Source organism: Actinomadura flavalba DSM 45200, assembly GCF_000374305.1.
Lineage (GTDB): Bacteria > Actinomycetota > Actinomycetes > Streptosporangiales > Streptosporangiaceae > Spirillospora > Spirillospora flavalba.
In genome coordinates this window covers 1-169,448 of sequence record NZ_KB894102.1, presented here as the reverse complement: position 1 = coordinate 169,448, position 169,448 = coordinate 1, and the positions used below count along the sequence as shown (strand labels likewise).

160 protein-coding genes, 1 rRNA gene, 1 pseudogene and 2 riboswitches are annotated in these 169,448 nt (G+C 74.0%); of the genes and pseudogenes, 107 read left to right on the top strand and 55 right to left on the bottom strand.

All coding sequences use genetic code 11. The features are described from left to right. Positions 1–19 precede the first annotated feature (19 nt). A 5S ribosomal RNA gene (gene rrf, locus C229_RS0126365) occupies positions 20–136 on the top strand. A 204-nt stretch (positions 137–340) separates the two neighbouring features. On the opposite strand, the gene C229_RS0126360 is transcribed toward rrf, so the two are convergent. Continuing rightward, entirely contained in the window at positions 341–1,357 is a 1,017-nt protein-coding gene (locus C229_RS0126360) for an alcohol dehydrogenase catalytic domain-containing protein (RefSeq protein ID WP_018658124.1), read from the bottom strand. Positions 1,358–1,517: 160 nt separating this feature from the next. On the opposite strand from C229_RS0126360, the gene murA reads away from it, so the two are divergent. The 3 genes from murA to C229_RS0126345 are packed head-to-tail and all read left to right on the top strand — an operon-like array spanning position 1,518 to position 5,143. Further along, on the top strand, positions 1,518–2,819 hold the full coding sequence (murA, locus tag C229_RS0126355) for a UDP-N-acetylglucosamine 1-carboxyvinyltransferase (protein WP_018658123.1): 1,302 nt from the start codon (positions 1,518–1,520) through the stop codon (positions 2,817–2,819). A gap of 29 nt (positions 2,820–2,848) precedes the next feature. Then, positions 2,849–3,601, top strand: a complete 753-nt coding sequence (locus C229_RS0126350) for a GntR family transcriptional regulator (RefSeq protein ID WP_018658122.1) — start codon at positions 2,849–2,851, stop codon at positions 3,599–3,601. 54 nt (positions 3,602–3,655) lie between these two features. After that, the gene (locus tag C229_RS0126345; protein WP_018658121.1) at positions 3,656–5,143 is read left to right on the top strand and encodes an FAD-dependent monooxygenase; all 1,488 of its coding nucleotides are present in this window, start codon (positions 3,656–3,658) and stop codon (positions 5,141–5,143) included. A gap of 49 nt (positions 5,144–5,192) precedes the next feature. On the opposite strand, the gene C229_RS0126340 is transcribed toward C229_RS0126345, so the two are convergent. After that, positions 5,193–5,615, bottom strand: a complete 423-nt coding sequence (locus C229_RS0126340) for a DUF2795 domain-containing protein (RefSeq protein WP_018658120.1) — start codon at positions 5,613–5,615, stop codon at positions 5,193–5,195. A 111-nt stretch (positions 5,616–5,726) separates the two neighbouring features. Here C229_RS0126340 and C229_RS0126335 point away from each other — a divergent pair, with 111 nt between their 5' ends. Continuing rightward, entirely contained in the window at positions 5,727–6,080 is a 354-nt protein-coding gene (locus tag C229_RS0126335; protein WP_018658119.1) for a DUF7668 domain-containing protein, read from the top strand. Positions 6,081–6,088: 8 nt separating this feature from the next. Beyond that, the gene (locus C229_RS0126330; protein ID WP_018658118.1) at positions 6,089–7,501 is read left to right on the top strand and encodes an aminotransferase class V-fold PLP-dependent enzyme; all 1,413 of its coding nucleotides are present in this window, start codon (positions 6,089–6,091) and stop codon (positions 7,499–7,501) included. Here the strand turns inward: C229_RS0126330 and C229_RS31940 are convergent. Then, the gene (locus C229_RS31940; RefSeq protein ID WP_018658117.1) at positions 7,476–8,822 is read right to left on the bottom strand and encodes a cytochrome P450; all 1,347 of its coding nucleotides are present in this window, start codon (positions 8,820–8,822) and stop codon (positions 7,476–7,478) included. The two genes, C229_RS0126330 and C229_RS31940, sit on opposite strands and share 26 nt — an antisense overlap. 128 nt (positions 8,823–8,950) lie before the next feature. Here C229_RS31940 and C229_RS0126320 point away from each other — a divergent pair, with 128 nt between their 5' ends. Beyond that, a complete protein-coding gene (locus C229_RS0126320) occupies positions 8,951–9,163 on the top strand; it encodes a DUF5302 domain-containing protein (protein ID WP_018658116.1) in 213 nt (70 codons plus the stop codon). Between the two features lie 43 nt (positions 9,164–9,206). On the opposite strand, the gene C229_RS0126315 is transcribed toward C229_RS0126320, so the two are convergent. Together C229_RS0126315 and C229_RS0126310 are read right to left on the bottom strand one after the other, a co-directional pair. Continuing rightward, on the bottom strand, positions 9,207–9,830 hold the full coding sequence (locus tag C229_RS0126315) for a pyridoxamine 5'-phosphate oxidase family protein (RefSeq protein ID WP_018658115.1): 624 nt from the start codon (positions 9,828–9,830) through the stop codon (positions 9,207–9,209). A gap of 85 nt (positions 9,831–9,915) precedes the next feature. Then, positions 9,916–10,446, bottom strand: a complete 531-nt coding sequence (locus C229_RS0126310) for a TetR/AcrR family transcriptional regulator (protein WP_018658114.1) — start codon at positions 10,444–10,446, stop codon at positions 9,916–9,918. Between the two features lie 85 nt (positions 10,447–10,531). On the opposite strand from C229_RS0126310, the gene C229_RS0126305 reads away from it, so the two are divergent. Both C229_RS0126305 and C229_RS0126300 read left to right on the top strand, forming a co-directional pair. Beyond that, positions 10,532–11,383, top strand: a complete 852-nt coding sequence (locus C229_RS0126305; RefSeq protein WP_018658113.1) for an SCO6745 family protein — start codon at positions 10,532–10,534, stop codon at positions 11,381–11,383. A gap of 14 nt (positions 11,384–11,397) precedes the next feature. Then, positions 11,398–11,811, top strand: a complete 414-nt coding sequence (locus tag C229_RS0126300) for a hypothetical protein (RefSeq protein WP_018658112.1) — start codon at positions 11,398–11,400, stop codon at positions 11,809–11,811. A gap of 148 nt (positions 11,812–11,959) precedes the next feature. Here the strand turns inward: C229_RS0126300 and C229_RS0126295 are convergent, their stop codons facing one another. Beyond that, positions 11,960–13,006 carry an MBL fold metallo-hydrolase gene (locus tag C229_RS0126295; RefSeq protein WP_018658111.1) on the bottom strand — a complete coding sequence of 349 codons (1,047 nt, stop codon included), beginning with the start codon at positions 13,004–13,006 and terminating at the stop codon, positions 11,960–11,962. Positions 13,007–13,151: 145 nt separating this feature from the next. Between C229_RS0126295 and C229_RS0126290 the strand changes: the two genes are divergently transcribed. From C229_RS0126290 to C229_RS0126235, 11 genes are all read left to right on the top strand, one after another. Continuing rightward, complete coding sequence (locus C229_RS0126290) at positions 13,152–14,021, top strand: acyl-CoA dehydrogenase family protein (protein WP_018658110.1); 870 nt, start codon at positions 13,152–13,154, stop codon at positions 14,019–14,021. Further along, the gene (locus C229_RS31935; protein WP_018658109.1) at positions 14,018–14,698 is read left to right on the top strand and encodes a PIG-L deacetylase family protein; all 681 of its coding nucleotides are present in this window, start codon (positions 14,018–14,020) and stop codon (positions 14,696–14,698) included. The genes C229_RS0126290 and C229_RS31935 overlap by 4 nt, the downstream gene beginning before the upstream one ends. Further along, a complete protein-coding gene (locus C229_RS0126280) occupies positions 14,695–15,285 on the top strand; it encodes a methyltransferase domain-containing protein (RefSeq protein ID WP_018658108.1) in 591 nt (196 codons plus the stop codon). The genes C229_RS31935 and C229_RS0126280 overlap by 4 nt, the downstream gene beginning before the upstream one ends. Next, positions 15,282–15,938, top strand: coding sequence for a glycosyltransferase family 2 protein (locus C229_RS0126275; RefSeq protein ID WP_018658107.1), 657 nt, complete (start codon positions 15,282–15,284; stop codon positions 15,936–15,938). The genes C229_RS0126280 and C229_RS0126275 overlap by 4 nt, the downstream gene beginning before the upstream one ends. Beyond that, positions 15,910–16,776 (top strand): spermidine synthase, encoded by an 867-nt coding sequence (locus C229_RS0126270; protein WP_018658106.1) that lies wholly within the window; start codon positions 15,910–15,912, stop codon positions 16,774–16,776. Before C229_RS0126275 ends, C229_RS0126270 begins: the two co-directional genes overlap by 29 nt. Before the next feature lie 75 nt (positions 16,777–16,851). Beyond that, positions 16,852–18,834 (top strand): ATP-binding SpoIIE family protein phosphatase, encoded by a 1,983-nt coding sequence (locus C229_RS0126265; RefSeq protein WP_018658105.1) that lies wholly within the window; start codon positions 16,852–16,854, stop codon positions 18,832–18,834. Between the two features lie 242 nt (positions 18,835–19,076). Continuing rightward, positions 19,077–20,738, top strand: coding sequence for a potassium-transporting ATPase subunit KdpA (gene kdpA, locus C229_RS0126255; protein WP_018658104.1), 1,662 nt, complete (start codon positions 19,077–19,079; stop codon positions 20,736–20,738). 1 nt (position 20,739) lies between these two features. Further along, positions 20,740–22,827: a potassium-transporting ATPase subunit KdpB gene (gene kdpB, locus C229_RS0126250; protein ID WP_018658103.1), complete on the top strand. Its 2,088-nt coding sequence runs from the start codon at positions 20,740–20,742 to the stop codon at positions 22,825–22,827. Then, positions 22,824–23,672: a potassium-transporting ATPase subunit C gene (locus C229_RS0126245; RefSeq protein ID WP_018658102.1), complete on the top strand. Its 849-nt coding sequence runs from the start codon at positions 22,824–22,826 to the stop codon at positions 23,670–23,672. Before kdpB ends, C229_RS0126245 begins: the two co-directional genes overlap by 4 nt. Before the next feature lie 13 nt (positions 23,673–23,685). Continuing rightward, positions 23,686–26,223: a DUF4118 domain-containing protein gene (locus C229_RS0126240; protein ID WP_018658101.1), complete on the top strand. Its 2,538-nt coding sequence runs from the start codon at positions 23,686–23,688 to the stop codon at positions 26,221–26,223. Beyond that, positions 26,192–26,878: a response regulator gene (locus C229_RS0126235; protein WP_018658100.1), complete on the top strand. Its 687-nt coding sequence runs from the start codon at positions 26,192–26,194 to the stop codon at positions 26,876–26,878. The genes C229_RS0126240 and C229_RS0126235 overlap by 32 nt, the downstream gene beginning before the upstream one ends. Before the next feature lie 3 nt (positions 26,879–26,881). Here the strand turns inward: C229_RS0126235 and C229_RS0126230 are convergent, their stop codons facing one another. Then, positions 26,882–28,054 (bottom strand): VldE C-terminal domain-containing protein, encoded by a 1,173-nt coding sequence (locus C229_RS0126230; RefSeq protein ID WP_018658099.1) that lies wholly within the window; start codon positions 28,052–28,054, stop codon positions 26,882–26,884. Between the two features lie 184 nt (positions 28,055–28,238). On the opposite strand from C229_RS0126230, the gene C229_RS0126225 reads away from it, so the two are divergent. Genes C229_RS0126225 through C229_RS0126210 form a run of 4 tightly spaced genes read left to right on the top strand, consistent with a single transcriptional unit; the run spans position 28,239 to position 31,768 of the window. After that, entirely contained in the window at positions 28,239–28,886 is a 648-nt protein-coding gene (locus C229_RS0126225) for an ABC transporter permease (RefSeq protein WP_018658098.1), read from the top strand. Next, positions 28,879–30,024 carry an ATP-binding cassette domain-containing protein gene (locus tag C229_RS0126220; RefSeq protein WP_018658097.1) on the top strand — a complete coding sequence of 382 codons (1,146 nt, stop codon included), beginning with the start codon at positions 28,879–28,881 and terminating at the stop codon, positions 30,022–30,024. Before C229_RS0126225 ends, C229_RS0126220 begins: the two co-directional genes overlap by 8 nt. After that, positions 30,021–30,791: an ABC transporter permease gene (locus tag C229_RS0126215; protein WP_018658096.1), complete on the top strand. Its 771-nt coding sequence runs from the start codon at positions 30,021–30,023 to the stop codon at positions 30,789–30,791. The genes C229_RS0126220 and C229_RS0126215 overlap by 4 nt, the downstream gene beginning before the upstream one ends. Beyond that, complete coding sequence (locus tag C229_RS0126210) at positions 30,791–31,768, top strand: glycine betaine ABC transporter substrate-binding protein (RefSeq protein WP_026314179.1); 978 nt, start codon at positions 30,791–30,793, stop codon at positions 31,766–31,768. Before C229_RS0126215 ends, C229_RS0126210 begins: the two co-directional genes overlap by 1 nt. 95 nt (positions 31,769–31,863) lie before the next feature. On the opposite strand, the gene C229_RS0126205 is transcribed toward C229_RS0126210, so the two are convergent. Together C229_RS0126205 and C229_RS0126200 are read right to left on the bottom strand one after the other, a co-directional pair. Continuing rightward, positions 31,864–32,694, bottom strand: a complete 831-nt coding sequence (locus C229_RS0126205; protein WP_018658094.1) for a class I SAM-dependent methyltransferase — start codon at positions 32,692–32,694, stop codon at positions 31,864–31,866. Positions 32,695–32,786: 92 nt separating this feature from the next. Next, positions 32,787–33,359 (bottom strand): helix-turn-helix transcriptional regulator, encoded by a 573-nt coding sequence (locus C229_RS0126200; RefSeq protein WP_018658093.1) that lies wholly within the window; start codon positions 33,357–33,359, stop codon positions 32,787–32,789. A gap of 47 nt (positions 33,360–33,406) precedes the next feature. Between C229_RS0126200 and C229_RS0126195 the strand changes: the two genes are divergently transcribed. Beyond that, entirely contained in the window at positions 33,407–34,384 is a 978-nt protein-coding gene (locus C229_RS0126195; RefSeq protein WP_018658092.1) for an NAD(P)/FAD-dependent oxidoreductase, read from the top strand. 52 nt (positions 34,385–34,436) lie between these two features. After that, positions 34,437–34,844: pseudogene (locus C229_RS31930) on the top strand (amidohydrolase family protein); the annotation flags it as partial. Here the strand turns inward: C229_RS31930 and cobF are convergent. Beyond that, the gene (gene cobF, locus C229_RS0126180) at positions 34,810–35,604 is read right to left on the bottom strand and encodes a precorrin-6A synthase (deacetylating) (protein WP_051109130.1); all 795 of its coding nucleotides are present in this window, start codon (positions 35,602–35,604) and stop codon (positions 34,810–34,812) included. The pseudogene C229_RS31930 and the gene cobF sit on opposite strands and share 35 nt — an antisense overlap. A 13-nt stretch (positions 35,605–35,617) precedes the next feature. On the opposite strand from cobF, the gene C229_RS0126175 reads away from it, so the two are divergent. From C229_RS0126175 to C229_RS0126160, 4 genes are all read left to right on the top strand, one after another. Next, positions 35,618–36,823 (top strand): bifunctional cobalt-precorrin-7 (C(5))-methyltransferase/cobalt-precorrin-6B (C(15))-methyltransferase, encoded by a 1,206-nt coding sequence (locus C229_RS0126175; protein ID WP_018658088.1) that lies wholly within the window; start codon positions 35,618–35,620, stop codon positions 36,821–36,823. A 46-nt stretch (positions 36,824–36,869) separates the two neighbouring features. Beyond that, a complete protein-coding gene (gene cobM / locus C229_RS0126170; protein ID WP_018658087.1) occupies positions 36,870–37,625 on the top strand; it encodes a precorrin-4 C(11)-methyltransferase in 756 nt (251 codons plus the stop codon). Between the two features lie 325 nt (positions 37,626–37,950). Beyond that, positions 37,951–38,682: a cobalt-precorrin-6A reductase gene (locus tag C229_RS0126165; protein ID WP_026314177.1), complete on the top strand. Its 732-nt coding sequence runs from the start codon at positions 37,951–37,953 to the stop codon at positions 38,680–38,682. 10 nt (positions 38,683–38,692) lie between these two features. Then, a complete protein-coding gene (locus C229_RS0126160; RefSeq protein WP_018658085.1) occupies positions 38,693–39,064 on the top strand; it encodes a hypothetical protein in 372 nt (123 codons plus the stop codon). A 3-nt stretch (positions 39,065–39,067) separates the two neighbouring features. Here the strand turns inward: C229_RS0126160 and C229_RS0126155 are convergent, their stop codons facing one another. Both C229_RS0126155 and C229_RS0126150 read right to left on the bottom strand, forming a co-directional pair. After that, positions 39,068–39,454: a DUF2255 family protein gene (locus tag C229_RS0126155; RefSeq protein WP_018658084.1), complete on the bottom strand. Its 387-nt coding sequence runs from the start codon at positions 39,452–39,454 to the stop codon at positions 39,068–39,070. Between the two features lie 25 nt (positions 39,455–39,479). Next, on the bottom strand, positions 39,480–40,325 hold the full coding sequence (locus C229_RS0126150) for an SDR family oxidoreductase (RefSeq protein WP_018658083.1): 846 nt from the start codon (positions 40,323–40,325) through the stop codon (positions 39,480–39,482). 333 nt (positions 40,326–40,658) lie between these two features. On the opposite strand from C229_RS0126150, the gene C229_RS0126145 reads away from it, so the two are divergent. Both C229_RS0126145 and C229_RS0126140 read left to right on the top strand, forming a co-directional pair. Further along, positions 40,659–41,486, top strand: a complete 828-nt coding sequence (locus C229_RS0126145) for a M23 family metallopeptidase (protein ID WP_240487400.1) — start codon at positions 40,659–40,661, stop codon at positions 41,484–41,486. Then, positions 41,483–42,310: a peptidoglycan-binding domain-containing protein gene (locus tag C229_RS0126140; protein WP_018658081.1), complete on the top strand. Its 828-nt coding sequence runs from the start codon at positions 41,483–41,485 to the stop codon at positions 42,308–42,310. The genes C229_RS0126145 and C229_RS0126140 overlap by 4 nt, the downstream gene beginning before the upstream one ends. A 54-nt stretch (positions 42,311–42,364) precedes the next feature. On the opposite strand, the gene C229_RS0126135 is transcribed toward C229_RS0126140, so the two are convergent. The 3 genes from C229_RS0126135 to C229_RS35115 are packed head-to-tail and all read right to left on the bottom strand — an operon-like array spanning position 42,365 to position 45,836. Further along, entirely contained in the window at positions 42,365–43,852 is a 1,488-nt protein-coding gene (locus C229_RS0126135) for a precorrin-2 C(20)-methyltransferase (protein ID WP_018658080.1), read from the bottom strand. Next, positions 43,852–44,472 (bottom strand): precorrin-8X methylmutase, encoded by a 621-nt coding sequence (locus C229_RS0126130; RefSeq protein WP_018658079.1) that lies wholly within the window; start codon positions 44,470–44,472, stop codon positions 43,852–43,854. Before C229_RS0126130 ends, C229_RS0126135 begins: the two co-directional genes overlap by 1 nt. Beyond that, positions 44,469–45,836 (bottom strand): hypothetical protein, encoded by a 1,368-nt coding sequence (locus C229_RS35115; protein ID WP_033424803.1) that lies wholly within the window; start codon positions 45,834–45,836, stop codon positions 44,469–44,471. The genes C229_RS0126130 and C229_RS35115 overlap by 4 nt, the downstream gene beginning before the upstream one ends. 45 nt (positions 45,837–45,881) lie before the next feature. Then, a riboswitch (cobalamin riboswitch) is annotated at positions 45,882–46,054 on the top strand. Between the two features lie 30 nt (positions 46,055–46,084). On the opposite strand from C229_RS35115, the gene cobN reads away from it, so the two are divergent. Next, positions 46,085–49,843 (top strand): cobaltochelatase subunit CobN, encoded by a 3,759-nt coding sequence (gene cobN / locus C229_RS0126120; protein WP_018658077.1) that lies wholly within the window; start codon positions 46,085–46,087, stop codon positions 49,841–49,843. On the opposite strand, the gene C229_RS0126115 is transcribed toward cobN, so the two are convergent. From C229_RS0126115 to C229_RS0126070, 10 genes are all read right to left on the bottom strand, one after another. Further along, positions 49,840–51,240, bottom strand: a complete 1,401-nt coding sequence (locus C229_RS0126115) for a cobyrinic acid a,c-diamide synthase CobB (RefSeq protein ID WP_033424802.1) — start codon at positions 51,238–51,240, stop codon at positions 49,840–49,842. The genes cobN and C229_RS0126115 overlap by 4 nt on opposite strands. Then, the gene (gene cobO / locus C229_RS0126110; RefSeq protein WP_026314174.1) at positions 51,234–51,836 is read right to left on the bottom strand and encodes a cob(I)yrinic acid a,c-diamide adenosyltransferase; all 603 of its coding nucleotides are present in this window, start codon (positions 51,834–51,836) and stop codon (positions 51,234–51,236) included. Before cobO ends, C229_RS0126115 begins: the two co-directional genes overlap by 7 nt. A 1-nt stretch (position 51,837) precedes the next feature. After that, positions 51,838–53,997, bottom strand: coding sequence for a VWA domain-containing protein (locus C229_RS0126105; protein WP_018658074.1), 2,160 nt, complete (start codon positions 53,995–53,997; stop codon positions 51,838–51,840). Then, complete coding sequence (locus C229_RS35915) at positions 53,994–54,890, bottom strand: histidine phosphatase family protein (RefSeq protein WP_081640040.1); 897 nt, start codon at positions 54,888–54,890, stop codon at positions 53,994–53,996. The genes C229_RS0126105 and C229_RS35915 overlap by 4 nt, the downstream gene beginning before the upstream one ends. Before the next feature lie 38 nt (positions 54,891–54,928). Then, complete coding sequence (locus C229_RS31920; protein ID WP_018658072.1) at positions 54,929–55,687, bottom strand: CbtA family protein; 759 nt, start codon at positions 55,685–55,687, stop codon at positions 54,929–54,931. 11 nt (positions 55,688–55,698) lie between these two features. Next, positions 55,699–55,887 carry a CbtB domain-containing protein gene (locus tag C229_RS0126090; protein WP_018658071.1) on the bottom strand — a complete coding sequence of 63 codons (189 nt, stop codon included), beginning with the start codon at positions 55,885–55,887 and terminating at the stop codon, positions 55,699–55,701. A 177-nt stretch (positions 55,888–56,064) separates the two neighbouring features. Beyond that, positions 56,065–57,357 (bottom strand): cation:proton antiporter, encoded by a 1,293-nt coding sequence (locus C229_RS0126085; protein ID WP_018658070.1) that lies wholly within the window; start codon positions 57,355–57,357, stop codon positions 56,065–56,067. Between the two features lie 55 nt (positions 57,358–57,412). Beyond that, positions 57,413–58,210 carry an SAM-dependent methyltransferase gene (locus tag C229_RS0126080; RefSeq protein WP_018658069.1) on the bottom strand — a complete coding sequence of 266 codons (798 nt, stop codon included), beginning with the start codon at positions 58,208–58,210 and terminating at the stop codon, positions 57,413–57,415. Between the two features lie 135 nt (positions 58,211–58,345). Further along, positions 58,346–59,356, bottom strand: a complete 1,011-nt coding sequence (locus tag C229_RS0126075; protein ID WP_018658068.1) for a CHAP domain-containing protein — start codon at positions 59,354–59,356, stop codon at positions 58,346–58,348. Next, a riboswitch (cyclic di-AMP (ydaO/yuaA leader) is annotated at positions 59,357–59,501 on the bottom strand. Positions 59,502–59,634: 133 nt separating this feature from the next. Continuing rightward, entirely contained in the window at positions 59,635–60,540 is a 906-nt protein-coding gene (locus C229_RS0126070; RefSeq protein WP_018658067.1) for a LamG domain-containing protein, read from the bottom strand. A gap of 320 nt (positions 60,541–60,860) precedes the next feature. On the opposite strand from C229_RS0126070, the gene C229_RS0126065 reads away from it, so the two are divergent. Further along, on the top strand, positions 60,861–61,904 hold the full coding sequence (locus C229_RS0126065) for a hypothetical protein (RefSeq protein WP_018658066.1): 1,044 nt from the start codon (positions 60,861–60,863) through the stop codon (positions 61,902–61,904). Here the strand turns inward: C229_RS0126065 and C229_RS0126060 are convergent. The 6 genes from C229_RS0126060 to C229_RS0126035 are packed head-to-tail and all read right to left on the bottom strand — an operon-like array spanning position 61,901 to position 69,851. Then, positions 61,901–62,731 (bottom strand): ECF transporter S component, encoded by an 831-nt coding sequence (locus C229_RS0126060; RefSeq protein WP_018658065.1) that lies wholly within the window; start codon positions 62,729–62,731, stop codon positions 61,901–61,903. The two genes, C229_RS0126065 and C229_RS0126060, sit on opposite strands and share 4 nt — an antisense overlap. Then, the gene (locus tag C229_RS0126055) at positions 62,728–64,332 is read right to left on the bottom strand and encodes an ABC transporter ATP-binding protein (RefSeq protein ID WP_018658064.1); all 1,605 of its coding nucleotides are present in this window, start codon (positions 64,330–64,332) and stop codon (positions 62,728–62,730) included. Before C229_RS0126055 ends, C229_RS0126060 begins: the two co-directional genes overlap by 4 nt. Continuing rightward, positions 64,329–65,480: an energy-coupling factor transporter transmembrane component T gene (locus C229_RS0126050; RefSeq protein WP_081640043.1), complete on the bottom strand. Its 1,152-nt coding sequence runs from the start codon at positions 65,478–65,480 to the stop codon at positions 64,329–64,331. Before C229_RS0126050 ends, C229_RS0126055 begins: the two co-directional genes overlap by 4 nt. Further along, positions 65,480–66,424, bottom strand: coding sequence for an ABC transporter substrate-binding protein (locus tag C229_RS0126045; protein WP_205624556.1), 945 nt, complete (start codon positions 66,422–66,424; stop codon positions 65,480–65,482). Before C229_RS0126045 ends, C229_RS0126050 begins: the two co-directional genes overlap by 1 nt. Then, a complete protein-coding gene (locus C229_RS31915) occupies positions 66,421–67,263 on the bottom strand; it encodes a hypothetical protein (protein ID WP_018658061.1) in 843 nt (280 codons plus the stop codon). Before C229_RS31915 ends, C229_RS0126045 begins: the two co-directional genes overlap by 4 nt. Next, on the bottom strand, positions 67,260–69,851 hold the full coding sequence (locus C229_RS0126035) for a hypothetical protein (RefSeq protein ID WP_018658060.1): 2,592 nt from the start codon (positions 69,849–69,851) through the stop codon (positions 67,260–67,262). Before C229_RS0126035 ends, C229_RS31915 begins: the two co-directional genes overlap by 4 nt. Positions 69,852–70,153: 302 nt before the next feature. On the opposite strand from C229_RS0126035, the gene C229_RS0126030 reads away from it, so the two are divergent. The 4 genes from C229_RS0126030 (at position 70,154) to C229_RS0126015 (ending at position 74,821) form a co-directional block, all read left to right on the top strand. Continuing rightward, entirely contained in the window at positions 70,154–70,564 is a 411-nt protein-coding gene (locus tag C229_RS0126030) for a VOC family protein (RefSeq protein ID WP_026314173.1), read from the top strand. Positions 70,565–70,646: 82 nt separating this feature from the next. After that, on the top strand, positions 70,647–73,013 hold the full coding sequence (locus tag C229_RS0126025; protein ID WP_018658058.1) for an ATP-binding cassette domain-containing protein: 2,367 nt from the start codon (positions 70,647–70,649) through the stop codon (positions 73,011–73,013). A gap of 162 nt (positions 73,014–73,175) precedes the next feature. Next, entirely contained in the window at positions 73,176–73,766 is a 591-nt protein-coding gene (locus C229_RS0126020) for a TetR/AcrR family transcriptional regulator (RefSeq protein WP_018658057.1), read from the top strand. A gap of 95 nt (positions 73,767–73,861) precedes the next feature. Next, the gene (locus C229_RS0126015; RefSeq protein ID WP_018658056.1) at positions 73,862–74,821 is read left to right on the top strand and encodes an NAD(P)H-quinone oxidoreductase; all 960 of its coding nucleotides are present in this window, start codon (positions 73,862–73,864) and stop codon (positions 74,819–74,821) included. Between the two features lie 10 nt (positions 74,822–74,831). Here the strand turns inward: C229_RS0126015 and corA are convergent, their stop codons facing one another. Continuing rightward, positions 74,832–75,812: a magnesium/cobalt transporter CorA gene (gene corA / locus C229_RS0126010; RefSeq protein WP_018658055.1), complete on the bottom strand. Its 981-nt coding sequence runs from the start codon at positions 75,810–75,812 to the stop codon at positions 74,832–74,834. 255 nt (positions 75,813–76,067) lie between these two features. On the opposite strand from corA, the gene C229_RS31910 reads away from it, so the two are divergent. Continuing rightward, positions 76,068–76,343 carry a hypothetical protein gene (locus tag C229_RS31910; protein ID WP_018658054.1) on the top strand — a complete coding sequence of 92 codons (276 nt, stop codon included), beginning with the start codon at positions 76,068–76,070 and terminating at the stop codon, positions 76,341–76,343. 98 nt (positions 76,344–76,441) lie between these two features. Further along, complete coding sequence (locus C229_RS0126000; protein WP_018658053.1) at positions 76,442–77,446, top strand: GlxA family transcriptional regulator; 1,005 nt, start codon at positions 76,442–76,444, stop codon at positions 77,444–77,446. A 21-nt stretch (positions 77,447–77,467) separates the two neighbouring features. On the opposite strand, the gene C229_RS0125995 is transcribed toward C229_RS0126000, so the two are convergent. Next, complete coding sequence (locus C229_RS0125995; protein ID WP_018658052.1) at positions 77,468–78,061, bottom strand: TetR/AcrR family transcriptional regulator; 594 nt, start codon at positions 78,059–78,061, stop codon at positions 77,468–77,470. Between the two features lie 97 nt (positions 78,062–78,158). On the opposite strand from C229_RS0125995, the gene C229_RS0125990 reads away from it, so the two are divergent. Continuing rightward, entirely contained in the window at positions 78,159–79,103 is a 945-nt protein-coding gene (locus tag C229_RS0125990) for an SDR family oxidoreductase (protein WP_018658051.1), read from the top strand. A 28-nt stretch (positions 79,104–79,131) separates the two neighbouring features. Here C229_RS0125990 and C229_RS0125985 read toward each other — a convergent pair whose 3' ends face one another. Beyond that, positions 79,132–79,962: a DUF4253 domain-containing protein gene (locus tag C229_RS0125985; RefSeq protein ID WP_018658050.1), complete on the bottom strand. Its 831-nt coding sequence runs from the start codon at positions 79,960–79,962 to the stop codon at positions 79,132–79,134. A gap of 256 nt (positions 79,963–80,218) precedes the next feature. Here C229_RS0125985 and C229_RS0125980 point away from each other — a divergent pair, with 256 nt between their 5' ends. Further along, positions 80,219–80,584 (top strand): hypothetical protein, encoded by a 366-nt coding sequence (locus C229_RS0125980; RefSeq protein WP_018658049.1) that lies wholly within the window; start codon positions 80,219–80,221, stop codon positions 80,582–80,584. 57 nt (positions 80,585–80,641) lie between these two features. Then, the gene (kynU, locus tag C229_RS0125975) at positions 80,642–81,868 is read left to right on the top strand and encodes a kynureninase (RefSeq protein ID WP_018658048.1); all 1,227 of its coding nucleotides are present in this window, start codon (positions 80,642–80,644) and stop codon (positions 81,866–81,868) included. Here the strand turns inward: kynU and C229_RS32395 are convergent. Next, positions 81,865–83,232: a threonine/serine exporter family protein gene (locus tag C229_RS32395; RefSeq protein ID WP_240487399.1), complete on the bottom strand. Its 1,368-nt coding sequence runs from the start codon at positions 83,230–83,232 to the stop codon at positions 81,865–81,867. The genes kynU and C229_RS32395 overlap by 4 nt on opposite strands. Before the next feature lie 140 nt (positions 83,233–83,372). Between C229_RS32395 and C229_RS0125965 the strand changes: the two genes are divergently transcribed. Further along, positions 83,373–84,836, top strand: coding sequence for an alpha/beta hydrolase family protein (locus C229_RS0125965; protein ID WP_018658047.1), 1,464 nt, complete (start codon positions 83,373–83,375; stop codon positions 84,834–84,836). A 6-nt stretch (positions 84,837–84,842) separates the two neighbouring features. Here the strand turns inward: C229_RS0125965 and C229_RS0125960 are convergent, their stop codons facing one another. Further along, positions 84,843–85,547: a TetR/AcrR family transcriptional regulator gene (locus C229_RS0125960; protein WP_018658046.1), complete on the bottom strand. Its 705-nt coding sequence runs from the start codon at positions 85,545–85,547 to the stop codon at positions 84,843–84,845. Next, on the bottom strand, positions 85,544–86,767 hold the full coding sequence (locus C229_RS0125955) for an acyl-CoA dehydrogenase family protein (protein ID WP_018658045.1): 1,224 nt from the start codon (positions 86,765–86,767) through the stop codon (positions 85,544–85,546). The genes C229_RS0125960 and C229_RS0125955 overlap by 4 nt, the downstream gene beginning before the upstream one ends. A gap of 37 nt (positions 86,768–86,804) precedes the next feature. Between C229_RS0125955 and C229_RS0125950 the strand changes: the two genes are divergently transcribed. Together C229_RS0125950 and C229_RS0125945 are read left to right on the top strand one after the other, a co-directional pair. Continuing rightward, complete coding sequence (locus tag C229_RS0125950) at positions 86,805–87,560, top strand: SDR family oxidoreductase (protein WP_240487398.1); 756 nt, start codon at positions 86,805–86,807, stop codon at positions 87,558–87,560. A 30-nt stretch (positions 87,561–87,590) separates the two neighbouring features. Then, the gene (locus C229_RS0125945) at positions 87,591–88,547 is read left to right on the top strand and encodes a quinone oxidoreductase family protein (protein ID WP_018658043.1); all 957 of its coding nucleotides are present in this window, start codon (positions 87,591–87,593) and stop codon (positions 88,545–88,547) included. Here the strand turns inward: C229_RS0125945 and C229_RS0125940 are convergent. Further along, positions 88,544–89,218: a response regulator gene (locus C229_RS0125940; protein WP_018658042.1), complete on the bottom strand. Its 675-nt coding sequence runs from the start codon at positions 89,216–89,218 to the stop codon at positions 88,544–88,546. The two genes, C229_RS0125945 and C229_RS0125940, sit on opposite strands and share 4 nt — an antisense overlap. Positions 89,219–89,228: 10 nt before the next feature. Further along, positions 89,229–90,479, bottom strand: coding sequence for a sensor histidine kinase (locus C229_RS0125935; protein ID WP_051109128.1), 1,251 nt, complete (start codon positions 90,477–90,479; stop codon positions 89,229–89,231). Between the two features lie 140 nt (positions 90,480–90,619). Here C229_RS0125935 and C229_RS36120 point away from each other — a divergent pair, with 140 nt between their 5' ends. The 9 genes from C229_RS36120 (at position 90,620) to C229_RS0125895 (ending at position 99,553) form a co-directional block, all read left to right on the top strand. Further along, the gene (locus tag C229_RS36120) at positions 90,620–90,709 is read left to right on the top strand and encodes a putative leader peptide (RefSeq protein ID WP_420804685.1); all 90 of its coding nucleotides are present in this window, start codon (positions 90,620–90,622) and stop codon (positions 90,707–90,709) included. Between the two features lie 41 nt (positions 90,710–90,750). Next, positions 90,751–91,581: an ABC transporter permease gene (locus C229_RS0125930; RefSeq protein ID WP_018658040.1), complete on the top strand. Its 831-nt coding sequence runs from the start codon at positions 90,751–90,753 to the stop codon at positions 91,579–91,581. Beyond that, positions 91,557–92,300 carry an ABC transporter ATP-binding protein gene (locus C229_RS0125925; RefSeq protein ID WP_018658039.1) on the top strand — a complete coding sequence of 248 codons (744 nt, stop codon included), beginning with the start codon at positions 91,557–91,559 and terminating at the stop codon, positions 92,298–92,300. The genes C229_RS0125930 and C229_RS0125925 overlap by 25 nt, the downstream gene beginning before the upstream one ends. Further along, on the top strand, positions 92,297–93,307 hold the full coding sequence (locus C229_RS0125920) for an ABC transporter substrate-binding protein (RefSeq protein ID WP_018658038.1): 1,011 nt from the start codon (positions 92,297–92,299) through the stop codon (positions 93,305–93,307). The genes C229_RS0125925 and C229_RS0125920 overlap by 4 nt, the downstream gene beginning before the upstream one ends. Beyond that, on the top strand, positions 93,304–94,455 hold the full coding sequence (locus C229_RS0125915; RefSeq protein WP_018658037.1) for an LLM class flavin-dependent oxidoreductase: 1,152 nt from the start codon (positions 93,304–93,306) through the stop codon (positions 94,453–94,455). Before C229_RS0125920 ends, C229_RS0125915 begins: the two co-directional genes overlap by 4 nt. 82 nt (positions 94,456–94,537) lie before the next feature. After that, the gene (locus C229_RS0125910) at positions 94,538–95,173 is read left to right on the top strand and encodes a class I SAM-dependent methyltransferase (protein ID WP_018658036.1); all 636 of its coding nucleotides are present in this window, start codon (positions 94,538–94,540) and stop codon (positions 95,171–95,173) included. 57 nt (positions 95,174–95,230) lie between these two features. Continuing rightward, positions 95,231–96,694: a sugar porter family MFS transporter gene (locus tag C229_RS0125905; protein WP_018658035.1), complete on the top strand. Its 1,464-nt coding sequence runs from the start codon at positions 95,231–95,233 to the stop codon at positions 96,692–96,694. Positions 96,695–96,855: 161 nt separating this feature from the next. After that, positions 96,856–98,835, top strand: a complete 1,980-nt coding sequence (thrS, locus tag C229_RS0125900; protein ID WP_018658034.1) for a threonine--tRNA ligase — start codon at positions 96,856–96,858, stop codon at positions 98,833–98,835. A 106-nt stretch (positions 98,836–98,941) separates the two neighbouring features. Next, positions 98,942–99,553, top strand: a complete 612-nt coding sequence (locus tag C229_RS0125895; RefSeq protein WP_026314170.1) for a hypothetical protein — start codon at positions 98,942–98,944, stop codon at positions 99,551–99,553. Here the strand turns inward: C229_RS0125895 and C229_RS31900 are convergent. Next, a complete protein-coding gene (locus C229_RS31900; protein WP_018658033.1) occupies positions 99,550–100,146 on the bottom strand; it encodes an Asp23/Gls24 family envelope stress response protein in 597 nt (198 codons plus the stop codon). The genes C229_RS0125895 and C229_RS31900 overlap by 4 nt on opposite strands. 155 nt (positions 100,147–100,301) lie before the next feature. On the opposite strand from C229_RS31900, the gene C229_RS0125885 reads away from it, so the two are divergent. After that, complete coding sequence (locus C229_RS0125885; RefSeq protein ID WP_018658032.1) at positions 100,302–100,871, top strand: HIT family protein; 570 nt, start codon at positions 100,302–100,304, stop codon at positions 100,869–100,871. Between the two features lie 2 nt (positions 100,872–100,873). Continuing rightward, the gene (locus tag C229_RS0125880; RefSeq protein ID WP_018658031.1) at positions 100,874–101,254 is read left to right on the top strand and encodes a thiol-disulfide oxidoreductase DCC family protein; all 381 of its coding nucleotides are present in this window, start codon (positions 100,874–100,876) and stop codon (positions 101,252–101,254) included. On the opposite strand, the gene C229_RS0125875 is transcribed toward C229_RS0125880, so the two are convergent. After that, entirely contained in the window at positions 101,251–103,380 is a 2,130-nt protein-coding gene (locus C229_RS0125875) for an elongation factor G-like protein EF-G2 (RefSeq protein WP_026314169.1), read from the bottom strand. The genes C229_RS0125880 and C229_RS0125875 overlap by 4 nt on opposite strands. Positions 103,381–103,570: 190 nt before the next feature. Between C229_RS0125875 and pgsA the strand changes: the two genes are divergently transcribed. Genes pgsA through C229_RS0125855 form a run of 4 tightly spaced genes read left to right on the top strand, consistent with a single transcriptional unit; the run spans position 103,571 to position 106,768 of the window. Beyond that, the gene (pgsA, locus tag C229_RS0125870; RefSeq protein ID WP_018658029.1) at positions 103,571–104,194 is read left to right on the top strand and encodes a phosphatidylinositol phosphate synthase; all 624 of its coding nucleotides are present in this window, start codon (positions 103,571–103,573) and stop codon (positions 104,192–104,194) included. Continuing rightward, positions 104,191–105,093 (top strand): phosphatidylinositol mannoside acyltransferase, encoded by a 903-nt coding sequence (locus C229_RS0125865; protein WP_018658028.1) that lies wholly within the window; start codon positions 104,191–104,193, stop codon positions 105,091–105,093. The genes pgsA and C229_RS0125865 overlap by 4 nt, the downstream gene beginning before the upstream one ends. Next, positions 105,090–106,235 carry a glycosyltransferase family 4 protein gene (locus C229_RS0125860; protein WP_018658027.1) on the top strand — a complete coding sequence of 382 codons (1,146 nt, stop codon included), beginning with the start codon at positions 105,090–105,092 and terminating at the stop codon, positions 106,233–106,235. Before C229_RS0125865 ends, C229_RS0125860 begins: the two co-directional genes overlap by 4 nt. Beyond that, positions 106,232–106,768 (top strand): LemA family protein, encoded by a 537-nt coding sequence (locus C229_RS0125855; protein ID WP_018658026.1) that lies wholly within the window; start codon positions 106,232–106,234, stop codon positions 106,766–106,768. The genes C229_RS0125860 and C229_RS0125855 overlap by 4 nt, the downstream gene beginning before the upstream one ends. Before the next feature lie 25 nt (positions 106,769–106,793). Here C229_RS0125855 and C229_RS0125850 read toward each other — a convergent pair whose 3' ends face one another. From C229_RS0125850 to C229_RS31890, 3 genes are read right to left on the bottom strand one after another with little or no spacing between them, the layout of a single operon-like run. Next, a complete protein-coding gene (locus C229_RS0125850; protein ID WP_018658025.1) occupies positions 106,794–107,660 on the bottom strand; it encodes a maleylpyruvate isomerase N-terminal domain-containing protein in 867 nt (288 codons plus the stop codon). After that, positions 107,657–108,136, bottom strand: coding sequence for a hypothetical protein (locus C229_RS31895; RefSeq protein ID WP_018658024.1), 480 nt, complete (start codon positions 108,134–108,136; stop codon positions 107,657–107,659). Before C229_RS31895 ends, C229_RS0125850 begins: the two co-directional genes overlap by 4 nt. Beyond that, a complete protein-coding gene (locus C229_RS31890) occupies positions 108,133–108,723 on the bottom strand; it encodes a hypothetical protein (RefSeq protein ID WP_051109127.1) in 591 nt (196 codons plus the stop codon). Before C229_RS31890 ends, C229_RS31895 begins: the two co-directional genes overlap by 4 nt. Before the next feature lie 218 nt (positions 108,724–108,941). On the opposite strand from C229_RS31890, the gene C229_RS0125835 reads away from it, so the two are divergent. Then, a complete protein-coding gene (locus tag C229_RS0125835; RefSeq protein WP_018658022.1) occupies positions 108,942–109,601 on the top strand; it encodes a TetR/AcrR family transcriptional regulator in 660 nt (219 codons plus the stop codon). Between the two features lie 20 nt (positions 109,602–109,621). Here the strand turns inward: C229_RS0125835 and C229_RS0125830 are convergent, their stop codons facing one another. Next, positions 109,622–111,286, bottom strand: coding sequence for an acyl-CoA carboxylase subunit beta (locus C229_RS0125830; protein ID WP_018658021.1), 1,665 nt, complete (start codon positions 111,284–111,286; stop codon positions 109,622–109,624). A gap of 354 nt (positions 111,287–111,640) precedes the next feature. On the opposite strand from C229_RS0125830, the gene C229_RS0125825 reads away from it, so the two are divergent. The 15 genes from C229_RS0125825 to C229_RS0125750 all read left to right on the top strand — a co-directional run bounded on the left by C229_RS0125825 (position 111,641) and on the right by C229_RS0125750 (position 127,501). Continuing rightward, positions 111,641–112,669 (top strand): DUF3048 domain-containing protein, encoded by a 1,029-nt coding sequence (locus tag C229_RS0125825; protein ID WP_018658020.1) that lies wholly within the window; start codon positions 111,641–111,643, stop codon positions 112,667–112,669. A gap of 83 nt (positions 112,670–112,752) precedes the next feature. Then, entirely contained in the window at positions 112,753–113,670 is a 918-nt protein-coding gene (pdxS, locus tag C229_RS0125820) for a pyridoxal 5'-phosphate synthase lyase subunit PdxS (protein ID WP_026314167.1), read from the top strand. 134 nt (positions 113,671–113,804) lie between these two features. Further along, positions 113,805–114,416 (top strand): DUF6928 family protein, encoded by a 612-nt coding sequence (locus C229_RS0125815; RefSeq protein ID WP_026314166.1) that lies wholly within the window; start codon positions 113,805–113,807, stop codon positions 114,414–114,416. Between the two features lie 80 nt (positions 114,417–114,496). Continuing rightward, the gene (gene pdxT, locus C229_RS0125810) at positions 114,497–115,114 is read left to right on the top strand and encodes a pyridoxal 5'-phosphate synthase glutaminase subunit PdxT (RefSeq protein ID WP_018658017.1); all 618 of its coding nucleotides are present in this window, start codon (positions 114,497–114,499) and stop codon (positions 115,112–115,114) included. 2 nt (positions 115,115–115,116) lie between these two features. Continuing rightward, entirely contained in the window at positions 115,117–115,869 is a 753-nt protein-coding gene (locus tag C229_RS0125805; RefSeq protein ID WP_018658016.1) for a YebC/PmpR family DNA-binding transcriptional regulator, read from the top strand. A 26-nt stretch (positions 115,870–115,895) separates the two neighbouring features. Beyond that, positions 115,896–117,041: a GNAT family N-acetyltransferase gene (locus C229_RS0125800; protein ID WP_018658015.1), complete on the top strand. Its 1,146-nt coding sequence runs from the start codon at positions 115,896–115,898 to the stop codon at positions 117,039–117,041. A gap of 75 nt (positions 117,042–117,116) precedes the next feature. After that, positions 117,117–117,662 (top strand): crossover junction endodeoxyribonuclease RuvC, encoded by a 546-nt coding sequence (ruvC, locus tag C229_RS31885; RefSeq protein WP_018658014.1) that lies wholly within the window; start codon positions 117,117–117,119, stop codon positions 117,660–117,662. Beyond that, on the top strand, positions 117,659–118,264 hold the full coding sequence (ruvA, locus tag C229_RS0125790) for a Holliday junction branch migration protein RuvA (RefSeq protein WP_018658013.1): 606 nt from the start codon (positions 117,659–117,661) through the stop codon (positions 118,262–118,264). The genes ruvC and ruvA overlap by 4 nt, the downstream gene beginning before the upstream one ends. Beyond that, a complete protein-coding gene (gene ruvB, locus C229_RS0125785) occupies positions 118,261–119,319 on the top strand; it encodes a Holliday junction branch migration DNA helicase RuvB (protein WP_018658012.1) in 1,059 nt (352 codons plus the stop codon). Before ruvA ends, ruvB begins: the two co-directional genes overlap by 4 nt. Positions 119,320–119,486: 167 nt before the next feature. Beyond that, positions 119,487–119,954, top strand: coding sequence for a preprotein translocase subunit YajC (gene yajC / locus C229_RS0125780; protein WP_018658011.1), 468 nt, complete (start codon positions 119,487–119,489; stop codon positions 119,952–119,954). 122 nt (positions 119,955–120,076) lie between these two features. After that, complete coding sequence (gene secD / locus C229_RS0125775) at positions 120,077–121,768, top strand: protein translocase subunit SecD (RefSeq protein ID WP_033424809.1); 1,692 nt, start codon at positions 120,077–120,079, stop codon at positions 121,766–121,768. A 2-nt stretch (positions 121,769–121,770) separates the two neighbouring features. Further along, positions 121,771–122,943 carry a protein translocase subunit SecF gene (gene secF / locus C229_RS0125770; protein ID WP_018658009.1) on the top strand — a complete coding sequence of 391 codons (1,173 nt, stop codon included), beginning with the start codon at positions 121,771–121,773 and terminating at the stop codon, positions 122,941–122,943. Between the two features lie 87 nt (positions 122,944–123,030). Then, positions 123,031–123,555 (top strand): adenine phosphoribosyltransferase, encoded by a 525-nt coding sequence (locus tag C229_RS0125765; protein WP_018658008.1) that lies wholly within the window; start codon positions 123,031–123,033, stop codon positions 123,553–123,555. Between the two features lie 543 nt (positions 123,556–124,098). Then, a complete protein-coding gene (locus C229_RS0125760) occupies positions 124,099–126,273 on the top strand; it encodes a RelA/SpoT family protein (RefSeq protein WP_155885060.1) in 2,175 nt (724 codons plus the stop codon). Positions 126,274–126,916: 643 nt separating this feature from the next. Next, positions 126,917–127,501, top strand: coding sequence for a TetR/AcrR family transcriptional regulator (locus tag C229_RS0125750; protein WP_018658005.1), 585 nt, complete (start codon positions 126,917–126,919; stop codon positions 127,499–127,501). Positions 127,502–127,557: 56 nt separating this feature from the next. Here C229_RS0125750 and aspS read toward each other — a convergent pair whose 3' ends face one another. From aspS to C229_RS0125735, 3 genes are read right to left on the bottom strand one after another with little or no spacing between them, the layout of a single operon-like run. After that, on the bottom strand, positions 127,558–129,321 hold the full coding sequence (aspS, locus tag C229_RS0125745; RefSeq protein WP_018658004.1) for an aspartate--tRNA ligase: 1,764 nt from the start codon (positions 129,319–129,321) through the stop codon (positions 127,558–127,560). Beyond that, on the bottom strand, positions 129,318–130,586 hold the full coding sequence (gene hisS / locus C229_RS0125740; RefSeq protein ID WP_018658003.1) for a histidine--tRNA ligase: 1,269 nt from the start codon (positions 130,584–130,586) through the stop codon (positions 129,318–129,320). Before hisS ends, aspS begins: the two co-directional genes overlap by 4 nt. Before the next feature lie 11 nt (positions 130,587–130,597). Beyond that, positions 130,598–131,293 carry an MBL fold metallo-hydrolase gene (locus C229_RS0125735; protein ID WP_018658002.1) on the bottom strand — a complete coding sequence of 232 codons (696 nt, stop codon included), beginning with the start codon at positions 131,291–131,293 and terminating at the stop codon, positions 130,598–130,600. A gap of 215 nt (positions 131,294–131,508) precedes the next feature. Here C229_RS0125735 and C229_RS0125730 point away from each other — a divergent pair, with 215 nt between their 5' ends. Continuing rightward, entirely contained in the window at positions 131,509–132,300 is a 792-nt protein-coding gene (locus C229_RS0125730) for a peptidylprolyl isomerase (RefSeq protein WP_018658001.1), read from the top strand. A gap of 74 nt (positions 132,301–132,374) precedes the next feature. Next, entirely contained in the window at positions 132,375–133,610 is a 1,236-nt protein-coding gene (locus tag C229_RS0125725) for a DUF349 domain-containing protein (RefSeq protein ID WP_018658000.1), read from the top strand. A 457-nt stretch (positions 133,611–134,067) separates the two neighbouring features. Here C229_RS0125725 and C229_RS35110 read toward each other — a convergent pair whose 3' ends face one another. Genes C229_RS35110 through C229_RS35100 form a run of 3 tightly spaced genes read right to left on the bottom strand, consistent with a single transcriptional unit; the run spans position 134,068 to position 135,734 of the window. Then, on the bottom strand, positions 134,068–134,688 hold the full coding sequence (locus C229_RS35110; protein ID WP_018657999.1) for a DUF305 domain-containing protein: 621 nt from the start codon (positions 134,686–134,688) through the stop codon (positions 134,068–134,070). After that, a complete protein-coding gene (locus C229_RS35105; RefSeq protein WP_018657998.1) occupies positions 134,685–135,284 on the bottom strand; it encodes a DUF3105 domain-containing protein in 600 nt (199 codons plus the stop codon). Before C229_RS35105 ends, C229_RS35110 begins: the two co-directional genes overlap by 4 nt. A gap of 54 nt (positions 135,285–135,338) precedes the next feature. Continuing rightward, complete coding sequence (locus tag C229_RS35100; protein WP_155885054.1) at positions 135,339–135,734, bottom strand: hypothetical protein; 396 nt, start codon at positions 135,732–135,734, stop codon at positions 135,339–135,341. Positions 135,735–136,060: 326 nt separating this feature from the next. Here C229_RS35100 and C229_RS0125705 point away from each other — a divergent pair, with 326 nt between their 5' ends. From C229_RS0125705 to C229_RS0125675, 7 genes are all read left to right on the top strand, one after another. Next, entirely contained in the window at positions 136,061–137,329 is a 1,269-nt protein-coding gene (locus tag C229_RS0125705; RefSeq protein WP_240487401.1) for a replication-associated recombination protein A, read from the top strand. 119 nt (positions 137,330–137,448) lie between these two features. Beyond that, positions 137,449–137,859: a DUF948 domain-containing protein gene (locus C229_RS0125700; protein WP_018657995.1), complete on the top strand. Its 411-nt coding sequence runs from the start codon at positions 137,449–137,451 to the stop codon at positions 137,857–137,859. A gap of 4 nt (positions 137,860–137,863) precedes the next feature. Then, positions 137,864–138,193, top strand: a complete 330-nt coding sequence (locus C229_RS0125695; RefSeq protein WP_018657994.1) for a hypothetical protein — start codon at positions 137,864–137,866, stop codon at positions 138,191–138,193. A gap of 1 nt (position 138,194) precedes the next feature. Beyond that, on the top strand, positions 138,195–140,861 hold the full coding sequence (gene alaS, locus C229_RS0125690) for an alanine--tRNA ligase (protein ID WP_018657990.1): 2,667 nt from the start codon (positions 138,195–138,197) through the stop codon (positions 140,859–140,861). Between the two features lie 29 nt (positions 140,862–140,890). Next, the gene (ruvX, locus tag C229_RS0125685) at positions 140,891–141,352 is read left to right on the top strand and encodes a Holliday junction resolvase RuvX (protein WP_018657989.1); all 462 of its coding nucleotides are present in this window, start codon (positions 140,891–140,893) and stop codon (positions 141,350–141,352) included. Further along, positions 141,349–142,524 carry an endolytic transglycosylase MltG gene (gene mltG / locus C229_RS0125680; RefSeq protein WP_018657988.1) on the top strand — a complete coding sequence of 392 codons (1,176 nt, stop codon included), beginning with the start codon at positions 141,349–141,351 and terminating at the stop codon, positions 142,522–142,524. The genes ruvX and mltG overlap by 4 nt, the downstream gene beginning before the upstream one ends. Continuing rightward, positions 142,521–143,357, top strand: coding sequence for a shikimate dehydrogenase (locus tag C229_RS0125675; protein ID WP_018657987.1), 837 nt, complete (start codon positions 142,521–142,523; stop codon positions 143,355–143,357). Before mltG ends, C229_RS0125675 begins: the two co-directional genes overlap by 4 nt. 3 nt (positions 143,358–143,360) lie before the next feature. Here the strand turns inward: C229_RS0125675 and C229_RS0125670 are convergent, their stop codons facing one another. Continuing rightward, positions 143,361–144,317 (bottom strand): prenyltransferase/squalene oxidase repeat-containing protein, encoded by a 957-nt coding sequence (locus C229_RS0125670; RefSeq protein WP_018657986.1) that lies wholly within the window; start codon positions 144,315–144,317, stop codon positions 143,361–143,363. Between the two features lie 654 nt (positions 144,318–144,971). On the opposite strand from C229_RS0125670, the gene infC reads away from it, so the two are divergent. The 9 genes from infC (at position 144,972) to C229_RS0125625 (ending at position 154,799) form a co-directional block, all read left to right on the top strand. Then, a complete protein-coding gene (gene infC, locus C229_RS0125665; protein ID WP_081640038.1) occupies positions 144,972–145,610 on the top strand; it encodes a translation initiation factor IF-3 in 639 nt (212 codons plus the stop codon). Between the two features lie 166 nt (positions 145,611–145,776). Continuing rightward, the gene (gene rpmI, locus C229_RS0125660; protein ID WP_018657984.1) at positions 145,777–145,971 is read left to right on the top strand and encodes a 50S ribosomal protein L35; all 195 of its coding nucleotides are present in this window, start codon (positions 145,777–145,779) and stop codon (positions 145,969–145,971) included. A gap of 70 nt (positions 145,972–146,041) precedes the next feature. Then, positions 146,042–146,419, top strand: a complete 378-nt coding sequence (gene rplT, locus C229_RS0125655) for a 50S ribosomal protein L20 (RefSeq protein ID WP_018657983.1) — start codon at positions 146,042–146,044, stop codon at positions 146,417–146,419. A 47-nt stretch (positions 146,420–146,466) separates the two neighbouring features. Beyond that, positions 146,467–147,288: a TrmH family RNA methyltransferase gene (locus tag C229_RS0125650; RefSeq protein ID WP_018657982.1), complete on the top strand. Its 822-nt coding sequence runs from the start codon at positions 146,467–146,469 to the stop codon at positions 147,286–147,288. Positions 147,289–147,538: 250 nt separating this feature from the next. Beyond that, a complete protein-coding gene (locus C229_RS0125645) occupies positions 147,539–148,006 on the top strand; it encodes an STAS domain-containing protein (protein WP_018657981.1) in 468 nt (155 codons plus the stop codon). Between the two features lie 88 nt (positions 148,007–148,094). Continuing rightward, complete coding sequence (locus C229_RS0125640; protein WP_018657980.1) at positions 148,095–149,186, top strand: sensor histidine kinase; 1,092 nt, start codon at positions 148,095–148,097, stop codon at positions 149,184–149,186. A gap of 116 nt (positions 149,187–149,302) precedes the next feature. After that, on the top strand, positions 149,303–150,412 hold the full coding sequence (gene pheS / locus C229_RS0125635) for a phenylalanine--tRNA ligase subunit alpha (protein WP_018657979.1): 1,110 nt from the start codon (positions 149,303–149,305) through the stop codon (positions 150,410–150,412). Further along, positions 150,412–152,886, top strand: coding sequence for a phenylalanine--tRNA ligase subunit beta (gene pheT, locus C229_RS0125630; protein WP_018657978.1), 2,475 nt, complete (start codon positions 150,412–150,414; stop codon positions 152,884–152,886). Before pheS ends, pheT begins: the two co-directional genes overlap by 1 nt. 308 nt (positions 152,887–153,194) lie before the next feature. Further along, on the top strand, positions 153,195–154,799 hold the full coding sequence (locus C229_RS0125625) for an ABC-F family ATP-binding cassette domain-containing protein (RefSeq protein WP_018657977.1): 1,605 nt from the start codon (positions 153,195–153,197) through the stop codon (positions 154,797–154,799). Between the two features lie 36 nt (positions 154,800–154,835). Here the strand turns inward: C229_RS0125625 and C229_RS0125620 are convergent, their stop codons facing one another. Genes C229_RS0125620 through C229_RS0125610 form a run of 3 tightly spaced genes read right to left on the bottom strand, consistent with a single transcriptional unit; the run spans position 154,836 to position 157,131 of the window. After that, positions 154,836–155,687 carry an ABC transporter permease gene (locus C229_RS0125620; RefSeq protein WP_018657976.1) on the bottom strand — a complete coding sequence of 284 codons (852 nt, stop codon included), beginning with the start codon at positions 155,685–155,687 and terminating at the stop codon, positions 154,836–154,838. After that, positions 155,687–156,652: an ABC transporter ATP-binding protein gene (locus C229_RS0125615; protein ID WP_018657975.1), complete on the bottom strand. Its 966-nt coding sequence runs from the start codon at positions 156,650–156,652 to the stop codon at positions 155,687–155,689. The genes C229_RS0125620 and C229_RS0125615 overlap by 1 nt, the downstream gene beginning before the upstream one ends. Further along, the gene (locus C229_RS0125610; protein ID WP_240487396.1) at positions 156,631–157,131 is read right to left on the bottom strand and encodes a MarR family winged helix-turn-helix transcriptional regulator; all 501 of its coding nucleotides are present in this window, start codon (positions 157,129–157,131) and stop codon (positions 156,631–156,633) included. The genes C229_RS0125615 and C229_RS0125610 overlap by 22 nt, the downstream gene beginning before the upstream one ends. A gap of 159 nt (positions 157,132–157,290) precedes the next feature. On the opposite strand from C229_RS0125610, the gene argC reads away from it, so the two are divergent. The 12 genes from argC to C229_RS0125550 all read left to right on the top strand — a co-directional run bounded on the left by argC (position 157,291) and on the right by C229_RS0125550 (position 168,885). Continuing rightward, entirely contained in the window at positions 157,291–158,319 is a 1,029-nt protein-coding gene (gene argC, locus C229_RS0125605) for an N-acetyl-gamma-glutamyl-phosphate reductase (protein ID WP_018657973.1), read from the top strand. Next, positions 158,316–159,473, top strand: a complete 1,158-nt coding sequence (gene argJ, locus C229_RS0125600) for a bifunctional glutamate N-acetyltransferase/amino-acid acetyltransferase ArgJ (RefSeq protein ID WP_018657972.1) — start codon at positions 158,316–158,318, stop codon at positions 159,471–159,473. The genes argC and argJ overlap by 4 nt, the downstream gene beginning before the upstream one ends. Beyond that, the gene (gene argB, locus C229_RS0125595; protein ID WP_018657971.1) at positions 159,470–160,423 is read left to right on the top strand and encodes an acetylglutamate kinase; all 954 of its coding nucleotides are present in this window, start codon (positions 159,470–159,472) and stop codon (positions 160,421–160,423) included. Before argJ ends, argB begins: the two co-directional genes overlap by 4 nt. Beyond that, positions 160,420–161,616 carry an acetylornithine transaminase gene (locus tag C229_RS0125590; protein ID WP_018657970.1) on the top strand — a complete coding sequence of 399 codons (1,197 nt, stop codon included), beginning with the start codon at positions 160,420–160,422 and terminating at the stop codon, positions 161,614–161,616. Before argB ends, C229_RS0125590 begins: the two co-directional genes overlap by 4 nt. A 3-nt stretch (positions 161,617–161,619) precedes the next feature. Then, complete coding sequence (gene argF / locus C229_RS0125585; protein WP_018657969.1) at positions 161,620–162,537, top strand: ornithine carbamoyltransferase; 918 nt, start codon at positions 161,620–161,622, stop codon at positions 162,535–162,537. Continuing rightward, positions 162,534–163,049, top strand: a complete 516-nt coding sequence (locus C229_RS0125580) for an arginine repressor (RefSeq protein ID WP_018657968.1) — start codon at positions 162,534–162,536, stop codon at positions 163,047–163,049. Before argF ends, C229_RS0125580 begins: the two co-directional genes overlap by 4 nt. Before the next feature lie 72 nt (positions 163,050–163,121). Next, positions 163,122–164,321, top strand: a complete 1,200-nt coding sequence (locus C229_RS0125575; protein ID WP_018657967.1) for an argininosuccinate synthase — start codon at positions 163,122–163,124, stop codon at positions 164,319–164,321. A 124-nt stretch (positions 164,322–164,445) separates the two neighbouring features. Then, complete coding sequence (argH, locus tag C229_RS0125570) at positions 164,446–165,858, top strand: argininosuccinate lyase (RefSeq protein WP_018657966.1); 1,413 nt, start codon at positions 164,446–164,448, stop codon at positions 165,856–165,858. A gap of 2 nt (positions 165,859–165,860) precedes the next feature. Next, on the top strand, positions 165,861–166,484 hold the full coding sequence (locus C229_RS0125565) for a DNA-3-methyladenine glycosylase (protein ID WP_018657965.1): 624 nt from the start codon (positions 165,861–165,863) through the stop codon (positions 166,482–166,484). Between the two features lie 71 nt (positions 166,485–166,555). Then, positions 166,556–167,836 carry a tyrosine--tRNA ligase gene (gene tyrS / locus C229_RS0125560; RefSeq protein WP_018657964.1) on the top strand — a complete coding sequence of 427 codons (1,281 nt, stop codon included), beginning with the start codon at positions 166,556–166,558 and terminating at the stop codon, positions 167,834–167,836. A gap of 249 nt (positions 167,837–168,085) precedes the next feature. Beyond that, complete coding sequence (locus tag C229_RS0125555; RefSeq protein ID WP_018657963.1) at positions 168,086–168,451, top strand: SH3 domain-containing protein; 366 nt, start codon at positions 168,086–168,088, stop codon at positions 168,449–168,451. A gap of 56 nt (positions 168,452–168,507) precedes the next feature. After that, positions 168,508–168,885, top strand: coding sequence for a hypothetical protein (locus tag C229_RS0125550; RefSeq protein WP_155885053.1), 378 nt, complete (start codon positions 168,508–168,510; stop codon positions 168,883–168,885). Positions 168,886–169,448 lie beyond the last annotated feature (563 nt).

Sequence of the window (169,448 nt, the reverse complement as noted above, 5' to 3'; positions counted from 1 at the left end):
AGGGGTTGGGGGTGAGACGTTCGGTGGTTTTGGCGAAAGGGAAACACCCGGTCCCATCCCGAACCCGGAAGTTAAGCCTTTCAGCGCCGATGGTACTGCATGGGAGACTGTGTGGGAGAGTAGGACACCGCCGGACTCAACGTAACGAATGGCCCCACCCGCCATGGGTGGGGCCATTCGCATTTCTACGGTTGTTTTCGGGCAGGCGGGCAGGCGGGCTCGCCCCTGGCTGGGGCACCCCCGAGAGTCCAGGATTTCGGAGTCGCGTCTTCGTGGGGGACGCGAACCTTGTTCTGTGGATAACTCGCTGGTGTCAGGGGGTGGTGACCGCGTGCTGGTGTCACGGAGTGATGACCGCGTGGTCCTCTAGGGCGTCGTCGCGGAGGAGGCCGTATACCGCTGGGGCCTTTTCCAAGGGGAACGTTGTGACGCGCGGGACGATCGTGCCCGCCGCCGCGAGGTCGAGGACGTCCGTCAAGGTGTCGCGCGAACCCCACGTCACCGAGCGCAGGGCCGTATCCGAAGGTAGGGCGGCCACGTCCAGGGTGCCGGACGCCCGGTGGTGCAGCCTCACGATCGTGCCGCCCGCGCGGACGACGGCCGCCGCCGTCGCCGGTGAGCCGGCCGTGCCCGCCGCGTCCAGGACGAGATCGGCCCCGCGCCCCGCCGACCACAGCGTCAGCGTGCCGGACGTGACCTCGCCCGGCGGCAGGGCCAGGTCGGCGCCGGCGAGGCGCGCGGCCGCCAGCGCGCCGGGGCGCGCGTCCACGACTGCGATCCGCGCGGACGTCAACGCCCGCAGCAACTGGACGGCGAGCTGCCCGACGGTGCCCGCGCCGACGACCACGGCGACGGCGTCCGGCGGCGGCTCCCAGCCGCGCACCGCGTGCAGCGCCGCCGACCCCGCGCAGACGAGCGGCGCCGCCTCCGCCGGGTCGAGGCCGCCGGGCAGCGGGACGAGCCACCGTACGGCCGGGACGAGCAGGAACTCGGCCATGCCGCCGTCGCGCCCGCGACCGGGGCCGGGCGGCGAGGGCGCCGGGCGTCCCTGCTCGCAGGACGCCTCCCGCCCCGCCGCGCAGCGGACGCAGGAGCCGCAGCCCCAGGCGGCGCAGACGGCCACCGGGTCGCCCGCCTCGACGCCGGTGACGCCGGGCCCGGTCTCGTAGACCCATCCGGCGTTCTCGTGCCCGAGGGTGAACGCGGCGGCGCGCGGGCCGCCCGGCAGGAGCAGGTCCGTCCGGCAGACGCCCGAACCCCCGACGCGCACGACGACCTCGCCCGGCCCGGGACGGGGCCGGGGGACGTCGGCGAGCACGGGTTCGGAGCGTCCGGGCAGGAGCCGTAGCGCCCGCATGATCGCCTCCTCCGGGAACGGGACGGGTAGGCGTCTCACTCCACTTGCATCCGCCGTTCCGCACCACGGGCATTAGTCCCGGCGAAAGTCCCTAAACGGACATTCTGTCCGACGCGGCGGGGCGGTTGGTGGACGCGCCGGGCCGCCGTAGGCTGCTCGGATGACCGACAAGCTGTGGGAGATCGAGCCGTCCGGACCGCTGCGCGGCGACGTGACCGTGCGCGGGGCGAAGAACGCGGTCAGCAAGCACATGGTCGCGGCGATGCTCGGCAGCGAGCCGAGCACGATCCGCAACGCGCCCGATGTCGGCGAGGTCGGTATCACCGCCGCCATGCTGGAGCACCTCGGCATGACCGTGGAGCGTTCCGGCGGGGAGATCACGCTCGTGCCGGGCGAGGTCGTCGACAACAACGTGCCCAAGGCGTTCACCGGCCTGAACCGCATCCCCATCCTCATGCTCGGGCCGCTGCTGCACCGGGCGGGTGAGGCGTTCGTCCCGCTCGTCGGCGGCGACCCCATCGGCCGCCGCCCGGTCGACTTCCACGTCGAGGCGCTGCGCGCGTTCGGCGCCGAGGTGACGATCGCGCCGGACGGCATCCACGCCCGCGCCGGGCGCCTGGTCGGCACCCGCATCGAGCTGCCGTACCCGAGCGTCGGCGCCACCGAGACCGTGCTGCTGGCGGCCGTCCGCGCCAAGGGCAAGACGGTCATCCGCAACGCCGCCACGGAGCCGGAGATCATCGAGCTGGCGCTGTTCCTGCAACGGATGGGCGCGCGGATCTCGTTCAGCCCCGACCGGCGCATCGTCGTGGAGGGCGTCGACCGGCTCACCGGCGCCGAGACCAGGCTCGGCGGCGACCGCATCGAGGCGTTCTCCTACCTGGCGGCGGGCCTGGTCACCGGCGGCGAGGTGCGGGTGCACGGCTGCCAGCAGGACCGGCTCGTCACCGCGATCACCACGCTGGCGCGCATGGGCGCCCAGTTCGAGATCACCGACGACTGGATCACCGCGTCCGCGCCGGACGGGCTGCGCCCCGCCGCCGTCCAGACCGACACGCATCCCGGCTTCGCGACCGACTGGCAGACGCCGCTGATGGTGCTGTTCACGCAGGCCGACGGCATGTCGGTGCTGCACGAGACCGTCTACGAGAACCGGCTGGCCTACGTGCCGGCGCTCCAGGCGATGGGCGCCGAGATCGAGGTGTACGACACGTGCCTCGGCGGCCCGGCCTGCCGCTACCACGACACCGCCGCGCTGCACTCGGCGGTGGTGCGCGGGGTGTCCAAGCTGCGCGGCGGCGAGGTCACCATGCCCGACATCCGCGCCGGGTTCTCCGCCGTGCTCGCCGCCGCCGTGGCCGAGGGGCCGTCCCGGCTGCGCGGCGTCCACCACATCGAGCGCGGCTACCACCGGCCCGTCGAGCAGTTCCGCGCGCTCGGCCTCAACCTCAAGACGCACTGACGCCCGCCCCGATCCGATAGGAATGGGGCGTGATCGATCCGACGGCCCCGCTGCCGAAGTACCTCCAACTGAGGGCGATCCTGCTGGAGATGATCGAGCAGGAGCGGCTGGGGCCGGACGCGCCCGTGCCGTCCGAGCGGGAACTGTGCCGCCGGTTCGGGGTGTCGCGGATGACGGTCCGCCAGGCCGTCGACCAGCTCGTCGCCGAGGACCGGCTGCGCCGCATTCCCGGCGTCGGCACGTTCGTGGCGCGGCCCAAGGTGCAGATGCCGAAGGAGCTGGTGTCGTTCACCGAGGACATGCGGGCGCGCGGGCTGCGGCCCGCATCCCGTGACCTGGGCGCCCGCACGGTCCCCGCCGACGCCGAGATCGCCCGGCTGTTCGGCGTCGACCCCGGCACGCCCGTGCACCAGATCGAGCGGCTGCGGCTGGCCGACGGCGAGCCGATGGCCGTCGAGCGCTCCCACATCCTCGCCGCGTTCGCGCCGGACCTGCCCGAGCGCCGCACCCCGGAGGGGTCGCTGTTCCGCGAGTTGCAGGACGAGTACGGCGTCGTACTCGACGCGGGGGAGCAGACGATCGAGGCCGGGCCGGTCGGGGACGCCGACGCGGCGCTGCTCGGCGTCCCCGCCGGAAGCGCCGTCTTCTTCCTCCTCCAGCGGACGTTCAGCCGCGACGTGTGCGTGGAGGTGGCGCTGGCGACCTATCGCGCCGACCGGTACCGCATCCACCTGGGCCTGGAGCCGCGGAACGGCGTCCCGGGGGCGTGGCGGGCCCGCTGACACGTTCACCCCGGCCGGTTGCGGGCATCACCCCTGGGGAGGAAGGGGCCGTACATGCCGGGCGAAACGAACATCGTGCTGGTGGGCGCGGGACCGACCGGGCTGCTGCTCGCCGGTGACCTGGCCGCCGCCGGCCTGGACGTCACCGTGCTGGAGCGCCGCGCCGACGAGTCGAACCTGACGCGGGCCTTCGCCGTCCACGCCCGCACCCTGGAGCTGCTCGACATGCGCGGCGTCGCCGGGGAACTGCTCGCCACCGGCACGAAGGTGCCCCTGCTGCGGCTGCCCGGCGGCGCCCGCCTCGACCTGTCGCGGCTGCCCGGCCACTTCCCCTACGTGCTGATCACCCCCCAGTACGAGACCGAACGCGTGCTCACCGACCGCGCGCTGGCGGCGGGCGCGCGGATCGAGTACGGCACCCGCGTCACCGGCCTGCGCCAGGACGACGACGGCGTGACCGTCTACGCCGCCGGGCGCGACGGCCCCGCCCGCGGCCGCCGCGCCGCGTACGTCGTCGGCGCCGACGGCGCGCACAGCACCGTCCGCGACGCGCTCGGGCTGCCGTTCCCCGGCCGCGCCGCCGTCCGCTCGGTGATGCTCGCGGACGTCCGCCTCACCGACCCGCCCGGCGACGTCCTCGCCGTCGGCGCGGCGCGCGGCGCGTTCGGCTTCCTGGCCCCGTTCGGTGACGGACGGCACCGCGCCATCGCCTGGAACGACGACGCCGACCTCGACGACGACGTCCCCGTGGACGTGGACGACCTGCGCGCCACGCTGCGCCGCGCCCTCGGCACCGACCACGGCCTGCACGACCCGTCCTGGACGTCCCGGTTCCACAGCGACGAGCGGCAGGTGCCGCGCTACCGGGTGCACCGCGTGTTCCTGGCGGGCGACGCCGCCCACGTCCACTCGCCGGTCGGCGGCCAGGGCATGAACGTCGGCCTCCAGGACGCCGCGAACCTGAGCTGGCGGCTCGTCGCGGCGGCGCGCGGCGACACCGGGCTGCTCGACGGCTACCAGCGCGAACGGCACCCGGTCGGGCGGGCCGTGCTGCTGGGCAGCGGCGCGATGCTGCGCGGGGCCAGGCTGCGGGCGGCTCCGCTGCGCGCCGCGCGGGACGCGCTGCTGCGCGCGGTGACCGGTACCCCGCCGCTCGCCCGGCGCGTCGCCCGCGCCGTCTCCGGCATCGGCATCGCCTATGACGCGCCGCGCGGCTCGCACCGCCTCACCGGCCGCCGCGCCCCCGACGTCGCGCTGGACGGCCCGCCCGGACGGCTGTTCGCCGCGCTGCGCGAGGGCCGGTTCGTGCTCGTCGTGGCCGCCGACGACCCGGCCGTCACCTACCTGGCGACGCGGCTGTGGGCGGGCCGGGTCCACTGCGCCGTCGCGGGCGCCGCGACCCGCACCACGGCGCTCGTCCGCCCGGACGGCTACGTCGCCTGGGCCACCGACGCGACCGCGCCCGAGCACCGCGCCGCCGAGATCCGCGCCGCCCTCACCCGCTGGTGCGGGCCGCCGGTGCACGTCCGCCCGGCCGCCTGACGAACGCGCGAAGGGCCGCTCCCGGGGGAGCGGCCCTGCTGCGCCGGGATCAGTAGCGGCGCTCCTCGCGGCCGTAGCCGAGTTCCTCGGCCACGTCGCCCAGGCTCGCGTACTCGCGGTCGGGGAGGGTCTCCAGAGCCGTGATCGCCTCGTCGGAGGCGTCGGGGGAGATGTGCGCGACCAGGTCGGCGCGGGTGGCGGGGTAGCGGAGGCCGGACAGGGCGCGGGCCAGGTCGCTGCGCTGGTCGACGTCGGACGGGCTCATGCCGGGGGGCGCGCCGCGCGCGGGGTCCACGGCGCTCTGCGCCGGGTCGGGCGCCCCGGCCGGGTCCCAGATCGGGCCGTCGGACACCGGCTCGACCTCCTTGAAGTCCTCCGCGTGGGTGGCGTGGTTGCCCGTCGTCATGCCGCGCGTGGCGGCGCGCAGCTCGTCGTCGAGCCGGGGGCCGTTCTTGTCGCTCTGCTCGCCCATGGAAGCCTCCTGTCTGTCGTCCGTTCCAGACGCGGCACCTGCCCGTTCGCGACGGTTCTGAACCTCGTGATAGGCATACTTGACCCTTCGCCGATCTCCTGGAGGCACCCTTTGCTGCCCGACGACGCCCTGGGTGTGCTGCGCACCGTCGTGGCCCTGCTCGTCCACGGCGAGTACGCCGAGATCGAGGCCCTGACCGAGGGGCGACGGCTGTTCGCCGAGGAGATCGAGGCCGCCGTCGGCGGCCGTGAGCTGACCGAGCCGCCCGAGAGCGCGTTCGAGGGCGCGGAGGGCACCGAGCTGGAGACCGGCGGCGAGTACGAGCGCGGCCTGCACGTGGCGTTCCCGCTGTGGACGGCCGCCGGGCGCAGCGACCTCGTCGCGGAGTTCACGCTGCTGGAGGTCATGGAGCGCGTCTGGACCGTCGAGCTGGTGAGCCTGCGGGAAGCCCCGGCCGCGCCGTGAGCGGGCACATGACGCCGGAGGAGTTCCGGCGTCACGGGCACCGCGTCATCGACTGGATCGCCGACTACCAGGAGCGGGTCGCGTCGCTGCCGGTGCTGTCGCAGGTCGCGCCCGGGGACGTGCTCGGCGCGCTGCCCGCGCGCCCGCCCGAGCGCGGCGAGGGGTTCGACGCCGTCCTCGACGACCTGGACCGGGTCGTCCTGCCCGGCATCACGCACTGGCAGCATCCGAGCTTCTTCGCCTACTTCCCCGCCAACGCCAGCGGCCCGGCGATCCTGGGCGACCTGCTGTCGGCCGGGCTGGGCGTGCAGGGGATGCTGTGGGCGACGAGCCCCGCGTGCACCGAGCTGGAGACGCGGGTCATTGACTGGCTCGCGGACCTTCTCGGCCTACCGGACGCGTTCCACGGCAACGGCGTCATCGAGGACTCGGCGTCCTCGGCCGTGCTGGTGGCGCTGCTGGCCGCGCTGCACCGGGCCGCGCCGGACGCCGTCCGCGACGGGCTCACCGGGCGGCACACCGTGTACGCGAGTTCGCAGACGCACTCGTCGCTGGAGAAGGCCGCGCGGATCGCGGGCGTGGGCGCCGCGAACGTCCGCGTCGTGGACGTCGATCCGGACACGCTCGCGCTCGACCCCGACCATCTCGACCGGACGATCGCGGCGGACGTCGCCGCCGGGGCGACGCCCGTCCTGGTCTGCGCCACCGTCGGCACCACGTCGACCACCGCCGTCGACCCGGTCCCCGCGATCGGCGCCGTGTGCCGGGAGCGCGGCGTCTGGCTGCACGTGGACGCCGCCTACGCGGGCGTCGCCGCCGTCTGCCCCGAGTTCCGCTGGGTCAACGACGGCCTCGATCTGGCCGACTCCTACTCCACCAACCCGCACAAGTGGCTGCTCACCAACTTCGACTGCACCGCGCTGTGGGTGCGCGACCGGGCCCCGCTGGTCGGCGCGCTGTCGATCCTGCCCGAGTACCTGCGCAACCAGGCGACGCTGTCGGGCGGCGTCGTCGACTACCGCGACTGGCAGATCCCGCTCGGGCGGCGGTTCCGGGCGCTGAAACTGTGGTCGGTGATCCGCTGGTACGGCGCCGAGGGGCTGCGCGAGCACATCCGCGCGGGCGTCCGGCTCGCCGCGCTGTTCGCCCGGCTGGCCGGAGCCGACGACGGGTTCGAGGTGCGCGGCCACCACCCGTTCGGGCTCGTCTGCTTCCGGCCCCGCGACGTCGACGCGCTCACGCTGATGGAACGTCTCAACGCCTCCGGCGACCTGTACCTCACCCACACCCGCGTCGCGGGCGAGGTGTGGCTGCGGCTGGCCGTCGGCGCGCCCGCCACCGGCGAACCGCACGTCCGGGCCGCGTGGGCGCGGATCGCCGCCGAGCGGGACGCGCTCAGCGGCGCAGCAGCCGCCGGATGAACCGGCGTCCGGGCGACGGGCCGCGCGCCGCGGCGGGCTCGGCGGCGGGCTGCGCCCGGACCGGCGCGGCCTCCAGCTCGTAGCGGACGGGCAGCGCCGCCAGCGACCGCAGGTGCGGGGTGACCCGCCAGGTCAGCTCGTCGCCGGGGACGTCGAGCCGCAGGTCGGTGAAGCGGTGCAGCAGCCGCTCGACGGCCAGCACCGTGATCGTCGTGGCCAGCTCGCGGCCCAGGCAGGCGTGCGCGCCCGCGCCCCAGGCCAGGTGGGCGCGCGAGCTGTAGATGGCGTCCGGCGGGCGGTCGCCCGCGAAGGCCGGGTCGGTGTGCGCGGCGGCGGGGGACAGCAGCACCGGGTCGCCCGCCGCGACGAGCGTGCCGTCCACGCGAGTGTCGGCGCGCGCGAAGCGCAGCGTCAGGTTCGTCATCGGCGGCGTGTTGAGCGCGGCGCGGTTGACGGTCTCCTGGAGGTGCGCGGCCGACAGCTCGTCCCGGTCGCCCGCGCCGAGCGCCCCGGCGATCGTGGCGGAGATCAGCGCGCCGGTGCCGTCGCCGAGGAGACCGACGAGCATGAGCATCTCGCGGGCGACCTCGTCGGCGGTCAGGCCGGGGACGGCGGCGAGCATCGCCGAGGGCAGGTCGTCGGCCGGTTCGGCGGCGCGGGCCGCGCAGGCCCCGGCGACGGCGGCGCGCAGCCGGGCGGCGGACTCGGCGGCCTCCGGCCCGGCGTCCAGGGTGCGCCACATGTCGAGCAGGAGTTCGTCGTTGTCGTCGTCGGGCAGGCCGAGCAGGCGGTGCAGGACCAGGAGCGGCAGCGGGCGGGCGTACTGGACGGCGAGGTCGGTGGTGCCGGTGCGGCCGCCGTGCTCGGTGATCGCGGTGATGAGGTCGTCGGCGTGCCGGAGCGCGGCCTGTTCCAGGGCCCGGGCGGACGGGCGGGTGCGGTCCTGGAACGGCTTGAGCCCGGCGCTCCACGCGGCGCGCAGCCGGTTGAGGTCCTTACCGTCGCGGAACAGTGACGTCTCCATCGCGTACACGTGCAGCAGCGGCCAGTCCGCGGGCAGCCGCCCCTCGGCGTGGGCGCGCCAGGCGTCGGGACGCTTGCTCCAGACGCCGCGCGCGTCGCGCAGGATCTCCAGCGTCTGCGGGTAGCCGAGAACGAGCCAGACCTTCACCCCGTACAGCTCCACGGGCGCGACGGCGCCGTGCGCGGCGCGCAGCCGGGCGTGCGCGGCGGCCGGGTCGCGCTCGTACGCGGGCGTCAGCAGGGGCTCGGCCGGCAGCTCGGCGAGCGGGGCGGCGGCCGGTGGCGTCGGAGGCTCCATCGGGGCCGACTCTAGAGGACCGGCCCCGCGACCGATCGGGCAAGTGCGAAAAATCCGGAAGGCCGGATGTCCCGGCGTGCCGGGTGACGTGCGAGGCTGGGACCGTACCGACCAGACTGGAGGTCACCATGGCCGACTCTTCGACCGACCCGTCGACCGACCCCTCGCCGGAGGGCTCGGCGCCCGACGACGTCAAGCGCCGGTTCCGCGAGGCGCTGGAGCGCAAACGCGGGGTCACCGAGGAGAAACACCAGCAGGGCGGCGCCCGCAGCGGCTCCAAGGTCCGCGGCGCCACCGATCGCGCCGCCCAGCAGCGTCAGTTCCGCCGCAAGAGCGGCTGAACCCCCGGGCGGGTCACGGCCGCGCCGCGACCCGCCCCTCCCGTCAGCCCGCGTACAGCTTCTTCCCGTACGACTCGGGCGCGTAGTACGCCTCCAGGTCGGCCAGCGGCGTCGCCTCGGCCGAGGTCTCCTTGACCAGCCGCGCGTGCGACGGCAGCGCGTCCGGGGTCCAGGTCTCCGGGGTCCACAGCTTGGAGCGCAGGAACGCCTTGCCGCAGTGGAAGAAGATCTGCTCGATCTCCACGACGACCGCCAGCACCGGCCGGTGGCCCCGCACGACGAGCCGGTCGAACCACGGCGCGTCCCGCACCAGCCGCGCCCGGCCGTTGATCCGCAGCGTCTCGTCGCGGCCCGGCACGAGGTAGATCAGGCCGACGTGCGGGTTGGACAGGATGTTGTGGAAGCCGTCCGCGCGGCGGTTGCCGGGCCGCTCGGGCAGCGCGATCGTGGTGTCGTCCAGGACGAGCGTGAACCCGGCCGGGTCGCCCTTGGGGGAGACGTCGCAGTTCCCCGCCGCGTCGCCGGTGGCGACCAGGCAGAACGGTGAGGCGGCGAGCCAGTCGCGGTCGCGGGCGTGCAGCGCCGCGCGCTCCTTGGTGATCGCGCGGGGCATCGGCTCCCCGAGCAGCTCGCGCAGCTCGGCGGCGGAGGTGATCTCGTCGGGCATGAGGGGACGTCCCTTCCCCGGCCGCGCGGCCGGTCGGCCCCATCCTCCCCGGTCCCGCGGCGCCCGTCGACGGCGGGCCGGGCGGTCAGGCCCCCAGGCTCTTCGCGGCCCGGGCGATGTCGGGGAAGCGGGCGGCGTCGCCGGGGACGGCGCCGGCGAGGGCGAGGGTGGCGTAGCCGTGGGCCAGGGACCAGGCGGCGAGCACGGCGTCCTCGTCGTCGCCGCCCACGGCCGCGCGCAGCGGCGCGTAGGCGTCCTGCTTGGCGGCGGTGAGGGCGGGGTCGTCGGTGTGGACGAGGTCGCGCCGGTACATGATCGCGAAGTGCGAGGGGTGGTCCAGCGCGAACGCGACGTAGCGGCGGCCGAGGTCGCGCAGGCCGGACGGGGGCCCGCCGAGCGCGGCGGCCAGCAGGGTGAAGCCCTCGGTGGCCAGCGCGGTGAACAGGCCCGTCTTGTCACCGAAATGGTGGGCGGGCGCGGCGTGCGAGACGCCGGTGCGGCGGGCGAGGTCGCGCAGGCTGAGCGCGGCGGGGCCGCGCTCGGCGACGATCTCGGCCGCCCCGGCGAGCAGGGCGCGGGGCAGGTCGCCGTGGTGGTAGGGCCGGTCCTCGGTCATGCGGCGTAGTCTACCGTGATCTTTCCATTGACAAGTTCCCGGCGTGTGCGGCAGTCTTGTCGATGTCAAGTTCAAGGGGGAATCGATGGAACCCAAGGAGGCACGGGGGCTCTGGCACCTGCTCGAACCCGTGCACGCGCTCGTCTACTACGCGCCCGAGGTGGCCGCCGCGACGGCCGCGCTCGGCTACGCCGCCGAGCCCCGGTGGCCGGGATACTTCCCGCTGCGCGCGGCGCCCCTCGGCGCCGCGTCGCCGGAACTCGTCACGGCGGTGTTCTACAGCTTCGCGCCGGACATGGTCGCCGCGTACCTGGCGGACGCCTGGACGACCGCCTCCCCGGCGGACGTCCTGGAGGCCCGGCTGCGCGGCGTCCGGGCCGCCTACCGGCGCCTGCTCGACACCACCGGCGGCCTCACCGAGGCCGCCGACCTGGCCCGCGCCGCCGCCGAGCAGGCGCTGGTCGCCGGCCGCGCGCTCGCCGCCGCCAACGCCGCGCTGCCCTGGCCCGACGACCCGATCGCGACGCTCTGGCAGGCCGCGACGATCCTGCGCGAGCAGCGCGGCGACGGCCACGTCGCGGCGCTGCTCACCGAGGGCCTGGACCCGGTCGAGGCGCTGGTGTCGTTCGCGTCCGTCGGCGCCGCGCCCGCCGGGGTCTTCGCCAGCCGGGGCTGGACGGACGAGGAGTGGGACGCGGCGGCCGTGCGGCTGCGCGACCGGGGCCTGCTGGCGGCCGACGGCATCGCCACCGAGGCGGGCCGCGCGCTGCGCGCCGCCGTCGAGGACCGCACCGACGCCCTGGCCGCCGAGCCCTGGAAGGCCCTCGGCCCGTCCCGCACCGCCCGGCTGGCCGACCTGCTCGGCCCGGTCTGGGTCGCGGCGGTCGGCAGCGGCCTGCTCCCCGCCGAGAACACGCTCGGCATCGGCAAGATCTGAGAAGGAGACCTTCGATGGAGATTCCGTGGAGCGTTCCCGGCGCCGCGACCGGCGACGACGCGCTCATCATGGCCTCGCGGTTCGAGCTGGCCGGACGGTGGCGCGGCCCGGCGTTCCTGGTCCACGCCCTGCGCGTGTGGCGGCAGGCCCGCCGCTCGCCGGGCGCGCTCGGCGTCGGGCTGCGCGCGCATCCGCTGCGCGGCGAGTACTGGACGCTGTCGGCGTGGGACGGCCGCGCCGCGCTGACCGCCTACTCCCGCGCCGACCCGCACGCCGCCGTCCGCGACCGCACCCGCGCCTGGACGGCCGACTCCCGGTTCGTCTTCTGGACCGTCCCGGCCGCCGACCTGCCCACCGGCCGCGACGCCGCCGCCCTGTGGGCCGAGGCCGGACGCCGCGTCGCGTCCGACGGCGTCCGTCCGGGCTGACGCCGCCGCGTGACCGGCCCGGCGGCCCCGGCGGGGGCGGCGGCCGACCGGCGGGCGGCGCGCCGGGCAGCCCGCCCGGGCGGCGGCACGACCGGCGGGCGGCGCCGTCGGTCACGGTGGCGGCGGACACCGACCACGGGGGCCTCGCTCAGGCGCGTGTCGCGAAGTGGCGGACGCCGTCGGTCTCGGCGGCGTCCAGGAGACCCTGGTCGACCAGGACGTCGAGGTGGGCGTCGATCTCCAGGACGGCGAGCATCCGGCTGAACACGTCCAGGTCGCCCAGGGCGCGGCGGCGGCGCGTCCAGCGCATCGCCTCGGCCACCGCGCGGGCCGTGGTGTGCCCGGCGCGGACCTGCTCGGCGGCGGTGTCGAGACGTTCGGCGTGGTGCTTGAGGAGTTCGTCCACGCGGGTGTGGACGCTGGCGGTGACCGGGCCGTGCGCGGGCAGCAGCAGCGTGTCGGGCATGTCGCGGACGAGCCGCAGCGAGTCCAGGTAGCTGCGCAGCGGCTTGGGCTCCGGCTCGATCTCCAGCCCGATCGAGGGGGAGATGTGCGGCAGCACGTGGTCCCCGGCGAACAGCAGGCCCGCCGCCGCGTCGCGCAGCACGACGTGCCCGCGCGTGTGGCCGGGCGTGGCGAAGACGTCCAGGTCGCGGCCGGTCAGGCCGACGCGCTCGCCGTCGTCCAGCCAGGCGTCGGGGAACGCGTTCGTGATGGAGCGTTCCGGATCGTTCCGGGCGTACGCGGCCATCTCGTCGGCGATGTCGGCGGCGTCGCAGCGGTACAGCAGCTCGCCCTGCCGGGACCGGCGGCCCTCGCCGGTCGCCGTCGGCCCGAACGCCTCGATCGACGGCCGCTCCCCGCGCCCGATCCGCACCCGCGTGCCGTACTCCTCCCGGAGCGTCAGCGCCTGGGAGTAGTGGTCCCAGTGGGCGTGGGTGACGAGGAACTGCGTGACGTCCCGCACGTCGTGGCCGAGCAGCCCGAGCGCCCCGGTCAGCGCGGCGGTCGTGTCGGGCATGGCCCAGCCGGAGTCGACGACGACGAGCCCGTCCGGCTGCTCGATGACGTAGACGTTCACCGCGTGCAGCGTCGGGATCGGCAGTGCGAGCGGGACGCGGTACACCCCCGGCACGACGGCGTGCGCCCCCGGCTCGGTCCAGTCCTCGGGCTGTCCGCTCAGCGGCTCCGCCAACGTCGTCCCCTTCCGTGCCGGGCCTTCCGCGACGAACCTACTGCACCGGCCGAGCGCCGTTCGGGTTCGGGGTCGGTGTCCGCTGACACGCGGCCGGGGTTTCACCCCCGGTCAGGGGGTAGGTCGGCGCTCAGGGGGGTGGTCCGTGGACGTCGAACGACGGCTGCGCGAAGTGGTCCGCGACGCGCTGCCGCTGCCGGGGGCGGGGGAGACGCGGCGGCGCTTCGCCGCGCTCGCGGATCTGGGCGGCGAGGACCTGTCCCTGGCCCGCCTCGCGGAGGGACACTTCGACGCGCTGGCCATCCTGGCCGAACTCGGCGGCCCGGCCCCGGCGCCGGACAGCGTGTGGGGCGTGTGGGCGGCCAAACCGGACGCCCTGGAACTCGGCAACGGCCGCGTCACCGGCGTGAAACCGTTCTGCTCGGGCGCGGCGCTGTGCACGCACGCGCTCGTCACGGTCGGCTCGGGCCTGTACATCGCCGCCCCCGGCGAGCCGGTGCCCGGCACCTGGCCCGCGACCGGCATGGCCGCCAGCGACAGCCGCGACGTCCGCTTCGACGGCGAACCCGCCGCGCGCCTCGGCCCCTACACCGACCGGCCCGGCTTCCACCACGGCGGCGTCGGCGTCGCGGCCGTCTGGTACGGCGGCGCCCGCGCGATCGGGCGGCGCCTGCTGGACGCGCGCGGCCCGCACGCCCTCGCCCACCTGGGCGCCGTCGACCTCGCGCTGCGCTCGGCCCGCACCGCGCTGGACGAGGCCGCCGACCAGATCGACGCCGACCCGCTCGACCGCAAGGGCGAGGCGGCGGTGCGGGCGCTGCGCGTCCGCGCGCTGGTCGCGCGGGTCTGCGCGGACGTGCCCGACCGCGTCGGCCGCGCGCTCGGCGCCGGGCCGCTCGCGCACGACGCCGCGCACGGCCGCCGCGTCGCGGACCTGGCCGTCTACGTCCGCCAGCACCACGCCGAACGCGACCTGGCCGCGCTCGGTGAGCAGGTCGACGGGCGCGGCTGGTGAACCGCATCGACGCGCCCGGCACCGCCGAGGCCGACTGGCGCGCCTGGCCCGGACTGGACGCGCTGCCCGAACTGGACGTCACCCGCTGGCGCAGCGCCGTCATCGTCGCCGCCCACCCCGACGACGAGGTGCTGGGCGCGGGCGGCCTCATCGCGGTGCTCGCAGAACGGGGCGTGCGGCTGCGGCTCGTCGCCGTCACCGACGGCGAGAGCTCGCACCCGGACGAACCGCCCGCCCGCATCGCCGCCGTCCGCGTCGCGGAGACCGAGAAGGCGCTCACCCACCTCGGCGCCTGCGAGACGATCCGGCTCGGCATGCCCGACGCGGGCGTCGACGAGATCGCGCTCACCCCGCGCCTGCGCGAGCTGGCCGCCGGGTTCGACGTCTGCCTGGCGCCCTGGGAGCACGACGCGCACCGCGACCACGAGGCGGCGGGCCGCGCCGCCCTCGCCTGCGGCGCTCCCGAGGTGCTGCGGTTCCCGATCTGGGCGTGGCACTGGGCGCGCCCGGCCGACGCGCGCGTGCCGTGGGACCGCGCCGTCCGCGTCCCGCTCGGCACCGGCCTCCAGGCCCGCAAGCGCAGCGCGATCGGCTGCTTCGCCAGCCAGCTCGGCACGATCCTGCCGCCCGCCACCGTCGAGCACTTCACCCGCGACGCCGAGGTGCTGATCCGGTGACGCTCGAACCCGGCTACTTCGCCGCGATGTACGCCGCCTCGCCCGACCCGTGGGGCTTCACCGACCGCTGGTACGAGCGGCGCAAGTACGACATCACGCTCGCGACGCTGCCGCGCGCCCGGTACGCCGCCGCGTTCGAGCCCGGCTGCTCGGTCGGCGTCCTGACCGCGCGCCTGGCCGAGCGCTGCGACGACCTGCTGGCCTGCGACGGCTCGGCCGCCGCCGTCGCGCAGGCCCGCCGCCGCGCCCCCGGCGCCCGCGTCGAGCGCCGCACCCTGCCGGACGAGTGGCCGGACGGCGCGTTCGACCTCATCGTGCTCTCCGAACTCCTCTACTACTTCGACGACGCCGACCTGGCCCGCGTCCTGGACCGTGCCACGGCCGCGCTCCGCCCGGACGGTACCGTCGTCGCCGTCCACTGGCGGCACCCCGTCTCCGACTACCCGCAGACGGGCGACGCCGTGCACGCCGCGCTGGCCGAGCGCCCGCTGCACCTCGCCGCCGCGCACGTCGAGCCGGACTTCCGCTGCGAGGTCTACACGGCGCGGCCCGTGCCGTCCGTGGCCCGCGCCGAGGGACTGGTGTGATCGCCGGAGTCGTCGTCCCCGCGCACGACGAGGCCGACCGCATCGCCGCGTGCCTGGCCGCGCTGCGGGTGCTCGGCGTCCCGGTCGTCGTGGTGGCCGACGCGTGCGCCGACGCGACCGCGCCGCTCGCCCGGAGTCTCGGCGCGACCGTCCTGGAGATCGACGCCCGCAACGTCGGCGTCGCCCGCGCCACCGGCACCGAACACGTGCTGCGCGCGGGCGCGGAGTGGGTCGCCACCACCGACGCCGACACGCTCGTCCCGCCCTGCTGGCTGCGCGCCCAGCTCCGCCTGGCCGCGCGGCGCTTCGACGCGGTCGCGGGCGCCGTCCGCGTCACCGACTGGAGCGAGCACCCGCCGCAGGTCCCGGCGCTGTACGCGCGGCGGTTCGCCGGGCCCGGACTGCACGGCGCCAACCTGGGCTTCTCCGCCGCCGCCTACCGCGCCGCCGGTGGCTTCCCCGCCCTGCGCACCGGCGAGGACCGCGCCTTCGTCGCCGCGCTCCAGCGCGCGGGCGGACGGGTGCTGCGCACCGCCGCCGTCAGCGTCGTCACCTCGGCCCGCCGCCGCCACCGCGCACCCGCCGGCTTCGGCCACCTGCTCACCACCCTCGTAGAGTTGGGGGATGGCACGTCGCACCCGCAGCCCGCGTGAACCCGTCCCCGGCCCGCACCCGCTCGGGCACGGCGAGGCGGAGCTGCTGCGCGACACCGACCGCGACGGCGGCTGGGTCCTCGCGGTGGACGGGGTGCCGCAGTCCTACGTGCACCTCGGTGACCCCACCCACCTCGACTTCGAGTACATGCGGCTGCTCGGTGACATCGTCGACCACCTCGGCGCGCCGGGGGAGCCGCTGGACGCCGTGCACATCGGCGGCGCGGGCTGCACGCTGCCCCGCTACATCGCCGCGACGCGGCCCCGGTCGCGGCAGGTCGTGCTGGAACCCGACGCGGCGCTGGTCGGGCTCGTCCGCGAGCAGCTCCCGGTGCGCGACGTTCCCGGGCTCAAGATCCGCGTCACCGACGGCCGCGCCGGGATCGCGGCGCTGCCCGAGGCCGCCGACGACCTCGTCGTCCTGGACGCCTTCGCGGACGCGGCCGTCCCCGTCGAGCTGGTGACGCAGGAGTTCACCCGCGACGTCGCCCGCGTGCTGCGCCCCGGCGGCGCCTACCTGCTCAACATCGCCGACGGCACCCGGCTCGCCTTCGCCCGCCGCGTCGCCGCCACCCTGCGCGCGGTCTTCCCGCACGCGCTGCTGCTCGGTGACCCCGGCGTCCTGCGCGGGCGCCGCTTCGGCAACCTCGTCCTGGCCGCCTCCCGCGCGCCGCTGCCCGAGGCGCCGCTGCGCCGCCTGGCCGCCGGGGGACTCGCCCGCGCCCGGCTGGTGGCGGGCGACGACCTGGGCGCCTTCGCGGCCGGGGCCGCGCCCGTCCGCGCGGACGAACCGCTGGTCGCGCCGCGGCCGCCCGAACGCGTCTTCGGGAAATTCTGACAGTGACTGAAATTCTCTCGAACGAGGCTGCGCGTATCCCCTCCCGGCGGACGGCCGCTGTCTCATAATCGACCGATGGAGTCGTCCACCCGCATCCTCATCCTCGGCACGGACGCGTCGGGCAAGGTCGTGCAGTCCGACCGCAACGCGACCGCCGTCCTGGAGACCGAGCTGGGGACCCCGCTGGACGACGTCGTCCCCGGCGCCCACGAACAGCTCCGGGCCGCGCTGCACACCGGCCGCGAGCGGACCGTCATGCTGACGCTGGAGACCCCCGGCGGCACCCACGACGCCGTCGTCACCCTGCACCCGATGTGCGGCGGGCCGGACGGCCCCGGCGTGGCCGCGCTCGCCGTCATCAAGATCCCGGTGCCGCTCGCGGACCGCTTCATGGACCCGGCCGTCGTCCGCCGCGCCCTGCTGGACGACGCGCTGCCCCGCATCGGCTCCACCCTCGACCTCGACATGCTGGCGCGCAGCCTGATGGACGTCGTCGTCCCGCACCTGTGCAACTCCGGCGCGCTGCTGCTGCTGGAGAGCGCCCTGGACCCCGACGACGAGGCCCCGCTCAACGGCCAGCCGCCGCTGCGCCGGATGGCCGTCGGCACCGACGACGGCGACCCCGCCTGGGACGCGGCGTTCCCCACCGGCGAGACGGTCGTCTATCCCAAGGACTCGCCCTACAGCCGCTGCCTGGAGTCGGGCCGGCCGCTGCTGGTCGAGATGTCGGCCGCCGAGGCCGCCGAACTCGCGGTGGCGTGGCGGCGCCCGCCCGTCGAGGCGCTGCTGGGCGACGTGTCGATGCTGATGCTCCCGGTGCTGTGCGAGGGGCAGGTGCTCGGCCTGTTCGTCTGCCTGCGCACCCGGACGCACCGCCCGTTCGACGCCTACGACCTCGACATCGGGATGGACTTCGCGAACCGGTCGGCGATCTTCATCGAGAGCGCCCGCCGCTACGGCCGCGAACGCGCCACCGCGCTGACGCTCCAGCGGAGCCTGCTGCCGACCGGGCTGTCCGCGCCGTCGTCGGTGGAGGTCCGGCACCGCTACCTGCCCGGCGGCCGGATGATCGAGGTCGGCGGCGACTGGTACGAGGCGATCGCGCTGCCCGGCGCCCGCGTCGCGCTCGTCGTCGGTGACGTCGCCGGGCACGGCGTCCGCGCCGCCGTCACGATGGGGCGGCTCCGGACCGCCATCCACACCCTCGCCGGGCTCGACCTGCCGCCCGCCGAGGCGCTGGAACGGCTCGACTCGCTCATGCGCACCCTCGGTGAGCGCGAACCGCACTTCGCGACGTGCGCCTACGTCGTCTACGACGCGGTCACCGGCCGCTGCGAGGTCGCCAGCGCCGGGCACCTGCCGCCGCTGCTCGTCCCGCCCGAGGGCGCCTGCTCCTACCTGGACGTGCCGCCCGCGCCGCCGCTGGGCGTCGGCGGCGGCGAACCGGTCGTCGCGCGGGAGTTCACCGTCGCGGACGGCACCCTGCTGTTCCTCTACACCGACGGGCTCGTCGAGCACCGCGCCCGCGACATCGACGACGGCCTGGACCGGCTGCGCGGCGTCTTCGACCGGGGCACCGCGACGAGCCTGGACGACCTGTGCCGCGCCACCCTCGACGGCGTCTACGACGACCACAAGCGCGACGACATCGCGCTGCTGCTGGCCCGCCTGCACCGCATCCCCGCCACCGACCACGTCGCGTTCACGCTGCCCGCCGAACCGGCGGCGGCCCGCCGGGCGCGCGGCCTGGTCCGCGAGCGGCTGGACCGCTGGGACCTGAACGCCCACAGCGACACCGCCGCGCTGCTGGCGTCCGAGCTGGTCACCAACGCGCTGCGGCACTCCACCGGCCGCGTCACGCTCCGCCTCGTCCGCGAGGCCGGGCTGGTCTGCGAGGTCTTCGACTCCGGCGACGGTCATCCCCGCGTCGTCACCGACGCCGAGCCGTTCGCCGAGACGGGCCGGGGCCTGCACGTCGTCGCCCGCCTCGCCCACCGCTGGGGCACCCGCCGCACCCGCTCCGGCAAGGCGGTCTGGTTCGAACTGGCGGTGCTCTAACCGCGCATAGCGGCGGCGTGAAGATCCGCACGGGCCGCGTAGGGAACGCGTCAAGATCGGCGGTGTGACGGCCGTCCGGGTGCAGGCTCGGGAGCGGCCGGCCGGGAACGCATCCGGCGGCCCGCCCGCGATCGGGCGTTCCACCTCGCAGGGATGCAAACCATGGCGGATCTCGTCCTACTCGGATTGACGCTCGCGGTGTTCGCGGGTCTCGGGCTGCTGGTGCGGGCGGTGGAGAGGCCGTGAGCGACACCCAGGCGGCGGTCCTGTTCGCGGGGTCGCTCGTCGTCGCCCTGGCCGTGCTGCACGTGCCGCTCGGTGACCACCTGCACCGCGTCTTCACCTCGCCGCGCCACACCCGCGCCGAACGGCTCGTCTACCGGGCCGTCGGCGTGGACGCGGACGCGGGGCAGCGCTGGGGCGCGTACGCGCGCGGCGTGCTGGCGTTCTCGCTGGTGTCGGTGCTGTTCCTCTACCTGTTCCAGCGGGTGCAGAGCCGGCTGCCGCTCGCGCTCGGGCACGACGACGTGCCAGCGCCCGTCGCCTGGAACACGGCCGTCAGCTTCGTGACGAACACGAACTGGCAGGCGTACGCGGGCGAGAGCACGATGGGCCACCTCGTGCAGATGGCCGGGCTCGCCGTGCAGAACTTCGTGTCGGCGGCGGTCGGGCTCGCGGTGGCGATCGCGTTCGTGCGCGGCTTCGCGGGCCGGGGCACCGGGGACCTCGGCAACTTCTGGGTGGACCTGACCCGGGCGGTGCTCCGCGTGCTGCTGCCGCTGTCGGCGGTCGCGGCGGTCGTGCTCATCGCGGGCGGCGTCGTGCAGAACCTCGACGGCGCGCACACCGTCACCACGCTGACCGGCGGGACGCAGACGCTGCCCGGCGGCCCCGTCGCCTCACAGGAGGCGATCAAGCAGCTCGGCACCAACGGCGGCGGCTTCTACAACGCCAACAGCGCGCACCCGTACGAGAACCCGTCGGCGTGGACGAGCTGGGTGCAGATCCTGCTGATGACGGCCGTCCCGTTCGCGCTGCCGCGCACCTTCGGGCGCATGGCGGGCGACCGGCGGCAGGGCCACGCCGTCGTCGCGGTGATGGCCGCGCTGGCGCTGCTCAGCGTGACGGCGCTCAACGCCGCGCAGCTCGCCCACCACGGCACCGTCCCCGAGGCGGTGACGGCGGCGGCCGAGGGCACCGAGGCGCGGTTCGGCGTCGCGGGCTCCGCGACGTTCGCCGCCGCGACCACCCTCACCTCGACCGGCGCCGTGAACTCCGCCCACGACTCGTACACCGGCCTCGGCGGCATGGTGGCGATGCTCGACATGATGGTCGGGGAGGTCGCGCCCGGCGGCGTCGGCACCGGCCTGGTCGGGCTGCTCGTGCTGGCCGTCGTCACCGTGTTCGTCGCCGGGCTCATGGTCGGCCGGACGCCCGAGTACCTCGGCAAGAAGATCGGCCCGCGCGAGATCCGGCTCGCCGCACTGTACTTCCTCGTCACCCCCGCCCTCGCGCTCGGCGGCACGGCGCTGGCGATGGGTCTGGACGGGCCGCGCGCGAGCATGCTCAACACCGGCCCGCACGGGCTCTCGGAGGTGCTGTACGCCTTCACCTCGGCGGCGAACAACAACGGTTCGGCGTTCGGCGGCCTCACCACCGACACGCCCTTCTACACGACCGCGCTCGGCCTGGTCATGGTGCTCGGCCGGTTCGTCCCGATCGTCCTGGCGCTGGCGCTCGCCGGGTCGCTGGCCCGGCAGCGGCCCCTGCCCGCCACGGCCGGGACGCTGCCCACCCACCGGCCCCAGTTCGCCGCGCTGCTGGCCGGGGTCGCCCTCGTCCTGGTCGCCCTCACGTTCCTTCCGGCGCTCGCCCTCGGGCCGCTGGCAGAAGGGATGCACTGACATGCCCACCCCCTCGACCCTCGGCCCCCGCGTCCTGCTCCCCGCGCTCCCGGGCGCGCTGCGCAAGCTCGACCCGCGCACGCTGTGGCGCAACCCCGTCCTGTTCATCGTGGAGCTGGGCGCCGCCTGGACGACCGTGCTCACCGTCCGCGACCCCGGCGTCTTCGCGGCGGCCATCACCGCCTGGCTCTGGCTGACCGTCCTGTTCGGCACCCTCGCCGAGGCCGTCGCGGAGGGACGCGGCCGCGCCCAGGCCGCCTCGCTGCGCCGCGCCCGCCGCGACACCGTCGCCCGGCGGCTGCGCGACGGGACCGGCGCCCCGGAGGAGGTGCCCGCGACCGAGCTGCGGCGCGGCGACCTCGTCGTGGTCGAGGCCGGGGGGACCGTGCCCGGCGACGGCGAGGTGATCGAGGGCATCGCCACCGTGGACGAGTCCGCGATCACCGGCGAGTCCGCCCCGGTCGTCCGCGAGTCCGGCGGCGACCGCAGCGCCGTCACCGGCGGCACCAGGGTGCTGTCGGACCGGATCGTCGTCCGGATCACGCAGCGGCCCGGGGAGTCGTTCGTGGACACGATGATCCGGCTCGTCGAGGGCGCCGCGCGGCAGCGGACGCCCAACGAGATCGCGCTCAACCTGCTGCTGCTCGCGCTGACGGCGGTGTTCCTCGTCGCCGTCGTGACCGTGCAGCCGCTCGCCGCGTACGCGGTCGGCGGCGACCACGGGCTGGGCGACGACCCCGCGCTGGGCGAGCACGGCATCAACGGAGTGGTCCTGGTGTCGCTGCTGGTCTGCCTCATCCCGACGACGATCGGGGCGCTGCTGTCCGCGATCGGCATCGCGGGCATGGACCGGCTCGTCCGGCACAACGTCCTGGCGATGTCCGGCCGCGCCGTCGAGGCGGCGGGGGACGTGGACACGCTGCTGCTCGACAAGACCGGCACGATCACGCTCGGTGACCGGCACGCGTCGGCGTTCCTGCCCGCCGACGGCGTGCCCGCCGCCGAGCTGGCGGACGCGGCGCAGCTCGCCTCGCTCGCGGACGAGACGCCCGAGGGCCGCTCCGTCGTCGTCCACGCCGAGACCGCGCACGGCCTGCCCGCCCGCGCCGCCGGAGACCTGGACGGCGCGCACTGGGTGCCGTTCGCCGCGAGCACCCGCATGTCCGGCGTGGACCTGCCGGACGGCGACGGCACGCGCAGCCTCCGCAAGGGCGCGGCGGCGGCCGTCACCGGCTGGGTCCGCGAGCGGGGCGGCGCCGTCCCCGCCGCGCTGGACGCGGCCGTGGACGGCATCGCCGCCTCCGGCGGCACCCCGCTCGTCGTGGCCGAGGCGTGCGGCGGCACCGCCCGCGTGCTGGGCGCCGTCCACCTCAAGGACGTCGTCAAGCCCGGCATGCGCGAGCGCTTCGCGCAGATGCGCGCGATGGGCATCCGCACCGTCATGGTCACCGGCGACAATCCGCGCACCGCCGCCGCCATCGCCGCCGAGGCGGGCGTGGACGACCACGTCGCCGAGGCCCGGCCGGAGGACAAGATCGCGCTCATCCGGCGGGAGCAGGCGGGCGGGCGCCTGGTCGCCATGACCGGCGACGGCACCAACGACGCCCCCGCCCTCGCCCAGGCCGACGTCGGCGTCGCCATGAACACCGGGACCGCCGCCGCCAAGGAGGCGGGCAACATGGTCGACCTGGACTCCGACCCGACCAAGCTCATCGAGATCGTCCGGATCGGCAAGCAGCTCCTCATCACGCGCGGCGCGCTGACGACGTTCTCCATCGCCAACGACGTCGCGAAGTACTTCGCGATCGTCCCGGCGCTGTTCGTCGGCCTGTACCCCGGGCTCGCGGCACTGGACGTGATGCGGCTGCACAGCCCGCAGACGGCGATCCTGTCCGCAGTGATCTTCAACGCGCTCGTCATCGTCGCGCTGCTGCCGCTGGCGCTGCGCGGCGTCCGGTACACGCCGGGCGACGCCTCGGCGCTGCTGCGCCGGAACCTGCTCGTCTACGGCGTCGGCGGGGTCGTCGCGCCGTTCGCCGGGATCAAGGCCATCGACCTGCTCCTCCAGTTCGCTCCGGGGTTGTCATGAACGTCTTCCTGCGCCGCCATCTCGCCGCCGTCCGGGCGCTGCTCGTCCTCACGCTGGTGTGCGGGCTGGCCTATCCGCTCGCCGTCACCGCCGTCGCGCAGCTTCCCGGGCTGGACGAGCGCGCCGCCGGTTCGCCGCTGCGCGCCGCCGGGCGCACGGCGGGCAGCACCCTGATCGGGCAGGCGTTCACCGGCCCGGACGGCGCGCCGCTGCGACAGTACTTCCAGGGCCGTCCCTCGGCGGCGGGCGACGGGTACGACGCGTCCGCCAGCGGCGCGAGCAACCTCGGCCCCGAGGACGTCGTGGACGCCGCGCCCGGCGCACCGTCGCTGCTCAGCACCGTCTGCGCCCGCAGCCGCGCCGTCGGCGCGCTGGAGGGCGTCAGCGGCGCGCGGCCCTACTGCGCGCCGTCCGGCGCTGGCGCCGTGCTGGCCGTGTTCGGGCCCCGCGAGCGCGGCCGGGTCACCCGGGTGGACCGGGTGGTCAGCGTGAACGAGTACTGTCCGACCAGGCCGTTCACGGCGACGTACCGGGGGGTGCGCGTGGAGTGCAGGAAGGCCGGCGAGGACGTCGCCGCCGGCAGGATCGTGCCGGTCCGGGGGGACGCACCGGCGCGCCCGGCGGTCCCCGCCGACGCGGTCACCGCGTCCGGCTCCGGCCTGGACCCGCACGTCTCGCCCGCCTACGCGCGGCTCCAGGCCGCGCGCGTCGCGGCGGCCCGGCACCTGCCCCGCGCCCGGGTGGACGCGCTCGTCGCCGCGCACACCACCCGCCCCGCGCTCGGCCTCCTCGGCGCGCCGGTGGTGAACGTCGTGACGCTCAACGCCGCCCTCGACCGGATCTGAGAGGGGGACGGCCATGGCGCGCGGGCGGCTCCGCGTCTACCTGGGGGCCGCCCCCGGCGTGGGCAAGACCTACGCGATGCTCGCGGAGGCCCACCGCCGCGCCGGGCGCGGCACCGACGTCGTCGCCGGGCTCGTCGAGACCCACGACCGGCCCCGCACCGCCGCGCTGCTGGACGGCCTGGAGGTGCTGCCGCGCCGCGCCGTCCGGCACCGGGGCGCGGAGTTCGGCGAGCTGGACGTCGACGCCGTGCTGCGCCGCGCCCCGGACGTCGTGCTCGTGGACGAGCTGGCGCACACCAACGCGCCCGGCGGACGGCACGCCAAGCGCTGGCAGGACGTCGCGGAGATCCTCGACGCGGGCATCGACGTGGTCACCACCGTCAACGTCCAGCATCTGGAGTCGCTGAACGACGTGGTCGAGACCGTCACCGGCGTGCCGCAGCGCGAGACCGTGCCGGACGCGTTCGTCCGCCGCGCCGACCAGGTCGAACTGGTCGACATGGCGCCGGAGGCGCTGCGCCGCCGCCTGGCGCACGGCAACGTGTACGGGCCGGAGAAGATCGACGCCGCGCTCGCGCACTACTTCCGCGTCGGGAACCTGACGGCGCTGCGCGAACTGGCGCTGCTGTGGGTCGCCGGGAAGGTGGACGAGCAGCTCGGCCGCTACCGCGCCGACCACGGCATCGAGGGCACCTGGGAGGCGCGGGAGCGGATCGTCGTCGCGCTCACCGGCGGCCCGGAGGGCGAGACGCTGCTGCGCCGCGCCACCCGGATCGCGGCCCGGTCCAAGGGCGCGGACCTGCTCGCCGTGCACGTCGCGCAGGGCGACGGGCTCACCGCCGCGGGCCGTCCCCGCAACCTGGCCCGCCAGCGCGAGATCGTCGAGGGGCTGGGCGGCACGTTCCACCAGGTCGTCGGTGACGACGTGCCGCGCGCCCTGCTCGACTTCGCCCGCGCCGTGAACGCCACCCAGCTCGTGCTGGGCGTCTCGCGGCGCGGACGGCTCGCGCAGCTCCTGCGGCCGGGCATCGGCGTCACGACGACGGCGCGGTCCGGCCCCATCGACGTGCACATGGTCACGCACGACCTCGTCCCGGCCGGGCGGCTGCGGGCTCCGGCGCGCGGCCGGGCGCCCGGCCTGTCGCGGACCCGGCGGCTCGCCGGGCACGCCGCCGCCGTGCTCGGGCTGCCGCTGCTGGCGCTCGTCCTGCTCGGCGTCCGCGCGCACGTGTCGCTGCCGGGCGACATCCTGTTCTTCCTCGCGGCCGTCGTCGGCGTCGCGCTGCTGGGCGGGCTGCGGCCCGCGCTGGTGGCGGCCGTGTCCGGGTTCCTGCTGCTGAACTTCTTCTTCACCCCGCCGGTGCGGCGGCTGGCCGTGGCCGAGCAGCGCAACCTGGTCGCGCTGCTGGTGTTCGTGCTCGTCGGCGTCGCGGTCAGCGCCGTCGTCGACCGCGCCGCCCGCGCCACCCGCCGCGCGTCGCGGCTCGGCGCCGAGGCCGAGGTGCTGGCCACGCTGGCGGGCGACGTGCTGCGCGGCGACCACGCGCTCGACACGCTGCTGGCGCGGCTGCGCGAGACGTTCGCGCTCACGTCGGTGACGCTGCTGGAGCGGACCGGCGACGACTGGCGGATCGTGGCCACGGTCGGCGGGCGCCCGTGCACCCGCCCCGGCGAGGGCGACACCGCGCTGCCCGTCGGTGACGACCTCGCGCTGGCGATCCGGGGTGGCCCGCTGCCCGCCGGGGACCGCCGCGTGCTGGAGGCGTTCGCGCTCCAGGCCGCCGGGGCGCTGCGGCAGCGGCGGCTGGCCGCGCAGGCCGGGCGGGCCGCGCCGCTGGAGGCCGCCGACCGGGCGCGGACGGCGCTGCTCAACGCCGTCGGGCACGACCTGCGCACCCCGCTCGCGTCGGCGAAGGCCGCCGTGGACAGCCTCGCCGGGACGGGCGTCGCCTGGACCGCCGCCGAACGCGCCGAACTGCTCGACACCGCCGCCGTCTCGCTGGCCCGGCTCGACCGGCTCGTCGCGGACCTGCTCGACCTGAGCCGGTTGCGGGCCGGGGCGCTCGGCGTCCACGCCGTGCCGGTCGCCGTCGAGGAGGCGATGCCGCGCGTGCTCGACGAACTGGGCTCGCACGGCGACGTGACCGTCCGGCTGCCCGCCGACCTGCCGGACGTCGCGGCCGACCCGGCGCTGCTGGAACGCGTCCTGGCCAACCTGGTCGGCAACGCCCGGCGGTTCAGCCCGCCCGGGCGGCCCGTGCTCGTCACGGCCGGGGCCGTGCGCGACCGCGTGGAGATCCGCGTCGCCGACCGGGGCCGCGGCGTGCCCGAGCAGGAGCGCGACCGCATCTTCCAGCCGTTCCAGCGGCTCGACGACCGGCACCCGGGCGTCGGGCTCGGCCTGGCCGTCGCGCGCGGCCTCACCGAGGCGATGGACGGAACGCTGACGCCCGAGGACACCCCGGGCGGCGGCCTGACGATGGTGGTGGACCTGCCCGCCGCACCGAGAACGGAGGCCCATGCCGACGCAAGCCCGGGTCCTGGTCGTTGACGACGACGCGCAGATCCTGCGGGCCCTGCGCGTCAACCTGCGCGCCCGCGACTACGCCGTGGACACGGCCGAGACCGGCACCGCCGCGCTGCGCGCGGCGGGGGAGCGGCACCCCGACCTGGTCGTCCTCGACCTCGGCCTGCCCGACATGGAGGGCGTCGACGTCGTGCACGGCCTGCGCGGCTGGACGCGCGTCCCGATCATCGTGCTGTCGGGCCGTGCGGGCAGCTCCGACAAGGTCGAGGCGCTGGAGGCGGGTGCCGACGACTACGTCACCAAGCCGTTCGACATCGCCGAGCTGGTGGCCCGCATCCGCGCGGTGACCCGGCGGGCGGTCCCGTCCGACGCCGCGCCCGTCGTCGCCGTCGGCCACGGCACCGTGGACCTGCCCGCCCGTACCGTCCGCGCCGCCGACGGCACGCCGGTGCGGCTCACCCCGACCGAGTGGCACCTGCTGGAGATCCTGGTCCGCAACCCGGGCCGCCTGGTCACCCAGCGGCACCTGCTCACCGAGGTCTGGGGCCCGTCGTACACGGCCGAGACGCACTACCTCCGGCAGTACATGGCCCAGCTCCGCCGCAAGCTCGAACCCGACCCCGCCCGTCCCCGCCACCTGCTCACCGAACCGGGCATGGGCTACCGCTTCCAGCCCTGACGGTCAGCGCTGGACCGAGATGTGCACGTGGTCGAAGTGGTTCTGGGTGATGCTGCCGCGGTTCTCCATGGGGCGCCAGCCGCCGCCGCGGATGTTCCAGATGTGCTGCTTCCAGATGACGTAGGAGATGCCGAGGCGGCGGGCGTTGGCGACGGTGTACTGGGCGACCTCGTCGCCGTGGCGCATCGCGGCGGCGCTCGGCATGGCGCCGGTGGTGCCCTCCATGAAGTCGCAGGCGCGGCCCTTGCCGTGGTCCTGCGGGTCGCCGGTGGTGCGGAAGCAGCCGATCACCGGGAACGGGCCGAAGTTCTGGTTGACCTCCATGACGACGGCGCGCATCGTCGGCGTCATCATGTTGCCGGTGATCGTCGTGGCCCGGCCGGTGACGCCGTCCGGGCGGCCGGTGAAGCGCGGGCGCTTCTGCGCGCGCGGCTTGGCGCCGGACGCCTCCTCGCGCTGCTGCGCCGTCAGCACCGAGATCTTGGTGCCCTTCGGCAGGACGGTCCGCAGCTTCTTCTTCAGCGTGGCGGCGTCGGCCTTGGGCGCCGACACCACCATCGCGTTGCCCACCGGCATCCCGAGCGCGCTGGCCTGCTCGCGGGAGACGACCGCGTCCACGTCGGGGATGCCCATCGACGCGTACGCGCCGATCCGCACCTTGCCCTGCTTGCGCTCGCTGCCCGCCGGAACGGTCTGCCCGAGCGGCAGCGCGTTGCGGCCGATCTCGAACGACACCGCGACGCCGCCGCCCGCGACCGTCCGCCACAGCTCGTCGGACTCGGCGGTGTGCCGGGGCGCGAACGCGCGGAACGCCGACGGGTCGACGCCGAGCAGCCCGACGGGCCTGCCGCCGATGTGCGTCTGCGCCGCGTCCACGACGGTCACGCCCGCCACGCCCTTGATCTTCTGCGCGCGCTCGACCACCGGCGTCGGCAACGGCGCCGAACTCGCCACGAGCACGTGCGGGACGAGCCGCTTGCGCAGCGGCAGCACGGCGCTGGCCTGCTGCGCCTCCTGCGGCACCGACACCAGGCTGGCCGGATCGGCGCGGACCGGACCCTCCCGGTCCAGGGAGCGCGCGGCGAGGACGACCACGTTGGCGGCGATCGTGACCGCGATGGCGCCGCCGATCGTCGTCGTGAGCGCCGAGTTCACGCGCCCCGGTGAACCGAGCATCCCGTCCCTTCCCCTGGTGGGCGGGATCGTCGTGGATCACCCCCCGGTCCCGCATAGTAGACATTCCGGCGAACGCGCGGCCACCGCCGCGAGGTTCCCGGCGATCAGGCGATTGCAAGTTGATAACGCGTCCGGTGCGGGTGTGGCTCGATGATCAGTCGGGGTAGGGCTAGGCGGAGGCGCCGTGAACTTCTGGGAGTACCTGCACAGCCGCCGAGAGTTACTGCTGTTCGAGACCTGGCAGCACGCGAGCATGGTGCTCCAGTGCGTGCTCGCCGCCCTCATCCTCGGCGTCGCGCTGGGCGTCGCCGTCTACCGCAGCCCCCGCTGGTCGGCGCTGGCCGCCGGGTCGGCCGGGGTGCTGTTCACGATCCCGTCGCTGGCCCTGCTCGGCCTGCTCATCACCCCGCTCGGCCTCGGCGTCGCGCCCAGCGTCGTCGCGCTCACCCTGTACGCGCTGCTGCCGATCGTGCGGAACACGATCGTCGGGCTGGCCGGGGTGGACCGCACGCTCGTGGACGCGGCGCGCGGCATCGGGATGTCGCGCGCCGCGACGCTGGCGCGCGTGGAGTTCCCGCTGGCCTGGCCCGTCATCCTCACCGGCGTCCGCGTCGCCGCGCAGCTCGCGCTCGGCATCGGCGCCATCGCCGCCTACGTGTCCGGTCCCGGGCTCGGTGAGCAGATCTTCTCCGGCCTCGGCCGGCTCGGCGGCGCCAACTCCGTGAACATGACGCTCGCCGGCACGCTCGGCATCGTCCTGCTGGCCCTGCTCTTCGACGGCTGTTTCCTTCTGGTCGGCCGCCTGACCACACCGCGAGGCATCCGTGACTGACGCCGAGACCGGTTCCTCCGGCATCGAGATGATCAACGTGACGAAGCGGTTCCCCGGCCTTTCCGCCCCCGCCGTGGACGACGTCACGCTCACCTTCCCCGGCGGCGAGATCGTCGTGCTGCTCGGCCCGTCCGGCAGCGGCAAGACGACGACGATGCGGCTCATCAACCGGCTGGAGGAGCCCACCTCCGGAAAGATCGTCGTCGCCGGGCGGGACGCGCTGAGCCTCGACCCGACCGAGCTGCGCCGCCACATCGGCTACGTCATCCAGGACGCCGGGCTGTTCCCGCACATGACGGTCGCGGCGAACATCGGCCTCGTCCCCAAGATGCTCAAGTGGGACAAGCAGCGCATCTCCGACCGCGTGGACGAACTGCTCGACCTCGTCGACCTGCCGCCCGCGACGTTCCGCGACCGCTACCCGCGCGCCCTGTCGGGCGGGCAGCGGCAGCGCGTCGGCGTCGCGCGGGCGCTCGCCGCCGACCCGCCCGTCCTGCTCATGGACGAGCCGTTCGGCGCCCTGGACCCGCTCACCCGCGAACACCTCCAGGACTCGCTGCTCGCCCTCCAGGAACGGCTCCGCAAGACGATCGTGTTCGTCACCCACGACATCGACGAGGCCCTGAAGATCGGGGACCGGATCGCCGTCCTGGACAAGGGGTCGCGGATCGCCCAGTACGGGACGCCGCAGGAGATCCTGCTCAACCCCGCCGACGACTATGTCGAGCAGTTCCTCGGCGGCACGTCCGCGATGCGGCTGCTAACGTTCGGCCGGGTCGCGGACGTCCCCCTCGAACAGGTCGTCTCGGCCCGCCCCGGCGACGACGCCGCCGAGTTGCGCGCCACGCTCCGGGAGGACGGCCGCTGCGGTGTCGTCCTGGAGGACGGCGACCGCCCCCGGCGCTGGATCACCGCCGACGAGCTGACCGGCGTCACCGGCCCGGTCGGTGAGCGGGGGAGCCCCACGGCGCCGCCGATCCGCGCGCACGACACGCTCCAGCGCGCGCTGGAGGCGCTGATCCAGGTGGACCGCGACCGCGTCCCGGTGGTCTCGGCGTCCGGCGCCTACCGGGGGACGGTCACGCTCGCCACCGTCCAGGCCGCCGTGCGCGGCATGCGCGACGAGGCCGACGCGTGACCGCGCCGGTGGCCGAGCGGCAGCGCGAGGGCCTGCACGCGCCGACCGCGCGGTCCTGGCGGACGCTGCTGCAACCGGCGATCATCCTGGCGGCGGGGCTGGCGTGGATGGTCTACATCGAGACCTCGTCGCTCGACTCGATCGAGAGCCGCGTCCTGGCGCCCGGCTACGTCGCGACCAAGACGTGGGAGCACGTCCAGCTCACGCTGGTGTCGACGCTGCTCGTGCTGGCGATCGCCGTCCCGCTGGGCGTCGCGCTGTCGCGGCGGTGGGCGCGGCGGGCGGCGCCGGTCGTGCTGGCGTTCGCCAACATCGGCCAGTCGGCCCCGGCCATCGGCGTCGTGGTGCTGCTGGCGGTGCTGTGGGGCGTCGGGTTCTGGACGGCGATCGTCGCGCTGGTCGCCTACGGGGTGCTGCCCGCGCTGCGCAACACCATGGTCGGGCTGCGGCAGGTCGACCCGTCGCTGACCGACGCGGCGCGCGGCATCGGGATGCCGCCGGTGACCGTGCTGCGCCGGGTGGAACTGCCGCTGGCCGCGCCGGTGATCCTGGCGGGCATCCGGACGACGCTCGTCCTCATGGTCGGCACGGCGAGCATCGCGTCGTTCATCAACGGCGGCGGCCTCGGCGACCTGGTCACCACGGGCGTCACCACGCAGCGGACGCCCGTGCTGCTCACCGGCTGCGTCCTCATCGCGCTGCTGGCGCTGCTCATCGACTGGCTCGGCGGCGTCGCCGCCCGGCTGCTCGCACCGAAGGGGCTGTGATGCGCGCACGCACGACCGGGGCTGCGCTGGCCGCGCTCGTCCTCACGGCGGGGCTGGCCGGGTGCGGGCTGAAACCGGCGTCGGCGTTCGTGCCGGACGTCGAGCCGGGCTCGATCCGGCCCGTCGCCGGGCTGAAGGACGCCGAGATCCGGGTGACGTCCAAGGAGTTCACCGAACAGCTCATCCTCGGCAAGATCGCCGTGCTGGCGCTGACCGTCGCCGGGGCCAAGGTCGAGGACCGCACGAACGTGCAGGGCAGCGCGACGGCGCGGCGGTCGCTGACGCGCGGCGCCAACGACCTGATGTGGGAGTACACCGGCACCGCGTGGATCTCCTACCTCGGAGAGGAGGACCCGCTGCCCGACGCGGACGAGCAGTTCCGCGCCGTCCGCGACGCCGACGCCCGCCGCAACGACCTGGCCTGGCTCGCGCCGCCCGCGCCGCTGAACAACACGTACACGCTCGTCGTCACCGCCGCGAACGCCCGCAAGTACGGCCTGAAGGACCTGGCCGACATCAAGAAGGTCCCGGTCGCGCAGCGGACGTTCTGCGTCGAGTCGGAGTTCTTCTCCCGCAACGACGGGCTGCGCGGGATGCTGAAGGCGTACGACCTCGCCTACGGGTCCAGCGTCCCGTCCGGGAACGTGTTCCAGATGGCGACGGGCGTCATCTTCAACGCCACCACGGCGGGCCGCTGCGTCTTCGGCGAGGTCACCGCCACCGACGGCCGCATCCCGGGCCTCAACCTCACCGCGCTGGCCGACAGCCGCCGCTTCTTCCCCAACTACAACCCGGCCATCACGATCCGCGCCCCACTGCTCCGCCGCCACCCGGAGATCGAGCAGATCTTCGCCCGCATCGCCCCGAAACTGACCACCAAGGTCATGATGGACCTCAACAGCAAGGTCGACGTCGGCGGCGGCGACCCCGTCTTCGTAGCCCGCGACTGGATGCGCAAAGAGGGCTTCGTCCGCTGACGGACGTGCATGGTCGGCCTTTCACCGGGTAAGGCGCTCTGGGGCAAGGCACGGTGCCGCCGGGGAAGGGCTGTCTCCGGCGGCACCACGCATTTTCACGGTCGGTTCCGGCGGGCGGCCCAGACGCGGCGTTCGGTGCGGACGGACAGGTCGTCGCGGCGCAGGAGGCCGTCCGGGTCGTCGGGGTCGAGCAGGCGGTCGAGGGCCGCGAGGTCGTCGGGGGACAGCGCGTCCTCCACCGTGGTGCGCAAGCGGCGCAGGCTGCTCAGCGCGTACCGGCCGACCGACGCCGAGGCGGCCTTCTCGATGTTCACCGTGACGGTCCGCTCCGCCTCGACGGTGAATCCGGCGGCGGCCAGGCGCGGCCCCCAGTCGGCGCCCCGATGGGGGACGTGCTCGGCGTGGTGGCGTTCGCTCGCGGCGTGGGCGCGGTCCTCCAGGCCGGGCCGGTCCGCCGGGGCGTCCGGCGGGAGGAAACGCGGGAAACCGTCCAGTTCGACCAGGGCGAAGAGGCCGCCGGGCGGGAGGAGGTCGTGGACGCGGCGCAGGGTCGCGTCCGGGTCGGCCATGTGGTGCAGGGACGCCGACGCCCACACCAGCTCGGGCGCGCCGAGGTCGGGCCAGTCGTGGTCGAGGTCGGCCTCCACGATCCGCACGCCGCCGCCGGCCTTCTCGGCCAGGCGGCGCAGGTGCGCGGGGGAGGCGTCGACGGCGGTCACCCGCGCGTCCGGGAACCGGGCGAGGAGCGCGAGGGTGCCCGCGCCCGTCCCGGAGCCGAGGTCCACGATCGCGCGGGGCGCCGCCGGGACGGGCAGCCACGCCACGATGGACGCCAGGTGCTCGGCCAGCACCTCGGCGTCGAGGTCGAGGATCTCGGCCTGGTCGTGGTCGTGTCCGTGCCGGTGGGAGCCGTGTGCGTGGGTCATGCCCGCCACGCTAGGTCGCGCGGGCGGCCGTCGCGCCCCCGCTTGCGCATAGGGCAAGGCAAGGACGCGCCGGGCGGCGCGGCGCGCAAGGCTCAGCGCGGCTCAGCGTCCCCGTGGTGGCCCCGGCGGGCGTCGCGGTCGAAGATGCCGAGGACGTCGCACGGGCCGCCCTCGGCGCCGAGCGCGTGCGGCAGCATCGTCGGGAACTCGGCGGCCTGGTTCGTCTCGACGCGGATGCGGCGGTCGCCGAGCAGCAGGACGGCGGTGCCCGACAGGACGACGAGCCATTCCCGGCCCGGGTGGGCGCGCAGCCGGGACGGGCCGTCCGGCGGCGGGCCGGTGAGGCGCTGGCGGATGACGGTCAGGCCGGGGTCGGCCTTGACGGGCCAGCGCAGCCGGTCGTGGGCGCCGTCGATCACCGGGCTGGTGATGACGTCGTCGGTGGCCGTCTCGACGAGCTGGTCCAGCGACGTGTCCAGGGCGCGGGCGAGCATGACGAGCTGGTCCAGCGCGAGACGGCGCTGCCCGTTCTCGATCCGGCTCAGCGACGACTGGCTCATGTGGGCGCGGCGGGCCAGTTCTTCGAGGGACCAGCCCTGCGCGACCCGGAGGGCACGGATGCGTTTGCGTACGAGGCCGTCCAGATCGCCATTGTCTTGCGTCATGCGCAACACCTTATGCTGCTGCTGCAAAGCGTACGTACGGTGGCCCCATGGCTGCGAACGAACTTCCCACCGGAACCGTCGACGCCGTCGTGATCGGCGGCGGCGCCGCCGGGCTCAACGGCGCCCTGATGCTGGCCCGCTCGCGGCGTTCCGTCGTCGTCATCGACGGCGGCGACCCGCGCAACGCCCCCGCCGAGGGCGTCCACGGACTCCTCGGCCTGGACGGGACGCCGCCCGCCGAACTGCTGCGCCGGGGACGCGACGAGGTCCGCCACTACGGCGGGCACGTCGTGCCGGGCGAGGTCACGTCGGCCGCTCCCGCCGAGCCGTCGCCCGAGGGCGACCCGCGCTTCGCGGTCGCCCTCGCCGACGGCGGGCGCCTCCGGGCGCGCCGACTGCTCGTCGCGACGGGGCTGCGCGACGTCCTGCCCGACATCCCCGGCCTCGCCGGGCACTGGGGCCGCGGCGTCGTGCACTGCCCGTACTGCCACGGCTGGGAGGTCCGCGACGAGCCGATCGGCGTGCTCGCCACGAGCCCCGCGTCGGTGCACCACGCCGTCCTGTTCCGTCAGCTCACCGACGACCTGACGTACTTCGCCCACGGCACCGATCTGGACGACGACACCAGGACCCGCTTCACCGCTCGCGGCATCCGCGTCATCGACACCCCGGTCGAGCGCGTGGAGTCCGGCCCGGACGGCGTCACGGGCGTCCGGCTCGCGGACGGGCGGACCGTCGCCCGCCGCGTCCTGGCCGTGGCGACCACCCTGCTCGCCCGCACCGAGGGGCTGGCCGGCCTGCGCCTGCCCATGGAGGATCTTCCGAACGCCATGGGCAGGCGCTTCGTCGCGGGCATGGCGGGCACCACCGACGTCCCGGGCGTGTGGGTGGCGGGCAACGCCACCGACCTCACCGCCCAGGTCGGCGCCTCGGCGGCGGCGGGCGCGCTCGCCGCCGCCCACATCAACGCCGACCTCGCGACCGCCGACACCGACGCCGCCGTGCGGCTCACTCCGGCTCGTTGATCCGCCGGTAGACCCGGACGCGGCCGCCGTCGAACTCGAACGCTGCGCCACCCGGGTCGGCCACGTCGGCGCGATGCTCCACGGACGCACCGGCGACCGCACCCTGGACGACCCCGCCTATGACGACCTGCTCGCCACCGCCGCCCGGCTGGGTCAACCGCTCTTCATCCACCCGCAGATCCCCACCGGCGCCCAGCGCGACGCCGCCTACCGGGGCCTCGGCGCCGACCTCGACCTCGGCCTGGCGACCTTCGGCTGGGGCTGGCACCTGGACACCGGCCTCGCCGCGCTCCGGCTCATCCTCAGCGGCGCGTTCGACCGCCACCCCGGCCTTCGAATCGTCCTCGGCCACTGGGGCGAGATGCTGCTCTTCTGGATGGAGAAGCTGTTCGGGCTGGACGGCTGGACGGCTGGTCCGGGCCGGGTCAGGGCTCCCGGCGCAGCAGGTAGGTGTCCATGATCCAGCCCTTGTCGGCGCGGGCCGTGGCGCGGGCCGCGCGGATCTCGTCCGCGACGTCGGCGACGCGGCCGGAGATGAGGATTTCGTCCGGGGTGCCCAGGTAGGCGCCCCAGTAGATGTGGACGTCGTCGTCGGCGTCGGTGAACGAGCAGTGCGCGTCGAGCATGACGAGGACGTCGTCGGCGGGCATGCCCTCGGCGGCCAGGCGGCGGCCCGTCGTCACGTGGACGGGACGCCCGACGCGGGTCAGGCCGACGCGGTGCCGGGCGGTGAGGGCGGCGATGCTCGTGATGCCCGGAATGACCTCGTAGTCGAACGCGACCCGTTCTGCGACCTCGTCCAGCGCGGCGAGCGTGCTGTCGTAGACGCCCGGGTCGCCCCAGACGAGGAGGGCGCCGGTCTCGCCGTCGGTGAGGTCGTCGCGGAGGAAGTCCGCGTAGAGGGCGGCGCGGCGCGAACGCCAGTCCGCCACGGCGGCGGTGTAGGCGGGGGTCGTCCGGTCGCGTTCGGGGTCGTCCGCCTGCACGACCCGGTACGGGCCGGTGGCGTGCGCCGCGATGAGGTCGTGCCGGAGCCGCGCCAGGTCGTGCTTGGTCTCGCCCTTGTCGACGATGAGGAACGCGTCGGCGGCGGCGATGGCCTTCGCACCCTGGAACGTCAGGTGGTCAGGGTCGCCCGCGCCGATGCCGATGATGAGGAGCCGCTTCACCCGGTCATAGTCGCATAACGCCAGGTATATAGACTTCTCGCCGTTTCGCATCGGGGGAGGGCATGTGATCACCGTCGTCGGGATCGGCGCGGACGGCTGGGACGGGCTGCCCGCCGCGTCGCGCGCCGCGCTGACGGACGCCGAGGTGCTGTTCGGCGGCGCGCGGCAGCTCGCGCTCGTCCCGGAGTCCGGCGCGGAGCGCGTGGCGTGGCCGTCGCCGCTGCTGCCCGCTTTGCCGGGACTGCTCGAACGCCACGCGGACCGCGCGGTCGCGGTCCTGGCGAGCGGCGACCCGATGCACCACGGCATCGGCGCGACGCTCGCCCGGCTCGTCGGCCCCGAGCGGCTGCGGGTGCTGCCCGCGCTGTCGTCGGTGGCGCTGGCGTGCGCGCGGCTGGGATGGGCGCAGGAGCGCGTGGACGTGGTGTCGCTCGTCGGCCGCCCGCCCGGCGTGCTGAACGCGGCCGTCGCGCCGGGACGGCGGCTGCTGGTGCTCAGCGCCGGGCGGGAGACGCCGTCGATCGTGGCGGCGCTGCTGGTCGGGCGCGGGTTCGGGCCGAGCGCGCTGCACGTGCTGTCGGATTTGGGCGCCGCGTCGGAGACGGTCGAGCGCGGCACGGCGGCGGCGTGGACGGCGCCCGCCGCGTCGGCGCTGAACATCGTCGCCGTGGAGTGCGCGGCGGGGCCGTCCGCCGTGCCGCTGCCGCGCGCGCCCGGCCTCGCCGACGACCTCTACGAGCACGACGGGCAGCTCACCAAGAGCGAGGTCCGCGCGGTGACGCTGGCGAAGCTGGCGCCGCTCCCCGGCGAGCTGCTGTGGGACGTGGGCGCCGGGGCGGGGAGCGTGGCGATCGAGTGGGCGCGGGCGCACCCGTCGTGCGCGGCGGTGGCGATCGAGAGCCATCCCGGACGGGCGGAGCGGATCACGCGGAACGCGGACACGCTGGGCGTTCCGGGCGTCTCGGTGCTGACCGGGACGGCGCCGGACGCCCTCGCCGGGCTGCCCGCCCCGGACGCGGTGTTCGTCGGCGGCGGGCTCACCGTCCCGGGCGTGCTGGAGCGGTGCTGGGACGCGCTGGCGCCCGGCGGGCGGCTGGTCGCCAACGCGGTGACGCTGGAGTCGGAGGCGCGCGTGGCGCAGGCGCGGCACGAGCTGGGCGGCGACCTGGTGCGGCTGCACGTCGAGCGCGCCGCGCCGGTGGGCGGCTTCACGGGGTGGCGTCCGGCGATGCCCGTCACGGTGTGGACGGCGCGGAAGGCGGCGCCGTGAGGGACGCGCGCGCGACGGCGCCCGGCGGCGTCCGGGAGGAGCGGCCATGACGGTCTACTTCGTCGGCGCGGGGCCGGGGGCGGCCGACCTGATCACCGTGCGCGGGCTGCGGGTGCTGGAGCGGGCCCCGGTGTGCCTGTACGCGGGGTCGCTGGTGCCGCGCGAGCTGCTGGACGCGTGCCCGGACGGGGCGCGGCTTGTGGACACGGCGAACCTGACGCTGGACGAGATCGTCGCGGAGCTGGTCGCCGCGCACCGGGCGGGGCACGACGTGGCGCGGCTGCACTCGGGCGACCCGTCGGTGTTCAGCGCGGTCGCGGAGCAGGTGCGGCGGCTGGACGCGGCGGGCGTGCCGCACGCGATCGTGCCCGGGGTGCCGGCGTTCGCTGCGGCGGCGGCGTCGCTGGGGCGTGAGCTGACCGTGCCGGGCGTCGGGCAGACGGTCGTCCTGACGCGGACGTCGGCGCGCGCGACGCCGATGCCGCCCGGCGAGGATCTGGCGACGCTCGGCGCGAGCGGCGCGACGCTCGTCCTGCACCTGGCCGTGCAGCGGATCGACGCGGTCGTGGCCGAGCTGGCGCCGCACTACGCGCCCGGCACGCCCGTCGCCGTGGTCGCGCGCGCGTCCCGGCCGGACGAGCTGATCCTGCGCGGCACCCTGGCGACGATCGCCGCGCAGGTGCACGAGGCGGGGGTGCGGCGAACGGCGGTGATCGTCGTCGGCCGCGTCCTCACGGCCCACGACTTCCCCGACAGCCACCTCTACAGCGCCGCCCGCGACCGCCCCTGCACGCCGCCGTGACCCACCGACGCGGCAGGACGCCGGGCTCCGCGCCGCGTGGGCGCGCCTGTGCGGTGCCGCGTGGCCCGGCCTGCGCGGTGCCGCGTGGACGGGTCTGTGCCGTGCCGCGCGGACGGGCTTGTGCGGTGCCGCGCGGACGAGGATGTGTCGTGCCGCGCGGACGGGCCTGCGCGGTAACGCGTAGACGGGCCTGCACGGTGTCGCGTGGATCGGTCTGTGCGGTGTCGCGTAGACCGGCTTGTGCTGCGTCGCGTGGATCGGCTTGTGCGGTGGACGCTCGGGTGGGGTGGGACGTGGTCGTCGGGTGGGTGGAGGGGTGGGCGTTGTGAGGCGGGTGTTGATTCTCGGTGGGACGGCGGAGGCGCGGGCGCTGGCGGCGCGGCTGAGCCTCGTGCCCGGGGTGGCGGTGGTGTCGTCGCTGGCGGGGCGGGTGAGCGATCCGAAGCTGCCCGTGGGGGAGGTACGCGTCGGGGGGTTCGGCGGTGCCGCCGGGCTCGCGGCGTGGCTGGTCTCCGAGCGCGTCGACCGGCTCGTGGACGCCACACATCCGTTCGCGGCCCGGATGAGCGCGTCCGCCGCCGAGGCCGCGTCCCGGACGGGCGTCCCGCTGCTGGCCCTGCGCCGCCCCGGCTGGACGGCCGGGCCGGGCGACGACTGGACGCGCGTCCCGTCCCTGGAGGCGGCGGCGGGCGCCCTGCCGTCCGGCGCCCGCGTCTTCCTGACCACGGGCCGCCGCAGCATCCCGCTGTTCGCCGCCCGCACCGACGCGTGGTTCCTCGCCCGCTCCGTCGACCCACCGGACCCGCCGACCCCGCCGAACGTGCACGTCCTCCTGGCACGCGGCCCCTACACCGTCGAGGGCGAACACGCCCTCATCCGCACCCACGCCCTGACCCACCTGGTCACCAAGGACAGCGGCGGCCCCCTCACCCGGGCCAAACTCACCGCCGCACGCGAAGCCACCCTCCCCGTCCTCCTCATCGACCGCCCACCCACCCCACCGGCCATCACAACGACCCACGACCTCGAAACGGCCGCCACCTGGGCCACATCCTGAAAGGCGCCCCGTGAACCTGCCTGAACTCGCCGTCCGGCTGGCGGGACGCGCCAACGCGGCCCTCTTCCACCTCACCCGGGGCCGCGTGCTGCTCCTGACCCACGAGGACCCACCGGGCCTGACCGTGCACCGCCACGGCGCCGAGAGTGCCCGCTTCGCCTACTTCCGCGCGCGCGGCGCGCTCGTTCTCATCGGCTCCCGCGCGCCGGGACCGTCCGGCCCGGAGCCCGTGACCGTCGAGCTGGACGGCCGGACGTTCACCGCGTCCGCGTCCTCCCTCGGCCCCTCCGAGGCGGACCGGCTCGTCCGCGCGGCGCCGCCCGCCCTCCGCGTCTGGATGCGGGCGCGCGGCGTGACCGCCGTGCGGACCCTGACGCCGTAGGGCTCAGGGGTGGGGGACGAGGCGGAGGGTTGCGGCGGCGGCTTCGGGGTTGACGACCGTGCCGACGATGCGGGGGCCGTAGTGGTCGTATTTGGTGTGGTAGGCGGTGTCCAGGCGGGTGTTGAGGGACTGGTCGGAGCCGGACTCCTCGAACGTGACGTGCTTGTCGACGCCGCCGGCGTGGATCTCGCCCTCGTGGCGGTCCTCGGTGCCGTGGAACCAGGCGCCGTCGCGGCCGTTCATCGAGCGGACGTACAGGTCGTCGCCGTCGCGGACGACCCAGATCGTCACCGGGTCGCGGAGTTCGCCGTCGGCGCGGGCCGAGGCGAGGTGCAGTTCCTCCGCGTCGCCGATGCGGGCGAGTTCGTCGTCGGTCCAGGTGGTCGTCATCGGTGGCTCCTCCGGTCGGTGCGGGTCAGAGGTCGGGGTCGTCGAAGGACAGCAGGCTGCCCAGGCCGCGTGACTCCTCGGCCTCCAGGCTCAGCTCGGACGCCTTGTTGAGCGCCGTGGCGATGGCGTCGTCGCCCGCGACGAAACGCAGCGGCGGATGCTCCAGGGCGGCGACGCCCAGGAGCGCGCGGGCGATCCGGGCCGGGTCGCCGGGCTGGTCGCCGTGCAGGGCCTTCCAGGACGCGAGCTGCTCGGCGGTGCGCTCGGCGTAGTCGTCGATCGCCACGTCGGGCCACGTCGTGGACGCGTCCGCCAGCAGTTCCGTGCGGAAGAGGCCCGGTTCGACGATGGTGGTGTCGATGCCGAACGGTTTGACGTCGTAGCGCAGCGACTCCATCCAGCCTTCGACGGCGAACTTCGACGTCGAGTAGGCGGCGCAGAACTCCTGCCCGACGAGTCCCGCGAACGACGACAGCGTCATGATGTGCCCGGAACGCTGTTCGCGGAGCGTCGGCAGGACGGCGCGGGTGACGTTCATCGGGCCGAACAGGTTCGTTTCGAGTTGCGCCCGCATCCGCTCGGGCGAGACTTCCTCGAAATGCCCGGCGCAGAAGGTGCCCGCGTTGTTGACCAGCACGTCGATGCGGCCGAAGCGGTCGAGGGCGGCGGCCACGGCGTCCTGGGCGTCCTGCGGTTCGGTGACGTCGAGTCTCGTCACCAGCAGGTCGTCGCACGGCCCGCCGACGGCCTCCTCGACGGCCTCGGGACGGCGGCCCGTCGCCACGACGCGGTGCCCGTCCTTCAGCGCCGCCCTGGCGATCTCGGTGCCCATACCGCGTCCGGCGCCGGTGATGAGGAAGACCTTGCTCACGGAAACGCGCCCCTTTCGGCGACCAGAGCCGCCGAGCGGCGGCGGGACGCGCCCCTCCTGCCCGGGAGCCCTTCGCGGAGAACCGTGAACGGAAGGGAAACCGGCGTTCCCATGGAGCAGAATTTACGAAGACGGCGCCCCCGTCATGTTCAATCTCGCTCTTGCCGACGTTTCTTTTGTGTTAACGCATTCGGAGGTAGGTCCCGGGGCCCACGGAAATGGGCCTGCCGCTCGAAGATCTGTTGTGTCACAGTCGATTCGGTCATTCAGATTCCGCGCTCCCCCTCGCACAGCGGAGGTCATCGAATGGTACGAATCGGCACAAGATCCACAGTGCTCGCAGCAGCGGGCGCCCTCGCCGCCGCAGGGACGGTGGCCGGAGCCCCGGCCGCGTCCGCCGCCCCCGCCTTCCAGGTGCCCTTCACCTGCGGCACGTCCGTCACGGCGGCGACGTTCGCCGGGCACAACCCGGCGAACTCCGTCGACTTCCAGAAGTCGGGCATCACCGGGATGCCGGTGCTGGCGTCGGCGGGCGGCACCGTGTCGCGCGTCGCCAACGAGGGCTCCACCAGCTACGGCCGGTGGATCGAGATCAACCACGGCGGCGGCTGGACGACCCGGTACGCGCACCTGTCGTCCCAGGCGGTGTCGGTCGGGCAGAGCGTGTCCGTCGGCAAGCGGATCGGCGCGGCCGGCGCCACCGGCGGGGTGACGGGCCCCCACCTGCACTACGAGCAGCGCCTCAACGGCACCGCGCAGCGCGCCGTCCTCGGCGGGCGCGCCGTCCCGTACTACGCCAAGACGACCTTCACCAGCAACAACGGCTGCGGCGGGAGCACCAACCCGTACACCCCGGCGGAGGTCTGCGGTTCCGGCTTCGCCGTGATCAACTCGCGCGCGCTGACCGGCGGCCGCGTCTACCTGCTCTACAAGTCCAGCACCGGGCAGAACTGCGTGACGACGCTCAAGAGCACGTCGCTCGGCACGCCGTCGGCGGTCTCGGCGCACCTCCAGGTGCAGGGCGGCGCCAAGACGACCGACTCGGGCAACTTCGCCTACTACGCCGGACCGGTGACCAAGTCGGCGGGAAGCACCTGCGTCAAGTGGGGCGGGTCGGTCGGCTCGTCGTCCTACACCAGCCCCTACGAGCACTGCGGATGAGGGCCGCGACGACGGGTCTCCGGCTCGCCACGGCCGCGCTCGTGGCCCTCGGCCCGCTCGCGGTGCCCGCTGCGGCGCGCGCGCTGCCGTCCGTCGACATGGAGGCGGTGATCAAGGCGGCGCAGATCGACCCGCGCCGCTCCGGAACCGCACTGACGCCGGGTGCGAAGGCGAGCGTGCAGCAGGTCGAGTCGGCGCTGCGGGCGCGCGGGCTGCTCGCCGCGTCGTACGTGGACGGGCACTTCGGCACCAAGACGATCGAGGCGTACGCCGCGTACCAGCGGTCGCTCGGCTACACCGGCCTGGACGCCTCCGGGCTGCCCGGCCTCACGTCGCTGCGGAGCCTCGGCGCCGACACCTACACCGTCGTCCGCACGCTCACGCCGGGCGCGCGGGTGACCTACCGGGGCGCGACGATGAACGCGCGCACCAAGGCCATGCTCGGCCGGGCCGAATCCCTGCTCGGGCGGAGCCTCGTCGTGACCCAGGGTTCCTACAACCCCGGCGGCGATCCGTCGTCGGCGGGAACGCACGACGGCGGCGGCGCGCTCGACCTGTCCGTCTCGGGGATGTCCGCCGCGACGCGGACGACGGTCGTCCGCACCCTGCGGAAGGTCGGCTTCGCGGCGTGGCTGCGCACGGCCGCGCAGGGCGACTGGGCCGACCACATCCACGCGATCGCGATCTCCGACACCGACCAGTCGCCCGGTGCGCGCAACCAGGCGGGCGACTACTACCTGGGCCAGAACGGCCTGTCCGGACGCGGCCCGGACGATGGCCCGGCCGTCACCCGCGTGACCTGGGAGGAGTACCTGCGCGGTTGAGCACGCCGCGGCGCGCGGGCGCCCCGGCGGCAGACCGGGCGCCCGCGCGCCGCGTCATGGGTAGCGGCGGGGCGTGTGGACCGCGCCGGTGGGGCCGACGCGGGTGGTGGACGAGCCGATGATCAGCAGGCAGCGCATGTCGACCGTCTCGGGGTCCAGGTCGGCGAGGGTCGTCACGGTCACGGACTCCTCGGGGCCGCCGACGTCGCGGCCGACGATCACCGGCGTCTCGGGCGCGCGGTGCTTCAGCAGCAGGTCGCGGGCGGCCGGGAGCTGCCAGCGGCGGCGGCTGGACGCAGGGTTGTAGAGCGCCAGCACCAGGTCCGCCTCGGCGGCGGCCGTGAGGCGGCGTTCGACGGCGTCCCACGGCTTGAGGATGTCCGACAGGGACAGCACGCAGAAGTCGTGGCCGAGCGGAGCGCCCGCGCGGGCGGCGACGGCCTGCGCGGCGGTGAGACCGGGGACGACGCGCACGGGAACGTCCGGGAAGTCCTCGGCCACCTCCAGGACGGCCGCCGCCATCGCGAAGATCCCCGGATCGCCCGAGGAGACCACCGCCACGCGCGCCCCCTCGCGGGCCAGTTCCAGGGCGTGCCGGGCCCGGTCGGCCTCCACGCGGTTGCCGGTGACGTGGCGGCGCTGGCGGGCGTTCGGCGGCACGCGGTCCACGTACGGGCCGTAGCCGACGAGGTCGGTCGCCGCCGCCAGCGCCTCCTGCGCCTCGGGCGTCAGCCACGGGCGGCCCGCCGGACCCAGCCCGACGACGACCACACCGCCGCCGTCGCGGGGGACGTCCGGAACGGGGGACGGCGCGACGTACGCGCGGTTCGCCGGGCTCGTCAGCAGTGCCAGCGACATGTACGGCACCTCCGCCGGGTCCACGTCCGCGAACGGCACGGCGCGCTCGGCGCCCGTGGAGGCGCGTTCGACGTACCAGGCGTCGTCCAGGCGGCCCGCCTCGGCGAGCGCGTCGCGGACCTTCGGGAACGTGCGGCCCAGCTTGAGCACCGCCGCCGCGTCCGCCGACCCCAGGCGCGCCGCCAGCTCGGCGGGCGGGAGCGTGCCCGGCAGGACGGTCAGCGTCTCCTCCCGCTCGACCAGCGGCAGGCCGACCGCCGCCGACGCCGCGCTCACCGACGTCACCCCGGGCACCACCTCGGCCGGGTAGTGCGGGGCGAGGCGCTTGTGCAGGTGCATGTACGAGCCGTAGAACAGCGGGTCGCCCTCGCTGAGGACGACGACCGTGCGGCCCGCGTCCAGGTGCGCGGCCAGCCGGGCGGCGCAGTCGGCGTAGAAGTCCTCCATGGCGCCGAGGTAGCCGCCGGGGTGGTCGGTGCTCTCCGTCGTGACCGGGTACAGCAGGGCCTCCTCGACCTGCCCGTCCCGCAGGTACGGGGCGGCGATCGAGCGGGCGATGCTGCGGCCGTGCCGGGCCGCGTGGTAGGCGACGACGTCCGCCGCGCCGATGAGCCGGGCCGTCTTGACCGTGACCAGCTCGGGGTCGCCGGGGCCGACGCCCACGCCGTACAGCCGTCCCGCCATCACTCCGCCTCACTGGCGAGGGCGTTGACCGCCGCCGCCGTCATCGCGCTGCCGCCGCGCCGCCCGCGCACCACCAGGTGCGGCAGGTCGCTCGCGGCCAGGGCGTCCTTGGACTCGGCCGCCCCGATGAACCCGACCGGGATGCCGAGCACCGCCGCCGGGCGTCCCGCGCCCTCGGCCACCATCTCCAGCAGCCGGAACAGCGCCGTCGGCGCGTTCCCGATCGCCACCACGGACCCTTCCAGCCGGTCCCGCCACAGCTCCATCGCCGCCGCGCTGCGGGTCGTGCCCAGCTCCGCCGCCAGCGCGGGGACGCCCGGCTCGCGCAGCGTGCACACGACGTCGTTGCCCGCAGGCAGCCGCGACCGGGTGACGCCGGACGCCACCATGTGCGCGTCGCACAGGATCGGCGCCCCGGCCAGCAGCGCCGCCCGTGCGTGCTCCTCGACGCCCGGCGAGGCGCCGAGGTCGTCGACGAGGTCGGTCATTCCACATGCGTGGATCATGCGGACGGCGACGCGCGCCAACCCCGGCGTCAGGCCCGACAGGTCGGTCTCGGCGCGGATCGTCGCGAACGACCGCCGGTAGATCTCGGCGCCGTCCCGGATGTAATCGCTCAAAGCAGTCTTTCTCGGTAACCATCGACGGTCGCCACACGCTGGACGACCCTTCCGCGCGGCGTCCCGCACCCGCGCTCGCATCCCGCCCAGTGCACGGGCACCTCCGGGGCGCGCTCCAGCCCCGACGTCCACCGCCGGGCGTCCCGCTGCACGTCGGCCAGCGACTTCGCGCATCCCGGGCTGCCGGTGCACGCCGTCACGCCGAGCCACGGCGACCCGTCGTCCACGGCGAACCCGGCCTCGCGCAGGACCCGCACGACGTCCTCGGCCGCCGGGAGGTCCAGCACCATGACGCTCCGCCACGGCGTGAACCGCAGCACCTCCCCGCACCCGGCCAGCACCTCGGCCTGCGCGGCGGACATCCGCCCCAGCGGCGGCACCGCCTGCACCCCGAACCGCCCGTCCCGCTGCACGAACACCCCCACCCGCCCCCCGACCACACCGTCGCCCCGCGCCGCGAGCACCCCCGGCGCGGGGCGGTTCTGCCCTGCGCGGGAGGCCGCACCCGGTGCGGAGGGGTCTCCCTCGCGCGGGGGTGTGCTCGGCGCGGGGCGGCTCTGGCTCGTGGGGGCGGGCGTGCCTGGGACGTGGCGGTCCTGCTTTACGCGGGAGGTCGCACCCGGCGCGGAGTCGTCCGCTTCGCGCGGGGGTGCGCCCGGCGCGGGGCGGTCTTGGCTCGTGGGGGAGGGCGTGTCTGGCGTGTCGTTGGTCGGGGGTTCGGTGTTGGGCGTGAGGGCGGTCGTGATGCGGGTGGGGGCGTTGGAGAGTTCGGTCAGGCGCCAGGCGTTTTCGCGTAGAGCCAGGAAGGTTTCGGCCACGGCGAGGAGCAGGGGGATCGGGGGGCCGGTGAGGGGGGTGGGGTGGCCCGCGAGGAGGAGGCCGTCCGGGGTGAGGGTGACGTCGGCGTCGAGGGGGGTCACGTCGTTCGAGCCGTCGTCCAGGGCGAAGAGGAAGCGGCCGGGCAGGGCGGCCAGGTCGGGGCGGGCGCACAGGGCGGCGTCCAGGGCGCGGACGAGCGGGTCGGTCTCCAGGGCTCCCGTGGTCCGGCCGCCGAGCGGGGACGCCACGATGTTGCGGACCCGCTCGTGGGCCGGGGACGGCAGCAGCCCCGCCGACGTCATCAGCGCCGTCAGCGCCGCCGGATCTCGGACGCCGCGCACCTGCGCGTTCGCGCGGGACGTGAGTTCGATCACGTCCGTCCCGAGGTCCCGCGCGGCGGTGGCCAGCGCCCTGAGCTGGGCCGGGGAGACCGCCCCGCCGGGCGTGCGGACGCGCGCCAGCGGCCCGTCGGCCGCCGGGTGCGTCTGCACCAGGCCCGGACAGGCGTCGGGACGGGAACGCCCCGCGGCCTCGACATTCGACACGGGGAGGATCGTAACCCCAGTTTTCGACCGGCTCGCGCTGCCGTACGCTTCTGGTCAGACGATGGCAAAGGGAGGAAGCCGGTGCGAATCCGGCGCGGTCCCGCCACTGTGACCGGGGAGCGAACCCCACCGCACGGCCACTGCCCGAAGGGGCGGGAAGGCCGGGGTGAGCGTCGATCCGGGAGCCAGGAGACTCCTGCCGTCGCAACACCCGCGACCGGGGCGAGGACCCCAGGGGAGGCCACACCGTGTCCGTTGACGCGTCCGCGCAGGACCGCACCGTCCTGCTGCTGTCGACCTCCGACACCGACCTGCTGAGCGCCCGCGCCGCCGGAGTCGCCTACCGGCTGGGCAACCCGGCGCGGCTCGGCGTCGAGGACCTGCCCGCGCTCACCGACGGCGCCGACCTCGTCGTCGTCCGGCTGCTCGGCGGGCGCCGCGCCTGGGAGGACGGCCTGGACGCCCTGCTCGCCGGGCCGCGTCCCGTCGTCGTCCTCGGCGGCGAGCAGGCGCCGGACGCCGAGCTGATGGAGCTGTCGACGGTGAGCGGCGGCGTCTGCGCCGACGCGCACGCCTACCTCGCGCACGGCGGCCCCGCCAACCTCGCCGAACTGCACCGGTTCCTGTCGGACACGGTGCTGCTGACCGGCCACGGCTTCGCGCCGCCCGAGGCCACCCCCACCTGGGGCCGCCTCGACCGCGCGCCCCGCACGTCGGAGGGTCCGACGGTCGGCGTCCTGTACTACCGGGCGCACCACATGGCGGGCAACACCGGCTTCGTGGACGCGCTCTGCGCCGCGATCGAGGACGCGGGCGGCCAGGCCCTCCCGGTGTTCTGCTCGTCGCTGCGCACCGCCGAACCCGAACTCCTCGCCACGCTCGGCGCGGCGGACGCGCTCGTCGTGACCGTCCTGGCGGCGGGCGGCTCGCGGCCCGCGACGGCCGGGGCGGGCGGCGACGACGAGGCGTGGGACGTCGGCGCCCTCGCCGCCCTCGACGTCCCGATCCTCCAGGGCCTGTGCCTGACGAGCAGCCGCGCCGACTGGGAGGCCAACGACGACGGCCTGTCCCCGCTGGACGCCGCCTCGCAGGTCGCGATCCCCGAGTTCGACGGCCGCATCATCACCGTCCCGTTCTCGTTCAAGGAGATCGACGAGGACGGCCTGACCGTCTACGCCGCCGACCCCGAGCGCGCCGCCCGCGTCGCCGGGATCGCCGTCCGGCACGCCCGGCTGCGGCACACCCCGCCCGCCGAACGGCGCCTCGTCGTGATGCTGTCGGCGTATCCGACCAAGCACTCGCGGGTCGGCAACGCGGTCGGGCTGGACACGCCGGTCAGCGCCGTCCGGCTGCTGTCGCGGCTGGCGGACGCGGGCTACGACCTCGGCGACGGGTTCCCCGGCGTCGCCGAGCAGGACGGCGACGCCCTCATCCACGCGCTCATCGCGGCGGGCGGCCAGGACGAGAACTGGCTCACCGAGGAGCAGCTCGCGGGGAACCCCGTCCGCATCGCGGCGTCGGCCTACGAGCGCTGGTACCGGACGCTGCCCGCCGACCTCCGCGCCGAGATGGAGCGGCACTGGGGGCCGCCCCCCGGCGAGCTGTTCGTGCACGAGGGCGACATCGTGCTGGCCGCGCTGCGCGCCGGGAACGTCGTCGTCATGGTGCAGCCGCCGCGCGGCTTCGGGGAGAACCCCATCGCGATCTACCACGACCCCGACCTCCCGCCCAGCCACCACTACCTGGCCGCCTACCGCTGGCTGGCCGACGAGTTCGGCGCGCACGCGATGGTGCACGTCGGCAAGCACGGCAACCTGGAGTGGCTGCCCGGCAAGTCCGCCGGGATGTCGGCGTCGTGCGGCACGGACGCGGCGCTGGGCGACCTGCCGCTCGTCTACCCGTTCCTCGTCAACGACCCGGGCGAGGGCACGCAGGCCAAGCGCCGCGCGCACGCCGTCCTGGTGGACCACATGGTGCCGCCGATGGCCCGCGCCGAGACCTACGGCGACATCGCCCGCCTCGAACAGCTCCTGGACGAGCACGCCAACATCGCCGCGATGGACCCGGCGAAGCTGCCCGCGATCCGCGCCCAGATCTGGACGCTCATCCAGGCCGCCCGCCTCGACCACGACCTCGGCCTGGACGACCGCCCGCACGACACCGAGTTCGACGACTTCCTGCTGCACGTGGACGGCTGGCTCTGCGAGGTCAAGGACGCGCAGATCCGCGACGGCCTGCACGTCCTCGGCCAGGCGCCCGAGGGCCAGGTCCGCGTCGATCTCGTCCTGGCCATGCTCCGCGCGCGCCAGATGTGGTCGGGCCGCGAGACCCTCCCGGGCCTGCGCGAAGCGCTCGGCCTCACCGAGGACGGCACCGCCGGCCTCGGCGAGACCGACGCCGCCGAGGCCACGGCCCGTTCCCTCGTCCAGGCCATGGAGGACGCGGACTGGGACGTGACCGCCGCCGCCCGCGTCGCCGCGAGCGCCCCCGAAGAACGCACCGGCACCCTCGCCCGCGGCCTGCCGCTCGACACGGCACCGGGCGAGGACGCGCGCGGCCTGTCGGACGGGGCGGCGGGAGAGCGCGACTCCGGTCTCCGTGACGCCGGTGGGGACGGCGTCGCCGCCGGGTGGGTGCCCGAGGAGCGGCGGGCGCTGGTGGCGAGTGTGCTGGAGTTCGCGGCCGCGGAGGTCGTGCCCCGGCTGGCGCGGACGACCGACGAGATGGATCACGTCCTGCACGCGCTGGACGGCGGGTACGTTCCGGCGGGGCCGAGCGGGTCGCCGTTGCGGGGGCTCGTCAACGTGCTGCCGACCGGGCGGAACTTCTACTCGGTGGACCCGCGCGCCGTGCCGAGCCGGCTCGCCTGGGAGACCGGGCAGGCGATGGCCGAGTCGCTGCTGGAGCGGTACCGGGACGAGCACGGCGACTGGCCGCGCTCGGTCGGGCTGTCGGTGTGGGGCACGAGCGCGATGCGCACGGCCGGCGACGACGTCGCCGAGGTGCTGGCGCTGCTCGGCGTCCGGCCCGCGTGGGACGAGGCGTCCCGCCGCGTCACCGACCTGGAGCCGATCCCGGTCGCGGAACTGGGCCGCCCGCGCGTCGACGTGACGGTCCGCATCAGCGGGTTCTTCCGGGACGCGTTCCCGCACGTCGTCGCGATGCTCGACGACGCCGTCCGGCTCGTCGCCGGGCTGGACGAGCCCGACGACGCCAACTTCGTCCGCGCCCACGCCCGCGCCGACCTGGCCGAGCACGGCGACGAGCGCCGCGCGACGCTGCGCGTCTTCGGCTCCGCGCCCGGCGCGTACGGGGCGGGGCTGCTGCCGCTCATCGACAGCCGCAACTGGCGCGACGACGCCGACCTCGCCGAGGTCTACGCGGTGTGGGGCGGCTACGCCTACGGCCGCGACCTGGACGGCGTCCCGTCGCGTCCCGACATGGAGGCGGCGTACAAGCGGATCGCGGTCGCGGCGAAGAACGTCGACACCCGCGAACACGACATCGCGGACTCCGACGACTACTTCCAGTACCACGGCGGCATGGTCGCCACCGTCCGCGCGCTGACCGGCAAGGCCCCGGCCGCCTACATCGGTGACAGCACGCGGCCCGACGCCGTCCGCACCCGGACGCTGTCGGAGGAGACGTCGCGGATCTTCCGGGCGCGGGTCGTCAACCCGAACTGGCTCGCCGCGATGCGCCGGCACGGCTACAAGGGCGCGTTCGAGCTGGCCGCGACGGTGGACTACCTGTTCGGCTACGACGCCACCACCGGCGTCATGGCCGACTGGATGTACGACAAGCTCACCGAGACGTACGTCCTGGACGAGCAGAACCGCGCGTTCATGGCCACGTCGAACCCGTGGGCGCTGCACGGCATCGCCGAACGCCTCCTCGAAGCCGCCGAACGCGGCCTCTGGGAACACCCCGACCCGGAGATCTTCCAGGGCCTCCAGGAGGTCTACCTGAAGACCGAGGGCGACCTGGAGGACGACACCGACGGCTAGGGCGTCCGGGCGGCCGACACCAGGCGGTGCGCCAGGTCCGGCCGCCCGGCCCAGTGCAGGTGCAGGTAGGACGCGGTGACGCGGGCGTCGCCGTACCCGTCGGCGCCGTCGCGCCAGCGGAACAGCGGCGCGTGCGCGCCGTCGACGGCGGTGCGGTGGAACTCGTGGCCGTGGAACCGCTCCCCGGCGCGGGTCAGCGGGGAGTCGGTGACGGCGACGGCCTCGCGGTAGCCGAGCGTCAGCCGCCCGGTCATCCGGGCGCGTCCCGGCACCCGTCCGGCCATCGCGCGGCCGTCGATCTCCTCGCACAGGTAGAGCAGCCCGGCGCACTCGGCCGCGATCGGCCCGTCGAACGCCGCGACCTCCGCCAGCAGCGGCGCGTTGGCGGCCAGCTCGGCGGCGTGCATCTCGGGGAACCCGCCCCCGATCACCAGCGCCCCGGCGCCCTCGGGCAGCGCCTCGTCCCTCAGCGGGTCGAACACCGCGACCTCGGCCCCGGCCGCCTCCAGAAGCTCGGTGTGCTCGGCGTAGGAGAACGTGAACGCGGCCCCTCCGGCCACGGCCACCACCGGCCGCGCTCCGCCGCCCGCGCGGCCCGGCCCGACCCGCACCGCCGCCCCGCCATCGGCCGTTCCCCGCGCGAACGCCTCCGGTCCGGACGTGATGGCCAGGGCGTCGGCTGCGCTCCACGGGGTGCCTGGAAGCGGGGGAGCGGAGGACGCCAGGCGCAGCAGGGCGTCCAGGTCGCAGGACGCGGCGATGAGGGCGCCGAGCCGGTCGACGGCCGACACGGCGTCGGCGCCGCGCTCGGCCGCCGGGATCAGGCCGAGGTGCCGGGACGGGGTCATCACCGCGTCGTCGCGGCGCAGCGCGCCGAGCACCGGGATGCCGGTGGCCTCCAGAGCGGTGCGGCACAGGGCTTCGTGACGGTCCGAGGCGACGCGGTTGAGGATCACGCCGCCGAGACGGACACCGGGCTCGAACGTGGCGAAACCGTGCACCATCGCCGCGACCGACCGGCTCTGCCCCGACGCGTCCACGACCAGCACGACCGGCGCGGACAGCAGCCGCGCGACGTGCGCCGTGGACGCGAAGCCCGTGTCGCCCCGGCCGTCGAACAGCCCCATCACGCCCTCGACCACCGCGACGTCGCAGCCCGCCGCGCCGTGCAGGAACAGCGGCAGCACGCGCGACTCGTCCGTCAGCCACGGGTCCAGGTTGCGGCCCGGACGGCCGGACGCCAGCGCGTGATAGCCGGGGTCGATGTAGTCCGGCCCGACCTTGTGCGGGGAGACGGCCAGGCCGCGCGCCCGCAGCGCCGCCATCAGCCCGGTCGCGACGGTCGTCTTGCCGCTGCCCGACGACGGCGCCGCCACGACGAGCCGGGGAACTACCACTCGATGCCTCGCTGCCCCTTCTGTCCCGCGTCCATCGGGTGCTTGACCTTGCCCATCTCGGTCACCAGGTCGGCGGCGTCGAGCAGGCCCGCCGGGGCGTCCCGGCCGGTGATGACGACGTGCTGGTCGCCGGGCCGGGACGTGAGCGCGGCGACGACGTCGTCCAGCTCGATCCAGCCCCACTTCAGCGGGTAGGTGAACTCGTCCAGCACGTAGAAGCGGTAGGTCTCGGCGGCCAGGTCGCGCTTGATCTGCTCCCAGCCCTCGCGGGCGTCGGCGGCGTGGTCGGCGTCGGTGCCGGGCCGCTGAATCCACGACCAGCCCTCGCCCATCTTGTGCCAGGCGACGGTGCCGCCCTCGCCGCTGTCCCCGAGGACGCGCAGCGCCCGCTCCTCGCCGACCTTCCACTTCGCCGACTTCACGAACTGGAACACCCCGACCGGCCAGCCCTGGTTCCACGCCCGCAGCGCCATGCCGAACGCGGCCGTGGACTTCCCCTTGCCGGGACCGGTGTGGACCATCAGCAGCGGCCGGTTGCGGCGCTGCCGGGTGGTGAGGCCGTCGTCGGGCACGTGCTCGGGCTTTCCCTGGGGCATGTCAGGCCGCCTTCCGGTGATCGCGCACGACGGCGCCGAGATCCTGTAGCGGGACGAGCCGGGCGCCGAGCCGCGCCGCGAGCCGTCCGGCGAGGCCGAGCCGCACCGGCCCGCCCTCGCAGTCCACGACGACGCCGGCCGTGCCGCGCAGCAGCCCGGCGGCGCGGTCCACGTCGCCGCCGGCCGTCGCGCGGCCGTCGGTGACGACGACGAGCAGCGGGCGCCGCGCCGGGTCGCGCAGCCGTTCGGCGCGCAGCACCTCGGCGGCGCGGACGAGCCCGGCGGCCAGCGGCGTCCGCCCGCCCGTCGGCAGCGACCGCAGCCGCGCCGCGCCCGCCTCCACCGACGACGTCGGCGGCAGCACCAGGTCGGCGGTGCGGCCCCGGAACGTGATGAGGCCGACCTTGTCGCGGCGCTGGTAGGCGTCCAGCAGCAGGCTCAGCACGGCCGTCTTGACCGTCGTCATGCGGCGGCGGGCCGCCATCGAGCCGGACGCGTCCACGACGAACAGCACCAGGTTGCCTTCACGGCCCTCGCGGACGGTCTCGCGCAGGTCGTCGCCGCGCAGCACCAGGCCCGCGCCGGTGCGGCCCCGGCCGCGCTGGTGCGGCGCGGCGGACAGCAGGGTGGCGGGCAGGTGCAGGTCGCGGACCGGCCCGGACGGGCGGCGCGAACCGGTGGCCCGGCCGCGCGTCGTCCGCGACCGGGACCGCCGTCCGGCGACGCCGTCGCCCACCCCCGGCACCTCCAGGAGCGGGACGGCGTGCGGCGCGGCGACGGCGGCGACCCGGCCTGCGCCGTTCGCGCTTTCCGTGCCGTTCATGCTCTCCGAGCCGTTCGTGCCCTGTGAGCTTTTTGTGTCGTGAGGGCTGTTCGTGCCTTGGGAGTCGTCCGTGCCCCAAGGGCTGTTCGTGCCCCATGGGTCGTTCATGCCTGATGGGCCGTTCGAGCCCGAGGCGCTGTTCGTGCTCTCAGAGCCCTTCATGCCTTCGGCGTTGTTCGTGCCCTCTGTGCCTTCTGAGCTTTTCCTGCCGTCGTCGGTGCCGCTGTCCGGCCCGGGGGTGCGTGCAGCGCCGTCCCGGCCGTCGGGCGGGGAGCCGGGGCCGTCGCCGGGGGAGCCGCCTTCGGGCGGCTCGGGGTCCTCGTCGCCGGACGTCTCGTCGAGCAGCCGGTTCAGCAGGTCCTCGTCCAGGCCGGGCGCGTCGAACGGGTCGCGGCGGCGCCGGTGCGGCAACGACAGGCGGGCGGCGGCGCGGACGTCCTCGGTCGTCACCGCGGCGCGGCCGTGCCAGGCCGCGTGGGCCAGGGCCGCGCTCGCGGTGACGAGGTCGGCGCGCAGCCCGTCCACCTCGAACGCCGCGCAGACGGTCGCGATCTGCTCCAGCCGCGCGTCCGGCAGCCGGACGCCGGGCAGCCGCCCGCGCGCCGCCGCGACGCGGGATGCCAGCTCGGCCTCGGCCGCCGCCCAGCGCGCGGCGAACCCGGCGCCGTCCGCCTCGAAAGCCAGCCGCCGCCGCACCACCTCGGCGCGCTCGCCGGGCTCCCGCGACGCCCTCACCTCGACGGTCAGCCCGAACCGGTCCAGGAGCTGCGGGCGCAGCTCGCCCTCCTCCGGGTTCATCGTGCCGACGAGCAGGAACCGCGCCGCGTGCCGCACCGACACGCCCTCGCGCTCGACGTAGCAGGTGCCGAGCGCGGCGGCGTCGAGCAGCAGGTCGACCAGGTGGTCGTGCAGCAGGTTGACCTCGTCCACGTACAGGACGCCCCGGTGCGCCGCCGCCAGCAGGCCCGGCTCGAACGCCTTGACGCCCTCGGTCAGCGCCTTCTCCACGTCGAGCGACCCGGCCAGCCGGTCCTCCGACGCCCCGACGGGCAGTTCGACCAGCGCCGCCGGGCGCCGCGTCCCCGCGCCGCCCGGCTCGTGCGGCCCGTCCGGGCACGCCGGGTCGGGCGCCGCCGGGTCGCACGCGAACCGGCAGCCGGGCACCGTGTCCACGGCGGGGAGCTGCGCCGCGAGCGCCCGCACGATCGTGGACTTGGCGGTGCCCTTCTCGCCGCGCACGAGCACGCCGCCGACGCGCGGCGACACGGCGTTGAGGACCAGCGCCAGCTTGAGGTCGTCCAGCCCCACGACGGCGCTGAACGGATATGTGGCGGTCAAGGACCCACCTTCCGGTTGACATGGGAGACGCGCCGGGCAGGCCCGGCGGTCAGTTCCGTGGTGGACAGCGGCGCGACGTCGAACCGCGCGGTGGCGAGCGGCCCGAGCCCGAGCACGTGCCCCAGCGCGGCCCGGATCACCCCGGCGTCGCACACGACGACGCCGTCCGGGGCGTCGTCGAGCCACGCCCCGACCCGCGCGGCCAGCGCCGCCGGGCTCTCGCCGCCGTGCGGCGCGGCTCCGGGCTCGGAGAGCCACCGCCGCAACGCCTCCGGCTCCGCGCCCGCGACCTCGGCGAACGCCCGTCCCGCCCACCGCCCCGCGTCGGCCTCGGCCAGGGCCGCGACGGGCCGCGCCACGAACCCCAGCGCCTCCGCCGTGGCCACCGCCGCCCGCGACGGCGCCGTCCACGCCCACGCCCCGAAGCCCGGCGCGGCCTCCGAGGCCGTGCGGCCGGTTCCTGGCGTGTCCGACGCGGGTGTCGGGCTGCCCGACGGCGCCGTCCACGCCCACGCACCGGAGTCCAGCGCGGCACCAGAGGCTGGGTGGCCGGTTTCTGACGTGTCCGACGTGGGTGTCGAGCGGCCTGACGGCGCCGTCCACGCGGACGCGCCGGAGTCCGGCGCGGCTTCAGGGGCCGGGTGGCCGGTTTCTGGTGCATCCGACGTGGGTGGCGGGGTGCCTGACGGCGCCGTCCACGTCCGGATACGGCCCGGCGAGGCGGAATCCGGTGTGGCCGCAGCGTCGGGGGACCCGTTCGGGCGGGGCGGTGTGGACGTCGCGGGCTGGGTGGGGTGGCCCGCCAGGGTGAGGATCGTGGGGGCGAGGGTTCGGGCTCGGGACAGGGACGCGGGGTCGGCCGGGGCGTCGGCGGGGAAGCGCGCTTCGCGCATCCCCGCCGATGTCGCGTGGCGGACGAACAGCACTCCGGTCAGGCGGACGCGGGCGCCGCCGCCGGGGCCGGGGCGGACGCCGGGCGCGCCGCCCGGTCGGCGGCCCAGCCGAACAGGGCGCCGAACGCGGCCCAGAACACGGCCTGCGTGCCGAGCGAGGAGATCCGGAACTGCCAGAGCAGCGTCGCCGGGAACTCCGCCGGCACCTCGTTGACGGTCGGCAGCAGCAGGTACGCCACCGCCACCGGCACGACGAACGCCGCCACCGCCGCCGCGCCGCGCGGCCAGGCGCCGCCGGGGACGCGCCGCGACGTCGTCACCGCGATGGCCGTCGCCAGCAGGCCGACGCCGATCATCGCCAGGTAAAGCAGCGTGCGGCTGGTGATCGTCTCCGGGTCGCCCACGGCCGGGGGATTGGCCGGATACTTCAGGAACGGCACGAGGATCACGGCCGCGAACGCGGTCCCGGCGGCGGCCAGCGCGAGACCGCCGTCGGTCCGGGGACCGACGCGTCCGCGCAGGCCCGCGAACGCCAGCGCGAAGATCCCGCCGATCGTCAGGCCGTACAGGCCGGTGGCCAGGAAGAGGCCGAACTTCTGCTGGCCGCGCGTCACGTTGGCGCCGTGCTCGTGCGAGTGGCCGTCGTCGGCGGGCGCGGGCTCGGCCGCCGCGGCGGCCTCCTCCAGCGCGATCGCGTCGTCGATGCGGGGCTCACCGATCGCGAACGCGAACGCGCCCGCGAGAAGACCGGCCAGCAGGCCCAGGAGCAGACCTCTGACCAGAAGGGTGCGGACCATTCCGGCGGCCCCTAGTGGCACGGGACGCCGAGAAGGTGGCGTCCGTCGTGCATGAGTTCGTGCAGGAGGTCACCGGTCTGCGACACGGCGCCGTTGTCCATCAGGACGAGGTAGCCGATCAGCAGCAGCACCGGCACGGCGAGCAGCCAGGGCCGCAGGCGTGGAAAGGGAACGGACGAGGGAGCGGAGAGATCGCTCACGGGGGCCTCCTCAGGGATGTCAAGCGCGTCCCGAACGGTGAGGTCGCGGCTGCCCGAGTGACCTGGCTCCCGGGATCGTCGTCCCGGATACAGTGGCGCGTCCGCACCGGCATCTCACCGGATTTCCCTCGGACAACCGTGAAATCCACCGAAACGTATAGCTGAGGGACGAACCCGTCAAGGTGACGCTGGTCGCGGCTCCGGAACGGTCCTGCGGCGGCGCCGGTGCCGCAACCGGTCCAGGTAGGCGAGCGCGGGCGTCGAGGTCACGCCGTGCACGCACACCGACAGCATGACGGTGAACGTCACGATCGCCCACAGCTCCTCCGCCGGGACGCCGAAGCCCGTCTCGCCCAGCGCGTACGCGAGATAGAACAGCGACCCGATGCCGCGGATGCCGAAGAACGCGACGGCGCGCCGCTCGCGCGGCTCCACCGACCCCCCGCGCAGCGCCAGCCAGCCGATCACCGGACGGAACACCAGCACCAGCAGCACCCCGACCAGCGCGCCCCGCCAGCTCAGCGCCGCCAGCCCGCCGACCGCCGCGAACCCGCCGACCAGCAGCAGCAACCACACCGTCAGCAGCCGCTCGGTCTGCTCGATGAACCCGTGCAGGACGCCGTGGTACCCGTGGGACCGCTCCACCGACCGGATCGCGCACCCGGCCGTGAACACCGCGATGAAGCCGTATCCGTGTGCGACCTCCGCGACGCCGTACGCCAGCAGCGTCGCCGCCAGCGCGACGAACCCCTCGCTGCGCTCGGCCAGCCGCCGCGCCGACGGACGCTCGGACCGGAAGAACATCCGGCCGAGCAGCCGCCCCACCACGACGCCGACCAGCACGCCGACCGCGCACGCGTACAGCACGTCCTTCAGCAGCCACTCACCCAGCCACCCGCCCGACCAGCCCGCGCCGCCCAGGCCGAGCGCGACGGCGGCGTACACGAACGGGAACGCCAGGCCGTCGTTCAGGCCCGCCTCGGAGGTGAGGCCGAAGCGGACCTCGTCGTCGTCGTGCTCCTCGTCGTCGGCGGGCTCACCGACCTGGACGTCGGACGCCAGCACCGGATCGGTCGGCGACAGCACCGCGCCGAGCAGCAGCGCCGCCGCGGGCGGCCAGCCGAGCAGCCCGCCCGCCACCGCCGCGACGGCGAGCGTCGTCAGCGGCAGCACGATGATCAGCAGCCGTCCGGTCGTGGACCAGGCGCGCCGCCCGAACGGGCGGTTCAGCGCCAGGCCCGCGCCCATCAGCGACACGATCAGGCACAGTTCCGTCAGGTGCAGCAGCGCCGAGCGGTGCGCGACCGGGTCGGGATCGGGCAGGCCGAGCGGCAGCAGGAACAGCAGCACGCCGCCGCCGAGGAACAGCATCGGCAGCGACACCGGCCACCGGCGGACGGTGCCGGGCAGGACGGCGGCGCACACGGCGGCGCCGCCCGCCAGGGCGAACGCGAGATCGAGGGCTTCCACCGCCCCCCGTTGCCCGGCCCCGGCCGATCGAACCGCCCGCCGGTGTCCGCGCAGGTCAGGGCTTGCGCCCGACCCCGCCGGTCATGAACCGGACGTCGACCGTGCTCGCGTCGATGATCGTCGCGGCGGGACGCCACAGCGGCAGCGGCACCAGCCCCGGCGCGAGGATCTCCAGGCCGTCGAAGAACGCCGCCAGTTCGGCCGGAGTGCGGACGCGGCCGGTGCCGAGCTGCGCGAGGAGCTGCCGCTCCAGCTCGACGGACTCGGGCGCGTCGCCGAGCCGGGTGAAGTTGGTGATGAAGAAGAACGACCCGCTCGGGACGGCGTCGCGCAGCGCCGCGACGATGCCGCCCGGGTCCTCGTCGTCGGACAGGTGGTGCAGGATGCCCGCGAGCAGCACGCACACCGGCTGCTCGAAGTCGATGAGCGCCCGCACGTCGGGGTGGTCCAGGACGGCGCGCGGGTCGCGCAGGTCGGCGGTGACGACGCGGGTGCCCGCGTTGTCGGCGAGGATGGCGCGGCCGTGCGCGAGCACGATCGGGTCGATGTCGACGTAGACGACGCGCGCGTCGGGCGCGGCCTCCTGCGCGACCTCGTGGGTGTTGCGCGCGGTCGGCAGCCCCGAGCCGAGGTCGAGGAACTGGCGGATGCCCTCCTCGGCGGCCAGGTGCGCGACGACCCGGTGCAGCATCTCGCGGTTGTGGACGGCGATGGCCCGCAGCTCCGGCATGATCGCCAGGCTGGCCTCGGCGACGGCGCGGTCGACCGCGAAGTTGTCCTTGCCGCCGAGCATGACGTCGTAGACGCGTGCCGCCGTGGGCACGTCCGAGGGGATCTCCGGCGAAGAACTCATGACACTCCTGATCCGCAGCGGGGGCGACGCTTCGGAGCGTAGTCGCGGCCGGGCGGTCAGGAGGGGCGAAAAGCCTTATTCGGCAAGGGTTTTCGGCCCGCCCCCGGATCGTTCCGGAGGCGGGCCGGGATGCGGTCAGGCGTCCTGCCGGGAACCCGACGGGACGACACCGGCGAGGTCGGTGTGGAGCGTGTCCCAGAACCGCAGGTCCTGGTCGTCCTCCAGCGTGGACACGCGGCCCCAGAACTCGCGGTCCTCGGCCTCGGCCGCGACCGCCGCGGTGACGGCGGGCATGACCAGCGTGCCCGCGTCGGCGGAGTCCAGGTCGGCGGGCGTGACGTCGGCGGGCAGCGCGACCGGCGTGCGGTGGTGCTTGCCGCGCCGCCGGACGCGCACCGGCGACTGCGCCGGCATCCGCGCGGCCAGCGACCGGCCGGCGCCGAGCGCGACCGTCCCGCACACGGCGAGGGCCAGGGCGCTGCCCACCACCAGGTCGGGGGAGATCGCGGGGCCGTCGGCGGGACGGGCGCCGGAGCCGGTCCGCGTCGCCGGAACCCCGGCGTTCGGCGCGACGGCCATCGCGTCGGTGCCCGGCGCCGCGTGCCTGGGGGTGTACGCGGCCTCGGCCTCGGCCTTGGCCTGCGCCTTCGCCTCCGGCGTGCCCGGCACGGCCTTCCCGGCGACCTCGACCCTGCCGGGGTAGCCGTAGCCGACGATGGTGCCGGGGTCGCGCTCCTTGCGCTTGAGGTGCACGCCGTCGGTGTTGGCCTCGATCGTGTGGATCGTCGAGCCTTCGACCTTCTCGACGATGCCGACGTGCTGGATCGAACCGATGCTCTTGGAGCCCGACCACGCGAAGAACACGATCGCGCCGGGCTCGGGCTTGGTGCCCCAGGCGTCGTTCTCCTCGAACCACCGGGCGTGCTGGATCGTCGCGGCGAACTCGCCGGCCCACTCCTGGACGCCCACCTGGTGCGCCGCCCACGCGAGGAACATGTCGCACCAGGGCGCCGTGGTGAAGTAGGAGTCGCCGTCCTCGAACTTCTTGCCGTACCACTCGCCGTACTTGGTGTAGCCGCCGCTCTTCTCGCGGTACCCGAGTTCCTTCTCGGCGACCGCGAGCAGTTGCTTCCCTACCGGGTCCATCTGCGCTCCTTCGTCCGCCTACCGGGTTAGCTGACGGGTTCGGGCCAGGAGCGGCCCTACCGCGAGCGGGCTCGCGGATTCACCCCGAGGGACTGATGGGTCCCCGGCTCCCGGACGGGCGTCCGGGACTCGGCGGTCGGCCGTGCACCTCCCGGACGGAGGTGGATCACGGACCGATTGCGAAGCAATGTAGGAGCAAAGTCGACGCGTGGCAAACATGACCTTCGGGGAGAACCCGCTGGCCACGCCGCGTGCGGACGGTCCCGGGCCCGCCGCCGCTACCGTTCCGGGCGGCCGCTGGGCGCCGGGGCGAGGGGCGGCGGCGTCTTCGGGCGGTACACCGTCAGGCCCGTGACCGTGAAGGAGAACGGGAGGCCGGGAGCGGGCCGGGCGTGCAGTTCGCCGTCGTCGGCGGACAGGCTCACCACCAGGTGCGCGTGGAAGTCGGGGCCGACGCCCTTGCGGTCGGTGTGGACGCGGCGCAGCGGCTGGCCGGGTGTCGCGACGTACCAGCTAACACGCTTCTCGCCGAGGCGGACGGCGGCGTCGAGCCACATGCCCCGGTCGACCGCCGGATGGCTCCAGAACTTGCCGCTGCCCCCGGCGTGGTTGGCGAACTCCAGCGTGTCGGGCCGGTCGGAGTGCCACTCGAACAGGTCGACCTCGTTGCGGCCGTCGCGCCACGTCCAGATCGCGGGCCAGGCCCCGGTGCGCACGGTCGGCAGCCGCACGCGCGCCTTGATGACGTCGCCGGTGCGGACCTCGAAGCCGTTGCCGCCGCTGCCGCAGGCGTCGCCGGTGGCGAGCAGGCCCGTCCGCCAGTAGCCGCGCGCCCCCGGCGTCGCGGTGATCGTCAGGCGGCCGTCCCGCACGTCGAGCGCGCCGGTGCTGAGCCGGTCGAGCTTGAACCCGTCGGGATTGGTGTGGCAGTGCCGGTAGGCCCCGCTCTGCCACCCCCACAGCTTGCCCGGCCCGACCCGCAGCCGGTCGAACGGCTCGTGCAGCACGACCCGGCGGCCCTGGCGCGGCGTGAACGTCGTCCCGGTGAAGCCGGGCACCGCCTGCTTTCCCGGTTCGTCCGTCGCCGGTTCGTCGTCCCGCCACGCGTTGCACCCGGTGGCGCTCACGCACAGCAGGACGGCGACGGCGGCCCGCGCCCAGCGCTCCGGCAGTTCTCTCCTCACCAGCGACCCCCGCGTCTCCCCACTCCACAGAACAATGCCGGGCGGCCGGAATCCGGGCCGCACCGCCGGATTCTCGCAACCACCGCCTAACGAGGACGCCCGATCGGCGCGACCCGTTGAGCCACCTGTCGATTCCAGGCCGTGACTTGACGCGGACGTGACCCTTGGCGAGGTCGTCGCTGGTGGATGTCCTTTTCGTGCCGCAAAGACATACAAATACGAAATTAGTGCATCCATTGCTCCGGGCTGTCGACAATGGCGCCTGAACATATTTCGCCATTCGCCGCACATGATCGGTTCGGTGCTGTCACGATGGGCGCATGTCGACCGATTCTGTCGCTCCCCCCACCCGTCCCGACGAGCAGCGGCTGCGCGAGACGCTGGAAGCGCTCGGGGTGCCGATCCCCGCCGGGCTGCCGCTCGCCGCCGACACCGAGCCGCACCTGCGTGAGCTGCTGCTGACCGGCCTGCTGGCCCGGGAGGCGCACCTGCTGATGCATGCCAAGATCGACGAGGGCGACCCCGGCGCGGGCGAGCGCCTGCGCCGCCTCAAGGCGGTGTTCCCGCACGGGTGGGCGCTGCCCGAGGACCACATGCAGCGGGCCGGTACGGAGCTGAGCTTCCCCATCGACCGGTGCCGGGAGATGCGGCGCGACGGCACCGCCGACGGCGCCGTGCCGGTCGTGGCGTCGCCGGACGGGAACGTCATGGCGCTCACCGGCATCCCCGACGGCGTCGACGCGATCGGTGAGGGCTCGGCGGTCGAGGGGCACGCGCACGGTGCCGCGATCGCGCTGGAGCTGGCCCTCACCCTGCTGCGCCTGCGCCACGATCCGCGCCACTTCCCGACGCACAACGCCTACATGACCACGTTGCAGGAGAAGCTGACCGGCCTGCACACCACGCTCAACGCCCTGGCGTGCGCGCGGGAGAACGCGGGCCTGGCGATCGAGACCCACGACCATCCCGAGATCGGGATGTCCCCCGCCACGGCGGAGCGCGTCCGCGCCGCGTTCGGTGAGGGCGTCGACCTCGGCCTGGCGGACGCGTTCCTCGGCGCCGCGCTCGACCAGTGCGAGAGCTGCCGGGGAGCCAACCAGACGCTGGTCGCAGAGTCCCCGGCGACGGTCGCGTGGGTCGTCGTGACCGCCTGCGACATGGCGGCCGAACTCCTCGGCTCGCTGCCGCCCGAGATGACCGACCTGGACCATCCCGGCACCGCCGTCCCGTCCGGGTTCCGCCGCATCGCCGCCGGTCCCGACGAGCGCGCCAAGGTCGACGCCGCCGCGGGCCTCACCGCCGCCGAGCGCGTCGCCGCCCTCGACACCTCCGTCGCGATCCTCTCCGGCCGGCCCCTCGGCTAGCGCTTCTCGAAGGTCGGTTCGGCATGGAACGAGGCCCGCCGGGCGGCGCGGCGCAGCGTGGCCAGCAGCGCGGGACCGAGGACGAGGATCGCGACGGTGTTGGTGATCGCGCGGCCGGTGTCCCAGCCGCCCGTGGACGTCAGCAGCGTGAACACCGCGAACCGGTGCAGGTTCTCCAGCACCGGATCGCCGGGCACGTAGGAGATGTGGCCGTCGTGGTAGGGGACCTCGGCGTCGGTGATGAACGGCCAGAACCACAGGTTCATCAGGAAGCCGAAGACGTAGGCGACGACGATGCCGTAGCCGACGAGCATCGCGATCTCGGCGCGGCCGGTGACGCGGCGGGGGAGCAGGCCCGCGCCCATGCCGATCCACGCCGAGCAGAGCATCTGGAACGGCAGCCACGGGCCGACGCCCGCCGTGAGCAGCGCCGACGCGAACAGCGACGTGCAGCCGAGCACGAACCCGAACCCCGGCCCGAACACACGCCCGGACAGCACGAGCAGGAAGAACACGGTCTCGATCCCGCCGGTGCCCGCGCCGAGCGGGCGCAGCGCCGCGTTCACGGCCGACAGCACGCCGAGCATCGCGAGGGCCTTGGAGTCCATGCCGCCCTCGGACAGCTCCGCGAGCACCACGGCGATGAGCACCGGCAGGATGCCGAGGAAGACGAACGGGGCGTCGGGCCCGTGCTGCATCGACTGCGGCTCGACCCGGACGAGCAGCGGCCACACGAACATCATCAGCCCGGCCAGCGACGCCAGCGTCAGCACGGCGGCCGAGCGCGGCCCCACCCGGACGGCCGGGACGAGCGCGGGGAGCGTCATCGGACGGCCTCCGGCAGCGCGGCCCGCACGTCTGCGACCGTGAGCCACGGTTCCCCGAGCACTTTGGCGACCTGCGGCGCGAACGCGGGCGAGCCGCCGAGCACGTCGGCGGCCCGCCCGTCCGACACGATCTCGCCCTCGGCCAGGACGACGACGCGGTCAGCGACGGTGGCGACGAACTCGACGTCGTGGGTGGCGATGACGACGGCGCGGCCCTCGCCGGCCAGCGTCCCGACGATCCCGGCGAGCGCGGCCTTGGCGGTGTAGTCCAGGCCGCGCGTGGGCTCGTCCAGCAGCACGACGGGCGGCGCGGCGGTGAGCTGGACGGCCAGCACGAGCGACAGCCGCTGCCCCTCCGACAGGTCGCGCGGATGCCGGTCGCCGTCGATGCCGGGCGCGAGCCGGTCCAGCAGCGTCCGGCAGGTGCCGGGCGCGGCGGCCGACTCGTGGTCGGCGGCGGCGCACTCGGCCGCGACCGTCTCCAGGTACAGCAGGTCGGCGGCGCTCTGCGGCACGAGGCCCACCAGGGCGCGGGCCGCGCCCGCGCCCAGGTCGCCGGGGTCGCGCCCGTCCACGCGGACGGCGCCGCCCTGGCGCGGCCCCGACCCCTGGAGCGCCCACAGCAGCGACGACTTCCCCGACCCGTTGCGGCCCATCATCGCCAGCGTCCGTCCGCCGTGCAGGTCGAGGTCGACGCCGCGCACCGCGACCGTCGGCCCGTACCGGACGACGATCCCCTCGGCGCGGAGCACGGGCGCGGCGGCGGGGGCGTCCGGACGCGCGGGCGGCGGGCCGAGCGCGGCGCGCAGCGGCCCGGCCCGGCGGCGCGCGTCCCGCACCGACAGCGGCAGCGGCTCCCACCCGGCCAGCCGTCCCAGCTCGACGATCGGCGGCGCGACCGGGGTGCCGCGCAGCACCTCGGCGGGCGTCCCGTCCACCACGCTCCCGTCGCCGGGCAGGTAGAGCATCCGGTCGGCGAACGGGACGACCCGCTCCATCCGGTGCTCGGCCAGCAGCACGGTCGCGCCGAGGTCGTGCACGAGCCGCGCGAGGGTCGCCAGGACGTCCTCGGCGGCGGTGGGGTCGAGCGCGGACGTCGGCTCGTCCAGGACGAGCACGCGGGGGTGCGTGGTCAGCACCGAGCCGATGGCGGCGCGCTGCTGCTGCCCGCCCGACAGCGTCCGCAGCGCGCGGCGCCGCAGGTCGGCGATGCCGAGCAGGTCGAGGGTCTCCTCGACGCGGCGGCGCATCACCTGCGGCGCCAGCCCGAGCTGCTCCATGCCGTAGGCGAGTTCCTCCTCGACGGTGTCGGTGACGAATCCGGCGAGCGGGTCCTGTCCCACCACCCCGGCCAGGTGCGCGAACTCGCGCGGCGGCCGGGTGTGCGTGGCGACGCCCGCGACGGCGACGGTCCCGCCCAGGTGCCCGCCGGTGAAGTGCGGCACGAGCCCGTTGACGGCACCGAGCAGCGTGGACTTCCCGGCGCCCGTGCGACCGGCGACGAGCACCAGCTCGCCTTCGCCGACGGTCAGCGACACGTCGGCCAGGACGGGGTCGGGCCGGTCGTGGTACCGGAACGTGACGCGGTCGAACTCGATCATGCGGCGACCTTCTCGGCGGCGGCCGGAACGGCGCCGTAGGGGTGTTCGGGCGGAGGGGACAGGAACGCGGGGAGGACGCCGAGCAGCACGCCGAGCAGCGGCGGCCACGACAGCAGCGGCCAGGACAGGTGCGTCAGCGACGGGTTGAGGTTGGTCGGGTCCACGCTGGAGGTCGCGAACAGCACGACGGCGACGCCGACGCCGGACGCGGCGACGACCAGCTCGGGGAGCCGCCACCGGTCGGGCCGGTAGCGGCTGCGGCGCACCCGGCGCCCGGCCAGCCGGAACCCGGCGAGCGCCACGAGCAGCCCGGCTACCAGCACGGGCGTGGCGAGGAAGCGCGGCGTGCTGCCGTCCAGGGTGGCGTAGACGCCGACGCACACCCCGATCAGGCCGGTGATCATGAGGGAGCCGGTGACGAACCGGGCGCCGGGCGAGGCGGCGCCGGAGCGTCCGTAGCCGCGCGCGTCCATCGACGCGGCCAGCTTCAGCGAGCGGTCCAGCGCGTCCTCCAGCACCGGGACGATCACCGCCCGGAGCACGCGGACGCGGCGCCGCCGCCCCCGTCCGCCGGACGCGCCGCCGCGCAGCCGCCGCGCGCGGGCGACGCGCTGCACGCTCTCGGCGAGCTGCGGGAACACCGACAGCGCGACGATCACGGCGGTGCCGACCTCGTACAGCGCGGGCGGCAGCGCCTTGAGCAGCCGCTTGGGGTTGGCGAGCGCGTTGGCGGCGCCCAGGCAGATCACCATCGTGGCCAGCCGCAGCCCGTCGTACAGCCCGCCCAGCAGCGATTCGGCGGATACGGCGCCGAACAGCCGGATGCCCGCCGCCCACGCGGGCAGCGGGATCTCCGGCAGCCGGACCAGGATCGTCTGGCCCTCCGCGCCGCCGAACACGAACCGGAACCCGACGCGGAACGCGACGATGACGGCGCCGAGCCACAGGTAGATCCGGAACGCCGCCGCCCACGGCGCGTCCGGCCGCCGCGCCACCACGACGTGACAGACGACGGCGAGGATCGTCAGCAGCAGCCACGGGTTCGTGGTGCGGCTCGCGGCGACGGCCAGCCCCAGCGTCCACGCCCACCACGCCGCCGGGTGCAGGTCGCGGGGGAGGAAGTAGGTGGTCAGCGCCGCGCGGCGCATCACGCGTCCCGGGCGCGGCGGCGCCGCCGGGCGGTCAGCCAGGCGCCGAGGCCGAGCGCGGCGGCCAGCCCGGCCGCCGCCCACGGGGCGACGTCGCTGGCCCCGGACTGCTCCTTCACCAGTTCGTTGACGTCGCGCGCCCTCTCCCCGCCGTCGAACGCGACGTTGTTCGCGGGGTCGTCGGCGCCCGGCGACGGGCTGGTGAGCGTGCGGCGCCGGGGCGGCGGCAGTTCGCCGTCGCGGCCGGGCGGCCGCGCGGCGTCCAGCGGGTCCTCGGTCGTGCCGCCCGCTCCGCCGTTCCCCGCGTCGCCGCCGGGAGCCCGGCCGCCGGGCTGCCGCTCGTTCGGGTCGTTCGTCGTCGGCTCGGGCTCCTCGCGCGCGACGCACGGCCGCCCGGCCGTGCCGGGCCGGACGGCCGCGATGCGCGGCCTGGGGTTGCTGGCGGCGGTGGCGTTCAGCGAGAACGACCAGCCCTCGAACCCGCCCGGTACGAAGTCGCGGTTCTTCACGCCCCACTGGCTGTACTGCCAGGCGCAGTTGTTCCCGGCGTGCCAGTACGACCAGTACGCGCCGCCGGGCGGGGTGTCCACGCACGCCTCCCGGTAGCCGTCCCGGCCCCGGACGGGCAGCTCCTCGACGGCCGAGGGGCGGTTCTCGATCCGGCAGATGAACCCCTCGCCCCACCGCTGCACTCCGGCGATCTGGAACCCGGCGCCCTTGAGCGCGTCCAGCCCGGTGCCGCGCGTGCGGCGTGGGTTGCACCGGACGATCGTGGTGCCGCCGAGCCGCTGGAAGTCCACGACGACCGTCACGCCCGCCGCCGTCTTGCAGAAGCCGGGATGGCCCTTGCCCGGGTCGATGGCGTGCGCGGGCGCGACCGGCCCGGCCGCCGCGGCGATCAGCGCGATCGCCGCGGCGGCCGGAAGGGAACGGCGCATCCTCATGTGACGGTGAGGGTGGCGGTGGAGTACACGGTCCCGCCGGTGCCCGTCGCCTTGATCGTGTACGTGTAGGTGCCGCGCGCGGTCGGCTTGATCGTCTTGGACCCGGACGGCGCGGTGAGCGAACCCGACCAGGCGCCGCCGCCGGTCGCGGGCGCGGTGGCGTGCGCCGTCAGCGCCGTCGCGTTCGTGGACGTCCACGCCAGCGACGTGCTCTGCCCCAGCGTGATCTTGCGGTCCAGGTCGGTGATCGACAGCGCGACCGTCGGGTTGTTCGACCCCACCGCCGGGTTGCGCGGCGTGACGCGCGGCACCGGGTTGGTGGACGCGCCGCGGTTCAGCGAGAACGACCAGCCCTCGAACCCGCCCGGGGTGACGTTGCGGTTCGACGCGCCGTAGCTGCTGTAGGTCCAAGTGTTATTGGCGCCGGTCGCGTGCCAGTACGACCAGTACGCGGCGCCGGGCGGCGTCACGACGCACGCCTCGGTGTAGCCGGGGTTGCCGGACACCGGGAGCGGTTCGCCCGGCGCGGGCCGGTTCTGGAGGCGGCAGACGAAGCCGAGGCCCCACTGCGCGACGCCGGTCACGGCGATCCCGGCGTCCTGGAGCGCCTTGATCCCGGTGCGCTGCGTGCCGGGGCTCGGGTTGGGGGAGCAGCGCGTGATCGTCGGCGCCGGGTTGCCCGCGTTGCCGTTCAGCTCCTGGAAGTCGATCACGACGGTGACGCCGGTGAGCGCGTCGGCGCCGGTGCAGATGCCGTCGTAGGGGGCGGCCGAGGCCGTCTGCGCGGGAACGACCAGCGCGGCGGCGACGAGCGCGGACAGGACGAGGATGCGTCTCATGGCGTGTCCTTGGGGGAGGGGGTGCCGAAGCCGGGGGGCGGCTCCGGGCCGAACGGGACGTTCTGCCGGGCGACGGGCGCGGGCGCGCGCCGCCGGGCGAGCAGGGGACGCAGCAGGAAGCCCGCGCACGCGGCGAGGAGGCCGACGAGCACGGTGATCGTCCAGCTCTCGCGCGCCGACGCGGGCGCCGCGCGCCGCTCGACGACGGACGCGGCCTCGCCGGACAGCGGCAGCCGCACCGCCGCCGCGACGGGCGAGCCGGGCGCGCTCGTCCACGCGCGCCCGGCGATGCCGGGGGCGGCGGCGATGCTCGCCGGGACGTCGCTGCGCTTGGTTTGCGCGCCGGGCAGGCCGCCGTCGCGCAGCAGCAGCCCGCCGAGCGTGCGGGCGGTGGCGGTGGCGTCGAGCCCGGCGCCCTGCCGTCCGGCGGCGACGTGGGCGCTGGCGGCGACGTCGAGACGTCCGCCGGTGCCGCGCACGGCGCCGTCGAGGGCAGACCGGGCGCTCAGCGCGGACGCGGCCCGGGTGAGCGCGGCGGCGCGCCCGGCGGGCCAGCCGTCCCCGGTGCTCGCGGCGGGCACCGTCTGCGGCAGCGCCGGTCCGGGCGGGTCGCCGGGGCGGCCGTTGAGCGCGAGGATCGCGGTCGCGGTGGCGGCCGCGTCGCCGGTCCGGCAGCCCTTCGCGTCGACCTCGGCGGGCATCCCGCCGTCGGCGCACCGGGCGCGGGTCAGCGGCTCCAGCGGCGCGTCGCCGCGCGCCGCGACGGTGGCCAGGGCGGCCCACGCCTGGCGGCGGGTGGACGCGCCCGGATCGGCGTACCGCCCGGTGTCCCCGAAGCGCCCGTCACGGCCGCGCAGCCCGCGCAGGTCCTCGTCGAGGCGGCTCACGGTCGGTGCGACGCCCTTGGGCGGGCGGCGTTCGGACTGGAGGAAACCGCCGACGATCCGCAGCTTGGCCAGCGGCTCGGTGTAGGCGGCCTGGCCCTTCTCGTACGGGGCGCCGTTGGCGTACGCCTTGATCGACGCCGGGTGCAGCAGGAAGCGCGAGGCGTTCCGGGCGGCGCGGGGCTGCTCGTCCAGGGCGCGCAGGGCCAGCACGAGGTCGGCGGTGAGGTCGTAGTCGACGTACTTCGTGCGTCCGTCCGCGACCTCGATGTGGTCGCCGTCCACGAGCCGTCCGGCCAGGTAGCGGCCCAGCCGTCCGGCGGGCGTCGGTGATCCCGGCTCGGTGAAGGCGCGCGGCGGCGTCACGACGGTCCCGCCGGAGGACCCCGGCACCGGCGCGGGCGCACCGGCGCGCGGGCTCAGCGGCTTCTCCTTCGCGGGCGGCCCCGCCGGGTCCTTGCCGCCGGGCGGGCGGGTTCCCGGCGGGGGCGTGCCGCCACCGGGCTTCTCGCCGCGCGTGAGGCCGTGGAACCCGACCTGGGAGAGCCCCAGGGACGCCTGCGCCGACGCCCGGATCCACGTGTCGATCCCGGCGATGCCCTCCGAACGGGCGGTCCGGTACTCGGCGGGCGTGTACGCGATGGCGCCCACGTGCTCGGCGAGCCGGTTGCCCGCGTCGGCGGCCGTGGCCTGCGCCGACGTCAGGTACGCCTGGCCCCTGGCCACCGCCGCCTTCGCGCCGCCCGCGTCGGCGAGCGCCTGCACGATCAGGCCGGTGCTGTTGGTGTTGGGGGCCTCGGTGCTGACGCCGCCGCCCCAGCCGCCGCCCGCGTCCTGGCGCTTGCGCAGCCAGGCGACGGTCCGCGCGATCGGCGCGTCCAGCCCGCGCGCCCCCGCCCGGCGGGCGGCCACCAGCGCCGAGAGCGCGAGGCCGGTGGCGTCGCCGTCCGGGGCGGACTGGTCGTGCGCCTTGCCCTCGTCGCAGGTGGAGACCTTGCGGCCGTTGGGGGTGACGTGGTCGCCGGTCTCGTCCGTCGGGACGTAACCGAAGTAGATGCGGAAGTACCCCTCCGAGCACTGCTGCGTGACGAGCTTGTCGATCGCGAGCCGGTCGTTGCGGCCGACGCCCGCCAGGCCGATCACGCCGAGCGCCTGGCCGAAGACGTTGGCGTTGTTGCTCACCGAACTCGCCAGGTCGGGGTCCTTGGAGTAGTCGCTGACCCGCCCCTTGTCGGGGCCCGACCGCATGATCGCGCCCTCGGTCTCGGTGACCAGGTCGTAGCCGCCGAAGGAGCGCGGGTCACGGCGGGCGACGAGCGCGGCGACGAGCGTCTTGGCCGCCGCGCCGCCGACGATGACCTGGTCGTAGCCCTGGCCGGGGACGAGGCCGTCCCAGGTGAAGTAGTCGCTGGCGTGCTTGCCCTCGTCCAGATAGCGGACGATCGGCCTGGCCAGGTCGCCCTCCCCGGCGGCGTACATCGCGTACAGCGCGTCGATCATCAGGCCGTGGTCGGGCAGGGCGCCGCCGAGCGGGTTCTGCAGCGTGCCGTCCTCGCTGAGCTGCCCGGCCAGCCAGCCCGCCGCTTTGCGGGCCGCCGGGACGTCGGCCGCGAACGCCGGGGCGGGGAGGACGACGGCGGGTCCGGCCGCGCAGAGAGCGGCGAGCAGCGCGGCCAGACGGCGGGGGGAGCGGCGGGAGTTCACTTCGGGTCCTCTGGATGCTGCGGAGAGGACCCGGCACGGGGGCGCCGAGAAGGTCCACCCCTGCAATCGCGACAGTGGGTCTGACATTGACCCGTCCGCGCGATAGACCCGACTCGCCGCCTCTCGGGCGGCCCACGGTTGCGCGACAGTGCCGGACTTTGACCGGCTTCTTCGAGCGGACGGAAGCATTCAGTTGTGCACAAACGGGCGAATAGTAACACGTTCAACGCGGGAGTCGCGTTCTCCGCATCGGTCAGGAATCGAGAAGCGGGCCGGTTCCGGGCGCGCCTAACGTGATCTTCATGGGCCTCACCATTCACGCGAGCTTCCTGCCGCACGCCGACGCGGAAGCGTCCCTGGCGTTCTACCGCGACGTCCTCGGCTTCGAGGTCCGTGCCGACGTCGGCCACGACGGCCTGCGCTGGATCACCGTCGGGGCGGCCGGGCAGCCCGGCACGGCCGTCGTGCTGCGGCCGCCGGTCACCGACCCGGGCGTCACCGCCGCCGAGCGGCGCACCGTCGCGGAGATGATGGCCAAGGGGACCTACGGCGGCATCCTGCTCGCCACCGCCGACCTCGACGGCGTCTTCGCCCGGCTGGAGGCCGCCGGGGCCGAGATCGTCCAGGGGCCGGGCGAGCGGGACGACGGCGGACGCGACTGCGCCGTCCGCGACCCGGCGGGCAACCTGATCCGCATCCGTGAACTGCGCTGACCGGCGGTAGCATCACCGTCCCGGTCACCGGGGAGGGACAGGGCGGGGGCCCGGCCGGGCGAGACTCGAAGATGGAGACACGATGGGCAAGGCCACGACGAAGGACGCGAGCGGGCACGACGTCATCCGCGTGCGGGGCGCGCGGGAGAACAACCTGCGGGACATCAGCGTCGAGATCCCCAAGCGCCAGCTCACGGTGTTCACGGGGGTGTCGGGGTCGGGCAAGAGCTCGCTGGTGTTCGACACGATCGCGGCCGAGTCGCAGCGGCTGATCAACGAGACCTACAGCGCGTTCGTGCAGGGGTTCATGCCGACGCTGGCGCGGCCCGAGGTGGACGTGCTGGAGGGCCTCACCACCGCGATCATCGTCGACCAGCAGCGGATGGGCTCCGACCCCCGCTCCACGGTCGGCACCGCGACCGACGCCAACGCGATGCTGCGCATCCTGTTCAGCCGCCTGGGCGAACCGCACATCGGCTCGCCCAACGCGTACGCGTTCAACGTCCCCTCCGTCCGGGCCAGCGGCGCCATCACCGTCGAGCGCGGCGCCGGCACCAAGACCGTCAAGGAGACCTTCAACCGCACCGGCGGCATGTGCCCGCGCTGCGAGGGCCGGGGCGCGGTCTCCGACATCGACCTGTCCCAGCTCTACGACGACACCAAGTCGATCGCCGAGGGCGCCTTCACCATCCCGGGCTGGAAGTCCGACAGCTACTGGACCGTGCGCATCTACGCCGAGTCGGGCTTCCTCGACCCGCACAAGCCGATCAACAGGTTCACCAAGAAGGAGATGAAAGACTTCCTGTACCGGGAGGCGACCAAGGTCAAGGTCGAGGGCTCGACCCTCACCTACGAGGGGCTGATCCCCAAGATCCAGAAGTCGTTCCTGTCCAAGGACAAGGAGGCGATGCAGCCGCACATCCGCGCGTTCGTGGAGCGGGCCGTCACGTTCGCCACCTGCCCCGAGTGCGGCGGCACCCGGCTCAGCGAGGCCGCCCGCTCCTCGAAGATCCGCAAGGTGCACATCGGCGACGTGTGCGCGATGCAGATCAGCGACCTGGCCGAGTGGGTCCGCGACCTGGACGAGCCGTCGGTAGCGCCGCTGCTCACCGCCCTCGGCCGGACGCTCGACTCGTTCGTGGAGATCGGGCTGGGCTACCTGTCGCTGGACCGCCCGGCGGGCACGCTGTCCGGCGGCGAGGCGCAGCGCGTCAAGATGATCCGCCACCTCGGGTCGTCGCTCACCGACGTCACCTACGTCTTCGACGAGCCCACCGCCGGGCTGCACCCGCACGACGTCCAGCGCATGAACGACCTGCTGCTGCGGCTGCGCGACAAGGGCAACACCGTGCTGGTGGTCGAGCACAAGCCGGAGGTCATCGCCATCGCCGACCACGTGGTCGACCTCGGCCCCGGCGCGGGCACCGACGGCGGCACGGTCTGCTTCGAGGGCACCGTCGAGGGGCTGCGCGGCGGCGGCACGATCACCGGCCGCCACTTCGACGACCGCGCCGCGCTCAAGGCGTCGGTGCGCGAGCCGTCCGGCGCGCTGGAGATCCGCGGCGCCGACGCCAACAACCTCCAGGACGTCAGCGTGGACGTCCCGCTCGGCGTGCTGTGCGCGGTGACGGGCGTCGCGGGCTCGGGCAAGAGCTCGCTCGTCCACGGCTCGCTGGAGTCCGACGAGGGGATCGTCTTCGTCGACCAGACCCCGATCCGCGGCTCACGGCGCAGCAACCCGGCGACGTACACGGGCCTGCTCGATCCGATCCGCAAGGCGTTCGCGAAGGCCAACGGCGTCAAGCCCGCGCTGTTCAGCGCGAACTCCGAGGGCGCCTGCCCGGTCTGCAACGGCGCCGGGGTGATCTACACCGATCTGGCGATGATGGCCGGGGTCGCGTCGCCCTGCGAGGAGTGCGAGGGCAAGCGGTTCCAGGCGGCGGTGCTGGAGTACGAGCTGGGCGGCAAGGACATCAGCGAGGTGCTGGCGATGCCGGTGACCGAGGCCGCCGCGTTCTTCGGTGACGGCGACGCCAAGACCCCGGCCGCGCACCGCGTCCTGACCGCGCTGGCGGACGTCGGCCTCGGCTACCTCACGCTCGGCCAGCCGCTGACGACCCTGTCCGGCGGCGAGCGGCAGCGCCTCAAGCTGGCCACCCACATGAACGACAAGGGCGGCGTCTACGTTCTGGACGAGCCCACCACCGGCCTGCACCTCGCGGACGTCGAACAGCTCCTCGCCCTGCTCGACCGCCTGGTCGACTCCGGCAAGTCCGTCATCGTCATCGAGCATCACCAGGCCGTCATGGCCCACGCCGACTGGATCATCGACCTCGGGCCCGGCGCCGGGAACGACGGCGGCCGCGTCGTCTACGAGGGCACGCCGGCCGAACTGGTCGAGGCCCGCTCGACCCTCACCGGCCGGCACCTCGCCGGCTACGTCACCTGACGTCCGACGTCGGCCAGCGCGCGCGGGGCGTTCGCTCGGCGTGGATCGACTCCGGTGCTGGTGCCGACCTCCGTGCCGGAGCGGGACGGAGGCGGCCGCTCCTATCATGTTCGTGGTGCTCACATGGTGTGGACGCCACGAACCGGCGGGGAGTCCGAAACCGTGTCGCGAGCCAGTGCCTCCTACCACCACGGCGACCTGCGGGCCGCCTGCCTGCGCGCGGCGCGCGAGCTGCTGGAGGAGGACGGCGACGCCGGGCTGTCGCTGCGGGCGGTGGCGCGGCGGGCCGGGGTGTCGGCGACGGCGCCCTACCGCCACTACGCCGACCGCGACGCGCTCGTCTCGGCGGTCGCGGCGGAGGGGTACCGGGAGCTGGCCGGGCACCTGGCCGCCGCGCATCCCGCGCCGGAGACGCCCGACGACCTGGCCGCCGTCGCCGTCGCCTACGTGCGGTTCGCGCTCGACCACCCGGCCCTGTTCCGGGTGATGTTCGGCGGGCCGTGCGATCCGGGCGATGCGGAGCGGGCCGCCGCGACCGCCGCCATCACCGGGTACGTGGACGGCATCGTCCGGGCCGCCTTCCCCGGCCGCGAGCCGGGCGCGCTGCCGACCGCCGTGTGGGCGCTCGTGCACGGCCTGGCGTTCCTGCACCTGGACGGCAAACTCGACGCCTCGACGCCCGAGGCCGTCGCCGCGCAGGTCCGGGACGCCGTCCGGGCCGTGCTCGACGTCCCGCCCGCCGGCCGGGCGTAGTCCCCGCCGTCAAAGTTGACGCTGTTTACTTCACGACCTAATGTACGCGCTGTAAACATTAGGCGGAGCTGGGCGTACCCGGGTAGGGAGCGGACATGAAGGCGATCACGATCAGGGAGCCGGGCGGCCCCGAGGTACTGGAGTGGACCGACGTCGAGGACCCCGTCCCCGGCCCCGGCGAGGTCATCGTCGACGTCGCGGCGAGCGCGCTGAACCGCGCCGACGTCATGCAGCGGATGGGCCTGTACCCGGTGCCGCCGGGCACCTCGCCGTACCCGGGGCTGGAGGTCTCCGGCCGCGTCGGCGCCGTAGGCGAGGGCGTCACCGGGTGGCGGGCCGGCGACGAGGTCTGCGCGTTGCTGACGGGCGGCGGCCACGCGCAGAAGGTCGCCGTTCCGGCCGGGCAGTTGCTCCCGGTTCCCCGGGGCGTCGGCCTGGCCGAGGCGGCGGCGCTGCCCGAGGCCGCGGCGACGGTGTGGTCCAACGTCGTCATGACCGCGCGGCTCGGGCGGGGCGAGACCTTCCTGATGCACGGCGGGGCCGGGGGCGTCGGGACGATGGCGTTGCAGATCGCGAAGGCGCTCGGGGCGCGCGTCGTCACGACCGTCGGCGGCCCCGAGAAGGCCGCCCGCGCGCGGGAGCTGGGCGCCGACCAGACGATCGACTACCGCTCGGACGACTTCGCGGAGCACGGCCCCTACGACGTCATCCTCGACGTCATCGGCGGCGGCTACTTGGAGCGGAACGTCCGGTCGCTGAACACCGACGGGCGCTTGGTCGTCATCGGCCTCCAGGACGGTTTCGAGGCGCCGCTGAACCTCGCTGACCTGGTCTTCAGGCGCCTGTCGGTGCAGGGCACCACGCTGCGCACCCGGTCGGCCGCGCAGAAGGCCGCCATCGTCGCGGAGGTGCGGAAGAACGTGTGGCCGATGATCGAGAGCGGCGCGGTGCGGCAGATCATCGACCGGACCGTGCCCATGGCGAACGCCGCCGAGGCGCACCGGCTGATGGAGGACGGCGGGCACGTCGGCAAGATCCTGCTGGTCGACGGCTGAGCCGTCCGGTTCACAGCCAGCCGCTGCGGCGGAGCAGCCGGTGGACGACGGCGACGGCCGCGACCATGAGCGACATCGCCAGCGGATATCCGAACGTCCAGTGCAGTTCGGGCATGTGGTCGAAGTTCATCCCGTAGATCCCGGCGATCATCGTGGGGACGGCGATGAGGGCCGCCCACGCCGAGATGCGGCGCATGTCGGCGTTCTGCTGCATCGCCACCTGGTTCTGGCGGCTGCCCACCAACGCCAGGTGCGCGGTGAGGGCGCTGGACAGCAGTTCGTTCTGCGCGTCCACCTGTCCGTCGATGCGCAGGAGATGGTCCAGGACGTCGCGGAAGTACTCCTTCGTCCCGTGCAGCGACGCGACCCGGCCCCGCAGGATCTCCTCCAGCACCGGGATGAGCGGGTCCTGCGCGCTGCGGAACTCCAGCACCTCGCGTTTGAGGGAGTAGATGTCCTCGGTGACGTCGCGCTGCTCGGGACTGAACACCGCCCGTTCCAGCTCCATCAGGTCGACCTCGACCTCCTGCGAGATCCGCGAGTAGGTGTCCACGACCTGGTCGCACACCGCGTACAGGACGCCCGCCGGACCGGCGTCCATCAGCTCCCGGTCGGCCTCGACGCGGGCGCGGACCGCGCGCAGCGGATTGGCCTCGCCGTGCCGGACCGTGATGACGAAGTCGGCGCCGAGGAACAGCATGATCTCGCCGGTCTCGACGTCGGACGTCTCGTCGAGGTAGCGCAGCGTCTTCAGCACCAGGAAGACGGTGTCGCCGTACTGCTCCAGCTTGGGCCGCTGGTGGGCGTGGATGGCGTCCTCGACGGCCAGCGGGTGCAGCTCCAGCTCGGCGCTGACGAGGTCGAACTCGTCCTGCGTCGGTTCGTGCATCCCGATCCACACGAAGCAGGTGCCGTTGGCGCGCGCGGCGTCCAGCGCGTCGCTGATGTCGCCGGTGACGGTCTCGCGGTCGCCGTCACGGTAGATCGCCATGTCCACAATCACAGGCGGCAGTCTCCCGCATTTCTCCGGCGCGCACACCGCCGGCCGCCCTTCCCGGCGCTCCGGCCGGGCACCCCAGGATTCGCGCCGTCCCGGCTCCGGGCACTGGCCAATGCGTCCGGCCGCCGTAATCATCCTTTTATGAGATCCGGGAGGAACGGAGGGAGCCACACTTCCCATGACGGTGGACTCCGCTTTTCCGCGCCATTCCCGGACCGTCGATCCGGAAGACCGGAAGGAGAACCGATGAAGAAGACCGGCCGGCTCGGCACCCTGCTCCTCATCGCGGGTGCGCTCACGTTCGGCGCGGCGGCCCCCGCCGTCGCGGCACCGGGGGCGGAGGCGCCCGCCGCCAAGGCGCCGCAGGCCGACACGTGGGAGTTCGTCGGCTACTACTACTGGGTGTCGGACTGCATGAGCGACGGCCAGCAGGGCCTGCGCCACCACATCTGGAAGAAGTTCCGCTGCGACGACGGGTCCTGGTTCCCCGGCGACGACTACGAACTGTGGGTCGTCTACTAGGAGGCCGCAGAGCGCGGTCGCAGAATACGATCACGGCCCGGCGGGAATTCTGGGGTACTCGTCCCGCCGGGGCGGGCGAATGCTCCTACGCTGAACGCATGGAGAAACGCCGGGTCGTGGTCGTCGGTTATGACGACGCCGAACTGATCGACATCGCCTGCGTGACGTCCGCGCTGGCGCTGGCCGGACGGCTCGGCGCCGCACCGGCGTACGAGGTGCACGTCGCTGCCGTCGCGGGCACCGGCATCCGCTGCGAGACCGGGCTGACGCTGGGCGTCCATGGAGAACTGGCCGCCGTCCGCGACGCCGACACGCTGATCGTCTCCGGCGGCCGGGGGCACCGGGCCGCCGCCGACGACGCCGGGCTCGTCCGGCAGGTGCGGCGGCTGGCGGCGCGGTCCCGCCGGGTCGCGTCGGTCTGCACCGGCGCGACCGTCCTCGCCGAGGCCGGGCTGCTGGACGGGCGCCGGGCCACCACGCACTGGCTGTACGCCGAGGAGCTGGCGGCCCGCTACCCGGCGGTGACGGTCGACGCCGCGCCGATCTTCGTCCGGGACGGGCGGGTGTCCACGTCCGGCGGGGTGACCGCCTCGCTCGACCTGACGCTGGCGTTCATCGAGGAGGACCACGGCCCGGAGCTGGCGCGCCGGGTCGCGATGGGCATGGTCACCTACCTGCAACGGCCCGGCGACCAGGCGCAGATGAGCATGTTCACCACCGCGCGGCGGCCCGGCGACGCCGTCGTCCGCGAGGTGGTCGACCACGTGCTGGCCCACCCGGGCGCCGATCTCAGCGTCGCCGCCCTGGCGGACCGCGCCAGCACCAGCCCGCGTCAGCTCACCCGGCTGTTCCGCGAGCACCTGGGGGAGTCCCCGGCGGCGGCCGTGCGCCGGATGCGGATCGAGATCGCCGCGCGTCTGGCCGCGACCACCGACCGTCCCCTGTCCCAGATCGCGCACGGTTGCGGCTTCGCCTCCGCCGAAAGCCTCCGCCAGGCGTTCGTGGCCCGCTTCGGCGTCAGCCCCCAGACCTTCCGCGCGAGCCGGACCCGTCCCCGTCCCCTCGCCGTGCCGGACGCGGGCGTCTCCCGGGCGCGGGGCTGACGACGCGGCGGCGGTTCCCGGTCAGTCCGGCCGGGACGCCCGCGCGATGGCGGCGATCACCTTGTCCAGCCCGTGGTCGGCCGCGCCGGGCGGCAGCGCGCCGCTCACGGCGAGGCCGACGTATCCGTGCAGGGGCGCGAAGACGGTCAGGGCGACGTGTTCCACCGGCCCCGCGCGCACCTCGCCCCGCCGCTGCCCGTCCGCGATCAGGTCCAGGAACCGCCCGACCCAGCGACCGGCGGCGGCGCCCACCGCCCCGGACGCCTCGGGGCCGTGCTTGGCGGAGAACATCAGGTCGAGCAGCGCGGGATCGGCCAGGGCGAACGCTACGTAGGCGCGGGCCACGGCGTCCAGCCGCGCGGCGAACGTGGCGTCGGCGTCCGCGCGGGCCGCGTCGAGCGTCGCGGTGAGCCGCTCGAAACCGTCGAGCGCCAGCGTGTCCAGCAGCGCCCGCTTGGTCGTGAAGTGCCGCCGGGGAGCGCCGGGGCTCACCCCGAGGTCGCGCGCCAGTTCCCGGAGCGACAGGCTCTCCTGGCCCCGCTCGCGCAGCGTCCGCGACGCGCGCGCGAGCAGCGCGGCGCGGAGGTCCCCGTGGTGGTAGGCGCGCTTCTGCATGTTCTCAGCCTATTTGACCCAACGCATACGGAGTATTCATCGCCTACATTGTTGTCACTGCATACTTTCGGTCCGGGCATCACCGCTGGAGGTTCACGTGCCACGCAGGAACATCGACATCACCGTGCCCGACCTCTCCGGACGGCGTGCCGTCGTCACCGGCGCCAGCGACGGCATCGGGCTCGGGCTCGCGACCCGGCTCGCCGCGGCCGGGGCCCAGGTGCTGCTACCCGTGCGCAATCCCCGCAAGGGCGAGGCCGCCGTGGAGAAGATCCGCGCGACGGTCCCCGACGCCGACGTCTCCCCGCGCACCCTCGACCTGGCGTCGCTCGACTCCGTCGCCGCCCTCGGCCGGACGCTGCGCGAGGAGGACCGGCCGATCGACCTCCTCGTCAACAACGCGGGCCTGATGACCCCGCCCCGCCGGGGAACGACGCAGGACGGCTTCGAGTTGCAGTTCGGCACCAACCATCTCGGTCACTTCGCCCTGGTCGCCCACCTGCTCCCGCTGCTGCGCGCCGGACGCGCCCGGGTGACCTCGCAGATCAGCGTCGCGGCGAGCCGGGGCGGGATCAACTGGGCCGACCCGAGCTGGGAGCGCTCGTACGACGGCATGCGGGCCTACCGCCAGTCCAAGATCGCGCTCGGGCTCTTCGGCCTCGAACTCGCCCGTCGCAGCGCGGCGAACGGCTGGGGTCTCACCAGCGACCTCGCCCACCCCGGGGTCGCCCCGACGAACCTCCTGGGCGCACGCCCCGAGATCGGCCGCGACCGGCGGACGCTGGGCGGGCGCGTCATCGGCGCCCTGTCCGCGCGCGGCCTCCTGTTCGGCACGGTCGAGACGGCCGGGCTGCCCGCCCTGTACGCCGCGACGGCCCCCGACGCCCGCAACGGCGGGCTCTACGGGCCGAGCGGTCCCGGGCACCTCGGCGGACCGCCCGCCGAGCAGGCGCTCTATCCCACGCTGCGCGGCACCGAGGACGCGCAGCGCCTCTGGCGGCTCTCCGAGGAGCTGACGAAGGTGACCTTCCCCGTCGGCTGAGGCCGCGTCCCGCCGCCCCGGCGGCGGGTCAGTCCCACCAGAAGGACCAGGACGTGCGGCCCCGGATCTCGTCGGCGTAGCCGGCGAGGTCGCCGGGGCCCTGGAAGAGGATGTCGGGGCAGAAGGCCCAGTGCTCGGCGGCCACCTGGAGGGCGTGACGGGCCGTGACGGGGGGCGCGGCCACGCTGAGTTCGAGGGTGTTGAAGCCGAGCCCGACGACGCGGGCGGCGAAGCGGTCCTCCCAGCTCCGCACGACGGCGGCGAGCGGGGCCGTCCACTCGTTGTGGTTCAGGGCGCCCTGCCAGCCGACGGCGGCGATCGCGTCGGCGCCGCGTTCGACGGCGACCAGGCCGAGCGACAGGCCGCGTCCCTCCAGCAGGCGGGCGTGCCGGTCGGCGACGAGCCCGGGGTCCTCGGTGGCGGCGCCGCGCGGGGCCGGGCCGGGGCATTCCAGCCCGAAGGGGGCCAGCTCTTCGGCCTCCTCGGCGGTGGCCTGCTCGGCCCACTCGCTCCACACCTCGGACATGAAGGCGATCGGCGCGTAGTTGCCGATCTCCTCGACGGGTTCGGGGGCGACCTGCCCGGCGGCCCACGGCTGGTCGGAGTCGTCGAGCAGCAGCGGCCACAGCCCCGAGCGCGGGTGCTCGGCGCGCAGCCGCGCCCACAGCTCGCCGCTGACGGGTTCCTCGCTCACCCAGAACGCGGGCCCGGTCTGGATCCGGCGCTGCGGATACCCGGGGTCGGGCCAGACGACGTCGCCGGGCGGCAGCGGTGTGCCGAGCACGCGTCCGGCGGCGCCGTCGCCGAACAACTGCGGCAGCGTGCCGGGGAGCCGGGGCCGCAGATCGAGGTCATCCATTTCACGCCGTTCCGGTACAGACCATGCCAACGAGATCTTGACACTCCGGGAATGGTAACCGCGCGAAGCGCGCGAGGGGGACGCCGCGGTGGGTTCGGTGCACCGCCCCCGCACCACCCCAGGTCAGCCCCGATCACGATCTGGTCGCGGTCGGACACGGCCGACCCCGGACCGGACCATGACCCCCCGAAGGGTGACCGGAGAAACGCGAAGGGTAATCATCGTACGTAGCGATCCCTTGACCCGAAAGGGCACGATGATCTTCTCAAGACGGCGAGGCGCGGCGCTCGCCGCGCTCACCCTCGCCACGTCCGGTGTCGCGCTTCCCGCGCACGCGGCGCCGTCCCCGGGCCACAGGCCGCAGTGGATCCTCAAGGTCCGGTCCGGATACGCCCTGGCCAACGGCCGCACGGCGCCCCGGCTGAGCGCGGAGATCGTCACGCACATCAGCAACAACGGCTTCCCGCTCTGCGGCGACAACCCGTGCGTGATCGTCCAGGGCGACCACGTCAACGCGTGCGGGCAGTCCACCGACCGTTGGTTCCGCTGGTACGACCCGGTGATCGAGAAGACCGTGTTCTTCTCGCAGACCTGCGCCGTCATGGTGCGCGAGAACGTCTAGGGGCGCCGGACGGCGGGCGGGGGTAGAGTCCGCGCAGGCCAGGAAAGGACCGTGCGCATGACCAGGCTCGACGCCGCCGACCCGCTGCCCACGCTGCGCGGGGAGTTCCTCGTCCCGCCCGCCCCCGGCGGCACGCATCCCGAGGCGGCCTACTTCGCCGGGAATTCGCTCGGCCTCCAGCCGCGCGCCACCGCCGCCCGCGTCACCGAGGTGCTGGACGACTGGGGCGCGCACGCCGTGGAGGGCCACTTCGCGGTCGACCGGCCGTGGACGCGCTACCACGAGCCGCTGCGCGCCCCCACGGCACGGCTCGTCGGCGCGCTGCCGCACGAGGTCGTCGTGATGAACGCGCTGACGGTCAACCTGCACCTGCTCATGGCGAGCTTCTACCGCCCGGCGGGGGTGCGGACCCGGATCGTCATCGAGGACGCCGCGTTCCCGTCCGACTCCTACGCGGTCGCCGGGCAGGCGGCCCTGCACGGCCTGGACCCAGCGGCGACGGTCGTCCGGCTGCGTCCCCGCGACGGCGAGGACGAGCTGCGCACCGAGGACGTCGTGGCGTTCCTGGAGCGCGAGGGCGCCACGGTCGCGCTGGTGCTGCTCGGCGGCGTGAACTACCTGACGGGCCAGGTCATGGACATGGCCGCGATCACGGCGGCGGGCCACCGCGCGGGCGCCGTCGTCGGCTGGGACCTGGCGCACGCCGCCGGGAACGTCCCCCTCGACCTGCACGACTGGGACGTCGACTTCGCCGCCTGGTGCACCTACAAGTACCTCAACGGAGGACCGGGCGCCGTCGCGGGGGCGTTCGTGCACGAGCGGCACGCGCGGGACACCTCGGTGCCGCGCCTGGCGGGCTGGTACGGCGCCGACCTGTCCGTCCGGTTCCGGATGGACCCCGTCCTGGACCCGCCGCCCACCGCCGACGGCTGGGCGGTGTCCAACCCGTCGATCCTGTCGCTGGCGCCGGTCGCGGTGTCGCTGGAGATCTTCGACCGGGTGGGGCTGCCCGCGCTGCGCGCCAAGAGCGAACGCCTCACCGGCCACCTGGACGCGCTGCTCGCGGGCGTCCCGGGCGCGCGGGTCGTCACGCCGGAGGCGCGCGGCGCGCAGCTCTCGGTCCGCGTCCCGGACGCCAAGGCGATCGTCCGCCGCCTGGCCGCCGAGCACGGCGTCGTCGCCGACGCCCGCGAACCCGACATCGTCCGCCTCGCCCCGGTGCCGCTCTACAGCACCTTCGAGGACTGCGACCGCGCGGCGGCGGCGCTGGCGGCCCTGCTCTAGGTCCGCACCCGGCGGACGCGCAGCGCCCGCCGGGCGGGCCGGAAGATCCGCAGCAGCTCGCCGCCGACGTACACGCCGGCGCCGATGGCCAGGGCGGTCGCCAGCGCCTCGACGAGGATCAGCGCGCCCCGCCCGGTGTCGCCGGTGCTCAGCTCCAGCATGCCCCGGTACATGAGCGTTCCGGGCATCAGCGGCGCGATGCACGGCGTCACGCAGACCAGCGCCGGGACGCCGCGCAGCCGCGCGTACGCGGTGCCGGCGAAGCCGACGAGCGTCGCGGCGAGCGCGGTGGCGGGCGCGGCGGGCAGGTCGAGGCCGCGCAGCTCGACGTAGGAGCCCCACGCCATGACGCCGCCGAGCGCGACCGAGAGCAGGAACCGGCGCGGCACCAGGTGCAGCACGGCGAACGACATCGCGATCAGCGCGGCGCCGAGCGTCTGCGGCCCCGCGACGGTGGACGGCGCCAGCGGCAGGTTCCGCAGCGAGACCGGGACGCCGAGCCGCGCGCCGACGTAGGTGACGGCGCCGATGCCGCTGAGGATCGCGGTGATGGTGAACAGCACCTCGGCCAGCCGCGTCGTGCCGGTGACGAGGTCGCCGGCGATGCCGTCCTGCATGGACACCACCAGCGCCCGGCCGGGGATGTGCGCGATGACGACGCCGATGATCACGCTCCCGGCCTGGAGGTCGGCGCCCGTCGCCACGAGCAGCACGGTGACGAGCGAGCCGATGGCGGCGGCGACCCCGGCCTGGAAGAAGTCGGTGATGCCGCGCCGTGCGAGCCAGGCCCCGGCGCGCTCGCCGAGCAGCGTGGCGACGAACGCGGCGAGCATCGCGAACGGCCCGCCGCCGACGAGCACGGCGCCCGCGCCGCCCAGCAGCGACAGCGACAGTGGGGACAGCCAGGACGGATAGGCGGTGGGGCGGCCGATGATGTCCCCGAGCGTGAACTGCGCCTCGCGCAGCGGCAGCCGCCGCGCGGCGGCGGCGCGGACGAGGTCGTGCACGGCGACGAGCCGGGCGTAGTTGGGCAGCCGCCGCCGGACGCGCCGCTCGGCGGTGACGGGCGGGCGCCCGCCGCGCGGCCGGTAGGAGATGCCGACGGCGGCGAGCGTCACGTCGATCTCGGTGTGCGGCAGGCCGTAGGCGCGGGTGATGCGGCCCATGGCGAGATCGACGGCCTCGGCGGTCTCACCGCCCGCGAGCATGAGTTCGCCGACGCGCAGCGCGAGGTCGAGCGCGGCGTACGCCTCGGGGCCGACGCCGGGTTCGGCGCCGCCGCGCAGGGCGCTCTCCATGGCGGCGTAGGCGTCCGCGCCGCCCTGCTCCGCGCCCGCCCCCGGCCCCGCCGCCCACTCCGCCACGGCGACCGAGCGTAGTCAGCCGGATGCGGCGCCGGTCGTGGGCGGCGTGTGAATGGACGAGTCTTTGCCCTGGCAGCGGCACCGGTCCCGGTGATAGAAATCAGTCACTTATTTACATGATCGACCGGGAGCCACCCCCCATGCCCTCACCCCGCTCGCTCGCCGCCACCCTCGCGGCCGGGCTCCTCAGCGTCCCGCTCCTGGCCCACCCGGCCGGAGCCGCGGCGCCCGCGGACCGTTCCACCGAGGTCGCCTCCTTCGACGGCACCAAGATCGTCACGCACTTCTTCGCCGCGCGCGGCGTCCCCGCCGGGGCCAAGGCGCCGACCGTCCTGCTCGGCCACGGCTGGGGCGGACGCGGCGCCACCGACCCGGCCGCCGGGGAACTCGGCATGCTGCTCGGCGCCGGGTACAACGTCGTCACGTGGAACGCGCGCGGCTTCGGGTCGCCGGGCGAGGCGCACGTCGACCGGCCCGAGGTCGAGGGCCGCGACGTCCGGAAGCTCATCGACTGGACGGCCGCGCAGCCCGAGGTTCGGCTCGACGAGCCGGGCGACCCGCGCCTCGGCATGGCGGGCGGCAGCTACGGCGGCGGCATCCAGCTCGTCGTCGCCGGGATGGACGCGCGCGTGGACGCGATCGTCCCGACCGTCGCGTTCTCCAGCGTGCGCCGCAGCCTCTACCGCGACGAGGTGTTCCGCGCGGGCTGGGGCCTGTCGCTGTGCCTGGGCGGGATGCTGAACGGCAACAGGATCGCCGGACCCGTCGTCCAGGGCTGCCTGGAGGGGCTGGTGTCGGGCACGCTGTCACCGAAGATCGACCAGTGGTTCCAGGGCGCCGGAGCGGGCGACCTGGTGAAGAACATCAAGGCGCCGACGCTCGTCCTCCAGGGCACCGTGGACACGCTGTTCACGCTCCGCGAGGGCCTGGAGTTCTCCGAGCGGATCAAGAAGAACGGCGTCCCGGTCAAGACGGTCTGGTTCTGCGGCGGGCACGGGCAGTGCGTCACCAAACCCGGCCCGGCCGACCACCTCGGGAAGCTGACGCTCGCCTGGTTCGACCGGTACCTCAAGAAGAACACCGCGACCGGCACCGGCCCGGCGTTCGAGTACGTGGACCAGGACGGCGTCTACCACGGCGCCGCCGCCTACCCGCCGCCCTCGGCGGGCAAGCTCACCGGCACCGGCAAGGGCGGCCTCGTCCTCACCCCGTTCGACACCTCCGGCACCCAGCAGGCCGCGCAGCCCGCCAAGACCGCGATCACGATCCCGATCCCGGGCGCGGCGGGCCACGCCGTCGGCGTCCCGCAGCTCAAGGTCGGCTACCAGGGCAACGCGGTCAACGACCGCACGGCCGTCTACGCGCAGATCGTCGACACCGAGACCGGCGTCGTCCTCGGCAACCAGGCCACCCCCATCCCGATCATCCTGGACGGCAAGGCCCGCACGGTCACCCGCGACCTGGAGGCCGTCGCCTGGCGCATCACGCCGAACAGCAGGCTGGCGCTCCAGATCACGCCGGGCACGGCCCTGTTCACGGGCCAGAAGTCGGTCGGCTGGATCAACGTCACGAACGCGACGGTGACGGTTCCCCGAACCCCGTAGGCGGCACTACAGGGGCCCTGACTCCCGCCGCGCGGAGGCGCGGCCATCAACACGCGCCAGCCGTTCGCCGCCGCGCAGGCGGTCCAGGCCCAGCCAGACGAACTCCAGGGCCATCGCCTCGGCCTCCTCGCGGGGCGTGTCGGGGTGCTCCAGCCACCACGACACCGACGACAGCATCGACCCGTACATGAGCGGCACCAGCAGCCGGGCGCGGCGCTCGTTGACGGCGAGCGCGGCGGGCGACAGCGTCGGGTCGGCGCGGCGGCGGCGCAGCAGCAGCGCCGCGAACGCCTCGCCGAGCCGGTCGCGCAGCTCGCGCAGCTCGGGGCCGGTCTCGGGCTTGTCCAGGTGCCGGATGACGAGGTTCCACGCGTCGGGCTCGGCGGTGGCGTAGTCGAACAGCACCCGGACCATCGCCGCGATGCCGGCCACGCCGTGCGGCTCGGCGTGCACGGCCGCGTTCAGCCGGTCGGTCAGCTCGCCGACGATCGCGGCGGTGACCTCGGTGAACAGCTCCTCCTTGGCGGCGAAGTGCTGGTAGAGCAGCGCCTTGGACACCTGCGCGGCGGCGGCCACGTGCTCCATCTGCGTCAGGTGGTAGCCGCGCCGCCCGAACTCCTCCAGCGCGACCCGCAGCAACTGCTCCCGCCGCCGGGCGTGCGGCATCCGCCGCCGCACGCCCGGCCCCGCGTCCCCCGTGGTCTCGGTCACTTGCCGGTGTACTTGCCCAGCTCGGCGCGGGCGACGGAGCGGACGTGGACCTCGTCCGGCCCGTCGGCCAGCCGCAGCGTGCGGGCGCCCGCCCACATCTGCGCCAGCGGGAAGTCGTCGGAGACGCCGCCGCCGCCGTGGATCTGGATGGCGCGGTCGAGCACCTGGAGCGTGACGCGCGGCACGACGACCTTGATCGCGGCGACCTCGGAGCGGGCCGCCCGCACGCCGTGGTTGTCGATGAGCCACGCGGTCTTGAGCGTGAGCAGGCGGGCCTGCTCGATCGCCATCCGCGACTCCGCGACCTGCTCGCGGACGACGCCCTGCGCGGCCAGCGGCTTGCCGAACGCGACCCGCGACACCGCGCGCTCGCACATCATCTCCAGCGCCCGCTCGGCCATGCCGAGCGCCCGCATGCAGTGGTGGATGCGGCCGGGGCCCAGCCGCGCCTGGGCGATGGCGAAGCCGCCGCCCTCCTCGCCGACGAGGTTCTCCACCGGGACGCGCACGTCGGTGAAGGTGATCTCGCAGTGGCCCTGCTGGTCGTGGTACCCGAACACGGGCAGCGGCCGGACGATCTCCACGCCGGGCGTGTCGAACGGGACGAGCACCATCGACTGCTGCTGGTACGGGTGGCCGTCCGGGTCGGTCTTGCCCATGAGGATCATGACCTTGCAGCGCGGGTCGGCGGCGCCGGTCGTCCACCACTTGCGGCCGTTGATCACGTAGGAGTCGCCGTCGCGCACGATGCGGGTGGCGATGTTGGTGGCGTCGGAGCTGGCGACGTCCGGTTCGGTCATCGCGAACGCCGAGCGGATCTCGCCGTCGAGCAGCGGCGTCAGCCAGCGCTCCTTCTGCCCGGGCGTGCCGAACAGGTGGAGCACCTCCATGTTGCCGGTGTCGGGGGCCGAGCAGTTGAGCGCCTCGGGGGCCAGCGCGGGGGAGCGGCCGGTCAGCTCCGCGAGCGAGGCGTAGTCGGTGTTGGTGAGGCCGTGCTCGGGGTTCGTGCTGTCGGGCAGGAACAGGTTCCACAGTCCGCGCGAGCGCGCCTCGGTCTTCAGTTCGGACACGATGGGGGGAAGGTCGTGTTCGCGGCCCGCGGCGATCAGCTCCCGGCGCTGCGCGGCGTACACCGGCTCGGCCGGATAGACGTGCTCGGCCATGAAGTCCTGGAGGCGCCCGTAGTACTCCTGGGCGCGCCCGCTCAGTGCGAAGTCCATGGCTGTACAGTAACTGACGGGTCAGTTACTTGCGAGAGTGAGGGTGCAGATGTCGTACGACGCGCAGGGCAGGGTCGCACTGATCACCGGGGGCGCCAACGGCATCGGCGCGGCCGTCGCCCGCCGCCTGGCCGCCGCGGGCGGACACGTCGTGCTCGCGGACGTCGACACCGAGCGCGGCACCGCGCTGGCCGCCGAGCTGGACGGCGTGTTCGTCCGCTGCGACGTGCGCGAGCCCGCCGACAGCGCGGCGGCCGTCGCCGCCGCCGTCGGCCGCTTCGGCGGCCTCGACCTGGCGTTCCTCAACGCGGGCGTCGCGAGCGGCTTCGGCCTCGGCGACGACTTCGACCCGGACGCCTACCGCCGGGCGATGGCGATCAACCTCGACGGCGTGGTCTACGGCGTGCACGCCGCCCTGCCCGCACTGCGCGCGCGAGGCGGCGGCGACATCGTCGCGACGGCAAGCATGGCCGGGCTCACCGCCACCCCCTTCGACCCGGTGTACGGGGCGAACAAGGCGGCCGTGGTCGGCCTGGCCCGCGCCCTCGGCCCCGCGCACGAGCCCGAGGGCATCCGCGTCAACGCGCTCTGCCCCTCGTTCGCCGACACCGACATCATCGTCCCCATCAAGGACCACCTGGAGCGGACGGAGTTCCCGATCCTGGAGGTCTCCGCCGTCGTCGACACGTTCTTCGCCATCCTGGCGGGCAGGGGCGCGGGGGAGGCGTGGTTCGTCGTCCCCGGCCGCGAATCCGCGCCGTTCGCCTTCCGCGGCGTGCCCGGCCCCCGCTGACCCGTTCCACTTCCGACTGAGGAGACAACGTTGCGCGCGATCCAGATCACCGAGTTCGGCGGCCCCGAGGTCCTCGGCCTCGTCGACCTGCCCGACCCCGAGCCCGGTCCCGGCGAGCTGCTGGTGCACGTGTCCCGGGCGGGCCTGAACTACGCCGACACCCACCAGGCCGAGAACAGCTACCTGTCCAAGACCGAGCTGCCCTTCGTGCCCGGCGGCGAGGTCGTCGGCCACACCCCCGACGGACGCCGCGTCGTCGCGCTGCCCGGCGCGGGCGGCTACGCCGAGAAGGCCGTCGTGCCCGAGACGATGGCCTGGGACGTACCGGACGGCGTGGACGACGTCGCCGCGCTCGGCATGATCGTGCAGGGCGCGTCGGCGTGGGTGCTGCTGCGCCGCAGCGTGCACCTGGCGCCGGGGGAGTCCGTCGTCGTGCACGCCGCCGCCGGGGGCGTGGGCACGCTCGCCGTGCAGCTCGCCAAGGAGTTCGGCGCCGGACGCGTCATCGCGACCGCGTCCACGCCGGAGAAGCGCGAACTGGCGCTGGAACTGGGCGCCGACGTCGCGCTCGACCCGGCCGAACCCGACCTCAAGGCCGCGCTCATCGAGGCCAACGGCGGACGCCGCGTGGACACCGTGCTGGAGATGACCGGCGGCACCGTCACCGACCAGAGCCTGCGCGCGCTGGCGCCGTTCGGGCGGCTGGCGTTCTACGGCATGGCGTCCCGCGAACTGCCCGAGGCCGTGCAGCCCGCCACGCTCATGTCGCACTCCACGACGATCGCCGGGATGTGGCTGGCGCACATCTTCCGGCTGCCCGGCGACGTCATGGGCACCGCGCTGAACGAGCTGTTCGGCCTGGTGCGCGACGGGCGCCTGCGCGTCGTCGCGGGCGGCGAGTACGCCCTGTCGGACGTCCGCCGCGCCCACGAGGACCTGCGCGCCCGCCGCACCACCGGCAAGCTCGTCGCCGACCCGTCCCGCTAACCCGCCAGCCCGTTCTCGTAGGCGTAGACGACGGCCTGGGTGCGGTCGCGCAGGCCGAGCTTGGTCAGCACGTGCCCGACATGCGTCTTCACGGTCTGCTCGGCCAGCACGAGTTCCGCCGCGATCTCGGCGTTGGACAGCCCGCGCGCGATGAGCCGCAGCACGTCGCGTTCGCGCGGCGTCAGCGCGGCCGTCGCGGCGGGGCTCGGCCGCTGGTGCCGGCGGCGGCGCGCGAAGTCGCCGATGAGCCGCCGCGTGATCGACGGCGCGAGCAGCGCGTCGCCGGACGCCACGATCCGCACGCCCCGGATCAGCTCGGCGGCCGGGGCGTCCTTGAGCAGGAACCCGCTGGCGCCCGCGCCCAGCGCCTCGTACACGTACTCGTCCAGGTCGAACGTGGTGAGCACCAGGACCTTGGGCCGCAGGTCGGCGGGGTCGACGCCCTCGGGCGCGGCGCCGGTCAGCTCGGCGGTCGCGGCCAGGCCGTCCATGCCCGGCATGCGGATGTCCATGACGATGACGTCCGGGTCGAGCGCGCGGGCCATCTCCACGGCCTCGCGGCCGTCCCCGGCCTGCCCGACGACCTCGATCTCGGGGTCGGAGGACAGCAGCGCCGCGAGGCCGTCGCGGATCATGACCTGGTCGTCGGCGATGAGCACGGTGATCGTCACGGTCCCGACCTTAGTAGGGCAGAACGGCCTCCACCTGCCAGCCTCCGTCCTCGGTGGGGCCGACGGTCAGCTCGCCGCCCAGCATCGTGACGCGCTCGCGCATCCCGACCAGGCCGTGCCCGCCGCCGTCGCGCGCCTCCGGCCGCCCGTCCGGCGCCGCCGCGCCGGTGTCGGTGACCCGCACGGTCAGCGCCGCCGCGCCGTACCGCAGCTCGACGGCGGTGCGGGCGCCCGGCGCGTACCGGGCGGCGTTGCTCAGCGACTCCTGCACGATGCGGTACGCCGACAGCTCGACACCGGTCTCCAGCGGGCGCGGCACCCCGACGACCGCCGTCTCCACGGTGAGCCCGGCCTGGCCCGCCGCGCCCACCAGCTCCTCCAGCCGGTCCAGGCCGGGCTGCGGGGCGCGGTCGGCGCCCTCGTCGTCGGCGCGCAGCAGACCGACGACGCGGCGGGTCTCGGCGAGCGCGTCACGGGCGGCGTTGCGGACGACGCCGAACGTCTCCCGCGCGGCGTCCGGCAGGTCGGGGATCTTGTAGGGGGCGGCCTCGGCCTGCATGGCGATGACCGACATGTGGTGCGCGACGACGTCGTGCAGCTCGCGCGCGATGCGCGCCCGTTCCTCCAGCACGGCCTGCCGGGCCAGGTCCTCGCGGTGGCGTTCGGCCTGGCGGCGCAGCTCGGCCTCGGCCGAGGACCGCCCGCCGATCGCGTCGCCGAAGATCAGCACGGTGGCGGCGCCGAGCGAGAGCAGCAGCGCGTACCAGCCGGGCATGCCGAGCAGCGCGACCGGCACGATGATCCCGGCGATCGTCACGGTCCCGACGCCGAACGTGGCCTCCCGGTGCCCGGCCAGCGCGACGAAGAACAGCAGCAGCATGAACGCCAGCCAGCCGGTGACCGGCCAGGGCCAGAAGTAGCGGTCGTGCAGCAGGACTCCGCCGAGCAGGAACGCCGGGGCGCTGATCCGCCAGGCGGCCAGCGGCCGGAACGGCGCGTACAGCAGCGGCAGCACCTGCGCGGCGGCCAGCAGCCAGGCGAGCGTGACGCCCGGCGGCGGGTCGAAGACGTTCAGCGGGATGGCGATCGTGCCCGCCATGGCGCCGATCGCGGCTCCGGCGAGCAGCGCGAGCAGCGCCATCCGGGTGCCGAAGCCGACCGGCGGGACGAAGCCCGGCGGGTCGTGCGGGCCGGGGCGGACGGCGGCGCGCACGCCGTCGAGGAGCCGGACGCGGGCCGGGCGGTGCGGTGGTGCGTTCATCAATGCTGAGCCTAGGCGGCGCGCGAGGCCGCGGCATGCCCCGCCGGGTGGAGATCGCAACCGGCGCCGCAGGTAGCGGTCCCGTCCGTAACCCACTTAACCAGTATTGTCGATTGACTTAGTGGGAAATATCGGTCAGGGTGGAGCCCGTGGAACACCCCTCCTCCCTTCTCGTCGCCCGCCTGCACGTCGATCTCCGGCGCCAGGCGAGCTGCCTGTGTCGGCTCTGACGCGCTCACATCCGGCCTGCTCCGCACCCGAAGGGTTCCCCGTGTCCACCTCCTCCCTCGACCTCGCGCGCCCCGCGCCGCGCGCCGGACTGGCTCCGCGCGCCCCGCGCGCACCGCGTCCGGCCGTCCTCGCCCGCTGGATCAGCCCGCTCGCCGTCCTCGTCCTGTGGCAGGCGCTGTCCAGCGCGGGGCTGCTGCCCGAACGGCTGCTCGCCGCGCCCGTCACGATCGCCGCGACCGGCGTGGAGCTGTTCCGCGACGGCACGCTCACCGAGGCGATCGGCGTCTCGGTGCGGCGCGCGGCCCTCGGCTTCCTGCTCGGCGGCGCCGCCGGAATCGGCCTCGCCCTCGTCGCCGGGCTCGGCCGGATCGGGGAGAACGCCGTCGACCCGATCATGCAGATGCTCCGCGCGCTGCCGCTGTTCGGCCTCATCCCGCTGTTCATCCTGTGGTTCGGGATCGGTGAGACGCCCAAGGTCGGGCTCGTCGCGCTCGGCGTGGTGTTCCCGCTCTACCTCAACACCTTCGCGGGCATCCGCGGAGTGGACGGCAGGCTCGGCGAGGTCGCCCGGGTGCTGGACCTCGGACGCGGCGCGCTGATCCGGCACGTCGTGCTGCCCGGCGCGCTGCCCCAGGCGCTCGTCGGCCTGCGGCAGAGCCTCGGCATCGCCTGGCTCGCGCTGATCGTCGCCGAGCAGATCAACGCGTCGTCCGGGCTCGGCTTCATGATCAACAACGCCCGCGAGTTCCTCCGCACCGACATCGTCGTGCTCGGCCTCGTCGTCTACGCGGCGCTCGGCCTGGCCACCGACGCGGTCGTGCGGCTGCTGGAGAGGAAGGCCCTGTCATGGCGCGCGACGTTCCTGCGCTGACCGGCGAGGCCGTGGCGACCGTCACCGGCTTCTCCCGCCGCTTCGGCGACCGCACCGTTCTGGACGGCGTGGACGTCACGATCGGGCGCGGCGAGTTCGTCGCGCTGCTCGGCCGCAGCGGCTCGGGCAAATCGACGCTGCTCCGGGCGCTGGCCGGGCTCGACCCCGCACCCGCCGGTGAGCGGGACGGCATCGCCGTGGACGGCACCGTCGCCGTCGCCTTCCAGGAGCCGCGCCTGCTGCCGTGGAAGCGCGTCCGCGCCAACGTGGCCCTCGGGCTGCGCACCCCCGACCCGGGCGCCGCCGCCGACGGCGCGCTCACCGAGGTCGGCCTGATCGACCGCGCCGGCGCCTGGCCGCTGACGCTGTCGGGTGGCGAGGCCCAGCGCGCGTCCTTGGCCCGCGCGCTGGTCCGCCGGCCCGACCTGCTGCTGCTCGACGAGCCGTTCAGCGCGCTCGACGCCCTCACCCGCATCACCATGCACCGGCTCGTCCTGGACCTGTGGGAGCGGCACCGCCCCGGCATCCTGCTCGTCACCCACGACGTCGACGAGGCGCTGCTGCTCGCCGACCGCGTCCTGGTCCTGGACGGCGGCCGCATCGCGCACGAGTCCCGGGTCGGCCTGGACCGGCCCCGGCACCGCGACCACCCCCACCTGCTCGACCTCCGCTCCACGCTGCTCGCCACGCTCGGCGTCACCCCCGAAGGAACCGCATGATCCGCACGATCCGTCCCCGCGTCCTGCTGGCCGCCCTCGCGCTCGTCCTGGCGGCGGGTTCCGCCGCCTGCGGCGGGGACGACGAGCCCGCCGTCGCGCTCGGCCCCGACGGCAAGCCCGACCTGACCAAGGTGACGCTGCGGATCGGCGACCAGAAGGGCGGCCTCCGGGCGCTGCTCGGCGCCGCCGGGGAACTCGCCAAGGTGCCCTACAAGATCGAGTGGAAGGAGTTCACCTCCGGCCCGCCGCTGCTGGAGGCCGTGCACGCGGGCGCCCTGGACGTCGGCCCGGTCGGCAACGCCCCGCCCGTCTTCGCGGCGGCGGCCGGCTCGAAGATCAAGGTCGTGGCCGTGTCGGACCTCGGCCTCAAGGGGCAGGCGATCGTCGTCCCGGCGAACTCGCCGCTCCGGAACCCGGCGGAGCTGAAGGGCAAGCGCGTCGCGGTCGCCAAGGGCAGCTCGGCGCACTACCACCTGCTCACCGTGCTGGCCAAGGCCGGCCTGTCGTTCAAGGACATCGAGCCGCAGTACCTGGCGCCGCCGGATGCGCTCGCCGCGTTCAGCTCCGGCAAGCTCGACGCCTGGGCCATCTGGGACCCCTACACCGCCCAGGCCGAGGCGCAGACCAAGGCCCGCACGCTGGTGGACGGCACCGGCTACACCACCGGCTACAACGTCCTGGTCGCGGGCGACCGCGCGCTGGACGACGCCGGGCGCGAGGCCGCGATCCGGGATCTGGTGACCCGCCGCATCCGCGCGCTGGCGTGGTCCACCGACAAGCACAAGGAGTGGGCGAAGGTCTGGTCCAAGGACACCGGCCTGCCGCTTCCCGTCGCGGAGGTCGCCGCGCAGCGGCGCATCGCCAAGGCACTCAAGATCGATGATGAGTTCGTCCGCAACGAGCAGGCGCTCGCGGACGCCTTCCACGAGCAGGGCCTGATCCCCACCGAGATCGACTTCGCGAAGTTCGTCGACCGCCGCTACAACACGATCGAGGTGACCCCGTGACGCTGCGCTTCCACTGGTTCCTGCCCACCAGCGGCGACGGCCGCACGCTGATCGGCGGCGGCCACAACGCGCCGCTGCTGCTCAACGGCGGCGGGCCCGGCGCGTCCGCCAACGCCAACCGCGCGCCCGACATCGACTACCTCGCGCAGGTGGCGCGGTCGGCCGAACAGCTCGGCTTCGAGGCCGTCCTGACCCCCACCGGCACCTGGTGCGAGGACGCCTGGCTCGTCACCGCCGCGCTGCTGCGCGAGACGTCCCGGCTGAAGTTCCTCGTGGCGTTCCGGCCCGGGTTCGTCTCACCGACGCTCGCCGCGCAGATGGCCGCCACCTACCAGCGCATCTCCGGCGGGCGGCTGCTGCTCAACGTCGTCACCGGCGGCGAGGCGGCCGAGCAGCGCCGGTTCGGCGACCATCTCGACCACTCCGCGCGCTACGCCCGCACCGACGAGTTCCTGCGGATCGTCCGGGGCGCCTGGACCGGCACCCCGTTCGACTTCGAGGGCGAGCACTACCACGTCGAGGGGGCCACGACCGCGCGCCCGCCGGACCCGCTGCCGGAGATCTACTTCGGCGGCTCGTCCCCGGCCGCCGGGCCCGTCGCGGCCCGCAACGTGGACGTCTACCTCACCTGGGGCGAACCGCCCGCGCAGGTCGCGGAGAAGATCGCGTGGATTCGCGGCCTGGCGGCCGAGCAGGGCCGCACCCTGCGCTTCGGCATCCGGCTGCACACGATCTCCCGCGACACCTCCGAGGCCGCCTGGACCGAGGCGGGGCGGCTGCTGGACGGCCTGGACCCCGAGGTCATCGACGTCGCGCAGAAGGCGCTGGCCTCCAGCGACTCGGTCGGCCAGTCCCGGATGCGCCGCCTGCACGAGAACTACCGCACCGGCGGCGGCTCCGTCCGCGACCTGGAGATCCACCCGGGCCTGTGGGCGGGCGTCGGCCTGGTGCGCGGCGGCGCGGGCACCGCGCTGGTCGGCAGCCACGCCGAGGTCGCGGACCTCATCGAGGAGTACGCGGCCCTCGGCATCGAGGAGTTCGTGCTGTCGGGCTACCCGCACCTGGAGGAGGCGTACTGGTTCGGGGAGGGCGTCCTGCCCGAACTGCGGCGCCGGGGCGCGGCCACCGCCCTGCGCGCCACCGCCTGACGCCTCCCGGCGCGGGGAGAGCGCCGCCCCGGGACCGGTCCGCGTCCTTGCGGACGGCCCCGGGGCGGCGGACACTGCCGGGATGACCGATGATCGCAGGCACCCGATCTTCGCCCGGCTCTATCCCCGCATGGACGCGGCGTGCGCGAGGGCGGGCGGCGGCGAGCTGCGCGACGAGCTGCTGGCGAGCGCGCGCGGCCGCGTCCTGGAGGTCGGCGCCGGGCACGGCGCCAACTTCGCGCACTATCCCGCCACCGTCACCGAGGTCGTCGCGCTCGAACCCGAACCGACGCTGCGCGCCCGCGCCGAGGCCGCCGCGCGCGACGCGCGGGTGCCGGCGACCGTCCGGCCCGGCCTCGCCGAAGACCTCGACGTGGCCGACGTCTCCTTCGACACCGCCGTCGTGTCGCTCGTCCTGTGCTCGGTGCGCGACCCCGGCCGCGCCCTCGCCGAACTGCGCCGCGCGCTGCGGCCCGGCGGCGAGCTGCGCTTCTACGAGCACGTTCGCGGCGACACCCCGGCCATGGTCCGCTACCAGCGCGCCGTCGACGTGGTGTGGCCCTACGTCGCCGCCGGATGCCGGCTGACCCGCCCGACGGCCGACCGGATCGCCGCGTCCGGCTTCACCATCCGGCGGCGCCGCGACTTCCGTTTTCCCGGCGAGCGCAGCCTCCACCCGGCCGCGCCCTGCGTCATCGGCGTCGCCACCCGCGACTGAACGGAAACGAGGGTTCGAGCCGGGCATAGCGGCGCGGGAAGAGGGAAGATCACCGTCATGGCTACAGACGGTGATGGTGGCGTCGCTCGCGCGCCCGAGGAGGATCGGCAGCCGGACCACTCGGCCGCCACCGCGATCCTGCTGGCCGGCGCCGCCGCGCTCGGCGGATTCCTGTTCGGCTACGACTCGTCGGTCGTGAACGGCACGGTCAACGCGATCGAGCGGCAGTTCGGCCTGAGCGACCTCGCCATCGGCTTCGTCGTCGCCTCCGCGCTGCTCGGCTGCGCGGTCGGCGCCTGGTTCGCCGGGCCGCTGGCCGACCGGTACGGCCGCGTGCGGATCATGCTCGTCGCCTCGTTCATCTTCTTCCTCAGCGCGATCGGCTCGGCGCTGGCGTTCAGCGCCGTCGACCTCACGCTGTGGCGGCTGTTCGGCGGCCTGGCCGTCGGCGCCGCCTCGGTGATCGCGCCCGCCTACATCGCCGAGATCGCCCCGGCGGCGCTGCGCGGCCGGCTCGGCTCGCTCCAGCAGATGGCGATCGTGCTCGGCATCTTCGCCGCACTCGTCGTCGACTACCTCATCGCCCGCGCGGCGGGCGGCGCGTCGGAGAGCTTCGGCCCCGGCGGCTCGGCCTGGCGGTGGATGTTCGCCAGCGCGGCGATCCCCGCGATCCTCTACGGAGTCGTCGCGCTGACGATCCCCGAGTCGCCCCGCTACCTGGTCAAGAAGAAGGACATCGGCGCCGCCCGCGAGGTGCTCGCCAAGCTCATGGGCCGGCGCGAGGTCGAGCGCAAGATCGGCGAGATCGTGAAGTCGATCAAGGTGGAGCGGCCCGTCCACCTGCGCGACCTGCGCGGCAACCGGTTCGGGCTGCTGCCGATCGTCTGGATCGGCGTCCTGCTGTCGGTGTTCCAGCAGTTCGTCGGCATCAACGTCATCTTCTACTACTCGTCGACGCTGTGGCAGGCCGTCGGGTTCAACGAGGGCGACGCGATGCTCACCTCCGTGATCAACTCGGTGGTGAACGTCCTCGGCACCGTCATCGCGATCCTGTTCGTGGACAAGATCGGCCGCCGCCCGCTGCTGCTGATCGGCGCCGCCGGCATGACGGTCACGCTCGGAGTCCTGACGTACTGCTTCGCCACCGCCAACGTCGTGAACGGCGAACCGTCGCTCGGGGACATCACCGGCCCGGTCGCGCTCGTCGCCGCCAACCTGTACGTGTTCTCGTTCGCCGCCACGTGGGGCCCGGTCGTGTGGGTCATGCTCGGCGAGATGTTCAACAACTTCATCCGCGCGTCCGCGCTGGCCGTCGCCGCCGCCGCGCAGTGGATCGCGAACTGGATCGTCACCACGTCGTTCCCCGGCCTGTCGGGCTTCTCGCTCGGCCTCGCCTACGGCATCTACTGCGCGATGGCCCTGCTGGCGTTCGTCTTCGTCTTCCGGGCCGTGCCCGAGACCAAGGGCCGTGAGCTGGAGGACATGGACCAGCTCCGCGGCCCGCGCGAAGCGACGTCCTGAGCTACACTGACGCCCATGATTCACGCCGCGAGCACGACGACGCCGGGCACGCCCCGGCGCCCCGCTCGCACGCGCTGAGTCGCGACGTTCGCTGAGGCCCCGGGAGCGATCCCGGGGCCTCACCGCGTTCCGGGTCGTCCCACGATCACGAGGAGATCTCCGTGTCCACCGTGTCTGAGCTGCGCATCACCCTCGACGGGAGCGAGCGGGTGGTGCCCGCCGGCACGACCGCCGGGCAGGCCCTCGACGCCGACGGCCGCACCGTGATCGCCGCCCGCGTCGGCGGTGAGCTGCGCGACCTGGCGCACCCGGTCGCCGACGGCGACGCCGTCGAGCCCGTCGAGATCGGTTCGCCCGACGGCCGCGCCATCATGCGGCACTCGGCGGCGCACGTGATGGCGCAGGCCGTCCAGGAGCTGTTCCCCGACGCGAAGCTGGGCATCGGCCCGCCCGTGGAGAACGGCTTCTACTACGACTTCGACGTCACCGACCCGTTCACCCCCGACGACCTCAAGCGCATCGAGAAGCGCATGCGCGAGATCGTCAAGCAGGCGCAGCGGTTCGAGCGCCGCCCCGTCTCCGACGACGAGGCCCGCGCCGAGCTGGCGGGCGAGCCCTACAAGCTGGAGCTGATCGGCCTCAAGGGCGGCGCCGCCGACGCCGGTGAGGGCGCCGACGTCGAGGTCGGCGCCGGTGAGCTGACCATCTACGACAACCTCGACGCCAAGACCGGCGACCTGCGCTGGAAGGACCTGTGCCGCGGGCCGCACGTGCCGACCACCCGCGTCATCCCGGCGTTCAAGCTGATGCGCACCGGCGGCGCGTACTGGCGCGGCAGCGAGAAGAACCCGCAGCTCCAGCGCATCTACGGCACCGCGTGGGAGTCGCGCGAGAGGCAGGACGAGTACCTGCACCTGCTCGCCGAGGCCGAGAAGCGCGACCACCGCAAGCTCGGCGCCGAACTCGACCTGTTCTCCTTCCCCGACGAGATCGGCTCGGGCCTGGCGGTCTTCCACCCCAAGGGCGGCGTGATCCGCCGCGTCATGGAGGACTACTCGCGGCGGCGGCACGAGGAGGAGGGGTACGAGTTCGTCAACACCCCCCACATCACCAAGGGCCGCCTGTTCGAGACCTCCGGCCACCTCGGCTCGTACAAGGAGGACATCTTCCCGCCGATGGAGGTCGACGGCAGCGAGTACTACCTCAAGCCGATGAACTGCCCGATGCACAACCTGATCTACCGGGCGCGCGGCCGGTCCTACCGGGAGCTGCCGCTGCGGCTGTTCGAGTTCGGCTCGGTGTACCGGTACGAGAAGTCCGGCGTCGTGCACGGCCTCACCCGCGTCCGCGGCATGACCCAGGACGACGCGCACATCTACACCACCCAGGAGGACATGGGCACCGAGATCAAGCGGCTGCTCGACTTCGTCCTCGGGCTGCTGCGCGACTACGGGCTCACCGAGTTCTTCCTGGAGCTGTCCACCCGCGACGACTCCGACAAGTTCATCGGCTCGGACGACATGTGGGAGATGGCGACCGGCGCACTGCGCGAGGCCGCCGAGGAGACCGGGCTGGACCTGGTCCCCGACCCGGGCGGCGCCGCGTTCTACGGCCCGAAGATCTCCGTGCAGGCCAAGGACGCCATCGGCCGCACCTGGCAGCTCTCCACCATCCAGGTCGACCCGAACCAGCCCGAGCGGTTCGGGCTGGAGTACCAGGCGGCCGACGGCACCCGCAAGCGGCCCGTCATGCTGCACCGGGCGCTGTTCGGGTCGATCGAGCGGTTCTTCGGCGTGCTGCTGGAGCACTACGCGGGCGCGATGCCGCCGTGGCTGGCGCCGGTGCAGGTCGTCGGCATCCCGATCGGCGACGCGCACGTCGCGCACCTGGAGAAGGTCGCGGCGCTGCTGCGGGCGCGCGGCGTCCGGGTCGAGGTCGACACCTCCTCCGACCGGATGCAGAAGAAGATCCGCAACGCGCAGAAGCAGAAGGTGCCGTACATGCTGCTCGCCGGGGACGACGACGTCGCCAAGGACGCCGTCTCGTTCCGCTACCGCGACGGTGAGCAGAAGAACGGCGTGAGCCCCGAGGCGGCGGCGGACGAGATCGTCGCCGCGATCGAGTCCCGCGCCCAGGTCTGATCCCGCCCGTGATCGCCCCGGACCCGCGCGGGCTCGGGGCGATCCGGGTGGCTTGCCCCGTCTTGGTAGCCTCGGCGGTCACGCCACGAACCGGGAGACAGCACGCATGAAGTCCAGCAGGCCCGCCGGTACCGGAGGCTCGCCCTGGTGGCGGTTCCTCGGCTACGGAGGGGCGCTGCTCCTGGTGGTCGCCGCGATCGGTGTGCTGCTGCTCCCGCTGCTGGACGACCCGGGCGGCTCCCGGGCGGCCGTGAACCCGACGCCCGGCCAGGTCCCGCAGGGCCAGGTTCCCGGGCAGGTCCCCGGCACGGTCCCGACGAATCCCGCGCCGCAGACCGTCCCCCCGGGCCAGCCCTCCGGGCAGCCGTCCGGGGCGCCGCAGCAGCCGCCGGGCGACGACGGCTCGGGCCCGCAGATCCCGCAGCCGAACGGCGGCGGCAGCGGCGGGACGCCGTGCGCCGACGGCGTCGCGATCTACCGGCCGGGCGCGGGCGGCCTGGAGGTCGTCGTGAAGCCGCAGGACAACGTGGCGGCCCGCGTCCTGGTCACGCTGCGCGGCAAGTCCCCGCAGCAGCAGATGGAGATGGTCCGTAAGGGCCAGACCAGGACGTTCTCCTTCGCCGGGGTCATGGTCACCGAGGTCGAGTCGGTGACGCTGACGACGGTCGCCCCCGGCGGGGGCGGCGGCGCCACCTGCGCCGCCCGCCCCGGCGCCTAGGCGGGGGAGCCGGGCAGCCGGACGTCCTCGACCGCGACGTTCACCGCCTCGACCCGCATCCCGAGCATCCGGCCCACCACCCGGGCCACGTTCGCCCGGACGATCGTGGCCACGTCCAGGACGACGCTCCCGTACTCGACGGTCAGCGCCAGGTCCAGCGACACCTGGTCGTCGTGGGTGCGGACCCGGACGGGCGCGCGCCGCTCACCGGCCGCCGCGCCGCCGGACCCGGCCCGGCCCTCGACGGCGATGACGCCCGCGATCTCCTGCGCGGCCAGCAGCGCGATCTTCTCGATGACCTCGTCGTCGATCGTGATGCGGCCCGGCACACCGTCCGCGGCGGCGGGCCGCTCGCCCGCCGCGCCCAGGCGCGGCGGCGGGACGGTCACGGGCGGCGGCGCGGACAGCGGCGTCCCGAAGCCGGGCGTCGGCCCGCCGGGCGTCGGTCCGCCCGGCGGCGGATCGGCGGGCGGTGTCAGCAGCGGCGGCAGCGGGGCGGGCGCCCCGGGGGAGCGTCCCGCGTGGTACGGAAGGGCGCCGAGGTCGGGCGGGGAACCCTCGCCGCCGGATCGGCCCTGCTCATAGTCGGTCATCGGTGCGGGTCTCCACGGGGTATCGACACGATCCGGCGCGGGAGGGCGGGGGAGCGGCCTCCCTGCCGCAGGGAGCACGGCCGCGCTCTTCTATGCTGCTGGTCAGGCCGTGAGCAAAGGAGAGCGCCGCCTTGAGCGTAGAGCCGGAGAAGCCCGTGGTGCAGGAGGCGCGCGAGGACGCCGGGGTCGAGGAACAGCGCGGCGCCGGCTCCCCGGACAACTTCCAGCGGCTCTGGACGCCGCACCGGATGGCCTACATCAAGGGCGAGAACAAGCCTCGCGGCAGCGGCTCCGAGGACGGCTGCCCGTTCTGCGAGATCCCGGCCATGTCCGACGAGGAGGGCCTGATCGTCGCGCGCGGCACGGCGGTGTTCGCGGTCCTCAACCTGTATCCGTACAACTCGGGGCATCTGATGGTCGTCCCGTACCGGCACGTCGCCGACTACTCCGAGCTGGACGAGGCCGAGTACACCGAGCTGGCCGTGCTGACCCGCCGCGCCCTCGGCGCGCTGCGCAAGGCCAGCGGTGCGCAGGGCTTCAACGTGGGCATGAACCTGGGGCAGGTCGCGGGCGCGGGCATCGCGGCGCACCTGCACCAGCACGTGGTGCCGCGCTGGGGCGGCGACACCAACTTCATGCCGGTGGTGGGGCACACCAAGGTGCTGCCGCAACTGCTGGCCGACACGCGGCGGCTGCTGGCCGACGCGTGGCCCGAGGGGGTCTGAGCATGGCGCGGCCGGTCCTGGTGTTCGACGGCGACTGCGGTTTCTGCACGTCGTCGGTGGGGTTCGTGCGGCGCCGCGTCCCGACCCCGGCCGCGATCGTCCCCTACCAGCGCGCCGACCTGGCCGCGCTCGGCGTCCCGCGCGAGCGCGCGGCCCGCGAACTGCTGTACGTGGACGCGTCCGGGCGGGTGAGCGGGGCGGCGCAGGCCGTGGCGCGGCTGCTCGTCGGCGCCGGAGGGGTGTGGCGCCCGCTCGGGCTGCTGCTGCGGGTGCCGCCGGTGTCGTGGCTGGCGCTCGGCGTGTACCGCCTCGTCGCCGCCAACCGGGGCAGGCTGCCCGGCGGCACCCCGGCCTGCGCGCTGCCCCCGGACGACCGGCGCTAGCCGGACGGCACGCGCCCGGCCAGGTGCGTCGGCAGGGGTTCGTACCGCAGGAACGAGCGGCGGAACGAGCCGGTGCCCTGCGACAGCGACCGCAGGTCCACGGCGTACCGGACGATCTCCAGCTCCGGCACCTCGGCGCGGACCAGCGTCCGGCCGCCCGCGATCGTCTCCGAGCCGAGGACGCGGCCCCGCCGCCCGGTCAGGTCGGACATGACGGCGCCGACGTACTCGTCGGTCACCAGCACCGCGACGTCGTCCACCGGCTCCAGCAGCAGCATCGGCGCCCGGCCCGCCGCGTCGCGCAGCGCCAGCGCGCCCGCCGTCTGGAACGCCATGTCCGAGGAGTCGACGGGATGGTGCTTGCCGTCGTGCAGCACGACCCGGACGTCCACCACGGGATGCCCGGCCAGCACGCCGCGCTCCATCTGCTGCCGGACGCCCTTCTCCACCGACGGGATGAACTGGCGCGGCACGACCCCGCCGACGACCCGGTCGGCGAACTCGAACCCCTCCCCGGCGGGCAGCGGCTCCACGTCGATCGCACACACGGCGTACTGGCCGTGCCCGCCGCTCTGCTTGACGTGCCGTCCCACCCCGGTGGCGGGCGCGCCGAACGTCTCGCGCAGCGCGACCCGCAGCTCCTCCCGCTCGACGGTGACGCCGTGCCGGGACGCCAGCCGCTCCACCAGCACGTCGGCCTGCGTCTCGCCCAGGCACCACAGCACGAGCTGGTGCGTCTCGGGGTTGTTCTCCAGCCGCAGCGTCGGGTCCTCGGCGACGAGCCGCGCCAGCGCCTGGCCGAGCTTGTCCTCGTCGGTCGTGGACGCGGCGCGCACCGCCACCGGCAGCAGCGGCTCGGGCATCGGCCACGGCGCCATCAGCAGCGGCTCGCCCGGGTCCGACAGCGTGTCCCCGGTCTCGGCCCGCGTCAGCCGCGCCACCGCGCAGATGTCCCCGGCCGCGCACGACCCGACGAGCCGCTGCCGCCTGCCGAGCGGCGAGGTCAGCGCGCCGACGCGCTCGTCCACGTCGTGGTCGGCGTGGCCGCGCTCCGCCAGGCCGTGCCCGGAGACGTGCACGAGCATGTCCGGGCGCAGCGTCCCGGAGAACACCCGCACCAGCGAGATCCGCCCGACGTAGGGGTCGGTGGTGGTCTTGACGACCTCGGCGACCAGCGGCCCGTCCGGGTCGCAGGACACCGCGCGGCGGGCGCCGCCGGTGATCCCGGTGACGGGCGGCACGGGATGCTCGGGCGGCGACGGGAACGCCTGCGTGACGACCTCCAGCAGCTCGGCCATCCCGACGACCGGCCCCGCCCGGTCGCCGTGCGGGACCGACGTCGTCAGCACGGGGTGGAACGCGCCGCGCGCGACGGCCGTCTCCAGGTCGGTGATGAGTGCCTTGACGTCCAGGTCCTCACCGGCGAGATAGCGGTCCATGAGCGACTCGTCCTCGCTCTCCTGGATGATCGCCTCGATGAGCGTGGCCCGCCGCTCCTCCACCTCGTCCGACCGCTCCGGGTCGGGCGCGCACTCCACCCGGCTCCCGCCGGAGTAGTCCAGGCAGCGGCCGGTGAGCAGCCCGATCAGCCGGTCGCCCGGCAGCGGGTAGTAGAGCGGCACGACGCCCTCGCCGAACGTCTCCTGGCACGCGGCCATGGCGGCGGCGAAGTCGCCGCGGCGCTGGTCGATCTTGGTGATGACGACGGCGCGCGGCATGCCGACGGCCGCGCACTCCTCCCACAGCAGCCGCGTCTGCCCGTCCACGCCGTCCACCGCCGACACGACGAACAGCGCCGCGTCGGCCGCGCGCAGCCCGGCCCGCAGGTCACCGACGAAGTCGGGGTAGCCGGGCGTGTCGATCAGGTTGACCTTGACGCCGCCGTGCTCGAACGGCGTGAGCGCCAGGTTCACCGACCGGTGCCGCCGGATCTCGGCCTCGTCGAAGTCCGCGACGGTGGTGCCGTCCTCGACGCGGCCCGCGCGCGGCACCGTGCCGGTCGCGGCGAGCAGCGCCTCGGCCAGCGTCGTCTTGCCCGTTCCGGAGGGGCCGATCAGCACGACGTTGCGCACCGCCCCGGGCTCGCCGGCCGCCGGTGCCCCGCCGGGGCCTCCTCTGTCCGCCATCGTTGCCTCCTCGGCTTGGGGGAGCCGGCCCGCACCGTGACGTGACCGACATCACACGCGTACGTCCAGCCTTGACCGGACCGCGCCCGAGCACAAGGGGCGGCGGGCTGCGCCGCTGATCACTCACGACGCGGGGGAGCACTACGATGAGCGCCGCCGGGTAAGCGGCCCGGCCCCCGGAAAGGAAGTAATGCTCAAGTCTCTGCGGCCCGCGCTGGGCCGTGTCCTGACCCCGGTCGGCCGGGCGGTCGCACGCACCGGACTGTCCCCGAACGTGATCACGGTCGTCGGGACGGTGGGCGTCGTCGCCGGGGCCCTCGGGTTCTTCCCGCGCGGCGAGTACTTCTGGGGCACGATGGTGATCACCGCGTTCGTGCTGTTCGACATGCTCGACGGCGCCGTGGCCCGCGTCACCGGCAAGATCTCCAAGTTCGGCGCCTTCCTGGACTCCACCATGGACCGCGTCGCCGACGCCGCCATCTTCGCCGGGCTCATGATCGGCCTGAACCGCGACGGGGAGACCGTCCTGGCGGGCCTGGCGCTGTACTGCCTGGTCTCCGGCGTCGTCGTCTCCTACGCCAAGGCCCGCGCCGAGGGGCTCGGCTACACGTGCGACGTCGGCGTCGCGGAACGGTCCGAGCGGCTGGTCATCGCGCTGGTCGCGGCGGGCTTCCACGGCCTGGGCGTCCCCTTCATCCTCGCGATCGCGCTCTGGGTGCTAGCGGCGCTCAGCACCGTCACCGTCGCGCAGCGGTTCCACACCGTGTGGAAGCAGGCCGCCGACGCCGCCCGCGCGCCGGAGCGCACGCCGTGAGCGGGCTGCGCGACGAGGCCGCCGACGCCGCCTACGCGCTCGGCTGGGGCGTCGTCCGCAAGACGCCCGAGCGCGTGGGCCGCCTGGTGTTCGCCGCCCTGGCCGACCGCACCTGGCAGCGGCACGGCGGCGGCGTGCAGCAGCTCGAACGCAACCTGTGCCGGGTGCTGGGCAAGAAGGAGGTGGACGACGAGGTCCGCGTCCTGTCCAAGCGGGTCCTGCGGTCCTACTTCCGGTACTGGCTGGAGGTCTTCCGGCTCCCCGAGTACGACCGCGACCGCATCCTCGGCAAGATGCGCGTCACCGGCCACGAGAAGCTGTTCGCCACCCTCGACTCGGGACGCGGCGCGATCGTCGCGCTGCCCCACATGGGCAACTACGAGCAGGCCGGGGCGTGGCTCGTCCACAGCGGATATCCGTTCACGACCGTCGCCGAACGCCTCAAGCCCGAGTCGCTGTTCGACCGGTTCGTCGCCTTCCGCGAGAGCCTGGGCATGGAGGTGCTCGCGCACCGGGGCGCCTCGGCCTACGGACGGCTCGCGCAGCGGCTGCGGGCCGGGCGGCCCGTCTGCCTCGTCGTCGACCGCGACCTCACCGCCGGCGGCATCGACGTCGACTTCTTCGGCGAGACCGCGCGGATGCCCGCCGTCTCCGGCGCGCTCGCCGTGCAGACCGGCGCCGCCCTGTACCCGGTCACGCTCTGGTACGAGGGCGACTACTGGTGCGCCCGCGTCCACGACGAGATCCCGGTTCCCGAGTCCGGCGGGCGGCAGGACAAGATCCGCGCCATGACGCAGGATCTCGCGGACGTGTTCGCGGCGGGCATCGCCGCGCACCCGCAGGACTGGCACATGCTCCAGCGCGTCTGGGTCGCGGACTTCACTGAGAGGCCCGCGTGAGGATCGGCATCGTCTGCCCGTACACCTGGAACGTCCCCGGCGGCGTCCAGCAGCACATCCGCGACCTGGCCGAGGCGCTGATCGGCTACGGCCACGAGGTCTCGGTGATCTCCCCGGCCGACGAGGACGCGCCGCTGCCGTCCTACGTCGTGCCCGCCGGGCGCGCGGTGCCCGTCCCCTACAACGGGTCGGTGGCGCGGCTGGCGTTCGGGTTCCTGTCGGCGGCGCGCGTCCGGCGCTGGATCAACGACGGCGGCTTCGACGTGCTGCACGTGCACGAGCCCGCCGCGCCGTCGCTCGGCCTGCTGGCCTGCTGGACGGCCGACGGCCCCATCGTGGGCACGTTCCACGCCTCCTACGACAAGTCGCGCATCGTGTCGGTCACCGCGCCGATCCTGCGGTCGGCGCTGGAGAAGATCACCGGCCGGATCGCGGTGTCGGTCGCGGCCCGCACGACGCTGGTGGAGCACCTCGGCGGCGACGCCGTGCTCATCCCCAACGGCGTCGCGACCGAGCGCTACACCACCGCCGAGCCGCTGCCCGGCTGGCCGGGCGAGGGCGGCGCGCTCGGGTTCCTCGGCCGCATGGACGAGCCCCGCAAGGGCCTGCCGACGCTGCTGCGCGCGTTCGAGATCCTCGGCCGGGAACGGCCCGGCCTGCGGCTGCTGCTCGCCGGGCCCGGCGACGTCGACGAGGTCCTGTCCCGGGTCTCGCCCGAGTTGCGCGACCGCGTCGTCGCGCTCGGCCTGGTCAGCGAGGAGGACAAGGTCCGCGCCTACCACTCGGTGGACGTGTTCGTCGCCCCCAACACCGGCGGCGAGAGCTTCGGCATCGTGCTCGCCGAGGCGATGTCGGCCGGGGCGCCGATCCTGGCCAGCGACATCGAGGCGTTCGACCGCGTGCTGCGCGGCGGGCGCGCGGGCGTCCTGTTCCCCGTCGGCGACGCCACCGCGCTGGCCGCCGCCGCCGGGGACCTGCTGGACGACTCCGCCCGCCGCAAGCAGCTCTCGGCCGAGGCCCGCACCGCCGTGCGCGACTACGACTGGTCGTCGGTCGCCCGCGACGTCCTGCGCGTCTACGAGACCGTGGCGGGCGGCGCCGGCGGCGTCATCGCCGCCGACCGGACGCAGGGGGTCCGATGACCTACGGCTGGATCATCGACGTCCTGTTCTGGATCGCGCTGGTCTTCCTGATCGGCGTGTACGTGTCGTGGCGCGCCACCCGGCTCGACCGGCTGCACGTCCGCGTCGAGACGGCCCGCGCCGCGCTGGACGCCGCGCTGGTGCGCCGCGCCGCCGTCGCGCTGGAGCTGGCCGCCTCGCGGCTGCTCGACCCGGCGACGAGCCTGGTCCTGGCCACCGCCGCGCACAGCGCCCGCACCGCCGACTCCGAGCGCCGCGAGTTCGCCGAGAGCGACCTGTCGCGCGCGCTGCGCGCCGTCGTCGACCAGCCCGACTTCGCCGCCACCCTCAACGGCGACGTGGAGGGCGTGACCGTGCTGGACGAGCTGAGCGGCGCCGCCGCCAAGGTCGTCTACGCCCGCAACTTCTACAACGACGCCGTCGCCTCGGCCCGCACCGCGCGCCGCAAGTACCTCATCCGCGTCCTGCCGCTGGCCGGGCGCGCCCCGCTGCCGGGGTTCTTCGAGATCGACGACGACCCGCCCCGGATCTGACCCGCCGCGATCCGGGGCCGGGCCGTCACGACGGGACGCGGACGGTCCGCAGGAAGACCGGCAGCAGCCACGGCCGCCGCCCGCCCACCCGGACCCGGCGGCTGAGCAGCACGCTCGTCCGGCTGCGCATGCCGAACAGCATCATGACGAGCGCGGTCGGGTCGCACGTGACGCGGACGTCGGGCGTGCGGCCGGGCACCTCGGCGGTGACCCGCCCGTCCGCGAGCACGAGCGTCACCGGATCGGTGTGATCGGAGTGCAGTTCGACCGTGATGGGCCGGTCGCGCGGCTTGCCGCCTCCGGCCAGCAGGTCGCCCGGGCCGTGCCGGGTGAGGCCGATGATGAACTGCTCCAGGAACCGCGCCGCCACGAACGGATCGACCGGCCACGGGGCCCCGGCGCGCCGGGCGATGTCGTATCCGTGCAGCGTCAGCTCGTTGGTCAGGTGCGCGAGCAGCCCGCACAGCGGCACCTGCGCGCCGCCGATCCAGTCCACGGTCTCCTCCGGGTCGCGCCCGGACGTCGCCGACAGGACGGCGTCGACGTGCTCGTCGAGCATCCGGGCCAGCGCCTCGGGGTCGCGCTCGGTGAAGTGCGCGAGCGCGATCCGGTTCAGCTCGTGGATGTCGTCCACGTTCGCCGCGCGGCGGCGCTCGGCCAGGCCGGGCACCGGCAGCGGCGCGCCGCCGGGCACGGTCAGGCTCGTCGCCAGCCACGCGACGATCGCGACGTGCGCCGCCGTGTCCGCCATCGACCAGTCGTCGGTGGCGGGCTCGGCGGCGTCCGGCACCGAGCACAGGAGACGGCCGAAACGCTGCTCGGTCTCCTTGAGCGACGTCCGGATCTCGTCCCAGTAGGTGGGCGGGCTCGGTGCCGGGTGGGGTGGGGTCATCGGTGCTCCCGCACGGTCGTCTCGTCGTGGACAGGGTGGCCGGCCCGGCGGGCGGGCAGGCCGCGCCGCACGCCCCAGCCGAGCAGGCCGACGCCGACGGCGATGAGCGCCGCCGTCGGAATCCACTCGCGGGTGCCGCCCGGCGGGTAGACCAGGCTGCGGCGCCCGGTGTCGCGCGCCTCGGTGCGGGCGCCGGGACGCAGCCCGGGGCCGCTGCCGTAGAGGGCGACGCCGGTGCGCTCCGGCGCGTCGGTCGCGGGCCGGAACGTTCCCCGCCAGCCGCACGCGCTGTGCCCGGGGTGCTCGATGCAGGAGCGCTCGGTCGCGGTGAACGTTCCGGGGACGCCCACGTCCGCCTGCGCGGAGCGCCACACCAGGCCCACGTTGGGCAGGCCCAGGTACAGCAGGAAGGTGCCGGCGACGATCGTCAGCAGGACCGGCGGGGTGATCCGCAGACGGCGCCGCGCGGCGCTCATCCGCGTCCCGCGCCCGCGCCCACCGGCTCGCGCCGCTCGGCGCACGTGCACGCCGCGCGGTCCGCCGCGTCGCCGTCCTCGGCGGGGACGGCGCGCCGGTGCAGGATCATGGCGACGACCATCGGGGCGAAGACGATCGCGTTGTAGAACAGGTGCAGCTCGACGCGGGGGAAGATGAGCTGCGCGATGCTGGTGGGCGCGGGACGGCCCGCGAGGTTCGACCCGACCTGCGACTGGATGAGCAGCAGGAGGTGCTCCAGGTGGTGCCAGATCTGGATGCCGAGGGCGATGTTCCACCAGGTGCGCGAGCGGCCGGTGAACCCGGGCCGCAGCAGGAACAGGAAGACGAGCATCACGAGCGCGTAGCCGTAGTGCAGCCACTCCGACTTGATGAGCCAGGGGAAGGGCATCCCCAGCACGCCGCGCGCCTCGGGAACGGGCCAGCCGAGCACCCAGATCTGGATCGCCTGGGTGACGTGCTCGGCCCAGTGCGCGATGACGACGACCATGAAGAGGGCCAGCGCGGGGCGGTGATGGCGCGTGTTGAGCGTGGTGACGGTGGTGCGGAGTGCGGACACGGAAAACATCCTTTCGTCCGTTCTGTAACACTGTGATTTTTTACAGTGGCCGACCCGGGTGGGAAGGGGAGGGCGATGGCCGATAGCGGACGGGGCGCCGCACGCTCGGAGACGGCGCGCGCGGACCGGCTGGTTAGTGTCGGGAGTACGCATGCCGACGAGGGGACGAGCATGAGCTGGCCAGGCGCGCGGACCTCCGCGAGGGACCGTGCACAGCGGGCGCTCCCGTGAGCCCGCGTCGATCCGACCCGGAGGTCCGGCCGCTGCTGCTGGAGATCGCGGCGCGGCTGCTGCACGAGGAGGGGCCGCGCGCGCTGTCCACCCGGCGGCTCGCGGCCGAGGCCGGATGCTCCACGATGGCGGTCTACACCTATTTCGGCGGCATGAGCGGGCTCGTCCGGCACATGGTGCACGAGGGCTTCGCCCGTCTGGAGGCGTGCTTCTCGCGCGTCGCCCGGACCGCCGACCCGGTCGCCGACATGGCGCTGCTGGGCCGCGCGTACCGGCACAACGCGCTCACCAACCCGCACCTGTACCGCGCGATGTTCGGCGCGCTGTCGCTGTCGGGCTTCTCGCTGTCGGAGGAGGACCGCCAGCACGGCCGCTACACGCTGACCAACGTCGTCGAGTGCGCCCGCCGGTGCATCGAGACCGGGCGGTTCGTCCGGCGCGACCCCGAGATGGTGGCGCACCACATGTGGATCACGCTGCACGGGCTCGTCACGCTGGACCTCGGGGAGTACCTCGTGCCGCCCTACGACGCGGACCGCTGCTTCGAGGAGCAGCTCACGATGCTCATGGTGAGCGTCGGGGACCGGCCCGAGGCCGCCCAGCGGTCGGCGCGGACCGCGGCCGGACGCTTCGACGTCGAGATCAAGTCCGGGTGAGCGGAGCGTCCGGCCGCGGGTCACAGCGGTACGTTGCCGTGCTTGCGCGCGACGGGCACCGCGCGCTTGTCGCGCAGCGTGGCGAAGGCGCGGGCGACGACCGCGCGGGTCTCCGCCGGGTCGATCACGTCGTCCACCAGGCCGCGCTCGGCCGCGAAATAGGGGTGCGTGAGCTGGTCGGCGTACTCCGCGACGAGGCGCTCCCGCAGCGCGGCGGGGTCCTCGCCCCGGTCGGTGACGGCGGCGAGCTTGCGCCGGTGCACGACGTTGACGGCCGCCTCCGCGCCCATCACGGCGATCTCGTTGGTCGGCCAGGCGAACGACAGGTCGGCGCCGATCGACCGGGAGTCCATCACGATGTGCGCGCCGCCGTAGGACTTGCGCAGGACGACCTGCACCCGGGGCACCGTCGCCTCGCAGTACGCGTACAGCAGCTTGGCGCCGTGCCGGATCACGCCGCCGTGCTCCTGTGACGTCCCGGGCAGGAAGCCCGGCACGTCCACGAGCGTGAGCAGCGGAATCCCGAAGGCATCGCAGAACCGTACGAACCGGGCGGCCTTCTGCGCGGCCTCGGCGTCCAGCACCCCGGCCAGCGCCTGCGGCTGGTTCGCGACGACGCCGACCGTGGCGCCGTCGAGGCGGCCCAGCACGCACAGCACGTTCGGCGCCCAGGACTCGTGCACCTCCATCTCGTCGTCATCGTCGAGGATCTCGGCGATCACGGCGCGCATGTCGTAGGGCCGGGACGGCTCGACCGGCACCAGGTCCGCGAGCCCGGGCCGCACGTCGTGCGCCGCGCCGCGCGACGGCCCGGCCGGGGCGGGGTCCAGGTTGTTGGACGGCAGCAGCGACACCAGGTAGCGGACGTCGGCCAGGCAGGAGTCCTCGTCCTCGTGCAGGAACGAGGCCAGGCCGGTGCGGGCCGCGTGCACGTCCGCGCCGCCCAGGGCCTCGTGCGTGACCCGCTCGCCGCTCACGGCCTCGATCACGTCCGGGCCGGTGAGGTACATCTGCGAGACGCCCCGGACGACGAACGTGAAGTCGGTGAGCGCGGGGGAGTAGGCCGCGCCTCCGGCGCTCGGGCCGAGCACCACGCTGATCTGCGGGATGACGCCGGAGGCGCGGACGTTGCGGGCGAAGATCCCGCCGTAGCCGTCCAGCGCCTGCACGCCCTCCTGGATGCGGGCCCCGCCGCTGTCGTTGATGCCGATCAGCGGCGCGCCGGTGGAGAGCGCGAGGTCCATCACCCGGTGGATCTTGGCGGCGTGGGTCTCGCCGAGGGAGCCGCCGAAGACGGTGAAGTCCTGCGCGTAGACGAACACGACGCGGCCGTCGATGGTGCCCGAACCGGTCACGACGCCGTCGGTCGCCGGGCGCGACGCCTCCAGGCCCAGGCCGTGCGCGCGGTGGCGCCGGAACATGCCGAGTTCGGTGAACGAGCCCTCGTCGAGCAGCGCGGCCAGCCGCTCCCGGGCGGTGCGCTTGCCCGCCCGGTGCTGTCGCTCGACCGCCGCCTCGCCGCCGGCGGTGATCTCGGCGTGCAGCCGCTCGCGTTGGGCGCGCAGCGCCGCCATCGAGCGCGGCACGGCCGCCGGACGGGCGGGGGCGGCCGGAGTTCCGGCCGGGCCGCGCGGGGCGGGACGCGGGACGGGCACGGGGACGTAGTCGACTTCGGAGGTGCTCACACGCTGCCCTTCGCAGGGGACGGGTCGAACCCGACGGTTCGTCCGTGCCGGGTTCGATCTTCAGTCTGTGCGGGGCTGCGGGAGGCGGCATCTCCGCAAGTGCGGTCGCGCGGCCCCTCATTCGATAACACCGTCATCGAAAGTGCCGTCCGGCATGACGGTATGTTCGGCCTCCACGTTCCAGCGCCGCGAATAACACTGTTGTGCAACCGTTTCGACGGTCCCCGGGGTGGCTCCGCACGACGATCCGGCGGCACGCGACGGCCACCGCGGCGCCCGGTGCGAGACCGGCGATCCGTCCGGTTCCGCCGCGCGGGGTACCCTCGGGGCGCAATTCCCGCAGAAAGGTCGATCGTGCGCCTCGTCGTCCGCCGTACCGTCCGCGGCCCCCTGGCCGCCGGCGGCGCGCTGTCCCTGCTCCTCGGGCTCGTCGCGTGCAGCGACGGGCGGCGCGAGGGCGGTTCCCCGCCGCCCTCACCGGCGCCGAGCACGACGACGCCCGCCCCGGCGCCGCGCACGCATCCGTTCACCGGCGGGTCGAAGGGGCTCGGCAACCCCGTCCTCGCGGTGAAGATCGAGAACACGCGGCCCGCGATGCCGCAGACCGGCGTGTCCGCCGCCGACGTCGTCTACGTCGAGCAGGTCGAGGGCGGCGAGACGCGGCTGATGGCCGTCTACTCGTCCCGGCTGCCCAAGCGGGTGGGGCCGGTGCGCAGCGCCCGCATCTCCGACCTGCACCTGCTCAGCCAGTACGGCAGGCCCGCGTTCGCGTTCTCCGGCGTGCAGAGCAAGATGAAGAAGTACATCAGGAAGGCGCCGCTGTACGAGGTGTCGCAGGAGAGCAGCGGCGGCGCCTACTTCCGCGCCGGACCCAAGCCGATCCCCTACAACCTCTACGCCGACCCGCGCCGCCTGCTGAAGGAGGCGCCCAAGGCCGGAGCGCCCCGCGACATCGGGTTCCGCTTCGGGGCCGCGCCCAAGGGCGGCAAGGCGCGCACGTCGGTCACCGCCCGCTGGCCCGCCGCCAGCATGGGGTTCACCTGGTCGGCCAAGCAGAAGCGCTGGCTGGCGTCCTTCGGCGGCAGCCCCGACCGCGCGGCCGAGGGCGGCGTGCTCGGCGGCGCCACCGTCGTCCTCCAGTACGCCAAGACGACGCGGTCGAAGTTCCACGACTTCCTCGGCGCCTACACACCGCTCATCCACACCACCGGCGAGGGCAGGGCGCTGGTGCTGCGCGACGGCCGCGCCCACGACGCCCGCTGGTCACGGCCGTCCGAGGACAAGGGCACCACGTTCACGACCGCGGGCGGCGAGCCGATGACGTTCGCGCGCGGGCAGGTCTGGGTCGTCCTGGTGAACGAGGGCGGACCGAAGATCCCGTGAGCGCGCAAGCCGGGTGCCGCGTCGGGACGGCCCGCGAGCAGGCAATATCATGGAAGTTGACAAGTCGTCCGTTCACGTGAGGAATGCCCGTGTCTTCTTCCAGTCCTGAGACCACCGCCCCCGCCACCGGCACCGCCCGGGTGAAGCGGGGCATGGCGGAGATGCTCAAGGGCGGTGTGATCATGGACGTCGTCACGCCCGAGCAGGCCAAGATCGCCGAGGACGCGGGCGCCGTCGCCGTCATGGCGCTGGAGCGCGTCCCGGCCGACATCCGCGCCGAGGGCGGCATCTCCCGGATGAGCGACCCGGACATGGTCCAGGGCATCATCGAGGCGGTCTCGATCCCGGTCATGGCCAAGGCCCGCATCGGCCACTTCGTCGAGGCACAGGTCCTCCAGTCGCTCGGCGTCGACTACATCGACGAGTCCGAGGTCCTCACCCCGGCCGACTACGAGAACCACATCGACAAGTGGGCCTTCACCGTGCCGTTCGTCTGCGGCGCGACCAACCTCGGCGAGGCGCTGCGCCGCATCACCGAGGGTGCGGCGATGATCCGCTCCAAGGGCGAGGCGGGCACCGGCGACGTCTCCAACGCCACCACGCACATGCGTCAGCTCCGCCGCGAGATCCGCCGCCTGGAGAACCTCGCCGAGGACGAGCTGTTCGTCGCGGCCAAGGAGCTCCAGGCGCCGTACGAGCTGGTCAAGGAGGTCGCCACCGCCGGGAAGCTGCCCGTCGTGCTGTTCACCGCGGGCGGCATCGCCACCCCGGCCGACGCCGCGATGATGATGCAGCTCGGCGCCGAGGGCGTCTTCGTCGGCTCCGGCATCTTCAAGTCCGGCAACCCCGAGCAGCGCGCCGAGGCAATCGTGAAGGCCACCACCTTCTTCGACGACCCCGACGTCATCGCGCGCGTGTCGCGCGGCCTCGGCGAGGCCATGGTCGGCATCAACGTCGCCACCCTCGGCGACGACCAGAGGTTCGCCGGCCGCGGCTGGTGATCGGGGCCGCGGGAGGTTCCCGGCGGACCCGCCGGTAACTTCCCGGCGCGCTCTCGCCGTCGCCGCCCGCCGCGGTTTACGCTGGCCGGGCGGCCGGACGGCGCCCCCCGAGCACGGCCGCGAAAGGGGAACGGATGGCCTGGTCGGTCGCTCTCGCCTGCGCTACGACGGGAGATCCCGCCGAAGTGTTCGGGACGGGGGTGCGGACCGACCACGGCGCGGCGGCGCGGTTCGTCCGCGCCCTGTATCCGCCGGGCGCGGTGACCGAGGCGGGCGACACCGTCCTGGACTTCGCCCTGTGGCCCTACGCGGACGAGGTCTTCGCCGGCGCGTTCGACGGCGCGGTGCTGCTGTGCGACCGGGGCCTGTTCCGGCTCGACGAGGACGCCCGCCGCCTCGCCGACAACGTCGCCGCCGCGCTGCCGGGCGCGCACTGCGGCGTCCTGGTCCTGCACCCGGTCGTCTCCGGCTGCTGGTTCCGCTGGTACGAGTCCGGCAGGCTGCGGCGCGACGTCTTCGTCACCGCGCAGGACGGCGTCGTCGTCGACCAGGGCGACCGGCTGCCCGCCGAGCGCCCGTTCTGGAAGGCGCTCGACGCGGGCGAACCCGACGTCCCGCTGCCGTTCTCGCCCGAGGAGTACGGGCTGGCGCTGTCGCGGTGCATGTTCGGCCGCGGCCTCGCCGAACGCGGCGCCGACGGCTCGCTGCTGCTGGAACTGCCGCTGCGCCGCTTCAAGCTGAACTGAGCGCGGGAAGCCCCTCCGGGTGCGGTGCGTTGTCCCTATGTCTAGGGTTTCCTCCTGATTCCCCTCCCGGAAGGTGTGCTGTGACGACCGTGCCCACGATCGGAATCCTCGCGCTCCAGGGCGACGTGCGCGAGCACGCGCGGGCGCTGGAGAGCGCCGGGGCGCGGACGGTGCGCGTCCGGCGGCCCGAGGAACTGGAGCGGATCGACGGGCTCGTCATCCCCGGCGGCGAGTCCACCACGATGATCAAGCTGGCGGCCGTGTTCGACCTGCTCGAACCGCTGCGCAAGCGGATCGAGGGCGGGCTGCCCGCCTATGGCTCCTGCGCCGGGATGATCATGCTGGCGGACCGCATCGAGGACGGCGTCACCGGGCAGCAGACGATCGGCGGCATCGACATGACCGTCCGCCGCAACGCCTTCGGCCGCCAGGTCGACTCGTTCGAGTCGCCCGTCCCGATGCCGGAGGTCGGCGGCGCGCCGTTCCACGCCGTGTTCATCCGCGCGCCCTGGGTGGAGAGCGTCGGCGACGGCGTCCAGGTCCTCGGCCGTGCCGAGGGCGGCCCGGAGGTCGATAGGATCGTCGCCGTCCGGCAGGGCCGCCTGATGGCGACCGCGTTCCACCCTGAACTGACGGGCGATCACCGCGTGCACCACTACTTCGCCGATCTGGTGCGCCGGGCGACGGAGGAGGAATAAGGATGTCCGGCCATTCCAAGTGGGCGACGACCAAGCACAAGAAGGCCGCGCTGGACGCCAAGCGCGGCAAGCTCTTCGCCAAGCTGATCAAGAACATCGAGGTGGCGGCGCGCACCGGCGGCGGCGACCCCGACGCCAACCCCACGCTGTACGACGCCGTCTACAAGGCCAAGAAGAACTCCGTCCCCAACGACAACATCGAGCGCGCGCGCAAGCGCGGCGCCGGTGAGGAGGCGGGCGGCGCCGACTGGCAGAACATCACCTACGAGGGCTACGCGCCCGGCGGCGTCGCGGTGCTCATCGAGTGCCTCACCGACAACCGCAACCGCGCCGCCTCCGAGGTCCGCGTCGCCCTCACCCGCAACGGCGGCTCCCTCGCCGACCCGGGCTCGGTCGCGTACATGTTCAACCGCAAGGGCGTCGTCGTCGTCCCGAAGAAGGACGTGGAGGAGGACGACGTCATGCTGGCCGTCCTCGACGCGGGCGCCGAGGAGGTCAACGACCTCGGTGACGACTTCGAGGTCGTGTCCGAGGCCGGTGACCTGCTCGCCGTCCGGTCGGCCCTCCAGGACGCCGGCATCGACTACGACTCGGCCGAGAGCAAGTTCCTCCCGACGATGAGCGTCCCCCTCGACGAGGACAACGCCCGCAAGGTCTTCCGCCTGCTGGACGCCCTGGAGGACTCCGACGACGTCCAGGAGGTCTACGCCAACTTCGACGTCTCCGACGACGTCATGGCGGCCATCGACGCCTGATCACCGCCGGGGGCTAGGGTCGGGTCATGGAGATCCGCGCCCTCGACCTGGACGAGTTCGACCGTACTCGTGAGCTGCGGCGGCAGGCGTTCGGACCGTTCCCGGACGCCTGGGAGCGGGTGCGCGAGGCGAACCGGCCGCTGGCCGAGGCCGGGCGGCTGCTGGGCACGGTCGAGGACGGCCGCGTCGTCGCCACCACGACGCTCCACGAGCAGACCCAGTGGTGGCACGGCAGGGCCGTGTCGCTGGCGGGCTTCGGCGGCGTGACCGTCGCCGCGGAGCGGCGCGGGCGCGGCCTCGGCCGCGCGATGGTCACGGTCGCGCTGCGCCGCGCCGTCGACCTCGGGCACGCCCTCGCGATGCTGTATCCCGCGACGACCCCGATCTACCGGTCGCTCGGTTGGGAGCACGCCGGGGCGCTGGACGAGGTCGAGCTGAACCCCGAGGCGCTGCGGCGCCTGGCCGCGGCGCCCCTGGAGGCCCGCCGCGCCGGTCCCGGCGACGCCGCCCGCGTCGCCGAGCTGGTCGCGCGCCTGCACCGCGACAACGGCGACTGCGGCCCCGTCGGCTGGACCGAGGACCGCTGGCGCTACCTGCTCTCCCGCCCGGAGACCGACTCCTACCTGGCCGAGGACGGCTTCCTGTCCTACCGGTGGGGCCCCCGGCCCGGCGAGCTGGAGGTCTCCCGCGTCGTCGCGGGCTCGGAGGAGACCGCCCGGGGCCTGTGGGCGCTCGTCGGCTCGGGCTCCTCGATCGCGGACCGCGTCCGCGCGAACGTCGCCGCCGACGACCCCGTCCTGTGGCTGGTCTCCGAGCGGACCGACGACCGCGTCCGCCGTCAGCGCTGGATGCTGCGCGTCCTCGACGTCCGCGCCGCGCTGGAGGGTCGCGGCTATCCGCAGGGTGTGTCCGCGTCGGTGACCTTCACCCTCGACGACCCGCACGTCCCCGCCAACGACGGCACGTGGCGCCTCAGCGTCGCCGACGGCGCGGCGACCGTCGAGACCGCCGCCGCCCCGGCCGACGTGCGGCTCGGCGCGCGCGGCCTGTCCGCCCTGTACGCGGGCGTCCCCGCCGCGACCCTCCGCCGCACCGGCCTGCTCGACGGCGGCGAGAAGGCCCCGCTCGACGCGGTCTTCACCGCCCGCGCCTTCTCCCTGGACTTCTTCTGAGGGTGCGGCGTCCTGCGTACGCGGCTCCGACTCCGGTAGCGTGACCGGGACCGAACAGGTGATCGAAGGAGCGGCGTGCGCGTGATGGGGGTGGACCCCGGGCTGACCCGGTGCGGGGTCGGCGTGGTGGACGGTGCCCCCGGGCGCGCGTTGAAGCTCGTGCACGTCTCGGTCGTGCGCACCCCGCCCGACGCCGAGATCGCGCACCGGCTCCTCGGCGTCGAACAGGGCCTGGAGGCCCTGCTGGACGAGTACCGGCCCGACGCCGTCGCCGTCGAGCGGGTGTTCGCCCAGCACAACGTCCGCACCGTCATGGGCACCGCCCAGGCCGCCGGGATCGCGATGCTCGCCGCCGCCCGGCGTGGCCTGCCCGTCGCGCTGCACACGCCCAGCGAGGCCAAGGCCGCCGTCACCGGCAACGGCCGCGCCGACAAGGCGCAGGTCACCTCCATGGTCACCCGCCTGCTGCGGCTCGACGCGGCGCCCAAGCCCGCCGACGCCGCCGACGCGCTCGCGCTGGCCATCTGCCACGTCTGGCGCGGCGGCGCGCAGGCGCGCCTCGCCGCCGCCCGCGCCGCCGCCCCCGGCACCCCGCCCCGGCCCCGAGGAGGACCCGCGTGATCGCGTTCGTCAGCGGCACCGTCGCCGCCACCGGCCCGGACGGCGCCGTCGTCGACGTCGGCGGCGTCGGCTACGCCGTGCAGTGCACGCCCGCCACGCTCGCCGCCCTGCGCGTCGGCGAGGCCGCCAAGGTGCCGACGTCGCTGGTCGTCCGCGAAGACTCCATGACCCTGTTCGGCTTCGCCGACGACGACGAGCGCCAGGTCTTCGAACTGCTCCAGACCGCCAGCGGCGTCGGTCCCCGCCTCGCCCTGGCGATGGTGGCCGTGCACACCCCCGACGCGCTGCGCGCCGCCGTCGCCACCGAGGATCTCACCGCGCTGACGAAGGTCCCCGGCATCGGCAAGAAGGGCGCCCAGCGCATCGTCCTGGAACTCAAGGACCGCCTCGGCCTGCCCACCGGCGCGGGCGCCGCCGACGTGCGCGCCGCCGCCCCGGCCGCCGCCTGGCGCGACCAGGTCCAGGCGGGCCTGGTCAACCTCGGCTGGTCCGCCCGCGACGCCGACGCCGCCCTGGACGCCGTCGCCGCCGACCTCGGCGCCGACGAGCCCCCCGCCGTCCCGATCCTGCTGAAGGCCGCGCTCAAGAAGCTCAGCCGATGACCGATCCGCTCGTGTCCGGCAACGTGGACGGCCCCGACGAGGAGATCGTCGAGGCCGCGCTGCGGCCCAAGCGGCTCGACGACTTCGTCGGCCAGCAGCGCGTCCGCGAACAGCTCTCGCTCGTCCTGCACAGCGCGCTCAAACGCAACCGCACGCCCGACCACGTACTGCTGTCGGGCGGGCCGGGCCTCGGCAAGACGACCCTCGCCATGATCATCGCGGCCGAGCTGGGGCAGCCGCTGCGGATCTCCTCCGGCCCCGCCATCGAGCGCGCCGGCGATCTGGCCGCCATCCTGTCCACGCTCGCCGAGGGCGAGGTGCTGTTCCTGGACGAGATCCACCGGATGGCCCGCCCCGCCGAGGAGATGCTCTACATGGCGATGGAGGACTTCCGCGTCGACGTCGTCGTCGGCAAGGGCCCCGGCGCCACCGCGATCCCGCTGGAGATCGCCCCGTTCACCCTCGTCGGCGCCACGACCCGCGCGGGCATGCTGCCCGGCCCGCTGCGCGACCGGTTCGGGTTCGTCGCCCACATGGACTTCTACGAACCCGCCGAGCTGGAGACGATCGTGCGCCGCTCGGCGCGGCTGCTCGACGTCGAGATCACCGACGCGGGCGCCGCCGAGGTCGCCGGCCGCTCGCGCGGCACGCCCCGCATCGCCAACCGGCTGCTGCGCCGCGTCCGCGACTACGCCGAGGTCCGCGCCGACGGCGTCGTCGACGAGGACCGCGCCCGCGCCGCGCTCGATCTCTACGAGGTCGACGAACGCGGACTGGACCGGCTCGACCGCGCCGTTCTTGCGTCATTGATGCGTAAATTCGGCGGCGGCCCGGTCGGATTGTCGACGCTCGCGGTATCGGTGGGGGAGGAGCCCGAAACCGTCGAGGTCGTGGCCGAACCCTTCCTGGTCCGGCAGGGACTGCTGGCCCGCACGCCGCGCGGACGCGTCGCGACCCCTGCGGCCTGGGCGCATCTGGGCTTGACTCCGCCGCCCGCGGCGCCGCTGTCCGGCACCCTGTTCGACGTGGGAGAAGACGCCCCTGACACCCCATAGGTGATCAACCGGTAACGGGTTGGGAACTTCCCGCGCCACTCGTCCGTCACCTCGTTGCCGGGGTCTCGCATACTCTCTAGACTCCGGCCTTGGTCACGTCTCCAGCCGACGTTCCTAAGCCGATCTGGCGTAAGGCTGGGCTCAACCACATCGGAAGGACGCCCTTCATGGGCAGCGACATGATTCTTGCGGCGGATAACGCCGGTGGCGGCGGCGGCATGAGCCTGCTGTTCCTGCTCGCGGTGCCGATCATCTTCTACTTCCTGCTCATCCGCCCGCAGAACAAGCGGCGCCGCGAGCAGCTCCAGATGCAGAGCTCGCTGGAGCCGGGAGCGAAGGTCATCACCACCGCCGGCATGCACGCCACCCTCGTCGCCATCGACGACGACGGCATCGAACTGGAGATCGCGCCCGGCGTGACCGCCCGGTTCCTCAAGCAGGCCGTCATGCAGGTCGTCCCGGAGGAGACCGCTGACGAGCTGACCGACGACGACGATGACGACGACGCCACCGACGGTGCCGCCGCCAAGATCGACCTCGCCAAGGACGACGCGCGCGCCACCGCCGATGCCGACGACGCGGATGAGACCCGCTCCGTCTCCACCGGCAAGGGCGCGGACAAGCCTTCGGCCTGACGGCCCGGCACCGAACTCAAGACGGGAAAAGACGACCAGTGGCTCCGCCTCCTAGCAACGTCTCCAGGCCCGGACGCACCCTGCTGGTGCTGTTCGCGGTGCTGGCGGCCCTGACCGGCGTGATGTTCCTCCAGGGACAGGCGACCCCCAAGCTGGGGCTCGACCTCGCCGGCGGCACGACCGTCACGCTCACGGCCAAGACCGAATCGGGCAAGAACCCGCCGGCCGAGCAGATGGACCAGGCCGTGCAGATCATGACGCAGCGCGTCAACGGTCTCGGCGTCTCCGACGCGGAGGTCGCCAAACAGGGCAGCAACAACATCGTGGTCAACGTGCCCGGCGAAGGCCAGGACCGCGTCGTCCAGATGATCGGCACGACCGCCAAGCTCCAGTTCCGGCAGGTCTTCGCGGTCGCCGACGGGCGGCCCCAGGGGGCGGAGCCCACCCCGAAGCCGTCCGCGTCACCGACGGGCAAGCCGACCGACCGGGCGCCGCCCGGCATCTCGCCGTCGGCCAAGCCGTCGGAGACCGCGACCCCGCGCGGCCGCGCCGTCGACGGCGCGCTGGCCGCCGCGCCCACGCCGAACCCGTCGCCGAGCACGCCCGGCCAGGTGCAGCTCCCGCCGGAGCTCCAGGGCCAGCTCCCCGGAGCGGGCGCCGGAGCCGACCTGTCGGACGTCAAGGACAAGAAGGTCGTCGAGCAGTTCGAGAAGCTCAACTGCTACGTGCCCGACAAGCGCGTCCCCGGCTCCAACGACCCGGCCAGGCAGTGGGTCGCCGCGTGCGACCAGCGCACCGAGGGCGGCCGCGTCAGCAAGTACGTCCTCGGCCCGGTCCGCGTCCTCGGCGAGCAGATCAGCAAGGCGACCGCGCTCCCGCCGAACGCCCAGCAGGGGCAGTCGAGCTGGACGGTCGGCCTGGAGTTCAAGCGCGAGGGCGCCCGCCAGTTCGCGGCCGTCACCGGTGAGGCGTACCAGTCGCCGGCCGGAGGCCCGCAGCGTCAGGTCGCGATCGTGCTGGACGGCCAGGTCGTCTCGGCGCCCAGCATCGACAACGGCGCCATCACCGGCGGCAGCGCCAACATCTACGGCCCGCCGGAGAGCTTCACCCAGGCGTACGCCTCCGATCTGTCGAACGTGCTCAAGTACGGCGCGCTGCCGCTGGAGTTCACCCAGAGCTCCATCGACGAGGTCTCCTCGACGCTCGGCTCCGACCAGCTCCGCGGCGGCATGATCGCCGGTGGCATCGGGCTGGCGCTCGTCGTCCTGTACTGCCTGTTCTACTACCGGGGCCTCGGCGTCGTCGCCGTCACCAGCCTCGTCGTCGCGGGCGGCATGACCTACCTCGCCGTCGTCGTGCTCGGCGAGAACATGGGCTTCCGGCTCTCCCTGCCGCACATCATCGGCCTGATCGTCTCGATCGGCATCACCGCCGACTCGTTCATCGTCTACTTCGAACGGCTCCGCGACGAGCTGCGCGACGGGCGCAAACTGCGTCCCTCGGTCGAGACGGCCTGGAAGCGCGCCCGCCGCACGATCGTCGTCGCGGACGCGGTCACGTTCCTCGCGGCCTGCACGCTGTTCTTCCTCGCGGTCGGCGGTGTCGCCGGGTTCGCGTTCGCGATGGGCCTCACCACGCTCATCGACCTCGCGGTCGTGTTCTTCTTCACCAAGCCGCTCGTCGCGCTGCTGGCCCGCACGACGTTCTTCGGCAAGGGACACCCGCTGTCGGGCGTCGACCCCCGCAAGCTCCACAAGCCCGCACCGCCCGCTCCGGTCCCCGCGTCGGCGGCGCCGGTCCGTCAGGAGGTCTGACCATGGCACTCGGCGGAGTCGTCGCCCGCATCTACCGGGGCGAGATCAGTGCCGACATCGTCGGCCGGCCCAAGATCTGGTACGGCATCTCGGGCGTGCTGCTGGTGTTCTCGATCGCCGGCCTGCTCATCCAGGGCCTGAACTTCGGCGTGGAGTTCAAGGGCGGTTCGGTCTTCACGTTCAACGCGCCCAAGCACTCCATCGAGGACGTGCGCGGCGCCGTCGCCGAGGGCGGTGCGCACCAGGTCATCGTGCAGCAGGCGGGCAGCGACTGGCGCGTCACGACCGAGAGCCTGCCGTCGACGGGCATCACGGAGATCAAGAACAGCGTCGCGGAGAAGCTCGACGTCCCGGCGGCGGAGGTGTCCACGCAGGTCGTGGGCGCGTCGTGGGGCGGTGAGATCTCCAAGAAGGCGTGGCAGGCGCTCATCGTCTTCATGGTCCTGATCATCATCTACCTGTCGCTCGCGTTCGAGTGGCGGATGGCGGCGGCGGCGATCGTCGCCCTCGTCCACGACCTGGTGATCACGGCGGGCATCTACGCCTGGTCGGGGTTCGAGGTCACACCCGCGACGCTGCTCGGCTTCCTGACGATCCTCGGGTACTCGCTGTACGACGCGGTCGTCGTGTTCGACATGATCAAGGAGGTCACCAAGCCGCTCACCCCGGCCTCCAAGATCACCTACAGCCAGGCGGCGAACCAGGCGGTCAGCAACACCCTGATCCGCTCGCTGAACACCACCCTGGTCGCGATCCTGCCGGTGGCGGCGATCCTGTTCATCGGGACGACGCTGTTCGGCGCCGGCACCCTGAAGGACCTCTCGCTCGCCCTGTTCGTCGGCATGATCGTCGGCACGTACTCCTCGATCTGCGTCGCCACACCGCTGCTGGTGCAGCTCAAGGAGCGCGAGCCCCGCTACCGTGAGCTGCGGGCCAACATCGAGCGCCGCGCCAACAGCCCCAAGTGGCAGGCCAAGTCGGCGCGCACCGCCGTCGCGGCGGGCGCGGGCGGCGGCACCGCCGCGGCCGACGACGCGGCCGAGCCGTCCGCCGACGCGGACACCGACGCCGACGACGACGCCCCGGCGAACCCGGTCGTCACCCGCAAGGTCGTCCAGTCGGGCCCGCGCCAGCAGCCCCGGCGCGGCACCCGCAACCAGCGCCGGGGCAAGTAACCCGCCCCGCGCATCGCACCATCGGCCGTGCCCGCGTCCCCGCGGGCACGGCCGTCGCATGTCCGAGACCGCAAGGAGATCAGCACCGTGGACCTCGACCGCCTCATCCAGGAGCGCATCCGCGACATCGCCGACCACCCGAAGGAGGGCGTGGTGTTCAAGGACATCACGCCGCTGCTGGCCGACCACGTCGCGTTCGCCGGGGTCGTCGACCGGATCGTGAACCATCACGGCCGCGGCACGATCGACAAGATCGTCGGGATCGAGGCGCGCGGGTTCATCCTGGCGGCGCCGGTCGCGTACCACTTCGGCGCCGGCTTCGTCCCGGTGCGGAAGAAGGGGAAACTGCCCGCGCGGACGCTGGCGGAGTCCTATGATCTCGAGTACGGGTCCGAGACCATCGAGGTGCACGCCGATGCGTTCTCGCCCGGCGAGCGCGTCCTCATCGTCGACGACGTGCTCGCGACCGGTGGAACCGCCCGCGCCGCGGCCGATCTGGTGACGCGCGGCGGCGCCGACGTCGTCGGCGTCACGGTGCTCATGGAGCTGTCGTTCCTGGGCGGGCGCGACCGCGTGGGGAATCTGGACGTCCACGCGCTCGTTACGGTCTAGTACGAAACCGGTGCCGGATAGACTGACGGCACCCACGCGGTCCGGTGGGGACGGGCGCTTCCCGCAGGGCGAGCAGGGGAAACGCGCCCGCGACGCCCTTGGGGAGGCTGAGTGCCCGGTGAGGTGGTATCGACCGAGGCGGTGAACGCCGCGCTCGCGCGCGCCAAGGACACCGCCGCCCAGTCGGCCGCGACCGAGGCGTCCGCGGCCGAGACGGTCACCGGCGCGCAGCCCGCGCCCGCCGAGGCCGTTTCGCCCGCGTTCTCCGAGCCCGCCGAGGCGCCCACGCCGTCGTCCGAGGCCGCCTCGCCCGCCGAGGCAGCCGTACCCGCCGAGGCAGCCGCGCGCGCCGAGGCATCCGCGCCCGCCGAGGCGTCCGCGCCGTCGCGGGCGGACATGCCGCCCCAGCCCGAAGCCCCGTCCGGCGCCGAGCCCGACGCCCAGCCCGACGATCCGACCCGGCCGAGCCCGGCCACGATCCCGCCGTCCGCCGCCCGGGTCCGCCGCAGGCTCGCGCGGCTGGGCGCGCAGCGGGGGACCGCCATGAACCCCGTCCTCGAACCGCTGATCAAGACGGTGCGCAACACGCACCCGAAGGCCGACCTCCGGCAGATCGAGCGCGCCTACGACGTCGCGGCGCACTACCACCGCGACCAGAAGCGCAAGAGCGGCGATCCGTACATCACGCACCCGCTGGCCGTCACCACGATCCTGGCCGAGCTGGGCATGAACACCGAGACGCTGTGCGCGGCGCTGCTGCACGACACCGTCGAGGACACCGACTACAAGCTGGACGAGCTGCGCGCCGACTTCGGTGAGGAGATCGCGAACCTCGTCGACGGCGTCACCAAGCTCGACAAGGTCAAGTACGGTGACGCGGCCGAGGCCGAGACGGTCCGCAAGATGGTCGTGGCGATGGCGCGCGACATCCGCGTGCTCGTCATCAAGCTCGCGGACCGGCTGCACAACATGCGCACGCTGCGCTACATGCCCCGGCACAAGCAGGAGAAGAAGGCCCGCGAGACGCTGGAGGTCTTCGCGCCGCTGGCCCACCGGCTCGGCATGAACACGCTGAAATGGGAGCTGGAGGACCTCTCCTTCGCCACCCTGTACCCCAAGCGGTTCGACGAGATCGCGCGGCTGGTGTCCGAGCGGGCGCCGCGCCGCGACATCTTCCTGCAAGAGGTCATCGAGAACGTCTCGGCCGACCTGCGCGACTCCAAGATCAAGGCGACGGTCACCGGCCGCCCCAAGCACTACTACTCGATCTACCAGAAGATGATCGCCCGCGATGTCGGGTTCGACGACATCTACGACCTGGTCGGCATCCGGGTCCTGGTGGACAGCGTCCGCGACTGCTACGCGGCCCTCGGCACGATCCACGCGCGGTGGAACCCGGTCCCCGGCCGGTTCAAGGACTACATCGCGATGCCGAAGTTCAACATGTACCAGTCGCTGCACACGACGGTCATCGGCCCGGAGGGCAAGCCCGTCGAGCTCCAGATCCGCACCTGGGGCATGCACCGCCGCGCCGAGTACGGCGTCGCCGCGCACTGGAAGTACAAGGAGGAGACGGTCGGCAGCCGCAAGGCCGCCGACATGCAGTGGCTCCGCCAGTTGCTCGACTGGCAGAAGGAGACCGCCGACCCGGCCGAGTTCCTGGAGTCGCTGCGCTTCGACCTGTCGGTGTCGGAGGTGTTCGTCTTCACGCCCTCCGGCGACGTCATCGCGCTGCCGCAGGGCGCCACCCCGGTCGACTTCGCGTACGCGATCCACACCGAGGTCGGGCACCGATGTATCGGCGCGCGGGTGAACGGACGTCTCGTCCCGCTGGAGTCCACGCTGGACAACGGCGACGCCGTCGAGGTGTTCACGTCCAAGTCGCCGGACGCCGGGCCCAGCCGCGACTGGCTGAACTTCGTCAAGAGCGCCCGCGCCCGCAACAAGATCAAGCACTGGTTCTCCAAGGAGCGCCGCGACACCGCGATCGAGTCCGGCAAGGAGTCGATCGCCCGCGCGATGCGCAAGCAGAACATGCCGCTCCAGCGGATGATGTCGGGGGAGGCGCTGCTGGCCCTCGCCCGCGACATGCGGTTCCCCGACGTCTCGTCGCTGTACGCGGCCGTCGGTGAGAACCAGGTGTCGGCGCAGACGGTCGTGCAGCGTCTCGTGGACGCCCTCGGCGGCGTGGAGAGCGCCGAGGAGGATCTCGCCGAGATCGCCCTGCCGACGCGCCGCAAGCGCACCCGCCCGGCCGGTGACCCGGGCGTCGTCGTCGCGGACGACCCGGACGTCTGGGTGCGCCTCTCGCGCTGCTGCACGCCCGTCCCCGGCGACGACATCCTCGGTTTCGTCACGCGCGGGCACGGCGTCTCGGTGCACCGCGCCGACTGCTCGAACGTGCAGAGCCTGCGCGAGGAGCCCGACCGCCTCATCGACGTGAAGTGGTCACCCGGCGAGGACTCGGTCTTCCTGGTGGCGATCCAGGTCGAGGCCCTGGACCGTCCCCGTCTGCTGTCGGACGTCACCCGCGTCCTGTCCGACCAGCACGTCAACATCCTGTCGGCGTCGGTCACCACCACGCGCGACCGCGTGGCCGTCAGCCGCTTCACCTTCGAGATGGGCGACCCCAAGCACCTGGGGCACGTCCTCAAGGCCGTCCGCAGCATCGACGGCGTCTACGACGTCTACCGCATCACCAGCGGCGCCGCCCGCTAGGGCGTTCCCACCGGACGGGCGGGCCGTCCACCGTCCGGTGATCACCGCCGAGAGCGCGGTGATCCCGAATCCGGCCGCGAGCGCGACCGGCCCGAACGCGAACGCGACGTCCTCGGAGACCTGGCCGGTGTCCGTCAGCAGGTTCACCAGCGCCCGGCCGAGCACGTAGGACGGCGCCACCGCCAACGCCGGGGCGGCGACCGCCTCACCGGCGATCAGCCACCCGGGCCGCGCCGGAGCGCCGCCGCCCGGCGGCCGCAGGGCGGACACCAGCAGGTACAGCCCCCAGCCGCCGACCACGCCACCCAGGATCGTCAATGTCACCGCGTCCACCCCGGCGGTGCGCGCGGCGGTGTCCAGCAGCGCGGCTGCCGCCGTCACCATCGTGGCGCCGAGCGGGAGCAGGAGGCCGCCCGTCTTCGGGGACGCCGGAATCCCGCTCGTCGTGGCGCCGAGTGCGCCGTCTGCCGGCCGGTATTCCACCATGAACGATCCTTCGCGGGGAGAACAGGCGTCGGCTTCGCGGGCGGCGTCGCCCCCGCACCACCGACTCGGCACGTGCCGTGCCGTTTCTGTGCGCTCAGAATGGACGAACGGGCACGCGAGTGTCAACACGGCACGTGCCGTGCCGTATGGTGGTGGTATGGCAGACCGACGCGCCGCCCGTGCCGCGGACCGGACCGAAGCGATCATGCGAGCCACGCTCGACCTCGCCCGGGAGACCGGCTACGCGAAACTCAGCATCGAGGCGGTCGCCGCCCGCGCCGGTGTCGGCAAGCACACCGTCTACCGCCGCTGGTCCTCGCGCGGGCTGCTCTTCCTCGACGCGGTCCTCTCACTGAACGAGCAGGGCCTCGGCTACCGCGACACCGGTGACATCGCCGCCGACCTGCGCGAGCAGATGGTCCGTGCCGTCACCCTGCTGGGCAGGCCCCCGTGGGGACCGCTGTTCCAGGCCCTGGTCGGCGAGGCACAGCACGATCCCGAGGTCGCCGCCGCGCTGAACCAGCGCTTCGTCGAGCCCCAGACCGCGGACACCGTGGCCCGCCTCGACGCCGCCAAGGACCGGGGGCAGCTCGCCCCCGACTTCGACGCGCACCTGGCCATGGAGATCCTGTCGGGCCCGCTGTACTACCGGCTGCTCGTCACCCAGCAGCCGTTGACGGACGCCTACATCGACCGTCTCCTCGACGCCCTCTTCGCCGGGATGACGCCCCGGCCGAGCTGACGACGCGAGAGCGGCGGCACACGGTCCCGTCCGTGTGCCGCCGCTCGTCGCGCCGGTCAGGCTTCGATCTCGTCCTGGTCCTCGGGGACGACGTCGACGCCGGCCTCCTCGCGCTGCTGGACGGTGATCGGCGTGGGAGCGGCGGTCAGCGGGTCGTAACCGGAGGCGGCCTTGGGGAACGCGATGACGTCGCGGATGGACGCCTCGCCCGCCAGGAGCATGACCATGCGGTCCCAGCCGAAGGCGATGCCGCCGTGCGGCGGCGGGCCGAACTTGAACGCCTCCAGGAGGAAGCCGAACTGCGACTCGGCCTCCTCTTTGGACAGGCCCAGCACGTCGAACACGCGCTGCTGCATGTCGGCGCGGTGGATGCGGATCGAGCCGCCGCCGATCTCGTTGCCGTTGCAGACGATGTCGTAGGCGTTGGCCAGCGCGCTGCCCGGGTCCTCGATGAAGGTGTCCGCGAACTCCGGCTTGGGCGCCGTGAAGGGGTGGTGGACGGCCGTCCAGCCGATCCGCTCGCCCTTGTCGTCCTCGACGGGCTCGAACACCGGCGCGTCCACGACCCAGAGGAACCTCCAGGCGGACGCGTCGATGAGGTCGCAGCGGCGGCCGATCTCCAGCCGGGCCGCGCCGAGCAGTTCGCGGGTCGCGTGCGGACGGCCCGCGCCGAAGAAGATCGCGTCGCCGGGGGAGGCGCCGGTCGCGGCGGCCAGGCCCGACTTCTCCTCGTCCGACAGGTTCTTGGCGACCGGACCGCCGAGCGCGCCGTCCGCCTGGACGAGCACGTACGCCAGGCCGCGCGCGCCGCGCGCCTTGGCCCAGTCCTGCCAGGCGTCCAGCTCCTTGCGCGTCTGCGAGGCGCCGCCCGGCATCACGACCGCGCCCACGTACGGCGCCTGGAACACCCGGAACGAGGTGTTCGCGAAGTACCCGGTGAGGTCGGTCAGCTCCTGCCCGAACCGCAGGTCGGGCTTGTCCGAGCCGTAGCGGGCGAGCGCGTCCGCGTACGTCATGTGCGGGATAGGGCGCGGGATCTCGTGCCCCGCGACGTCCTTCCACAGCCGCGCGACGAGGTCCTCGGCGACCTTCAGCACGTCGTCCTGCTCGACGAACGACATCTCGATGTCGATCTGGGTGAACTCCGGCTGCCGGTCGGCGCGGAAGTCCTCGTCGCGGTAGCAACGGGCGATCTGGTAGTACCGCTCCAGCCCGCCGACCATCAGGAGCTGCTTGAACAACTGCGGCGACTGCGGCAGCGCATACCAGTGGCCCGGCTTGAGCCGCACCGGCACGAGGAAGTCGCGCGCGCCCTCGGGCGTGGACCGCGTCAGCGTCGGCGTCTCCACGTTGACGAACCCGTGCTCGCGCAGCACGTCGTGCACCAGATAGGACGCCTGGGACCGCACGCGCAGCGTCTCGGCGACGGCCTCCCGGCGGATGTCGAGGTACCGGTACTTCAGCCGGATCTCCTCGTTGACGTTGACGTCGCCCTCGATCGGGAACGGCAGCGGCGCCGACTCCGACAGCACGTCCACCTGGGACGCGGCGACCTCGATCGCGCCCGTCGGCAGCTCGGGGTTCTCGTTGCCCTCCGGACGGACCCGGACCTCGCCGACCACGCGCACGCAGTACTCGGCGCGCAGGTCGTGGGCGGCGTCCTCCTCCCGGAAGACGACCTGGGCGGAGCCGGAGGCGTCGCGCAGGTCGATGAACGTGACGCCGCCGTGGTCGCGGCGCCGCGCCACCCACCCGGCCAGCGTCACCTGCTGCCCGGCGTGCTCCGCGCGGAGCGTCCCCGCCTCATGCGAGCGGATCATCGTGAAAGCCTTTCCCTGAGCGTCGAAGTGAGGTCGGTGAGCGGGACGGCGGTCTGGTCGCCGGTGGCCAGCTCCTTGAGCTGCGCCTCCCCAGCGGCCAGGTCGCGTTCGCCGAGGATGACGGCGAAGCGGGCCCCGGAGCGGTCGGCGTCCTTCATGGCGCCCTTGAGCTTCTTGCCGCCGAAGGCCGTGTCGGCGGCGATCCCGGCGCGGCGCAGCTCGTCCGCGAGGGCGAACAGTCGCCGTTCGGCCTCCGCGCCGAGCGGGACGCCGAACACCTCGCAGCGCGGCGCGGCCTCGAAGCCCGCGTTCTCCGCCTCCAGCGCGAGGATCGTGCGGTCCAGGCCGAGCCCGAAGCCGATGCCGGGCAGCGCCGGGCCGCCGATGTCCTCGGCGAGCCCGTCGTAGCGTCCGCCGCCGCCGATGCCGGACTGGGCGCCCAGCAGCGGGTGGTCGAACTCGTAGGTCGTCCGGGTGTAGTAGTCCAGGCCGCGCACCAGGCGGGGCGTGTCCTCCCAGGCGATGCCGAGGTCGGCGAGCAGTTCGCGGACGCGGTCGTGGTGCTCCTGGCAGGCCGCGCACAGGTGGTCGGCCATCAGCGGCGCGCCGGTGAGCTGCGCCTGCACGGCGGGGCGCTTGTCGTCCAGGACGCGCAGTGGGTTGATCTCGATGCGCGCGCGGGTGGCCTCGTCGAGGTCGAGTCCGCGCAGGAACTCCTGGAGCAGCGTCCGGTAGCCCGGCCGGCACTCGCGGCAGCCCAGCGAGTTGAGCAGCAGCCGGACCTGCGTCAGCCCGAGCGAGGCGTACCAGCGGGCGGCGAGCGCGATCGTCTCGGCGTCCACGCGCGGGTCCTCGGTGCCGATCGCCTCCAGGTCGAGCTGGTAGAACTGCCGGTACCGGCCCTGCTGCGGACGCTCGGCGCGGAACGCGGGCCCGGTCGTCCACACCTTGACCGGCAGCGCGCCCTGCTTGTGCAGATTGTGCTCCAGTACGGCGCGCAGCACCGTCGCGGTGAACTCCGGGCGCAGCGTCAGCGACCGGCCGCCGCGATCCTCGAAGGTGTACATCTCCTTGCTGACGACGTCGGTGGACTCCCCGACGCCGCGCCGGAACAGGTTGGTGTCCTCGAACACCGCCAGCTCCAGGTAGCCGTATCCGGCCAGCCGGGCCTGCTCGGCGAACGCGGAGCGGATCGCGGCGAACAGGTCCGCGCGCGGCGGGACGTATTCACTGACCCCCTTGGGGGCCTGGAAGCTCGAACTCATGATGTGGTGGCTCAGAATCCCTTGTGCGGACCGTCCGCGGGCGCCAGGTCGGCGAGGAACGGGTTGGTGGCGCGCTCGTGGCCGATCGTGGTCTGCGGACCGTGACCGGGCAGGACGGCGGTCTCGTCCGGGCGCGACAGGCACACCCGGGAGAGGCTGGTGAGGATCTCCTCGTACGATCCGCCCGGCAGGTCGGTGCGCCCGATCGACCCGGCGAACAGCAGGTCGCCGGTGAACATGACGTCCGGTATCTCACCGGACGGGGGTGTACGGAACGTGACCGAACCGGGCGTATGGCCCGGAGCGTGGTCGACGGTGAAGCTCAGTCCGGCCAGCGTCATCTCCGCGCCGTCCGACAGTTCCTTCACGTCGTCGGGCTCGCTCAGCGTCAGCCCGCCGAACAGCTCCTGCCCCGCGCCGAGGGACAGGCCCTTGGCGGGATCGGTGAGCAGGTCGCGGTCGTCGGGATGGATGTAGGCCGGGACGTCTTTGGCGCCGCAGACCGGGGCGACCGACCAGACGTGGTCGAGATGGCCGTGCGTCAGCAGGACGGCGACCGGCTTGAGCCGGTGTTCGCGCAGGATCTCGTCGATCCCGGCCGCGGCGTTCTCGCCGGGGTCGATGATGACGCACTCCTCACCCGCGGCGGGCGCCACGACGTAGCAGTTCGCGGCGAACGATCCGGCGGGGAACCCGGCGACGAGCACGGTCGTCCTTCCTTCTGGCGGGGAAATGCCGACGGGGTCGGCAAGTAGGTCACCGAGCGTACCGGCGGGATGGCCGCCCCCGCGAACGACATCCACACGTGCGGCGGCGAATCCCGTCCGTTGTCCACAGGGCACGGGCGGGCGGCGCGGGTGCCCTCCGGGTACCGCTACTATGCGCTGCACGTTCACCCGATCAGCGAGAAAAGGCAGGCACCGTGGCGGGGAAGGACCGCAAGAAGGAGCTCGCGCGGCAGCGTTACGCGCGCCAGCAGGCACGCCTGGAGGCCGAGCGCGCCCGGGCCCGTCGCGTCAAGGTCATCGGTTCGGCGGTCGCGGTCGCGGTGATCGCGGGCGGCGCCGGCGCGATCTTCGCGCTGACCCGGGACGACGGCGACGGCGAGGCCAAGGCCAACGCGGCGGCGTCCCCGTCGGCCAAGCCCGGCGAGTGCGCCTACACCGCGGCCCAGGAGGCCGGTGCCCCCAAGGACCTCGGCACCCCGCCGGCCAAGCCCGCCCACACCGGCACGGTCAAGGCCACCCTGAAGACCAGCCAGGGCCCGATCGAGCTGGAGCTGGACGGCGCCAAGGCCCCGTGCGCGACGAACTCCTTCGCCTTCCTCGCCGAGAAGGACTTCTGGAACAAGAGCCACTGCCACCGCCTGTCCACCAGCGAGGGCCTGCGGATGCTCCAGTGCGGCGACCCGACCGGCTCGGGCAGCGGCGGCCCCGGCTACCAGTTCGGCAACGAGAACACCGAGGGCGCGAAGTACGGCAAGGGCACCCTCGCCATGGCCAACGCCGGGCCCGGCACCAACGGCAGCCAGTTCTTCCTCGTCTACGGCGATTCGCAGCTCCCGCCCGACTACACGGTGTTCGGCAAGATCACCAAGGGGCTGGACACGCTGGAGGCCGTCGCCAAGGCGGGCATCGACAAGCCCGGCCAGGACGGCACCGGTGAGCCGAAGAAGAAGGTCACGATCCAGGACGTCGCGATCGCCGGGAAATAGGCGTTCGGGATACTAAGGTGTGGAGGGTCCGGGGGTGGTATGACCCCTCCGGGTCCGCGACTCAGGAGGCAAGGGTGTCCAGCGCGACCGATCCGTGGGGCCGGGTGGACGACGACGGCACGGTCTATGTGAAGACCGCCGAGGGTGAACGCGTCGTCGGGTCCTGGCAGGCGGGTGCGCCCGAGGAGGCACTCGGGTACTTCAAGCGCAAGTTCGACGCGCTGGCCACCGAGATCGGGCTGCTCGAACAGCGGATCAAGACCACCGACCTGCAACCGCAGCAGGCCGAGCAGAGCGTGCAGCGGCTCCGCGAGTCCGTCACCGGCGCCAACGCCGTCGGCGACCTGGCGGCCCTGGAGCGCCGCCTGGACGCGCTCGACGCCCTCGTCGGCAAGCGCCGCGAGGAGGTCAAGGCCAAGCGCGAGCAGTCGCGCACCGAGGCCCGCGAGGTCAAGGAGCGCATCGTCGCCGAGGCCGAGCGCATCGCCGAGCACGAGACGCACTGGAAGAACGGCGGCGAGCGGCTGCGCGCCCTGGTCGAGGAGTGGAAGGCCGCCGACCGCATCGACCGGCCCACCGAGACCTCGCTGTGGAAGCGGCTGTCGGCCGCCCGCAACGCCTTCACCAAGCGCCGCAAGGCGTACTTCGCCACCCTGGACGACCAACGCGATGCGGCCCGCCGCGACAAGGAGCGCATCGTCGCGGACGCCGAGGCGCTGAGCGGCTCGACCGACTGGGGCGACACCGCCGCCGCCTACCGCGACCTCATGCGCCGCTGGAAGCAGGCCGGACGCGCCTCCCGCGAGACCGAGGACGAGCTGTGGGCCCGCTTCAAGGGCGCCCAGGACACCTTCTTCGCCGCGCGCGGCGCCGCGTTCGCCGAGCGCGACGCCGAGTTCGCGGGCAACGCGGAGGAGAAGGAGCGCATCCTCGCGGACGCCGAGAAGCTGCTGCCCGTCCGCGACGCCCGCCAGGCCCGCGCCTCCCTGCGGCTCGTCCAGGAGCGCTGGGAAGCCGCGGGCATGGTCCCGCGCGAGCAGCGCGACCGCCTGGAGGGCCGCCTCCGCAAGATCGAGGAGGCGGTGCGCGGCGCCGAGGAGACCGAGTGGCGCCGCACCAACCCCGAGGCGCGCGCCCGCGCCGAGGCGACGGTCGCCCAGCTCCGCACCTCGATCGAGCAGTTGGAGAAGCGCCGCGACAAGGCCCGCGAGAACGGCCGCGAGAAGGACGTCAAGGAGGCCGAGGAGGCCCTGACGGCCCGCCGCGCCTGGCTCACCGAAGCCGAACGCACCCTGGCTGAATTTTCTTGATTCCCGGCCTACGGCCGCTCGCCTGGGGGCTCGCGGCCTAACCGGGAATCTGGCGGGCGCGGCATCGCTTCGCGATCCGGTCCCGCGCGGCTCGCCTTCGGCTGCGCCGCGCGGGCCCGGTCTCCGCGCCCGCGCGGTGGCTGATGCACGGCGGTTCAAGGTGCGGGCCATGGCATCCGGTCTTCGCGCCTGCGCGGTGGCTGAGGCGTGGCGGTTCGGGGTGGGGGCATGGCATCCGGTCTTCGCGCCTGCGCGGTGGCGGGAGCATGGCGGTTCGGGGTGGGGGCATGGCATCCGGTCTCCGCGCCCGCGCGGTGGCTGAGGCGTGGCGGTTCGGGGTGGGGGCATGGCAGCCGGTCTTCGCGCTCGCGTGCGGCCGAGGCGTGGCAGTTCAGTGTGGGGCCATGGCATCTGGTCTCCGTGTTCGCGGGGTGGACTCGGGCGGGCGGAGTTCGGTCTAGGCGGGGCTTGTGCGTTCGGTGAGCATCTGTTGCATCAGGTCGATTTCCGCCTGTTGGCCGCGCACCATGGCGCGGGCCAGGCGTAGGACGTGTTCGTCCTCGGCGCGGGTCTGGGCTGCTCTCGCCATCTCCACGCCCGCCTTGTGGTGGGTGAGCATGAGGCGCAGGAAGACGATCTCGGCTGCTCTGCCGTCGGCCTTCTCCAGTTCGCGGAGTTGTTCGGGTGTGGCCATGCCCGGCATTGCTTTTGTCCCGGACGCGTCGCCGTGGCCGTGGCCGTTCATCCAGCGCATCGGGCCGCGCGGGTCGGTGTGCGGGACGTTCCAGGCGTCGAGCCAGGCCGTCATCATGCCGATCTGGGCGGACTGCGTGGCGATCATGTCGTAGGTGAGGGTGCGGACGCGCTCGTCGTCGCTGCGGTCGCGGACGAGGAACGCCATCTTCACCGCCTGCGCGTGGTGGGTGCTCATGTCGCGCGCGAACCCGGCCTCCGCCGAGTCGCCGGACACGCCGCCGCCCGGGCGCAGCACCAGCAGCGCGGCGGCGGCCACGGCCAGCGCCGCGAGGACGGCGGCGATCCGCCGTCCTCGCGGCGCGGTACCGGCGGCGCCGGTCACGCGGTCTCCTTGCCGCCGTTGCACGGCGCGCCCTTCTCCGGCGTCTGCGGCCCCTTCACGAACGCCTGGAGGAACCGCCCGATGCGCGGGTCGGAGGCGTCGTCGACCTTGAGCTGCCTGCCCCACGCGGTCAGCACGATGGGGGAGTCCAGGTCGGGGTAGGGGCTCATCATCGTGTAGTCGACGGCCTTCACCCGCTGGGAGAGGGCGGCGAGCTGGGAGATGTGCAGGTCGGGCCGGTGGGTGATCCAGACGGCGCCGTGCTCCAGCGAGTGGACGGCGTTCTCGTTGCGCAGCGGCCGGTCGTAGACGCGGGCGTCGCAGCTCTGCCAGGCGGGGTCGTGGTCGCCGCCCATCGGCGGCGACGCGTCGTACTGGACGGGGCTGGTCGTGTGCCCGTCGGCCAGGCCGTCCTTCTCGACCAGCCCCGCGATCTCGGTGGACGGCGGCCGGGACGACAGGTAGGCGAACGTGACGGCCACGGCGGCGACCAGCCCGATCACGGTGAAGAAGATGATCCCGCCCCACGGCGTGTGCCGCTCGGTGAGGGCGTTCTTGCGCTGCTGCTGGGCGCGGTTGCGTGTGCTCTTGGACATGCGAAGGCTCGTTTCGGTGCTGGAAGGGGACGGACGCGGAACGCGGCGCGCGTTCTACACCCGCAGCACCTGGAGCGCGGCGAGGGAGGGCGGGCCGGGGGCGCGGGCCGTGGGCGCGCGCGCCGCGCGGCGCGGCCGTCCGGGGCCGGGCGGCAGCGGACGGACGCGCGGCAGCGCCAGTGCCAGCACCATCAGCCCGAGCAGGACGGCGAGCCCCAGGCACGCCGTGGCCGGGTCGACGGGCGCGTCGCCGGGAGCCGCGACGGCAAGGACGGTTCCGCCGCCGGACGGCGCCGCGAAGGCGGGCACGTCCGCCGGGGCGTGCAGCGCGTGCGCGGTGCAGACCTGCGGCGGCGGCGGATGCCCGAGCCCGTAACTGAACACGAGCCCGGCCACGACGAACAGCGCCACGAGCAGCCCTGCGGGCCCGTGGCGCGGACGTGGTGTCATGCCAGTCACCGCACGCCGCCTCATCCGTCGTGTCCGATCGCGTTGCCAACGCCGGAACCCGGCCGGGAGTTCCCTCCGGAACCGGGCGAGACGGAGAATACCCGCGATCAGGCGGAACACGTGGCTTGTCCGGGTTCATGGTGATGGTGCGTGCCGGTCCTGTCGGTACCGCCGGATAGTCTCGGAGCGTGACCAGCGGTGAGCCGGAAGGGCTGTTCGACCACCCCGCGGCGGCGTCCTCCGGCGGGTCGGGGCCCGGCGCCCCGGCGAACGGGGCGCCCCCGGTGAGCGCGGGCGAGCAGGCGTCCCAGCCGCTCGCCGTGCGGATGCGCCCCCGCTCGCTGGACGAGGTCGTCGGCCAGGGCCACCTGCTGGGCCCCGGCACCCCGATCCGCCAGCTCGTCGACCGCGACGTCCCCATGTCGCTGCTGCTGTGGGGCCCGCCCGGCACCGGCAAGACCACGCTCGCCACCGTCGTCAGCCGCGTCACCAGCCGCCGCTTCGTGGAGATCTCCGCCGTCAGCGACGGCGTCAAGCGCGTCCGCGCCGAGATCGACCTGGCCCGCCGCGAACTCGGCATGTCCGGCCGCCAGACCGTCCTGTTCGTCGACGAGGTCCACCGCTTCAACAAGGCCCAGCAGGACGCGCTGCTGCCCGCCGTCGAGAACCGCTGGGTGTCGTTCATCGGCGCCACCACCGAGAACCCGTTCTTCTCGGTGATCAGTCCGCTGCTGTCGCGGTCGCTGCTGCTCACCCTCGAACCCCTCGCCGACGACGACCTGCGCGAGGTCGTGCGCCGCGCCCTCACCGACGAACGCGGCCTGGACGGCGCGGTCACCCTCGATCCCGCCGCCGAAGACCACCTCGTCCGGCTCGCGGGCGGCGACGCCCGCCGCACCCTCACCTACCTGGAGGCGGCGGCGCTCGTCGCCCCCGAGGACGCCCCGATCGACGTGGCCGTGCTGGAGAAGGCCGTCGACCGCGCCGCCGTCCGCTACGACCGCGAGGGCGACCAGCACTACGACGTCATCAGCGCGTTCATCAAGAGCATCCGCGGCAGCGACGCCGACGCCGCCCTGCACTACCTCGCCCGCATGATCGAGGCCGGCGAGGACCCGCGCTTCGTCGCCCGCCGCCTCATCGTGCACGCCAGCGAGGACATCGGCATGGCCGACCCGACCGCTTTGCAGACGGCGATCGCCGCCGCGCAGGCCGTCGAGTTCGTCGGCCTGCCCGAGGCGCGCATCAACCTGGCGCAGGCCGTGATCCACCTGTCGCTGGCGCCCAAGTCCAACGCGGTCATCACCGCCGTCGACGCCGCGCTCCGCGACGTCCGGCAGGGCCTGGCCGGTCCCGTGCCCGGCCACCTGCGCGACGCGCACTACAAGGGCGCCGCCCGCATCGGGCACGGTGAGGGGTACAAGTACGCGCACGACCATCCCGGCGGGGTCGTCCGGCAGCAGTACGCGCCCGACGCCGTGGACGGCCGCGAGTACTACCGTCCCACCCGGCACGGCGCTGAGGCGCGCTTCACCGACGTGCTCGCCCGCATCCGCTCGGTGCTGCGCGGAACGGGCCGCCGGAGTGGCGACTGACCTGGTGATCATGGCACTCTGGCCGGACCGGCGTCCGGCCGCGCGAGGCGCGCCTCCGTGCGCGGTAGGGTTCGATCTCTGGCCCGGCCGGATCACACGCAACCGAACGGAAAGCCCTGATGCTCACTGGTGGACAGCTCGCGGGTCTCATCGTGGCCGTGTTCTGGGCGGTCCTCGTCTCGTTCCTGGCCTACACGCTGCTGAAGCTGGCCCGTCTCCTGCGCGAGGCGGGCGAGGTCGTCGCGGAGATCGGCGAACAGGCCGGTCCCCTGCTGGACGACATGAACCGCACGGTGCGGCGCGCGAACGAGCAGCTCGGGCGCACCGACGTGATCACCAAGCAGGCGGCCTCCGTCACCCAGAACGTGTCGGCCGTCACCACCGTCATGACCTCCGTGGTCGGCGGGCCGCTGGTCAAGGCCGCGGCCTTCTCCTACGGCGTCCGCAAGGCCATCGGCAACGCCGGGCGTCCCGCCCCCGAGCACCCGCAGCTCCCGCGCGGGCAGGCCAGGGGCAAGGGGAAGCGGTGACCCGATGAGACGTCTGTTCTGGCTGTCGGTCGGCGCGGGCGCCGGCGTGTACGCCACCCACCGCGTCAAGCGCCGGGTGGAGCGCATCGCGCGCGCCTGGTCGCCCGAGGGCGTCGCCCACCGCGCCGTCACCTCCGGGCAGGACGCCGGGCAGCGGCTGCGCAACTTCGCCGCCGACGTGCGCGAGCTGTCGGCCGCCCGCGAGGAGGAGCTGCGGGAGGCCGTCCGGACCGACCAGGCCCCGCCCCCGCCGCGCCGGGTCCTCAGAGCCCGCTACACGGTCGTCGACGACGACCCTTCCCACGATGTTCCCGAGACCAAGGATGGCCACTGACATGGAGTCGGCAGAGGTCGCGCGCCGCTTCCTCACGTTCTTCGCCGACCGGGGGCACACGATCGTGCCGTCGGCCAGCCTGATCGCCGAGGACCCGACGCTGCTGCTGGTCCCGGCCGGCATGGTGCCGTTCAAGCCGTACTTCCTCGGCCAGCGCACCCCGCCCGCGCCGCGCATGACGAGCGCGCAGAAGTGCGTCCGCACCGGGGACATCGACGAGGTCGGCAAGACCACGCGGCACGCCACGTTCTTCCAGATGCTCGGCAACTTCTCCATCGGGGACTACTTCAAGGAGCAGGCGATCCCGTTCGCCTGGGAACTCCTGACCCGGTCCCGCGAGGACGGCGGCTTCGGCTTCCCCGAGGAGAAGCTGTGGGCCACCGTCTACCTCGACGACGACGAGGCGTACGACATCTGGCGCCGGGCCGGTGTGCCCGACGAGCGCATCCAGCGCCGCGACCTCGCGGACAACTACTGGCACATGGGCGTTCCCGGCCCCGGCGGCCCCTGCTCGGAGATCTACTACGACCGCGGTCCCGAGTACGGGCGCGAGGGCGGCCCCATCGTCGACGAAGACCGGTATCTGGAGGTCTGGAACCTGGTCTTCATGCAGAAGCAGCTCAGCGCGGTCCGCTCCAAGATCGATTTCGACGTCGCGGGCGACCTGCCCGCCAAGAACATCGACACGGGCATGGGCCTGGAGCGGATGGCGGCCGTACTCCAGGGCGTGGACAACATCTACGAGACCGACACGCTGTGGCGCGTCCTCGACCGCGCCGCCACGCTGACCGGCGCCAAGTACGGCGCCGACGCGCGCGCCGACGTGTCGCTGCGCGTCATCGCCGACCACGTCCGGGCCGGGACGATGATGGTCGCCGACGGCATCCGCCCCGGCAACGAGGGCCGCGGCTACGTGCTGCGCCGCATCCTGCGCCGCTCGGTCCGCAACCTGCGGCTGCTCGGCGGCCAGGAGGCCGGGCTGCTGCACGAGCTGACCGACGCGGCCATCGGCGCGATGGGGGAGCAGTACCCCGACCTCGTCCGCACCGCGGCCAACATCCACACGGTGATCGACGCCGAGGAGGAGTCGTTCCTGACGACCCTGCGCACCGGCACGACGATCTTCGACACCGCCGTCGCGGAGACGCGCCGCACCGGCGGCAAGGCCCTGGCGGGCGAGCAGGCGTTCAAGCTGCACGACACCTACGGCTTCCCCATCGACCTCACGCTGGAGATGGCGGCCGAGCAGGGCCTCACGGTCGACGAGGCCGGGTTCCGGCGGCTCATGACCGAGCAGCGCGACCGCGCCAAGCAGGACGCCCGCGAGAAGAAGACCGGCAACCTGGACGTCTCGGTCCTGGACGAACTGCTCATCGCCTCCGGCGGCCGGGTCGAGTTCACCGGCTACCGCGACGTCACCGGCGACGCCCGCGTCGCCGGGCTGCTCGTCAACGGCGCCAACGTGCCGACCGCGCCCGAGGGCACCGAGGTCGAGGTCGTCCTGGACCGCACCCCGTTCTACGCCGAGGGCGGCGGCCAGCTCGCCGACCACGGCACCATCACCACGTCCGGCGGCGCGGTCGTCGCCGTGCACGACGTGCAGAGCCCGCTGGCCGGGCTGATCGTGCACCGCGGCACCGTCCGGCGGGGCGAGGCGCAGGTCGGTGACACCGCCTTCGCCGAGATCGACATCGAGCGGCGCCGGGCGATCTCCCGGTCGCACACCGCGACCCATATGGTCCACGCCGGGTTCCGCCGCGCGCTCGGGGAGTCGGCGGCGCAGGCCGGGTCGGAGAACTCCCCGGGCCGGTTCCGGTTCGACTTCACCGCCTCGGGCGCCGTCCCGCCGACCGTCCTGCGGGACGTGGAGGACGAGGTCAACGCCGTCCTCATCGACGACCTGGACGTCCGCGCCTTCCACACCTCGATCGACGAGGCCCGCGCCATGGGCGCGCTCGCGCTGTTCGGCGAGAAGTACGGCGACGAGGTCCGCGTCGTCGAGGTCGGTGACTACTCCCGCGAGCTGTGCGGCGGCACCCACGTGGCCACGTCGGGGCAGCTCGGCCTGGTCAAGGTGCTCGGGGAGGCGTCCATCGGCGCGGGCGTGCGGCGCGTCGAGGCACTGGTCGGCATCGACGCGTTCCGGTTCCTGGCGCGCGAGAGCGTCCTGGTCGCGCAGCTCTCCGAGCAGATGAAGGTCCGCAAGGAGGAGCTGCCCGAGCGCATCTCCGGCGTCGTCACCCGGCTGCGCGACGCCGAACGCGACCTGGAGCGGCTGCGCTCCCAGCAGGTGCTGGCCGTCGCCGGGTCGCTGGCCGACGGCGCCCGCGACGTGAACGGCGTCGCGTTCGTCGGGCACCGCGCCCCGGACGGCACCGGCGCCGACGACCTGCGCAAGCTCGCCGTCGACGTGCGCGGGCGGCTCGGCGGGCGGCCCGCCGTCGTCATGGTCACCGGCGTTCCCAAGGACCGTCCGGTCGTCGTCATCGCCGTCAGCGAGGGCGCCCGCGACCGGGGGCTCAAGGCCGGGCGGCTGGTCGGCGTGGCCGCCAAGACGCTCGGCGGCGGGGGCGGCGGCAAGGACGATCTCGCCCAGGGCGGCGGCGCGGACGCCGGAAAGATCGGTGACGCGCTGAACGCCGTGGAACAGGCCGTAGGGGCCGCGTGAGCAGCGCGCCGGCCGGGCATGATCATCCCATGAGACCCGGTGTCCGGCTCGGCGTCGACGTCGGGAGCGTCCGCATCGGGGTCGCCCGCAGCGACCCCGGCGGCGTCCTGGCGTCGCCGCTGGAGACGGTGCGCAGCGGGAAGGGCGACGTCGACCGGCTCGTCGAGCTGGTGGGGGAGTCGGCGGCCGTCGAGGTCGTGGTCGGCCTGCCGACGTCGCTGTCGGGCCGGGAGGGCCCGGCGGCGGAGTCGGCGCGCAGGTTCGCGCGGCTGCTCGCCCGCCGGTTGCCCGAGGGCACGGTACGGCTGTACGACGAACGCCTCACCACCGTGAGTGCTGAGGCGGGACTGCGCGCGGGGGGCGTGCACGGCCGGGCACGGCGCAAGGTCGTGGACCAGGCCGCGGCGGCCGTGCTGTTGCAGGCCGCCCTGGAAGCCGAACGGTCGACGGGGCGACCGGCCGGCGAGATCGTCCGAGGAACGCGCACATGAGTGATCTTGATTTCTTCCCGGAGCCGCGTGACGAGGGCGGCCGGGGCCGCCCGCAGGCGCGGCGCCGTCCGCCGCCCCGCAACGGGCAGCAGCGGCAGCGGCAGCAGCGCCAGAAGCGGCAGCGGCGCAACGGCAAGGCCGCGTTCCTGTTCGCGCTGGCCTTCCTCGTCGCCATCGTCGGCACCGGCGGCGTCCTCGGCTACGCCTGGCTCGACAACCGCATGAACCCGCCCGACTACGCGGGCGCGGGCAAGGCGAATGTCACGGTCCAAGTGAAGGAGGGCGCGACCGGCCAGGCCATCGCCAACACCCTCCAGTCCCACGGCGTCGTCAAGAGCGTCGCGGCGTTCATGAAGGTGTACGCGGGGGAGACGCGCGCCTCGGGCATCCAGCCGGGCTTCTACCAGCTCCGCAAGCAGATGTCGTCGCAGGCGGCGATGGCATTGCTGCTCGACCCCAAGTCGCGGTCCGGCAACCAGATCACGATCCCCGAGGGCCGCCGCGCCGTCGAGGTGTACGAGCTGCTGGCCAAGAAGACCGGCATCTCCGTCAACCAGTTCAAGAAGGCGGCCCGCAACGGCAAGGCGCTCGGCCTGCCGTCGTACGCGAACGGCCGCGTCGAGGGCTACCTGTTCCCGGGCCGCTACGACCTGGACCCCAACGCCGGACCCGCCGAGATCCTCAAGGCGATGGTGGCGCGGTTCAAGCAGGAGGCCAAGAACCTCGACCTGGAGAGCCGGGCGTCCGAGGTCGGCCTCAAGCCGGGCGAACTGGTCATCCTGGCGAGCCTGGTGGTGGCCGAGGGCGGCACCGACGAGGACTACCCGAAGATCGCGCGCGTCCTGTACAACCGGTTGAAGAACGGCACCAAGCTCCAGCTCGACACCACGGTGCTGTACGCGATGAACAAGCGGACGCTGCACGTCTCCTACAAGGACACCGAGATCAAGTCGCCCTACAGCACCTACTACGTCCCGGGCCTGCCGGTCGGCGCCATCGCCAACCCGGGCACCGTGGCGCTGCGCGGCGCGCTGGAACCCGCCAAGGGCTCCTGGGTGTTCTTCGTGACCACCAACCCCGACACCGGGTACACCGAGTACGGCACCACCGACGACGAGTTCCGGAGAATGAAGGCCAAACTCGACAAGTGGCTGGCGGCGAACCCCGAATGACCGGCGGCTCCCCGCGGGCGGCGGTGCTCGGCTCACCCGTGGTCCACTCGCTCTCGCCCGTCCTGCACCGTGCCGCGTACGCGGCGCTGGGGCTCGGGTGGGAGTACACGGCGATCGAGTGCGACGAGGAGCGTCTGCCCGCCCTGCTGGACGGCCTCGGCCCCGAGTGGGCGGGGCTGTCGCTGACGATGCCGCTCAAGCGCACGGTGCTGCCGCTGCTGGACGACGTGACCGAGCTGGCCGAGCGCGTCGGCGGCGCCAACACCGTCGTCTTCCGGGGCGGGCGCCGCTACGGCGACAACACCGACGTCGGCGGCATCGTCGCCGCGCTGACCGAGGCCGGGCTGGGCCGGCCGAACTCGGCGCTGGTGCTCGGCGGCGGGGCGACGGCCGCGTCCGCGCTGGCGGCGCTGTCGGAGCTGGGGCTGACGTCGGCGCGGCTGGCCGTCCGGGCGCCCGAGCGCGCGGTGGACACGGTCGTCGTCGGCAACCGCTTCGGCCTGGACATCGAGATGCACATGCTCGACGGCGTCCACGACGCGCTCGGCGTCGACCTGGTCATCTCGACACTGCCCGGCACCGCCGCCGACGCGTTCGCGGCGCCGATCGCCGCGTCGGGCGCCGCCCTGTTCGACGTCCTGTACACGCCGTGGCCGACGACGCTCGCCACGGCGGTGACGGCGGCGGGCGGCACGGCCGTCGGCGGCTTCCCGATGCTGCTGCACCAGGCCGCCCGCCAGGTCGCGCTGATGACCGGCCGCGAGGACGTCCCCCTCGACGCCATGCGCGCCGCCGGTGAGGCCGAACTGCTGCGGCGCCTCACCGACGCCTGACCCTCACACCGTCTCGCGCACCTCGCGGACGTCCTTGCGCCGCCGTCCCGCCTCCTGCCCGGCGGCCAGCAGCATGGGCAGGATGACGCTCAGCCAGAAGTCCTTCCACTCCCAGGTGCGGGTGGCGACACCGCCGAGACTGCCGACGGCGACCAGCACGAGCAGGCCCGTGCCCCAATGCCGCCGCAGCGTCGCCCGCAGCCGTCGTGGTGAGCCGCGCACGACCCGCGCGAGCGGGATCTCGCGGGCGTGGGCGTGCTGGACGACGGTCGCGCCCGGCAGCCAGTGCAGCAGGTCCCGGGGACGAGTCAGCGGGCTGCGGACCAGGGCCGCCAGCACCTCCAGCCGCCACCACAGCGCCCACAGCGAACCGGCGCCCTCGCCGGACGGCTCGTCGCGCAGCATCGTCTCCAGCGCGCGGGCCAGCAGCGGGCCCGGCGCGCCGCGCGGGTCGCGCAGCAGGGCGGCCACGGCGATCGGCAGCCCGTGGTGCCACAGCGCCAGCCGGCAGACGGCGGCGCCGGACGTCACCTCGTAGGTCTCGATCCAGCGGTGGTCGTCGCCGGGGTCGAGGTGGGCGCGCAGCCAGGCGTAACCGTCGCGGACGCGGCGGCGGTCCTCCCAGGGGCGGGCGTCGGCGAGCGCGATCAGCGCGAAGGCGGTGTGCGTGACGGTCGGCCGCGCACCCGGCACCACGCCCCACGGCCCGCCCGCGCGCAGAATCCACTGGACGCCGCGCTCGACCGCGCCGCCGTACGGGTCGAGCCGCGCCAGCGCCCGGACGGCCAGGCACGTGGACCAGACCCGGGACGGGCAGCCGCGCACCGAGCCCCAGCCGCCGTCGGCGTTCTGGTGCCGCAGCAGCCACCGGTGCGCGCGGGCGAGGTCGGGCGCGTCGTCACGGGCGGGGCATCCGGCCCGCGCCAGCAGCATGACGATCCACGCGGACGCCTCGACCACGGGAATGCCGAGACTGGTGCGGGTCGCCCACCCGCCGTCGCGCGACGGATCGCGCGTTCCCGCCTGTCTGCGGGCGAGAAACGAAAGTGTTTCGGAGAATTGCGGAATCGGGTGTCCGGCGACGGCGAACGCCAGCGCGCCGACCGCGGTGGCCGTCGACCCGGGCGCGTCGCGCCCTAGGTCATGGCACCAGCCGCCGTCGCGGCACGTTCGCCGCAGTACGTCGAGGGAGGAGTTCAACCGGCTTTCCAGCCGGGCGATGTCCACGGGGGGAGAAAGAGATTTCACGGGAGCCACCTTCTGTCGGTGGTTGTTCCCGCTTTGTCACTTTTCTTACCCTCGGAATACGCGGCTTTTCAGCACTGTTACATAGGGGAGTCGTACTCTCGGCGCCTCCCGGCGATGTGCCGTCGGCGGTGGCCCCGGTTCTCCCGAGCGAGTGGTAGAGTTGGTGGTCGACCGGCCTGGCGCATGCAGTGGATGCTCCGGGCGCTCAAGCGGAGGCCACCTCCCACCTGACCGGCGTTCAGCCGGTGGGTTCTGGTCAGGCTTCGGGCTCTGTACCCGAGGCCGCGCCTCCGGCGTCCCCTTCGGGGTTCGCCGTGGCGACCTGACTGAGGTGGCCCCGTATGCGAGTCGTACGGGGCTTTTCGCATGAGGGCTCCGGGGTACGACCGGTCACAGAACCACGAACGGCCCCTAGGAGGTCCCATCAGCGCCGAACCGCGTATCAACGACCGCATTCGCGTGCCCGAGGTCCGGCTCGTCGGCCCGAACGGCGAACAGGTGGGCATCGTTCCCATCGCCAAGGCCCTTGAACTCGCGCGCGAGTCCGACCTCGACCTCGTCGAGGTGGCGCCGACCGCGCGCCCGCCCGTCGCCAAGCTCATGGACTACGGCAAGTTCAAGTACGAGTCCGCGATGAAGGCGCGTGAGGCGCGGAAGAACCAGGCGCACACGATCATCAAGGAGATCAAGCTCCGGCCCAAGATCGACCCGCACGACTACGAGACCAAGAAGGGTCACGTGGTGCGGTTCCTCAAGGCCGGGGACAAGGTCAAGGTGACGATCATGTTCCGTGGCCGCGAGCAGTCCCGGCCGGAGCTCGGCTTCCGGCTGCTCCAGCGGCTCGCCGACGACGTCGAGGACCTCGGCTTCGTCGAGTCGCGGCCCAAGCAGGACGGCCGCAACATGATCATGGTGATCGGTCCGCACAAGAAGAAGGCCGAGGCCAAGGCGGAAGCCAAGGCCGAGCGCGAAGCCTCCCGCGCGGAGGAGCAGACCGCCGGCTGAAACCGGGCCGGCCTCCGCCGGCCCGATGCCGGTCCCGTCCCGGACGGGGCCGAGACGCACGTACATTGAAGCCTGTCCAGGCGCGGTCCACGGTGACCGGTGGAGCGCGCCCGTTCAGGTACGCCCGCTCGTCAGCGGGCGGCGATTGAGGGAGACGACGGCGACCATGCCGAAGACCAAGACCCACAGTGGTGCCAAGAAGCGCTTCAAGCTGACCGGCTCCGGCAAGGTGATGCGCCGCCGCGCCAACAAGAACCACCTGCTCGAGCACAAGCCCTCCAAGCGCACCCGCCGCCTGGACGGCCCGGCCGTGGTTTCGCCGGCCGACGCCAAGAACATCAAGAAGCTGCTGCGCAAGTAGTTCCAGGACACCCACCCGTACGACCTGCCGGCGCCCGACAGGGCCCGGCCCCCACGAAGGAGTTCAACACGTGGCACGCGTGAAGCGGGCGGTCAACGCCGCCAAGAAGCGTCGGGTCGTCCTGGAGCGGTCGAGCGGCTACCGCGGCCAGCGGTCGCGCCTGTACCGCAAGGCCAAGGAGCAGCAGCTCCACTCGATGACCTACGCCTTCCGGGACCGCAAGGACCGCAAGGGCCAGTTCCGCCGGCTGTGGATTCAGCGCATCAACGCCGCGGCCCGCGCCAACGGCATCACCTACAACCGGTTCATCCAGGGCCTCAAGGCCGCGGAGATCGAGGTCGACCGCCGCATGCTCGCCGAGCTCGCGGTGAACGACCCGACCGCGTTCGCCGCCCTGGTGACGCTGGCCAAGGACGCGCTGCCGGAGCAGGGCAGCGAGGCCGCCTGAGACTCGCGAGAGTCTCCGGCGACGAACGAGAAGAGACGTACGCGTACATGGCGGGCCGCGAGCTGACCTCGATCCGATCACCCCGGGTGAAGGCCGCTCGACGGCTCGCCAAACGTGCGTTCCGGCGCCGTGAGCGGCGCTTCCTGGCCGAGGGGCCGCAGGCCGTGCGCGAGGCGCTCGGCATCCCCGGCGGCCTGGTGGAGCTGTTCGCGACGGCCGAGGCCGAGACCCGCCACGCCGATCTGGTGGCGGCGGCCGAGCAGGCGGGCGTGCCCGTCCTGCGGGTCAGCGGCGAGGTCATGGCCGAGCTGGCGCAGACCGTCACCCCGCAGGGGCTGCTGGCGGTCTGCGGGTTCCTGGACGTCCCGCTGGAGGACGCGCTGGCCCCCGAGCCCCGGCTCGTCACCGTGCTGGCGCACGTGCGCGATCCGGGCAACGCGGGCACGGTGCTGCGCACCGCCGACGCGGCCGGTTCGGAGTCGGTGGTGTTCACCGACGCGTCTGTCGACCCGTACAACGGCAAGTGCGTGCGCGCGTCGGCGGGCAGCCTGTTCCACCTGCCGGTGGTGGTGGGCCCCAGGTTCGACACGCTGATCCCCGAACTGCGCAAGTCGGGGCTGACGGTGCTCGCCGCCGACGGCGCGGGAAGCCGCACCCTGGACGCCCGCATCGACGACGGCACGCTCGCGCGGCCGACCGCGTGGGTGTTCGGCAACGAGGCGTGGGGCCTGCCCGCCGAGATCCTGGAGCTGGTGGACGAGGTCGTCGCGGTCCCGATCCACGGCCGCGCGGAGAGCCTGAACCTCGCGACGGCGGCGGCGGTGTGCCTGTACGCGTCGGCGCGAGCCCAGCGGAGCGCCGCTATATAACCGGCATTACTGGCAAAGCGGAAGTGGTTGACGGTCAAGTTGACCGGATACGGCCGCGCCGTGCACCTCCCGGCGGGTTCCGGCCTGGAAGGATGAGATCTTCCGGGGGAAGCGGAGACGATGGTCGGTGCATGACCTCCTTCGCAGGTAGGAGCCGGATACCGGTCCGGCGGTGGAGACGACACGTCACCGCACACACGTACGGTGGTGATGCAGCGCGGCGACGGTGCCGCGCGGATGGGGGCTGGTCATGGCCGAGGAGAACACGACGGCGGCGCGGCGGCCGCTCCGGCGGGGGGCCGGACTGCGCTGCCGCGCGGGCGCGCCACTACCGGGCGCGCAACCGGCGACGGTGCCGCAGCGCGGGCTGGAGATCACCCTGCGGGAGGTCCGGCCGGACCTCGCCGTCGCGGTGGCGCGGGGCGAGATCGATGTGCACACCGCCGACACGCTGCGCGCCCGCCTGATCGAGGCGCACGCCGGCGGTCACCGCGGCGTCGTGGTCGACTTCGCCGACGTGCTGTTCTGCGACGCCGCCGGTCTGGGCGCGCTCGTCGCGGCGCACAACCACGTCGCCGAACGCGGCGGGCACATCCGGCTGGCCCGCATGCGGCCCGCCCAGGAGCGGCTGGTGCGCATCACCCGGCTGCACCGCCTGTTCGCGCTGCACGACTCGCTCGACGAGGCCCTCACCGAGGCCGCGCGGGCCCTGCCGTAGGGGCTTTTCCGGGTCACGCGACCCCCTGCGGTGCGGATAGAGTCTGAAGTCGGCAGGCCGCGTTCCGACCGCTGTTCTGGAGGCCGTTGTGGGCGGAGAGAACCCCTCGGACGTGCCGCCGCGTCCGCCCGGGGAGACCCCGGAGGCAGACTCGCTGCCCGACGGGCTGCTCGTCGCCGACGCCGACGCCCGGGTCATCGTCTTCAACGCCGCCGCCGTCCGGATCACGGGCGTGGCGGCGGCCACCGCGCTCGGCGGCGACTTCCGCGACGTCCTGCCCCTGCACGACGCGCAGGGCCGCGACTGGTGGACGTGCGTCGACCCCTACGCGGGCCTGGCCACGCGCACCCGCCACCCCGAGCGCTCGCTGTTCCTGCCCGACGGCACCGAGCTGCTGGTCACCGCCGCCTACCGGCGCGACGGCGAGGGCCGTGTGGAACGGTTCACCGTCGCCCTGCGCGACGCCGCGCACCGCGCCCGCCAGGAACGCGACCGCGCCGACCTGGTCTCCACCGTCGCGCACGAGCTGCGGTCGCCGCTCACCAGCGTCAAGGGCTTCACCGCGACGCTGCTGGCCAAGTGGCACCGCTTCAACGACGACCAGAAGCGCGTCATGCTGGAGACCGTCAACGCCGACGCCGACCGCGTCACCCGGCTCATCACCGAACTGCTGGACGTGTCGCGCATCGAGGCGGGCCGGCTGGAGATGCGCCGCCAGGTCGTCGACCTGCCGGGCGCCGTCCGCCGCGTCGTCGCGGGCCGGGTCGCGGCGGGCGACGCGGCCGAGCGGTTCCGCGTCGAGGAGCACGGCGCGCTGCCCGAGCTGTGGCTCGACCCCGACAAGATCGACCAGATCCTCGGCAACCTCGTGGAAAACGCGGTGCGCCACGGCGCCGGAACCGTCACCATCATGGTGGAACCGGACGCGCACAAGGAGGGGGCCGCCGTGTCGGTACGCGACGAGGGCGAGGGCATCCCGCCCGACGCGGCCCAGCGCGTCTTCCGGCAGTTCTGGCGCGGCCCCGGCGGCAACCGCCGCGCCGGCACCGGCCTCGGCCTGTTCATCGTCAAGGGCCTCGTCGAGGCGCACGGCGGCCGCATCGTCGTCCGACGCGCCCCCGGCGGCGGCGCCGAGTTCCGATTTACCGTGCCCGCCGGAGCCCCGGACCACGCGGTCTGACGCGGACCGTCCCGGCGCCCCGCGCGGGCCTTCCCCAGCGTTCCGCCCTTTCCGGGCTTCGTCCGTCCGCCCACTAGAATGCGGACGTCCCAGACTGACCGGAGTCTCATACCACCATGTCTGCACCCAACAAGTCCTACGACCCCGTCGAGGTGTCCACGTTGCAGCCCGAGGCGCTCGACCGGGCCCGTGACGAGGCGCTCGCGGCGATCGCCGCCGCGGCCGATCTCGACGCGCTCAAGCAGGTCCGCCTGGCCCACGCCGGCGACCGTTCCCCGCTGGCCCTGGCCAACCGCGAGATCGGCGCGCTGCCGCCGGCGGGCCGCGCCGAGGCGGGCAAGCGCATCGGCGCCGCGCGCGGCGCGGTGTCGGGGGCGCTCAAGCGCCGCCAGGCCGAGCTGGAGGAGGAGCGCGACCAGCGCGTGCTGGCCGAGGAGGCCGTGGACGTCACCCTCCCGTGGGACCGCGCCCCGCGCGGTGCCCGCCACCCGCTGACCACCCTCCAGGAGCGGATGGCCGACGTCTTCGTCTCGATGGGGTTCGAGGTCGCCGAGGGCCCCGAGGTCGAGGCCGAGTGGTTCAACTTCGACGCGCTGAACTTCCCGCCCGACCACCCGGCCCGCTCCATGCAGGACACGTTCTTCGTGGAGTCGGAGGAGACGGGCCTGGTGCTGCGCACGCACACCTCGCCGGTGCAGATCCGCTCGCTGCTGAGCCGTGAGCTGCCCGTCTACGTCGTGGCCCCCGGCCGCACGTTCCGCACCGACGAGCTGGACGCCACGCACAGCCCCGTCTTCCACCAGCTCGAAGGGCTCGCGGTCGACGAGGGCCTGACGATGGCCGACCTGCGCGGCGGCATCGACGCGTTCGTGCGCGGCATGTTCGGCGAGGGCCTGGTCACGCGGATGCGGCCGTCGTACTTCCCGTTCACCGAGCCGTCCGCCGAGGTGGACATGCAGTGCTTCGTGTGCCGGGGCGCGTCGGTGGAACCGGGCGCCGCGCCGTGCCGCACCTGCTCGTCGGAGGGCTGGATCGAGCTGGGCGGCTGCGGCATGGTGAACCCGCGCGTGCTGGTGGCGTGCGGCATCGACCCCGACCGCTACAGCGGCTGGGCGTTCGGGCTCGGCGTCGAGCGGACGCTGATGTTCCGCCACGGCGTCGAGGACATGCACGACATGGTGGAGGGCGACGTGCGCTTCACCCTTCCGTTCGGGATGGAGATCTGATGCGCGCCCCGCTTTCCTGGCTGCGGGAGTACGCGGCGCTGCCCGCCGAGGCGACCGGCCGCGACGTGGCCGCCGAGCTGATCGCGGCGGGTCTGGAGGTCGAGACGGTCGAGCGCGCGGGCGCCGACCTGCGCGGCCCGCTCGTCGTCGGTGAAGTGCTCGCGATCGAGGAGCTGACCGGGTTCAAGAAGCCCATCCGGTACTGCCAGGTCGACGTCGGGCGGGCCAACGGCACCGGCGAACCGCAGAACATCGTGTGCGGCGCGACGAACTTCTCGGTCGGTGACCGGATCGTCGCGATCCTGCCCGGCGGCGCGCTGCCCGGCGGGTTCGAGATCGGGTCGCGCAAGACCTACGGCAAGCTGTCCGAGGGCATGATCTGCTCGGTGTCCGAACTGGGCATCGGTGAGGACCACTCCGGCATCCTGGTGCTGCCGGGCCGCCCCGAGGTCGGCGCGGACGCGATCGAGCTGCTCGGCCTGCGCGACGACGTGCTGGACATCGCCGTCACCCCCGACCGCGGCTACGCGCTGTCGATCCGGGGCGTGGCGCGGGAGGCCGCCACCGCGTACGGCGTCGCGTTCACCGACCCGGCGGGCGACGCCCCGTCCGACGACGGCCCCGCCTACCCGGCGAGCATCGCCGACACCTCCGCCTGCGACCGGTTCGTGCTGCGCGAGGTGCGCGGCCTCGACCCCGCCGCGCAGACGCCGATGTGGATGCGCGTGCGGCTGTCCCGCGCGGGCGTGCGCCCGGTGTCGCTCGCCGTGGACGTCACCAACTATCTGATGCTGGAGCTGGGCCAGCCGCTGCACGCCTTCGACCGGACGAAGCTGTCCGGCGAGATCGTCGTGCGGCGGGCCCGGCCGGGGGAGACCCTGGAGACGCTCGACCACGTCCGCCGCGAGCTGGACGCCGAGGACGTGCTGATCACCGACGCGTCGGGCCCGATCTCGATGGCGGGCGCGATGGGCGGCCTGGCCACCGAGATCGACGAGAAGTCCACCGATCTCGTGCTGGAGGCGGCGCACTTCGACGAGATCGCGACCGCGCGCATGGTGCGGCGCCACAAGCTGCACAGCGAGGCGTCGTACCGGTTCGAGCGCGGCGTCGACCGCGAGCTGCCGGTCCGCGCCGCCCACCGCGCGGCGGCGCTGCTGGCCGAGCTGGGCGGCGCCGAGGCCGTGCCGGGGGCGACGGTCGCGGAGGCGCCCGTCGCGCCGCGCGCGATCACGATGGCCGCCGACCACCCGGACCGGGTGGCGGGCGTCGCCTACGGGCGCGGCACCGTCGTGTCCCGGCTGGAGCAGGTCGGGTGCGCGGTCGAGGGCGGTGACACGCTGACGGTGACGCCGCCGTCGTGGCGTCCCGACCTCACCGACCCCAGCGACCTGGCCGAGGAGGTCATCCGGCTGGAGGGCTATGAGGCCATCCCGTCGCGGGCGCCGCGTCCGGCGGCCGGGCAGGGGCTTACGCCCCGGCAGCGGCTGCGCCGCCGCGTCGGCCGCGCGCTGGCCGGTGCCGGGTACGTCGAGGCGCTGAACGTGCCGTTCGCGTCCGCCAGGGACTGGGACTCCCTCCAGCTCCCCGCCGACGACGCGCGGCGCCGCGCGCTGCGGCTGGCGAACCCGCTGTCGGAGGACGAGCCGCTGCTGCGCACGACGCTGCTGCCGGGCCTGCTCAAGACCCTGGCCCGCAACGTGGGGCGCGGCTTCGGCGACGTGGCGCTGTTCGAGCGCGGCGTCGTGTTCCGCCCGGACGGCGACGGGGTGCCGGCCGCGCCGCGCCTGTCCGTCGACCACGGCCCGTCGGCCGACGAGATCGCCTCGGTGGACGCGGCGCTGCCCGACCAGCCCGAGCGCGTCGCGGTCGTCCTGGCGGGCGACCGCGAGCGGCCGGGCTGGTGGGGCGCGGGCCGTCCGGCCACCTGGGCGGACGCGATCGAGGCGGCCCGCACGGTCGCGCGCGAGGCCGGGGTGGAGCTGCGGGTCGAGGCCGACCGCCACGAGCCGTGGCACCCGGGCCGCTGCGCCGCCCTGTACGCGGGTGACACGCTGGTCGGGCACGCGGGCGAGCTGGCGCCGCGCGTCATCAAGGCGTACGGCCTGCCGCCGCGCGCCTGCGCGATGGAGCTGGAGCTGCGCGGCCTGGACGAGCCGGGCCTTCCCCGCGCTCCGCACGTCTCGACGTACCCGGTCGCCACCCAGGACGTCGCGCTGACCGTGCCCGCCGACGTCCCGGCGGCGTCGGTCGAGTCGTCGCTGCGCGCGGGCGCGGGCGAGCTGCTGGAGTCGCTGCGCCTGTTCGACGTCTACACCGGCGAGCAGGTCGGGGAGGGGCACAAGTCCCTGGCCTACACGCTCCGCTTCCGCGCGCCCGACCGCACGCTGACCGCCGAGGAGACGACGGCGGCCCGCGACGCGGCGGTGGCCGTCGTGTCCGAACGCACGGGCGCCACGTTGCGCGGCGCCTGATCCGCTCGACGGGACGGCCCGTGACCCTGGGGTCACGGGCCGTCCTTGCGTCGGGTGGTCGGCTCATATAGGATCACTGGGTCTCATTGCCGTCCGGTTGGGGAGTCCATTGAGGAACTGAGGTCGCAGGCACCGCGCGATGTGCCGCCGTTTCGACGCCCGTGTCAGGGCTCCGGCTGGTTCCGTGCGACGCGATCTCGGTGGGCTTCTCGACGTCCCGGACGGTTTTTCGCTGTCCGGCGGGCGTGCCGTACGGTCCGCGGTGTCTCCACGAGTCCGCTCTTCCGCGAGAACCCTGGAGCCGCCCCATGTCCTTCGCCATCGTCTGTTCTGATCTGTCCTTCTCCTGGCCGGACGGCACCGTCGTCCTGGACGGCCTCGACGCCGCGTTCGGCACGGGCCGCACCGGTCTCGTCGGCGTCAACGGCGCGGGCAAGTCCACCCTGCTCAAGCTGATCGCGGGCGAGCTGACGCCGTCGGCCGGGACGGTCAGCGTCGCGGGGGAGACCGGTTACCTGCCGCAGGACCTTCCGCTCGGCACCGCCACGACCGTCGCGGACCTGCTCGGCATCACCCCGGCGCGCACCGCGCTGCACGCCATCGAGGCGGGCGAGGCGACGGAGGCGAACTTCGCCGCCGTCGGTGACGACTGGGACGTCGAGGAACGCACCCGCGCCCAGCTCGACCGCCTCGGCCTCGCGCACGTCGAACTGGACCGCACGGTCGGCACGCTGTCGGGCGGCGAGACCGTCATGGTGGGCCTGGCCGCGCGGCTGCTCGCCCGTCCCGACGTCCTGCTGCTGGACGAACCCACCAACAACCTCGACCTGGCGGCCCGGCACCGCCTGTACGACGCGATCGACGCCTGGAGCGGCGTGCTCGTCGTCGTCAGCCACGACCGCGAGCTGCTGGAGCACGTCGACGCCGTCGCGGACCTTCGCGGCGGCGGCGTCCGCACGTTCGGCGGCACCCTGTCGCAGTACGAGGAACTGCTGGCCGTGGAGAAGGAGGCGGCCGAGCGCACGGTCCGCGCCGCCGAGACCGACGTGCGCCGGCAGAAACGCGAACTGGAGGAGGCGCAGGTCAAGCTCGCCCGGCGCGAGCGGTACGGGAACAAGATCCAGGCGAGCCGGAGCCAGCCCAAGATCGTCATGGGGGCGTGGAAGCGGGCCGCCGAGGTCTCGGCGGGCAAGCACCGCAACCTGCACGAGGACCGGCTCGCCGACGCCCGCGACCGGCTGTCCGAGGCCGAGGACGCGGTCCGCGAGGACGAGGAGATCCGCGTCGCGCTGCCGCGCACCCGCGTCCCGGCGGGCCGCACGGTCCTCACGCTGGGCGGCCTGGACGCCCCCGAACCGGAGCCCGAGACGCTCACCGAGCTGATCGTCCGGGGGCCGGAGCGGATCGCGCTGACCGGCGACAACGGCGCGGGCAAGACGACGCTGCTGCGCCGCGTCCTGGACGGCGGCGACGACGTCCGGATCGGCGTGCCGGGCGTCCGGTACCTGCCGCAGCGCCTGGACGTGCTCGACGACGCCGCCAGCGTCGTCGACAACGTCCGCGCCGTCGCCCCGGACGTGCCGCTCACCGAGATCCGCGCGGGCCTGGCCCGGTTCCTGTTCCGGGGCCGCCGCGCCGAGCAGCCCGCCGGGACGCTGTCGGGCGGCGAGCGGTTCCGCGCCGTGCTGGCGTCGCTGCTGCTGGCCGACCCGCCCCCGCAGCTCCTGCTGCTGGACGAGCCGACCAACAACCTCGACCTGGCGAGCGCGGCCCGCCTCGGCGCGGCCCTGACCGGCTACGAGGGCGCGCTGCTGGTGGTGAGCCACGACGTGCCGTTCCTGCGCACGCTGGGCATCACCCGCTGGCTGCGCATGGACCGCGCGACGGGCCTGACCGAGGGCGAGCCGCTGTAGAGCGCGCCCGGGGGCCGCGCGCGGCCTCCGGGCGTCTCAGGTCAGCACCCGCTTGGTGAACGTCCGCGCGGACGCCCACACCAGCAGCACCGTCCCGATGAGGATCACCGGCCCGTACACCCAGAACGACATGTGCCCGACGTCGGGCGTGAGCGCGGCGCGCAACCCCTCGTTGACGTAGACCATCGGGTTGATCAGCGTCGCGATCTGGAGCCAGCGCACGTTCTCCAGCGCGGCCCACGGGTAGTAGACGCAGCCGAGCATCGACATCGGCATGAGGACGAGCCCGAACAGGATCTGCACCTTCTGCGGGTTCATCAGCGTTCCCATCAGCAGCCCGCCCGCCGACGACAGCAGCGACCCGGCCACCAGCACGCCGATGAGCAGCGGCCAGTTCGCGACGGTGATCTGCGGCGCCTGCCCGTCGGCGTGGATGAACAGGACGGCCGGGAAGACCAGCAGCCCGGCCAGCAGCGCCTGGAACCCGGCGGCGGCGATCTTCTGCACGGCCAGCAGCGGCACCGGGATGGGCGCGAGCGCCCGGTCGGTGATCGACTTCTGCCAGGACAGCTCCATCATCAGCGGGAACACCACGGCCATCACGCCCTGCATGATGATCGAGGAGCCGACGAGGCCGGGCACGAGGATGGTGGAGAACGTCTCGGCCCCGGCGGCGCCCCCGAACCCGCCGGAGCCGAGCTTGGGCAGCACGTAGGCGAAGACGAACACGAACAGCACGGGCTGCACGAGCACGCGCACGAACGTGGAGATGAAGTTCTTGCGCAGGACCCGCACCTCGCGCGCCATCATGGCGAGGAACGTGCGGCCGACGGTGACGCGCTGGGCGGCGGTGCCCGCCCCGGCGGCGGTCGCGGTGGTGGTGGCCATCAGTCGCGGTACTCCCGTCCGGTCAGGCTGAGGAACACGGTCTCCAGGCTGGGGCGGATCTGGCTGGCGTCGGTGACGACGGCGCCCGACCCGGCCCCGGCGGCGACGAGTTCGCCGAGCAGCCCGTCGGCCTCGCGGGCGAACACGCGGACCTGCCCGTCGGTCACCTCCACCTTGCCGACGCCGTCCCGGCCGTCGAGCCGCTCCCGCAGGCCCGCGGGCGGAGCGCCCTCGTAGGTGACGGTGACGACGGTGTCGGCCCCGGCCGTCGCGGTCAGCTCGGGCACGGTGCCCTGCGCGAGGACGCGGCCGTGGTCGACGACGGCGATCCGGTCGCAGAGGACCTCGGCCTCCTCCATGTAGTGCGTGGTCAGCAGGATGGTCTGCCCCTCCTTCTGGAGGCCGCGCAGCAGGTCCCACAGGTTGACGCGGTTCTGCGGGTCGAGACCGGCGGTGGGCTCGTCCAGGAACAGGACGTCGGGCCGGTGCACCAGCGCCCGCGCGATCATCAGCCGCTTGGCCTGCCCGCCCGACATCTCGAACGGGTTGCCCTTGCGCCGGTCGGTGAGGCCGAACAGCTCCAGCAGCTCGTCGGCGCGGCGGCGCGCGTCGCGGGCGCCGAGGCCGAAGTAGCGGCCCCGGAACTCCAGGTTCTCGAAGGCGTCCAGGTCGCTGTCGAGCGTGTTGTTCTGCGACACCATGCCGATGCGCCGCTTGACCTCGGTGGAGTCGCCGACGACGTCGTGCCCCCACACGCTCGCGGCGCCCGACGTGGGCCGGACGAGCGTGGTGAGCATCCCGATCGTCGTGCTCTTCCCGGCGCCGTTCGGGCCGAGCAGCCCGAAGAACTCACCGGGCGGGACGGCGAGCCCGATGCCGCGCACGGCGGGGACGTCGCCGCCGGGGCTCTTGTAGGTCTTGTGCAGGTCGGTGGCGTGGACGGCTAGTTCGGGGGGTTCGGGCATGTCGGGTCTCCGTCGTGGTCGGTGTAGGCGCGGAAGCGGTCCAGCAGTCCGAGCAGGAAGCGGCGCACGGCCGGTTCGTCGGCGGGGTCCACCGCGTACAGGCGCGCCAGGTCCGCGCCGATCTCCGCGACGGTAGCGTGCACGACGCCCCGTCCGGAGTCGGTGAGGTGGAGCCGGACGGCGCGCCGGTCGGCCGGGTCGCGGCGGCGCTCGACGTGGCCGTTGCGTTCGAGCGTGGAGACGACGGACGTGAGCGTGGCGGGTGTGACCATGATCTGCCGCGCGGCCTCACCGGCGCGCAGGCCGTCCTGGACGGTCAGGGCGCGCAGCAGGAAGAAGCCCGCCGGGCTGGTGCCGTGCTGCTCGACCAGCCGCCACATGACGGGTCCGGACATGCGGGCGATGATCGAGAACAGGCGCCCGATGGGCCAGTCGTCGGGCGGGCCGAAGCCGGAGAGGCCGTCCGTCAAAGGTTCCACGGGCTAAGTATTAGAGAGCTAATTATTAGGTGTCAAACGACTTCTGTCCGGTCTCGACCCCAGCGTCCCGGATCGTGAGAGGTTTCGGGTTCTGGATTGAATACTCTTCCACTCTCATGCATACTCTTGCTGTCTCCGTCGAAGGGCAGTGAGAAGCAGATGGGAATCCGGGCCGCCGTCGCCGGCGCCAGCGGGTACGCGGGCGGCGAAGTCCTCCGCCTCCTCGCCGCGCACCCCGAGTTCGAGATCGGCACCCTGACCGCCGGGTCCAACGCCGGGTCCGAGCTGGGCGCGCACCAGCCGCACCTGCGCTCGCTGGCCGGACGCGTCCTCGCCCCGACCACGCCCGACACCCTCGCCGGGCACGACGTCGTCTTCCTCGCGCTGCCGCACGGCCAGTCCGGCCCGCTCGCCGCCGACCTCGGCGACGACGCGCTCGTCGTCGACTGCGGCGCCGACTTCCGGCTCACCGACGCCGCCGCCTGGGAGCACTTCTACGGCTCCCCGCACGCGGGCACCTGGCCCTACGGCCTGCCCGAACTGCCCGGCCAGCGCGACGCGCTGCGGCAGGCCCGGCGCATCGCCGTCCCCGGCTGCTACCCGACGACCGTCACGCTCGCGCTGTTCCCCGCGTTCGCCGCCGGGATCGCCGAACCCGACGTCGTCGTCGTGGCCGCCTCCGGCACCTCCGGCGCCGGCCGCGCCGCCAAACCGCACCTGCTCGGCAGCGAGACGATGGGCTCGATGTCGGCCTACGGCGTCGGCGGCGTCCACCGGCACACCCCCGAGATGATCCAGAACCTCAGCGGCGTCGCGGGTGAGCCCGTCACGGTCTCGTTCACCCCGACGCTCGCGCCGATGAGCCGCGGCATCCTCGCCACCTGCAACGTCCGCGCCCGCCCCGGCCTCACCGCCGCCGCGCTGCGCGACGCCTACACCGCCGCCTACGCCGCCGAGCCGTTCGTCGAACTGCTGCCCGACGGCCAGTGGCCCGCCACGGCGATGACGCTCGGCTCCAACAGCGTGCTCGTGCAGGCCGCGCTGGACGAGCGCGCCGGACGGATCGTCGTCGTCGCCGCCCTGGACAACCTCACCAAGGGCACCGGGGGAGGCGCCGTGCAGAGCGCCAACCTCGCCCTCGGCCTCCCCGAAGAGACCGGACTCACCACGATCGGAGTGTCCCCGTGAGCGTCACCGCCCCCCTGGGGTTCCGCGCCGCCGGCGTCGTCGCCGGGCTGAAGGACAGCGGAGCCCGCGACCTGGCCATCGTCGTCAACGACGGACCGTCCCGCGCCGCGGCCGGCGTCTTCACCGCCAACCGCGTCAAGGCCGCGCCGGTCCTGTGGTCGCAGCAGGTCGTGTCGGGCGGACGCCTGCACGCCGTCGTGCTGAACTCCGGCGGCGCCAACGCGTGCACCGGCGCGCCCGGCTTCCAGGACACCCACGCCACCGCCGAGAAGGCCGCCGAGCTGCTCGACGCGTCGGCGGGCGAGATCGCCGTCTGCTCCACCGGCCTCATCGGCGTGCGGCTGCCCATGGACAAGCTGCTACCCGGCGTCGGCGCCGCCGTGGACGAACTGTCGCGCGGCGACGGCGGCCTGGCCGCCGCCGACGCGATCCGCACCACCGACAGCGTCGCCAAGATCGCCTTCCGGCAGGGCGAGGGCGGCTACCGCGTCGGCGGCATGGCCAAGGGCGCGGGCATGCTCGCCCCCTCGCTCGCCACGATGCTCTGCGTGATCACCACCGACGCCGACCTGCCCGCCGACGTCCTGGACCGCGCGCTGCGCGCCGCCACCGGCGCCTCGCTCGACCGGCTCGACGCCGACGGCTGCCTGTCCACCAACGACACGGTGCTGCTCATGGCGTCCGGCGCGTCCGGGACCACCCCGGACGAGGCCGGGTTCACCGCGCTGCTCACCGACCTGTGCCTCGACCTCACCCGCCAGCTCCTGGTGGACGCCGAGGGCGCCGCCAAGGCCATCGCGATCGAGGTCGTCGGCGCCGCCAGCGTCGCCGACGCCGTGACGGCGGGCCGCTCGGTCGCCCGCAACAACCTGCTCAAGTGCGCGATCCACGGCGAGGACCCCAACTGGGGCCGGGTGCTGTCGGCCGTCGGCACCACCGACGCCGTGTTCGAGCCCGACCACCTCAACGTCGCGATCAACGGCGTGTGGGTGTGCCGCAACGGCTCGGTCGGCGACGACCGCGACAAGGTCGACCTGCGGCCCCGCGACGTGACGATCACCGTCGACCTGGCCGCGGGCCCGCACAGCGCGACCGTCTGGACGACCGACCTCACGGCCGAGTACGTCCACGAGAACTCGGCGTACTCGACATGACCGCCGCCACGGGAACTACGCTGCGCGGCGGCCGGGCCGGCGCGCTGGCCAAGGCCGAGACCCTGATCAAGGCACTGCCGTGGCTGGAGCGCTTCCACGGCAAGACCGTCGTCATCAAGTACGGCGGCCACGCCATGACCGACGAGAGCCTGCGGCACTCCTTCGCCGAGGACATCGTGTTCCTGCGCTACGCCGGGCTGAAGCCCGTCATCGTGCACGGCGGCGGCCCCCAGATCAACGCCGCGCTGACGCGCGCCGGGATCGAGTCGACGTTCACCGCCGGGCTGCGCGTCACCACGCCCGAGGCCATGGAGATCGTCCGGATGGTCCTGGTCGGGCAGGTCGGCCGCGACGTCGTCGGGCTCATCAACCGGCACGGCTCCTTCGCCGTCGGCATGTCCGGCGAGGACGCCAACCTGTTCACCGCCGAGCGCAAGCACGCCCTGGTGGACGGCGTCCCCGTCGACATCGGCCAGGTCGGTGAGATCGTCGAGGTGCAGGTCGGCGCCGTGCAGGCGCTGCTGGACGACGGCCGCGTCCCGGTCGTGTCCAGCGTCGCGCGCGGCGACGACGGCGAGATCTACAACGTCAACGCCGACACCGCCGCCGCCGCGCTCGCCGTCGCGCTGGACGCGAGCAAGCTCGTCGTCCTCACCGACGTCGAGGGCCTGTACGCCGACTGGCCCGACAGCGACGACGTCATCGACAGCCTCACCACCGACGAGCTGGCCGCGCTGCTGCCCACGCTCACCTCCGGCATGGTGCCGAAGATGGAGGCGTGCCTGCACGCCGTGCGCGGCGGCGTCCCGCAGGCGCACGTGCTCGACGGCCGCGTCCTGCACTCGCTGCTCCTGGAGATCTTCACCGACGAGGGCATCGGCACGATGGTCGTGCCGAGCCCGCTGCGCGCCGCCACCCCCGAGGCGCAGGCCGAGGAGGCCCTGGCATGACGAGCAACGCCGACCTGCGGGCGCGGTTCCAGGCCGCGTTCATGCCGAACTACGGGGTGCCGCCCGTCGCGCTGGTGCGCGGCGAGGGCGCCCGCGTGTGGGACGCCGACGGCACCGAGTACCTCGACCTCATCGCGGGCATCGCCGTCAGCTCGCTCGGCCACGCCCACCCGGCGCTGGCGCGCGCCGTCGCCGCCCAGGCCGCGACGCTGGCGCACACCTCGAACCTGTTCGTCAACGAGCCCGCCGTGCGGCTGGCCGAACGGCTCGTCGAGCTGGCGGGCGGCGGCGCGCGGGTGTTCCTGTCCAACAGCGGCACCGAGGCCAACGAGGCCGCGCTGAAGATCGCGATCAAGTACGGGAAGACGCACGGCCGCCGGTTCTTCGTCGCGACCGAGAACGGCTTCCACGGCCGCACGCTCGGCGCGCTGTCGCTCACCGGCAAGACCTCGATCCGCGAGCCGTTCGGGCCCTACGCGCTCGACGTCCGGTTCGTCCCCTACGGCGACGCCGACGCCCTGCGCGCCTACGTCAACGACGACTGCGCCGCCGTGTTCCTGGAGCCCACCCAGGGTGAGGCCGGCGTCGTCCCGCCGCCGCACGGCTACCTCGCGGAAGCCCGCGACATCTGCGACCTCACCGGCACCCTGCTGGTCGCGGACGAGATCCAGTCCGCCATCGGCCGCACCGGCGCCTGGTTCGCCTTCCAGCACGAGGACGTCCGGCCCGACCTGCTGACCCTCGCCAAGGGCCTCGGCGGCGGCCTGCCCGTCGGCGCCTGCCTGGCTTTCGGTGACCACGGCGCGATCCTCGCCAAGGGCGACCACGGCAGCACCTTCGGCGGCAACCCCGTCGCCGCCGCCGCGGCCCTCGCCGTCCTGGACACCATCGAGGCCGAAGGGCTGCTCGCCCACGCCACCGCCGTCGGTGACGTCCTCGCCGAGGGCCTGAACGACGTCGACCACCCGCTGCTCGCGGGCGTCCGGGGCCGGGGACTGTGGCGCGGCCTCGTCCTGGCCGACGCCGTCGCCCCCGCCGTCGAGGCCGCCGCCCGCGACGCCGGATTCCTCGTCAACGCCGTCCAGCCCGGCGCGATCCGCCTCGCCCCGCCGCTCATCCTCAGCCCCGAGCAGGCCCGGTCGTTCACGGCCGCGCTGCCCTCCGTGCTCGACGCCGCGCAGAAAGCGAGCTGACCCATGGCCCGGCACTTCCTCCGCGACGACGACCTCACCCCCGCCGAGCAGGCGCAGGTGCTCGACCTGGCCGCCGAGCTGAAGGCCGACCGGTTCGCCCGGCGCCCCCTGGACGGCCCGCGCTCCGTCGCCGTCCTGTTCGACAAGCCCTCCACCCGGACCCGCGTCTCGTTCGCCGTCGGCATCGCCGAACTCGGCGGGCACGCCCTCATCATGGACGCGGGCGGCAGCCAGCTCGGCCGCGGCGAACCCGTCTCCGACACCGCCCGCGTCCTGGAGCGCCAGGTCAGCGCGATCGTCTGGCGCACCTCCGGGCAGCGGCGCATCGAGGAGATGGCCGCCGGCACCACCGTGCCCGTCGTCAACGCCCTCACCGACGAGTTCCACCCCTGCCAGGTCCTGGCCGACCTCCAGACGATCCGCGAGGCCAAGGGCGCCCTCGCCGGGGTGACCCTCGCCTACTTCGGCGACGGCGCCAACAACATGGCCCACTCCTACCTCCTCGGCGGCGCCACCGCCGGAATGCACGTCCGCGTCGCGGCACCGTCCGAGCTGCCGCCCCTGCCCGACGTCGTGGAACGCGCCACCGCCATCGCGAAGGAGACCGGCGGATCGGTCGCCGTCACCACCGACGCCGAGCACGCCGCCACCGGCGCCGACGTCCTCGCCACCGACACGTGGGTGTCCATGGGGCAAGAAGGCAAGGACACGGAGCTGTACGAGCCGTACGCTGTGCACGAGGCACTGGTCGCCCGCGCCGCGTCCGACGCGGTCGTGCTGCACTGCCTGCCCGCCTATCGCGGCAAGGAGATCGCCGCGTCCGTCCTGGACGGTCCGCACAGCCGCGTCTGGGACGAGGCCGAGAACCGTCTGCACGCACAGAAGGCGCTGCTCACGTGGCTCCTGGAGAGATCCCCATGACGACCCCGGTGACCAAGGCCGCCCGGCACGCCAAGGTGATCGAGCTGCTCACGCGCCGCCCGGTGCACTCCCAGGCGGAACTGGCCAAGCTCCTCGCCGACGCCGGGCTCGACGTGACCCAGGCCACGCTCTCGCGCGACCTGGTCGAGATCGGCGCGGTCAAGCTCCGCGCCGACGACGGCAGCCTCATCTACGCCGTCCCCGGCGAAGGCGGCGAGCGCATCCCGCGCACCCGCACCGGCGCCGCCGAGACGTTCGACGGCCGGCTCACCCGGCTCGCCGCCGAACTGCTCGTCTCCGCCGAGGCGTCCGCCAACCTGGTCATCGTGCGGACCCCGCCGGGCGCCGCGCAGTACCTCGCGTCCGCCATCGACCACGCCGAATGGACCTCCATCCTCGGCACCGTCGCCGGCGACGACTCCATCCTCGTCATCGCCCGCGACCCGGACGGCGGCGAGGACGTGGCCCGCTCCCTGCTGCGCCTCGCGGCCGGGCGCGAACGACGAAGTTAGGGGCTCGCCGCCCCAGCCCCCGACAGCACCGCCCATCCGACCTTCCACCATCCCTTTTCAGGAGCACACAGCATGAGCGAGCGCGTCGTACTCGCGTACTCCGGCGGCCTCGACACCTCCGTCGCCATCCCCTACCTCGCCGAGCAGACCGGCGGCGAGGTCATCGCGGTGGCCGTCGACCTCGGCCAGGGCGGCGAGGACATGGACGCCATCCGCGAGCGGGCCCTGGCCTGCGGCGCGGTGGAGTCGGTCGTCATCGACGCCAAGGAGGAGTTCGCCGCGGACTTCTGCGTCCCGGCCCTCCAGGCCAACGCCCTCTACATGGACAAGTACCCGCTGGTGTCCGGCCTGTCCCGGCCGCTGATCGTCAAGCACCTGGTGTCGGCGGCCAAGAAGTTCGGCGGCACCACCGTCTCGCACGGCTGCACCGGCAAGGGCAACGACCAGGTCCGCTTCGAGGCCGGGCTGTCCGCCCTGCACCCCGAGCTGAAGGTCATCGCCCCCGCCCGCGACTACGCGTGGACGCGCGACAAGGCCATCGCCTTCGCCGAGGAGAAGGGGCTGCCGATCGACGTCACGTCCAAGTCGCCCTACTCCATCGACCAGAACCTGTGGGGCCGCGCCGTCGAGACCGGCTTCCTGGAGGACATCTGGAACGGCCCCATCGAGGACCTGTACGCCTACACCGCCGACCCCGCCCAGCCGCGCGAGGCCGACGAGGTCGTCATCACCTTCGAGGGCGGCGTTCCCGTCGCCCTCGACGGCCGCGCCCTCACCCCGTACCAGGTCATCGAGGAGCTGAACCGGCGCGCGGGCGCCCAGGGCATCGGCCGCATCGACATGGTCGAGGACCGGCTCGTCGGCATCAAGAGCCGCGAGGTGTACGAGGCCCCCGCCGCCATCGCGCTCATCACCGCGCACATGGAGCTGGAGAACGTCACCGTCGAACGCGACCTGGCCCGGTTCAAGCGCTCGGTCGACCAGCGGTGGGGCGAGCTGGTCTACGACGGCCTGTGGTTCTCGCCGCTCAAGGACTCCCTGGACGCCTTCATCGCCGACGCGCAGAAGCAGGTGTCCGGCGACGTCCGGCTCACCCTGCACGGCGGCAAGGCCGTCGTCACCGGACGGCGCAGCGAGGCGTCCCTGTACAGCTACGACCTGGCCACCTACGACACCGGCGACACCTTCGACCAGAGCCTCGCCAAGGGCTTCGTCGAACTGTGGAGCCTGCCCAGCAAGATCGCCGCGATGCGGGACCGCGCGCAGGGCTGAGCCCCTGCCGTCCGCGCGCCGGGATCGCCCGATCCCGGCGCGCGGTTTGGCGTAAGCCCCGCGCCGGGTGTAATCCGGTGCGGTACAACGACCTGGCATCAGCGGTGGGAAGAAGAGGAATCTCGTGACCAAGGCACCGACGCGTCTGTGGGGCGGCCGGTTCGAAGGCGGCCCGTCGGACGCGCTCGCCCGGCTGTCGGTGAGCGTCCAGTTCGACTGGCGGCTCGCCCCCTACGACCTCCTGGGCTCGCGCGCGCACGCCCGCGTCCTCAACCGGGCGGGGCTGCTCACCGACGACGAGCTGGAGCGCATGATCGGCGCCCTCGACGACCTGGAGACCGCCTGCCGCGCCGGCGACTTCCGGCCCACCGTCGCCGACGAGGACGTGCACACCGCGCTGGAGCGCGGCCTGCTGGAACGTCTCGGCGCCCTCGGCGGCAAGCTCCGCGCCGGCCGCAGCCGCAACGACCAGGTCGCCACCGACCTGCGCCTGTACCTGCGCGACCACGCCCGGCAGATCGTCTCGCGGCTCGTCGAGCTGGAGACCGCGCTCATCGCGCAGGCCGAGCACAACCTCGGCGTCGCCGCCCCCGGCATGACCCACCTCCAGCACGCCCAGCCCGTGCTGTTCTCGCACCAGCTCCTCGCGCACGTCCAGCCGCTCACCCGCGACATCGACCGGCTGCGCGACTGGGACCGCCGCGCCTCGGTGTCCCCGCTCGGCTCCGGCGCCCTGGCCGGATCGTCGCTGCCGCTCGACCCGCAGGCCACCGCCGCCGAACTCGGCTTCGACGCCGCCGCGCCCAACTCCATGGACGCCGTCAGCGACCGCGACTTCGTCGCCGAGTTCCTCTTCGCCGCCGCCCTCATCGGCGTGCACCTCTCGCGGCTCGGCGAAGAGGTCGTCCTGTGGGCCTCGCAGGAGTTCCGCTGGATCGAGATGGACGACACCTACGCCACCGGGTCGTCGATCATGCCGCAGAAGAAGAACCCCGACGTCGCCGAGCTCGCGCGCGGCAAGGCCGGGCGGCTCATCGGCCACCTCGTCGGGCTGCTCACCACGCTCAAGGGCCTGCCGCTCACCTACAACCGCGACCTCCAGGAGGACAAGGAGGGCGCCTTCGACGCCGTCGAGACGCTGCTGCTCGTCCTGCCCGCGATGTCCGGGCTGATCGCCACGATGCGCGTCAACACCGAGCGCCTCGAAGCCCTCGCCCCCGACGGGTTCGCGCTCGCCACCGACCTGGCCGAACTGCTCGTCCGGCGCGGCGTCGCCTTCCGCGACGCGCACGAGGTCGTCGGGCACCTCGTCGTCTGGTGCCAGGTCAACGACAAGGACTTCGACGACCTCACCGACGACGAGCTGGCCAAGGTGTCCCCGCACCTCACGCCCGACGTCCGCGAGGTCCTGAACGTGCAGGGCGCGCTGGCGTCGCGCAAGGCGTACGGGGGCACCGCGCCCGAACGCGTCCGCGAGCAGATCGCGACGCTGCGCGGGCAGGTCGACGAGCACGCCGCCTGGGCCGCGGAGTCCTGAGCTTGACCCGTCCGCCGCTGCCGCGCGGCTTCTTCGACCGCCCGGTCGAGGAGGTCGCGCCGGCGCTGCTCGGCCACGTCCTCGTGCACGACACCCCGGGCGGCGCCGTCGCGGCCCGCATCACCGAGACCGAGGCGTACGCCGGGCCGCTCGACCCGGCGTCGCACGCCTACCGGGGGCGCACGCCGCGCACCGAGGTGATGTTCGGGCCGCCCGGCCACGCGTACGTGTACTTCACCTACGGGATGCACTTCTGCGTGAACCTCGTCTGCGGGCCGGACGGCACGGCGTCGGCGGTGCTGCTGCGCGCCGGGCGGATCGTCGCGGGGGAGCCCGTCGCGGTGGAACGGCGCGGGCGGTCGACGGTCCGCGACCTCGCGCGCGGCCCGGCGCGGCTGTGCAAGGCGCTCGGCATCGCCCGCGAGCAGAACGGGCTGGACGTCTGCGCGGCCGGACCGCTGCGGATTCTGGCGGGCGACGAGATCGACCCGGCGTCCGTCGCGTCCGGACCCCGCGTCGGCGTCACCGGCGCCAAGGACACCCCGTGGCGGTTCTGGATCGACGGCGACCCGACCGTCTCGCAGTACCGCGCGCACGTGCCGCGGCGGCGTCCGGCGCGTCCCTGAAAACTCGATAGCGTTCCCTGACGTCCGTCCCCGATCCTGGGACGGACCCGACCCCGACAAAGAGAGCCACCGTGACCGACATCCTGGACGATCTCGCCTGGCGCGATCTCATCGCGCAGTCCACCGATCTGAGTGAACTGCGGGCCCTGCTCGCCGCGGGGCCGGTCACGCTCTATTGCGGGTTCGACCCGACGGCGCCGTCGCTGCACCTCGGCAACCTCATCCAGATCCTCACGCTGCGACGCTTCCAGCAGGCCGGGCACAAGCCCATCGGGCTCGTCGGCGGCGCCACCGGCCTCATCGGCGACCCGAGCGGCAAGAGCGCCGAACGCGTCCTGAACTCCGAGGAGACCGTCGCGGGCTGGGTCGAACGCATCCACGGCCAGGTGTCGCGGTTCCTGCGGTTCGACGACGGGCCCACGGGCGCGCTCATGGTCAGCAACCTCGACTGGACCGGCCCCATGACCGCCATCGAGTTCCTGCGCGACGTCGGCAAGCACTTCCCGGTGAACCGCATGCTCGCCCGCGAGACCGTCAAGTCGCGTCTCGACACCAGCGGCATGAGCTACACCGAGTTCAGCTACGTCCTGCTCCAGTCCATGGACTTCCTGGAGCTGTACCGGCGGTACGGCTGCCGCCTCCAGACCGGCGGCAGCGACCAGTGGGGCAACCTCACCGCGGGCGTCGAACTCGTCCGGCGCGCCGACGGCGGCTCCGCCCACGCGCTGACCACCCCGCTGCTCACCAAGGCCGACGGCTCCAAGTTCGGCAAGACCGCCGGCGGCGAGACGTACTGGCTCGACCCCGAGCTGACGTCGCCGTACGCCTTCTACCAGTTCTGGATCAACGCCGACGACCGGGACGTCGAGAAGTACCTGAAGGTCTTCTCGTTCCGCTCGCGGGAGGAGATCGAGGCGCTGGTCAAGGAGGGCGCGGAACGTCCGGCGGCGCGGGCGCCGCAGCGGGCGCTGGCCGAGGAGATGACCACCCTCGTCCACGGCGCCGACGAGACGGCGCGCGTCATCGCCGCGTCCCGCGCCCTGTTCGGCCAGGGCTCGCTGGACGAGCTGGACGAGCGCACGCTGCGCTCGGCGCTGGCCGAGGTGCCCCGCGCCGCACTGCCGTCCGGCGCGCTGCCGCCGGTCGCGGACCTGCTCGTCGCGTCGGGCCTGTGCAAGAGCAAGTCCGAGGCCCGCCGCGCGATCCAGCAGGGCGGCGCGTACCTGAACAACGCCAAGGTCGAGGCGGAGGACGCCGTTCCCGCCGCCGACGACCTTCTGCACGGGCGGTACCTGGTGCTGCGGCGCGGCAAGCGCAACGTCGGCGGGGCGGAGCTGGGCACCCCCGCCTGACGCCTACGCCACCGGCCGCAGATCAGCGTCCTCATGCCGGGTTCCCGTTCGCCTTCGGGCGGTCGGGAACCCGGCATTTCCGTCTGGTCCGCCCGTCCGTCCCACGAAAGGATGACCACCCCGGGTATGACTTCCCGTGACGGGTCAACCCTTCGGTGTAGTCGAAGTTCCTCCTTGCGCATGTAGCTCTGAGTAGTCGTACGAACCCAGAATATGAGTACAGGTTCAACGACCGCAAGGAGCGCATCCATGCACGTGATCAAGCGCCCGCGCACCAGGTCGGCCGCCCTCTGGGCGCTGACCGCCGCGATCGGGCTCGCCACCGCCGTACCGCCCGCCGCCCACGCCTCGGCACCCGCGACGGCCAAGGCCGATCGGCGCGGCCACTTCGTCGTCGACGGCGTCAACATCCGCAACGGGCCCGGCACGAACTTCCGCGTCAACGGCAAGGGCTACGCGGGGGAGGCGTTCACCTCGCACTGTTACGCCCACCCCGGCCACTCCGGGCCCTACCGGTGGCTCTACCTGACGACCGACCGCGGCAGGGTCCGGGGCTATGCCGACATCAACCTTCTGCTGCACGACGACGCCGGCCCGCTGGGGCCGTGCCCGTGACCACGCGCGCGCTCCGGCGCGACACCGGCCGCATCTCTCCATCGGAGGAACACACCATGAACCGTGCGCGCGTCATCGTGCTCGCGGCGGCGTCGCTCACCGTGGGAACGGCGCTCCTCACGCCCGCCCCGGCGAACGCCGCACCCGTCCCGCTCCGCCCGGCCCCGGCGGCCGTGCCCGACGGCGCCATGGCCGGGCCGCCCACCGGCGACTTCACCGTCCGCGGCGTCAGGATTCGCGCCACGCCGCGCCGCGACGGGCACGTCCGCGGCCACGGCAACCCGGGCGACCGTTACACCTGGAACGGCGGGCAGCACTGGGCCGACCAGGTCACCTGCCCGAACGGCGAGGTCAAGGACCACTGGACGTACGTCATCAACAACCGCACGAAGGTCGAGGGCTACGTGTCGGACTGCTATATCCGCGAGGACTGACCGTCTGTCCCGCAAGCCGGGCCGGAGGCGAGGCGTGCGCGCCTCGCCGAAGGTCGCCGGGGCACGAGACCTGCGCTCCGGTTCCGGGGCGCGCGGACCGGTGTGCGGGCGGGCCGCGCGCCGTCCGCGCCGTCGATTTGACGAAGGTCGAGGAGGACCCTAATGTTCTACACGCCCCACGGGGGAGCGGGACGCCGACAAGGCGGCCGACTCCGGGGGAAGCCCTGATGAACTCCTCGGAAACGAGTCGTTGACGCGTGTTCGGAGAGTGAAACAGGACGAGACGCCCAGATTTGGCCTAACAGGACGAATCGGGTAAGATTGAAGGGTTGCCCCGGAGCGAGGCTCGCGTGAGCGGGTGGAGCGCGGTGGGTGTCCGTTTCTTGAGAACTCAACAGCGTGTTAAAAGCCAGTGCCTTTATAGCGGTCCGGATTGTTCCGGGCCGTACCCTCGAGGTCGGTCGCGTTTGAGTGGCTGGCTGGGGATTTCTTTGAGGCAATACGCTGGGCCCGGGTTGTTCGGGTTTGGTGTTTGCTGGGATTTCGATCCTTCAAGGTTTGGT

What these genes read in the sequence shown, in the direction of transcription:
- C229_RS0126360 (WP_018658124.1), bottom strand. Translation starts at nt 1,357, where the DNA reads ATGCGGGCGCTACGGCTCCTGCCCGGACGCTCCGAACCCGTGCTCGCC.
- murA (WP_018658123.1), top strand. Translation starts at nt 1,518, where the DNA reads ATGACCGACAAGCTGTGGGAGATCGAGCCGTCCGGACCGCTGCGCGGC.
- C229_RS0126345 (WP_018658121.1), top strand. Translation starts at nt 3,656, where the DNA reads ATGCCGGGCGAAACGAACATCGTGCTGGTGGGCGCGGGACCGACCGGG.
- C229_RS0126340 (WP_018658120.1), bottom strand. Translation starts at nt 5,615, where the DNA reads ATGGGCGAGCAGAGCGACAAGAACGGCCCCCGGCTCGACGACGAGCTG.
- C229_RS0126330 (WP_018658118.1), top strand. Translation starts at nt 6,089, where the DNA reads ATGACGCCGGAGGAGTTCCGGCGTCACGGGCACCGCGTCATCGACTGG.
- C229_RS31940 (WP_018658117.1), bottom strand. Translation starts at nt 8,822, where the DNA reads ATGGAGCCTCCGACGCCACCGGCCGCCGCCCCGCTCGCCGAGCTGCCG.
- C229_RS0126320 (WP_018658116.1), top strand. Translation starts at nt 8,951, where the DNA reads ATGGCCGACTCTTCGACCGACCCGTCGACCGACCCCTCGCCGGAGGGC.
- C229_RS0126315 (WP_018658115.1), bottom strand. Translation starts at nt 9,830, where the DNA reads ATGCCCGACGAGATCACCTCCGCCGCCGAGCTGCGCGAGCTGCTCGGG.
- C229_RS0126310 (WP_018658114.1), bottom strand. Translation starts at nt 10,446, where the DNA reads ATGACCGAGGACCGGCCCTACCACCACGGCGACCTGCCCCGCGCCCTG.
- C229_RS0126305 (WP_018658113.1), top strand. Translation starts at nt 10,532, where the DNA reads ATGGAACCCAAGGAGGCACGGGGGCTCTGGCACCTGCTCGAACCCGTG.
- C229_RS0126300 (WP_018658112.1), top strand. Translation starts at nt 11,398, where the DNA reads ATGGAGATTCCGTGGAGCGTTCCCGGCGCCGCGACCGGCGACGACGCG.
- C229_RS0126270 (WP_018658106.1), top strand. Translation starts at nt 15,910, where the DNA reads ATGGCACGTCGCACCCGCAGCCCGCGTGAACCCGTCCCCGGCCCGCAC.
- C229_RS0126265 (WP_018658105.1), top strand. Translation starts at nt 16,852, where the DNA reads ATGGAGTCGTCCACCCGCATCCTCATCCTCGGCACGGACGCGTCGGGC.
- kdpB (WP_018658103.1), top strand. Translation starts at nt 20,740, where the DNA reads ATGCCCACCCCCTCGACCCTCGGCCCCCGCGTCCTGCTCCCCGCGCTC.
- C229_RS0126245 (WP_018658102.1), top strand. Translation starts at nt 22,824, where the DNA reads ATGAACGTCTTCCTGCGCCGCCATCTCGCCGCCGTCCGGGCGCTGCTC.
- C229_RS0126240 (WP_018658101.1), top strand. Translation starts at nt 23,686, where the DNA reads ATGGCGCGCGGGCGGCTCCGCGTCTACCTGGGGGCCGCCCCCGGCGTG.
- C229_RS0126235 (WP_018658100.1), top strand. Translation starts at nt 26,192, where the DNA reads ATGCCGACGCAAGCCCGGGTCCTGGTCGTTGACGACGACGCGCAGATC.
- C229_RS0126230 (WP_018658099.1), bottom strand. Translation starts at nt 28,054, where the DNA reads ATGCTCGGTTCACCGGGGCGCGTGAACTCGGCGCTCACGACGACGATC.
- C229_RS0126210 (WP_026314179.1), top strand. Translation starts at nt 30,791, where the DNA reads ATGCGCGCACGCACGACCGGGGCTGCGCTGGCCGCGCTCGTCCTCACG.
- C229_RS0126205 (WP_018658094.1), bottom strand. Translation starts at nt 32,694, where the DNA reads ATGACCCACGCACACGGCTCCCACCGGCACGGACACGACCACGACCAG.
- C229_RS0126200 (WP_018658093.1), bottom strand. Translation starts at nt 33,359, where the DNA reads ATGACGCAAGACAATGGCGATCTGGACGGCCTCGTACGCAAACGCATC.
- C229_RS0126195 (WP_018658092.1), top strand. Translation starts at nt 33,407, where the DNA reads ATGGCTGCGAACGAACTTCCCACCGGAACCGTCGACGCCGTCGTGATC.
- cobF (WP_051109130.1), bottom strand. Translation starts at nt 35,604, where the DNA reads ATGCGAAACGGCGAGAAGTCTATATACCTGGCGTTATGCGACTATGAC.
- cobM (WP_018658087.1), top strand. Translation starts at nt 36,870, where the DNA reads ATGACGGTCTACTTCGTCGGCGCGGGGCCGGGGGCGGCCGACCTGATC.
- C229_RS0126155 (WP_018658084.1), bottom strand. Translation starts at nt 39,454, where the DNA reads ATGACGACCACCTGGACCGACGACGAACTCGCCCGCATCGGCGACGCG.
- C229_RS0126140 (WP_018658081.1), top strand. Translation starts at nt 41,483, where the DNA reads ATGAGGGCCGCGACGACGGGTCTCCGGCTCGCCACGGCCGCGCTCGTG.
- C229_RS0126135 (WP_018658080.1), bottom strand. Translation starts at nt 43,852, where the DNA reads ATGGCGGGACGGCTGTACGGCGTGGGCGTCGGCCCCGGCGACCCCGAG.
- cobO (WP_026314174.1), bottom strand. Translation starts at nt 51,836, where the DNA reads ATGCCCCAGGGAAAGCCCGAGCACGTGCCCGACGACGGCCTCACCACC.
- C229_RS35915 (WP_081640040.1), bottom strand. Translation starts at nt 54,890, where the DNA reads ATGCGCGAAGCGCGCTTCCCCGCCGACGCCCCGGCCGACCCCGCGTCC.
- C229_RS31920 (WP_018658072.1), bottom strand. Translation starts at nt 55,687, where the DNA reads ATGGTCCGCACCCTTCTGGTCAGAGGTCTGCTCCTGGGCCTGCTGGCC.
- C229_RS0126080 (WP_018658069.1), bottom strand. Translation starts at nt 58,210, where the DNA reads ATGAGTTCTTCGCCGGAGATCCCCTCGGACGTGCCCACGGCGGCACGC.
- C229_RS0126075 (WP_018658068.1), bottom strand. Translation starts at nt 59,356, where the DNA reads ATGGACCCGGTAGGGAAGCAACTGCTCGCGGTCGCCGAGAAGGAACTC.
- C229_RS0126065 (WP_018658066.1), top strand. Translation starts at nt 60,861, where the DNA reads ATGTCGACCGATTCTGTCGCTCCCCCCACCCGTCCCGACGAGCAGCGG.
- C229_RS0126060 (WP_018658065.1), bottom strand. Translation starts at nt 62,731, where the DNA reads ATGACGCTCCCCGCGCTCGTCCCGGCCGTCCGGGTGGGGCCGCGCTCG.
- C229_RS0126055 (WP_018658064.1), bottom strand. Translation starts at nt 64,332, where the DNA reads ATGATCGAGTTCGACCGCGTCACGTTCCGGTACCACGACCGGCCCGAC.
- C229_RS0126050 (WP_081640043.1), bottom strand. Translation starts at nt 65,480, where the DNA reads ATGCGCCGCGCGGCGCTGACCACCTACTTCCTCCCCCGCGACCTGCAC.
- C229_RS0126045 (WP_205624556.1), bottom strand. Translation starts at nt 66,424, where the DNA reads ATGAGGATGCGCCGTTCCCTTCCGGCCGCCGCGGCGATCGCGCTGATC.
- C229_RS31915 (WP_018658061.1), bottom strand. Translation starts at nt 67,263, where the DNA reads ATGAGACGCATCCTCGTCCTGTCCGCGCTCGTCGCCGCCGCGCTGGTC.
- C229_RS0126030 (WP_026314173.1), top strand. Translation starts at nt 70,154, where the DNA reads ATGGGCCTCACCATTCACGCGAGCTTCCTGCCGCACGCCGACGCGGAA.
- C229_RS0126025 (WP_018658058.1), top strand. Translation starts at nt 70,647, where the DNA reads ATGGGCAAGGCCACGACGAAGGACGCGAGCGGGCACGACGTCATCCGC.
- C229_RS0126015 (WP_018658056.1), top strand. Translation starts at nt 73,862, where the DNA reads ATGAAGGCGATCACGATCAGGGAGCCGGGCGGCCCCGAGGTACTGGAG.
- corA (WP_018658055.1), bottom strand. Translation starts at nt 75,812, where the DNA reads ATGGCGATCTACCGTGACGGCGACCGCGAGACCGTCACCGGCGACATC.
- C229_RS31910 (WP_018658054.1), top strand. Translation starts at nt 76,068, where the DNA reads ATGAAGAAGACCGGCCGGCTCGGCACCCTGCTCCTCATCGCGGGTGCG.
- C229_RS0126000 (WP_018658053.1), top strand. Translation starts at nt 76,442, where the DNA reads ATGGAGAAACGCCGGGTCGTGGTCGTCGGTTATGACGACGCCGAACTG.
- C229_RS0125995 (WP_018658052.1), bottom strand. Translation starts at nt 78,061, where the DNA reads ATGCAGAAGCGCGCCTACCACCACGGGGACCTCCGCGCCGCGCTGCTC.
- C229_RS0125985 (WP_018658050.1), bottom strand. Translation starts at nt 79,962, where the DNA reads ATGGATGACCTCGATCTGCGGCCCCGGCTCCCCGGCACGCTGCCGCAG.
- C229_RS0125980 (WP_018658049.1), top strand. Translation starts at nt 80,219, where the DNA reads ATGATCTTCTCAAGACGGCGAGGCGCGGCGCTCGCCGCGCTCACCCTC.
- kynU (WP_018658048.1), top strand. Translation starts at nt 80,642, where the DNA reads ATGACCAGGCTCGACGCCGCCGACCCGCTGCCCACGCTGCGCGGGGAG.
- C229_RS0125965 (WP_018658047.1), top strand. Translation starts at nt 83,373, where the DNA reads ATGCCCTCACCCCGCTCGCTCGCCGCCACCCTCGCGGCCGGGCTCCTC.
- C229_RS0125955 (WP_018658045.1), bottom strand. Translation starts at nt 86,767, where the DNA reads ATGGACTTCGCACTGAGCGGGCGCGCCCAGGAGTACTACGGGCGCCTC.
- C229_RS0125935 (WP_051109128.1), bottom strand. Translation starts at nt 90,479, where the DNA reads ATGAACGCACCACCGCACCGCCCGGCCCGCGTCCGGCTCCTCGACGGC.
- C229_RS0125925 (WP_018658039.1), top strand. Translation starts at nt 91,557, where the DNA reads ATGGCGCGCGACGTTCCTGCGCTGACCGGCGAGGCCGTGGCGACCGTC.
- C229_RS0125920 (WP_018658038.1), top strand. Translation starts at nt 92,297, where the DNA reads ATGATCCGCACGATCCGTCCCCGCGTCCTGCTGGCCGCCCTCGCGCTC.
- C229_RS0125910 (WP_018658036.1), top strand. Translation starts at nt 94,538, where the DNA reads ATGACCGATGATCGCAGGCACCCGATCTTCGCCCGGCTCTATCCCCGC.
- C229_RS0125905 (WP_018658035.1), top strand. Translation starts at nt 95,231, where the DNA reads ATGGCTACAGACGGTGATGGTGGCGTCGCTCGCGCGCCCGAGGAGGAT.
- C229_RS0125895 (WP_026314170.1), top strand. Translation starts at nt 98,942, where the DNA reads ATGAAGTCCAGCAGGCCCGCCGGTACCGGAGGCTCGCCCTGGTGGCGG.
- C229_RS31900 (WP_018658033.1), bottom strand. Translation starts at nt 100,146, where the DNA reads ATGACCGACTATGAGCAGGGCCGATCCGGCGGCGAGGGTTCCCCGCCC.
- C229_RS0125880 (WP_018658031.1), top strand. Translation starts at nt 100,874, where the DNA reads ATGGCGCGGCCGGTCCTGGTGTTCGACGGCGACTGCGGTTTCTGCACG.
- C229_RS0125875 (WP_026314169.1), bottom strand. Translation starts at nt 103,380, where the DNA reads ATGGCGGACAGAGGAGGCCCCGGCGGGGCACCGGCGGCCGGCGAGCCC.
- pgsA (WP_018658029.1), top strand. Translation starts at nt 103,571, where the DNA reads ATGCTCAAGTCTCTGCGGCCCGCGCTGGGCCGTGTCCTGACCCCGGTC.
- C229_RS0125855 (WP_018658026.1), top strand. Translation starts at nt 106,232, where the DNA reads ATGACCTACGGCTGGATCATCGACGTCCTGTTCTGGATCGCGCTGGTC.
- C229_RS0125850 (WP_018658025.1), bottom strand. Translation starts at nt 107,660, where the DNA reads ATGACCCCACCCCACCCGGCACCGAGCCCGCCCACCTACTGGGACGAG.
- C229_RS31895 (WP_018658024.1), bottom strand. Translation starts at nt 108,136, where the DNA reads ATGAGCGCCGCGCGGCGCCGTCTGCGGATCACCCCGCCGGTCCTGCTG.
- C229_RS31890 (WP_051109127.1), bottom strand. Translation starts at nt 108,723, where the DNA reads ATGTTTTCCGTGTCCGCACTCCGCACCACCGTCACCACGCTCAACACG.
- pdxS (WP_026314167.1), top strand. Translation starts at nt 112,753, where the DNA reads ATGCCCGTGTCTTCTTCCAGTCCTGAGACCACCGCCCCCGCCACCGGC.
- C229_RS0125815 (WP_026314166.1), top strand. Translation starts at nt 113,805, where the DNA reads ATGGCCTGGTCGGTCGCTCTCGCCTGCGCTACGACGGGAGATCCCGCC.
- C229_RS0125805 (WP_018658016.1), top strand. Translation starts at nt 115,117, where the DNA reads ATGTCCGGCCATTCCAAGTGGGCGACGACCAAGCACAAGAAGGCCGCG.
- C229_RS0125800 (WP_018658015.1), top strand. Translation starts at nt 115,896, where the DNA reads ATGGAGATCCGCGCCCTCGACCTGGACGAGTTCGACCGTACTCGTGAG.
- ruvB (WP_018658012.1), top strand. Translation starts at nt 118,261, where the DNA reads ATGACCGATCCGCTCGTGTCCGGCAACGTGGACGGCCCCGACGAGGAG.
- yajC (WP_018658011.1), top strand. Translation starts at nt 119,487, where the DNA reads ATGGGCAGCGACATGATTCTTGCGGCGGATAACGCCGGTGGCGGCGGC.
- secD (WP_033424809.1), top strand. Translation starts at nt 120,077, where the DNA reads ATGTTCCTCCAGGGACAGGCGACCCCCAAGCTGGGGCTCGACCTCGCC.
- secF (WP_018658009.1), top strand. Translation starts at nt 121,771, where the DNA reads ATGGCACTCGGCGGAGTCGTCGCCCGCATCTACCGGGGCGAGATCAGT.
- C229_RS0125760 (WP_155885060.1), top strand. Translation starts at nt 124,099, where the DNA reads ATGAACCCCGTCCTCGAACCGCTGATCAAGACGGTGCGCAACACGCAC.
- C229_RS0125750 (WP_018658005.1), top strand. Translation starts at nt 126,917, where the DNA reads ATGGCAGACCGACGCGCCGCCCGTGCCGCGGACCGGACCGAAGCGATC.
- aspS (WP_018658004.1), bottom strand. Translation starts at nt 129,321, where the DNA reads ATGATCCGCTCGCATGAGGCGGGGACGCTCCGCGCGGAGCACGCCGGG.
- hisS (WP_018658003.1), bottom strand. Translation starts at nt 130,586, where the DNA reads ATGAGTTCGAGCTTCCAGGCCCCCAAGGGGGTCAGTGAATACGTCCCG.
- C229_RS35105 (WP_018657998.1), bottom strand. Translation starts at nt 135,284, where the DNA reads ATGTCCAAGAGCACACGCAACCGCGCCCAGCAGCAGCGCAAGAACGCC.
- C229_RS35100 (WP_155885054.1), bottom strand. Translation starts at nt 135,734, where the DNA reads ATGACACCACGTCCGCGCCACGGGCCCGCAGGGCTGCTCGTGGCGCTG.
- C229_RS0125705 (WP_240487401.1), top strand. Translation starts at nt 136,061, where the DNA reads ATGCGCCCCCGCTCGCTGGACGAGGTCGTCGGCCAGGGCCACCTGCTG.
- C229_RS0125700 (WP_018657995.1), top strand. Translation starts at nt 137,449, where the DNA reads ATGCTCACTGGTGGACAGCTCGCGGGTCTCATCGTGGCCGTGTTCTGG.
- C229_RS0125695 (WP_018657994.1), top strand. Translation starts at nt 137,864, where the DNA reads ATGAGACGTCTGTTCTGGCTGTCGGTCGGCGCGGGCGCCGGCGTGTAC.
- alaS (WP_018657990.1), top strand. Translation starts at nt 138,195, where the DNA reads ATGGAGTCGGCAGAGGTCGCGCGCCGCTTCCTCACGTTCTTCGCCGAC.
- ruvX (WP_018657989.1), top strand. Translation starts at nt 140,891, where the DNA reads ATGAGACCCGGTGTCCGGCTCGGCGTCGACGTCGGGAGCGTCCGCATC.
- mltG (WP_018657988.1), top strand. Translation starts at nt 141,349, where the DNA reads ATGAGTGATCTTGATTTCTTCCCGGAGCCGCGTGACGAGGGCGGCCGG.
- C229_RS0125675 (WP_018657987.1), top strand. Translation starts at nt 142,521, where the DNA reads ATGACCGGCGGCTCCCCGCGGGCGGCGGTGCTCGGCTCACCCGTGGTC.
- infC (WP_081640038.1), top strand. Translation starts at nt 144,972, where the DNA reads ATGAGGGCTCCGGGGTACGACCGGTCACAGAACCACGAACGGCCCCTA.
- rpmI (WP_018657984.1), top strand. Translation starts at nt 145,777, where the DNA reads ATGCCGAAGACCAAGACCCACAGTGGTGCCAAGAAGCGCTTCAAGCTG.
- C229_RS0125650 (WP_018657982.1), top strand. Translation starts at nt 146,467, where the DNA reads ATGGCGGGCCGCGAGCTGACCTCGATCCGATCACCCCGGGTGAAGGCC.
- C229_RS0125645 (WP_018657981.1), top strand. Translation starts at nt 147,539, where the DNA reads ATGGCCGAGGAGAACACGACGGCGGCGCGGCGGCCGCTCCGGCGGGGG.
- pheS (WP_018657979.1), top strand. Translation starts at nt 149,303, where the DNA reads ATGTCTGCACCCAACAAGTCCTACGACCCCGTCGAGGTGTCCACGTTG.
- pheT (WP_018657978.1), top strand. Translation starts at nt 150,412, where the DNA reads ATGCGCGCCCCGCTTTCCTGGCTGCGGGAGTACGCGGCGCTGCCCGCC.
- C229_RS0125625 (WP_018657977.1), top strand. Translation starts at nt 153,195, where the DNA reads ATGTCCTTCGCCATCGTCTGTTCTGATCTGTCCTTCTCCTGGCCGGAC.
- C229_RS0125620 (WP_018657976.1), bottom strand. Translation starts at nt 155,687, where the DNA reads ATGGCCACCACCACCGCGACCGCCGCCGGGGCGGGCACCGCCGCCCAG.
- C229_RS0125615 (WP_018657975.1), bottom strand. Translation starts at nt 156,652, where the DNA reads ATGCCCGAACCCCCCGAACTAGCCGTCCACGCCACCGACCTGCACAAG.
- argC (WP_018657973.1), top strand. Translation starts at nt 157,291, where the DNA reads ATGGGAATCCGGGCCGCCGTCGCCGGCGCCAGCGGGTACGCGGGCGGC.
- argB (WP_018657971.1), top strand. Translation starts at nt 159,470, where the DNA reads ATGACCGCCGCCACGGGAACTACGCTGCGCGGCGGCCGGGCCGGCGCG.
- C229_RS0125590 (WP_018657970.1), top strand. Translation starts at nt 160,420, where the DNA reads ATGACGAGCAACGCCGACCTGCGGGCGCGGTTCCAGGCCGCGTTCATG.
- argF (WP_018657969.1), top strand. Translation starts at nt 161,620, where the DNA reads ATGGCCCGGCACTTCCTCCGCGACGACGACCTCACCCCCGCCGAGCAG.
- C229_RS0125580 (WP_018657968.1), top strand. Translation starts at nt 162,534, where the DNA reads ATGACGACCCCGGTGACCAAGGCCGCCCGGCACGCCAAGGTGATCGAG.
- C229_RS0125575 (WP_018657967.1), top strand. Translation starts at nt 163,122, where the DNA reads ATGAGCGAGCGCGTCGTACTCGCGTACTCCGGCGGCCTCGACACCTCC.
- C229_RS0125555 (WP_018657963.1), top strand. Translation starts at nt 168,086, where the DNA reads ATGCACGTGATCAAGCGCCCGCGCACCAGGTCGGCCGCCCTCTGGGCG.
- C229_RS0125550 (WP_155885053.1), top strand. Translation starts at nt 168,508, where the DNA reads ATGAACCGTGCGCGCGTCATCGTGCTCGCGGCGGCGTCGCTCACCGTG.